Here is a 213,798-nt window from a genome sequence, read left to right as displayed (position 1 = left end):
TTCTGCTTCAGGCGTGGAACCTCGACGTGGATATCGATTCTGTCGAGCATTGGACCGGAGATTCGCTGAAGATACTTTTGGATCATATGCGGAGTGCATGTACAGTTTTTGAGGTGGTCGTTGTAGAAGCCACAAGGGCATGGGTTCATAGCAGCTACGAGCATGAAGCTTGCCGGGTATGTCAGGGATGCCTGCGCTCTCGCTATGGTAACATGACCATCTTCTAGGGGCTGGCGCATTACTTCCAGCACGTCGCGTTTGAACTCGGGGAACTCATCCAGAAACAGCACTCCCCGATGCGCCAGGCTAACTTCACCCGGACGCGGATATGTTCCACCGCCGGTAAGCCCTGCGTTCGATATTGTGTGATGAGGTGAACGAAACGCCCGCTTGGTTATCAGCGCTTCGTTTGAACTCAACAGACCGCATACACTGTAGAGTTTGGTTACTTCCAGAGCCTCTTCCATATTCAGCGGGGGCAGGATAGTCGGAATACGACGTGCAAGCATTGTCTTGCCGCTGCCGGGTGGCCCGACCATAAGAATATTGTGACCGCCCGCCGCAGCAATTTCGAGTGCGCGTTTTACCGTCTCTTGACCCTTTACATCGCAAAAATCGACCTCGTAACTTGGTTCGTCAAGCGCATCGAACTCTTTTGGATCGAACATTGCAGGAAGCATATGACCCGGCTCGTTGAGGATTTGGACAACTTCAGTGAGGTTTGTTACAGGATAGACGTCGATTTCCTGGACAATAGCGGCTTCCTTGACATTATGCGCCGGGACCAGCATTCGCTTGATCTTCATCTCACGAGCACGCAGCGCAATGGGCAGAACTCCGCTGACATGCCTGACATTTCCATCGAGACTCAACTCGCCGACAATTATGCAGTCTCTTATGGAGTCCATCTCTATCTGTCCGCTTGCCGCCAGTATGCCGACTGCTATCGGCAGGTCGAATGAGGGACCTTCCTTCCTGACATCGGCGGGTGCGAGGTTGATCGTGATCCTACGCGCGGGGAACTCAAGGCCGCAGTTTTTGATTGCCGCACGCACACGCTCTATAGACTCGCGCACGGCTGCATCAGGCAGACCCACGATTGTGAAACTGGGTAGGGCAGGGGTTATGTCGACCTCCACCTCCACTAAATAAGCATCGATTCCGTTTACCGCACTCGACATTACCTGCGCAAGCATAGATCGGCTCTCCATATATTCCTAACTTTATTATATCTGTGGGCGACATACTCGTCAAATAATTGCTGAGGATGCAAGTGTAAATAAACCTGTGTCATTCCCAGCTTGACTGGGAATCCAGAAACCGGCAATCCGGCCAAAGGTGAGTGTCTGGATTCCCGCTTTTGCGAGAATGACATATGAGCGACATTTTAGTTTTGGGATGCCATCAGACCATCAAACCAAACTCTGAGCGCTATGGTGTGTCAAGAGCCAGTAATATCATTGCCAGCTTGCTTATGCGACTTGCCGTGACCGCCCATTCTGCGTCGGGATGTTTGTAGCGATATGTGTCCAGTGCCGTTGGCACAAGGATCATCGCTCCGACCCAACGTTCATTCCAGCCCAGAGCATCGGCCATGCCCTTGGTGTCGCGCTCGCTTGGACCTGTCTTTGTCAGCGCCGATGCGGCATAACCGACACTTAACCAGAAATTGAAAGCGGTTATTCCCTTCAAATATGGCTCGTCTTCATCGCTCAAATTCGGGTGTTTGATCAGTATCCATTCGTCGATGATATTTTGTGCGTTGAAACCGGCTGAGGCGGTGATATAATGCTCGCGGCGAGTCAGAGGTCTGCCTGGCTCTATGGTGAAAAACGGTATCGGTCCATAATTGACAGACTTCAGATAGGGGTCTGTCCCGAGTGAGTAATTGGCGATCACATGGCCGAGTTCATGTCCTGCAAAACCAACGAATGCTCCCTTGAAAAATTTTGACGCGCTGCCTGCCCACATGCCTTTTGGTCGTGATATGTCAGGCGCTGCTGTTTGCGCGGGATTATCTGCCATAACAAACTCTAAATCGGGTTTGTATTTGTATGAGAGGGTAGGGTGCAGTGAGCAGGTCTGCGATAACTCTGGTTTGTCTTGTATCGGTGTGGTTTCTATGGCCGTACTTTCAGGCGCACAGCAGGCACTCAGTGATAAGCATATTGCTGTAATTATATAAGTTGCTAAACTCATTTTCTTGCAGTCCTGATTGCTCGATTCTATACACTATGCTACAATGGCCTGGACACTCGAACGGAGGCCTACAGTGCACGACCATATCGGCGGTGTAAACTGGTTTTATGCATTCAGAGTTTTTTCGGCGCTTTTGCTGACCGTCGTGATGGGTGCGCACTCGTATTATAGGTATGTGCAGGAATCGGCTAAGGTGGTGTCGGCAAGAAAGCTGATGTATTGGCTGTATTCGGCAGTCTTCCTTGTGGCGAGCATTACCAACTTCGTTCTGCTTGTTCTATTACTTGCAACGGGCAGCTATGGAGGCTCGCCTTCGCATATTGGAGTGTTTACGCTGCTTCTTGTGTTCTCTTATATAGCGCTGCTTGTCGGAGCGCATAAGAACCCCTACAAATAGGCTTATTTCACGCGTCTTGCACAGCGATATCTGCCGGAGTAATATCCAGAGTTAAGAGAATCGACTCTTACTCCTCTACCGTATGTGGCTGCATGCACGAACTGCCCATTGCCTATATATATGCCCACGTGTGATATTCCACGCCGATATGTTTGGAAGAATACCAGGTCGCCGGATTTTAGACTATCGCGCGAAACGCCTGTGCCTAACCTGGACTGTGCAGCGGAAGAGTGGGGTAAAGAAATTCCATATTTCGCGAATACGTATCGTGTAAAGCCTGAGCAGTCGAAACCACCGCGGCTTGTGCCGCCTCGCACATATCTGGAACCCCTGCATGCCAGGGCGGTCTGGATAAGATTACTGTTTGCGGGAGCTGAGTTCGCGGTCTCTGTGGTGGTGTTTGCCGCAGTGCCCTCTCCTTTGGCTATCAATGGCCTGTAAACATATCCGCATGTCCCATTCGACAGCGCTATCTTAGCCCATGACCCCTTAATGGCAAGCACCTTGCCGGTCGTTCCGATTGGTAGGACTGTTATCTTTGCACTGCTCGTGCCGGGTCCTTTCCTAAGACACACATCGTTGGCTTTGGTGTGAACACTGTATCCACTTGCAGCCTTTGCGGAGTATGATTTGGCCGTTGGTGCAGAATATTTGGTGGGGATTCTAATTGTCTTGCCGAGTGCCAGAGTGGCATTCTCGCTGACACCGTTTGCTGCGGCGATTTTGCCGGGAGTGGTGTGGTATTTTTTTGCGATTGCCCAAAGGGTGTCGCCCTTTTTGACTTTATATGAAACCGAGCCTGCAAAAGCTGCGGTCGATGATAATACAAATACTATTGCGAGTAAGACGCTGCTTAGCCTTTTTTCCGTCAATACATCACGTCCCTTCGATGTTGATTGCCGGTGCCCACTTTCGTCTTCTCCGACGGCACGCGGTCGGAGGCGCTCGCATCTATGAGAACGCCCATCACCCTTTGTCGGGGTAATTGTAGCGAAGATGCAGGAAGCCTGTCAAGTACTATAAACCAGAATTGATAACTTTTTTTGACATGGTATCGACCCGGCTTTGACTTGAATTGTGGGTCACCTCTTAGTATAATAATGGTGTATGGGCAAGGTATGATTAGGGCTAGCCCGGTCATCACCCGGAAAAACAAGTATTTTTGCCGGGGAATGCCGGGAACTCGTGCTCGCTGCCCAGCGTATTTCAGTATAGGAAGAAAGGTGGAGGCCGCTTTGGTGGAACTTGCTGATACCGTCTCCGACACGACTCGGAGCGATGACAGGAGAGAGTTTGACGCGCTTGTCGAACGATATCATAAGCAGGCGTACAACATAGCATATAGAATGGCCGGCAATCATGCGGACGCGGAGGACCTGGTCCAGGATGCGTTTATCAGAGCATTCAGGTTTTTTGGGCAGTATCGACGGGAACTCCCATTCGACAGTTGGCTATATAAGATAATGTCCAACGTGTTTATTGATAAGCTTCGCAGGAGACCTAAGGCGGCGATACGATCACTCGACCAGCCGGTCGTGACTGCCGAGGGTGAAGTGGCGATGGATATCGCGGATACGTCGGACGGACCTGAAGATGCCGTTTTGTCCAGGGAGATGGACAGCCGGATTCAGGAGGCTCTGGATACTCTGCCTGAAGTGTTTCGCCTGACGGTGATTTACGCAGATATCGAAGGCCTTTCCTATGAAGAGATCGCGGAAGCTACCGATACAAATATCGGTACTGTCAGATCGCGATTGCATAGGGGCAGGAGGCTCCTGAGAAACAAATTAAAGGTATATGCTGGTCAGTTTTTGTAAGGTAGGTGGCAGGCTATGAATTGCAGACGAGTGGTGAGTTTGATGTCCGCTTATGTGGATGGTGAGCTTACGGGGGCGGAGATGCTTGAAATCAGAAGGCATCTGGGAGATTGCACGGATTGCACCGAAGAGTATGAATCGATAAGGCTGGTAAAGCAGATGCTGTTCAGGCTCGATGCCGTCAAGCCCAGGCAGGACCTTGCTGCTTCGATATTGACAACGCTTGATGCTGTCGAAGTGCCGCGATATCAGAAAATCATCAACTCTGTGGTCAATCTTATGCACCAGAAGCTGAGTCCGGTCGCTGCCGCTCTGGCAGTTTCGGGTTTTGCGCTCGTGATCATGTCGGCTGGTGGCGTAAACGATGTGAGCATGAAGTCCGGTCAGGAGATGGCTATGTCGCAATATGGAGCATATACATCCGGCGTCAAATACTCTCCGAATATATCCGCTAACTCGTATATCTTGACCGACCAGCCTCAGCCGCTTATTGTCAAAGACAATGTCAGCGAGCTTACACATTCCGATCTTAAATTTGCAAGCATCAGATAGCAGAGAGCTATGAGCTGTGAGTAACCAGATTGTCCGGGGTATTCTTGCCCCGGACAATACTCATTTTTATGGAACCACTTCGGAAGCTCACACGTCAAATCGGTCGTAAGATAAATCACCACTCGAACAGGAGGATCGACAAAATATGCGTACGGCGTTGAGTAAGGCGCTGAAGCAGCCCAGTATTGTGGTTGTATGTCTATTGAGCATTGCGCTCGGTTTTTCGCTTGCTGCAAACTATTATCATCATTCTCCATCCACCGCGATTGCCGCCACTAAAGATGCGGCTTTATCGGACTGGCGCACCGCTTTTGAAGATGTCGCCGATAAAGTCGGACCAAGTGTCGTTTATATCACCAGGGAAAAGACAGTCGAAGTGCGCGACCCGTTCTCCGGCTTTGATGACTTCTTCAACTTCGGTCCATTCAGCATGCCGCGGCAGTCTCAGCAGACCCAAAAACAGACGCAGGTTGCCAGCGGATCGGGCATCATTGTCCGCTCGGACGGATACATTCTCACCAACAGCCATGTCGTTGCCGATGCGGATAGAGTCACCGTCAAACTCCTGGACGGCCGTGAGTTCAAGGGCACAGTATTGCTCGATCCTCGCACGGACCTGGCTCTGGTCAAGATAGACGCAAAGGACCTTCCGGCAGCTCAGTTTGCCGACTCGGATAAGGTGAAAGTCGGTCAGTGGGCTATTGCCATGGGCGCTCCATTCAGACTCAGAAACACGATGACGGTCGGTGTCGTGAGCGCGATTCGCAAGGAAGTCGAAGGGTCCAATTCTCAGGAAGACCTTCCATATCCTGAAATAATTCAGACCGATGCGTCGATCAACCCTGGTAATTCCGGCGGTCCGCTGGTGGACCTTAATGGTAAGGTGATGGGGATCAACGGGGCTATTTATTCCACATCCGGCGGTAATGTCGGCATCGGGTTTGCAATACCGGTCAATACCGCAAAATTCGTAATGGCTCAACTTATCGAAAAGGGCAAAGTGGTCAGAGGATATCTGGGAGTGAGTATGAAAGATCTTACTCTCACACTATCCAAAAAGCTTGGGGTAAAAGAAGGCGTACTTGTGGAGGATGTTCAGAGTGATTCTCCAGCAGACAATGGCGGCATCAAGGTCAAGGATGTTATTACGAGCGTGGATGGTAAGCAGACCAAGAATGCGGCGGCGCTCAGACATGCAGTCGAGACTATAGCTCCAAACACGCCTGTTAAGGTGACCGTGGTCCGCGAAAAGGCAGAGAAAACGCTGACTGTGAAAGTCGGCGAAGTGCCTGATAAATTGAACGGCATATCGACATCCGACGAGGATTCGGTCAAGACAGGGCTTACAGTACAGCCTCTGACTCCCGATGTGGCGGAATCTATCGGCGTGGACAAAGACATTAAGGGCGTCGTTGTTCGCAAAGTGGAGCCGGGCACTCCCGCCGAGAGGGCAGGGTTTGCCGTCAAGGACGTCATCACTGAGATAGATGATGCTCCGATCACCAGTGTTGCGTCATTCGCAAAAGCTGTGAGCAAGCTCAAGAGCGGCGATACATCCATTGTTGTGGTGCAGCGCGGCGACCGCAATGTCATAATCGAAATGACAATGGACTAAACTGACCCGGATTATGCGCTTACCACATAATCCGGGTCTCTGAGAGCATTATTCACGTAATAGCTGGCAGGTTACGGATCAAAGCCCCGCAGTCCATAGACCGCGGGGCTTGTGGTCAGGCAGGGCGAGCCCCTTCTCGGGTTAGCTCTCTTGTGCATAATCCTGACTATGTTGCACCGGCTCTGAATATATCCTCTTCTTCGTCGCTTTCCTCATGGACCGCCGACATATATGCGTCAACACATTCCTGACTACAAAACGGCATGGCTACTGATCCTTCCTCAGGAACAGCTAATATCTGCTCTCCCTCAAGGATGGGTTTTCCGCAGTATGTACACTTATGTTTATAGCCCTCGGGTGATGTATCCTTGTCGATCAACGCAACTCGCCTCACTCAAATATCTGCACATAATTTGTATACCCTGTTGTGTAATTATGAAACATTTGAGTCTTGATGTCGGCAATGGGATGAAAAAGTGCATAAGCGCTGTTGACAATCAGCTATGCTGATAACATAATACTAGTACATAGTCGCATCATCGTTTGCTCGATATTGGGGATAGGATATTGGTTTCGCTGAGAAAAAAAGGGTTCACGCTGATCGAACTGCTGGTCGTCATTGCCATCATCGCCATTCTGGCGGCAATACTGTTTCCGGTCCTTACAAACGTGAAGGAAAAGGGCAGGGCGACAACATGTACCAGCAACTTGAGGCAGCTCACAATGGCCATATTTCAATATTGCGACGACAATAGCGGCATAATGCCGCCTGTTCACCCTGGAGGTCATTTTTCCCGAGATTGGGCCGGCTGCGTTGGAATTAATGGGGTTGATGTAAGACAAGCCCCTATTTGGAAATGGATACGAAACGAGAAAGTGTTTGCTTGTCCGTCCGGCAAAAAGCCTTTATCGTACGCAATGAATATGTTTATGGGCACTTACGATGTCAAGGGCGATATAAGATATAACCTGAAACTTGAGACGGAATGTGCGGGCAGAGCGCGCAATGTCATGCTGCTTATACATGACGGCAACCATGATGACGGATATTTTGCCATCGACAACAGCACCAACATTCCAGACAATATCCATTTGGGCGGCACTTGTCTATCATATTGCGACGGGCATGTCAAATGTGCTCCGAAGGCCGCGCTCAAGGCCGAGTGCGACAAGGGAGACTGGTACAGCCAAGCCTGGTGGGATTATCTGCGTAAGGGCTAGGAAGTGCGGTTTGTAGGGCTGTGCGCCTGCTATGATATCATTTTTTGTGCTTCTTGCCGGTGGAATTTCTAACCTCTTGCGCCAGCTCATATACGAATGAGGTGAGGTCGCGCTCCTGTTCTTTGAGGTTACGCACCTCCAGCAGGAGTACGTCTTTCATCTGTTGAAGGACCTTGCCCTGAGTATTTCGCAGTTCTTCGACCTCGGCGGTCAGTTCCTGGACCGACTCAACCAGCGATGCATTGGCCATGGCTTTGGCGGCGCGGGTAAGAGCCTGAGGATCTATCGCGGAGTCCTGCTCGAAGCGCCTTACCGACGATTCACTGAGCATGCGCCTGGGTTTGCCATCCGATCCCTGCACCAGGATCGAGTCGATCTCTCCACTCGATATGAGACGGTCCATGGCCTCATGGGAGAGGGCAAGACGGTTCATTATAATATCGCACTCAAGCGTGTAGTCTCCGACCCCGGCTCCTCCATCCACTTCGGGAAAGACGATCGACTCTGAATCATCTTCAGTTGCATCGGCGGTTTTTTCAGTCAGGCCATGCGCACGCCACTCGTCCCTCAGGCGGGCAATGCCCACAGGGACAACTTCGGACTCTGTATTTGTTTGCTGCTCCATCTCGGGAGCGTTGTTTTCGATGTCATTCATTGCAGTATATATTACTTTACTAATATAGGTCGGCATTCCTTCCAAACTCAGGCATAAATGCAAAATGTCCTCAAAAACGGGTATTAATGAAAGGGAACTAACAAATAAACACCCGGCGACAGGCAGGTTTTTGCCTCGGTTACGCGCAAGTGGCGACCGACTGGGAATATACCGTATTTAGAAACACTTCACACGCTCAAGACAGAATTGCAAACCGTTAAATATGTAACAATTGGTACCTATTGGACAGCAGCAGATTCAATAGTGAAATATCACTCGACAATAAGAAGATTTGGTTGACATCACTGTATGCGTTGCATATAATTGAAATGTGGTCTTGTTTTGTTTTAGAGACCCATTGTGAAAAATATCACGAGGTTCTGCCTCATAGTAAATGTGGTGCGGGCAATAGATGGGCGACGGTAGTATCAATTTTTCGCTCTCGCAGATTTGCGAGATGCTTGACGGGTCTATTATTTGCGGCATGGACAGAGCGCATGAGACGGTTTCCAGCGCATGCGGGTGCGATCTGATGAGCGATGTTCTTGCGTTCACTCGCTCGGGATCGGTGCTGCTGACGGGGCTCACCAATGCCCAGGTGGTAAGGACTGCCGAAATGCTGGACCTTAAGGGCATTGTTTTTGTCAGGGACAAAAGGCCGGATGAACATGCAGTCCGCATGGCTCAGGCTCTGGGGCTTGTCCTCATTCTTTCGCCGCATCCTTTATATGAAAGCTGCGGAAGACTGTATAAGGCAGGGCTTGCAGGCTGCAAGGAACGTCAAGAGTCGGATAGTATAAAGGTTTGAGAGTCTGAGGGTCTGAAGGTTTGATAGTTTGATTGTGCATACACAGCACTTGATTATCAAACGATCTCACCATCAAACCAAAACGCCTATGGATCATAACGCTATTGACAGTACAACCTCATTGCACTTTGTATTTGAGGTGCAGGGAGGCGATTTTAATAAGGCGGGGGATGCTTCAAGCAAGGTAAAGAAAATCCTCCAACAGATAGGCTCGGATTCCACTGTCGTCCGTAGAGTTGCGGTCGCCTGCTATGAAGCCGAGATGAACGTTGTGATACATGCTCATCACGGGTTCGTGACTCTGGATGCGGACATAAATCAGGTAATTATCGTCGTGGAGGATGAAGGTCCGGGCATCGAAGACATAGAAATGGCCATGACTCCGGGTTACTCGACTGCACCGGACTATGTCAGAGAGATGGGTTTCGGTGCTGGTATGGGGCTGCCGAATATGAAGAATTGTGCCTCACAGATGGAGATCAAATCTCGCAGAGGCATAGGAACTACGGTCCGCATGGTATTTGAAAATGCTTAAGGTCAAAAATCAGCAGTATTTCCACTCCGTCCACCTGATGGAGGACAAGTGCAAAGGATGTGTGAACTGCATCAAGCGATGCCCGACCGAGGCTATCCGCGTGCGCGACGGCAAAGCTCACATCATTGAGGAGCGCTGCATAGACTGCGGTGAATGCGTGCGAATCTGTCCTAACCAGGCGAAAATTGTTGTGGCAGACACCCTGGAAAACCTCAAGGCATATAAATACAACGTTGCGCTGCCTGCTCCGGCAATATATGGGCAGTTTCGCGAAGGCATCGATCCGCGTCATGTAATGGCGGCTCTGCTTGCGATTGGGTTCGATGATGTTGTGGACGTGGCGTTTGCAGCAGACCTTGTGGGTAAGAAAATTCGCGAGGCAATCAGTGCACCCAGTGAAATCAGACCTTTCATATCTTCCGCGTGCCCGGCGGTCGTCAGGCTGATCCAGGTGAGATTTCCGAACCTGGTCGAGCATATACTGCCTGTGCTTTCACCCATGCGTGCAGCAGCCAATATTGCTCGAAATCATGTTACCGAGAAGATGGGACTTGATCCCAAGGATGTGGGTGTTTGGTTTATCAGCCCATGTCCCGGCAAGGTCAGTGCCGTCAACGAACCTGCAGGGACCGAGGATAACACCATATCCGGCGCGATCCCAATTGCTGAAGTATATCCGCTCATTCGAGAAAAACTCAACCATAACCAAGAAGAATTGGATCAGATTGTTGCTGATCTTAAGCCGGGAAGCGGGCTTGGACTTGGATGGGCGCGCTCGGGCGGCGAAAATCAGTCAATAGGCGGCTCACGGCAGATTGCGGTGGATGGAATACACAGTGTGATCCAAATTTTGGAAGATGTCGAACGAGGCAAACTTTCCGACATCGACTACATCGAGGCTCAGGCCTGTGTGGGCGGATGTGTCGGAGGCGTGCTAACTGTAGAGAACTCATTTATTACCCGGCGGCGGGTGCGGATACTTGCGACCGATAATGCGGGCAGGCTCGACGGTGTTCTTTGTGACGAAATGGCCTGTGAGGCTCTCGATAATGAAGACTGGTTCCGTCACGATAGACCCATAGAGCCGAGGCCGACATTGAAGCTCGATGATGACATGGCTGTGGCGATCCGCAAGATGGAGCAGATGGAGAGAATTGTCGAAGATTTGCCGGGGTTGGACTGCGGAAGCTGCGGCGCTCCGAACTGTCGTGCACTCGCCGAAGATGTGGTCAGGGGTCTGGCAAACGAAATGGACTGCGTGTTCAAGCTCAGAGAACGGGTGGCACAGCTTGCGGGAGAGATGATGGAACTGGCTGAAAAAGCCCCTCCGGCGATGGGGCATGTAGAGAAGAAGGCGGAGATAGAGAATGCTATTGGAGAACATAGCGCAAAAACTAAACCTGATACCGAGAAATGAAGCCAGTGCAAATGTGGAGGTGACCTCCGGTTACGCTTCCGACCTGCTCAGTGATGTCCTCGCAAAGGCGAAAAACGGCGCGATATGGGTCACAAATCAGAAGCATATCAATGTCATCGGTGTCGCAGTAATGCTGAACCTGGCGGGTGTGGTGATTGCCGGAGGAGTCGAGCCTGAACCCAGCACAATCACAAAAGCAAAAGTGGAAAACGTTTCTTTATATACTACCGATATGTCGCTCTACGAACTGGTAGGCAAGCTCAACGAGATGGGCATACGGAGCTGCTGATGTGCGCAGTGCACAACAAATAACTCATAACTCGAAACGCATAAAGGCATATCAGGCCGATCTGCATATACATACTCTGCTCTCGCCGTGCGGTGAGCTGGAGATGATACCGCCGCTTATCATTGAGGCGGCAAAGGCGGCCAGACTGGACATTATAGGCATCGCCGATCACAATTCGTGCGAAAACGCAGGGGCTGTAATCGAAGCGGCAAAAAGCAGCGGGATCAGAGTAATGCCGGGTCTGGAAGTGCAGTCGGTGGAGGGTGTGCACTTGCTGTGTCTGTTTGACCTGGTGGATCAGGCAGAGGCGATGCAGGCGGTTGTATACGAGAGCCTGGTCAATATGGCAGGCAATTATTTATTTTCCGAGCAGCAGTTTGTGGTCGACTCGGAGGGCGAGTTCATCAGGCATTGCAACAAGCATATCGCCCTGCCGACCACAATGGACATAGACGAGGTTTATCAGAGAGTGAGCAGTATAGGCGGGATAATGATCCCATCGCACATTGACAGAAAATCAACCGGCATGATCGACGTTCTGGCTATGATTCCCGACTCACCGGATTTCGATGCGCTCGAGATCAGCATCAACATGACGCCGGACCAGGCGCGGTGTGCTTTCCCCAGTGTGGGTGATAAACCCATTATTCAAAACTCGGATGCGCACTGGCTGGATGCGATAGGCCAGAGGCGGACTATATTGCATCTGGAACATCGAAATGTGGGCGAGATAAGAATGGCGTGCAGGGGTGAGCATGGCAGGAGGGTGGAGAATGCGTGAGCTTTCAATGCACATCCTTGACCTGGCTCAAAACTCCATTGCAGCGGGCGCCACCAGGCTTGATATTGAAGTTGCTGCAGATACAAAGGCTGATAAACTCACAATCTCGCTCAAGGATAACGGCCGCGGGATGGATGCAGATTTCCTGGCGAGGGTGCGTGACCCGTTCACTACTACTCGCACGACCCGAAGAGTGGGGCTTGGCATCCCCATGTTTGAGGAGGCGGCCAAGTCGTGTGACGGCAGTCTGTCGATAGATTCAGTTCCGGGTGTCGGTACAAAAATTGAAGCGGTTTTCAGACTCAGTCATATTGACCGCGCGCCTTTGGGGGATATGGCATCGACCGTTGTGAGCATAGTGGCGGTCAATCCTGATCTGCATTTGAGATATACGCAGAGTATGGATAATGAGGTTTTTTTGCTGGATACGGATGATGTGAAAGCCGAACTCGACGGTGTGCCTATAAATGAGGGCGCTGTGCTCAGATGGCTGAGCGAATATATACAGAAAAATTATCAATACCAAATCTAAAGTATAAAATCTCTACGGGCAGGAATGCCCGCGAAGAGAGGTCAAGGGCAAGAATCCCCCCGACCATCGACATCAGGGACGTTATGAGTCTATGGATGTGATCGTTAAGAAGAAAACATGGACTATCAAGCGGATATTAATGACTGTTGTGTTGGTAATAGTCACCGCTTTTGTTATGTATATCATTCTCGGACTAAGCACGTTTGCTTATTTGACACATTCATATAATGCGCTGTGTCCTGGTATGACACGCATTCAGGTGAAAAGTGTATTACGTGGGTTTAGCGAATCACAAAGCTCGACTGAAGAATTGAGCAAATGCGGCAGGGGTGTTGTAAAAGACTCAGATAGTCGGGTTTACAGATACGATTTGTTTGGATTCAAATGGCTTGACGGACCGATTTATGTAATCTTTGACAAGAGAGGCCGTATGGACTTTGCAATAGACGCATACGAATAAGTTTCAGCAAATAATCAATCCCAAATCTAAAATACTAAATCTTTGATCTTTGATCGGGCTGGATATCTGATCCAGCCCGGAAAAGAAGTTTACGATTTCAAATCGCATGATTCATTTCCGGTCGCGATCGGAAATCGCGCCCGAACATGAATAAGTTTCGGCGAATAATCAATATCAAATCTAAAATACTAAATCTATCAGGGGGTGAAACAATTTATGAAAACACTCGAAGATCTAAAGAAAGTGCGGGAGAAAGCTCTTGAGCAGATGAAACTGCGCGAGGGCAAGTTTTCTGCAAAGGTGGTCGTCGCAATGGGCACATGCGGAATAGCGGCGGGCGCTCGTGAAGTGATGACTGCCATACTGGATGAACTCGACAAACGCGGGATATCCGATGTGTCGGTCACACAGACCGGATGCAAAGGGCTGTGCGAGCAGGAGCCGACGGTCGATGTAATCAAGGACGGCAAGTCCGTGACATATGGTTATATCGATGCGGATAAAGCACGTCAGATCATCGCCCAGCATATCGTCAATGGCAGTATCATCGGCGACTGGGTCGTTTCAGCGAGCTAATTATCTGAATCTTGAAATCTGAATCATGGATTGCGGGCAGAGACGATTCATGATTCATAATTGCGCGAAGCGCTTAGGGGTGTATGAACGCTCTGAGGGGGCTTCAGAAACCCGTTAGGAATCGTGGCATGAACACTTTCGCGACTGCTCCGCGGTGTTGTTGTGTTCGCCACGAAGGGAACGAAAATGCTCCGCATTTTCGAAGGAGGTAAGAGGAAGTTGTCGACACACACTTGTGAATGTGAGGCCAAGGCAAAAGCCGCGCAAGAGGAAGAAGCCAGGCTTTACGAAGAACTGGATAAGATTATAGCCAAACATAAGGAAGTGAAGGGTCCACTGATCCAGACCCTGCATGCCGCTCAGGAGCTTTTTGGCTGGCTGCCTGAAAAGGTTCAGGCGCGCATCGCCAAGGGACTGGATGTGCCCTTGAGTGAGGTGCACGGCGTGCTCAGTTTTTATTCATTCTTTACCACGGTCCCACGGGGCAAGCATACGATCAGGGTATGCCTCGGGACTGCATGCTATGTCCGCGGTGGAAAGCAGGTCCTCGAAAAGTTCGAGCACGAACTCGGCATAAAGGTCAATAATACCACAGAGGACAGGGAGTTCTCCCTTGAAGTGAACCGATGCGTGGGCGCTTGCGGCCTCGCGCCGGTCGTTACGGTAGGCCCGGATATCTATCGCCGCGTCAAAGTGGACAAGATTCCGGAGATCATCAAGAAGTACAGGGGGAGCTAACAGATGGCTGATCAGTTTTATAGGACTCATGTGCTTGTCTGCGCGGGCGCGGGATGCGTCTCGTGCGGATGCAAGGATGTGGCCGAGGCTATGCGCAGCGAGATCGAAAGCCATGGCCTTGCCGATGAAGTAAAACTCGTAATGACCGGCTGCATGGGGTCATGCAACCTCGGTCCGGTCGCAGCAATTTTACCCGACGGCACTTTTTATGAAAAACTCACTCCTGAGGGCGCAAAGCGGATAGTCGAGGAGCATTTGCTCAAAGGCCGCCCTGTCGAGGACCTTATGCACAAAGAGGGCGAGGGCGAATCCGTCTTGCCCAGGATGCAGGATGTGCCTTTCTTCAAGAGGCAGCTCAAGATCGTCCTGCGCAACTGCGGCATTATCGACCCGGGCAATATTGAGGAGTATATAGCCCGCGATGGCTATTCAGCCCTAGCCAAAGCCCTTGGTGAGATGACACCCGAGCAGGTTATCGACCAGGTCAAGAAATCAGGATTGCGCGGACGCGGCGGCGGCGGCTTCCCGACTGGTCTCAAGTGGGAGTTTACCGCAAAGGCAACGGGCGATCAGAAATACGTATTGTGCAACGCCGACGAGGGTGACCCGGGCGCATTCATGGACCGCAGCGTCCTTGAGGGCGACCCGCATTCGGTTATAGAAGCTATGACGATTGCAGGCTATGCGGTCGGCGCGAATCAGGGTTATGTCTATGTCCGTGCCGAGTATCCTCTGGCTATCGAGAGACTCCAGACAGCTATCAACCAGGCCAGAGAGTGGGGGTTCCTCTCAAAGAACATTATGGGCACCGGTTTCGGGTTCGATTTGGACATCAGGATCGGCGCGGGAGCGTTCGTCTGCGGTGAAGAGACAGCCCTCATGGCGAGTATCGAGGGTAAGCGCGGCGAGCCAAGGCCGAGACCGCCGTTCCCGGCGATATCCGGCCTCTGGGAGTGCCCGACGCTGCTTAATAACGTCGAGAGCTACGCCAACATCACATGGATCATCCAAAATGGAGCAGATGCCTTCGCTGCAATCGGCACTGAGGGCAGCAAGGGAACTAAAGTATTCGCGCTGGCAGGCGCTATCAATAACTCAGGTCTTGTCGAAGTCCCGATGGGGACCACACTGGGCGATATCATATTCGATATCGGCGGCGGTGTGCGCAACGGCAAGAAATTCAAGGCCGCTCAAGCCGGTGGACCTTCGGGCGGGTGTATTCCCAAGGAGCATCTCAACGTCCCGATGGACTATGACTCGCTCAAGGAACTGGGCGCGATGATGGGGTCGGGCGGTCTCATCATTATGGACGAAAACACATGTATGGTGGACCTTGCCCGCTATTTCCTCGACTTTATTCAGGACGAGAGCTGCGGCAAATGCACCCCATGCCGGGTTGGGACCAAGCGTATGCTTGAAATTTTGACCCGGATCGCCCATGGGCTGGGTCAGGATGGCGATATAGAGCTGCTGATAGACCTGGGAACACAGATACGCGACTCAGCGCTCTGTGGTCTGGGCCAGACGGCTCCGAACCCGGTCCTGTCGACCATCCGCTATTTCCGCCATGAGTATGAAGCTCATATCAAAGACAAGCGCTGCCCTGCATGTGTATGCAACTCGCTCTTTGATGCGCCGTGTTCGCATACATGCCCTGCCGGGACGCATGTTCCGCAGTATGTCGCTTTGATCGGTGCTCGCAGGTTTACCGATGCCCTGCGTTTGATCCGCGACAAGAACCCGTTCACATCGGTCTGTGGGCGTGTATGCAATGCGCCTTGCGAGGACAAGTGCAGGCGCGCTCAGATTGACGAGCCTCTCTCGATCCGTGCTCTAAAGCGATTTGCAGCCGACTCCGCAGAAAACGGCAATCTGCCTCTTCCGTCGAAGAGACTCTCAAGGGTCGCAGGTAAGAAAGTCGCCGTCATCGGCGGCGGACCCGCGGGTCTCACGGCGGCGTATCACCTCGCAAGGATGGGTCATGTTCCCACTGTATTCGAGGCTGACCCTGTCGCAGGAGGCATGCTTGCAAGCTGCATCCCGCCGTACAGGCTTCCGCGTGAAGTCCTTGCCGGTGAGATCGATATGATCAAGCAGCTCGGCGTTGAGATCAAGCTAAATACGCGCATCGGCAAAGATATTCCATTCGAGAAGATCAAGAATGACTACGACGCCGTATTCATTGCTGTCGGCGCAGACAAAGGTTGGACACTCGGCATTCCGGGCGAGAGCCTGAACGGCATATATGATTCGATCACGTTCCTCAAGGATGTGAACCTGGGCAGGAATACGATCAAGGTCGGCGAGAAGGTTGCAGTGGTCGGCGGTGGCAATGCCGCAATCGATGCTGCGCGCACTGCCCATCGTCTCGGAGCGAAGAAAGTGACAATCGTCTACCGCAGACTGCGTGACGATATGCCCGCGGCCGAGGAAGAGATTCATGAAGCTGAGGTCGAAGGGATCGAGATCAAGTATCTCTCGCTCCCGGTCGAGGCTGTCGGTGAGGGCGGTAAGGTCAAGACTCTCAAGTGCCAAATGCTGGAGCTTGCAGACTTCGACAAGTCAGGACGCCGCGCTCCCAAGCCTATCGACGGGGCAATCTTCGATCTGCCGGTCGATACGGTCATCACTGCTATCAGCCAGGAGCCTGACGTCAAATTCGCAGGAGAAGACCTCAAGACCAAGCGTGGAGGCACTGTCCAGATCGAGGAGTCGACTATGAAGACAAACCTCGATGGTGTATTCGCGGGTGGCGATGTCGTGAAGGGTCCGTGGACTGTGATCGGCGCTATCGGTGACGGCATCAAAGCTGCAATCTCAATCGACCGATACCTGGGCGGCTATGGCGAGCTTGCCTCGGATGCTGAGGATATTGAGATTCCGAAAGCTCCAGAGGATGTGGACGATATAGTCGAGACTCCGCGCGTGTGCTGCAATATGCTCGCTGTGGAGAAGCGCGTGGGTATGACCGAGGTCGATTTGGGCTTTACCAGAGAACAGGCGCTCCGCGAGGCCGCCAGGTGTCTGAGGTGCGATGCAGGGACATAGCAAATGGGAGGGCGAGGCTCCTGCCGAGCCGCTGTCGAAGGCAGCGTAACTCCCTCTCCTGGGGGAGAGCAAAGAATCCTCTCCCTAGCGGGAAAGGATCGGGTGAGGGCGCAGTCCTTCGCACATAGCTTTTAGTTCCGAACGAAAGAGGAAACCTATGGAAAACATCAAAGTAACCGTTGATAACATAACAGTGGAAGTCCCCAAAGGCAGCACAGCTCTGGATGCTGCGCGCGCCGCGGGGATATATATTCCGACACTCTGCCATATGGACGGCCACAAGGCTCTTGGCGCATGCCGGGTGTGCTTGGTAGAGGTCGAGGGCGGACGAGGTCTGCAGGCAAGCTGCGCGTTTCCCGTGGCCGACGGTATGGTCGTGCATACCAACACCAGGCGCGTCCATGACGCGCGCAGGACTGTGGTCGAACTGATGCTCTCTGCGCACAGGCAGGAGTGTCTGACATGCGTTCGCAGTCTCAACTGCGAACTGCAAGCCCTGGCCAAGCGTATGGGCATTCAGGAGAACCGCTTCGAGGGCGAAATGCCGCCTGTGCTGGTTGACACCAGTTCCCCGAGCATTGTCCGCGACTCTAGCAAGTGCATTCTATGCCGCAGGTGCGTTACTGTCTGCAATGAGGTGCAGAGTGTGGGGCAGCTATTCCCTGTCGAGCGGGGGTTCGAGACTGTGATTGCTCCCGCCGCAAAGAAGAACCTGGGCGATGTGGCTTGCGTGGCATGCGGGCAGTGTATCAGCATATGTCCGGTGGGCGCTCTGCGTGAGAAGAGTCATATTGAGCGCGTATGGGATGCCATTAATGACCCGGAGAAGTATGTCATCGTGCAGACAGCTCCTGCCGTTCGAGCCGCGATTGGTGAAGAGTTCGGTATGCCTGCAGGGAGCCTGGTCACAAAGAAGATGGTGGCGGGTCTGCGCAGACTTGGGTTCGACAAAGTCTTTGATACGGACTTCACCGCCGACCTTACGATCCTTGAAGAAGGCAACGAACTTCTCCAGCGCCTTAAGACGGGCGGCGTGCTCCCGATGATTACGTCATGCTCGCCGGGCTGGATCAACTTCATCGAGCACTTCTACCCCGAACTGCTGCCGCATCTATCGAGCTGCAAGAGCCCGCAGCAGATGTTCGGCGCTCTGGCAAAGACATATTATGCCGACAAGATCGGTGTCAAGCCAGAGAACATATATTGCGTCTCGATCATGCCGTGCACAGCCAAGAAACTGGAAGCCGGGCGCGATGAGATGTGCAGTGTCGATGATATTCCTGATGTGGATGCGGTCCTGACGACCCGCGAAGCCGCTCAGATGATGCGCGAGATGGGTGTGGACTTCCCGAACCTGCCCGATGAGCCGTTCGATGAGCCTCTGGGTATCTCCACGGGCGCGGCGGTCATATTCGGTGCGACAGGCGGCGTTATGGAAGCTGCTCTGCGCACTGTATATGAGGTGGTTACAGGCGAAACTCTCAAAGATGTGAACCTGACAGCCGTTCGCGGCCTGGAAGGTGTCAAGGAAGCCACCATTCCGCTTGTATGTGCCGAGGGCAAGGGTCAACTGGACGTAAAGGTTGCCGTAGCCAGTGGGCTTTCCAATGCCCGCAAGCTGATGGACCTGATTATGGAGGGCAAGGCCGACTATCACTTCATAGAGATCATGTGCTGCCCCGGCGGGTGTATCGGCGGAGGCGGCCAGCCTATTCCGACAAACGACGAGATCAGGCAGAAGCGGATCGAGGCCATATATCGTGAAGACGAGGGTCTGCCCGTGCGAAAGAGTCACGAGAACCCTGCCGTGATGGCGCTCTATAAGGAGTTCCTTGGCGAGCCGCTGGGCCATAAGTCGCACCAACTGCTTCACACGAAGTATACTTCCAGGTCTATCTGGCCGACGGATGTGCCTGTGGACGATATCGAAAAGGTCGAGTCCAAGAAGTAGTTTTGGTTTGATGGTTTGATAGTCTAATTGTTTAATGGCTTGATGACAGGGACAGGGTGTGTCCCGAAACTAAGGTATGAAACTATGTCATTCCCAGCTTGACTGGGAATCCAGAAACAGGCGCTTCAATGAAAACTTAGCGTCTGGATTCCCGCTTTCGCGGGAATGACAAGGTATCTCATATCTGCCAGCCTGGGTGGCGATTTCCGAATCGCCACCCAACTCCCTCTCCTGGGGGAGAGGGTTGCGGTGAGGGTGAAGCCTTTCGGAACCACTGAAACGCTGAAAATTATGAGACGCTGAACACAGTGAGTGTTCAATGACTCAGCGGCTCTGGAGAAGCGTCCATTTGGGAACAAATTCTCGATACACCGAAAAATATGGTGACAATGGTAGGAGAAGTATTTGCACGTATTACGCGACAAAATAACCCGACAGAATATAGCTCCGGTTTTGGTTAGTAGCGTACTTTTGCTTGGTGTCTGGATCAGCCTTATTTTGCATTTTCCAGGTGCAGGGAGGAAAAATCCTCCATTCCACAAGTTCGGCGGGTTCAATTTTGATGAGTGGTGGATAGGGTGGATAATTTACGGCGGCCAATTCTTAATAACCCTAATTTTATTGCGGAGTCGCTTTAGTTATAAACCGATACTGATTGTTGTGATTGTTGTTTTGGCAACATGTCTTCTTGTTCATATGACAACATTCTTGATCGCGCTTGAAAGACCGTCAATATAATTTTGAGTGATTATGAACTCATGATTTGAAATTCAGAATTTAGAAATTCTCATCTGTTCACCCAACGTTGAGGACCGAAGGCGAGCAGCAAATAATCAATCAAAAATAAACAATACTAAATTCTTCGGAGGAAAACTGTGGGTTGTGATTCGTGTGGATGCAGTTCGCTGATCGTAGAGATCATCGAAAAATATGACAGTGACAAACGTAATCTGATCCCACTGCTTCATGAGCTTCAGGACGAGTTAGGTTTCCTCTCGCCCGAGGTGATGGAGACAGTGGCGGAAAGGCTGGATGTGACCGTGGGCGATGTCCATGGCGTCGCCACGTTCTACAGCCTGTTCTACACCAAGCCGCACGGCAGGCACATTGTGCGCTTATGCGACTCGCCGCCATGCCACATCGAGGACAGTAAGCAGATTCGAGATGCCGTCACCGCGGAACTCGGTATAAAGCCGGGCGAGACCACGGAGGACGGCATTTTTACTTTCGAGACTGTGAGCTGCATGGGTCTGTGTGGTGTTGCGCCCGCGATGATGGTCAATGACGATGTCTACGGCAATCTCACGCCAGAGATGGTGCCGGGGATTCTGGCGAAATATGTTTCGGGAACAAGTTCCCGAAACACCGGAAACACCGGGGTCGGCGCAAAGGAGGGCAGATAAATGTCGTTCTATAGAGCACATGTTTTGGTAGACACGGGCACACCCGCCGTCCTCAAAGGCGCGATGGCCATAAAGACAGCGCTGGTCAATGAGATCAAGAAAAAGGGTCTGGATAAAGAGATCAAAGTGGTCGAGACGGGCGATCTGGGGCTTACAGGAGCCGGTCCGGCGCTGGTAATATATCCCGAGGGCGTGACCTATGCAAATGTTACTGCCCAAGATATCCCGGAGATCGTAGAGGAGCATCTGCTCAAGGGCAGGCAGGTCAAGCGATTGGTATATACGGGTCCATCGGCTGCAGTGGTCGACGGCAAAGCCAAACCGCGCGCTGGTGAGGTGAGGGTGGTCCTCAAGAATGTCGGTGTGATCGACCCGACCAGCATTGACGAATATATCGCGCATGGCGGCTATGACGGTCTTGCCAAGGCTCTTACGGGGATGAAACCCGAAGATGTGATAGCCCAGGTCAAAGCGTCTCAGCTCAAGGGTCGCGGCGGAGCGGGTTTCCCGACGGGACTGAAGTGGGAGTTTACCGCTAAGGCGACCGACAAGCACAAGGCCGTGATCTGCAATGCGGACGAGGGCGAGCCGGGCAACTTCAAGGATCGGCTGATACTCGAAGGCGACCCACATCAGGTAATCGAGGGAATGATCATCGCGGGCTACGCGGTGGGCGCCGGCGAGGGCTACATATATATTCGCGGCGAGTATCATCAGTCGGTTTCTCATACGGAGAAGGCTATCGCGGATGCCCGGGCTATGGGTATCCTCGGCAAGAATATCTTCGGGTCAGGGTTCGACTTCGATATCAAGATTTTCAAGGGTGCTGGAGCCTATATCTGTGGTGAAGAGACCGCTCTGCTGGAGTCTTTGGAAGGAAAACGCGGCGAGTCTCGGATGAAGCCGCCCTTCCCACCGACCTACGGCCTGATGGGCAGCCCGACTGTCATAAACAATGTCGAGACCCTGGCTACCGTTCCGCATATAGTCGCATTCGGCGCGGACTGGTATTGCACGCTTGGAACAGAGAAGACCAAGGGCACAAAGATATTCTCGCCATGCGGCGATGTGCTCTATCCCGGTGTGTATGAAGTGCAATTCGGGGTCACGCTGCGGGAGGTAATATACAACCTTGCGGGCGGTATCAAGAGCGGCAGGCGCTTTAAGGCTTGTCTGATGGGCGGACCAAGTGGTGTTGTGGTCGGTGAGGATGCGCTGGACAGGCGTCTTTGTGCTGAGGACCTTACGCCGGGTGCGGGAGCGCTGATCGTGCTCGATGAGAGCAGGTGCATCGTAGACCTCATGCAAAATGTCGCCGAGTTCTTCTATCACGAGAGCTGTGGGCAGTGCGTGCCGTGCCGCGAGGGAACAAAACGAATTCTTGAAATCCTGAACTGGTGGACATCCGGCGCGGGCAGTGAGGAAGACCTGAAACTGCTCGAATCGCTGGGCGACACTATGGCGGCTTCGTCGAAGTGCGGACTGGGGCAGTTTGCGGCTGTGGCGTTTAGGAGCAGTCTGCCTCTTTTTAGGGATGAATATCTGGCTCACGTGAGAGATAAAGTCTGCCCGGCAGGCGTCTGTGCGATGGATAAAGTTCTTGAGGAGGCGCAGGCCTGATTTAGTATTTACGCGTAATGCGGATTAGATTGAGCGTGAACAATGCCTTTTTCAGTCGGCGAAGGCCGACTTCGTGCTGTTGTAGCTGCGGTTTCAACCGCACGGCGAATAAATTCGCGGCTACAAAGGCACAAAGTCCCCCTACGGGGACTAAAACAATAGTTTAATCCGCATAATGCGTTAGTGTTTAGTATATTGTATTGATTATTGTCTCGAAGTGCCGACCTTAACTCCCTCTCCTGGGGGAGAGGGCAACTGATTTGGTACTTAATATATTGTATTGAGTATTGTGTTTTGACGTAAGATATCGCATCAATATGCAGAAATATCGTTTCAAGCTCAGTCATTCCGAGGAGGAACGACGAGGAATCTGCTTTGAACCATACTGAAACAATTCTTGTAAAGGTGATAAACTATGGCAATTAACCTTACGATAAACGGACAGAGTCTGATAGCCGAACCGGGCGATACCATCCTGACTGCTGCTCGCAAGGCAGGAATCTACATACCGACGCTCTGTTACCACTCCGACCTCATGCCCGACGGTGTGTGCCGGGTATGTTCGGTGGAGGTAAAGGGACAGAGAACACTGTGTGCTGCGTGCTGCTATCCGGTTTCCGACGGAATGGAAGTTCTGACGCATACGCCAAGGGTGCGTGAGGCGCGCAAAATGATCGTTGAACTCATGCTGGCGAACCATCCACAGGAGTGTCTGACATGCGCCAAAAGTGGAAAGTGTGAACTTCAGGCGCTTGCTAAAGAGTTCGGCATTCAGGATATACGTTTCAAGGGTGAGCGCAAGATTTGGGATAAGGATCAGTCGAGCCTGTCTGTGATCCGCGATCCTGAAAAGTGCATACTCTGCAACAGATGCGTGCGCACATGCGATGACATCCAAAGCGTGGCTGCACTGCATGCTGCCAATCGTGGATGGAATGCTGTGATAGTGCCGGGAATGGGCGATGAACTTGCGGATGTGGTCTGTGTGAACTGCGGCCAATGCATCAATCGCTGCCCGACCGGTGCTCTCAAGGGCAATGATCCCGCCGCCAAGATTTGGGAGGCGATTTATGACCCGACCAAGCATGTCCTCGTGCAGACAGCTCCTGCCGTTCGCGCTGCAATAGGTGAAGAGTTCGGCATGCCCGCCGGGAGCCGTGTAACTGGAAAGATGGTTACAGCTCTTAAGATGATGGGGTTCGACCGCGTTATGGACACGGACTTCACTGCCGATCTCACGATCATGGAAGAGGGCAGCGAGCTTATCGAGAGAATAAAGACGGGTGGGGTACTCCCGCAGCTTACGTCATGCTCGCCTGGGTGGATCAAGTTTATCGAATATTATTATCCAGAGTTGCTCCCGCATGTGTCGAGCTGCAAGAGTCCGCAGCAGATGTTCGGTGCCCTCGCGAAGACGTACTATGCCCAGAAGATGGGTATCGATCCGGCGAATATCGTCTCGGTTTCGATCATGCCGTGTGTCGCAAAGAAGTTCGAGTGCGAAAGGCCTGAGATGGCCGATTCGGGCTATCAGGACGTGGACTATGTCCTGACGACCCGTGAGGCAGCCGGTATGATGAAAGAGGCCGGTATAGATTTGCCTAACTTGGCTGACAGTGAATATGACGATCCGCTTGGAATGTCGACTGGCGCTGCGGTCATCTTCGGCAACACGGGCGGAGTCATGGAAGCTGCTCTAAGAACAGCCTATGAGCTAATTACGGGTCAGCCGGTTCCAGATATCAATATCGAAGCAGTGCGCGGAATGGAGGGTGTGCGGTCGGCAACTGTCATGGTCGGTGATCTGTCGGTGAAAGCTGCTGTTGCTCATGGTCTAGCCAATGCTCGCCAGGTCCTCGAAGGTATCAAAAATGGTGAGTTCAAGGACTATCACTTTATCGAGATCATGTGCTGTCCCGGCGGTTGCATAGGCGGCGGCGGTCAGCCTCAACCGACCTCAGAGGAAATTCGCAAGGCTCGTGTTAAGGCTATCTATGATGAAGACGAGTCTATGGCTATCCGTAAGAGTCATGAAAACCCGGCTGTTGTTAAATTATACGAGGAATTCTTAGACAAACCTCTATCACACAAGAGCCATGAGCTTTTGCATACTCACTACACCCCGCGGTCTTGCCGCACGGTCAAACAAGAGGCGAAAAAGCCGATAAAGGTGAAAGTTAAGTAATCGGAAGATATATTGAGTGTTATATGCTGGGAGGGGTCGTAAGGCTCCTCCCATTTTTGTGCCTAGCTTATGCCGAGTTGCAATTATACATAATATATTACAGGATATATATCTAGTTGACACATTTTTAATTGTGAAGTATAATTCGCCGAGTGCCGGCGGGCTCTAGTAGAGAACACTGGTCGGAAAAAGCGAGATTGTAATAGCAGTTGATTGGTTAGCGTACGGCCGAATATTTTCGTTTGGATTCGGTACACCCAAACGAAAAGCATCAAAAGGAGGCGATGCGGGATTTGAAATTTGCTTTAGCCCGGATTATGCGGGAAGCGCATAACCGGGGCTCCGAGAGCATTGTTCACGCCTCGTGAATAATGTGGGGATCGAAGTCAATCGTAGTGTTGCAAGCATTTTCTAATCTAAAGGAGAGAAGTCGTCAGATGAACAAGTTTAGAGCAATAGTACTACTGCTGGCTTTAGTCTTAATGTTGTCGGCTGTGTCGGCATATGCGGACGTGATTTTAGGCGTGCCGTTTCTTTATCAGTTCTGGAACGGCGGCGCATGCGGCAGTACTTCATGCGGACCCGCATCGCTAACCATGTGCTGCCGCTACATTTTCGGTCAGTGCGGTGCCCTCGGGACACCCTCGCCCCAGGATATGATAAATATCTGGAGTTATTTGGGCGGCAGTCTTGACGGCAACGATGCCGGCGGTACAAGCCTCGGCCAGTTGACCAGCGCCGCTCATAGTGTTTTCAGCATCGGCAATGCCTACCAGACCACTTCTTCCCTTGCGTCGGTCAAGAGTGAAATCGCTGCCGGAAAACCTGTATTAGTTCATGTATATGCCGGTTATTTGAGCAATCGCGGCTATTCCTATACCGGAGGCCATTACATTGCGGCGGTTGGCTATAATGACAATTACCTCATCTGCAACGATCCGGGAACATATCTCGGTGAGCACAAATACTACAGCAACGCCGACATGATCAACGCAATGAATGCGGTGGGATGTGGTGTAATCAAAGGTTTCTACAACCCCGTGCAGCCTCCTCCAGCTACGCCTAACCCCGGTGTAGGTCCACACATTCAGTATGTAGGATACGTTCAGGACATCGGTTGGCAAAATTGGACAATGGACGGCGGACTTGCTGGTACGGCAAACCAGAGCAAGCGATTGGAAGGGATATGTATGACCTCTCCAAACACTTCAGTTTATTACAGTTCGTATGTCGGAAACTACGGCTGGCAGGACTGGAAATATGACGGAGAACTATCCGGCACTACAGGTCTTGGGCAGAAGATAGAGGCCATACGGCTGACAGTCGGCGAGGGGTATTCGGTATACTACCAGGCTTACGTTCAGGACTACGGATGGCTGGGAGTTGTTTCTAATGGGACTGTTGCAGGAACAACCGGGCAGAATAAGCGTATGGAAGCATTCCAGGCTTGGATAATTGATCTAAGTAATCTGCCGGACTCTGCGCCCGATCCCGGGGCAGGAACGCATATACAATATGTGGCGCATGTTCAGAACTATGGATGGCAGGACTGGGTTCAGGACGGTTCGACTGCCGGCACGGTGGGGTTGTCAAAGGCAATTGAAGCTGTGTGTATGTCCTCGCCGAATACCACTGTTAATTACAGTGTCTATGTGGGAGAAGGCTTTGGCTGGCAAGGCTGGGTATCGGATGGAGCATTATCAGGTACTACCGGCATTAATAAGCCGGTGCAAGCTATAGTGATAACAGTCGGCGAGGGGTATTCGGTCAGCTACCAGGCGCATGTTCAGGACTACGGCTGGATGTCCGTTTATTCTGATGGCGGTGTAGCCGGAATTGCCGGCAAACGACTTGAGGCGCTTCGAGTTTGGATTACCCCGACTTAGGTTCCACCATAGACAGTATTGATATGATTACGACCGAAGTCTGCAGAAAGGCAGACTTCGGCTTGTTCAATGTTGACGAGATGCATCAAAAGGAGGTGGTGCTCAGATTTGAAATTTGCTTCTTAACGCATTTGTAGTGTTGTAGATAGCATTTTCCAATTTGAAGGGAGAGAGTGACAGATGAACAAGCTAAGAGTAATCGTTGCGCTGTTGGTTGTAGTTTTTGCTGCGTCGGTTGTGCCGGCATATACGGACGTGATTTTAGACGTTCCGTTCCTTCAACAGTTTTGGAATGACGGTACTTGCGGACATGGGTCTTGCGGTCCGGCATCGCTGACAATGTGCTGCCGCTATGTTTATAGTCAATCCGGCACAAACGGGAATCCTACGCCGCAGGATATGATTAACATCTGGAGCTATCTGGGCGGTGACACCAGTGGCAACGACATGAATGGAACCAGCCTCAGCCAACTTACCAGTGCCGCGCATGGCGTTTTCAGCGTAAATTACGCTTATCAGACTACGTCTACTCTTGCATCGGTCAAGAGCGAGATTGCAGCAGGTAGGCCGGTGCTGGTTCATGTTTGGGCCGGATATTTGAGCAATCGCGGTTATTCCTACACCGGTGGCCACTATATTGCGGCGGTCGGGTATGGCGACAACTACCTCATATGTAATGATCCGGGCACCTACTTAGGTGAGCACAAATATTACAGTGACTACGATATGATCAACGCGATGAACGCCGTAGGCTGCGGTGTTATAAAAGGCTTCTACAATCCGCCGTGGCCTCCACCGTCCCGACCCAACCCGGGCGCGGGTAGACATATCCAATATGTGGCGCATGTTCAAGATTACGGCTGGCAGAGTTGGGTTATGGACGGAGCAGATTGCGGCACTACATACCAGGCCAAACGGATGGAAGGCTTGTGTATATATTCACCCGACACGGAAGTCTCTTACTGTGCCCATATAGGCTTCTACGGCTGGCAGGATTGGGTTTACGATGGAGACCTCTCCGGTGTGACAGGTCTTGGACAAAGAATCGAAGCCGTGAGAATAGGGGTCGGTGAAGGATATTCGGTCTACTATCAGGCTTATGTGGAGGGAATAGGCTGGCAGGCTCCTGTTTGTAATGAGGCAATAGCGGGCACGACAGGCCAGGACAGACGACTTGAAGCGCTCAAGATTTGGCTCATTGACCTTAACGATCTGCCTGGTAACAGGCCGGACCCCGGAGCGGGCACGCATATTCAGTATTCGGCGCACGTTCAGGATTATGGCTGGCAGAGTTGGGTAATGGACGGAGCAGAGTGCGGCATTCCATATCAAGCCAAACGGATGGAAGGCCTGTGTATATATTCGCCCAACACTACTGTTTCTTATCGTGCTCATGTAGAAAACTTTGGTTGGCAAAACTGGGTGTCGAACGGCGCATTGGCTGGTACCACCGGTCTTTCAAAGAGGATTGAGGCTGTTCAAATTACCGTCGACGCAGGATATTCCGTTAGCTATCAGGCTCATGTGGAGGGCATAGGCTGGATGTCGGTCGTATCCAACGGCGCTGTTGCAGGAACTACAGGTCAGGACAGACGTCTAGAAGCGCTGCGGATCTGGATCACCCCGATCTAGCGCGGATCATGCACTTCGCGCATAATCCGGGTCTCCGAGAGCATTATTCACGTTCCTCGTGAATAATGCGGGCTAGATTCCTCAACATTATTGAGTGCGAAGAAGACCATTTAGAAGCATGTCTTTTTTGTTCGGCTCTCGAGATGCATCAAAAGGAGGTGGTGCTCAGATTTGAAATTTGCTTCTTAGATAGCATTTTCCAATTTGAAGGGAGAGAGTAACAGATGAACAAGCTAAAAGTAATTGTGATGCTATTGGTTGCAATTTTTGTTATGTCGGTTGTGCCGGCATATACGGACGTAGTTTTAGAAGTTCCGTTCCTCCAGCAGTTTTGGAACGACGGCACTTGCGGACATGGCTCTTGCGGTCCCGCGTCGCTGAGCATGTGCTGCCGTTATGTGCATGGCATATCGAACTCCAACGGAACACCTACACCGCAGGACATGATAGATGTGTGGAGCTATCTGGGCGGTGATACCAGCGGCAACGACATGAATGGAACCAGCCTGAGCCAACTTACCAGCGCCGCGCATGGTGTCTTCCATGTTGATTATGCCTATCAGACCACGTCTACTCTTGCATCGGTCAAGAGCGAAATCGCTGCCGGAAGGCCGGTGTTGGTTCATGTATATGCCGGCTATCTGAGTAATCGTGGCTATTCCTACACCGGTGGCCACTATATTGCGGCGGTTGGGTATGGCGATAACTACCTCATATGTAATGATCCGGGCACCTACTTAGGTGAGCACAAATATTACAGTGACTACGATATGATTAACGCGATGAACGCCGTGGGCTGCGGGGTCATAAAAGGTTTCTACAATCCGCCGCAGCCTCCGCCTGCCCGGCCTAGTCCGGGAGTAGACACATTCATTCAGTACACTTCACATGTTCAAAATGTTGGCTGGCAGAGCTGGGTCGAAGGTGGCGCATTGACAGGGACTGTGGGGCAGCTGAAGAGAATGGAAGCCATTTGCATCTACTCGCCAAGAACAAATATCTATTACAGCACTCACGTTAGCGGTGTCGGCTGGCAAAACTGGGTAGGTGATGGAGAGGTTGCAGGAACTACTGGTCTTGCTCAGCAAATTGAAGCTATTCAGATTGCACCTGGTGATGGCTATAAGGTGTATTACCAGGCTCAAGTTCAAGACTATAGCTGGCTGCCTGTCGTTTGCGATGGCGCTACGGCCGGAACTACGGGTATGGGGAAGCGTCTTGAAGCGCTTAAGATATGGCTCGTCGATCTTAACAACCTGCCTGGCGATGCTCCCAATCCCGGAACGGGCACACACGTGCAGTATTCGGCACATGTCCCATACGTTGGGTGGCAGGATTGGGTCAAGGACGGAGAAACTGCTGGCACGACGGGTCAAAGTAAGGCGATACAGGCAATTTGCATATCATCACCGAACACTGATATACATTATAGTGTCCATATAGGCGATGGTTTTGATTGGCAGCCTTGGGTCTCGAATGGAACGATGGCCGGCACCACCGGCATTAACAAGCAGATGGAAGCAATCGCAATAACCTGCGGCGCAGGTTATTCGGTCAGCTATCAGGCTCATGTTCAGGACATCGGCTGGATGCCTGTTGTCTCGAACGGCACAGTTGCGGGAACTACAGGACAGGGCAAACGACTCGAAGCACTGCGAGTCTGGGTTACACCGAACTAGGTTTCCTACAAAGAAACTATTATCGAGCGGAGCCTGTTTACCCAAACAGGCTCCGCTATAATAAAACCATGTTGTGTGTAATAGCTATTTTTGCACGGATGCAGCTATATGCTGATACCAATCCCCACGTGCAGGCAAAGGGCATCTGTCTTCATCGGGTGTATCCAGGTCCATATCATATCCCTCGAACAATATTTCATATTCAAGGTTATTAAAGCCAATTCGCTTCATAGTGGATTCGAGTCGGTTTCTTGTTGCAAGCGAATAAAGCCCCAGTTTTTTACAAATTTCGATGCTTGCGGAGTTTTCACTATACTGATCGCCGGATACTCCAACCCATCCGCCACTTTCGAGGACTCTATGTGTTTCTTTGAAACCTGCTTCTGCATTTTCAATTTCGATCGTGCCTCCCCATACCGTTACCGAAGAGAATGTATTGTCCACAAACGGCATATTCCTTGCGTCAGCAGCCACAAGCAGCACATTATCCGATAGGCCGTACTCATCAAAATAGATCTTTCTCCGTGCAAGCATGCCGAAATTGACATCGAGTGCCACTACCAGTGTTTGGGGAGAAACATGGTTTGCCAGATAATGCAGGCAATATCCTGGTCCTGTGGGCCAGTCCAGAACCCTTTTTGCAGATGATGCTCTTGAGAGTTCAACCACTCTTTCTCTGCTTTTGGCTATAGCTTTTTTTGCTTCTTCAGGCATATCCAGATCGATGAACGGCCAGGTTGCCTCTTCTGCTTTTTTCCTTTCTGATTCGGATAAGCCGGGAGCAGTGGCCAGCCAACGCGATCTGTTGACTGTTTTTGCGGCATCCTTGCAAATACTCTCCAAATAGTCAGGTGTATCCTCATTTGAGGCAAAATTGCCATGATTTTCTTTCTTTAACTCGCTGCCCCAGGCTTCGCCAAGGAAATTCGTGAGGTCATCTCTTGTAAGGAACACAACGATATTGTCTATGACGGGAAATTTGGTGTGACAATCAGTGCATACCAGATAGTTTTGTTCCTGACATAAGTCTTTCTTGCAAACCGGACATCGAAGTATGGATAGTTTGCTCTCACTTATCATTACGGAGTTGGTTCCTCACAATCAGTAGATACTTGCTATTTCCCATGACTATTAGTGAACTCCTTCTGTATATAAATAGCAGGATGATTACTCGCGATCACGAATTATCTATTATCAACTCACAATGTGAGCATGCAAGGGGATATCTATGATGATGAAATGTCTGGGTGTTTACTTGGCGTTTGCGATGATATTGGCAGTGGGTGCTGGAGCATTTGCGGCAAATGAGATTAAGACAGAAGCAAAAGATAGTGCTGCTGAGGCTGCAGCCACGTCTGACGAGGTAAAAATCTCTATCGATGCAAAGGATATGGATGCCGCAGATGTGTTCAAGACACTTGCCGAGAAATCGAAGCAGAAGATAGTCGTTGAATCGAGTGTGAAGAACAATATGACTTTCTTGCTCAGTGAATTGCCTCTGCAGACGATTTTGGAGACGATATGCAAGACGGAAAAGTTGGATTGGCGCAAGGTTTATATCGATCCCAAGTCAAAGTTGCTCGAACAACCGGACAGGTTGGCTGCCACAATTCGTCTCGCTTCTGGTCTTAGCTTTCCTGATATTGTCATTGCAGGCTCATCAAGCAAAAAATGCATGCTCCACAGCGAAAACGATGCTGGTGTGCAAGCCGCATTGGATACGGTTGTCAATAAAGAGGGTCTGCAGCTTGTCTATGTCATAACCAATGATGCCGCTGTAGCAGCAAAAAAAGCTGAGGATAATAAGGCGGTTAATAAATTCAAAGATAGTGCGAAGGAACAGATGGACCTTTTTATGAGCATGAGTCCTGAGGAGAGGGAGCAGGCGATTATTGCCAATCTGGATATGATGAATAACATTGGACCGGAGTATATGAGCGCTGTGATGCAGACAATGTTGAACGCGAATCCGGATTCCATCAAGCTGATGGTCTCAAGGCAGACCGACATGCTCTTTAATATGCCTCAAGAACAGAGACGCGCCATGCTGAAATTAAATATGCAGACGATGTCGATGATAACTGCTGAGCAAAGGGAAATACTTCAAGAGGATGCAAAAGCTGTTGCGGAGGAAATGAAGGAAGAGTCACAAGACTAAGCAATAGTTGCATTGGAGACTGGTTTATGTGAACGGAGCCTGCAGGGCATGCAGGTTCCGTTTCGTTATGTATAGCTGACCGCTATCCTACATTATTCACGAGGAACGTGAATAATGCTCTCGGAGACCCGCATTATTCGAGAGGTACATAATCCGGGCTATGTGAACGCAACCTTATGCATATTGCCAGAGAATAGTGTTTTTATAGATTTGCTTGACAACACAGTGTCTGTATGCTATTACTATCCTCTGGAGGGTGACTATTGGGCTGGTTGCGCGCAATATGGCGTATAAAATTGATTGCTGTGCTGTCGTTGGTGACATCTGTTGTCATGGGGGACACGGTATGTGTAGTCTTGAACACAAACAGCAGAGATGATTGTTTGGCCGCGGTCAAAAGTGTTGAGCATATGGGCGCAGCGGTCAGGCATGTTTTCGCGCCACAAGTGTTGATATGCGATGTAGATTCACCTTTTCAACTCGATCTTCCACAAGTGCGAGCCGTCCTTACCCAGGCGACAAGTCCTGAAAATTTTGCCGATCTGGACCCCAATTCCATACGAGGTCTGGACGTTTTCAATTCACTGTGTGCTCCTCATATTTCACTTTTTTCTGCTGCTGGGGATGTGTCGCTGCCTGATAATGATGTCATTACGCTTTCATCCGAGGAATCCGGCTCCGAATATTCATCCCTGGCGCCGGGATATTATCAGACCAGTAGTTATATGATAGGCTCGGTTGCGGTCGGAATAATACTGCCCGAAAGCAATGGTGGTTCCGAGAATTGGTCGCAGGAGCGCATAGATTCAGTGCTCGCGAAGATTGTGCAGGGGATGGACTGGTGGATCGACAAATCGGAGGGAAAGGCTCGCCTGACAGTATATTATGATGTGCCGTTGGAAAATTTGGGCGCGACTTGTGAGTATGAGCCGATTGAGATCAGTTCGATATTTTCAGATGCATGGATAGTGAACACGCTGGGCACGCTGGGTTATTATGACATATACGCAAATGGGACGAGTTTGACTCTAGCTTATATAAACGACATGAGGACGAAGTATGATACCGACTGGGGTTTTTGTGTCTATGTGGCAGACAGCTATAACGACACCGATGGATGTTTCCCGGACGGAGCATACAGCTTTGCATACAGAAACGGCCCGATGGTGGTGATGACATATGACTGCGGCTCTTGGGGACACAGCCGCATGGACCAGGTCTTTAGGCATGAAGTAGGCCATATATTCGGTGCGGCGGACGAATACTGTGGAAGCTATTCATGCTGCGATTTCGGTTCATACGGTTATCTCGGCATCGCAAACGCAAACTGCTCGTATAATAATCCCGACAGCGTGTCGTGTGTTATGAGGGACTGCTCAGATAATCTGTGCAGCTACACTCGTGGGCAGATAGGCTGGCTGGATACTGACGAAGACAGTATATTAGACCCGATAGACACGTCTGTCGACTGCAGCGCCACATGTCAAGACGGCAGCTCGACAAAAAATAGCACTCTCCACTTTAGCGGAACGGCATATGACATACCCTGCAACTCACCATCTTTTACACTTGTCACGATCAATACAATCACTGGTGTGGAGTATAGCATCGACGGCGGCACATGGACGAGTGCCGCAGCCAGTGACGGCACGTTCGATTCGCCGCTTGAATATTTCAGCTTTGAAATAACTGGTGTCGCTCCCGGTGAGCATTCGATCGATGTGTACGCGCAAAACACTGTGGGCAATTTGTCGCCTGTGTGCACACTGAGTGTAGTCGTCCTTGCCGATGATACCGCGCCTGTTGTGGAATCCGTGCAGGATGACGGCCAATACACAAACAACACAGGCAGCCTGCATGCCTCATGGAGCGCTGTCGATTCCGAGACCCAGATAGCTCAATACAAATATGCAGTCGGCACGTCACCGGTCGACAGGGGCTCGGGTTATGTCAGAGACTGGACTTCCGCCGGAAAGCAGACAGATGCGAATATTTGTCTGTCCATGATCGACGGTTGCACTTACTATGTATACGTCGAGGCCGAAAATACAAGCGGTGTCTGGAGCGAGACCACCGCCTCCGACGGCATTACCGTGGATGCTTCGACACCTATCGGCAATGTAAAGAGTGTAAGCGATGGTCTGTCGGTGAGCATTACCAATAAAATTGTGACTGCAACTATGAGCGATTCATTCTACATTGAGGACGACAATAGAGCATGCGGTTTGAAAGTCGTGTCAGGCGCTGAAGTAACATCAGGCGACAGAGTCGACATAACCGGCATCTTGAGCACGAATACTGCCGGTGAGAAATATATTCAGTCGACCTCTGTTAAGACGGTTTGCCAGGGCGAATCGCTTCCAAGACCATTAGGTGTTAATATGGCGACGGCGATGTCAAACAAACTCTGTTATGGGCTGCTTGTTCAGTTGTGGGGTTATCCGGAGGCGGCTGATGATGGATTGTGGAAGCTCAGATCCTGCGCCGGGGTGAGTGGAAATAACCAGTATGTCTATGTAAGACCGACGACCGGCACTTCTTTGACTGCAGGTTCGCTGACCATCCTTGATGGAATTCTTGCGCCTGAGCAAACCGGGACTGTCTTGAATGTGATCGACTAACTTATTTCATTCCGGCTCTGGCTTTTCGCTCCTGCCTGGCTTGAGACATAAACCTCGGCACGCCCGATGCCGGTCCGCCGCTCAATATCCTTTCAATTTGCATTGGAGGAACCGGGTTCTCCGGGTCAACCGAATTTCGATATGCCCATACCCCCAGAGACGAATCGACATAGCCCGCAAGCTCATATGCATGGGCGAGGGTATGCCAGGTCGTCATAGGCGCATCGAATGTGGAGGCTGCGATCAGATAGTCTATTGCTTCATCGAACCTTTCGTGAAGATAATAATAATACCCGAGCTCGAAGTATAGATCATACACATCGCCGTTATTCGCAAGGCCTTCAAGCAGAAATACTTCGGCCTCATCGTCCCTGAGCTGGTTTTGCATCAGCCATGCGCCGTCGCTGTATGCCTGTGTGTCATGCGGGTCGATCCGCGTTATTAGACGCATCATGGCAATGCACCGCTCGAACTCGCCCTCGTGCCAGAACTCATCGTTTAATTCCCAGAGTTTGTCGCGAGTAATCGAAAATGTGCTGCTGAGTTTGTCGATAGACCCCTGCGGTACGCTGACTTGCGCACATGTGGGTAGAGATATTGCCAAAAAAAGTATCGCTATCACTGATATGCAGCGCATTCCGACCTCCGACTCCCAACTTCAATTTCCGCTTGACTGTATCCTGCTTCCTGGTAAAATCTAGTTTGTTAGCACAGCATTTCAAATTCAGTCATTCCGAGCGAAGTCGAGGAATCTGCTTTTTTGCTTTCCAGCTTTCAACTATTTGAGGAATTGACATATGACAATACAAGATATAATCGCCTCCAAAAGAGACCGACGTGAGCTTACTAATGAAGAAATATCCAGAATAGTGCTGGATTACGCATCCGGGGCTGTGCCTGATTATCAGATGTCTGCATTTCTGATGGCTGCGTTCATCAACGGCATGAGCTTTGCCGAGACCTCGGCTATGACCAAGGCAATGATCGCGAGCGGCGAAGTGTTAAACTTATCGGCAATAACTAATACAAAGGTGGACAAGCACAGCACAGGCGGAGTGGGGGACAAAACTACATTAGTCGTAATCCCGATCCTGGCGTCATGCGGACTGGCTGTGCCGAAAATGTCCGGCAGAGGACTTGGATTCACAGGCGGGACTCTCGATAAGCTCGAATCCATACCCGGCTTCAACACTGCCATTTCTCCAGAGAGGTTTGTGAGGCAGGTGAACGATATAGGTGCGGCGATTGCAGGCCAGACGCATGATATAGTGCCTGCCGATAAGAAAATTTATGCTCTGCGAGACGTCACCGGGACGGTCGAGAACATACCGCTCATCGCTGCAAGCATTATGAGCAAGAAGATTGCATGCTCGAGTGATATTATCCTGCTGGACGTCAAGGTCGGCTCGGGAGCGTTTATGCATGACCTGCCTCGGGCCAGAGAGCTTGCCCAAACTATGATCGCAATAGGCACAAACCTGGGTCGAAAAGTCGGCGCTGCCATCACTGATATGAATCAGCCGTTGGGTTATGCAGTAGGCAATTCTTTGGAGGTCGTCGAGGCGATTGACACTCTTAAAGGCGGCGGACCGGATGATTTTAGGAGTTTGTGTGTAGAAATATCTGCAATAATCTTATACATGGCTGAACAGTGCAAGTCCGAAGACGAAGCGCGTGCAATGGCTTCTGAATCGCTCGTCAGTGGCGGTGCGCTGAAGAAGTTTGCTCAGATTATATCTGCGCAGGACGGCAATCCTGCAGTGATTGATGACACTACTCTGCTTCCTCAGGCAAAAAACACAGCCGATGTTGTGAGCAAGGAATCGGGTTTTGTATCTATGATCGATTGCGCTCAGATAGGCAGAGCGGCATGTATGCTTGGCGCAGGACGTGAACGTAAAGAAGACTCGATTGACCCGGCGGTGGGCATTATGGTGATGAAAAAACTGGGCGACAGAGTTGAGAAAGGCGAGACAATGGCAAGGCTGCACTATAACGATGAGTCAAAGGCTGCTGGGGCTGCATTGGCTGTTTGTAATGCATATGTCATAGGAGATATGCCGCAAGTTCCACCGCTCATACATGAGGTGATATATGAGTCGGTACAAAAAAAGAGCCCCGATCTCTTTTGACCGGGGTCGAAGGAAAGGAGGAGAAAGGAGAAAAGATAACCAGTATCTTTAGTCACTATATTTTACGCATATCACATTTTGTACGTTCCCGGTATATGAAAATATTAAAATCGTACAGGCAAAAAATAAGCCCTGACCAAGTCGGTCAGGGCATGAGAAAGGAGGTAGAATTAAAAGAAGGTCGTTGTTGCTTCATTCATAACTACGATAGATGGAACAAGATGGTTCCCAAATGCGATTATTCTTTTGTAATAACAACTTTCTGTCCGCTGTGCACTTTTTTGAACTCATTCGGGTCGCCGTCAAGTTTGCCGAATACCTCCACTGCGCTTGCGGGTCTGATCTCACTGCCGCGGCTCATAGGCGTCGGTCCAAAAAATATGCAAAAACAGCTTCCGGCCAGCCAATAGGCCAGGTCGCCTAGTTCAACTGTCTCTTTTGGGTTTTCTCGGTCGCAGTCTACGGGGATTTCAAAATATATCTCATCACCCCATGTGCTGCCGTTGGCTTCTATGGGCAGCGCATTCCATATTTTCTTGGCACATTCGCTGTCGTTTAGGGTGGCGGTCTGTGTGACCGATCCGGCTGTGATTTTGATGGTGTTCGGCATAAATGACCTCCAGCATGTTATTAACCAGACTATTATTGCAGGGTTTACCGCCGGAGTAAAGAGGGATTACTACCGTGCTCGTCGTATAGTTAAGTTTGCCAATTTAGCAGGAGAGTATAATGAGCGATATTAAGAGCAACCTCAGCGCATCTGTTTATGTGTTTTTCCCTCATGATGATCCCAACAGCGATTGCATGCCGGTTGCTGACTGTGCAAAAGCAATTGTAGACGACGGGCTGGGTGTAGAGGTTTTTCTTTCCGAGTATAATTACAAGCCGTATACACAGCAAGCAATCGAGCAGATTCGTGAGATTGGTAAAAAGGCAAAATTTCTGACCTGCCACACAAACCAGTTCGAGTGGGACTATGACAAGCTCATGGCCGAGATACCGATGGTTGCAAGTTTCAGTGGCAGCGTGCTGGTGGTTCACTCGGCCACATTCGGACTGGAACACTGTGATAATCCGCCGTCACCACAAACCCTGCGCGATATATGCAAGTTCGCTGCAGACTCTGGAATTATGCTCGCATTTGAAAACTCTGGACGCACAGGTATCGCTATGATGAGGCACGCACTCGATGTTATCGGTTCGGTCCCGGGGTTGGGGATATGCATAGACACCGGTCATGCCAATCGCAGCAAGGCTCTTGATGGTGTGCCTGTCGAGGATTACCTGCGTGAGTTTTGTGATCTTATAATCGAACTCCACATTAACGACAACCTTGGCAAGGAGGACCTTCATCTGCCGCCGGGTGAGGGCAATATAGACTGGAACGCGGTGATGACGGAACTACGTGCTCTGCCGCAGGATACGTTTATGTGCATAGAGCTTGCAAACCATGGCGATGATGCGATTAGCCTGATCCATCAGTCGTGCGATTTTCTGACTAGGTCCTAAGTTATCTATAGTCGTCTCTTGCGGGATAGAATGCGTCTATCACATAGCAGGGCGTAAGCGCATTGACGCTGTGTTCGACATCTCCGGGGATGATGACTATCTCACCCGGCTCTATTGTCTTGCACTCGCCACCGACACTCATTTCGAGCTTGCCCTCTATCAGACTGGTCACCTGTTCATGTGGATGCTTGTGAGGCGGTATTACAGCTCCCCCGTCAAGGTTCCAATAGGAGACAGTCATATTGTCTGTATGAATGAATCGAGCATTGCATCCGGGGAGCATTTGACGCAGTTCCAAATCGCTTAATTTGCAAAAGTGCACATTTCCCTCCTAATTTGGCGAAGTATATTCGTCGTCGGCATCAAAGAATTTGACTTCGCCGCCCTGCAGACGCTTCTGTATAGCGCGCCTGACCCGTTCTTCTTCCTCGGCCATCTCGATTATTTCTTTGTCCTGATTTTCGACCTCTGTCGCTTCGACCATTGCCCTGGCCTGGGCGCATGCCTCGCAGTCCGGCCTCTCGCATAGAAGACCTTCCGGGTTCATCTTAAGTATCTCCAGTGCTGCCTCGACGACCGACCTCGCTGTCATAATCCGCGCACGGCACTCACCGATGGTCGTCTCACGTATGGCGTCATGCTCATCCAGCACTTCTTCAATCGCACCGAAACCCTGGCTGCAGCCGGGTCTGCGCACCCATTTTTGAACGGCTTTGCCCTGCACATTCTTGAACTCGATATGTCTTGACCGGTCAAGATACGGCAGATTAGCGATCTCCTCAGCCACATGGATCATCGAATTTGATGTGTGAGATACTCCCAGCAGGAGGACCTTAGCCCGAGACTGCAGTGCATTGAACAATGCAGACCCACGAGCAAATGAATGGACTTTTTCGTGACCCGTGGTAATCATATCTGCCAGTGCGCCTATGGCTGCGATAGAGTGGGTGGGGTGCAGGCTGCGAAGTGCATTTGGGTGCATGCGGACGGCCTCGGTGATTGCTCCGCACAATGATGTGGATGTCTGAGGGTCAAATATATCCAGACCGTATGTGTATGTCGGCACTACGAGTGTACCCTGCTCACCGATGACATCCAGCAAAGCATCGATTACAGTGTCGGCTCCACCATCTACATTACCAAAACTCGACAGCGAACTGTGAACTACGACAACATCGCCAGTGCTCAGCCTGATTTTTTGAAGTCCATCCTCAATATGTTTCTTGGTGACCATCTGTCCGAAACCCACAACACAAAACGTACAAAGAGAAAGAGAGGCAGCAGCGCTTACCTCTCAGTCTGGAAAATTCTATAATCGACGTCGGCTATGACTGTGCATTTGCCTTGAAAGCGGCACGCTTCATAAGCCTGGACTTGCGTCTTGCAGCCGCGTTCGGATGAATAATGCCGCGCTTTGCTGCCTTATCTACTATGCTCACAGTCTCATTGAGCAGCTCGGCGCCATTATCTGCTGATGCATCCTGTGCAGCTTTGGTCTTTTTTACAAAGGTCTTGATCTTGGACCTTGTATCCAAATTTCGCAGCCTGAGCTCGCGAGACTTCTTGACGTCTTTAACAACTGACTTGATATTCGGCAACTAGGTCTCACCCCCTGTCCCTGCCATAGGATCGATAACCTTGCTAGTATAACACTTCTGCGTAGAAAGTGCAATAGAAAATGAGACCAGGTTGATATTGCGCAAAATTGCATGACCGTGGTATAATTATTTACCTGCAAGTCAGCGGGTAACCAGCAGATATTAATCGGAAACGTATTCGCGTGCCGGAATTGATTAACGAGGTGGATTTTAGTGGCTGAAAAAGGCAAGCTTGGAAAAAACGCGCGTGTTTCGACACGGTTTGGAAAGACTGAAGTACAGGCCGTAATCGAGAACGACAGCTCTCGCGGCAAAGTATTTGTGGAAGTGAAGAAGCTCCTTACGGAGGCAGGGCTTGGTTTCCAGAACCTGAGCTCTTCGCATCCGATCATTGTCAACAAGGGCTGCTTCGATCAGGCGCTCAGTGTGGTGAAGGGCGCTCTGGTTGATGGTGATGGCAGTCGATACAAAGTCGAAAAAGAAGAAGCGGGTCAGGCGATATTGGTGGAGAACACCCCCAAGGAACCTGCCAGAATGATTATAAAGGAAAGCCCGTTTGCATGGTATGCTGCCAGCTAACAGGGGCAAGTTTAGCAATAACGGCTCATCTCGATATATCGGGGTGAGCCGTTTTTGTTTGTAATTAATCGGACATAGCCACTCGCACGCGGGCAGGGCGCAGCACCTTTCCGTTGAGCGTATAGCCCTTCTCAAGCTCGTCGACTATTGTGTTTTCGGGGTAATCGTCCGTGTCCACTCTCATCAGCGCCTCGTGCAGCTCGGGATTGAACTCCTGACCCACAGACTCAATAGGTTCTACGCCCTGTTTGGTGAGCATATCATGAAGCTGACGCAGAGTAAGCGACACGCCTTCCACCAAAGCATCGTAGCTGTGATTCTCTTCGGCGGCCTGCACAGACCGCTCGAAATTGTCGATTATAGGCAGCAGGGTGCTTATTACTTCTATTCGAGCAAAATCGCACGAGCGGGCGGTCTCCTCGCGCTGGCGTTTGCGGTAATTATCGAAATCCGCAAGTGCTCTGATATATTTATCATGCGCTTCCTGGACGTCATTTTGCAGTTTCTCTATCTCTTCTTGCAGAATCTGCATGTCCGAGACGACTTCTTCGTTCGATACGACTTCTTGTTCATCCGGGTCGATTGGGACCTTATGTGTTGTATTTTCTTTGTGCTGCTTCATATCAACTCCGATGACTTTGCGGGGGCGGCAGACTCCTCCCGCTTTCTGATGATTGTGTTTATCCTAAGGATGGCCTCTGCAACTTCGGCTGCCGTGCTCAGAGCATATAATTTCACACCTGCCGGATCGACTACGCCGCACTTGGTCATATTGCATACCTCACCTGTGTCGCAGTCTATTGCAAGCGAACAGTCGTCTGCTTTACTCTGCGCTGACAGAACCTCCTCGACCTTCTCCAGAGGGTTGAAACCGGCATTCGCAACGATCTGGCTCAGCGGCCGTTTCAACGCAGCCGAAACTGCGTCGATGCCGTATGACGCCATGCCATGAGCCTTTTCTTTGAGCGAGAGTATATGCTTTGCAGCGCCTATCTCGATCGCTCCACCGCCGGCCACCACGCCGGTCTTCACGGCCGACTGTACGGCTCCAGCGGCGTCTCTGGCTATCCTTTCGCGTTCGTCTTTGACCTCACGTGTCGATGCTCCGACAATCACAGTGGGCATGCCATGACCTTTGCCTCCGAGCACTCTGATATGGTCGAGCCGTTCATCCTCGTATACCCTATCGCAGGTGCCGAGGAAACCTTGCAGTTCGGCTGGGTCCTTTGCAAGACCTGAGCGCTTGAGTGTGCGTGCGCCGGTGAGTTCTACCAACCTGGCAATATCCCGTGATGACAGCCGTCTGACTGCCAGCACGCCGGTGTCTGTGAGAACTTCTTCCGCCACAGGATCGATTGCCTTTGATGCCGCGATGAATGTGACTCCCAACCCGACAATTTTTTCGACATCGCGCCTGAACTCGTCCTGGAGAGCCATATATCTCGCAAAGCCGGACTCTGTCGCAAGCGCATCGTCCTCAACCTGACCCGGCTCAAGCGCGTCGTCGATTATGAACACTTTGGCATTTTCAATGCTTCGAGGCATCTGCCTGCTCAGGCGCTGTTTATCCAAAATCACGCCCGTGAAGACTTCGTTTTGAGCATATTCCTTGGCGACTATCGCGTCTGCAAGGCAGTAACCTGGGTCTTTGAGCTTCTCATTACCCACGAGGCGCGCCGCCTCCACGATCAAGCCCGCAATGTCCTCATTGCCTCGCGCGGCAACCAGCGCCACCTGTGTCAGATGCTTATCGGCTGAATTCTGTGCCGCCTGATGCTTGATAAAGTCGAGAGCAGCCTTTACGCCAAAACGCATGCCCTCGATCACCTTGGTCACCGGAACGCCCTTCTGGACATTCGCCAGCCCTTCGGAGATCAATGCACACGCCAGGATTGCTGTCGTGGTCGTGCCATCGCCTATCTCATTTTCCTGTGCGCGTGCAGCCTTTATCAGCATCTGCGCGGCGGGATGGTTGGTATCTATCTTGTCGAGGATCGTGGCGCCGTCGTTCGTGACGGTCACATCCCCAAACTTATCTACGAGCATACAGTCCAGCCCTTTGGGTCCCAGTGTGCCTTCCACTGCCGATGCCAGCGCGCTCACGGCAGCAGCGTTTGTGACCAGAGCGGATACTCGCTCGTCTGCTTCATTTGGACTGTTTGTCTGTCTGATGTTGTTAGCCATATGTTTATTATTGCACGCATGACGAGTCAAAGTAAAGAGCGAAACAGTTCGGTTTGCGGGAGCAAATATGGCTCGGCGGGAGCCTCGCCTTCCCGGCAAGCCCATTATTGGGAGAACAAAACTCCTTCTGACCCGAAAATTTTCATATAACTGAACTCTCTATAAAGAGCAGGGTGGGTATACTATCCCGTATTATGAGGGAGGCGCATAATACGGGTCTCCGAGAGCATTGTTCACATTTCTTGTGAATAATGCGTGCTATAGCCGTTTCAGTGAGTTCATGGGGGTGAAATTTTGAGACTGACCGTTATCTCGACCATAGTTCTGATGGCTGCATTTTGCGCGTGTTATGGCGACGAGGACCGTGGATTCCTTCAATCACCGCCGGTGTTTATCGACAATCTGTATAACTTTCCACTTGCCGGTATGGGCACCACGATACCTGAACCGGGAGAAACAATCCCCGATTTTGACAGTCTCGTATATGAGGCTAAAAAAGCAAATCTGAACGGTGAAAATGTTCAGCCCAATCTCAACGCCAGGTTCACCGTTACACGAATCGGCGCGCTGCACGGCTTTTCAAAGGACTGGGGGGCGGTGCTGTCGATACCTGTCCAAAGGAGCGCCATAACCGGCGAGATTGGAGGCCAGCCCGCAACTGCCACCAACACTACAGTCGGAGGAATCACAATGTTGGGCAAAAGATTGCTCTGGAGGGGCAGGGGAAGTGAGAGGGCTGTGGTCACTTTCGGTATGGAACTGCCCACCGGTAAAGACAATGGTGTCTTTGATCAGAGTAACTCGGTCACGAACGGATATTACACCGGCTATCCTCAAAGATATCCGCTGAGTTGGCAGCCGTCGAGCGGCACATGGAATGGATATCTTGCCCTTGCATACAGCAAGACTCAGGAGAGACTGTCATACGAGGCTCTGGCGGCGGGCAAGTTTTATACCAAGGGTGATGAGGATGTCAAGATTGGCAATATATTTATCGGCGCGGCTACGGGGACATACGGCATAGCAAGATATGCGGCGATATCTGCCAGCGCCATTCTTCAGGTGCAGGGTGACGACAGCTATCCCAATGCGCCTCCGCCGGGTGTGGAACAGCCCGCACTGGCCGGGACCACACTTCACGGGACCACCTTATATGTAGCCCCAAGTTTTCGCGTGAAGGTCATGAATACGGTGACGGTCGGTTTTGGTTGGAGAATACCCGTCATCGAGCCGGACGACGGACTTGTGCCTGAAGTCAGGGGGTTTTTGATTATCTATCCGAGCACGACGAGATAGGTTTGATGGTAGGATGGTTTGAGAGTTTGATAGTGTGATGGTCATGCAGGTCTTTCGCATACTTACTGATACCCGACCATCAAACCATCAGTCCATCAAACTATTTTTGTTTGAGCAGGAATATGCCGTAGTCGGAAAGTATATTTGGAGCGAACCGGACAGGGTCGCATTTGTTTTCGCCGATCACGAGGTTCGTCTCATGGACGATGGCAAGATCATGTTCTCTGCAAAACCGTCTGAAGTCGGCGATTGTGGTTAGGTGGATGTTGGGCGAGTCATACCAGTCATACGGCAGTCGGCTGGTCCGGGGCATGGTCCCTTTCAACAACAGTTGGAAGCGCACCCTCCAATACCCGAAGTTCGGGATCGATATGATGCAGTGTCTGCCGACTCTGGCGGCTTCCTGTATCAGAAAGTCCGGCCTGTGCAACACCTGAATGGTGTTTGTGAGGATCACATAGTCCATGCTCTGGTCGTTGAAGTCGGCCAGACCCTCGTCAAGGTCGCCATGATAGACGAACAAGCCCTTTGTGATGCACTCCTGAATGGCGGTGTCCGATAGTTCGATTCCCTGCACACGCGCGCGTTTTTGAATCTGCAGGGCTTTGAGCAGATCGCCTTCACCACAGCCGAGGTCGAGCACGCGGCTTCCTGGCTTGACCATGTCCACTATATGTTTCAGCTCGGGCTGAAGATTATACTCGCGGCCGGTTGTCGATATTTCAGAACTCATCATCATGTCCATTCATGGGGTCGGCATATTCAAGGAAACTCTCGATCAGGCGGCTGAGCGCATCCACTTCCAACAGGAACGCATCGTGCCCATAATCCGACTGAATCTCTGCATAGCTGACATCCACGTTGTTTCGCCTCAAGGCTGCCACGATCTCCTTGGACATATACGACGGAAACAGCCAGTCGGATGAGAACGATACGACCAGAAAAGCCGATTTCACACCGGCAAGGCTCTTTCGCAGTTCACCGCTGGGCTGCGAGAGGTCGAAATAGTCCATTGCCTTGGTTATATACAAATACGAATTCGCGTCGAAGCGCTTGACGAATGAGTCGCCTTTATAGTTGAGATAACTCTCCACTTGAAACTCAGTCACGAAATCATATTCGGGGTTGTCTTTGTCCTGCAAATTTCGCCCGAATTTAGATGTCATGGACTTGTCGGATAGATAGGTTATATGCCCGATCATTCGCGCAATGCTCAAGCCGCCGCTTGGGGTGTCGCTATCGTAATAGTTGCCTTCGTTCCAGTTTGGGTCGACCATGATCGCCTGCCTGCCCACTGCATCGAACGCAATTGCCTGGGGCGAGAGCCTCGCGGTGGTCGCAATGGGTATCGCCATGCGAACCATGTCTGGGTAGGTTACAGCCCATTGGAGCACTTGCATGCCGCCCATACTTCCGCCGACCACACACATAAGCTGCTTGATCCCGAGGTGGTCTATGAGGGCTTTTTGCGCATGGACCATGTCTGGTATCGTCACCATCGGGAAGTTGAGCGCATATGGCTTACCTGTCTTTGGGTCGATAGACCTGGGACCGGTGCTGCCCTTGCATCCGCCGATTATATTTGAGCAGACGACAAAATACTTTGTCGTGTCGAACGCCTTGCCAGGTCCGATCATATTGTCCCACCAGCCGAGTGACTTTTCTTCACCGGCGTGCGTGCCGGCGGCATGAGAGTCGCCTGTTAGTGCGTGACAGATCAGTATGCAATTGCTCTTGTCGGCGTTCAGGTTGCCGTAGGTCTCATAGGCGAGCGTTATGGGTCCGAGTTTGCGACCGCACTCGAGGTCCAGCTCGTTCGGCGGCTCAGCGAATGTGAAATATTGCGTATCGACTATCCCGACCGACCCGGGTTCACTGGTAATCACCTCTGTGACGCCTCCAGAGCCTGATCGATGTCTGCAATGATATCGTTGATGTCCTCGATGCCGATTGATAGGCGAATAAAATCGTCAGTCACGCCTGCAGCCTCGCGCTCATCTGTGGATAGCTGCTGATGAGTCGTGCTGGCAGGATGAATCACCAGCGAACGGCTGTCACCTATATTGGCCAAATGCGAAAGTAGCTTTACTGAGTTTATGAACTTGACACCAGCCTCAAACCCGCCTTTTATCCCGAAGCCGATCAGGCTGCTGCAGCCCTTAGGCAGATATTTGCCGACCAGCTTATGGCCGGGATGACTCGCAAGCCCTGGATAATTGACCCATCCGACTGCTGCATGACCCTCAAGGAATTTCGCAACCGCTAGAGCATTCGAGCTGTGCCTGTCCATACGCAGCGAGAGAGTCTCGATTCCCTGCAATATCAGAAATGCGTTGAACGGACTCAACGTCGGACCAAGGTCTCTCATTGCGCTGACACGTGCACGGGCTATATATGCCGCATCGCCGAATGACTTTGTAAACGACAGCCCATGATAGCTCGGGTCTGGATCGACCAGATCCGGGAAGTTGCCGTTTGTCCAGTCGAATTCGCCCGAATCTACTATGATCCCGCCCAGTGACGAGCCATGTCCGCCCATCCATTTGGTCAGCGAATGGATCACGATATCGGCTCCCCACTCAATGGGTCTGCACAGATACGGCGTTGCGACTGTGTTATCGATAATGAGCGGAATGCCTGCCTCATGGGCTATATTTGCTATCGCCTGGATATCGACTACATCCAGCTTCGGATTGCCGAGCGTCTCCACATATAACAACTTCGTCTTGGGCGTGAGCGCCCTGCGGAAGTTTTCTGGGTCAGTGGCATCGACGAATATGGTGTTTATCCCAAGTCTGCGGAGAGTGGTGTTAAAAAGAGTATATGTGCCGCCGTATAGGGCAGCCGATGAGACTATGTCGTCTCCCGCTTTTGCGATATTGACAACGGCCAGTGTCTCCGCTGCCTGGCCGGACGCGGTCGACAGTGCGCCAACTCCGCCTTCAAGGGAGGCTACGCGCTTTTCGAGCACGTCCAGAGTCGGGTTCTGAAGCCTTGTATATATGAATCCCGGTTTGTCCAGCGCAAAGAGATCGGCGGCATGTTCAGTGTCTTTGAATACGTATGATGTTGTCTGGTAGATCGGTACAGCACGTGAGCCGGTCGGGTCGACCTCGTGGCCTGCGTGCAGTGCGTTTGTGTCGAATGAGTAGTTGTCTGACATGATTCGTGTGTAATCCTCCAGCCGATCTATTTGAGAGCATACCACTTTTGCGGGTGACTTGCAATCCCGAAGCAGTTCAGTTCGAGAGCAAATATGGCTCGGTGGGAACCTCGCCATCCCGGCAAGATCATTACTGGGATGGCAAAGCTCCTGCTGAGCCGAAAAATCCCGGATAGCTGAACTCACTCGCAATCCCGTGATGTCTCTCCATCTATATAGACAGGCTTACAAGTAATGGCAAATCAGGTATACAGAATTCATCAAAACTGAGGAAAAATACAAATGGATATCAGAGGATTTGATATCCATAAAGAAACCGCAGGAGGCATAAATGTTCGGCCGTTCTTCAAAAAGAATAGACCTGCCCAGTATGCCAGCCACTCTGGCACGTATCATACAAGTTACAAACACTCCGGACGCTACATCTGAACAGCTTTCTAGAGTTGTAATGTTTGATCAGTCTTTAGCCACGAAAGTGCTGCGCCTGGCCAACTCGGCATATTTCGGCAGACGTACGAAAGCTGAAACAGTCACCGAAGCTGTTGTGACACTGGGATTTGCGTCAGTAAGGAATCTTGCCGCTTCTGCATCCGTAGTTGAGGCGTTGTTTCCGAAGAGACTGTTTGTTGGGTTTAACTGGCAGGATATGTGGACCCATTCCGTGACGTGCGCTGTGGCGGCGGAGTGTATATATAACTGCGTCGGCAGGAGTTCCCAGGAAGGCAACGAATCAGCTTTTCTTGCCGGACTTCTGCATGACATAGGCAAGCTCATAATAGCCCGTGCTCTTCCAAATCGTTTTATGCAGATAGTCGAAGCCTGCAGAGAATATAACTTCGAGATGGTGCGTGCCGAGAACAACTATCTGAGCACAAACCACTCAAAGATAGGCTATGACCTCGCTCAGCAGTGGGATTTTCCTGAGAAGATAAGCGCAGGTATCGCATATCATCATATGCCTGAGGATGCTTGTGAGCATGAAGACCTTGCAAGGGTCGTCCAGGCTGCCAATATGCTTGCAAAGAGATTGGGCAGAAACTATCTTGTGGGAGTGCCGGTCGATATCAGTTTGGGCAGTATTGCAGAAGCAGCAGGGATGTCTGCAGGGGATGTTAACCTCGTTGTGGATCAGGTGCGCGACAGGCTCAAACAGTGCGGGGAGCTTCTCTCCTGGGCTGACAGGATGCCATGTCAGAAACAGGCAGCATAAGTCTGTTGCGTTGCAGATAAATACATAAAATCCCTCCAGAGAGCATGCCTGGAGGGATTTTTAATTGAAGACTACTTCAGATATTCTTCGGTCTTTGCCGCCACGGATTCCGGCGTGAAACCGAATTTCTCGGCGAGCACTTTATACGGCGCGGATGCTCCGAATCTGTCCATGCCGATGATTATACCTTCGTCGCCCGCATATTTGTCCCAGCCGAACGGTATTCCGGCTTCGACAACCACGCGCTTTTTGATCGACGGCGGAATCACGCTGTCCTGATAAGCCTTGTCCTGAGACTTGAATATCTCCATAGACGGCATCGACACCACTCGAGACTTGATACCTTTTGCGGCAAGTATATCGGCTGCGCCAATAGCTGTGCCGACCTCGGATCCGGTAGCAATCAGCATTACATCGACCTTGTCGGCATCGCGCACGACGTATGCGCCTTTTGCAAGCTGCTTGGCTTTCGCCGGGTCGTCATTTACCGGGCTGAGGTTTTGCCTGGTCAGAGCCAAAACTGTCGGACCATCTCTGTGCTCAAGCGCCCACGTCCATGCCATTGCGGTCTCGGCTGTGTCTGCCGGTCTGATCACTGTGACATTGGGGATCATCCTCATTGAGGCGATCTGCTCGATAGGCTCATGGGTCGGACCGTCCTCACCGACAAATATACTGTCGTGAGTGAACACGTAAATCACCTGCTGCTTCATTAGAGCGGCCAGGCGGATGGTCGGGCGCATATAGTCGCAAAAGACCAGGAAAGTGCCGCCATAGGGGATTACGCCTCCGTATACGGCCATTCCATTCATCGCTGATCCCATCGCGTGCTCGCGGACCCCGAAGTGGATATTTTTGCCGAGCGGGTTTTCTTTTGAGTAGTCTCCGCCGCCCTTGACATCCGTCTTGTTACTGGGGCACAGATCTGCTGAGCCGCCCCACAGCGACGGAACAAGTTTTACGAGTTCTTGTATGGTCGTGCCTGACGATGCTCTGGTGGCAGTCGGCTTTTCGCAGTCGAGTTTGGCAAGTAACTGGTCCGCAAGGTCTGCCGGAATATCTTTGCTCATCATCCTGTTCCAGAGAGCGGCGAGTTCAGGAAATTCCTGCTGGTATTTTTTGAACATGCTCTGCCATGCGTCATAATTGGGCAAAAGCTCCTTGGCGCGAGAGGCGAAGAGTCCCTTTACTTCATCGGGGATATAGAACGGCTTGTCGATAGGCCATCCGGCACATTCTTTGGCGGCCTTAGCTTCATCAGGACCCAGCGGTTCGCCATGAGCCGATGCTGTCCCGCACTTGTTGGGAGCGCCGTTGCCGATCTTGGTCCGTGCCACTATCAGGCTGGGCTTATCGGTTTCGGCCTTGGCATTCTTGAGAGCATCGAACGCTGCGGTTCTGTCGTGTCCGTCTATCATCTGCACGTGCCAGCCGTAGGACTCGAAACGCTTCTTTACATCATCTGAATATGTCAGGCATGTATCGCCCTCGATGCATATCTGGTTGTCATCATATATCGCGATGATGTTGCCCAGGCCAAGATGACCCGCCAGGCTGCACGCCTCATGGCTGATGCCTTCCATCATGTCGCCGTCACCGAGGATCACATAGATCAAATGGTCGATCACATCATAGCCGGGCTTGTTGAATATTGCCGACAACCTGCTTGCGGCCATTCCCATACCCACGGCGTTTGCTATGCCCTGACCCAGAGGTCCTGTAGTCGTCTCGATACCTCTGTCAAGGTCGAACTCGGGGTGACCAGGCGTGATGCTGCCCCACTGTCTGAAGTTCTGCAGCTCTTCATACGGGATGTCAAACCCTGCCAGATGAAGCAGAGAATACAGCAGCATCGATCCATGACCGCCGGAGAGGACGAACCTGTCTCTGTTCGGCCATCTGGGGTCCTTGGGGTTATAACGCAGAAATTTTGTCCACAGCACGTAAGCATAATCAGCCGCACCCATCGGCAGACCAGGGTGACCGCTCTTTGCCTTTTCAATGCCGTCTACTGCCAGGAACTTAATGGTGTTTACAGCGAGATCGTCAAGTCTCGCATCTGTAATTGCTTGCGACATGAATTCACTCCAGGGTATTTTGTTGTCTAAACCTCATAATATATTGTAGCGTTTATTGGCCGATGTGTCGATGGAGGCAATGAGTGAAAAGTGCTATAATATTTTTGGAAAAATGGAGCAGCATACACTCAAAGTACTTGAGTTCGAAAAAATAATAGCGAAACTGCAGAGTCAGGCGGCCTGCGCCCTGGGACGGGAGGTCGCCGGTCTTTCGTACCCGACCACCCATCTGGATATTGCCGTGCGCAAGCAGCAGGAGACCAGTGAAGCCCGCGCAATACTTCAATATGAGGGCAATATTCCGTTCGGTGGAATCGAGGACGTAAGGGGTTATGTAGAGCGAGCGGCGGTCGAAGCGCTGTTGCAGCCGACCGATCTGCTCGCTATCCTCAACACATTGCATGGCACAAAGCGTCTAGGCACATTTTTACGCAAGTTGAGCGATAAATACCCAATTTTGGGTGAACTCGGCAGCGAAATAGAGTTCTTCGCGCCAATAGAAAATGCCATCACAAGTTCGATTGCCCAGAGCGGAGATGTGCTGGATTCGGCAAGCGCCGCGTTAGGTCGTGTGCGATCAGAACTGCGCACGGTTCAATCACGCCTGACTGAGAAGATGAACTCATATCTGCAGGGCAGCTCATATAAGACGATCATTCAGGAGCCGGTCATCACTATCCGCAGTGACCGCTACTGCATCCCGATCAAGGCCGATCACAGAGGCCAATTCCCGGGTATAGTCCATGACGCCAGCGCATCCGGCGCGACACTTTTCATAGAGCCTGCGGCTGTGGTCGAACTTGGAAACAAGCGCAAACAGCTTGCCGTCAAAGAGCGTGAAGAGGTCGAAAAAGTGCTTGCGGGACTGACTGCGCTGGTCGGCGAAAAGAGCGGCCAAATTCTGGCGATGCTCAACGTGGTGGGCATAATCGACGGCATCGCTGCCAGAGCCAAGCTCAGTATCGAGCAGAGAGCGACCTCTCCGTTTTTGAACGATACCGGCATGATCGAGCTTATGTCTGCGCGCCATCCGCTGCTGGAGGGCGATGTCGTCCCGATAGATATGAGCCTGGGCAAGGATTTTAATGCGCTGCTGATTACCGGTCCAAACACCGGCGGCAAAACGGTTGCATTGAAGACTGTCGGCTTGCTGACCCTTATGGCCGCGAGCGGGATGCATGTACCGGCTGAACCCGGCACCGAGCTTGCGATATTTGAAAATGTTTATGCCGACATAGGCGATGAGCAGAGCATTGAGCAGTCTCTGTCGACATTCTCATCGCACATGAACAATATCGTGCGCATCACGAATGGCTCCAACAAAAACACCATGGTGTTGATGGACGAAGTTGGGGCGGGGACCGATCCTGCCGAGGGTGCTGCGCTCGCAAAGTCGATTGTAGATTATCTGATGCAGCAGGGTTCACGCATTGTTGCAACCACACACTACGGTGAGCTTAAGGAATACGCATATCTGCGTGATGGCGTGGAAAATGCATGCGTCGAGTTCGACCCTGAGAGCCTGCGGCCCACATACAGGTTGATGATAGGCATTCCGGGCAGCAGCAATGCTTTTGCCATAGCCGGACGACTCGGGTTGGACAAAACGATAATTGATGCCGCGAAAGAGAGCCTCGGCAATCACCAGCAGGCATCTGAAGAGCTTATTCGCCAGATCGAGGAGAGCCATAAGGCCGCCGCGGAGCAGAGGAAAGCCGCTGAGCGCCATGCGCGGGATGCTGAGATTTTGCGAAAGCGCTATGAGCAGCAACTCGGCGGGATCGAGAGCATAAAGAGCCGAGTCGAGACAAAGACAAAGCAGCGTGCCGAGAGCATTATCGAGGCCTATTCTCGGAAACTCGAAAATACACTCGAACAGCTTGCCGCACAGAAGGCCGACACCAAGCGCGCACAGGACCTCAAGAAAAAAGCAGAAAAGCTGATAGATCAACTGGATGAGCAGACGGTCAAGCGCGTCGAGGTTGCCGAGCATAAGGAAGAAAAGCTCGAGAAGGGAACGACACTTTCGCCCGGCATGCGCGTAGGAATTGCCGGCATAAACCAGGATGGCGAGATTGTGGAGCCGCCGGAGGCGGGCAAGGTCGTGGTTTTGATAGGCGCTATGCGTGTGAGTGTGTCGATATCATCACTTCGCAAGCCACGAGCGCATCAGGTTGAGGATGTGCGCCCGCAGAGGCTGCAGGAGAGCATAAGTCTGCAAAAGGCTCGTGATTTTCATGCTGAGATTCATCTGAGGGGCATGCGCGTCGAGCCTGCGCTGATCGAACTGGATAAATATATGGACGACGCTATGGCGGCTGGGGTTATATCCGTCCGCATAGTTCATGGCAAGGGGACCGGCCAGATGAGACAGGCCGTATGGCAGTATCTGAAATCGCATAAAGGTGTGAACTCGTTCCGACTCGGTGAGCAGGAAGAGGGCGGTTCGGGGGTCACTGTTGCGGAGATGAAAAGATAAACGAATTTAGTATTGAGTACTTTATATTGAGTATTTGCTTGGTTGTTATGTCAAATGCATAAAAATATACAGGGTTTACTAATAGCGGCAAGAGATGCTCGTAAGAGTGCATATGCGCCATACTCGGGATTCAAAGTGGGCGCTGCAGTATTGTGCGGCTCGGGCAAGGTTTATACGGGATGCAATGTAGAGAATGCATCGTATGGACTGAGTATGTGTGCTGAACGTGTAGCCGTCCAAAAAGCAGTATCCGAGGGCGAGAGGCATATTAAGGCAGTCGCGATTGTGACCGATGGAGATGGTTTTGCGCGGCCATGTGGGGCGTGCCTGCAGGTGATTGCGGAATTCAGTGATAAGGATAATCCGGCCGAGATCATTTCAGGGAATTTGAATCTGGAATACGATGTCTTTGGTCTGGGGGATTATTTGCCTAAGCCGTTCAATCTCAGGCAATAATCAATCAAAAATACTAAATATCAAATCAGGTGGTTGTTGTGAGAAAGGCAGTTCAGTTCGGAGCAGGTAATATCGGACGAGGTTTCGCGGGGCAATTATTCAGTGAGTCCGGGTTCGAGGTAGTGTTTGTTGATGTGGTGCAGGAACTGGTGGATTTGATTAACCAGTGTCGTTCATATCCGATCAGAATGGCATGCGAGAAGCCATGGACGGTTACTATTGAAAATGTCCGTGCAGTGAGCGGACTGGATATACCGGCAGTGGCCGAAGAAATCAAGACAGCAGATTTGATGTGCACAGCCGTTGGCGTAAATGTGCTGCCCAAGATCGCTCCGACTATAGCTGCCGGAGTCAAAGCGCGTGCCGAAGCCGGTGTCGAGAAACCGATCAATATAATCATATGCGAGAACCTTCAGAATATGGGTCCATTCCTCAAGGGTGAAGTGAAAAAGGCTCTTGCCCAGGAGTACCATGCATACCTGGAGGATAAGATAGGGTTTGTGGAGAGTGTGGTCGGGCGGATGGTGCCGGTTATGAGCGCCGAGCAGAAGCGTGAGGATCCTCTGTTGGTGATTGTCGAGCCATATAAGCATTTGCCGATATCAAAGGCCGCCATCAAGGGTGAGTGGTTCGATATAGCAAACATCGAACCAGCGGGCAACTTCCAGAGTTTTGTGGACCGCAAGCTCTACGCGCATAATGCGGGTCACGCGACTGCAGCCTATCTGGGTTATATGAAGGGGTATAAGTATGTCTGGCAGGCTATGGATGATGAGCAGATAGCCAAAGAGGTTCGTGCTGCTATGGAAGAGACCGGCAGGGCACTGGTAAAGAAACATAGTCTGGACCCGGTGGCTCATCAGGCGCATGTAGACGACTTGCTCAGCAGGTTCGCGAATGCTGCACTTGGCGACCAGGTCGCCAGGGTTGGGGGAGACCCTATGCGCAAGCTCGGTCCCAATGATCGGCTCGTGGGCGGAGCAAAGCTGGTTGAGGAGTGCGGATTCTTTCCCGAGCATATGAGCAGGGCGATAGCCGCAGCGCTTCTATTCGATTTGCCGACCGACCCCACAGCGCCGAAAGTGCAGCAGATATTGAAAGAGCGGGGAGTGGCAGGTGCGCTCAATGAGATAAGCAAACTGCCGGAAGACTCGCAAATTACAAAAGAGGTTATCAGACAATACAACGATTTCAAGTCAAAAAGTTGAGGAGTGACGAAGTCAAAAAGTGAATGCATGATTTTCGACTTTTTGGCTTTGCGACTTTCCAACTTTTCGACTCAAATAAATAGAGGGGTTCTGTTATGTCTTACATGCTCGAAGAAATCCATGCTCAGCCGGATGTGGTCAGCAAACTGGCCAACGAAGAGCGTGGCGCAGCAAGCAATCTGGCTGCGGAAATAAAGCAAAGGGGAATCGATCTTATCCTGATTGCCGCACGCGGCACGTCAGACCATGCCGCCATATACGGCAAATACCTCATCGAAATTAACAACGGGATACCCGTTGCGTTGGCTGACTGCTCCGCATTCACTCTATATCAGGCGAAAATGAAACTGGACAGGGCACTGGTCATCGGTATATCTCAATCTGGTGAAGCCACCGATGTCGCCGAATACCTTGAGGAGTCCCGCAAGATGGGCGCTCTCACATTGTCGATTACAAACGAGCCGGGCTCGAAGTTGACCCAGATCGCCGATCATACTCTGCTTTGCCATGCCGGTAAAGAACTGGGTGTGGCCGCAACCAAGACATACACATCCACACTTGCGGTGCTATACCTGCTGAGCGCTGCTCTATGTGGTGACAGCTCCTGTATGGATCGACTGCATGTCTGTGCGGACGCCATGCGACAGGTGCTGACGATTGAGGACTATATAAGCGATCATGCAGAGCGCTACAGATATATGCAAGACGGATATGTGATTGCGCGCGGGTTCAATTATTGCACGGCGCTGGAAGCGTCGCTGAAGCTGGCCGAGACATGTTATGTCGGAATGCTGGGCTATTCGGCGGCGGATTTCCTTCATGGACCGATCGCGGCTGTGCATGAGAATGAGGCATGTTTCCTCATCGCTCCTCCAGGCAAGACGTTTGACGGTATGAAGGATATAGCCGCACGTCTTAAAGACCGCAAGGCGGAGATGGTTGTTATCAGTAGTGAAGACGACATTCTGCAGATGGCGACACGGCAGTTCAAAATTCCTGTACAAATCGAGGAAGAACTCAGCCCGCTGCTATATATATTGCCCAGTCAGATGCTTGCATACTATCTGGCTAATGCGAAGGGATATGATCCGGACAGGCCGCGAGGGCTGAGCAAAGTGACACTCACTATGTAGAAAACACGTCAGAAGCGCCGGTCCAGCAGTTTCACAATCTGCCTGTTTTGGGAAAAACATCTACAATGCTTTAAGCAGGCGGGTAGGGAGGTTGTTGCAATGGCGACGATTGCTGTCGTGTTGTTGAGTGGGCTGGTGCTTCTGACAGGTATTTCCATATACAGCGCTTTGATGCTGTCCAAACGAACTGATGAGATGGTGGCAGACATAGATAGTGAAGATGAATCGCCGTCACCTCTGAAAGTACACTTTCCAGACTCGGTGATGCGGCAGAGCGATATCAGCTAGACTGTTTGCTGCGCTTCCTGCGAAACTCCGTGGTGACCATGACCAGGCTGATGAGAGCACAGAGATATGCCGGCCAGTCACCTGAGCGTGTGTATGGCGTGAGCATATCCAGCGGCTGGATCTTACCTGAAACCATCCCCTGTTTGAATATACCGAGGTCGGCTTGCATCCGTCCGTATGGATCAATGATGGCTGATATGCCTGTTGCAGCGCCCCGCACGATATAGCGCCTGTTCTCGACTGCTCTGAGTTGAGACATCATCAAATGTCCCTGAGCGGCTGACGTGTGCTCGAACCATGCATCATTAGTGATGACGAACAGTGCACGTGCACCGTTTTTCGTCTCATTTCGAGATATATCGGCAAACAGCGACTCGAAACAGATGCTTATCCCGATCTTACCGATATTGGTCTGTATCAGGTTATGTGACTCGCCGGGCAGGACGTCCTGGTCACGGATGCCATAGCTGCTCAAGAACGGCAGATAATCTCTCAACGGCACGAACTCACCGAACGGCACCAGCCTCACCTTGTGATATGTTCCCAGGTTTTCGCCGCCGGGTCCGTAGCACAAGGCGCTGTTATAGTAGAGTGGATTGTGTGGGTCGGACGAAGGGGCATATGCGCCTATGATATAGGTCGCATTGCTCTTCTTCGCTAGTCCTGAAAGGATGCCACCCCAGGTATAATCGGTTATCGGTGTAGGCAAAGTGGTCTCAGGCCATACTATAATCTGCGCGCCCTCATCGACGGCCTTGGCGCTCATGGTAGAGTATGTGACATATGTGTTGGCGAGATAGTCTATGTTCGGCACAACGTCTTGATCGACATTGCCCTGGATTATAGCGACTTTGGTGCTTGGGCGCATTCGGGGCTCCGTGCGTATTATGGCGCTGCCGACAGTCCAGACCGTCAGTATACAAATAAGTGCAATCGCGGCTGCGCCTGCTCGTCTCTTAGATTTAGAAACTATGAATTCAGCCAGAGACACATTGACCAGGCAGACCAGAAAGTCTATGAGCCAGGGTCCGGCCAACGAGGCGAGCTGGATGACTGTATGACTTGCTGCTTGAGTGTGCGCAAAGCTGCCCCAAGTGAATGCATATGCGCCCAGTGAGCGCAGCCACTGCACAGCAGTCCATGCTGCAGGCACAAGGATGTATCCCAACGGACCTTTTCTCGAAGGTGCAAACCTGGCAGCCATAGCTGAGAATACGGCGAAAAATACCGACTCTATTATGGTGACCAGAGCCCATGGCAGATAGCCGAATATGGATATCCAGTAAAGTATCGTGCCGAAGTATACCAGCCCGGCGGCAAAACCATAGATGGCGGCTTGACGGGTATTGGATTTATGGACTGCGATAAGTAGAGGCGCGAGTCCAGCCCATGCCAGAGGCCATATTCCCGGCCTGGGCATTGCCAGGGCAAGGAGAAAGCCGGATATTATTGCTAATAAGAGGTTACGTTTTTGCATTCTTTGCGCTATAATTGCTCCATAAGGTCATGAATATACGTCATATTGCATCATTCATAATCTGCATTACTATTATATATACGCTGAGCGGTTGTGCAAAGTACCCCACGGGAGCAGTGACAACCGGCAGGCAATTGGTAATCACGCTCAGGGTTCGCGGTGAAGTGAGCACCACAGAATCGGTGTATCCGGGTCTGGTGCACCACTATTTTGTTGCAATCGATAATGACAATGACTCCACGACAGGACCTCTGGGCGCATTTTATTCGCCATATGGCGGCACCGGTTGGGTCACCTCACAGGACGCCGAAAACAGCGTCGGTATGACATCGTTCATTGAATATGACGCCGATAATCCGGACGGTTACCTATATGGCGTGCTCTCCGGCAGTTATTTCCTGAACCGCACCTCTCCACAGCCTCTGATCAGTTCGGAGCTTCAGGATGGTGGATCCGCAATTGTATTTGTGATCGACTTCAGTCAGATCGAGACGACCGCCATTCCAGCCGATGAGATTACACAGCTGGATATAAACTTTATCACCGCAAATGCTCTTCCCACAAATGCCGGCCAGGTTGTCAATGGGCGCGAGATAGACGGTCTGGGTCCTGCCGGGCAGGATTACATCACTATTTCCACTATTACGGATCAGACATTCTCAGGCGATGACACGGACTCACCGAACCTCACCCCGACGGATTCCGGTCTGGATATCGAATCCTGGCAGATTGAAGTGCAAACAGTCTCATCGGGGTAGGATTGCATCCCAGGACTATGGTGAGGCTCCATGTGTCATTCCCAGCTTGACCGGGAATCCAGGAACCGTCACCACGATGAAAGCAGGGACTCTGGATTCCCGCTTTCGCTGGAATGACACAAGCTTGCTTACTCTTAATAGGATTCACCCTTTGGGTAATCTGGTTGAAGCAGTACAGTTTTGTGGGGGCAAATATGGCTCGGCGGGCTCATTATTGGGAGGACAAAGCTCCTACTGATCCGAAAATTCCCAGATAAATGAACTCTCCCATCTGGTTTGACTGACTATATGCGTTTTCGATATAATGCTACGGTTGAATGATACGGAGCATTGCGGCGATAATATGAGCGAAAACGATCTCAAAGAGGCTTACGTTGAAAGCCTCTTTTCGTCTATTGCTTCCAAGTATGATCTGCTCAACAGTGTCTTGAGCTTGACACGTCATAAGGCGTGGCGGCGGTTTGCTGTCTCGAAGTCCGGGATGGCGCAGGGTGGCAATGCGCTCGATGTCTGCTGCGGCACGGGAGATTTCGCGTTCGAGCTTGCCCGCAGGGCAGGGGAGTCAGGTCATATCGTTGGTGTGGATTTTTCGGCTCCGATGATCGAGATTGCGAAGAATAAGGCTAGACATGCTGGTTTTGGCAATATAGATTTTATTGTCGCGAATGCATGTGCGCTGCCGTTTGCTGACGATACATTCGATTGTGCAACGGTAGGCTTTGGACTCCGCAATGTGGCGGACCTGTCGAAAGCGCTTGGTGAGATGACGCGGGTGGTAAAGCCCGGGGGCAGGGTAATCAACCTTGAAATCAGCCATGTGCGCTCACCGCTGTTGAGGCCGTTTTGGAAACTGTATTTTTACCGTTTGACACCGTACACAGCATCGCTGTTCCATGCCAGGCGCAGCGCATATGAGTATCTGCCGAATTCCGTGAAGTCATTTTTGTCGCGTGAAGAATTGGCCGAACACATGGAGTCGAGCGGGTTGTGTGATGTGAGATATTATGACCTCATGTTCGGCGCTGTATGTGTGCATGTTGGTGTCAAAGCATGATTGTATGGTGTATATGAGTTTCGGTTTATCGTTGTAATGGGAGGGCGAAGCTCCTGCTGAGCCATTACATAGAATTTGTTTGGAGTCATTGATGAACGCTCGTGTTTTGAATTCGAGAAGCGAAAATTTGCATCCCGGGTGGACGAGTCCTATCGCGACTGAGTTGGACCAGGTCGAGCGGATCATAGAGTCCTCAATAAGGTCAGAGGTCTCAGTGGCGTTTGACCTCTCCATGCATCTCTATTCAGCGGGCGGAAAACGTATACGACCGGCACTTGTTCTGCTTAGTGCACTGGCATGCAATAAGGGTGTCGATATTGACCGGGTCGGAAGTCTGGCGGCGGCAACGGAACTGGTTCACATGGCTTCACTGGTGCATGATGATGTGGTCGACGAGACGCATGAGCGCAGGGGCACGAGCACTGCAAACAGCACCTGGGGCAACAAGCTGAGCGTCTTGGGCGGTGACTTTCTGCTCTCGAAGGCATTTTCTCTGCTGGGAGCGAATGGCGACGTCGAAATATTGCGGACACTCTCCTCAATGGCAGTGGGTATGGCGGAAAGCGAGATGCTCCAGGCGCAGAGTGAGGGCAGCGTACAGGCGTGGCAGCGCAACTATGACAAGATAATCCAGGGAAAGACCGCATCATTTATGCGCGCATGCTGCGAGTGTGGTGCGATACTGGGTGGAGCAGATAATGAACAGCGCAAAGCCCTTACAGAATACGGTATGATGCTCGGACATGCTTTTCAGATCACTGACGATATCCTGGATATAGTCGGTGACCCTGTCGAGACAGGCAAAGATGTGGGTTCGGACCTCGTCAATGGTAAGTTTACTCTGCCGGTGCTGATTGCATGGGATAAACCGGAGTTTGGAGAGGTTAAACCGCTGCTTATCGAAAGGCCTCTTACGCCGGAGAATGCGAAAGTAGTTGCTCGCCGGATTGTCGAGTGCGGTGCTGTGGACGAAGCACACGCCTCGGCGCAGAAATGTGTTTCCCGTGCATGCGCCGGACTTAGTGATATGCCGGAATCTGATTACATATGCGCTCTCAGATCACTGGCTGAGTTCGTTATCGGACGTAGAGTCTAAACCTCAATTTATAATCTGTGCTATAATGTATGTGCATTGTTACGTTGGTTTGGCACCTGGCCTGGTTGTTCGCGAAAAAAGTCGGTCCCACTGGTTCACTCGCTTCAAGCCTCGAATACAATAGTATAACAACCGACCAGGAGTATATTGATTGAAATATCAGGACAAACTCTGCGTCTGCCGCGATTGTGGACAGGAGTTCACGTTCAGCGTGCAGGAGCAGAAGGAATTCGCCAAACTCGGCTTTAACCCGCCGACAAGATGTACGGATTGTCACGAAATGCGGACCGCAAGGCGCAGACACAGCCGTGGAGGTGACTGCTCGACACATATCGCCAAATGCTCGATTTGCGGGAAAGACGCGGTTCTCCCCTTCAAGCCATCAGATGATAAGCCAATATATTGCGCCGACTGCTTCAAAGAGCATCTGGCCGCGAAAGAAACGCCAAGGCGAAGGAAATTTGTGCTGCGCAAGGCGAATAAACCGGCTCATGAGGCCGAAACCAAGTCGATTTTCAGCCGTTTCAATTTCGATACTCGCATTGAGCATGCCATTCTGGACGCAGGATATGAAACTCCCACGGCTGTGCAGGCGGCGGCTATTCCTATTGCTCTGGCCGGAGATGACCTCATCGGCACTGCCCAGACCGGCACAGGCAAGACTGCGGCGTTTGTGCTGCCCATTCTCCAGCATCTTCTCGATAACCCGGTGAACACCATGCGCACGAGGACCATAGTCTTGACTCCGACCCGAGAGCTTGCCGAACAGATAAACGAGTCGTTCAAGCAACTGGGCAAGTATGCCGGGATCAAAAGTGCAACTGTCTATGGCGGTGTCAGCATGGTTGCTCAGCAGCGTGCGCTGCGAGGTGGAGTTGATGTAATTGTGGCTTGCCCTGGCAGGCTGCTCGATCATATTGATCGCGGCAACACCGACTTCTCCTGTGTTGAAAAACTGGTGCTCGATGAAGCGGACAGAATGCTGGATATGGGTTTTCTTCCTTCGATCAAGCGCATTATTAAGCGTCTGCCGCGCAAGCGTCAGAATATGCTCTTCTCGGCGACATTTGCGCCTGAGCTTACAAAACTTGCCAAGGATACTCTTAATGATCCAAAGCGTGTGGATGTGGACATCTGTGCCCCCGCGAAAACCGTTGCGCATGCTCTCTATCCGTGCCCTCAGCACTTGAAGACTTCGCTGGTCTTAAAGATACTCGACAAGACCGATATGAACTCAGTGCTGATATTCACTCGCACAAAGCATCGCGCAAATCGTGTGGCTGAGCAGATCGTGAGGGCGGGTTACGGAGCATCAGCGCTGCACTCGAACAAGTCTCAAAACCAGAGACAGGCTGCTCTGGACGATTTTCGTCTGGGTCGATGCCAGATACTGGTTGCGACCGATATTGCGGCGCGCGGGCTGGATGTGGACAGCATATCGCATGTAATCAACTACGATATCCCGGATACGGCTGACACATATATCCATCGGATAGGGCGTACGGGCAGGGCGGAGCGTGAAGGCGATGCGATCACATTGATAACAAAAGAAGACGCAGGTGTTGTCTGGGACATAGAGAAAGCCATCGGCGGACCGATAGAGCGTCGCAAGCTCGATGACTTCGACTACTCTGTGCGCCCGACCACATTAACCGAATTCAAACGCGGTCCCGTTCAACAGGGCAAGCCGAAAGGTCGGAGACGTAATACAGCAGCATCGGTTCGCACTAGCCCGCATTATTCACGAGAAACGTGAATAATGCTCTCAGAGACCCGGATTATGCAGCAAGCGCATAATCCGGGCTAGGCATTAGTCGTCAAATGTGGTGCAGACGCTTTTTTAGTGCGTCCAGCGCTTCCCTTGCTTTGGTGTAGTTCGGATCGATCTCCAACGCCCGTTCGTATTCATACTCGGCTTCAGATGATATTCCGCTTGCCTCATATGCCTGAGCTATGTTGTAATGAATACTCGCAACACCAGGGGCAATCTGCTCTGCAGTCTTAAATGCTCCTATCGCGGCATTATACCGCTCCTGCGACGCATATGCCACGCCGAGATAGGTAAATGCCTTGTGATTTTCGTGGTCCAGATGAGTTGCGGCCTCCAGCTCTTCGATAGCTGTCTCGATGTTGCCTGCCTTGAATGCATCAACACCGAGCATGTAGTGTTCCATTGCTTCCGCCATTTTGGGTCACCAATGGTAAGTAGTAATGGCCATGCGCCATCCGGTTTCAAGTATAGCCGAGGCTGTATTCACTGTCAACGCTTGGAGTTGACGAAATGGCATCATTATGAGTATACTTGTGAGAGTGATCGGGAGGATTCAATTACAATGGATAAGTTGCAAATCGAAGCGAATTACCGCTCTGATATGAGTAAAGGTTACACCAAACAGCTCAGACGCAATGGTTTTGTGACCGCAAACGTCTTTGGTCACGGCGCGGAATCTGTGGCGGTTGAAGTCAAACTGCAGGATCTGCTGGACCAGATCAAACAATCAGATACAGGTGTCAAATCTCTCATTGATCTCAAGATCAAGGGCGCGCCGAAAAAAGTGGACGGCACGGTGATTATAAAGAACTATATCAAGGATCCGCTGACACGCAAGCTCCTTGATGTGCAGTTCCAGCGCATATCGATGAAGGAAAAGGTTCACGTTGGAGTGCCGATCGAGTTGATCGGAGAAGCACCCGGTGTCAAGAACGGCGGTATACTTGAGCAGATGCTCGATGAACTGCCCGTAAGCTGTCTGCCGGGCGATATTCCGGCAAAGATCGATGTGGACATCAGTGGGCTTGAAGTGGGTAACCACATCCGCGTTGACGAACTGGCTGTCGGTGAAAGTATCGATGTACTCGCCGACCCTGAGGCGCTGGTTGTCAATTGCAGGGCTCCTCATATTGTTGTGGAGGAAGAGGCCGGAGCGGCTGAAGAGGAAGCTCCGAGTGCTGAGGCTGCTTCGGAGACAGAAGCCTAAGCAATTTACGCTAAGTAAATTGCAAGAGTCCGTATATGCTATAGTACAATCTCTAATACACGTTTATGGGCGTAATTTACTTAGCATTAGATTATTGGCAAATGATTGCGAATGGGGAGCCGAGAGGCTTCCCATTTTCGTCATGCAGCGATGCCGAGTTCCGGTTCCTGGTTGTTTTTCTTCTCCATCGCGCTTGCGATAGCGGGGGCAGCCGCTCCGGCTATTATGCTGAGCAGTCGGAGGCGCTGCCTGGTAAGTAGTTTGCAATCCTCAAAATAGAGATTTACGACCCCAATGGAATTATTGCGGACCACCAGTGGCAGCGATACCGCGCATCCATCATCAGAGGCGACCATTCTCCACGGAATAAACTCCACATCCACGAAGACGTCATTGGCCACCTGAACCTCCTTTGTGAGGAATGCTTTGGCGGTGTGTCCGGTATGAAATCCCGGCCAGCGGTTTTCCGACATAACAGGATACTTCTTTCCTATTGCTCCAGGGCAATCCGCAGGACCGCGAAGTGCATACAGTTCCAAATTGTAACCCGTCTCATCGACAAGGTAAACAGCAGCGACTTTGACGCCGAGCTGTTCTTGATGCGTGCGAGCATATAGGTCCAACAGGTCATGCAAGGTGCCGGTGCCGACAACCGACCATGACACCTGGTGCAGAGCATCGAGTTCTTGGAGCCTGTCCTGTGCTTCCCGCTGCATTATGGCATTCTGAATACAAAAGCCGCACATGATGGCCAGCCATGATAGTGATTCAAGTATCAAGCTGATTATGGACCAATCGTCAAATCGTGTGGTCGATACCATACGAAAGGCCAGAGAGACTATCAACGGAATGAATGCAAAACATATCATTCCTGCCATGCGGTCGTTATTTGTATATGTGCGGCGGAAAAAACCGATAAGCGTGACAAGATAGAGCACGACTGCGGCAAGTCTTGTGAGCATTCCCGCTGCCAAAAACGGTACGGAACCCTGTTCCATGGTTGAGATATAAGTGTTTAAAGGACCGTCAATTACATAAGGCACTGCTATGAGCGGCCCTACTAATACGAGTAGACATACAAGCAGTGATTGGACCAGTGCGCTGCGCCGAGTACCTGTTTTGCATGTCGTGTTGACATATGCAGAACATGCGAATAATATGCCGGAAATAGTCCATGCCGCAGACGACACCCAACCGGCGGAAAGTGATCCGGGCATTCGTATATCCAGGATGATCTGCAGGGCATGGCCTTCAGCTATGGTAATAAATGCAGATGCAAGGATGAGGTGTCGAAGTTCGCAGTTGAGAACGAATCTGGCAAGCAGGTAAGTGGCGCCGGCAAATCCAACGCAAGCTCCCGCGGCAAGCATTAGTGTTGATGAGTTCCCTAAAGCATTCAAATAGCCGGCAGGCAGCACCATTTTTGCCGCAATTGATAATACTGTGGTCAGCAGTATCCCCGCAACAAGACGACGATATGTGGTCCTGCTCGATGTGATTTGTTCGAACAGAGATTCTGCGTTTGGATTAGTGCTCCTTATGCCTTCGGTTACTACCAACTTACTCACCTTCTGGTGAGACTTGAATATACCACTGCTGGGAAGAGTGGTACTTTTCATTACTGCCCCAACTTGTATTTTTGGCAGTTTTGCTATAGAGCTTAATGTTTGAAAGAAAAAAAACTGCTAATTTTCGTGACAAATCGTCCGCATACTGTCTTGCCGTAGCGCAATATGGATGTAATAAATATTTTGGTAGGCATTGGGCGCCAACTGCCGATAATCCATATGTGAAGTATGCTATATACGATTGGAGATGAAGTATGAGCGGCAAGCAAAACACAATATCAGTGTGTATGATCGTACGTGATGAAGAAAAGTATCTGCCCGAGTGCCTCGAAAGTGTGAAGGGATTTGCGGACGAGATAGTGGTCGTCGATACCGGCTCGACTGACAAAACCATCGAGATTGCCGAGTCGTATGGCGCGAAAGTCTATCACTATGAGTGGAACGATAACTTCTCCGATGCCCGCAACAAGTCGATAGACATGGCTACATGCGACTGGATATTCATACTCGATGCCGATGAACGTCTGGACGAGCAGTCAAAGTCCGTGATCCGGCAGGGCATAGATGAGGGCAAATACGATATCTTCAGCATATTTCAATCCAGTCGATGCCGCGATTATTCCGATGTGGAGACGAACTATTATAACAGTGAGACCATTCGCATATGGCGCAAGTGCCCGTCGATCCGATATGAAGGCAGAGTTCATGAGGCTATCTCCAACAATGGTGATGTGAATGTAGACGGCGCGACGATCAACGCTGTTATTTATCATGAGGGCTATCTGCCCGAGATCATAGAGCAGAGACATAAAGATGAGCGCAATATTAAACTGATGCAGATCGAGCTGGATAATAATCCAGACAGTCTGCATTATATCTTCCATATGGCAAAACAGCACCATACCAGTCGTAATTACGAGCAGGCTCTTGCCTACTTCAAGTCAGCCGAAAAGCTCCTGTCGCCCAAGCACAATAAACTCGCGACCAGCGTCTACAGCTATATTGCCAGCATAAATTGCACATTGGGCAGATGCAAGGAAGCGCTTGATGCTCTGGATCAGGCGGAAAAGCGCGGTATTAAGCATCCTGAGATATCATATAACAAAGGCAGGACGCTGCTGATAATGGGAAGATATGAGGAGGCTCTCGACTGCTTCAAAGAGGCTATCAATGTAAAGCAACGTGCGAAATGGGGTGACCTTTCGGTCTGCGACTACAAGGCCGACTGGGGTACGAGCGCCGCACTGCTGGGACTCAAGAAATTCGACAAAGCCATCGAGAAGGCAAGGCAAGTTCTTGAGAAGAACCCGGACTATCACCCGGCGCACATGGTCCTAATTCAGGCATATCTGGCCACCGGCCAATTGGATGCGCTTGGCAGTCTCCTGCTTTCAATGCGGAAATTTGACCAGAACACTCTGAACACGGCGCACAGAGTTATAGCGGCGTATGAGTCTCAAGGTCGAATCTCTGAGGTGAGAGACATATGTCGGCATATCGTCGAGTGTGGTCATGACAGCGCCGATATCCGGTTCAAGCTAGGTGTTTGCGCTGAATCTCAGGGAGAGTTACCTGATGCAGAGATTCATTATAAGTGTGCAATAGAACTCGACGACAAATGCGTTGAAGCATACAATAACCTGGCTCTGCTTTATGCGCAAAATGGTCTGGTCTCCGAAGGGTTGGATATGCTCTCGGATGCTATTGATAATCGTGCCGACTATGCAAACACGTATTTCAATGCCGGAGACATACTGTATGCAATCGAGCAATATTCTACCGCAGCCGATATGTACCAGGCCGGATTGCTCAGGTGTCCCGATCATGCTCCGGGCTATTTCACATTGGGCAATTGCTATTACCAGATGTCCGCATTTGATGCGGCTGTGCTTGCATATAAGCAGGCTCTGGTGCTGCGACCTGATTATCCTGAAGCAGCAAACAACCTTGCTCTTATCGTGAAAGCAGCCTGATATCTGTAGACAAGATCAAAAGCAACACGCCCGGTATATTGTGTCGGGCGTGTTGCTTTTGCACGTAAAGATTACAACTGACACAAAAATATGCCGTTGTGTGTCACTATTACTTGACAGTTACGTGTTATGGTGATACACTGCGGTTGCTGAAAGAGACAAGCTTTCAGATAATCGAGGCCACACTAATATCATAAGAGCTCCTCAGGAGCCAAGGGAGAGAGAAATGAGATATACACTGGTATTTATGTGTCTGGCAGTCATGGTTGCACTGGCGGCAGCGGTTCCGGTTTCGGCAGACGATTTTGCCTACGGTACTATCGCCGGGACAGTTTACCGAAGCGACACCAATGCCCCGTTAGCCGGTATTTATGTGAGTTGTTGGTATGGGAGTTCATTGCGGTGGACCACGGTGACGGATGAATATGGCGACTACTCATATACCACGCTTGCGGATACATACGGCTTTTCTGTCCAGGCAGAGGATGGTTTCTACAGTATCTATGTTGATAATATAGAGATATTGCCGGACGAGACAACCGAGCAGAACTTCACTCTGACCCCATATGCAGTTCCGGAGCCAAGCGCAATGCTTGTGATGTTATTCGGGGGCTGTGGTATATGCGGAATGCTGCTGAAGAGGCGTACACGATAGGCAAAGCATCATTTCTGGATTGTGGTATGTATCTCAGAATCCGGCTGTGATGACAGCGCATTGCTATCGCCAATACATACAAAAAGCGCACCCAACTTTTGGCTGGGTGCGCTTTTGTTTTGTTGTTGCCTGTGCCATCTTACGAAGACGCTGATTGACTCTCCACAGGCAGAGCCTTCAAATCGGCTTCCTTGGTGAAGAATATCTTGCCGTCCTCGAGTTCCGCACGGACCGTGTCTCCGGCGGTGAATCGCCCGAGCAGAATTTCTTCCGCCAATGGGTCTTCAATCAGTCTTTGAACGGCGCGTCGCAGCGGTCTTGCGCCGAACTGAGGATCAAAACCTTCTGCCCCAAGCAGTTCCCTGACCTCACGTGTGACCTCGAGTTCCATACCCTGACCGGATACCTGCTGACTAACACGGTTCACCATCAGATCGACGATCTTCAGAATTTCATCCCGCGTGAGCTGATGGAATACTATGACATCATCAACACGGTTCAGGAACTCAGGTCTGAATGTCCGCTTCATCTCTTCGGTGATGCGGTGCTTCATGGACTCATAGGCACGCTCAGACTCCGCAGGCGACTCTTCAGGCCTGAAACCGATTCCCGGTCCGCCCTGGATCGACTGAGCGCCGATGTTGCTGGTCATGATTATGATCGTGTTCTTGAAGTCCACGATCCGACCCTGCGAGTCCGTAAGCCTGCCGTCCTCCATTACCTGAAGCAGGATGTTGAAGACCTCTGGATGCGCCTTCTCGATCTCGTCCAAGAGCACCACTGAATACGGTCTTCGACGAACTGCCTCTGTGAGCTGACCGCCCTCATCATAACCGACATATCCAGGAGGCGCACCGACCAGTCTGGATACGGAGAAGCGCTCCATATACTCGGACATATCGATACGAATGATCGCGTCTTCAGTCTCGAACAGATACTGCGCCAGCGCTCTGGCAAGCTCGGTCTTTCCTACGCCTGTAGGTCCAAGGAACACGAAGCTGCCCATCGGCCTCTTCGGGTCCTTCATGCCCGAGCGCGCTCTCCTTATAGCCTTTGAAACCGCAACAACGGCATCGTGCTGACCGATCAGTCTGCCATGGAGGACATCCTCCATCTTGAGCAGCTTGCTCGACTCGCCTTCGACCAGCCTTGAGACCGGGATTCCCGTCCAACTGTAGACAATATGAGCGATTTCGTCTTCGTTTACTACAGATGGCTGGCTCGCCTTATCTTCTTTCCATTTGCGGTCGAGTTCATCGATCTTCTCACTGATGTCATGCTCTTTGGCTCTGAGTTCGGCGGCCTGGTCATAGTTAGACCCGGCTGGGATCGAATTAAGCTCAGACTGTATGCCTGTCAACTCCTGCTTCGCATGCCTTAGCTCAGCAGGTGGCATCGCTAACCGCAATCTGACCCTGGATGATGCTTCATCGATCAGATCAATAGCCTTGTCCGGCAGCGCTCTGTCCGTGATATATCTGTCGGAGAGCTGCGCTGCTGATATCAACGCGATATCCTCGATTGTTACGCTGTGATGTTTCTCATAGCGGTCACGCAGACCCTTAAGAATCTGAATCGTCTCGTCTATGCTCGGCTCACGAACCTGCACCGGCTGGAACCTGCGCTCAAGCGCTGCATCACGCTCGATATACTTGCGATATTCGTCCATTGTAGTCGCGCCGATACACTGCAGTTCGCCCCGCGCCAGGGCAGGCTTGAGTATATTGGATGCGTCTATAGCGCCCTCAGCAGCACCCGCGCCGACGAGTGTATGCAGCTCGTCGATAAAGAGGATCACCTCACCGGCGGCCTTGCGGACCTCCTCCATGACGCGCTTCATTCTCTCTTCAAACTCACCACGATACTTGGTTCCCGCGACCAGCCCCGCAAGGTCCAGCGCGACAATCCGCTTGTCTTTGAGGGTCTCAGGCGTATCTCCGCTGATGATCCTCTGAGCAAGCCCCTCGGCGATGGCAGTCTTGCCGACGCCAGGTTCGCCTATAAGACATGGGTTGTTCTTTGTTCTGCGCGAGAGTATCTGCACCACACGCTCGATCTCATTGTCGCGCCCGATGCATGGGTCCAGCTTCTCCTGTCTGGCAAGCTCGGTGTAGTCTCTGCCGAACTCATCCAAAGTAGGCGTCCTGGAACGTGTGCGGGTCGAGGTAATAGCTGTTGTCTCTCCGTCCTGCAAGTTCATCACCTCTCTGCGAGTTCGTTCGAGGTCCACTCCAAGTCTCTGCAGAACGCGGGCAGCCATTCCTTCTCCCTCGCGTATCAGACCAAGGAGCAGGTGTTCAGTGCCGATATAATTATTGTTCAGATTCCTTGCTTCGTCATATGCAAGGTCTATGACTCGTTTTGCCCTGGGAGTAAGCTGCATATCCTGCCCCAGACGCCCGTCACCTCGTGTGACCTGGCGCTCGATATCGGAGCGAATCCTGCCAAGACTTACGCCCATCCTATCCAGAATCCTGGCGGCTACGCTGTCGTTTTCGCGCACAAGACCCAGAAGCAGATGCTCTGTGGAGACATAATTCTCTCCCAACCTACCCGCTTCTTCCTGCGCGAAAAACACCACTCTGCGTGCTCGTTCGGTAAATCTTTGCCACATCTTATAGTTTCCCCCCTTTACATATGGGATCCTGATAATTGAGTATATTGGATTTTATATTGAGTATTTTATAAAATCCTCGTGAAACGATATATTTGAAGAGCCAATTGCGAAACGAGAGAACGTCTTAATTTTTGTCATTCCGAACTTATAATCCGAATTGCAGTATATTATTTGTCGAGATGTAGCCGCAATTCGGATTAGTGAGGAATCTGCTTTGAACCTTACGCTGTAACAGCAGATTTCTCGCTACGCTCGAAATGACAGAGTTGATGACTTTTGCAATTACCTCTGAAATCTTTACTTTTTTAGACGGTCGCATATGTTTACAAGTTCAATACGGCACAATCAGTATACCCGAGCTAGCCGGATATTATGTGCACATCAGCCAATTTCTTTCTGAGAAAAGCCGCGCGCTCTATGCTCACGCCGCCGTCATCACCCGCACCTGCCTGCATCCCCACAAGAAGCTCATTCATCAATGAGCCGGTGCAGTTGATTGTCAAACCCAGTGCGCTCGCAAGACGGATGGGGGACATATGAGTCACCGCATCCTGCGGCTTCACAGACATCGCACTCTTTAGCGTATCCAATGATCTGCGCGCGATATCCAACAAACGACTTCTCTGTTCGTTCAATAGTTCCTTCCGCGCAAGCCTTTCTTCGGCAAGTAAATATTGCGCGACGGACCGGACTCTCTCGATAATTTCTTTCTCACTGATCCCGAGAGTGACTTCATTGGAGACCTGGAACATGTCTCCAAGCCATCTGGTCCCTTCACCGAAGAGACCCCTGATCGACACTCCAAGGTCATATGCAGCTCTGAGCTGAGTATTGACCTTATGTTTCAGAGCAAGCCCGGCCAGGTGCATCATGGTCGATATTCTAAGCCCCGTCCCGACATTGCTCAGGCTCGCGGTTAGATATCCATACTTTCCCGAATGGCCGTAATTCAACCCCTCTGCAAGAATATCATCCGCCCAGTCGACCAGTTCCCATGCCTTTTCGCATGCCAGACCCGACGCAACAGACTGCAGCCGGATATGATCTTCCTCATTAATCATTATGGAAAGCGCGGCGCTCGGCTCTAGTATGATTGCGCGGCCATGACCGCCACTTATTTGTTCCACGCTTGCCATATGTGAATCAAGCAGGAAAAATTTCTCTTGCTTGCCGAGTTTGTCAATGTTTATCAGCTTGAGCTTGGGAAAACGTTCCCTAAGTCCCGAACTGGCACCGCGCACTTCGGATATCACCATGGATAAATCTTCCCCGCTGGCGCGAGATGGAAACGGGTAGTCCGCCAGGCTTCTGGCCAGTCTTGCTCTGGTGGAGATTACAACATCGGCGTCGGGACCGTCGCCCTTGATCCAGTCGGGGACTATTTCACTCATCTTTCGAGAGTTTTACCAATATGAAATGTGTTGCCCTGGGCAGATTTCAACGCATGCTCAATCTCACCGGCAAAGCGTGCATAACATAGACAGCATCCGGGTTTGCCGTCGACTACGATATCGGCCAGAGTCGTTCCACAGAGCCTGCAGCTATATGCAGCCGACTCGGGTGTTTCTGACTTTTGTACAGTCGAGACTATCCGGTCGATGTTCAGTCCTGAGATCGAGTAAAGCCTTGTCCGTTCGTTTGCACAGTCCTGACAAACGAACGTCCGGCAAATATCCTCGCCCTTACGCCTGACCATGACCAGCTTTGCAGGTCTGTCGGCGCAAATCTCGCATTTTACGGGGTCACTTATCAAAGAAACCTCCGTCGCGACGCAGTTTCGTCACAACGTATTACCACTCACATTAATATTTTCTGGGGGCGCGATCGGATATCGCGCCCAAACAAATATACGTATTAACTTTCCAACTTTTTGACTTTAAGCCTGACTTGATGCGTATTCGTGGAACACCTTCATCAGTTTCTTTGTGATCGGTCCGGGTGTTCCATCGCCTATTGCCCTGTTATCAAGCTTGACCATCGGGATGACTTCCGCGGCTGTCCCAGTAAGGAATGCTTCATCAGCCGAATAGAGGTCGAAGCGTGTATATATCCCTTCGACAACTTTGATCCCCATCTCTCCGAGTAAATACATAGCCGTCTGCCTGGTTATGCCCTCGAGGATGCCCAGATGTGCGGCAGGAGTGTTCACGACGCCGTCTTTTATAAAGAAGATATTGTCTCCCGTGCACTCAGCGACATGGCCGTCCTCAGTGAGCATAAGACCTTCACCGGCGCCCACATGGTTGGCTTCGAGTTTCGCCTGAATGTTGCAGACATACTTGCCAAGGGACTTGATCCTCGGCTCCAGGACCTGAGGATTTGCGACCCTTGTCGCCACTGTGACCACTTCCAGGCCGTTATCATACATCGACTGAGGATAGAGCGAGAGTTTGTCCGTCGAGACAACGACTGTCGCCTCACCCTTTATATTTTTGGGATCGAGGCCAAGAGCCAGACCGCGAGAAATACTGACGCGGATATAGCCGTCGGTGACCTCATTCATTTCCAGGAGCTTTTCGACACTACCTGCGAATTTGGCTTGATCCATCGGCATCTCGATTGCCAGCGCCTTCAGAGAATTGTAGAGCCGCGAAACATGCTCTTTTAGCTTGAAAGCACGCCCGTTGTATGCCCTGATGCCCTCGAATGCGCCGTCTCCATAGAGAAAGCCGTGATCGTAGATCGAGAGATGTGCGTCCTCTGAACGCACAAAATCGCCATTAAGAAAAACCCACTTATCCATTGAAATGCTCCTGATGATATTATTATAACACACTCACATTCTCGTCACAAACAACGAGACATGAGGGAAATCCGGTACATTAATATATCGCCCCACACAATCCAAATACTCAATACAAAATCCCAAATACTAAATTAGTTGCTCCACCACATTTCGCAGGGCTGCTGAGTGATGGTTGCTTCTTTGAGCAGGGAGACTGCCTTTTGGAAGCCTTCGTTGACGGACATCAAGCCGTCTTCATGTTCTATGGAGAGGACGAAATCATAGCCGACCGACCGCAGAGTGCTCACGATGTCTTTCCACACATGCAGGTCATGCCCATAGCCTATAGTGCGGAATACCCAGCTTCTGCCGAGCACATCGCCGTAGTTTTTTGTGTCGTTGCAGCCGTTGATGGATGTGTTGTGCTCATCAATACGGCAGTCCTTGGCGTGCGCATGGAATATCGCGTCGCCCAGCGTGCGGATCGCCATGCACGGGTCGACACCGTTCCAAAAGAGATGGCTCGGGTCAAAATTGCAGCCTATGAAGTCACCGCATGCGTCACGCAGCTTGAGCATGGTCTCCACGTTATATACACAAAAGCCCGGATGCATCTCCAGAGCGACCTTGACGCCGTTATCTTTAAGGAATTTAGCCTGCTCACGCCAGTATGGTATCAGGACTTCGTTCCACTGCCAGTTCAGTATATCGACATAGTCCGGCGGCCATGCGCATGTTACCCAGTTCGGCCTTGTCGCATTGGGTCCATCGCCCGGACAGCCGGAAAAGTTATTGACCACTCCGACCTCGAGTTCTTTCGCCAGTTTGACTGTCTTGTTGAACGTGTCGCGATCCTTGGCGGCGAAGTCTTTGTTCGGATGCACGGGATTGCCATGGCATGACAGTGCGCTGATCTGGAGTCCTCGTGAGTTTACGGCATCGAGCAGTGCTTTCTGAGCACTGGTGTTTCCGAGAAGCTCATCGACATTGCAGTGTGCATTTCCCGGATAGTTGCCGCAGCCCAGTTCTATCATTTCTACGCCTGAGGCTGCTATATAGTCCAGAGCCTTGTCGAACGGCTGTCCGGCAAATAGCACTTCAAATACGCCTATCTTCATATGATTTCTGCCTCCGCTTGATCGCCATTAACAGGAATTATAGTAACTTTATGAGCGTAAATCAAGTCATCGTTGCCGAATGAGTGTTTGGGGGTTATACTGTCTGGTAATACTGCCCGTCAGACGGAGGTTATGATATGAAGATTGCTTTCTTTGGATCGAGTCTGCTTTCTTCGCATTTCAATCCGCCCGCGGCATATTTGCGCGGCATTATCCGAGCGCTGCATGACCGCGGACATTCTATTACATTTTATGAACCCGACGCATTCGACCGCAGTCAGCATCGTGATCTGGATGAGCCGGACTGGGCAAGAGTTGTCGTTTATTCGGCTGAGGGCGAGGACGGAGTGCGCAGTGCTCTGGACGATGCACGTGATGCTGATGTTGTGGTGAAAGCCAGTGGAATAAGAATTTTCGACGAACTGCTGGAGGCAGCCATTCCATGTATGAAACGCCCTGACTGCGTCTGTGTATTTTGGGACATGGATGCGCCGATCACGCTCGACCGCATTGAAAAGAATCCGAACGATCCATTTCGCGCGAAGATATCCGGATATGACCTGATACTAACTCATAACGGCGGCGATGCCGTTCGGAATGCATATGCAGCATTGGGTGCAAGAAAAACTGCCGCCATACATAGTGCGATAGATCCGAAAACTCATCACCATGTCAGCCCTGAGGAACGCTTTAAGGCTGATCTGGGTTTTCACGGGGACAGGCTGCCTGGGCGTGAGTTACGGGTCGATGAGTTCTTCTTTGGCGCGGCGCGCGAGATGCCTTATTCCAAATTCATGCTTGCGGGAAGCGGGTGGGGGAGCAGGCAGATGCCCGACAATGTGAAACCGGTAGGCGAAATATATTCATGGGATGTAAACGCATTCAACAGCAGTCCGCTGATGATCCTGAATGTGGCATGGGAGGCCGTTGCGCATTATGGGTTTTCACCCACAGCCAGGGTGTTTCAGGCTGCCGCTGCCGGAGCATGTATCATAACTGAACGATGGGACGGCCTGGAAAGGTTCTTCGAGCCGGGAAAAGAGATATTGACTGCTCAAAGTGGAGCTGATGTTGCTCATCATATGCGTGAGATGAACCAGGCGCGTGCACTCGCGATTGGCAAGGCGGCGTATGAGAGGGTAATCACCGATCATACATATGCGCGCCGTGCGGCGGAGGTTGAGACGGCGCTGAATTTATAAAGTAAGCTCAGATCGACTTCTCAATGCTATTCCATTTTGCATCACTGTTTGTCTGGAGACTAGCCCTCCCAAATGGGAGGGCAAAACATTTATGGGTGCAAGCGGTCTGGATGGCCGAGGTTCTTCGCGACTGTCGCCTGAATATCCGACATAGCAAGCTTTATCTGTTTCTCTTCATCTGCCCTGTTTCTCGCAGCGGCTGCTCCGCCTGCTCCATAGACATTGCCCGCATAAAAGCTGAATGATAATAGCCCCAAAACAACTCCGGCGCTGTCGTCACCACGATGGAAGCGGTCAATGGCAAAGCCGGCAAACACTGCATTTACAAGAAACGCTGTCCAACCATCACCGGCACGCCCGGCATATCCTTGCCCTGTGCCTGGAATTATTGAGGACATGAGCGCTGCTTTTGCAGGTGATTTGCGCCGCACAGCCATAAAGAAATCGCATCTCTGAGTAAGTGATTTTGCCGCAGGTTTCAGAGGACTATCGACATATGATTTTTGAAACTGGACAAAGCATTCCTTTGCTCCCTTCCAGTCATGACGAGTGAGCTTGATAATGCCCTGGAGAAACGCGGCATCATCGGTATAATCACTGCCCGCCGGAGCGGACTCCACGTAATGGACACAGACGTTTTGCGCATCATCGTAATTGCCGCTTGCCAGCATACATTCGGCTAAACGATAAGCTGCCTCTGTGACAATCGGATCATTCGGGAATTCGGATATTAACTGGCTCCAAGCATCACAAGCACGTGCCCATTCCCGAGCCTGCTGATAACAAGCAGCAGCCGCATATCCAGATTTGCACTTTGCCTCTTGAGTGCCTGCTTCAAATGCATAGCGCTTGAATTCGGTGACTGCTCTGTAGAAATCTCTCTCGTTGAACAACGAGACACCAAACTGATAAGTGCTGTCTTCAGATGTATATGCAATATTCGACATGCACAATGCAATGATCAACCCGACACCACAGACAAGCAAACGCTTATAATTGCTACTCAACACAGGGGATACCCTCCAGATGAAAAGCAACCACTGACTTGGGACAGTGGTTGCCATATAACACAACTTGCATATTTGCGAAATCTAATGCCATGAACAATGATCGATTACCGGATCATAGAAGACCGACCTGTTATTATCTCGCTTCTTACCTCGAGAATAGCAGGTTGGATTGATGCAGCAACTGCATCTTTGCAAGCGATCCGTTGTCATCAATAGTCCCTTTGCAAAGCCATATTTCTGGATCGCTTCTTGTGAAAACCTCGAACAAGACGGAGTAAAGTTGCACACCGGTCCGCGAACCTTCGAGAGTGTGTTTCTATATCCGCTGAAAAGGTTTCCTAATGCCCGTGATACCCCACTATATGAGTCCTGATCTTGCTCATCAACTACCGGCATCATACAAAGTGGGGTCCATCCTGTCTGACTTTCGTCATAGCGATCAATTGTTTCAGCATATGATTGGATCGCCACCAAGCATATAAGCACCATTGCGACAATTGTCAATCGTGCTATTGGCATATTACTTGATCTCGCAATACTCTTGCATTGTCTCACCATTGTATGCCTGATACCCGTTATATAATGAAGCAACAGATCCTACGTAGGGAACCATTTCCAGCCAGGTGCGAACAGGAATTTCATATCCTGAGTTCATCATATGTCCGGCAGGCAAGCCTGTCCAGCAGCATGCCGACTTCAAACCAGCGCCCAATCCGCCTTTACCACTTGCTTGTGTTGCAGACAGGGATTCGACCCCCAAATATTCTTGTGCTGTTTCGCCTCTGTATGCAGCTATACCATCTGTTATCATAGGGATTATTAATATCCTTGCCCATGACCGCCCAGGTACCGATATGCCTGAATTCTCAAGTTGGCCTGACGGCACTCCTATTAAACAACAACTTGCCAGACCAGGAACACAGCCGCCGTTTTGCTTTTCAGCAGCAAATACGGGGCATGTCGCGGCCAGAGATACAGCCGCAAATACTGCCAAAATACATACTACCCTCTTCATAGCAACCTCCATATTTTTACTGCTGAGATTGTATTGTAAATATACGAAACAGTCAACAATATTTTTACTGCTGATTTATTGTATGATCAGATTGGAACAACTCCCAAGTCTAGTCTTGTCACTCTTGGTTATTATGCGCAAGTCTTTGATGCGCAATTGAACCAAGCGCCCGCGTCTAAAACACAAAAAAACCATGTGACAATTCGGTTTTTTAACCTAGTCACATGGTTCATTCTACCAGCTATTTTGAGCTCAATGGTGGGGACGGTGAGAGTCGAACTCACATGAGCGTTATGCTCACTTGGCCCTCAACCAAGCGCGTCTGCCATTCCGCCACGTCCCCATGGCACATATATTTTACTATTCGACGAACCGCACGTCAATACCCCGAGCGCTTATATGCTAATTTTTTGACTGATCTTGACCCCTTCTCCTTATGGAACTATCATGTCCAATGTCGACGTAATCGAGGCAGGGAGGCATTGATGAGATATACACGGTATTTCTTTGTCGTGATTGCATTAGTCCTGGGCTTTGGTGCACACCTTTATGCTGCTGATGAAGCTCAAAAGGTTGTTGTAAACACAAATATTGTTTCGGGCACACAAAGGATTTATGATGTGGTGCTGACTGTTAAGGGCGCGACAGAGACTGTGCTTACGATGAAAATCAGGCACAGATATATCGACCGCTCGGATGATGGCGTCATGCTCATGGAAGCCTCTCTTGAACACGGCACACTTCGCTCAGGCGGTCAGGAACTGTTTGTCAGCCCGAGTATATATCCTAAGCTGACGATAATGCTCGACCCGGGATATCACATCAAGGACATCTTTGGTTCGATCAGCACAGGTGAGCAGTCGAATGCCTCATGCATAAACTATTCGAATATGATAGTACTTTTCTATCTGCCGGATGGCGATAAATGGCATACTGTCGGCGAGAGCTGGGAGAGCAGCGTCTCACTTCCAACTGCCGGGGAAACGTTTAATATTGTAAACACGTTAAAAGGAGTAGAGACTGTCGGCGCCGAAAATATAGCCGTTGTAGATCAGAAGATATCGCGTGTGAGTGCTCATTCATCCGCAGTGAGTGTTGAGAGTCGCTTCAGGTGTGGTGATGGAAAACTGTTGGAGTCTCACGTTTTATGTGCAGTACCTGATGTGGTTGATTCAAAGTCCATATCACAAGTCACTATGGACATAACCCAATCCAAATAATCAATAATCAATATAAATTACAAAATGGTATTTATTGGCGTATTGCTTGCCTGCGCTTTTTTGATAATGATTGTACGTTGGTGGTCGGAGGGAATGATCGAGTTCTCGGACGCGGTTATTCTTGCGACTATTTTGTGCTGGACGTCGCTTGGAATGACCAGGGCACATACACTTTGGCAATGGCTGTTAGTGATATTGCCGTTTGCCGGCGTCGGCGGATATGTGGCATATTCGTTCAGAATAGGTGGGCTGCGGTCGTTCTATAGGGGTCAGATGGAGAAATATGTGGACGCAGTGCACATAGACCCTGCAAACGTAGCTGCAAGGCAATATCTGGCCGACACTTTATACAAGTTGGGTGAGCTTGATCAAGCGATAGACGAGATGAAGGCCGCTGTGGATATGGGAGCGGGTATCGAATGCGAATACACCCTGGCTGCATGGCAGCGTGAACGTCATGTCAGAGATACTCTATATCCATATTGCAGGATATGTCTTATCGATTATCCTCGCGGCACTCGTGCATGCAAGAAATGCGGATCGCACCTGTCTTATCAAAATTCGTTAAGCAGATGGCTCTCCGGCGGCAGCACCCACGGGATCCGCTATTATATACTGTTGCTTTTTGGTGTTGCATTGGTGGGTGTATCAGTGCTGCTCCTGCCGTTGAAGTATGCGCTCATTCCGTCGGCACTGCTTTTGGCGGCGATGATAGGTTGGTCTTTGATAAGCTCGGCTAGATGATAAAACAGACTCTGCATTTCGTTTGAACGATTCCGGCGGTCGGGTAAGCTAATAATGAGCCACAGTAGTGACCTCGCAGTCCTGATATTAGGAGGTACACGACAGTGAACAAATCGCCGGTTACTATCAGACGCAACGTTGAATCATACACCGATCCTTATATCGACGAAGAGTCTCTTGAAGAAAACAGTCTTTGCGTAAAGTGCGGAGCTGTTTATACGGCGGGACGATGGTATAGGCAGGCAGACCTTTCCAAGCAAAAAAAGGCCGAAGGTATTCAGCACAAGACCATTTGCCCGGCATGTCGAAAACAGCGGGACAATGTTCCAAGCGGTATTCTGAAGCTGAGCGGCAAATTTATCGAGCAACATAAGGATGAGATACTCAGCTTGATCCGCAATGAGAGCATGCAGGTGCTTAGCGACAATCCGCTCGAACGGATTATGAGCCTTGAGACGGTGAGGGACGGCATCGAAATAACTACGACGAACGAAAAACTGGCTCAGAGAATAGGCAAGGCAATACATAAAGCATATAGCGGCAGCATTGAATATAAATGGTCTGGCGATAATAAGCTGGCCAGGGTAAACTGGCACAGAGACATATAGAGTGGTAGTCTTACTTCTAATTTCTACATCTAACTTCTAGATCGGGGGTATGGCGCATTGAATATGATGGACTTATTGAAAAAGACGATGAACTTCGGACTGGGGGCGGCGGCTTTGAGTGCAGAGAAACTCAAGCAGTTTGCAGATGAGGCTGTCTCCAGGGGTGAGATGAGTTCGGATGAGGCGAAGCAGTTTGTCGAGGATGTCACCAAAAGGGCCGAGGAAGACAAGAAATCGGTGCAGGAGTGGATTCGTGAGCAGATGTCAAAGATGCTTCAGCAGGCCGGGGCTGCCGAGTCCGCCAAAGTGACCGAACTGGAACAGGAAATAGACATGCTGGAAAAACGCCTCAGCCATCTTGAGAAGAAAGTTGAAGAGATCGGCATAGTATGTCCTTCCAAGTGTGAATAGGCCTAAAGTGGGCAGAGTTTCTGTGTTCGGCAAAAAGTATGGGTTTCGCTGTGCATTGGTTGTTGTTCTTGTAGCGGCTTCAGGACTTGCCGTAATGTTGCTTGCCGACTTCGGTACGGTAAAAATGTCGGGTGCCGGTTATCCTGTCTGCCTTGGTGGTTGGCGAAATATTGCATTTGATGAGATGCAATGGCGCGGGGCAGATGGGAATGTAAAACAGCTTTACAGTCGCGGCCCCGGACGAGACAACAGACGCGCACGTATGGTTACCGATCTCATTTCACATCACTTGCACAAGGGCATGGCAAAAGTTCGAGTGGAAGATATGCTAGGACGCCCGATGGCAGGTGGGGACGGTGTTGAACTCTATGATCTCATGGCATTTCCCAGCTTGGACCAAAAGATCGTGGCATGGCTAAGATGGCGGTCATCGCGCCCAATCCTTGCTCTGACTTATCGGGGTAGGACGGGTGCGGAAAAGCTTGAAAGCGCTGAGGTATTATAATGCAGTGGGTTATGAAGACATAAGCTATGCGGGCAAGAATGCCCGGCAAGACGGGTCTGGGGCAGGAATACCCTCGACCATCATAGCGTCGTTTCTGCAGTATAGGTGGCTGCCGGAGAATGGTTTTGGACTCTCAACTCTCTACCCTCCACTCTCCACTAATAAAGGAGCGCATATTTGTTACTCGACAAAAGCCGCAGGCATCTTCAAAGATACCGGCAGATAGCAAGCATCCTGGCCAAGCACGGCTGGGGCTGGATGGTCGGCAGGCTCGGGCTGGCCGAGCACCTGGGTAAGGGCGCACATATCCAGGAAAAGATAGGCGCGCCTGCTCATATACGTGAAATACTCGAAGAACTGGGTCCCACTTTTGTCAAGATGGGTCAGATACTCTCCACTCGCCCAGATATCATCCCCGAACCGTATATCAGCGAGCTTGCAAAACTTCAGGATACTGCTCCTACTGTTGAATTTTCGCAGATACGCGAAGTCATCGAGTCCGAGTTCGGCATAGGTCTTGAGGAGTTGTATAAAGAGTTCAGTGTTGAACCGCTTGCAGCAGCGTCGCTTGCTCAAGTCCACTGCGCCAAGTTACTCGACGGCACCCAGGTGATCGTAAAAGTCCAGAGGCCGCATATACGAGACGTTGTTGATACTGATCTTGAGATCATGTATAAGCGCGCTCAGTTCCTTGAACAGCACTGGGAGAGAGCACGCACATACGGCATTCTGGATATTGTTGACGAGTTTGCGATCACGATTCGCGAGGAGCTTGACTATACCCGCGAGGCGCGAAATACGGATAGACTGCGTGAAACTATATCTGATGAGCGGCATGTACATGTGCCGCTTGTATATTGGCATCTTACTACCGGCAGGGTGCTTACACTGCAGGCTGTCGATGGAGTCAAGATAACGGAAGTCGCACAAAACCCGATTCCTGGTGTGGACAATAAGGAGCTTTCAAAACGTTTTGCTGCATCTTTCTTTGATCAGGTCTTTGTGGAAGGCTTTTTTCATGCCGATCCGCATCCGGGAAATGTCATGGTCACAAAGGAGGGTGAGATTGCTCTGCTCGACTGTGGTCAGGTGGGTCATCTCGATCCTGAAATCAGAGCCGGCGCGATCAGGATGCTGATGGCATTCGAGCAGCAGGATGCGCGTGTGCTGGCTGATGAGATACTCGATCTAGGTATATCCCAGGATGAGGTGGATGTCCGCCGGTTCACTCAAGACCTGGGCAAGGTGCTGCGTTCGTATTATAATGTTCCTGCACGCTCTGTTAATATGGGACAGCTTCTGAGCCGTGTGCTGAATGTCTCCGCAAGTTACAAGGTCCGTCTTCCGGCAAGTTTTGCAGTGTTGGGAAAAGTGTTCGCCAATGTGGAGGGAATTTGCCGTCAGCTCGACTCGGACTTTAATTTCACGGAGGTGGCAAGAGGTTATGCGGGGAAGGCTGTAAGGAGTGAGCTTCGTTCTGAGGACAACTTAACCGAACTCTTCCGCGCATTGGTGGCTGCAAGAGACTTCCTGTTTACCCTGCCTGAACATCTCGACAAGCTGGTCCGTAAGGCAGTCGAGGGGTCACTGCGCGTCGAGTTCAAGCACCAGGGGCTTGATGATGTCTCGCGCACTTTCCAGAGCGCTGCAAACCGCATAGCGATAGCGCTGATTGTCGCGGGTGCGATTGTTGGGTCATCGCTGGTGGTCACGGCAGGCAAGGGTCCGGTCTCGTTTTTCGGCCTGCCGACGCTGGGAGTGCTGGGATACACAGTTGCACTGGTGTTCGGTGTCTGGCTGATTGTGTCGATAATGCGGTCAGGCAAGCATAAATAAACAATATTATAGTGGATGGGTGAGTCTATGAAGCTGCGCAATCTCTCTGCAATTGTTCTCCTGGCTGTATGTATTTCGTCGCCCTTGGCTGCGGCTGGAAAATTGACTGTCGATCCGAATCAAACTCGATCCGCCGTCTCAGAACCGACTCCCACGAGTGAGGACGTCACTCAAAAAGTGACGTATGAAGCACGAAAAAAGACCGTTTCATCTATATTGGCCGATTTGAGTGAAATCACCGGCGTCAAGCTCTATGCAGGCTATAACAATATCGACTGGCAGGTGCGCGACCGCAGAATGAACATTTTTGCAAATGACATTCCGCTCGCAAACCTTATGAACTCGATTGCCAGGGTTATGAAGTTCAAGTGGAGCAAGAGCGAGAATAACGGTGTCGTAAGCTACAGGCTTTATATGGATCGAAAGACACTGCTGGGTGCGGATCGCCAGAGGTATATTGAGGAAGAACGTCTCAATAAAATAGAGGCCGAAGGGCGGGTAAAAGTCCTTGACGGTCTTACTGCGGCATCCACGATGAGTGATAGGGACTTGGAACAGCTCAAGAACACCGACCCGCAGCTTTATATGCAGTGCAAAATGGGATACCAGAACCTGCTGCCTGCTTTATTTGAGCAGAACCCTGCGGCCAAGCAGGCCTGGTTGTCAGGCGATATGCTGCGGTTGGGTTCATCAGACCTCTCTGATGAGATCCGACAGTCTATTCTGAATGTTCTTATGGCCCGAAATACCGTTGTCAAAGAGCTCACAGGTAAAGGGTCAGACAGACCGGTAAGCGATTCGGACAGTATTGATAATACTGGAATTTACATCAACTATGCAAAAGAGGTGACCGGCTACAGGGGAGATTCCTATATCGGTGACGTATATCTTCACTGCATTGGGAAGGATGGAGCCTATGGTATGTTCAAAAGCCCGGACAATGAATATGCAAATGCAAACGCTCGGAGACAAATTCGGATGTTGGACGGGATGGCTGTCGATCCAAATCAAGTAGAACCGAAGGATGTGTCGAAGACCGATTTTGGAGAACCGTTGATCGAGCATGAAGATGATCCTGCGCTAGATGCGATGGTGAAATTGGATATGGATGGCAGCACTTTTGTCGACCTGCTGGCGGCATTGGCAAAGGCATCGGGATACACGATAGTCTCCGATAGTTTTTGGTCATACTCCAAGTATCAATACGGCAAAGATGTTGATAAACGACTTAAAGATATTCTGTATGTGATCGAGCATAGCCGCCACAATTGGCAAAGGCAAGGCTCGATTATAGAGTTCAGGGACAGAGATTGGTTCAGAAAGCGCGCTTCGCAAATTCCTGAAGCATGGTTGGAAGCCTGGCGAAAAAGTTTGAAGGACACCGGTACATTGGACATAGATCAGCTTGGCCAGATTTCAGTGCTCAGCCATGATCAGTTTTCACAAAATATACTGATTGATGAGGTTCTTGGAAACACGCATCTACCATTATCCTGGATATTCTTCAAAAGCAGTGACTTTATAAAAGCCTATATCTGCCTGAGTGACGCTCAAAAAACGGTGCTCTATTCAGAAAATGGACTCGATTTGAGTGGTGTAATGCCGGCGCAATATGAGATAATATCCAGGATATTCCGCGGCAAGGCATCATCTGTTGAAGACTTCGGCTCGGACATAAGACTTCAATGTAAACGTGAGTCACAGGGAAAGATGTTCAAATATACATTTACAGCCACAGCAGGCAAAGATCAGCCTTCTGTTAAGCATGTGTTTTTGACACCGGAATACAAGCCACCTGTAAAGAAAGAACTCACAGACGAAAAGCCAAATGCAGGCCAGAGTCAGCAGTCGAAACAAGATAGTAATGAGTCTGGAGTAACACAAAAGTAATCATGAGCAGTTTGACATATGCCGAAGTCGATCTTTCGGCAATAAGAGATAACATAAAAGCGATTCGCGCCAGGGTGGGTGAGCGCGTAAAGATAATGCCTGCAGTGAAGGCAAATGGGTATGGCCATGGTGCAGTTCAGGTAGGCAGGGCATGCGTACAGGCCGGGGCGGATGCGCTGTGTGTCTCATGCGTGGAAGAAGCGGTTGAGCTGCGCGACGCCGGAATAAACGCAGCGGTAATGACGCTTGGCTGTTCGTCGAATGACGCTGCGGAGACTTTGGTCGAATATGGCATCGAATCCACTCTTTGTGACCTGGATTTCGCAAGAGCACTCTCAGATGCGGCGGTCAAGAATGGAAAAAAGGCGTCAGTCCATATAAAAGTGGATACGGGCATGGGCAGAATAGGAATACGCCCTGACGAGGCTGTTGATTTTGTCAAGGCAGTTGCCGCATTGCCGTCGATAAGCATTCGGGGGATGTTTACACATTTTCCATGCTCGGATGAAGATGATCGGTCATTTACTCTTTCGCAGATCGATATATTCAAACAGACCGCAATCTATCTCAAACAGGCTGGTATTGAGATTCCATTATTGCATACGTCCAACAGCGGTGGAATACTTGCATATCCTGAAGCTGATTTCGACGCTGTGCGCCCTGGGATTATGGTCTACGGCTATTATCCGTCAAATGAAGTGGCAAAGAGTATATCGATCCGCGAGGTTCTGACTCTCAAGAGCCGGATTGTTTTCATGAAAGAGGCTGAAAAAGGCACCGGCATCAGTTATGGTCGCACGCATGTACTAAAGCGCCGGTCGAAAGTCGCGACGGTGCCCATCGGCTATGGCGACGGCTATTTCCGGCTGCTTTCAAACAAAGCTGCTGCGGCGATTCGAGGGCAAAAAGTGCCCTTGATCGGTCGGGTGTGTATGGATCAGTGTATGTTCGACGTCACTGATGTGCCGGGAGCAAATGTTGGCGATGAGGTCGTATTATACGGTGGAGGATACGATTATCTGAGTGTGGCGAGAATTGCCGATTCGATAGGCACGATATCGTATGAGCTTTTGTGCGATATCAGCCCGCGCGTGCCACGGCTTTATTTGAACGAGTAATCCAAGCGAAATTTTCATGTTCGTCTGGGGGATTCTTACCCCAGACGCAGCTTATGCGATAATATGTGCGGACAGTAATGCCCGAGAAGAGTGGTCGGGGGCAGGAATACCCCGACTATTATGAAACTAAAAACTAATAACCAATGACTAAAAACTTATGAAAATAGCAGTAATCGGATCGGGAAGCTGGGGCACAGCCTTAGCTGTCCTGTTAGGTAAAAAAGGATATGATGTAAGACTTTGGAGCAGACGCAAGGAGCTTGCCGATGCCATCGCGCGTGACCGTCAGAATTTGCAGTATCTGCCTGAAGTAATGCTGCCGCAGACGATCATGAGCACATCGTGTTTTGATGAGGCGCTCAGTGGGGCGGAAGCCGTTGTCCTTGCTGTTCCCAGCACAGGTGTACGTGAAGTGGTGACGGCAATATGCGGCAAAATCGGCGTAGATATCCTGCTGATCCATGCTGGCAAGGGTCTTGAAAGTGAGACAGGTCTGAGCGGCTCTGGGGTTATCATGGAAGTTCTGGGCGATGAGATCGGCAGGGGATGCGTTGCCTTATCGGGTCCGAACCTGGCGGTGGAGCTTGCACACGATATACCCACTGCCACTGTCGTTGCGTCATGCGATATGAGCCGTGCCGCAAAGGCTCAGGATATCTTTTCATCTCAGAGCCTGAGGGTTTATCGCAACCCGGATATTGTCGGTGTCGAGCTTGGAGGCGCACTGAAAAATGTCTTCGCCATCGGCTCGGGAATATCTGACGGTCTGGGCTACGGGGACAACACCAAAGCTACACTTGTTACACGCGGTCTGGCTGAAATGACTCGGCTGGGGATAAATCTTGGTGCCGAATCCAAGACGTTTACCGGTCTGTCGGGCTTTGGTGACCTCATGGCCACATGTGCAAGCCGGCTTTCCCGTAATCTGCGTCTGGGGCTGATGCTGGGGCAGGGGATGGGGCTTGATGAGAGCCTGGGTGCGCTTGGCCAGGTGGCAGAAGGCATGCATACATGCGAGGCGGCATACCTACTGAGCAAAAAGCATGGCATATATATGCCGATTACAGAGCAAATCCATGCAGTATTGTTTGATGGAAAATCATCCAAACAGGCAGTATATGACCTCATGTGTCGTGATCAAAAGGATGAATTGAGCTAATTCTCCCCGTACATATACCGGAACTAATCAAAATTAGGCTTCGTCATATTAACATCCACCATCAATGGGGTATATAAGTTAAGGATGTGCTTGCAGCCGGGCGAGTCCGGCAGGTCACACCAATACGCTAAACTAGCGGGCGGTCGAAAGACCACCAAGGGGCAGTGGAAAGAGGTATAACTATGCGTTGCAGGTGTGGAAACGAAATAAACAATGTGCCAGAACACCTTCGCGGTCTGGCAAACTGGGTGTGCCAACAGTGCACCAATGTCGCTCCGAAAGCGGCATCGGCTCCAGCCGAGGAGAAGAAAAAGCAGACGTCTCAGGTTCAGAAGAAAAAAGCTGCCTGAGAGTGCCATTGCAAGTTTATTGATTTCTGACTTGGGGGTTCGTCCTTAGGGGCGGACCCTTTTGTGTTATTTTTCTGGGCACATGCCATCCGGCACCTGATACCTGGCACCTGACACCCGATACCCGATACCTGATACCCGCCGCCCCCGATAGTTGTCGAATGCCTGCCGGTCTGATATAATCGCGTTGATAATCAGGAGATACGCGAATATGAGAATTCTTGAGACCGATCGCGACCCGGCAGGCGAGATAAGCGCTGCGCTAAAACCAGTCGAGTCCGATGCCAACCTTGAGCTGGAGAAGACTGTCTGTGACATTATTGCCGATGTCAGGGCACGCGGTGATCAGGCACTGATTGATTACGGCAGAAAGTTTGACTCGCCACACCTCGACAGTCTTCAGGCAGATGCAGCCGAGTTTGAAGAAGCCTATACCAATATCAGTCAGGACCTGTTGGCTGCAATCAGGACTGCAAAAGCAAATATTGAGAAATTCCACCGCAATCAGGTCCAGAAATCATGGATCGAGAGCAGTGAGTCATATACATACGGTCAGATTGTCCGGCCTATTGAAAGGGTTGGAATATATGCTCCCGCACGGCTTGCTCCGCTTCCGAGCACCGTTCTGATGACCGCCGTTCCGGCTGTTGTCGCAGGCGTAAAAGAGATAATACTCTGCTCACCCCCTCGTGAAAACGGCAAAATAGACCCCACCATGCTGGTGGCGGCGCGCGAGTGTGGAGTAGAGAAAGTGTTTGCAGTCGGTGGAGCACCTGCAGCCGCTGCCATGGCCTATGGCACTCAGAGCGTGCCCAAAGTGGATAAGATCGTCGGCCCGGGCAATGCATTCTTCGTCGAAGCCAAGCGGCAGCTTTATGGCAGAGTTGGAATAGATCAACTGGCCGGTCCCAGTGAGATACTCGTGCTGGCCGATGACAGCGCCAACCCAGCCTATGTGGCGGCAGATATCCTCTCACAGGCCGAGCATGCAGAAGATTCGCGCTGTGCTTTGGTCACCAACTCTCGTCAGCTCGCGGATGCGGTCCTAAAAGAAGTCCGTAAGCAGACAGATTCGGCCTCGCGCAGTGAGTATATACAAAAATCACTTGAAGGTTTCGGTGTGATCGTAATTACACGTGATATGGACGAAGCAGTCGACCTGGCGAACGAGTTTGCGCCGGAGCACCTGGAGGTCGTGACACGAAGCCCATGGGAGACTCTCAAGCGCATCAAGAATGCCGGCACGATCCTGCTGGGCGGGTATACGCCTGTGCCTCTGTGCGACTATGCGGCCGGCCCAAATCACACTCTGCCTACGGGCGGCACGGCCAGGTTCAGTTCCGCGCTGAGTGTGGATGACTTCATAAAAAAGTCCGGCCTGCTTTCATATAGCGAAGATGCTTTGCGCGGAATCGCTCCGACTGTTGTCGAGATGGCAAAAGCAGAGGGACTTGACGCGCACGCTAATACGATCAAAGTCAGGACCCAGTGAATTTTAGATTTAGGATTTTATATTGAGTATTGGTGTTGGAGGCTTCTTTATGAGCGATAGAAAAGCTGACATAGAAAGAAAAACAAAAGAGACACAGATAAGCGTCTCGGTCAACTTGGACGGCACTGGTGAGAGCACGATCGATACCGGGATCGGCTTTTTCGATCATATGCTTACGCATCTGGCCAAGCACAGCCTCTGCGACATGATCATAAAATGCAAGGGTGACCTGGATGTGGATGCGCATCACACAGTCGAGGACGTCGGCATAGCGATAGGCAAGGCCATTGCGCGTGCAGTCGGCGATAAAGCGGGCATTGTACGCTATGGTTCGTCCGTCGTGCCGATGGATGATGCTCTTGTTATGACTGCTCTGGACCTGAGCGGGCGCTGCGGGCTTGTATATGGTCTTGCGATAAAGAAAGAGATGATTGGCGCATTCGACTCCGAGCTGACACCTGAGTTCTTCAAGGCTCTGGTCAATAACGCCGGTATCAACGCACACATTCGCCAGCTTGACGGCTCGAACGCACATCACATTGTCGAGGCCGCATTCAAGTCGTTCGCTCGTGCTCTGCGCGAGGCCATCTCGGCTGATGACCGCGTAACCGGTATACCATCGACCAAGGGAACGCTCTAGCCGATCATACTCTGATACCTCAAGCCTGAGTTGTGGGGTGGTGATGTAATTGGGGCTTGACTTTACGAAAAATCAGAAGATTACTCTGCTCGCAATTGCAGGCATTGCTGCCATAGGTCTGTCTGTATCCAACTTTCGCGGAGTTTCGAGCCGTTCTGACGACGTTGTGATTACGGAGTCCGGCAATAGTGGTTCAGCGAAAGTAGTTGCGGAGGATAGTGATTCGACCTACTCCAACTACAACTCAAATCGCAAGGTTATCTTTCAAGTGGCGGGATGTGTGAAAGCGCCTGGAGTCTATTCGCTTCCATACGGCAGCCGCGTATACGAGGCCATAAAAGCAGCAGGCGGCGCGAAAGATAATGCTGACACTCAATCGCTCAATCTTGCAGCCAGGATTGAGGATGCTTCAAAGATAGTAGTTCCGGCTGTCGGTCAATCTTCAGCTTCACCAATAGGCATGCAGAAGACCGCTAGCGCAGTCGTGGTCAAAAACTCAAGCTATACATCCGGCAGCGATAAGCTCTCAAGACCCGGCGAGGGAGTTGTGCACATCAACTCGGCAACAGGCGATGAGCTTCAGAGACTGCCCGGAGTCGGTCCAGCGACTGCTCAGAAGATTCTTGATTACAGGACACAGATAGGCAGCTTCAAGTCTCCAGAGCAGCTTCTGGATGTTAAGGGCATAGGTCCAAAGAAGTGGGAGAAAATGCGCTCGTTCGTCGCGCTTTAATTTTGCATTTCCAGAAGTGGATAATCGCGGAAATGAACAGTAACTGTATTGGGTGTGTGTCGTACACTAAGAAGCCCGCCTGTGCTTTCGCTACGGCGGGCAGAAAGCATAAAGGGCTATGGCTTACGCCGTCTCAGCCCGATAAGTCCTGTCAAACCACCAAGCAAGGAGATAATCGATGATGGCTCAGGAACTTGGGAGACTCGGAACCCGATGTAGGTGTCCCCGTAATTCGGGTTGTAGCGGTTGCGGTCCGACGACTGCAGGGAGTTGTCGTTGTAGACGAACGAACCACCACGCATGCCGCGGGAAGCGTAATTCCCACTGATGTAAGGAATCGCTTCGTTCCATTCCCAAACGTTGCCGCCCTGGTCGAATGTGCCGTAGGCGCTGTCGGAGTTCTCGTGAGCGCCAACCTCGGTTCGATAGTAAGGGCTGCCGATGGTGTAGCCGTTATTGTAGTATGTGGCGTTATTGCCCGGGTCGGTCGGGTTTACGAGCTGATTGGAGGGAGCGCTGTCGCTCTGGGTAGGATACAGCCAGTAACCGGCATTCGTCCCGCCACCCTTGTAGTAAGCAGCCTTATACCACTCATCCTCGCTTGTGACCGCCCATTGCCATCCCGCGTTTCTCTGGATCGTGCGGCCATCAATTCCAGTGTAGCCGTCAAGGGTATATGCGCCGCGCTCAGTGGTAGTCGCGTCCTGAGCACCGCTCTTCTGGCCGTTACCAAGCCAATTAGCGAAACGGCAGGAGTCCCAGAAACTCACATAGTTTACCGGGCGGTTGGCCCAGTCGGATGCCACGCTGTAGCTGTAGTTCCCGGCTGTTCCGGTGCGTTTGATGCCGCAGCCCCATGAGCTGAACGCTGTATCCATGTTCGTGTTGTAAAGCTCGTAGGTATCGGTCGTCGCAACGGCGTTTAGAAACGCGCAGTACTGTCCGGCGGTGACTTCATACTTGCCGATGTTGTATGTGTAGGCGACGGAGCCGTAACCTGTTGTGTCGGCGGTGTTCCCCGGATCGCCGACGGTGACTGTGTCAATGGTGATGGTGGCCTGAGTGGCCATGCTCAGACCCAGCAGCGCAAGCGCCGCTGTTACAGCAAACAGCTTTTTCATTCCTCTCCTCCAATGTGTCGTGTTGTGTCCCTTGCGGCGTCTAGTGCTCCGCTTTGGTGTGAGTCAAAAAATACCCATAGATATTATGTACGCTCGCCTAGTGAATTTGTCAACAGGTGTTTGCATGCATTTCACCTACAGGAGCGTTATGCGAATGAAAACCTGGTAATTCTACCAGACAAATCTGTGGAACGGCGCATGGCGATCCTGCATCCAGCAGCTTGTGTTTGATATCACCCCTCGCGCATGATGTGCGCCATGGGTGTCTGCAAAGGCATTGAGATTCGAGAACTGAGCACCGAATAGACTGAACAAAACAGTATCTATCCGCTCTTGTCAGTGCGACGGCGATTATGGTATAATCCACTTGTAAAATAGGATTTGAACGAGAAAGCATTATCCGAAAGGTGACACAATGAAAGCGGGAATCCATCCGAAATACCAAAAGACGCAGGTTACATGCGCTTGTGGAAATACGTTTGAGACCAGATCGACGGCGGACGAGATCAGGGTAGAAATTTGCTCCGCATGCCATCCATTCTTTACCGGCAAACAGAAGATCGTGGACACTGAAGGCCGCGTTGAGAAGTTCCTCGCAAAGTACGGCATGAACAAGAAGGCAGAAGAGCAGTAGCTTTATACAGACTGAATCAGTAATGGGAAGCGATCTTGACGGCTGTGATTCGGGCGTTGGGCGCTTCCTTTGCTTTTGTCCGGGAGGCAGGTGCGGCTTTGGCAGATAATGAGAAAAAGGATTTCCACTACGGCGGCCAGGCTGTTATTGAGGGCGTGATGATGCGTGGGCCGAAGGATTATGGCGTCGCTGTGCGAAAAGCCGACGGCGAGATAGTCACGCGCAAGGAAGTTGTTGAAGGCTTTATCGGGCGTCTCAAATGGCTCAACAAACCATTCCTTCGCGGCACGCTTGCGCTGATAGACTCCATGGTCCTGGGTATGAAAGCTCTGATGTTTTCAGCCGACATCGCTATGAAAGACGCCGCCGAGGCGGATGCAGCGGCAGGACATAAATCGGGCAAGCAGGAAAAAGCGTTGGAGCGCGCCGAGGCCGAACTGGAAGAAGTCGAGAAAAAAGGCGGCAGTATCAACGACATCGCACTCAGTGCTATGATGTTTCTGGGGCTTGCTGTTGGGCTCGCTATCTTTGTATACATACCGATTCTGCTTACAAGACAGTTGAACTCGCATATCCATGTCCGCTGGGAACTAACGGCCATTGAAGGCATGGTGAAGATCGTCATATTTATCGGATATGTCTTTGCAATCTCGTTTATGAAAGATATCCGGCGCGTGTTTCAATATCACGGAGCCGAGCATAAGACGATAAATGCATACGAGTCCGGCGTGGAGCTTACTGTAGATAACGTAAAGCAATACAGCAAGGTCCATGTGCGGTGCGGGACAAGCTTTATATTTGTTGTGCTGATCGTAAACATCATCGTATATGCGCTCATCGCGGACCAGCTTCCATATGGCAGCCTGACCGAGCACAGTGTATTCAGCACATTCATACGATGGGCATACCATATTGCGCTGCTGCCTTTTGTGGCTGGAATTGCGTATGAGGTCGGGGTCAAGTTTGCCGGCAATCACAAGGATTCATTCTTTACAAAAATACTCATATTCCCCGGCCTGATTATGCAGGGAATCACAACTCGTGAGCCGGAGCCGGATATGATTGAAGTGGCGATAAAGTCGCTGGAGAGCGTGTTCGAAAAAGAAGCTGCACGCAAAGAAGAGGAAGCTGAAGTTGTTCGAGAAACTAGCTGATGTAGAAGAAAGATATAATGCTCTTGAGGAGCGCCTGGCGGACCCCGAGATTGTTCGGGATTTGAAGGAATATCAACAGGTGGCGAAAGCTCATGCGGATCTGGCCGAAATAGTGGCCAAGTGGCGCGAGTATAAGCATATTCAAAATCAGCTTACCAACACCGAAGAAATGCTTCACGAAAAACTCGACCCCGAGCTTCATGAGCTTGCACAGATAGAGCTTGATGAGCTTAAGGAGAAAAACGAGTCAATCGAACAGGAACTTCGCCTCATGCTCCTGCCGAAGGACCCTAATGATGACAAGGACGTAATAGTCGAAATTCGTGCGGGGACAGGCGGTGAAGAGGCGGCCTTATTTGCCGGTGATCTGCTGAGAATGTATACACGCTATGCTGAGCGTCAGGGCTGGAAAGCAGAGCTGATGAGCGCTGAGGACACCGGCATCGGCGGATATCGTCAGGCAACGCTCGAAATAAAAGGCAAAGGCGCTTACAGCAGGCTCAAGTTCGAGGGGGGGGTGCACCGCGTGCAGAGAGTCCCAGCCACCGAATCCAGCGGGCGCATACATACATCTGCCGCAACCGTGAGTGTCCTTCCCGAGGCGGAAGATATCGATGTTCAGGTCAACGACGATGACCTTGAGATAGATACCTATCGCTCCGCTGGCGCAGGCGGCCAGAACGTTCAGAAAAACGAGACGGCTATCCGCATTACGCATAAGCCGACGGGCATAGTCGTGACGTGTCAGGACGAGCGCTCACAGCTTCAGAACAGGCTGCGCGCCATGTCGATATTGCGCGCCAAGCTGCTCGATATGGAACAGCAGGCTCAGCGTGAGGAAATAGATTCGGCGAGGCGGCTGATGGTGCGTTCCGGCGACAGGAGCGAGAAGAGCCGCACATATAACTATCCTCAAAACCGCATCACCGACCACCGGATCGATTATACGATCTATAACTTGCCTGCATTCATGGATGGCGAGATAGACGATATGATCGACCGCCTGATTGCAGTCGACCAGGCCGACAAGCTGCAGTCCGTTAGCTGAGTGGAGAGTTGAGAGTGAATAGTGGGGAGCACGAAGCGTAAAGTAGACAGCGGGGCCGCTCCCTCTCCCGGGGGAGAGGGTTGGGGTGAGGGCGCTCTTTCGTCAATCCGTAATATCCTAAATTACTCTGCCGAGCATCTGGCACAAGCAGGAATAGATACTCCTCTTCTTGATGCGCAGCTTCTTATGACAAAGGTTTTGGGCTGTGCCAAGCTGGATATAATTGCTCATCCCGAACGCAAACTCTCTGATTATGAGCAGCAAACTTTCTATCGACTACTTGAAAAGCGCGCCTCACGATATCCTCTTGCTTATATCCTCGGCAATAAAGAATTTTATGGTCTGGATATTGAAGTTTCTCCCGGAGTGCTGATCCCGAGGCCGGAAACTGAGCTGCTGGTCGAGGAGTGCATAAAGCGCCTCAAACCATCACAGACCATCAAACCATTAATCGCCGATGTGGGCACGGGCAGTGGAGCTATATCCGTCGCGATAGCTGCAAATATTCCAAATGCAATTATATACGCCACTGAGATTTCACCGGATGCTCTGAAGGTGGCTAGGCACAATATAGAGAATCATCAATTGACGGAGAGAGTCCATTTGGTCGAAGGCGATTTTCTGGAACCGCTGAAAAGTCTCGGCGTTGAGTTCGATGCGATTGTCTCCAACCCGCCGTATATACCCAGTGTCGATATTGAAACGCTGGAGCCGGAAATAGCCGTATATGAGCCGAGGAGTGCTCTCGACGGCGGTGTGGACGGCTTGGACGCGTATCGGTCCATATTTCCCGATGCAATTGGTCTTTTGAGAGAAAATGGCTTTATTGCTGTGGAAGTAGGTATGGGTGAGGCGTCGGCAGTTAAGGGGATTGCGATATCTGCGGGATATCGTAAGACTGCTATTTTCAAAGACCTTGCTGGTGTCGACAGGGTGGTAATTGCGAAGAAATGAAAGTCATACATGTTGATGCGAAAAATCCGGATATCGCGGTAATAAAAGAGGCTGCGGACGCAATAAGGCGCGGCGAACTGGTCATATTCCCGACAGAGACTGTCTACGGCCTTGCAGCCGATGCGCTCAACGAGGACGCTGTAAGAAAGGTTTTTCAGGCAAAGGGACGCTCTGAATCGCATCCGCTTCCAGTGCAGGTTGCGGGTGTCGAGCAGCTGAGTATGGTTGCCTCTGATGTCTCGCAGAAAGCTATTTGTCTTGCGAAAAAATATTGGCCGGGTCCGCTTACGATAGTGATAAAGAAAAATGAATCCGTATCCGACCTGGTGAGTGGGGGGCTGGATAGTGTCGGTGTGAGGGTTCCCGATCATCCTGTGGCTCTAGCACTGCTGAGGGAACTTGACTCGCCGATAGTCGCAACAAGCGCCAATCTGACCGGCAAGGAGCCTCCAAAGACTGCCGAACAGGCTGTTAATCAAATTGGCGACAAGGTCTCGATAGTGTTGGATGCGGGTGAATGCGAGATCGGCGTGGCGTCCACGGTCGTTGATATAAGTGTCGATCCACCTAAAATTCTACGTATCGGAACTATTGACCGTGAGCAGATAGAGCAGGTTATAATGGAAAAGAATATACACAGGGCTGCTGAGCGGAAGGTGGAATCGCGCTCAGAGTTGAAAAAGATAGTCGGGCAGGCGAAGAGTGAGGGCAAGAAGGTCGTCTTCACAAACGGCTGCTTCGATATATTGCACATCGGCCATGTCAGATATTTGCAGGATGCCAGGGCGCTCGGTGACATCCTTGTTGTCGGAGTAAACTCAGATCGGAGTGTGCGCAGACTCAAAGGTGAAGGCAGGCCGGTGGTGGCGCAGTCTGAAAGGGCAGAGGTGCTTGCTGCGCTCGAATGCGTGGATTACGTGACCATATTTGATGAGGACACTCCCATAGAGCTGATTATGGCCATCATGCCCGATATCCACGTCAAGGGCGGTGACTATAGACCAGAGGATCTGCCTGAGGCCGAGGTCATGCGCAAAATAGGAGGAGTGGTGCATGTTATCCCTTATTCGGACACAGATTCTCATGGACATTCGACAACAAATCTGATAGAAAAGGTAACTGGCAACAGATAACAGTCAACTGCCAACCGTCAACATTATGATAGTCTCATACGTTCTTATAATAGGTGTCATGCTTGTTTTAGTGATAGGTGGGATTGCGCTTATCGCGATGGGAAATGCCCATATCCTGCCGTCACTGGTCCCTCTTGCGCCGCTGCTGGTCGCAGTCGGGTCGGTCATGCTGATTCTCGCCGAGTGCCTGCTGTTTTTCGGGAAGAAAGAAGACAGACGAGGAGCCTTTCGTGATCTTGGGTTTCTCTTCCCTACACTGCTAATCAGCCTTTGTTTGTGGTGGCTCGCGCAGCATTTTCTGTGGTAAATTAATGCTTTGTATCATTCTTGGCTGCCTGCTATACTACTAGAGTAGGGAGATATGGTATGGGTGCAATAGATATCGTCAGAGAACGAAGAGATGACATACTCAAGATAGCATCTTCTCATGGTGCATTCAATGTGAGAGTATTTGGTTCTGCAGTCAGAGGAGATGATACTTCATCGAGTGATATCGATTTCCTTGTAAGCATGGAGAATGGACGTAATCTGCTGGATCAAGCTGGACTGCTTGTAGATCTACAGGAGTTACTTGGTCGCAAAGTGGACCTGGTGACCGATGACAGTATATATTGGCTGCTTCGAAGACGGATATTGAAGGAGGCAAAACCGGTATGAAAGATTATCGCGTTTACCTTGTTCATATCCTTGAATCGATCGAGAAAATAGAAAAATATACAGCTCAAGGCCGGGACAGCTTTTTCGGGCAGGAAATAGTGCAGGATGCTGTCATGAGGAATATGGAGATTATCGGCGAGGCTGTAAAGCATATTACGCAGGATATCAGAGACCAACACCCAGAAATTCCATGGCGGAAGATGGCTGGGTTGCGTGACATACTGATTCACGACTATGAGGGCATAAACCTTGCTCGTGTTTGGGATGTGGTAGAACACGATTTTGTATCCGTCAAGAAAGCTATTTCTCAATTGCTTCCACCGCTTGATAGGTTGGAAAACGAAATTGCAGGTGAGAACTAGCGCTTTGCCTTTACCACATTTATTGGCGTGCCTCTTAAGAAGCTCTCTATATTATCAATCGTGGTGTCGATGATCCTATGCTCTGCCTCGATTGAATAGAACGCCACGTGCGGCGTGATTATCACATTATCCCGATGCAGCAAGGCATAGCTGTGGACAATTGCGCGCAGCTTTTCGACGGGCAGCATTTCCGAGAGCAATTGTGCCTCTTCCTTTATCGATTCTTCTCCCTCGAGTACATCCAACCCGGCTCCGGCAAGTATTCCCTCATCCAGCGCTTTCACGAGAGCCTGTGTTTCGACCACGGCTCCACGCGACGTGTTTATAAGCATCGCGCCGCGCTTGATCTTGCTGATGTTATCCTTGTTTATGAGGTGATACGTGTCTTTTAACAGGGGAACGTGGAGTGTGATGATATCGCTCTCGGCAAGTAGATTGTCAAAAGATGTGTATTCAAAGCCGAGCACCTCGGCCAGAATCTGCTGAGGGAATGCGTCATATGCCAGCACTTTCATGCCGAACCCTCGCCCGATCCTGATACTGTGCAGGCCAATTGCCCCGGCTCCAATGACACCCAGAGTCTTGCCATACAAATCAAAACCCCGTAAACCCTCTATATGAAAGTCCAACTGATTTGCGCGCATAACAGCCGCCTTCATTTTGCGTGTGAGGCCGAGGATCAATGCAAAAGCGTGTTCGGCGACTGTATTCTCGCCATATCTGGGGACGTTGCAGACTGTGATACCTCGCCTGTCGCATTCGTCCAGGTCGATCTGATCATAGCCGGTGGATCTGGTCGCAATGAGTTTGAGATTGGGCAGCTTGTCCAAAATCGCCTTGTCGATCTTTGAGTAAATGAATATGGATATGGCATCGGCGTCCGCAGCCTCCTGCACGTTGGACTCATCGAGCGCCTTGTTTATCATCTTGCTTTGATGAGGCGCAAGAGAGCTGTCTGCAAGATATTCACGCACCCAGTCTTCAACTTCAAAGAACACAATCTTGATATCAGGCAATTGATCCACCTCCAGGGTTAAATTCAATTATATGCGATATTATCCCTTCCTCGCTATGGTAAGTCGGGCACAGAAACAGTTCAGTTTTACGGGAGCAAATATGGCTCGGCGGGAGCCTCGCCCTCCCGGCAAGCTCATTATTGGGAAAGCTAAGCTCATACTGAACCGAAAACTCCCAGATAACTGAACTCTCTCCGGGCACAAAAAAGGCCGGAGCATAATGCCCCGGCCCAATAGATAAGAGATATCGTTATACGTTATACCTTAACAGCCGCGCCGTCGATTGCGGGCATGATTATCTTTTCAACGAAGTCCTTGACGGTGTCCGGCGTCACATGCCCGTGCACCTTGCCGTTTACTTCCACATTCGGACCCTTGTCGCAGTTCTCGAAACAGAAGCTGGCCTTGAAGTCTATCTTATCGCTGATACCCTTCTTTTCAGCCAGGTCCATGAGCTTGCGCATGGTGTCGTATGAACCGTTCGTGTAGCAGCATGTGCCTATGCAGACACTCACGCTTACTTTGTCGGCCGCGCCGCCTTCCTGAACGTCTATGACCTCGCCGGTCAGCCGCTTGCGGTGCTTATACTGAGTGTGCAGCAGGTGATGCGCCGCGCTGCTGTTAGGTTCTTTCAGCCAGTTGCGGTATGCTTCCTGGACAAACGGGTTGTCTTTTGCGTTATGCAACGTCTGGACGCGGTCGCAGTCATATAGCGCGTTCTTGCGCCTCTCGCGAGCGTCCATATCGTTGGGCAGCGGCTGACCCGCTCCTCCGATACATCCGCCGCGGCAGCTCATCACTTCCACTATGTCGTATTTTGCCTCACCGCTCTTGATCCTTTCGAGCAGATCACGAGTGTTGGCCAGGCCGTTGACGACCGCCAGCCGCACCGTTTCACCATTTACGCTGACCTCGGCTTCTTTCACGCCGTCAAGCCCTCGCACCTGGTAGAACTCGTAACTCCGATTAGGCTGACCCTCCTGAGCGGTGGCAAGCCGCAGCACAGCTTCGGCCACGCCGCCGCTGGCGCCGAATATGATACCTGCGCCTGTCTTGAACCCGAACGGCATGTCCATAGACTCAGGCGGTATTTCGCTGAAGACAATGCCCGCCTGGCTTATCATTTTGACGATTTCCTGAGTGGTCAGAACGACGTCAACATCGGGTAAGCCATCGTGAGAGAACTCAGGCCGCGCCGCCTCGAACTTCTTAGCCGTGCACGGCATCACGGAGACGACTATAAGGTTCTCCGGCTTGACCTCAAGGTCCTGCGGCAAATATTTCTTTGCCAGCGAGCCGAACATCTGCTGAGGGCTCTTGCAGCTCGACAAGTTGTTTACAAATTCGGGGTAGAACTGTTCCACATACTTCACCCATGCCGGGCAGCAGCTCGTAAACTGCGGCAGTTTCTCGCCGGTTTCGAGTCTCTTCAGGAACTCGGTTCCCTCCTCGATTGTTGTGAGGTCCGCCGTAAATGACGTGTCATATATTCTTGCAAAGCCGACTTTGCGCAGAGCAGCGGCGGTCTTGCCCATGGCAAGCTCACCGTCCAAAACTCCGAACGCCTCGCCGACAGCAGTCCGTACTGCAGGAGCTATCTGCACAACCACGAGCTTATCGGGGTCATAGATGGCCTTCCAGACCTTGTCGACTTCACTCTTGACCGTAAGTGCGCCGGTCGGGCAGACTGTCGAGCACTGGCCGCAGTATACGCACTCGACCTCATTGAGTCCTTTACCGAATGCCGGGCTGACCTTTACTGACGAGCCGCGTCCGACAAAGTCAAGCACGCCGATGCCCTGGATTTCCTTGCACATACGCACGCAGTCGCCGCAGAGAATACACTTGTTCGGGTCTCTGACCAGCGACTTATTGGATAGGTCTACAGGTTCGGTATGCGACCCATTGGCAAAGCGTACGTCTTTGACGCCGAGCCTCTCGGCAAGAGACTGCAGGCGGCAATTCGTATTTTTTTCGCACGTCTGGCAGTTGCCATGGTGGTTCGCAAGCAATAGTTCAAGCGCCATTTTTCGGATGCGCATGGTCTTTTCGGTGTTCGTCCGAACAACCATGCCGGGCTCGGGTGGGGTGGAGCAGGTAGGCTGGAGACCTCTGCCCTCGATCTCACAAATACACATCCTGCACGCGCCGTATACCGACAATTCCGAGTGATAGCAGAATGTCGGCAGGTCGATGCCGGCCTTGCGGATCACTTCCAGCAGGTTCTTTTCACCGGCCAGCTCGACCCTGGTTCCGTCTACTGTTATATAATTTTTATCCATAGTCTATTCTCCAACTTTGGGTTTCAGGTTTCAGGTGCCTGATGCTGGAGTATGACTTTCCCCGACACCTGACACCCGCCACCCAACACCTAAAGAGTTACTGCCTCGAATTTACATACGTCAGCGCATACGCCGCACTTGATGCATTTGGATGGGTCGATCACAAACGGGCTCTTGATCTCGCCGGATATCGCACCCACCGGGCACTTCTTTGCACAAAGACCACAGCCCTTGCACCTTTCGGCAGCAATCGAGTATGTCTTGAACGCATGGCATTGACCCGCAGGGCAGACCTTGTCCACCACATGCGCGATATATTCATTACGGAAGTATTTCAAGGTCGAAAGGACCGGGTTCGGAGCTGTCTTGCCCAGGCCGCATAGTGAGCCGTCTCTGACCGTGAGCGCAAGCTCTTCGAGCAGGTCTATATCTTCCAGCGTGCCGTTGCCCGCCACGATCTTTTCGAGGATTTCGAGCATACGCTTCGTCCCCTCACGGCAGAGTACGCACTTGCCGCACGACTCGCTCTGGGTGAATGTCATAAAATATCGTGCGACCTCAACCATACACGTACCCTCGTCGAGGATAACAAGCCCGCCGCTGCCGACCATTGCGCCTGCTGCACGCAGACTGTCGTAATCCAGCGGCAGATCGAGATGCTCCTTCGTCAGACAGCCGCCCGATGGTCCGCCTATCTGCACGGCCTTGAACTCGTGACCCGCGGTCCTGATTCCTCCGCCGATATCATAGACAACCTGGCGGATAGTGGTTCCGAGCGGAACCTCGATCAGGCCGGTGTTGGTGACCTCGCCGGTGATGGAGAATGTCTTGGTACCCGGAGACTTTTCGACTCCGAAACTCCTGAACCATTCCGAGCCATGGAGGATTATCTTTGAGACATTGGCATATGTCTCGACATTGTTGATGACCGTCGGCTTGCCCCAAAGACCCGACTGCGCCGGGAACGGCGGCTTTGGCCTCGGCATACCTCTCTGACCCTCTATCGAGGCGATAAGAGCGGTCTCCTCGCCGCAGACAAAAGCTCCGGCTCCTTCTTTGATATGAATCTCGAATGAGAACGGACTGCCCATTACGTTCTTGCCTAGGATTCCGGCTTCAGTGGCCTGCTCTATGGCACGTCTCAGGCTCCTGATCGCCAGAGGATATTCAGCACGAACGTAGATATAACCCTCATCGGCGCCTATAGCATAACCGGCTATCAGCATTCCTTCGAGGATCGCATGCGGGTTGCCCTCCATCACGGCTCCGTCCATAAACGCGCCGGGATCGCCCTCGTCACCATTACAGACCACGTATTTCTTTTCCGACTGTACAGCGGCGGTAAGCGTCCACTTGCGTCCGGTGGGGAATCCGCCGCCTCCGCGTCCTCTCAGACCCGATTCGGTGATTTCGCGGCACACATCTTCGGGCGACATCGAGAAGATGACTTCGCTGGCGGCCTTATATCCGTCGCGAGCGATGTATTCGCGGATGTCGCGGGGGTCAATTGTGCCGCAGTCAGAGAGCAAAATGTTTGTCTGGTGTTTATAAAACGGGATATCTTCCCGAGTCTTATAGCTCTTGCCGGTTGCGTCGTCCTTGAGCAGCAGTCTGTCGATCGCTCGACCGTTGAGGACGGTTTCCTCGACAATTTCTGCCGCATCTTCCGGTTTGACTCTCATGTAGAGATAGTCATATGGTGCGATCTTGAGGATCGGACCGTGCTGACAGAGTCCCTTGCAGCCGCTGGCCGACAGATGAATGCCGTTTTCTTTTTCATCGAGCAGATCGACTTTCAACGGGACATTTCTGCGCTCGAGTTCGACGCTCAAGGCTTCAAAAACTTCTCGTGCCCCGCTGGCGACGCATCCGTTGCCGCAGCACAGGCTCAGCCTGATCTTTTCGGCGGCGATTGCGGCCTGCACATCGGCTTTGATCTTGGAAAGGTCTTGTGGTGAACTGATGGTTCCTATTGCACTCACTTACCTGCCTCCTTCTCCAGTTCGTCGATTGCCGCGACGACCTTCTCGGGGGTCATGTGGCCGTAAATCTTGTCGTTGATGACCACCGCAGGCGCCAACCCACATGCGCCCAGGCAGCTCACCTTTTCGAGCGTATAGCGCATGTCTTTGGTAGTTCTCTGGCCGTCCTTAAGCCCGATTTTGTTGCGTATGGCGTCTATGATGGTCTTGTTTCCACGGACATGACAGGCCGTTCCATCGCATACTCTGATCAGATATTTACCCTTCGGCTCCAGCGAGAACTGCGCATAAAAAGTTGCCACACCGAAGACCGTCGCCGGCGGCACATCCAGCGCTGTTGCGATAAAAGCCAGAATCTCTTCAGGCAGATATCTATATTCTTCCTGTACCTTTTGAAGGATCGGTATCAGCGAGGACTCTTTTGTGCCGCATTCCTCGATGATATCGAGCACGCGCTGAAAACTTCTGTCAGCGCTTTTCGGTTTCTCTTTTGTGACTGCTTGTGCCACTTTACTACCCCCGTTAAAAATAGCTGAAAGTGGAATGAAGATAGTGGAAACAGGTTTCCACTATCTATTTTTTCATCGTTCTCATACGAAATGATAGAGTCATAAGTCCTTGTTCAAGGCGCATATTCTCTACAATCACTTCCGATGGCACGTCTATCTCAATAGGTGAGAAGTTCCATATGCCCCTTACGCCTGCCGTCACCAGCAGATTTGCAGCGCCCTGTGCAGCCGAAGCCGGTACTGTAATGCATGCCGCTTCAATTTGTTCGCTCTTTATCACGCCGAACATCTCCGTGATATTGCGAACCTTTACACCGTGTGCTTCCGTTCCGATGACTTCGGGATTTACATCGAATATCGCTTTAAGCTCGAAACCGCCCTGTTTCCAGACCTCACTGCCTGCCAGCGCCCTGCCCAGGTTGCCAAAGCCGACAAGCGCGATTTTCTTAACGTTATCGACATCCAGAGCTGCGATAATGGTGCGCTCCAATATTTCGATATCATAGCCGGACCTCGGTCTGCCGACCACTCCAAGCGCTACAAGGTCTTGCCTGACTCTTGAACTGGATATTCCAAACAGTCTTGCCAGTTCTTCGCTCGTTGCCGTCTTTTTGCCTTCGCTCTTAAGTTGTCCCAGGTAAGTCAGATAGCTTTCGAATCTCAGAATGACTGCTTTTGGCACCGTTGCCTCCAATCTTTCACGTCGTCGGAATTGTTACTCTGCTAACGATTATATCCTACCATTCCTGACGCTGCTCGTCAATAGATATATCCGGCTGATTGCTCATTTAATGAAAATAACAATATTGCTTAAGCCGGTGTTCACATTTAATCGTTAGCGAAGTAACATTGTTGCGATTGATTGGATTAAGGTTATCTCGATGCTGTGTTCCGACCGTGCTCATATACATACAACACGTTTGTAAGTGACCTGCCGGGAGAGGATATGTTCTTGCCGCGATAGTGCATGGCTGATGATGATCCGCCGTCGAAGTTGAGCGCATCCGTGCAGCCGAGGTTGCTCATAATGGAGGCAAGTGTATAAAGCGAACAAGCAGAGGATGTACTCACGAATATGAGCCTGTTTTTGCCCGTGAGGCCGACCGCGGTCCTGCGTGCGCTTCCGAGCACATGCGAATCTCTGAAACCCTCGCCATAGGGGTCGAGAGTAATGGATCCGTCTGTGAGCAGACGCGGTCCGCATGCTATGACGGTCTCGTATTTGCTCCAATCCATATGGTGATTGCGTGTTGTGGAGACAAACGACACTCTGTTGTCTGATGTTATGCAAAGGCCGGTACCCATCCCGCCGAAATGCGCCATATTGCCGCCTATCACGATATCGCCGATGGGTTTGAGACTGCGGTTGCAGAAGAAAGTGCCGTTGATGGCGGCTGTGGGTTTTAGGCGCTTCATGAACGACCCGAACGACTCGCTTCTGCCTATGCCGTTTTTTGCTATCGCCGCGCCTATGCGCACAGACGGGTCGTCCATATTGATATAGATGACATTGACTGCATGCCCGCGCACATACGCTCTTGAATAGCTCACAGACTTGTGCGACGTCTCAATACCCCTTACAATTGTAGAGCCAGACACTCCATGAGCAGCCAGAATCTTTACGGCCTCCGCTTTCTGCCGATATCGAGCGATAGAGATCGGCGTGCGGCCATAGTTATCCTTTGCATTGACATCGGCGCTTCGGGTGAGCAGGATTTCGAGAATTTCATTGCGGCCCTCACCCGCTGCGATATGCGTTGGGGTGACGCCGTTTTTCTTCTTTGCGTTGATGTTTGCGCCCAGAGCGATAAGCAGGTCCACCATTGCGCGCTGATTGCGGTCGACCGCCCAGTGCAGCGGGGTTGCGCCGGATACGTCCTGTGAGTTGACAAGTGTGGGGTCGTCGTTTACCAGTTCCTGCACACGTGCAAGATCACCACTGGCGGCTGCCTTGTGTATTTCGCCTGCATATGCAAATATGCACAGTGACGTCAATATCAAAATTCCAATTGTCAGAGATATGGATCGAAGCATATGGACTTTCCAGACTAATCACGAAAATACGAAATGCTAATAATAGGCCAGTGTCTGCTGTCCCTTGAGAACGAAAAATACTCCAGGTGCAAACCCTGACGAATGCGCTGGGAGGGCGAGGCTCCCGCCGAGCCGCAATTTTCGATGTCCGATAGATAAGGATTTCCGAATACGGCTATTACGGCTGGGGCATATATAGGGATATTACCCATTGCCAGTAATATTATGTTATGGTGCGTCAGCTTAGTCAAACGAAAAATTGGTGAAATTTGAGCATGGTGGAAAATGTGTTCATGCAGCGCGAGGCATATCGTATGGGAGGTCTTTGCCCCATGAAAGTATCTCACCGCAGCGCTTGAGCCCTATACGCACTTCATCGATCACGAAGTTGACGGATTGCGCATCGAGACCAGCGACCTTGCCAATCTCGGTCAGGCTTATGTTGGGGTGCACACCGATCAAATAGCTGTCTTCAATACGTTTTGCCAGCATGTTTGCTGCGTGCACGGCTGCGGTCAGTTCGGGGTAGTCCGATGAGTCATCACGATGGTGATAGGCGATCCCGGCGATAAGTTTTTCGGGCAGACGCCATGATGCGGCCAACTGCTTTCCGATATACACATGATTGGTGCGAAGTGTCTCGGTCTCGGCTTCAAGCATCTCGATTCTACGCTCTCTACAGTTCTCGACAACCTCTCTGAACCTGAACGGCAGCGCACGTGCTATGACCAGTTTGCCGATGTCGTGCATAAGACCCGCGACAAACGCCGATTCTTCTGATTTTCTCTTGCATCCCGTGGCGAACGAATAAAATGACTCCGATGCAATTGCAGTCGTGACCGAGTGACGCCAGAAATTCTGCCAATTGAACCCTGGGAACACATGGCTGGGAAATAATATGTCGAGCACGGATGCCGATGCCGCCAGGTTGCGCACATACCCAAAACCGAGCGTCAGGATCGCATCGGTGATGGTCTCGGCTTTTTCCCTGCGGCAGAAGTATGCTGAGTTGGCCAGCCGCAGCACTCGGCATGCCAGCGACTGGTCGGTCATCACGACACGCGCCAGGCTGTCTGCATCCACATCATCGGTTCTTGTTATGTCTATTATTCGCTTGAGGGCGGCGGGAATGCTCGGTAAGTCTATTCGGTCGGATGATCTGTGGAACAAGTCTGCCTCCGTGTGTTGATTGCCAGCATATATTATTTTCCGCGAACCGGCCATATTCTTAAACCGGATTATTACGGGGTATTGCAGCCTTACGTTTTGTTGCGGACGGGTTTGGGTAATGACGGATGTGCTTGCGCATGACATTGTCCTCGGCTCCCAAATCGGCAAGGGGGTCGACACATTTGCAATCGAAACTCGTATATATCATTCTTCTGATCACAACCTGCGCCGTATCGGCAACTGCGGGCGGCATATATCTCAAGAGTGGAACAATCGACACCGATATGCCAAAAATTCTTGCTGCCGAGCCTGAGGAACAGATTGAGGGTATGGGTTATTTCATCGTGCTCTTTGATGGCCCGATTCAGGACACATACAGGCAGTCGCTCATCGATAACGACGCTCAAATATTGGAATATCTCCCCGATTTTGCGTATCTGATCCGCATCGACCGCACCAAACTCGGTTCGATCAAGAGCCTGGAGTCTGTGAAGTGGGTAGGAGCGTTCAAGCCCGAGTATAAGTCGAGCGAGGATCTGTCATATACGGACGGCAAGGGGCAGTTCGTAGTGATGCTGTTTCCGGGGGCAAAATGCGATTATGCCATTTCGAAGGCTGGGGTCAACAAAATTGATACTTCCGACCGGATGTGCCGTGTCCTGGCCACCGGTTCACAGCTATCCGAGCTTGCGGAAACCGGCGCAGTTTCATGGATCGAGCCATATGTGCAGCCGACACTGTGCAACAATATTGCCTGTGAGATATCGGGTGTACCCGAAGTGCGCTCGGACCTTGGCCTATACGGCTCCGGTGAGATTATAGGTGTGGCGGATACAGGACTCGACACCGGCAGCTTGAGCACCATCTCATCAGACTTTGCCGGACGCATCACCAAGACCTATGCGCTGCGCAGAACGGATGACTGGTCTGATCTTACCGGTCACGGCACGCATGTTGCGGGCAGCATCCTCGGCAGCGGTGCGCTCTCCGGAAGTGATCCGGCTTCGCACGATTATGACAGTTCCTTTGCCGGAATGGCTCCAGAGGCCGACATGGTGTTTCAATCCATAGGTGACGACGGCTCATATGTTTTTCCTCCGCTCGATCTTGCCGACCTGTTTCAGCCTGCATATGACGATGGTGCACGTGTGCACAATAACAGTTGGGGCAGCGCTGTTGACGGCCAGTACACGACATATTCCAATGAGGTGGACCAGTTCGTATGGGATCATAAGGACTTCACTGTCGTGTTCGCCGTGGGCAATGAGGGTGAGGACCTGGACAAAGACGGTGTGGTCGATCTAGACAGCCTGTACGCTCCGTCCACTGCAAAAAACTGCATCTCGGTCGGCGCGACCGAGAACTACCGGACGACCGGCGGTTACCAGATGGGATACGGCGTCGCATGGAGTTCCAGTTACCCGGTCTCACCAATCAAATATGATCTGATGAGCAATAATATAGACGGTATGGCCGCGTTCAGCGGGAGAGGTCCCACAGACGATGGCCGTATCAAACCGGATGTCTGCGCGCCCGGCACGAATATCATATCCTGCCGGTCTCATATTTCGAGCGCATCGACGGGGTGGGGCGCATACAATTCAAACTATACATATAACGGCGGAACGAGCATGTCTGCGCCTCATGTAACCGGCTTAGCGGCGCTGATACGGCAGTATTATCAGCAGGTGGCGGGCACGACACCCAGCGCTGCACTGGTAAAGGCGACTCTGATAAACGGAGCGGTCGATATCACACCCGGTCAATACGGCTCTACGCAGTATCAGGAAGTCAACGGCCTGCCGGATTATGTGCAGGGCTGGGGACGTGTGAATATCGAAAGATCGCTGAATGCAGATCTGCCCACTGTTACAGAATTTGCAGATGAGTCGTCCGGCCTTTCAACAAACGGCTATCGTGATTATCAATACAATGTGGTGGACAACTCAGTGCCGCTGAAGTTCACTCTCGTGTGGACGGACTATCCCGGTGCGGTGCATGCAGCCATCGAGCTGGTAAACGATCTTGATCTTATCATTACGTCACCAAACGACACCGTCTATCAGGATATCGACCGATTGAACAATGTTGAGCAAATTATATTGGATTCGCCGGAGACCGGGACATATACGGTCCGTGTGAAAGGCTATAACGTGCCCATGGGTCCGCAGGACTATGCCCTGGTCGTATCCGGCGGGATGCCGAGCACTTATATTTCCGGATCGGTTACATCCGCCACCGGTGCGGTTGTGCAGGGTTCGACTGTTTCTATCATGTCCAGCACAGGCACAAAGCGGGTTGTCACCAACCAGAACGGCAAATATCTGAGTCGTGTGGAGCCGGGGACATATTCTGTCCAGGTCGGTATGCAGGGTTGGACTTTCACGCCGAGGGGCAGGGTTGTGAACGTTACGGACCAGCCTGTCGAAAACGTGAATTTTGTGGGACAGGGCCAGCCGGGCGGCATATCGGGCACCGTGACGAGTGCCATCGGCGGCGTGATAAGCCATATCGTCGAGTCGCCACATCCATATCTCAACAACTATGACCGCACATACACGATCACCGCCAATGACGGCGTATCGAGTGTTCGGGTGCACTTCGCCGAGATAGACCTTCTCACTGACGGGGATGAGATATATGTGCTCGACGGTAATGACAACATATCCAATATCTATACCGGTAAGGCCGAAGACCTCTGGAGTTCGTGGGTCGATGGAAACGTCATCAAGATAAGAATTCTGACAAATGAGACCGGCAACACAGGCTATGGCTTTTATATAGATGGTTACGAGACAGACCTGGTGGAGCAGGGCGGCCTGGAGGGTGCGACTATCACACTCCGACCGGGGGGATACACGGCGACTACGCTTTCGGGCGGTTCATATACACTGAATGGAATCCCAGCCGGGACATATACGGTCACGCCGTCAAAGGACAAATGGACATTTGATCCGAGTTCAAAAATTTCAAACATTCCGGCAGACGGCACGGCAACAGGTGTAAACTTCACTGCACTGCCGCCTGGTTCGATCAGCGGTCGGGTCCAAATCGTGAGTCCTCAGTTTCAGTCGATCAATGTGGAATCTGCCCATCCATATGACCCGAATTATGAGAACACATGGCAGATAGATGCAGACGAGTCTGCGACTCGCATGCGGCTGCATTTTGCCCAACTGACCACTGAGCCTGCATGGGACTATGTCTATATCATGAACGGCAGCGATGAGATAATCGAGATATATACGGATGATTACACTGACCTCTGGACTCCATGGATCGACGGTCATGTGGCGAGGGTGATGCTCACGAGCGATTCCGGTAATGAATATTACGGCTTCAAGATAGACAAATATGAGGCTGAGATAGTGGGAAATGGGCTTAAGGATGCCGTGATCGGTCTGAATCCCGATGATTTGTTCGTCACTACATCCAATGACGGCGCGTTCGACTTTGGCCAGGTGAGTATCGGGACGCATACTCTGCTTCCTGAACTCGACCCATGGGCATTCGACCCGGAGTCGCAGATGGTGAGCGTCTCAGCCGGGGTTGCGCAGGATGTAACATTCTATGTCAGCCTGAATGACATAGAACGTGTTATTTATACCAAATCGCTGCCGCTTGGTATTCAGATCACGCTCAATGGGGCGGTCGTTTCAGGCGCATTTGACGGCTTCTTCTATGTTCAGGACACTCTATTGCCTGTTGGTATACGTGTCGACTCGGCAGCAGATGTCAGCATTGGTGATACCGTTACCGTTAATGGCACGCTTGCATTGATAGACGGCGAGCGCGTGATTCAGGCTGTGTCAGTTGAGTAGCCAAAAGTTCCTCTATTCGTGAGTGCTCATAGATATCCGACTCCGCATGAGCTTTGCCTTCTCAACGAGGATAGTGACCGGGAGGGCGAGGCTCCCGCCGAGCCATGTTTTTCTTACGTAACGCTGAACTGTTTCCTTTCTTGCAATTTGCTGTTGGTGAACATAAAATAGGTCTATGATTGACCAGAGCAAATGCAAGAAAATATTATCGAAGTCTGTTTGTGTCTACTGCGCATCCAGCAATTCCGTGTCCTCCGAGTTCTTCTCGGTCGCAGAGGAGCTTGGCACTACTATCGCGAAAGATGGTTATGACCTGATATTCGGAGGCGGTGAGATAGGACTGATGGGAGCCGTCGCCAGGTCTGTGCATTCGCATGGCGGGCATGTGGTCGGTGTGATTCCTGAGTTTCTGCGCCTGCCGGGCATATGCTACGAAAGCTGTGACGAGTTGGTGGTCACAAAAGACATGCGCGAGCGCAAGGCGGCTATGGAAGCACGCGCTGATGCATTCATTGCCCTGCCGGGTGGATTCGGCACGCTTGAAGAGATGCTGGAGGTTATTACGCTCAAGCAGCTCAGGATTCTCAACAAACCTGCTATATTCCTCAACACGAACGGCTTCTATGACGGCCTGAACGCTATGTTCGAGCACATCTTCGACCATCACTTCGCCAAGCCGCACTATCGCGAGCTATATCACTTTTCTCCCGATGTCACCGATGCTATGGCTCATATCGATAGCTATGAGCCGATGGCTTTGGGGACGAAGTGGTGATTTGTAATAGACCAGTGAATCCAACTGTGTCTAACATTATCTCAAAAACTTGCTCACAAATGGCGAACTCTCACCCCTGCGCATAAAGTGGCCGGACGGTCCTTCGCCCAGAAACTCCGAAAACCATGACTCGTGCTCGATCTCTTCGTTGAGTATCGCGAGGGACAGGTCATATGTGCGGTGGTCCTTGCCGGCTGTGAGATCGCAGATATGGCTGTAGCCTCTTACTGCACATCTCTCGGCCTCGACCAGAACGTGCAAGATTGCATTTGTGTCGGTCATGTCGTCAGGAAGATGAGCTGGCGGACAGGCTGATACATCATGGAATGCCTTCATGTCATCGGGCAAGCATCCGCCGAGTTCATATATGCGCGGAACGATGGCCTCGAAGTGATTGCGATCTTCAATGCGGGCGATCTCTGCGATTTCCTTCACCGTTTCACCCTGCAGCCCGATAAGATTGGCTCTCAGGATAGTGTAATAGTAATAAGTTGTCAGTTCTGCGGCGGCATTTTTAACCAATAAATCGAGTATCTGATCTATGTTCACCCCTGCTTTTTCAATCACTTCTCTTGCAACACGTGCCATAATTCACCTCACTGATTTTTCTGGAGATGATATACCCGATTGTCTGATTGTTGATTCCCGGTATATTACTTTATGCCGGGGAGAGGGGTCATTCGGACGCGGCGCGTGTCTATTACAGAGAAATGCCCAGACCAGTCATTCCTGCTTTCAAGTGCAGATATTGTCAATAGAGAGAGACGATCAGGCGAAGTCGGTGTTATGCGAATGAGGATGATCCCGCAGGTGGCAGGCAATTTTGTATGAAATGCTAACTCGCCAAAGTCTTTGTCCATTGTCAGTAGAAGTCGTTCTTCCAAAAACGCTCGGGCGAGAACTTCCTTATCACTAATACCGGGCGTATCAGTGCGTACCCATAGCACGTCATGCCCGCGTTTTCTCAGTGCTTCTATCAACAGGCTCGGTAGATTTTCATCCGCCAGAATTTCCATGTATTATGCTGAAAGTGGATAAATTTTTTCGGAGCGCAGGAGATCACTGACATATGCAAGGCAGGCAAGAATATCTTCTCTTGTAAGCCCAGGGTAGTTGTCAAGCAGTTCCTGCTCGCTCCAGCCCTGAGCCAGCAAATCTACGATAAACTCAACTGCAAGTCGTGTGCCTTTTATAACCGGTTTACCGACAAGCACGTTGGGGTCAACGATTATTCTATCTTCCCATTTCATAATGTCAGCCTCCATTTATTACTTACGGTATTCCGCCAATATATCCTTCAATTTCTCAGGCTGCACGCGGCCGTAAACCTTGTCATCTATCATCATAACTGGAGCGAGTCCGCATGCGCCTATGCACCGCGTCTGACCGAGTGTGAAGAGCATATCTTCAGTGGTCTCGCCCTGCTTGATGTCGAGCATGTTTTCAAGAGCTTCGAGGATCTTTGCGCCTCCGCGAATATAGCATGCCGTGCCCATGCACACCGATATGCGGTGCTTGCCCTGTGGGACGTGCTTGAAAAAACTATAGAATGTGGCGACGCCGTATATCTCAGCAGCCGGGACCTCGGTCATCTGCGCGATATGTTCCATCACTTCCTTACTCAGATAGCTGTACATGCCTTGGGCGTGATGGAGTATCGCGATCAGAGCCGACTGCGGGTGGTCCGGGTGATAGACAGACTTTATATATTCAGTCAGTTCATCAAATTTATCTTCGCAGCAGGTTCTTGGCATATCCGTTATGCAAAGGCTCGGCGGGAGCCTCGCCCTCCCTTCAGAAGATTCTTATAACTCACGCTTAATGCGAATTGGCCTGAGCTTAAATAACGCACTTTTTCAGTCGGCGAAGGCCGACATCGTGTTGATGTTGCCGTGACTTCAGTCGCCAGGCGGTTAAAACCGCGGCCACAACTGCACAAAGTCCCCCTACGGGGACTGGAATCTTAGTATAATCCGCATAACGCGTAAATACCTTTGATCGGGTGCGATATCTGATCGCGCCCGGAAGGAATGATGCGATTTCAAATCGCAAAGTTCTTTTTCGGTCTGGATCAGACATCCAGCCCGAACAGCGCCCCACAGTTTGCAGCCCACAACTCGTAGCCTATAACCCACAAGCTCGCAGCCCCTACGCCTAGTCCGTCCTGAGAACATCAGGGTTCCATACTCCATGCGGCAGGCGCGGCTGATAGTGAGTGTGCAGCAGCTTATATGCTTTTTCGCTCATCGGTTGGCCGAGATATTGTTCGTAAACGAGCTTCAGATCAGGGTTTTCATATGACCGCTTGAGTTTTTTGCCTGCATCTATAGCGCGTAGTGCCTCGGCTCGCTTTTTGAGATTCTCGACATCCAGGGGAATTCCTTCACCGGCTCTCGCATATGGCTGTCCGCCGCCGCCAATACACCCGCCGGGGCAGCCCATGATCTCGATGAAGTGGAAATCACCCTCACCGCGCTGAACCATTCGCAGCAGAGTATGAGCATTCGTGAGTCCATGAGCAACACCAAAGTTGAACTTGTGATCCCCGATTTTGGCGACCCATCGCTTAACTCCTTCGGCTACACTACGCACTTCTTCGACTACAACCTGTTCAACGTCTTTACCGGTGAGCATCCAATATGCGGTGCGATAGACTGCTTCTGCCAGGCCACCTGTCGCTCCGAAAAGTGCACCTGCGCCGGTAGAAATTCCAAGCACCGGGTCGAAGCCTTCATCCGGCAGATTGTAGAACTCGAGTCCGGCGTTTTTGATGAGCCAGACCAGTTCGCGTGTGGTGATTACACGGTCGACAGTCGGTACAAGCTGGCCATCGACCTCTATACGCTGTTCAGGGCGTGCTGCCTCAAACTTTTTGGCTGTGCAGCACATAGCGCCCACGTTGAATATCTTATCAGCCGGTATGCCCGTCTTTTCGGCGTAATAGGTCTTGATGAGGGTCCCCAGGATGCTCATAGGCGACTTTGCAGTGGATATATTATCCAGCAGATCGGGATAGAAATGCTCCGCGAATTTCATCCATGCTGACGAACAGCTCGTGATAAGCGGCAGCTTGCCTCCTTCGTTGACACGTTTGACGAACTCGGTCGCTTCCTCCATAATCGTCATGTCCGCGCCCATCTGCGTGTCGAATACCTCGTCGAAGCCCAGCCTGCGCAGTGCTGCCACTGCTTTTCCGGTCATGGGGGTCCCCGGAGGCAGATTGAACCCCTCGCCGATGGATGCGCGCACACTCGGCGCAAGCTGCACGATCACATGCAGATCGGGGTCCTCAATTGCTTTGACCACGTCCTTGGTGTAGTCCTTTTCAAGAAATGCAGCGACCGGGCATACGTTTATGCACTGCCCGCATGTGACGCACACGCTCTCGGTGAACGGATCGTTATAGGCAGGTGTGACCACTGTTTTGAAGCCCCGGTTGATATAGCCCAGAGCCGACACACCCTGCACCTCCGCGCAGACTCTTACGCACCTGCCGCAGAGGATGCACTTATCGGGATCGCGTATGACTGACGGCGATGAAAAGTCCGTCTCATAATGTTTCCTCTCGCCCTCATAGTGCCTTTCGCGCACTCCGGTTGAGTAGGCGAGGTATTGCAATTCGCAGTTACCATCGCGTTCACAGGTCTGACAGTCCATGGGATGGTTTGCAAGGAGCAGCTCGACTATGGTCTTTCGCGTATCGCGTATCTCCGGGCTGTTTGTATAGACGACCATCCCTTCGCTGACCGGATATGTGCACGATGCCTGTGGCCTGTTCATTCCCTCTATCTCGACCAGACATACCCTGCATGAGCCTTCCAGGTGCAGCCTTGGGTGATAGCACAGGTGCGGGATGCGTATTGCCAGCTTCTCAGCAGCCTGCATCACGGTCGTGCCGACGGGAACTGTGACCTGCTGGTTGTCTATGGTAAGGGTTACCGTCTTTGCTGCTGTTGTTGTCATATACGCTCCTCCGGTCGATCAGCAACCACATATTGATATCTTGTCCGCATTATTCACGAGGAACGTGAATAATGCTCTCAGAGGCCCGGATTATGCGCTTACCGCATAACCCGGCCTAGTCTATCTTAACCAAACCATCGACTCCGGTAACATAGTTATCTTTGACAGCTAATTCTTTTATCCACTTTCTGGTCTCCAGTGTCTTCCATGGACCCGAACCAATGCCTCCGCCATTATCAACATTCCAGAGCCAGATTGGAGTCGGCCAAAGGCAATATGACGGCTTGATTGCTTTATATACGTCCTCACCAGCGCCGTCCTGGCCATGATGAGCCATCTGAACGTAGTCGGCATGCAGGCATGACGCATACTCGCTTTTGAGCAGCTTCTTTCCTGCTTCAAAACCTGTGTCGCCCAGGAACAATACGGATTTAGTTGAGTCCCATACACGCAATACAATGCTCGAATTGTTCACAGTGCCGGTGAGTATCTCGGGGTTCTTTATGCCAAGCACCTGGATGTTTACGCCGTCTAAGATAAACTTCTGTCCGCATGACAATTCGACTGTGCTTCTGCCGGTTTCTCTCAGTGCTTTGTTGAGATTGACCAGGGTCCCGGCATTTTGAGCATCATATTTCTTCATCCATTCTTCAGTCGGCAGTGAGGCACATATACAGCCTATCTTTAGTCCGTCCGGTTTTTTAAGTATATCGATGAATGCATTAACATGGTCGAGGTGCGGATGTGTGAGGAACCATATGTCTACCTTGTCGCCCAAATTCTTCAGAAACTTCCTCAGATATGGTGCATCCCCGGTCATCCCTCCGTCAATGACAATGACCTTGCCATTTGGTGTCTTTATCACATAAGACATCATCTGCGAGCGGGTCTGCTCCGGCAGTTGCCAGAGTGTGAATCCAACAGGTCGATTGTCTACTTGTGGTGCTGCTTGCAGCATAGCGATGAGTACAATTGAAAATACCATTACTTACTGTCTCTTTTCTTCTCCAATTTTAATTATATTGCCAGGTGTAGTCGGAATTACATTTGCAGAGCAAAAAGCTATCCGGCGATTGAGCAGTCATAGGACATACCACCTGCCGCAGCCCTTCGATTTTGTCATCCGAAAAGGTATGAAGGTGGCCGCTGAATATACAGGCAATTTTGCCGCGATATGTATGCAGCAGCTCGAACTGAGGATCCGAAGTGCCGATAACGAGTGACTCATTGCCCGCCCATACTCGGCGTATGGTCTCCATTGTCGCAGACGTTTTCAGTGGAACATGGCTAAATATAAACGTCTTGCTGTCTCCACCTGACCTCAGCTCGCTCTCCAGCCATGGCAGTTGCTCAAGGATCGATTTATTGTCCGCGTTATTGATTATAATGAACCGAAAACCATTTCGGTCGAATGAATAGTTGAACTTATCACCGGGAAATATTCCGCTCCAGAATGTCGCTCTTGCATCGGGTTCGACCAAGTCCCACTGCGGCTCAATTTCTATTTCGGACGTCCGTCGTATGCTCAACGACGCATTATCATGATTGCCGATGACAGGAAATATCTCAGCCGACAATATTCGGCTCATCTGATTATACAACCTTATGTTCTGATCGGTGACATGGTCGATCATATCACCGGTGATAATCACGAAATCCGGTTTCAGATCATTTACTCTTTTAGCCGCTGCGATGAATCTTTCGTTCGTGTCCCAATACATTCGCGACGTTTGATATTGTTTATACACGTCAATATCTGTATTCTCGGGCGCTTTGTCGAAAATATGAGTGTCGCTGAACACGGCGAAAGTGAAATTATCGTTGGAGTCATCTCTTTCTATCGGCACTGAATTGGAACCTTTCCGATTGAATAATTGTCTCGTATGTTATCATGCGGCGTATATGTGCGCAATCCATGTTATGCTGCGAGCAGATATTGCGCCCTAATGCTTTTCTTTCAACACTATACGTGCTCAGGAACAAGTTATCCATTTAGGTTATTGATTATCTCATTTATTGAAATGGCAACCCCTGCGAAATCATTCTTACATCTTTCTTTTTCTGGAGTATAAAGAGTGCCAAACAGTAAGTCTATCACGTTACGAGTTGTTGCAATGTAGCTTACGATATGACCTGTAAAAAATGTAATTGTTATTTCTCTTTGCTCCTTTACAGGTAATAGGTCTACAGCATTCATAATGCGAATACCTGTCACTGTACCGTGAGACACTTGACAATCTGTCAGATATACCCTGTATTTGTTTTTTTTGCCGGATTTCTCGAATAGTGTTCTTGTATTACACCAGCTAGTGTTTGTTTTGCCTTCGAGATCACAGTCAAAATGTTCTTTCATATATTGAACTGGGTCTACAGGGAGTTCATCATCATCAAGTGTTCCTTCCGCTTTAAAAAACCTTATGCATGCATCTCGGTCATAATCGAGGTAGCATTTACCTAGCTCTGGATTTTTGGCTATCGCAAGTATACTTATTTGGCATTCAAGGCAGCATCTATCAATTATGTGGCACGCATAAGCATCTCCTACTGCACTTACGTTTTTTAAACTTTGTAATCCTCGATTATACTGAGACCACAGACACCAGACAGCAAGCCTCTGGTCATTATCTTTGCAAAAGTCTTGCATCGGCTTCCGCCACTTTTTTGCAAATGCTTCAATTTTCTCATAAGCTTTGAAGATATCATGGTTTCCTTGCTCTCCACTTTCCACTCTCCACCCTCCACTACTTCCTATAAATAGCCTTCACCGGACATCTCCTCAGGCATTCGCCGCACTTGATGCAGAGGCTTGTGTCTATATGGTGAGTCTTTTTAGGTTCACCGGATATGCATTTCACTGGGCAGACTTTGGCGCAGAGAGTGCAGCCTACGCAAATATCCGGGTCGACATAATAGTTCATCAGGGCCGAACAGACACCCGCCGGACAGCGCTTCTCAATGATGTGCGCTTCATATTCATCGCGAAAATTCTGCAAGGTTGACAGGATCGGGGTTGGAGCGTTCTGACCCAGACCGCATAATGACGATTTCTTCACCACTTTGCTCAGGTGTTCCAGCTTTTCCAGGTCTTCGGGAACGCCGTTGCCCTCGGTGATGCGCGTGAGGATTTCCAGCAGTCGTTTGGTCCCCTCGCGGCATGGTGTGCATTTGCCGCATGACTCATCCTCTGTGAATGTAAGGAAGAACTTCGCCACATCCACCATGCATGTGTCCTCATCCATCACGATCATTCCGCCCGAGCCCATGATCGAGCCGGCTTTTGCCAGGGACTCATAGTCTATCGGCGTATCCAGATATTGCTCGGGGATGCATCCGCCGGAGGGTCCACCTGTCTGGACTGCCTTGAACTTTTTATCGTCTTTGATCCCGCCGCCTATGTCATAGATGATCTCGCGAAGGGTCGTGCCCATGGGCACTTCCACCAGACCGGTGTTTTTGATCTTGCCTGCAAGCGCAAAGACCTTTGTGCCTTTGCTCTTTTCGGTTCCAAGGTTTGCAAACCAGTCTGCGCCGTTGAGGAATACGGCGGGCACATTTGCCCAGGTCTCTACATTGTTGATGAGTGTGGGATGTCCCCAAAGGCCGCACTCGGCAGGGTAGGGCGGCCTCGGCCTGGGCATGCCTCGGCGTCCTTCTATGGAAGCGATAAGAGCGGTCTCCTCACCACAGACGTATGCGCCTGCGCCCAGCCGGATCTCTATATCGAAACTGAAGTCGGTGCCGAAGATGTTTTTGCCCAGCAGACCGCGTTTTCTGGCTTCTTCGATGGCGTATGTGAGACGTTTGATCGCGAGAGGGTATTCAGCGCGCACATATATGAATCCCTGGTTCGACCTGATTGCATAACCGCCTATGGTCATGCCTTCGAGTATACAGAATGGGTCACCTTCAATTGCGCTGCGGTCCATGAATGCGCCGGGGTCGCCTTCGTCCGCGTTGCAGATCACAAAACGTCTGTCCGAGGCGAACTCAGTCGTCTGCTTCCATTTGAGGCCGGTCGGATAACCCGCTCCACCGCGTCCGCGCAGACCGGACCTCAACACCTCATCGATCACCTGATCCGGTGTCATATTCTCCAGTACATTCGCCAGAGCCTCATAACCGCGCATAGCCAGATAATCATCGAATGACTCAGGGTCAATGATCCCACAGTTTCGCAGGGTGATGCGAAGCTGCTTGCCGAAGAAGTCCGCGCTGCCGAGCATGCGAATGTGTGACGTGTCTACCCATTCATGAGTCTTGTACTCCTCAACAGGTTTGCCGCCTATGATATGTTCGTCTATGATCCTCTCGATCTTGGCAGAGTCGATCTTTTCATAGTAGACGCCGTCAGGCTCGACGACGATTATGGGGCAGTTTTTGCACAGCCCATATGATACTGCTTCCTCGACCTCGACCAGGTCCTGCGCATTTTTTTCTTTTATGATGCGCTTGAGTTCCGGCTCGATCCGTTTTCCACCGGGATCGACGCAGGCAGTGCCCGAACATACCACAATTGTGCGCTTCATATCCGCTCCTTCTAAACAGGCGTCGGGTGATGGGTGTTAGGTGATGGGGTAGGTTGGCTGAAAATAATTACCCAGTGTACTCAGTCACAATCTTTCCCCCAGCCAAATGCTCATCTACGATCCTTTTGACCTTTTCGGGATCGAGCCTTATATATAAAACAGGCGGTTCGTCACCGCGAGTGACCTCTGCCATAGGCTCCAGGTCGCACCTGCCGACGCATCCCGTGGGGATCACATCGACATTATCCAGACCGGCCTGCCGGACGGCATTTATGAACTCATCATGGACCGCGTCGGCGCCCGCAGAGATTCCGCATGTCGCCATACCCACCCGGACCCTGTATTGCCCCTTTTTCTTGAGCCGTTTCTTCTCTTTGAGTTCAGTGAGAATTGCAGTCGGTTTCATATTGATGCCTTTCACGTGCATACTTGTTGTATATTTTGCCGGCAGCCAGCCGAATTCCTACACTGCCGTGGGCTATTTGCACGATGCACGGCCATGCTTTTCGTGATAGTGCTGATGATAATCCTCTGCAGGGTAGAATTCGCCTATTGGTGCGACTTCGGTCACTATCGGGTGTTTGAACCGTCGAGACTTTTCCAGATGAGATTTTGAGTCCTCTGCCTCGCTCTTTTGCTCTGGGCTGACATAGAATATCGCCGATCTGTATTGCGAGCCAATATCGGGACCCTGCCTGTTGGGTGTGGTTGGATCATGAATACTCCAAAATATATCCAGCAGTTGCCTGTAGCTGATTATGGCCGGATCGAACGTTACCTCAACTGACTCTGCATGACCCGTAGCATGTGAGCAAACGTCCTCATATGTCGGGTTTTTAGTGTGGCCGCCGGTGTATCCTACCCTTGTCGAGACCACGCCTTTGCCCAGCATCTGCCTGAAAGCAGCCTCGACTCCCCAGAAACATCCCGCCGCAAAAACAGCCTTCATATACTCGGGTTCTTTAGTCGTTTCAGCCAGTTTGATAGCTACGGCGTTGATACAGTATCGTTTGCCCGTGGGTGGGGGACCGTCGTCGAAGACATGACCCAGATGAGCGCCGCATCTGGCGCACAAGACTTCCGTCCTGTGTCGACCGAGGCTGTCGTCAGGCTGCGTAGTGATATTGAGTTCGGATATCGGGTCCCAGAAACTCGGCCAGCCTGTGCCGGACTCGAATTTATGCACGCTCTTGAAGAGGTCCGTCCCGCAGCAGATGCACTGATAGGCACCGACCTGACCCTCCATGGGCATCGAGCAGGAGCCTGTAAAGGGCTGCTCTGTGCCCTTTAGTCGAGTTACCTCAAATTGCTTGGGTGTGAGCATTTCCCGCCACTGCTCATCCGTGCGGCAGATGCGGCTTACCTTTTCCACTTTGCCTGTCGCGAAGGCGAAAATATCGATGAGTTCGTTTTTATCACAAGGGTCCATTGCATCTCTCCTGCATGCAAATGAGATACCCAATATTTGCGGTCAGTCCTTATGAGTGTCTATGCTTTGAAACTTTGCCAGGTTTCTGAACTGGTCCTCGAATGCCATCAGCCCGGCTGAACCGCCCGTATGAATGAAAACTACCGTCCGATCAGGGTCTATACCCCCGGACTGAGCAAGTCCGATCAGGCCGGACATAGCCTTTCCGGTATATACCGGGTCGAGTATGATGCCTTCAGTCTGCGCCGCCATGAGGATGGCTTTGTTGCCCGCTTCTGACGGCACACCATAGCGTTCGCCATAATATTCATCGTTTATATTAAGCTCGTCAGGCTCGAAATGCTCGTTCACTTCTATCAGATCGGCAGAGCCGTTTGCCTCTTGGGCGGCATGTTGGCGCAGTGTTTCCGCCTTGCCTGTAACACTTATCCCCAGCACATCGGCCTCAGGTAGAAACAGACGTGCGCCGAGAATACAACCGGCCATAGTGCCTGCTGATCCTACTGCCATCACGATCAGCGGAGCTTTGTCCTCGCATGATAGCTGGTCGGCCAGTTCGCGGATTCCCTGTACGTATCCGAGCGCTCCCAGCGGAGTCGAGCCGCCCATAGGGATGACATATGGCTTTTTCCCGCGAAGCCGGAGGCTGCGGGCTTCGTTTGCCATAGCGTCTTCCATCTGCTTGACAGTGGCATCTTCCAGGAACCTGATCTGAGCGCCGAAGACAACATCCAGCAGGAGATTGCCGTAGAATCGGTCGAACCGTGGACCGCCTATAAATAGAATACACTCACCTATGCCGACTTTGCACGCGGCTCCTGCGGTCATACGCGCATGATTGGACTGCGGCCCGCCGTCTGTGAGCACGACATCGCACTCTTTCTGGAGCGCGTCAGCCATCAGGTATTCAAGTTTTCTGGCTTTGTTGCCGCCTCCGGCAAGTGTGGTGCAGTCGTCACGCTTGATCAGCAGCTTGCGCAAACCGAGTTTTTTGGCCAGGCGCGGTGCATTGTCGAGCGGGGTCGGCAGTGCCGTGAGAGATATTCTGGGTATTGTGTCGAGTTTCATAGCAATAGTATACCCCTTCAATTTAGTAATGAGTATTTTATATTGATTATTGTAAACCCACTGTCATTAAATCCAACGTTCGGACGCGATATCCGATCGCGACCGAAACAAAATTTCCGCAATTTCAGATTGCGATAACCATCCATAAACCCGGAAGACGTTTATATAACCAGTCATTCTGAGCGTATGCGAAGAATTTGCTTTGAACCATACTCAATAATGCAGGTGTTTTTGTATAAATGTTCTAATGCAATATCCTATTTTCAGCGCCTCGATTCATTCAGCGTCTCAGCGGTTCAAATATCTCATTTCCAGCTTTCCAACTTTTAGACTCTCTTGCAATTGTTGGGAACAAAGGAAATAGTATTTGTGCGTAGAATATATGAACCAGCAGGCGAACTATAACGTCAAAGGCGGTGGATGAATGAGTATGACGATTTCGTTTATGGTGGTGCTGGGGATAGCTGTCCTGGCGCTGTTGTGGGTAATTGTCAAATATAACCAACTGGTGGGGCTGCGCAATCGCATTCAGAACGCATGGTCTCAGATAGACGTCCAACTCAAGCGCAGATATGACCTCATCCCGAACCTGGTCGAGACGGTCAAAGGCTACGCAAAGCATGAGAGCGAGGTCTTTGAGAAAGTGACCGAGGCGCGCAATGCGGGCATCAATGCGTCATCACCCAAGCAGCAGGGTGAGGCTGAAAACCAGATCACCGGCGCTCTGAAGAGCCTGTTTGCGGTCGCAGAAGCGTATCCAGGGCTGAAGGCCAACCAGAACTTTATGATGCTGCAGGAGGAACTCTCGGGCACAGAGAGCAAGATCGCATATGCGCGGCAGTTTTACAATGACCAAGTGATGACATATAACACTCTTATACAGAGTTTTCCGTCCAATATGATCGCGTCGAACTTTGGGTTCAGCGAGCATGAGTATTTCCCGATGGACGATGCGGCAAGGGAAAATGTGAAGGTGGATTTTTCGTAAGTTATGTATGAACAGATAAGTGCCAATATCTGGCGCTCGCGTATTCTGATTATCGCGTTCATTCTATTGATCGGGGTGATAGGCTATGGGTTTTATCTTGCCTATGGCAGCCCGATGGCGCTCGTCATAGCCGTAGGGTTTGCGTTCGCCACCAGCATAGGCAGCTACTATTACTCGGACAAGATTGTGCTCGCCTCAACACGTGCAAGGGAGGCCACAAAGGAAGAGTTTCCTCACTATGTGAATGCTGTCGAGGGGCTTGCACTGGCGGCGGGAATCCCTGTTCCAAAGACCTATGTTATGGATGATCCGGCTCCAAATGCGTTCGCCACGGGCAGGGACCCCGAGCATGGCGTCATATGCGTCACCACAGGGTTGCTGAGCATTATGAACCGCGTCGAACTGGAAGGTGTGCTGGCACATGAAATGTCGCATATCAAGAACTTTGATATACGGTTTATGGCGTTGGTCTCTGTGCTGGTGGGAGCGGTTGCGATGCTGGCGCACTGGTTCTGGTGGACGGGCCGCCTGGGTTTTGGTGGCCGCAGAAGCCGTGATGACGAGGGCGGCCAGGCTCAGCTCATATTTTATGCTGTCGGCATTCTTCTGGCTATTCTGGCTCCGATAGCGGCTGCACTTGTGCAGGCGATGATTTCACGGCGCAGAGAGTATCTGGCGGACGCGAGCGGTGCTATGCTCACTCGCTATCCCGATGGTCTGGCAAGCGCCCTCGAAAAGATAGCAAGTGACCCACACGTGCTGGGGACTGCTAATAAAGCCACAGCTCATCTATTCATCGCTAATCCCCTGAAGGGAATCGGAAGTTTCCTCAGTTTCGACACCCATCCGCCGATTGAGGACAGGATTGCGCGCCTCAGGGAGATGTAAAGTGGGTGTCAGGTGATAGGTGTCGGGTGTTGGGAGAGGCCTGGTTCAGGACGGGAAGTTGTAGTTATGGAAGATGTGAAGAAATTATTAGGCGAAATCACTGCTGATGCTCAAGCACGACTCGGTGACGCGCTTATGTCGTTTTACGTGTATGGCAGCGCTGCCAGAGGCGGAATGAACGAGTGGAGCGGTATCGATATATGCCTGATTTGCAACTCGGATGAGAAACGCAAAATGTGCGCAAACTGGGTAAAGGGAACATTGCCCGCGTTATGGTGCGCTGAACACGATGCCGGCGGCGGCCGCTGCTCTTGCCAGTCTTATACCGCCATTAGCGCATCGCCTATACCGCAGTTTTGCTGAAAAGGGGTTTTCTGATCCCGCATCCATCGGCGCTGATTTCAATTTGTGGAACTAAACTGCTTCGGCTGCACTGGATGGTCCAGGGACTTCATAATAAGTGGGTTAGAAACCCACAATATACCCGTCGGGGGAAAGATTCCCCCGACGATCAAGATCAAACGATCAAATTTATTATTTTGCGCCGTGGCGGAGCAGGACTCGCTTAATGCCGTACCAGTCACGCTTAATCTTGTTATTCTGATCTTGAGGCGAAGTCATATAATCATGCTTGCCCTCTTTTAATATCTGAAGGAGAGACGTATTGCCTTCAGCATGCACATTCACATTAGCCCCATTCGCTATGAGCAGCTTTGCGATATCCAGAAATCCGTAGTATGTTGCCGTATAGAGTGGAGTCCTGCCTTTATTATCAGCAATATCGATCTTTGCCTTGTATTTTATCAATTCCTTTACTGCAGGGGTGTCTCCAAGGCTTGCGGCTACATGCAACGCGGTGCGGCCGAAGTTATTGATTTTGTTTACGTCTGCGCCATGCTTAATCATCACAAGTGCGCCATCAATCTTCTTCAAATCGATTGCGAAGCGCAGGGCTTCGTAGTCTTTGTATTTTACGTCCGCTCCCTTTGAAATCAAAAGCTCGATCATATCAGGCTGACCATGATAGGCAGCAGTATCTAGTGGGGGCCATCCATCCGAGCGCACGGCATTCACATCCGCCCCATGGTCGACCAACAGCCTTATCATATCCTTGTTTTCGTTTCTCAATGCCAGGTGCAGAGGATACCATCCCCAACCACAAAAACCGCCTTCACTTGAATGCTCTTTGACGTTAACTTCGGCGCCGTTTTCGAGAAGCGTTTTTGCAATGCCGTAATTGTTATTAAACACTGCAAAATGGAGTGCTGTTCGACCATCTTCATCCGTGGCGTTTACATCAGCGCCGTTTTTGATCAATTCCGGGACCTGCTCTGGGCAATCAATGACTGCCCACGGCAGATGGGTGGCTCGATATTTTGCGCGTTCAGGGTTGATTGAGGAAGTAGTGGGACAGCAAGTAGCCGAACATGTCGTGTCGCACAAAACAGGCACCGAGGTTAAAAGCAAGATGCCGATTACTGCTTTTAACGTAAGATGTGATACAAACGTACGCATAGTTTTGCCTCCAGTGAAGAAAATTGGTTGATGATATTAGTTTCGACTGATGCCAAGATTATCCTTTATTGTTACAGACATCATTCATTGACCATGACGCTCAAACGCTATAAAATATTACAACTGTGGTTAAAAAAAATTTAGAGACAGACCTCTACAATCCTCTATACGACTATCTGGTCAGCCATGGCTACACTGTGCGCAGCGAAGTCAATAACTGCGATGTCGTCGCGCTCAAGGGCGATGACCTGATCATCGTCGAGCTGAAAAAGTGTCTCAATGTTGTGCTGTTGTCTCAAGCGGTCAAACGGCAGCAGAGTTGTGATTCGGTCTATGTGGCAGTCCCGCGGCCACATGACAAGCGCAAATGGCTGTGTTCAAACAGGCCGCTACAGCTTCTGCTCAAACGCCTGGAGCTTGGGCTTATCTTCATATCCCCCGGGCACAAGAGAGCACCTGTTGAGGTCATTATGCATCCGATTCCATATGAAAGACACAAGAAGCACTCTTCCAGGCGAGCCATAATCAGGGAGGTGGAGAACCGATCAGGGGATTTCAATACCGGAGGAAGCTGCCGCACAAAGATTATGACGGCATACCGTGAAAACGTTATTCAGATCGCATGCTATCTTGCAAAACTTGGTCCCACACAGCCGAAAGTGCTCAGACAGCTCGGCACCGGCGAGAAGACTCTCTCAATACTCCACAGCAACTTTTATTTGTGGTTTGAACGTGTCGGTTATGGTCTTTATGACTTGTCTGCGAGGGGACGGTCAGAAATAAAGCAATATTCTGAACTCGCGAAAAGATATTATGATATGCTCGCAGAGAGTAGAACGGACTGACTCATGAATCCTGACAATTACCGACTTATTCCTCTGAGTGAAGAATATTTTTCCAGATTGTACACATGGACTGCGACTGAAAAACAACAGGACCACTATACTTGCCGCCCATGTCAAACTCATATATCGGAAAAAGAATATGTTGATAAGATGAGACGCATGATTTGCAGTCCCGATGGATCATGCTATGTGTTGGTGGCGGCAAATGATGATAAAGAGCCTTTAGGGAAGATAAGATCGTTCGATTACAATCCGAGAAACCATAGTGCAGAGTTTGGATATTACTTACCGGAGCAAAATCGAAATAAAGGGTTGGGCAGCATAATGCTGCAGCAGTTTGTTGGATTATCGTTTGGCGACAGGAAATACAATCTCAACAAGTTATATGCAACAACATCTTCCAGCAATATTCCTTCAGTAAGTCTCCTTGAGAAGTGTGGCTTTGCAATGGATGGCAGGCAAAGAGAGCATTATTGGATTGAAGGAAAACGGTATGACCAACTTATATATTCGATCTTACGGTCGGAATGGGATGCAGCAAATCCAGCTTAGTTTCAGTGTTTTGTAACTGATATTGACAGGCAGGCTGGTTATGGATAGAATGCGGGTGAGATTGTAGATTCCGGTGTGTATGGCGGTTTTAGGACAGGGTGCCCCAGAACAACAAGGCAACAACAAAAAACACCAAAAATTAGGGATTGGAGAATAGACAACAATGGCAGAGATGCACTATGCGGTTGCACAGGGGAATATAGATGAATTCGATCGCCTAATCAAGAGCGGTGCGGATGTGAATCCGAGAAATGATCAAGGCGTTACTCCTTTGCACCTGACTCCTGCAACGAACCAATTGGCAATGGCAAGAATGCTTCTTGAGCATGGCGCCGAAGTTGATCCTAGAGACGTGTTTGGCATGACTCCTTTGCATTGGGCAGCGGACGCGGGTCATCAGGAGATTGCCAAGGTACTTATTGAGCATGGCGCGGATGTTGATGTTCGAAGCAACCGTGGTTTCACCCCATTGCATAAGGCTATAGGAGTGGAGGAGCGTCCGGAGATGGTGAGATTGCTCATTGAACACGGCGCTAATGTCAACGCCAAGACTGATAACGGCTGTACACCGCTGCATCACGCTGCAACTGAGAACTATATTAAAGCAGCAACTGCGCTACTTGATGGTGGAGCGAATGTCAATGTAAATGATGCGAATGGGTGGACGCCTCTACGTGCTGCTGAGTCGGAGGGCAACAATGAGATTGCCAAATTGCTTCGTAAATACGGAGCGAGATAGCAGATAGTTTGAGTATGCTGCGGGAATGACGGTAATGGGATATCTCAGGACATTAACGAAGAATTAATTCCCACAGCCTGCACGGCGTTAGGTCAACGAATCCCAGCAAGCTGCAGTCAAACAGTGATTAGGGACTCAAGCCCCACATACCTGCGTCGGAGATTCAAATCCCCGACAATTTCCCTTAGGAGAATAAGCAGGCCGAAAAATCTCCACCCACGCCAATCCGCAACCCTAGCACCAATCACACAACAAAACACTTTGATTCTCCCCGCGCATTTGCTATAATGTATCGGTTATCAATGGCGGGCCGGTCTGCTCGTCAATTATTTGTGTGTACATATGCATTACGCAAAACCGCTTGCAAAACTGGTGGGCGAGTTTGAAAAGCTCCCTGGGATCGGACCAAAATCCGCGCAGAGGCTGGCGTTTCATGTCCTCAGAATATCCGAAGACGAGGCGCAGATGCTTGCCGACGCCGTGATGGACGTGAAAGCCCACATCAAACTCTGCCCCATATGCTATAACTACACGGATCAGGACCGCTGCGAGGTCTGTTCGGATGCGAAACGTGACAGATCACTGCTTTGTGTCGTGGCCGAGCCGCGCGATGTCGTCGCGATGGAAAAGACCAACGAGTTTCGAGGACTATACCATGTTCTGGGTGGCGTGATATCGCCCATGGACGGTGTGTCTGCTGATATGCTCAGGGTGCGGGAGCTTCTTGAGCGAATAAATAGTGGCGAGATCAAGGAAATTGTGCTCGCCACAAATCCTACGATTGAAGGCGACGCAACCGCCATGTATATAGCGCAACTTGTTAAACCGCTGGGCGTGAAAGTGACCAGGATTGCCCACGGAATGCCGGTTGGAGGAGATATGGACTATGCCGATCAGGCGACGTTGATCCAGGCCCTTCAATGGCGAAGAGAAATATAGTTTAGTATGATGGTTAGATGGTTTGGTGGTAACCAATTATCGGACTATCACACTGTCAAACTATCAAACCAGATCAAGGAGATAAAATGGCACGTAAGATGAAGGGCTACGACGGCAATTCGGCGGCTGCCCACGTAGCACACGCAACTAATGAAGTAATTGCAATATATCCGATCACGCCGAGTTCACCGATGGGCGAAGTCTCCGATGAAAAGACAGCCCGCGGCGAAAAGAATATTTGGGGGACCATCCCGTCAGTCACCGAAATGCAGAGTGAGGGTGGGGCATCGGGAGCCGTGCACGGCGCGCTGGCTACCGGCGCTCTGACGACCACATTCACTGCTTCGCAGGGTCTGCTCCTTATGATCCCTAACATGTATAAGATCGCCGGTGAGCTTACCTCAACGGTCTTCCATGTCACAGCCAGAAGCCTTGCATGTGCAGCTCTATCCATCTTCGGCGACCACAGCGACGTTATGGCCTGCCGCCAGACCGGTTTTGCGATGTTTTGCTCCAACAGCGTTCAGGAAGCCATGGACTTTGCCCTGATCGCTCAGCAGGCGACTCTTGCCAGCCGCATTCCTTTCCTGCACTTTTTCGACGGTTTCCGCACCAGCCATGAAGTTCAGAAGATCGAAGAGCTGACCTATGACGACATGCACGCAATGATCGACGATGATCTGGTGCTAGCGCACAGGATGCGCGGACTCTCTCCGGATCACCCGAGCATGGGCGGCACTGCTCAGAACCCGGATGTCTACTTCCAGGGCCGCGAGACCGTAAACAAGTTCTATCTTGCCACTCCGAAGATTGTCCAGGAGACGATGGACAAGTTCGCGAAGATAGTCGGCAGACAGTATAAACTGTTTGAATATGTTGGTGCTCCGGATGCCGAAAGAGTAATCGTGCTGATGGGCTCCGGCGCCGAGACCGCCCATGAGACAGTCGATTATATGACTGCCAAGGGCGAGAAAGTCGGCATCATCAAAGTTCGACTTTACAGACCGTTCAGCGTCGAGCATCTGATTGCAGCGCTTCCTGCATCCGTAAAGAAGATAGCTGTTCTCGACCGCACAAAGGAGCCTGGATCGCTTGGTGAGCCGCTCTATCTGGATGTGGTTACAGGTGTTGAAGAGGCAGTGTCCGAGGGTAAGGCTCCGTTCAAGAGTGCTCCCGTGATCGTGGGCGGCAGATACGGCCTGGGTTCCAAGGAGTTCACTCCTGCAATGGTCAAGGCAGTATTCGATAACCTCAAGGCCGACAAGCCGAAGAACCACTTCGTGGTCGGTATCAATGATGACGTCACCAAGTCAAGTCTGGATTACGATCCGAGCTTCCGCACTGCCGATGAAAACACTTACAGGGCTATGTTCTATGGACTCGGCTCTGACGGAACTGTCGGCGCCAACAAGAACTCGATCAAGATTATCGGCGACGAGACGGACAACTACGCTCAGGGATACTTTGTGTATGACTCGAAGAAAGCCGGTTCGGTCACTGTTTCTCACCTGCGATTCGGCAAAAACCCGATCCGCAGCCCGTATCTGATCGACAGTGCAAACTTCATTGCATGTCACAATCCGAGCTTCATCGAAAAATACGATATGCTCAAGAACCTGGAAGAGGGCGGTACATTCCTGCTGACCACACCACACGGTGCAGATGTTGTATGGGATACCCTTCCGCAGGAAGTCCAGCAGCAGATCATCGACAAAAAGGCCAAGTTCTATGTGATCGATGCGATCTCAATCGGCCATAAGATCGGCCTCGGTGCTCGGATAAATATGATAATGCAGGCCGCATTCTTCAAGCTCACCGGCATTCTGCCCGAAGAGCAGGCAGTCACTGCAATCAAGAATGCAATCAAGAAGAGTTACGGCAAATACGGCGATAAGGTCGTTGAGATGAACTACAAAGCTGTCGAAGCCGGTATGACCGAGTTTGCCGAAGTCAAGTATCCGAACAAGGTAACCAGCACATTCAAGATGCCGCCGGTTGTCAGCGAAAATGCTCCCGAGTTCGTGAAGACCGTGACAGCCGAGATTATGGCCGGACGCGGCGACGATCTTCCTGTGAGCAAGATGCCTGTGGACGGCAAGTTCATGACGGGCACTACCGCATTTGAGAAGCGCAACATCGCTGTGGATATTCCCGAGTGGGATCCCGATTTGTGCATACAGTGCGGGTTCTGCTCGCTCTATTGCCCGCATGCCGCAATTCGCATGAAGGCATATGATGAGAGTGAACTGGCCAAGGCTCCGGCGACATTCAAGAGCGCCGACGGCAAGGCTCAGCTCAAGGGCAAGAAAGTCACCGTCCAGATTGCTCCTGAGGACTGCACAGGCTGCGGGCTGTGCGTACAGAACTGCCCGGCTAAGTCCAAGGACAACCCTGATCACAAGGCGATTAATATGGTCCCGCAGGAGCCTCTGAGAGAGTCCGAGAGAGCCAATTGGGACTTCTTCCTCTCGCTTCCTGAGACCGACCCGACACTGGTCAAGAAAGAGACCGTTAAAGGCAGCCAGCTTCTGCCGGCTCTCTTCGAGTTCTCCGGCGCATGCGCGGGCTGCGGCGAGACTGCATATGTCAAGCTGGTATCTCAGCTTTTTGGCGACCGTGCGGTGATAGCTAATGCTACGGGCTGCTCATCTATCTATGGCGGGAACCTGCCCACCACTCCATACACCTCTCGCAAAGACGGCCGCGGCCCTGCGTGGTGCAACAGCCTCTTCGAGGATAATGCCGAGTTCGGTATGGGCTACAGGCTCACCATCGACAAGTTCAAGGAGTATGCGCTTGAATTGTTGGACTCAGAGGTTAAGGGCGGCTGTGTAAAGCCCGAGCTGGCTGAGGCGATCAAGAATGCCGATCAATCGACTCAGGAAGGCATAGAGGCACAGCGCGCAAGAGTCAAAGAACTCAAAGACTCTATCTCCGGTTGGCTCGACAAGTGCGCACCATGCAAGCAGCTTGACAGTGTGGCGGACTATCTTGTGGCTAAGTCGGTGTGGATAGTCGGCGGTGACGGCTGGGCGTATGATATCGGTTACGGCGGGCTGGACCATGTGCTCGCGAGCGGCAAGAACGTGAACGTCCTTGTCCTCGACACTGAGGTCTACTCCAACACCGGCGGCCAGATGTCCAAGTCTACACCCAGAGGCGCAGTCGCCAAGTTTGCTGCAGGCGGCAAGCCCATGGGCAAGAAAGACCTGGCCATGATGGCAATGACCTACGGCAATGTGTATGCGGCACGAGTCTCTTTGGCCGACCCGAACCATCTGGTGAAGACACTTGTCGAGGCTGAGGCTTATGATGGTCCGTCGATCATCATCTGCTATTCACACTGCATAGCGCACGGCATCAACAACACGTTCGGTGTCGATGAGCAGAAGAAGGCGATCGCCTGCGGACACTGGCCGTTGTTCAGATACAATCCTGAGAAGGCCGCCAAGGGTGAGAACCCGGTTTCTCTGGACAGCAAAGAGCCGAGTATGTCCTTTGAAGAATATGCATACGGCGAAAACCGCTATCGGGTATTGAAGAAGATCAACCCGGATGCGGCTGCCAAGCTGATGTGCGAGGCCGAAGTGGACGTAAAGAACCGCTGGCAGACATACAAAGAGCTTGCTGAGGCTACTTATACAAGCCCCGAGGCTGAGTGCAGCGGAAAGTAATAAATAGAGTAAAGCAACGATAATACAAGGTGGCCCGGTGTTATGCCGGGCCATTTTTTATTGCGGTTTACCAGTCATAGACCGGAGGTCTGTGCTCAAGCCAGTTCCACTCGCATTCCTTTAGAAACCTGCTGGTCATCGCACTCCAGTCTAGACCGTGATCACCATAGTAATTAGTGATGCTGCTCCGAATTGCTTCTGTGTTTTCCTGACTGGGATGAGTCAGTGCAGTATCCATCAAGCTGATAAGCTCCTCTGGTTTATCTGCGGCCTTGTGCAGTTGGGTCATCAGCCACTTATGATATGGATACAACAGCTTGTTATGCGCAAGCGCGAGTCTTGCAGCGAATAAGACTGTATCAGTCGCGGACTTTGTCGCAAGGTAGGGGTCTTTCCGATTCTTCGCTTCACGCGCAAACCATGGCATCACACACACCATCGTATAAAAAGTTTTGATCTTTTCTGCATGATCTGATTCCTGGTATACAGGGATTTGCTTGATCAGATCATCAAGACCTGGTATATGCGAGTATGCAGCGAAAGCACCCGTAAATGCCCACCTTGCAGGCTCACTGCCATGGTCGGCGGCATCTTTAATGAATTGCAAATTGATTACTTTGCCATCGATATAGCCGCCATCATAGCCGCATTCCATGTCGAGGTAAAATATATCGTCTTTTTCCTTCCTTTGCTCAAATTCTTCGTCGGTTGCCACAAGTAGAATGTCAACATCAGAATTGTCCTTAGCCATTCCTTTTGCCACCGACCCTCCGATAATCAGCGCACGGTACCTTTCATCCGGTGAGAACTTGTCGACCAGCCTTTCAATCTCTCTCTTGTGATGCTCTCGAATCAAAACTTGCCTCCGACATATAGCAGTGTTTATACGGTATATGACGTTCGCGCTTCACATTCCTTGCATGTATCAGAAAAAGGTGCAATTTTTTTGCATGTGTTTAGCATGGTTTTGCCGACAACCTATATTGGACATGGATATAAAGAACTGAGCAGATTCAGCTATACTCTCAAACTAAAGGAGGACCTTATGACCGCTGTGTTTATCAGAACCATATTGTTTATCCGCGAGGAAATCCTCTAACTTAGTGCCTCACTTTCTATACTAACTTCACTTGCCGCACCACATGTGGGTTTCTCTCGCGTGCGAACCATATAATTACGTCTGGTTTTGGAGGAACCCGAATTGAAACTCGAAGATATCGGATATGATTCCGACTTTGCATATCACTTCAACCAATTAAACGATGACAGTCTCTCGCCATGCCGTATCAGCCTTGAGCAGAGAGGGCTGTATTCGGTTATCAGCGAGTATGGTGAAATGCCGGCCATACCAACCGGCAAAATGCTCTATGAGACCGAAAAGCCTGTGGTCGGCGACTGGGTGGCTGCGCAAATTTTGCATGAGCAGCCACCTAAGGCAATTATTCACGACTTGCTTCCCCGCAAGAGTAAATTCTCGCGCAAGGAAGCAGGGTCGAGAGTAAGGGAACAGCCCGTGGCGGCAAATATAGACACTGTGTTTGTCGTGACAGGTCTCGATCATAATTTCAGAACTGCCCGAATTGAGCGGTATCTCACGCTTGCCTGGGAGAGTGGAGCAGTGCCAGTCGTTCTGCTCACAAAGTGCGATCTGTGTGATGACGTGGAATCCAAAATTTGTGAGGTCAGTGCATCCGCGCCGGGTGTGCCTGTGCATGCGACCAGCAGTGTGCTGGGTATCGGTATGGAAGGCCTGGCGGATTACATAACAGCAGGTCGGACTGTTGCGCTCCTCGGCTCATCAGGTGTCGGTAAGTCCACTGTAGTCAACTATCTGCTTGGAAACAACGTTCAGAGGGTGCAGGATGTGCGCGATGACGACAGCCGCGGACGTCATACCACGACACATAGGCAGATGTTTGTGCTGCCGACCGGCGGGATGGTGATAGACACACCAGGCATGCGTGAACTTCAGCTATGGAATGCTGATGATGGCCTGGCAGAGGCGTTCAGCGATATAGAGAAGCTGGGTGAGAATTGCAGATTCAGGGACTGCAAACATATCAATGAACCGGGATGTGCAGTTCTGGCAGCATTGAATGAAGGTACACTGGATGCGCGCAGGTTCGAGAACTATCGAAAGATGCTCGGCGAGCTTCGTTACCTTGAGAGAAAACAGGATGTCGGGGCCGCACAGACCGAACGGGAGCGCTGGAAGAAAATTCACAAACAGGTGAGGAAGCTGGGTAGATAAGCTACTAGCTCCACAGTTTCTTTTCGTGCGCACACGGGTAATATCCACACGATAATATTCTCGGAGGGTATTATATGGCTGATATAAGCACCACATACATGGGGATCGAATTGACCAGTCCGGTTATAGTTGGCGCATCGACCTGGTCACACAAGGTTGACAATATTAAGAGAGCGCAGGATGCAGGAGCGGGTGCACTGGTCATTCACTCGCTCTTTCAGGAGCAGATCGAGCTTGAACGTGAAGAGCTTGAGGAGGACCTTACGGCGCATGGCGAGGAGTTTGCCGAAGCTCTATCATATTTTCCTCATATGGAGCATGCCGGCCCGCGCGAACACATAATGTGGGTCGAAAAAGCGCGCAAGCTGGTCGATATGCCCCTGATCGGCAGCATTAATGCGATATCAGAAGGCGACTGGGTCCAATACGCAAAACTTCTTGAACAAGCCGGATGCAATGCTCTCGAACTCAATCTATATGCCATTGAGACAGACCCAAACAAGAATGCGGCGGATGTGGAGAACCAGGCTCTGGATATCGTGAATTCCGTAATAAGTGAAGTGTCGGTGCCGGTGGCGGTCAAGCTTAGCCCATTCTACACAGCTCTCGCAAACTTTGCTTATAAAGTAGTTGATGCCGGCGCAGATGCACTTGTGTTGTTCAATCGGTTCTATCAGCCGTTTATCGACCCCGAGCATGAGCGTATAGTTATCAGCCTCGACTTCAGCAGGTCGGAGGATACCCGTCTGCCTTTACGATGGATAGGAATACTCTCGGATGGTTTGAATACTGACCTTGCCGCAAGCACGGGCGTCAAAACAGCAATGGATATTGCTCGACATCTGCTGGCCGGCGCAAAAGCTGTGCAGTGCGTCTCCACTCTGTATGAAAACGGTCTGAGCCACATTGCCATAATGAACTCCGAATTGTCAAACTGGATGGATGCGCACGGCTACGGCGGCATAGAGGACTTCAGAGGAAAGCTCAGTCACAAGAATGTGAGTGACCCATATGCGTTTGAACGCGCTCAGTATATTCAACTGCTCCTTGGCGACAGATAGGTGGTCAGAATGGTACGCAAAATATCCCCCCAAACTATATGTCTGGAGGGATATTTTGCGTCTGGATTGAAATCGGTCTATCTGCGCATTTTAGAACCGATTAGTGCGATCAAACCGCTTGCCAGCGCGACAATGCTTCCGGGCTCCGGGACGGACGGAGGTGTGCCGATTGCTGAACCACTGAAATCAGTCCCGAGAACGTCATTACCGCAGTCAGGTCTCCAGGATGCAGTGAACGAATAATTGCTTGCGCTCTGGCCGAGCAATTCCCATGGAACGCTTACTGTATATGCAAAGACTTTAGCGCCATTGTATGTCACGCCGGTATATTCAAAGTCGACATCCGCACTGCCTATGGATGTCCCGCTTCCACTTACAAAGAATGCAGAATTTCTGATGTTGCCTGCGGACAGGCTCTGACTGCCGACTCTTCCCCATGTTGGGTTGAGTTCAACATCGCCGCAAGTTCCGGCATCTCTGGAGTGCATGTCCAACACTTTATTGTCCACGCCATATATCTGGTAATGTGCCTGTCTTGATGAAGGATTCTGTGCCCAAAGCAGATCATCCAATCTCAAACCGACACCTATTGTCATGCTGCCGATGTCGATCTTGAGGTCGCCGGGTCCGAACAACCGCTTGTCATAACCCAGTTCGGGTGCACCCTGGCCGTTCTGCGATGAAGTGGCTATAATTACAAAATCCGCCGTGCTGACTCCGGGCTTAAAGAATATAGCCTGAGCGTCCGACTTCCGGCTTGCCAGATATCCCTCGCCCGGCGAAGGAGCTTCTGATGCATTTGACCATGTACCATCAACACAAGTATATTTCCATCCGCCGACTACATACTGCGCGCCCGAAGTGGCTACGCCATCGAACGTGGTGCCTGTATAACCATTATGTGATCCTTTGCCGATGTTGATGCCCCAGAAATCATATGCAAATGCGCATGTGCCGAGGCTCATCAAAGCTATGAGAGTTAAAGTTATAGTTACTTTATTAAACATAGTTTGTCTGCTCCCTTCAAAATGCCCGTTGATTGCTCCAGTTATAATGCGGCAAGTATCGTGCCCCGAATGCTGTGATAATTGCGGGGTTGGGCCAAAACAGGTATGATTGCGAGCTTGCAATATGATATTTTTTTGTTTTAGCAAGGAACTTGCGTGCGAATTGCGAACCTTAATATATGTAGGTAAGGTGGTGAGAGACGGATGATCGTGTGGACTCCTATTGCGCTGGTATATCTTGGGTGTCTGGTCTTTGGGTTTACACTTGCTCTGGTGACCGCCATTCTTGGCGAGCTTATCGGTCATGGCGATGTCGGCGGTGCCGGGCATGATGTCGATATGGGTCATGAAGTGGATCTGGGTCATGATGTAGATATTGGTCATGACGTGGACCTGGGTCATGAAGTCGATCTGGGGCATGCAGGGGACATAGGCGACCATGGCGATATAGTGACTGCACATACGCACGCGGGCGATGCCACAGGCGCGAGTGTTTTCAATACGCTTACGATGATGACTTTCATCGCGTCGTTCGGTCTATCCGGTCTATTTGCGATATGGGTGCTCAGGATGGAGCCTGTGTTGAGCCTGGCATTTGCCACACCAATGGGCGTGCTGCTTGCGGCTGTTCAGTTTTTGCTATATGTAAACCTGTTTATAAAGGCGCAGGCCAGTAGTGAAGCCACGATGTCCGATATCCTGGGCTGTGAGGCAGAGGTCATAACCACGATACCAAATGGGCATGTCGGTGAGATTGCCTATAACATCAAGGGCACGCGATATAATGCGCCGGCCACTTCCAGTGACGGAGAAGAAATAGTTAAAGGAACCAGGGTCTGCATAGTGAATATTAAAGCGAACACATTTGTCGTAAGACCTGTGTGACTAAACTGTGTGAGCGCGAATCACTCTTAGTTTCGAGAGGAGTAGTGAAGGTATGGACATTCTGAATCCAAGTGGTGTTGTGACTACGGTAGTTGCGGTTGTAATATTCTTCGTGCTGATCTTCATGATCGCCGCAAGCCGCTATCGCAAGGCCGGACCAAACCAGGTGTTGGTCGTTTACGGTAAGAAAAGGCACTATCGCGATGCAATGTCCGGCGAACGCGGGACACGTGGTTTCCGCATCGTGAAGGGTGGGGGCGTCGTTGTGCTGCCGATTGTCGAGACATATTCCTATCTGTCTCTGGAACTGATGACAATCGATATTACAACGCCCGCCGTATACAGCGTCCAGGGCGTGCCTGTGCTGGTGGAAGGCGTTGCCCAGATCAAGGTCCGAGGTGACGACACATCCATCGCGACTGCCGCCGAGCAGTTTCTGGATAAGACCCAGGCGCAGATAGCCGAGATCGCGCATCAGACGCTGGAAGGGCATTTGCGCGCTATTATCGGCACGATGAACGTCGAGGAACTGGTCACCAATCGTGATTCATTTGCTCAGAGAGTGCAGGAAGTATCAGCGGGCGATCTGGCCAATATGGGTCTGCAAGTGGTTTCGTTCGTTATCAAAGATATTCGCGACACTCAAGGTTACCTCGAAGCATGGGGTCGACCAAGGATCGCACTGGTCAAGAGAGATGCATCGATTGCCGAAGCCGAGGCTCAAAGAGACTCAACTATAAAGTCTGCTCAGGCCAATCAACTCGCTCAGTCGGCCAAATTCGAGGCCGACACCAAAGTGGCGGAAGCCGACAGGGACTATAAGTCCAAGTTGGCCGAATACAATGCGTCCGTGAAGCAGAAAGAGGCGGCGTCCGACCTTGCATATGATCTGCAGAAGTTCAAGACCGAGCAACTTGTCAGGTCGGAAGAGGTGCAGGTGCAGGTGGTCGAAAAGCAGAAGCAGATCGAGGTCCAGGAGCAGGAAATTTTGCGCAGAGAGAAGGAACTCGCTGCCACAGTCGAGCGGCCTGCCATGGCTGAACGCTCCAAGATTCAGCAACTTGCCGAAGCCGAGCAATACAGACTGCAGGCGACCGCGTCAGGTCAGGCTGAAGCGACCAGGCAGGTAGGTATTGCCGAAGCCGATGCGGCCAAGGCTAAGGGTCTGGCTGATGCTGAAGTAGTTCAGGCGAAGGGCCAGGCTGAAGCTCTTGCGATGGCAAAGAAAGCCGAAGCATGGCAGCAATATAACGAGGCGGCTATCCTGCAGGTCGTGATTGAGAACCTGCCACAGCTTGCTAAGGCTGTATCCGAACCGCTCTCGAAGACTGAGAAGATCGTGGTCGTAGGCGGCGGAGGCGACGGCAGCGCAGGTGCGTCCAAAGTGACGCAGGATGTGGTGAATGTGGTTGCGCAGCTTCCTCCGATGATCCAGGCTCTGACCGGCATGAACCTTGAGGAATTGCTAAAGAGCATCCCGCAGGGTTTTGGCGGACGCAAGGCTAAACCGGCGCCTGCAGCTAAGACTGAACCCAAGCCGAGCACTGATGCCGCACCTGAGGCAAAGGCTGACGATAAACCAAAGGTCTGACTTGGCAGAGTTCAGTTATCCGGGGATTTTCGGCTCAGCAGGAGCTTCGCCCTCCCAATAATGAGCTTTCTGGGAGGGCGAGGTTCCCACCGAGCCATATTTGCTCTCGTAAAACTGAACTACTTCGTACCTGACTTGAATGTGCAGGCCGAAACGATGTATGATAGTGCCGTCTGCTTATTGCAGGCGGCATTTTTCATGGAGGAAATGATTATGATGGATGAATCGGCGGTGGAGCGAATCAGCGAGCAGACCGCGGAGAAATATAGAAAATACGTCAGCCCGGGACAAGCTAACATACTCAAGTTCAGCGGTTTCGATGTGCCTGAAGACAAGGCGGAGGGCTGTTATATATGGGATATATCAGGGCGAAAGTTTCTGGACTGTGTGGGCGGCTACGGCGCATTCAGCCTGGGTCACAGGCATCCGAAAGTGGTTGAGGCAGTCAGAAAACAGCTCGAAAAAGAAGCGCTGAAGAGCCATTTCTTCATGTCCACCGAACTGGCTGATGCATGCGAGGCTATGGCATCTGTTCTGCCCGGAGATATCAATTATTCATTTTTGTGCAACTCCGGCACGGAAGCAGTTGAGGGTGCGCTGAAGGCTGCACGTATTCACACGGGTCGCAGCGAGTATATAGGCGCTGTCAATGGATTTCATGGCAAAAGTTTCGGGAGCCTGTCGGTTTCCGGCAGAGATATCTATAAGGAGCCGTTCAAGCCTCTGCTTCCCATAGCGCAGCAGGTTCCATTTGGTGATGCGGATGCTCTTGAAAATGCAATCAGCGACAAAACAGCCGCTGTGATCCTGGAAATTGTGCAGGGTGAGGCAGGCGTTAATATCCCGCCGGATGATTACTTCCCGAAAGTTCGTGAGATTTGCGATGCAAACGGCGCTCTATTGATATGCGATGAGGTGCGCACAGGATATGGCCGCACGGGCAGGATGTTTGCGGCCGAACACTACGGCATTCAGCCCGACATAGTCACCATGGCCAAGGCTCTCGGCGGCGGCGTAATGCCTGTGGGTGCATTCTCGGCAGACGCGGACATATGGGACTCCATGTTCGGCAAAAACCCGTATCTTCACTCGACCACATTCGGCGGAAACCCGCTGGCTTGTGCAGCAGTGATTGCAGCGATAAAAACGACGATTGAAGAGGGCGTGGTCAGGCGCTCGGAAGTTCTCGGTCACAAGCTCCTTGACGGCCTGAAGACTGTTCAGAAGTTATATCCGAATGTTGTGAAGGATGTTCGGGGTAAGGGCCTGCTTGCAGGTGTCGAGTTCGATCATGAGGACTTTGCCGCTCTTGTGATTGCGGGTTGCGGACGCCGTGATGTGCTTGTTGCATACAGCCTCAATAACCCTAAGGTGATCCGCCTGGAGCCGCCGCTCATTATCGACGAAGACGAACTGCAGCGCGCGATTGATGCGGTCGGTGAAGCTGTGGCAGAGACTGCTGAGATACTGGAAGGCATAACGGAAGCATTGTAAAGAGCGGATTTCTCGTTGTGCTCGAAATGATATGTTGGGGAGATCAACATTACGATCATCGATCAGACTATCCAACTGTCAGACAAAATGAGAGATAATGATCATAAATTGAGCAATTACTGCCATAGAAAGCTGTTGATATAGCTCGAATGCCGGTGATATACTGATAGAAACTTACATTGAGGTTACAAGAATGTTTCTCACCGGATTCGCCGACGAAGCCGCTGTTGATGTAGATGGTCAGATAAGGGCCACAAAGGAACTCGGATGGTGCAATGTCGAGTCGCGGGCTATCAACAACACAAATATTCATGACTTGACTGACAGCGATTTTGATATTGTCTATGGCAAGCTGCAGGATGCCGGTGTAAAGATAAACTGTTTCGGCTCGGCAATCGGAAACTGGGCAAAAAAAATTGACGAGCCGGTTGACTCATCTATAGCCGAGGCTAAGCGAGCAATACCCAGGATGCAGAAGCTTGGATGCAAGCTGATTCGCATCATGAGTTTCGCTGTTTTGGCGGATCACGAGCCTGATGACCAGATGGAGCAGGAACGCTTCAAACGGCTTCGGCTGATTCAGGCTATGTTTGCAGATGCGGGCTTGCAGTGTGTGCATGAGAACTGCATGAACTATGGCGGCATGGGATGGACATACACTCTCAAAATTCTGGAGAATGTGCCCGGCCTCAAGCTCGTTTATGACACCGGTAACCCCGTCTGCAATCTCGACAAGACAAAGCCCAAGCCATACCCGATGCAGTCATCGTGGGAGTTTTATTCGCATGTGAAAGAGCAAGTGGCTTATGTCCACATAAAGGACGGCATCTGGGATGAGCAGGCCAAAAAAGCTACGTTCACGTATCCCGGTGAAGGCGAAGGCGACGTAGTGAAGATTGTAAATGATCTGATTGCGAGTGGTTACGATGGTGGGTTCTCGATTGAGCCTCATATGGCTGTGGTATACCACGATGCGTCAGTCAGGTCGGATGAACAGATCAAGTTCGATACGTATGTGGAATACGGCCGCCGCTTCGAGAAGATAATGAAAGACGCCTGCGCCGCCAACAGCAGAGTATATTAGTTACTTGCGCCCGCGTTTCGACTCATTGCGGCGTTTGATGTCATGCATGCGCTCCTCGCTGTCTTTCAAGAATTTAGAGAGCCTGTCTTCAAATGATGCTCCGACACCTGCTGCAACCGGTATTGTGGGTTTACTCTGTGGACTTACAACGTTCGGGTCGCATTGTTTGATGGACAACTCGAAACGCCCTTTGGGGCCGATACGCAATACCTTGACCTTGATATCGTCGCCTTCACTTATGTAGTCACGTATATCGCGCACGTAAGTATTGGCTATTTCTGATATGTGGACGAGTCCAGTGCTGCCTTCAGGCAATCGCACTATAGCGCCGTATTCGGCAACCTTGAGCACGAGGCCTTTTTGCGTGCTTCCAATTTCTATTGCCATATTGTAGGACAATCCTCCGGGCGTATTGATTACCAAAACGCAAACTACCCGTAAATATGCAATAAGTCACACAATATATATCGCCACAGTATATAGACGGTTTTTGCTGTTTGTCAAGTCCTAAATACCGGCGGCTATGGCATCGGCAAGATTTATTGTACCAGAATAAATTGCAGTAACTAAAACAACACCCTCGACACCTATTGGTTCGAGGGCTTTTAATTCTTGGATATCTATAAGGCTGCTGACTCCGCCGGATGCGATAATCGGCACATTGAGTTTCTCAGCCATGCGTTTGACTGCGATTATATTTACGCCGCCATGCATGCCTTTTCGGGATACATCTGTGAAGACAATGCGGCGCGCTCCAAGATCACACATGCGCTTTGCAAAATCATCCGCGCGTTCATCGGTCCTTGCCTGCCAGTCACGGACAGCCACGTAGCCGTTGAGGCTCGCCAGGCTCAATATTGTCCTGTCACCAAGCGTGCTGAAAAGCTCCTTTGCGAACTGATCCTCCAATGCAGCGCTTGTCCCTACTACGATCCTACCCACACCCAGGTCGAGGACCCGTTTTGCAGTATCTACACTTCGTATTCCACCGCCGAGGTCGACTGGGATCTTTGCGGTTTCGATTATCATTTTCACCGCTTTGAGGTTTTGAGGCTCGCCCATGCGGGCGCCTTCGAGATCGGCTAAATACAACCGACGTGCTCCCTGGTCTGCCCAGGTCTTGGCGACATGCCCGGGGTCGTGAGAATGCGGTGTGTTCTGTCCAAAAGACATGTGCACAGGACACACGCATTTGTCATCGAGCAGGTCTATACCCGGGATTACTTCCATCTTTCCTCCAGAGAATTATATTGCCAGAGCCTCGGCAAGCGAAAGATCACCTGTATAGAGCGCCTTGCCGAGAATTGCTCCCTCTATTCCAATATTTTCCAGCGATTTAAGCTGTTTGATATCTTCGATTGTGCTGATACCGCCCGATGCAATGACCGGAATATCGATAGATTGGGCCATATGCTTCATCGCAGCAATGTTTGTTCCTGCAAGCATGCCGTCCCGCGAAATATCGGTATATATCACACGCTTTGCGCCGAGAGACTGCATTCTGAGCGTGAAATCGACTGCCTTTTCGCGCGTGGTCTCTTCCCAGCCCTTGATCGCCACGTATCCATCGCGTGCATCCACACCCAACACCGCTCTCTCGCCGAGTTCTTTGAAGATAGTCTCGGCAAGATGGCTGTCCAGAGCGGCTGATGTGCCGATAATCACTCGACCAACACCTATATCCAGCATCTGCTTTGCCGTTTGCAGGCTTCGGATGCCGCCGCCGAGTTCGACAGGAATCTTTACGGCTGCAACGATCCGTTTGATAGACTCGGTCTCCTGCGGTGCGCCCATGCGTGAACCGTTGAGGTCGACAAGATGCAGACGCTGTGCGCCTTCATCTTCCCACCGGCGCGCAATCTGTGCCGGATCATCAGCGAAAATAGTCACATCATCGAACCGACCCTGCATCAGCCGGACACACTTTCCGTCCATCATATCTATTGCAGGAATCAGTTCCAATGTAATCGCCAGCCTCCGCATGTCACTCGACAGTAATATTTATGCAATAAATTAGTATATCAAACGTTGGGGTAATTGCGCTAGCCCGCATTATTCACGAGAAACGTGAATAATACTCTCGGAGACCCGGATTATGCACTTTACTTAGCGTAAATTGCTTAGTTATATCATCCTTAACAACATAAATCCCAGGACATCGGCCAGGTTGTTTGCGGCGCTGCCGGCGTTTTTACGCATTTGTCTGACGTTTTGCCATATATGAGGTCTGCTTGCTATATATAACAATTGTCTCCAGGTGCTCTCGATTGAGATAAGTGTGATTATGTGCTCGGGGATAGAGTCGGATGCGGTGTCGCTTATACTCCGTATGGCTGCAAATGGGACCCCTCGCCTGCAGCATGCGGCGGCCGCCGCGTATGACTCCATGTCTAGCGCCCCTGCTCCGGTTGACAAATAGATATTTTTCTTTTCTTCCGGGCTGCCTATGACGTTATCAACAGAGACCATATCACAAGTATACACGGAAAATTCTCTGTTTGTGTCCCGAGGAGGCAGGGCTGCCAGGAGTCCGGGGTCACTTTGATATGTGGCTTGGCCGGGCTGAGTCGTGATTATTCGATCCGCGATAACAACATCTCCGACTTTCGCGGCAGGGTCAAGCCCGGCAGCAAAACCAGAGGATATTATCCATCCGGCGCCGGAGTCGATTAGTGTATTAACCGCTTTCCGACATCCGGCTTGCCCAACCCCGCCTATGACTGCATACACTTCCAGTTGACCTATGAGGCACGCAATGTCACCATTTCGCATGCGGACGGCTGACCTGGACTCGGCCAGTACGCGCGCAAGCCCTGCTGCTTCCTCATGCAGTGCAAAGACTATTCCCAGCTTGCCTTTTGTCCCAAGGCCGGTCAAATGATTCCTCCGAGGGTATACATTCATCAAGGTTGATACCCATAGCATGCCATTTGAGGAACCCGAATGGACAAGAACAAGCGAATGGATCGCCTGAAAATTGATGCGCTGACACTGAAAAAAGAATTTTGTGACCTCTCGACAAACCTTGTGTGGGGGGAGGGGAGTCTTGATTCAGCTCTGATGATTGTGGGTGAAGCTCCAGGCATCGATGAGGACCGCATAGGCAGGCCATTTGTCGGCAAAGTAGGTTGTTTTCTTGATCGTGAACTCGATATGGCGGGTATCGAACGCCGCTGTGTATATATTACAAACACTGCCAAATGCTGGTCATTCAGAATGAAGGGAACCAGACGCATAAACCGTACACCTTCTGCAAGGGAAATCGAGGTATGGTCGGGTGTGCTTTTGCGCGAGGTGGAGATTGTGGGTCCGGCGTTGATATTGTGCTTGGGGAGTGTGTCGGCGGGAGTGCTGATCCACAGGCCATTCGCGATGACGGAGAATGAAGGCATCTGGTTCGGTGGACCTTTCGGATCACGTGTGATGGCCACATTTCATCCAGGTTACGTTGCACGGTTTGGTGGGATGAACGATGGGGAGGTAATAAAAAAATTCCGCCGCGACTTACTGATTGTCGCTGCGGAATTGATGAAACATAATATATGATATTTATCGGCTAAAGCGCTTTCGAAGCAGCGATGCCACCCCGATCATTGGTCCACCCAATGCAACCAGTAGTGATGCAGGTGCTTCGGGAACCGATGTGTTTTCGGTTTCCTTGAAAAATGCCGTCACGACTGTCTGCTGGCCGTTGTTCACATAACCTACATGCAGGCCGAGAATTACCGAAGTATCCATCGGTATCTGAAAATCAGTGTATGTGAATGACTTATCGTTGCCGGGCAATATGCGGTCTTCGGTGCCCTGAGCGCTCCAGCCTGCCACGATATAATCGTCCGGCGAGCTTGCATTTGGTGTCGTATCCCACTTCCAGAGGATATTTTTACTATTAGTCGGGTCCACAATGTTGCTGCCGCCTGCATAGAACGTGCTGATCCCATCGCTCGAAAGGGCATAAAATCCCTGTATCCATGAGATGTTATATGTTATGCCCGCGATTGTGATCATTGGAGATGAGGCGAGTGATACGGTATATGTCATGGTATCAGTGGCAAATGAAGGCGTAATGCTGACATTGGTGAATGATGCATCTTTGAATGAGCTCCAGGATTCGGCATATGCCGATGTGCTGATTGTGATCAGCGCAACAGCAAAGACCAACCAAGACCTGCGTAGTATATTCAGCATATGTCAATCACCTCTAGTATTGCTATCCGTGCCAATTTACAGGGTTTGATCCTATGGTACGAATATACCTCAAAATAACGGCACAGTCAAATATTATGGCACACTTATGGAAAAAACAGGCAATAATACCGGTGTGAATTCATGACAAAGGCTGGTGCTGCAAGACATAGTGTGTCAGAATACCGCCATTCCGACACACTATGTGCAATAAGTGAAGTACAAATACTCAATCCCAAATACTAAATACTAAATCAGAAGTTAGTGGTGTGAGAAGCACCTTTCGCCGGTAAAGACCATAGTAATGCCATGCTCATTGCATGCCTTGATGGACTCCCAATCGCGGACTGAGCCTCCTGGTTGGACAATCGCCGTGATTCCTGCCTCGGCTGCTGCATCTACGCTATCGCGGAAAGGGAAAAATGCGTCCGAACTCATCACAGCTCCTTCGAGTCCCTCACTGCCTTTGAATTTCTCTTTGGCTTTCTGGATTGCCTGGCGGACAGCAGTGACGCGGTCCTGCTGGCCTGTGCCGACCGCAATCGTTACGCCGTTTTTCGCGATCACGACGCCGTTGGAGCGGACGTTGAGGTTCACATACCAACTGAAGAGCAGGTCATCGAGCTGAGCGGCTGTCGGCTGCTTTTCAATAACGAATTTGCCATGTTTTGCGTGCTCCGTGGTAGCGGGTGCAAGGTCCGCGGCACTTTTGATGTTTGTCAGCAACGGTTCTGCCACAACGACAGTGCCATCTGCAAGAGTCTTTATGGTAGGAGCAGCATGGTCACCGACCCATTTCGGAAGACTTGAGATATTGGGCATCTTGATGACCCTGATCTCTTTGTTCATCTTATATGTATCATGATCGTTTAGGATCTGCAGGGCATCATCGTCGAAATCGGGCGCGGCAACAACCTCGACCACGGTGGTCATGATCTCTTTTGCAGTATCGGCGTCTACTTTTGTGTTGAAGACTACTGTGCTGCCGAATGCTGCTATGGCATCAGCATCGCGTGCGCGAAGATATACAGTGCGAGTGTCCTGGTCGCCGACCCGGACTGCGGCTCCGCTTGGGTTCAAGTGTTTCATCACGGCGCATGCAGGTCTGTCGAAGTATTTCACTATGTTCGAGCCATGGTTGAGGTCACCATAGTTGGTCTCGGATAGACCGGATTTGCCGCTCTTTAGCTGGATCATATCGCCAAAAGGCAGGCCTGATGAGCCTTTTGGTCTATAGAAACTTGCTCCCTGATGTGGGTTTGTGCCATATCTGAGGTCCTCGACCTTCACATATGTTGTCCCTAGAATCTCGACCTCATCGGGAAAGCCACTTTCTGTGCGGCTGAAATATTTTGCCCTGTAATTTTCGCTCATTGTGATTCTACCTCGAAAATAGCTGAGAGTGGAAAGTGGTGAGTCCAGACCCGCTTTCCAACAGTCAGCGCAATATTAAGACGTTTCGCAGTTTCTGTCACGAAACTCGACCATATCTTGCGGATGTGCTTTTTGTCCGACAGTGCTATACTTGTACTTCAAACCGAGGACTCCTTCAGGATTTAGGGTAATTGCCGCGTTTTGTATCGTCTATAATATACATATCAAAATATTGGGGGATGCAGTAGATGCTGCGCAACGCGATTATATTTATAATACTGATGATATGCATAGCGGCTTCATGCACAGCCGATGAGCAGGGCTGGCAGTGGCCGGAAAAGCTGACAATAGCCGGATTCAACATCACCGACATAAGCGGTACCACTCGACCTGACGGCTCCGGCAGCGCAAAGGGAACTGTGTCCCTTGGTTTGCTTGGTGACCAGAGCATATCTCTCAGCAGATCATCAAATGAAGAGGTAACGGGTTCCATATCTCTGAATACAGACTCGGCAGGTGCTGATATTCAAGCCAAACTCACTCTTGATGAAAACGGTCTTTCGGGCAGGGGCACGGTCAAATCATCACCAAAGCCGATTGCTGATGCCTCGATGAATGTGGCCAGAGGAGGCGCAATAAGCGGTTCGGGAAGGGTGTCTCTGGGAAGCCTAAGCGTTCCTGTAGACTTTGAGATAGGCGGCTCATTTGAAGTGAATGGGTCTATGGGAGCAAGCAAACGGGTGGATACACCGCTGGCTTTATATGAGTTCAATGGCAGCTTGGATATTCGCGGCGACTCAGGAAAAATTCTCGTCTATGCAAATGGGGATGTCAAACGCACCGGTAAAGTCGCAGATCAGACCAGCACTGAGAGTGTATCGAATGCGCAGGTAAACCCATCGGACGGCCAGGCGACGATCAATGTCGGCGGCGTCAATGTAACCTTCAAGTTTTTCTGACGAGGAACCCGAAGATAATAATCAGCGTCTAACCAGTGATTCTACATGCCATTTGACGCTCCCGCCGTGCGGCGGTATAATTGTGCCTGTAGGGCTACAATCCTGGAGGAATATCGATGTTTATCAGGCGTGCCGGTCTTCTGGCAGCTATTTTGTTGACAGCCTCTTCATCTGCTTTTTCTGCAGACTGCACTATGGGACACTACGATCCCAATCAAGATGGCTATACATCTGAAAAAATTGAGCTACCCCTTGCTTTGAATTGGGAATTCACTTCGCTGAAGTTTGATAATAACCCGTCATCGCCGCTTGTTGTAGATGGAGTGTGTTATTTTGCGAGTGGATCAAATATATATGCGCTCGATATGGCGACGGGTGTAAAAAAATGGCAGTACCCCTCAGACAGACCACTTGCCGGCTCTGTGAAGACCACTCCTGCATATTACGGCGGGAACATATACTTCACTTCTGTTGATGGAAATATGTATTGCGTTGATGCCGAGACAGGTGTCTTTCAATGGGCATATCAGACTCGTGGAGCTATAAGGAGTTCACCCGTAATCGATGACGGAGTGATCTATTTTGGGGCGGATGACAACTCAATATACGCCGTGGATGCCGAAACTGGTGAAGCGATATGGTCGTCTCCATTTACAACACGAGATGATTTTGCTCAGAGTGTGGCAGTCAACTCGGGGATTGTGGTGGCGGCATGTATGGATGGGCTTCTGTACGGCATAAACAAGAGCAGCGGGACATGTAAGTGGATATTTAGATTGCCGGGCGCCCCGGTCAGAACATCGCCGGTTATTGCCAATAACCTGGTAATTATGGCAATATCCAACACCGTATATGGGCTTCCGATCAGAAGCGGCCAGACTAAATGGATGATTACTTTGCCCTCAGATGCATCTGCAAGCCCTGCCGCTGTTGGACAGGAAATTTATGTTCCATGCCGCGACAAAAAAATATATGCCTATACGCTCAACGGCAGGCAGCCCAAGCTGAAATGGACAGCACCTATCGACATTGGAGCTTCTCCAATGTCGAGTCCGATTATTGCAAAAGACACACTGTTCGTCACTACAAGCAAGGGAGTCGTTGCTGCATATTCAGTAGAAGACGGCACTTTGAAGTGGCGCTATATTGCTTCTCCATCGCTTATCACCATGCCGGGCTCGAATTATGTTGATGCCGCAAGTTCGCCGACCGTGGCAGACCAATCACTGATTGTAATGACTGACGATGGAGTGCTCCATTGCTTCTCTCCGCAGGCTTCTGATAATGAATCACCCACGGAGTATAAGCTATCGCCTCCAAATGCCATAGCAATGTCTGGTGTTCCCCCTATTAAGATGTCGGCTATCATATATGATATCGGCAGTGGGGTTGACTTTAACAGTGTTGCAATGACACTGGACGGCAATGCAGTGGCATACAAGACCGACCTTGAAACCTCCACGGTTACCTATATCACCGAGTTGGCCGAAGACGGTAAGCCGGTTACCAAGTTGCCGGATGGAATTCACACGATAAAAATTACTGCAAAGGATTACTTCGGCAATACACTAAACAAAGAATGGTTCTTCTTTGCAGACAACACTCTGCCTGCGCCCAAGAGGGCTGTTTCAGAGCAGACTGGAAAGAAAACCAAAGAGACAACGAAGAAAAACCAAAAGACAACACCTAACACTACCAACAATCGCAGGACATGGGGAGGATCAAATCCCGGTGGCGATCAAAATTCGCCGCCTCCGCCTCCACCAATGCCTGGTGTTCCGAACACTCCCACAGATACAGATACGGGCGGTGGTGAAGCGCCCACACCGGACGAATAATGACTATGAGCGTGAAAAAGTCACGCATATGAAAATGAGCGAACAAGAACTCAGGGCTTGGCTCAGGCTGAGTCGGTTGGAGTTGACACCAAGGGCTGCCGCTGCTCTAATAGAGCGGTTCGGCAGCCCCGAGGCTGTATTTGAGGCATCGGAAGCCGAACTTCAGGAATTGGAACAGCTTACTGAAAAGGGCAGAGTAAAAATACTTGAAAATGCTCCTGCCGCGATTGAGCGTGATCTGCGAGTAATCGATGCCAGAAAAATAGCAATAATCCCCATCACATCGGAAAAGTATCCGCCTAACCTCAGAAAAATTTATGATCCACCTGTCATGCTATACGTCCGAGGAGAAATCATCGAGTCTGATAAGCTGGCTGTGGGTGTTGTCGGTTCAAGAAAAGCAAATGTTTATGGCAAGTCCATCGCCGAGAATATAGGCACGGTCCTCGCAAAACGCGGTCTGACCATTGTAAGCGGCGGCGCACGCGGCATCGATACTGCGGCTCACAAGGGCGCACTCGAAGCTAAAGGAAGGACAATAGCTCTTCTGGGCTGTGGAATAGATGTAGTCTATCCGGCTGAAAATGCCGGTTTGTTCGATTTGATTGCCGACAGTGGCGCAGTGGTCACAGAGTTCCCAATAGGTTCTGCACCCGAGTCATGGAGATTTCCATCGCGAAACCGTCTGATCAGCGGAATGAGTATGGGATTACTTGTGTGTCAATGTCCCATAAAGTCTGGAGCTCTGCTGACGGCGGACTTTGCTCTGCAGCAGGGAAAGGATATTTATGCAGTTCCCGGCAACGTGGATGATGAGCGCAATTCCGGCTGTCATCAGCTCATAAAAGATGGAGCAAAGCTGGTTGAAAGCGCGGAGGATATACTCGAAGAACTTGGCCTGGAAACAAATGATACGGATGTTCAGAACCAGTTAGCGCTTCCGATAGAATCGCTGAGTGACCAGGAACGCGATATTATTTCTCTGCTCTCGCTCGACCCTATGCAGGTGGACGAGATAATAGAGAAATCATCTCTGAGCGCGCCTATGGTCTCGGGCACGCTGACCGTCCTTGAAATGAAAAACCTCATAAGGCGCGTGCCGGGAAACGCATACATACGCGCGCTTTAGCCTCTTCCAATGAGCCATACCTTTGTGCTAAAATCCCACTATGAAAGCTACAGTAATTATCCCTGCGCGTATGGCCGCGACAAGGTTCCCCGGTAAACCACTGGTCGATATCTGCGGTAAGCCTATGATCGCCTGGGTATACCAGCGTGCATCTCAGGCTGAGTCTGTCGATAGAGTGATTGTGGCGACCTGTGACAAAGAGATCATTGACGCCGTGGAGGCGTTCGGCGGCGAGGTAGTAATGACCTCGGATAAGCATCGCTCGGGCACTGACAGGCTCGCCGAGGTGGCAGAGAACATCGATTCTCAGCTTATAGTCAATGTCCAAGGTGACGAGCCGCTGATTGATCCCAAGTCGATTGATTTGGCGATTGAGCCGTTTGACAAAGAGCCTGACCTGAATATGTCCAGCCTTATGGTCCCAATTGACTCTGAATCGGCGAAGGACCCGAACCTGGTGAAGGTCGTGGTCACTGCCGATAACTACGCGATGTATTTCTCGCGCAGTCCCATTCCATATGAGAGAAAACCGCTGGTCGGCAGGAGTGTATACGGTCATGTGGGGCTGTATGCATACACGAGGCAGTTTTTATTGAAGTTTGCCGCGATGGAGCCAACGCCGCTTGAGATGGCCGAATCGCTGGAACAACTCCGAGTTTTGGAGCACGGATATAAAATAAAGATGGTCGAGATTGCGGACAGACCGATGGGTGTGGATACTCAGGAGGATCTTGAACGTGTATGCGCCGCACTCATGTTCTGATACTCATATTGTCATTCCCAGCTTGACTGGGAATCCAGTGATCGAAGTATCGACGAAATATAGGTGTCTGGATTTCCGCTTTCGCGGAAATGACATGCGATTGGAACTAAGGAGATAATACTATGATAATTGCCAAGGCAGGCAGTGTTGAGTTTGGTGACGGAAAGGGGCTTGTGCTGATTGCTGGTCCATGCGTGATTGAGTCAGAGGACATCTGCCTTGAGGTAGGGCGCGAGGCCAAGCGTATCTGCGATGGCCTCGGAATACCATATATATTCAAGGCTTCATTCGATAAGGCGAACAGAACGTCCGTCGAGTCGTTCAGAGGACCCGGCATCGATAAGGGTCTGGAAATTCTGGCGTCGGTGAAGTCGAAGCTGGGTGTGCCGGTGTTGACCGACATCCATGAAAGCTATCAGGCAAAGCCGGCCGCCGAGGTCGTTGATATTCTACAGATTCCTGCATTCTTGTGCAGGCAGACTGACCTGATAGTCGCCGCTGCTGAGACCGGCAAGTGTGTGAACATCAAGAAGGGTCAGTTCCTAGCTCCGTGGGATATGAAAAACAGTGTCGGCAAGGCCAAAAGCACCGGTAATGAGAATATCAGTCTGACTGAGCGCGGCGTATCGTTCGGTTACAACACTCTGGTTGTGGATATGACAAGTCTGCCTGTGATGCGCTCTCTCGGCTGCCCGGTGGTTTTCGATGCCACTCATGCAGTGCAGAGGCCGGGTGGACTGGGCAATGCATCGGGTGGGGCAAGGGAGTTTGTCCCGCATCTGGTGAGGGGTGCGGTTGCAGTGGGTGTGGATGCGCTATTTATGGAGGTTCACCCTGATCCGCCGCATGGATTGTGCGATGCCGCAAGCATGCTTGCACTCGCCGATCTGCCTAAGGTTTTGTCTGATGCAAAAGCGATTGAAAATGCTCTTGTGGGATAAAGAATGTGTCGATGATGAACCAACAGCGTGCAATGTATACTGTGTTTTTTGTGTTAGGTGTTTTTATTGCTTACTTGTTTCAATATGGCGTTGTTGCCTATCGCATACATGTGATCCATGCACCATTGGGTGGATTTCATCAACAACCGGATTCAAGAGCAATAGCGCGATTGGGCAAGTCAGCTGTCCCTGCTATTTGCAGTGAGATAGATAGAGCTTGGGAGAAAAATCCACATAATCCTGATGGCTTGGTAATGGAATCGGCATCAGCTTTGGGTGTGATAGGTGATTCTCTTGCAGTGCCCACACTCATTGCCTTGACGGATCATGAAGACCCATATGTGCGCCGTGTTGCTGTTACGTCTCTTAGGCGTATAAAGGACACACGTTCACTGCCGGCGTTAAGACGCCATATGCAAGATAATAACAAAATTGTTAGACAAGAGGCTGAAAGTGCCGTTGACGAATTTCACAAGTGAGGATATATGTCAGTTAGAGTCGGATTTATTGGCGCGGGCGGAATAGCTAATGCGCATATGAATATGCTTCAGGCTATAGAAGATGTGCAGATAGTCGCGGTCACTGATGTCGACCGTGATCGCGCTGAATCGACTGCAGCAAAATATTTGGCGAAACCATATGCCGATTATCGCGAGATGATCTCATCAGAGCATATGGATGCGCTCTATATTTGCGTGCCGCCTTTCGCGCATGAATGCCAGGAATTGACGGCAATAGAAAAGGGTATTCATCTGTTCGTCGAGAAGCCTGTGGCGCGGAGTCTGGAAACAGCCGGCAGGATTAGAGACGCGATAGAAAAAAACAAGATAATCTCCGCAGTCGGCTACCATTGGCGCTATCTGACCACTACCGACCGCGCTATGCAGATTCTGTCGGGTAGGACAATCGGTATGGTCCAGGGCTACTGGATGGGCGGGATGCCGTGTGTGTCATGGTGGCGAAATATGAATGAGTCAGGCGGGCAGATGGTCGATCAGACTACTCATATATTCGACCTGGCGCGATACTTGTGCGGTGAGATCGACGAAGTATTTGCGCTCTATTCGCGCCGTGACCTGGATGATCGCTCCGACATATATGATGTGGGTACTGCATCGCTCAAGTTCAAGAGCGGTGCTGTTGGCTGCATATCCAACACATGTATGCTCAGTCTGCCATATACCGTTGGGCTGGATATTATAGCCAAGGACCTGGTGCTGGAAATCCACGGCGACCTTAAGGTGATCGAGCCGGGTCATACCGAAGTATTCACAAGCGGTGCGAATTCCATGCTTGCCGAAAACCGTGCATTCATTGATGCTATAAGGCTGGGCAACACTGACAATATACGCTCCACATATAGCGACGCGATGAAGACTCTGGCTGTCACTCTAGCCTGCAACGAGTCCGCCGAAACCGGCATGCCAGTTGGTGTAAAGAGCCTGTGATGGAATATGAGGGCAGCACAAAGCGGCTCAGGGCAGTGGTGCAGGGGCGAGTGCAGGGTGTGGGCTTTAGGTATTTCGTTATCGAACAGGCTCGCATGCTGCATCTGGTCGGTCTGGTGCGGAATTTACGCAATGGAGATGTCGAGGTTATCGCCGAAGGTGAAGAAGGACCGCTTGAAGCTATGTTGGTTGCCCTCAAGAACGGTCCGAGGATGAGCTATATAGAAAACGTCCACGCTGTGTGGTCACCTGCTACTGGCGAATACAAGACGTTCTTTGCCGCGTCCACAAGATGATGGTGGGCCCACTCGGATTCGAACCAAGGACCAAGCGGTTATGAGCCGCCCGCTCTACCGCTGAGCTATGGGCCCACGCCAATTGCAATATAATATACCACTTTTATGGCGGTACGTGCAAGCACTGCTCTTCATTTTTATTGGCTATCGCTCAGCTTGACCAGGTGCAGTTGAGGTGGGATAATTGATGTGCTAATGGTCAAACTGCAGATATCAAACCTGAGCCACGAGTATGACGATCGTGAAGTGCTGCACGATATCAACTTCACATTCGACGGCGCTCGTATGGCAATCACCGGTCCGAACGGTTCCGGCAAGTCAACACTCACCAGGATCATCGCCGGTCTGCTCACCCCGACTGTGGGTCAAGTCAGCCTGGAGATTGACGGTGTCCATGTGTCACGAGAGTGCGTGCGGGATATTGTTGGGCTGGTTGCGCCTGATATCCGGCTATATGGCGAGCTTACAGTTCGCGAAAACCTTAAATTTATTGCGTCTGCCAGAGGACTCGGGTCGACCAAAATAAATGCGGTTCTTGATGAGGTCAATATCACCGATCGTGCGGACGACATGGTAAAAAACCTCTCTTCGGGTTTACAGAGGCGCGCATGTTATGCTGCTGCGCTGATTCATGATCCGACAGTGCTGCTGTTGGACGAACCGTCAACCAATCTCGACAAAAAAGGCATCGAAATGGTGCGGGATATGGTTGACCGCCGGGCTAAACGGGGTATTGTTGTGCTGGCCACAAACGATGCCGATGAGGCCGCCATGTGCGAGTCTTATGTCGACCTGAGCGAGGTCGCACGATGAAATCTGTCGGCAGGCAGGCAGGTCTGGTTCACTATGTGCACTCTGCATGGGCTATATTGCGCAAAGATATGACCTGCGAACTGCGCGCTCGCCATGCAATAGGCGCTGTGCTACTGTTTGCGATTACCAGCACAATCGCCGTGTCGTTCACGTCGAATATCTGGGGCGGTGAGGCATCGGTCACATCGACGCTGTTATGGCTGATAATATACTTTTCGGCCATGTCGGGACTGAGCAGGTCGTTTGTGCATGAGGACGAATCATTTACATCAGGCACGCTCAAACTCGCAGCACGGCCGAATGCGGTCTATCTTGGCAAGCTGATCTTCAACTGGTCGATATTGATCGCGATGGAAATTGTATGCGTGCCGCTCTTTGCTGTCTTCATGAACTGCTGTGTCTCGGACTGGGGCATGCTGATCGCGCTGTTGATATTCGGCGGGCTTGCACTGAGCGCGGGAGCTACGATCTCTGCTGCCATGGTTGCGCGCGCATCTGTGAAAGGGGCACTGTTTGCCGTAATCAGTTTTCCGCTGCTTATTCCGGCACTGGCTCTGGCGATCCACGGATCCAGTCTGGCAATAGGCGGCCAAAGTGCAATAAGCGATCTGAGGCTGTTGATATATTACACAATCACACTCATCACAGCGAGTCTAATGTTGTTCAGGTTTATATGGGAAGACTAGGAAAAACATTTATTGCTTGGGCAGTGTGGACGCTGGCTGTTGTGGCGGGCGTGATAGTCTGTGTGCCGCCTGCAATTGGTTTCGCTAACCCTGGCGCGGCGCGGATTGTCATAATTCATGTGCCGTGCGCAATACTCGCAGTGGCTGCTTATGTGGTATCCACCATTTATGCCATAGCACACCTTGCAAAGGGCAGGGTGGACCTGGATATCAAGTCGTCAGTATCGGCAGGGCTTGGGTTCGCATTTACTGTGTTGGCGACATTGAGCGGAATGGTATTTGCAAAACTGGAGTGGGGAGCCGCATGGAACTGGGACCCTCGTGAGACCACCATACTCATGCTCTTGATTGTATACGCAGCATATTTCACTCTCAGAAGTGCGATCCCAGGCAGACAGGCACGTGCCAGGGTGGGGGCGGTATATAACATCCTTGCGTGTGTGGTAATGCCGTATCTGGTATTCGTGCTTCCAAGGCTGCTCGGCGGGCTGCATCCTACAGACACACTTACAAGCGGCGGTCTGTCACCTGAATATCGGATAGCGATATCGGCTGCAGCGCTGAGCGCGCTGTGGCTGTATGTATTGGTCTTCAGATCACAGGTCGCAAAGTTGATCACACGAGGCAAAAAGTGAGCAGGCTTCCATATATAATCGGCGCGGTCGTGATATTGGGGTTCGGATGTCTCGGAGTAAGGGAAATGACTGCTGCCCGCGCTCCTTATTTGACCCGTGTGTCCGAAGTGCGCAAATCAGACGGCGGACCTGTGCAGTTCATAGGCAAAATAGTGCCTGACACAGTCTACTATTTCGACTCCGCCAGCAAGCTGATCTTCGTACTTGCTGACGACAGGGGTGTTATGCTCAAAGTGAATTATAAAGGCGTGAAACCGGCTAATTTTGATACGTCGGAGAAGGCTCTTGTGCGAGGAAAATACACAGGTGGCGAGTTTATAGCTGACCAGATCCTGCTCAAGTGCCCGTCCAAATACAGATGATTTAGTATTTTAGATTTTATATTGAGTATTGCTCAAGTGAGAATATCTGCAGACAACTTTTCCATATATCTGGCATTTGCATGCGCGCTAATATCGTTTGCATGCTGGTTTGCTGCCGCCATTTCACAAAGTAAGCTTTGGCATCTTTGGGCAAAGAGATTATATGCCATTTCAGTAATTGGCATTGCATACGCTGCCTTATATCTTCTGCAGCAAATACTCTCCAGCGCAAGATATGACGTTGCCTATATCCACGACTACAGTAGTCCCACAGATTCACTGCTCTACAAAATATCGAGCCTGTGGGCCGGCCAGGAAGGCTCCCTGCTGCTTTGGGCGCTGCTGGCCGGAATAATGGGTTTGGTCATATCGCGCAAACAAAGCTCGACAGTTATGGCCTTTTGGGCATCGGTACAGTCGTTTTTTCTAGTCCTGCTGATAAAATCAGACCCGTTTCGCATGCTTGCAGATTACAGTCCTGGTGCACAGGGAATGGGGCTCAACCCTCTGCTCAAGAACCCATGGATGTCCGTGCATCCTCCGGTCATATTCCTCGGTTATGCCGCGCTGATAGTCCCGGCTGCACTGGCAGTGGCCGCATTGGTCAAGGGCGACCCGAAAAGCTGGGTCAGACAGTGCATACCATGGGCGCTGTTCGGATGGGTGTCATTGAGTGCTGGCATCATACTCGGGATGATCTGGTCATATGAGGTTCTCGGCTGGGGAGGATACTGGAGTTGGGACCCGGTCGAAAATGCATCACTCGTGCCATGGCTTACTTCGACTGCTCTAGTCCATGGCCTAATCTTGCAGAAATATAAGGGCAGAAACATTCGCGGCAATGTCATACTCGCGATCGTCACATTCCTACTGGTATTGTATGCTGCATTCCTCACGCGCAGCGGCGTGTTGTCTAAGATTTCAGTGCATTCTTTTGCAGACTTGGGCGCATATAGCTATCTGCTGGCTTTTGTTCTGGCCTATGCGCTCTTTTCGATTGTCCTTGTCATAAGCAGATGGAACTCTATATCGACCCACAAGCCGCATATTACACTCGCGTCAAAAGATTTTATGCTATCGCTGGGGATCATCGTAATGGTGGTCTTCGCAGTTGTTGTGGCAGTCGGAACGTCATATCCGCTGTTCACCAAATCCATATTGCAGCCGAGCTTTTATACCCGTATGTCCGTGCCGATTGCAGGCGTAATAATACTCCTCATAGTCCTGGCGCCAATACTTCCATGGAGCGGAAAAGGCATAAAGTCGAGATCGTCCCGTGCGGCATATATGGCTCATGCGGGCATGATTGTGATGATAGCCGGGATAGTCTTCTCGCTGTCGGGCAGGTCAGCCGATATGACGCTCGTCAAAAACGGCTCGGCCAAACGTGCATTGGGATATGAGTTTGCATATGTCGGCACAAAAAAAATCGACGATACGAAAGAAGTAATCAATATAAAAATGTCGGGCAAGGGCAAAGAATCCATTGCACCGCTTGGTGTCGAGTATTCGCAGCGAGGATCGGTCAGGTCACCATTCATTAGATCCTCATTGACCGGCGATATGTATATTTCGCCCGGCGATATCCTGGCAAATACGATCACTCCCGTCGCATCAATGACCGAAAGGGGCTGGGAGGCGTTGCCCTTCACGATACCAGGCACTAAGTCTACAGTCACGCTTGTCGGTATGCAGGTAGAGTCTCACATGGTGCGCCTTGAATATCGCCCGGAGCATGGCAAGCCGGTAGAGATTACTCTCAGCCCAGGCAAGCCTGCTAAGGTTGATGGGTACACGTTCGATTTCCAGCGATTTGTAAGCAGCGGCGGGCGTGATATGCGCACTATGACCGCTGGTGCGCAGCTTGCGATGAGCGGGAACGGCATGACCGAGAAGGTCGTGATCCAAGCGGCCGAGAAGCCGTTTATATGGCTGCTTTGGGCAGGCGCTGTGTTGATACTCGTCGGTGGGTCGCTGGCTGTTGTGCGTTCTATGAATCAATATACCAAGTACTAAGCAAGGATATAATCGTGAGGCCAGAGAAATATATCAACATGAGAAATACAACGTCACCAAATTCTTCATTTGCTCCTTTCTGGGATGCAGCATATGCCAAAGCTACTCAGCCCGATACATTCAGTGGCGGGGTTCCCAGTGCCCAGATTGTAGAAGTTGCTGCAAAGCTGCAGCCGGGCGCAACGATTCTGGATATTGGCTGCGGTGATGGACGCAACGCGCTCTACCTTGCGGAACAAGGTTTCGCCGTAACTGCAGTAGATATCTCTGAAGCTGCAACCGATGCCGTCCAGCGCTTCGCGCAAGCGCGCGATGTGATGTTAACTACAGAAGTGCTGGACATGCGCTCCTACATGCCAAATACGCTTTTCGACTTCATCATCGCTGAAGGCTGTTTACACTTGGTTGAACGAGAATATTGGTCACCGCTTGTAGATCGCCTAAAAGAGGCCACCGCCCCCGGCGGATACAACGATGCCACTGTATTTACCGATACACTGCCGCTGCCGAGCGACATGATCGCATGCACTCGGGGGTTATTTCACGAAGGTGAATTGTTCACACTCTACGATGGTTGGACGATCCACCTGCAGACTAGCTACCAGTTTGATGATGAACATCCTGGCAGCGTCAAGCATCGGCATGCTGTGAATAAATTAGTTGCTCAGAAGATATTATGAGCCAGTATAGGTGCCTAAAGCTAAAGAGCAGCTAATCAGCTTCTTGAGGAAAAGCATGGGATATTACCCGATAATACTTGATCTGGCGGGAAAGAAATGCCTTATAGTGGGCGGCGGACTGGTGGCGCTGCGCAAAGCTCAGTCTCTGTTGGAGGCGGGCGCGATGGCGACTGTCGTCTCGCCCGGGATATGCGCGGAACTCGAATGTCTGGATGGCGTAGTATTACATAGGCGAGCCTATGAGCCGGGAGATATCGATGGCTGCACTCTTGTATTTGCAGCCACAGACGATCCATCCGTCAACGCAGCAGTTTCGCATGATGCGGCAGAGCATGGAATATTGGCAAATGTGGTGGACGACCCTGAACTGTGCAGTTTCATAGTCCCGGCGACATGCCGCAGAGGAGACTTGTTGATATCCGTGACTACCTCCGGCAAAAGCCCCGCGTTGAGCAAACATATTCGCGAGCAGTTGGAACAGGCATACGGCCCTGAGTATGAGCCGTTCGTGAATCTGTTGGGTGAGGTGCGTGAAGTGATAAAAAGCCAATATAGCTGCCGGGCTGAACGTGAAGCTGCGTTTAACAGACTCATCTCAAGTGGTATACTTGAGTTGCTCAGGGACGGTAAAGACGAGCAGGCAAGGGAGATGGCTCAGCGTTGTATCTAGTCGCAATCGGCGTAAATCACAATTCAGCACCGGTGGAAATTCGCGAAAAACTCGCCATAGGGCAAGACGTTCTGCCCGATGCGCTGCGGTCTCTAAAGTCGATCAAGGGAGTATCGGAGGTCTGTGTTCTCTCTACCTGCAACCGCACTGAGATATACGCCGTCACATCTTCCCGCAGCGATCAGGATGCTCTAACCAGCTACATGGCCTCATACTCACGAATCGACCGAACTGAGCTTGACGGATATCTGTATCGTCACTCAGGCCATCACGCGGCAAAGCATCTCTTCGAGGTTGCATGCTCCTTGGATTCCATGTCTCTCGGTGAGACCCAGATACTTGGGCAGATCAGGGACGCCTATGGCGCTGCATGCGACGGAAATTATACCGGCGTGATCCTGAACAATCTGTTTCAACAGGCAATAGCCGTCGGCAAGCGCGCGCGCACCCAGACAGGCATCTCGCGCGGAGCATTTTCGATCGGCGCAGCGGCTGTCGAACTGGCGCGGTTCGTCTTCGGATCGCTCGAAGGACGCACAGCCCTGCTTATAGGCGCGGGCAAGATGAGCAAACTGGCGACCACCCATCTCAAGTCCAACGGCATCAGTAGGGTATTTGTATGCAGCCGGACCCTGCCCAGGGTCGAAAAACTGGTAGAGGAACTGGGAGGAGAGGTTGTCGAACTGGATCATCTGGAAGATGCGCTGAGCAAGTCGGATGTGGTGATAAGCTCGACATCCTCACGCGAGCCGGTAATTACAAAGGAACTTATCGAGCGCGTTATGGCCTCAAGATGCCATGCGCCACTCTTCTTGATAGACATAGCTGTGCCTCGTGATATAGACCCTGCAGTGTCGGATCATGACGGCGTGTTCTTATATGACATAGACGATCTTCAGTTTTTGATCGAGCGATCAGAGGATGAGCGCAGGTCTGAAATAGACAAGGTCAACGAAATTGTCGATGCGCAGACAGCGGAGTTCATGGAGTATTTGCGCACTCTGGAGGCCGTGCCGCTCATCAGGCAGGTGCAGGCAAAGTTCGAGTCAGTATATGAACTGCAGTGGGAGCGATGCTCTTCAAAACTGGCGCATTTGTCTGAAGAGGATCGGGAGTACGTGAGGCGCGCTCTCAAATCGACAGTCACGAAACTTACCCATGACCCCATTATCCGCATGAAAGACTACGCGGCAAACGGCGGCAGCCAGAAACTGGAGATTGCTCGCGAACTTTTTGACATACCGCCGGATAAGAGCTGATCGGCGATAATTATGTGAACCCGGCATATCCAGCAAAGCTTCCGGGGTTCGGAAACCCCAGTTTGGTTATGAGGCTGCGATTCGGAGATCGCCACCTATCGGAATTCTCCGTCAATCTCATCGTGGGAGGGCGAAGCTCCTGCTGAGCCAAAACTAGGCCAACTTTCCGCATGAGTAAACCATTCTATATTAAGTTGTAACTGCTCAGAAATCATGAGTACATACCGCACATGTCATTCCGAGCTTGTAATCCGAATTGCAGAATTTTATTTGTAAAGATGTAGCTGCAATTCAGATTTCTCGTCGTTCCTCCTCGGAATGACGGGTCACGATAGGTTGTACTCATAAAAAGTGAGCAGTTACATTAAGTTGCCTTGTCTGCCCGGTTGTATTAGAATGGGTTAACAAAGTGCCTTGATAATGCGCTGACTGTTGAACAGCAGGTCTGGACTCTCCACTCTCCGCTTTCCACTCTCAGCAATTCCGAAGGAAGGACAAATGGCCAACAACGATCGCCTAAAACAACTTTTTCTTGAACTACTTAAGATCAACACTCCGTCAAAGAACGAGCGTCCGATGGCGGATTTTATAAGGACCAGGCTCGAGTCTCTCGGTCTGGATGTGGAGGAGGATGACGCGGGCAGCAAGATCGGCGGCAGTGCGGGCAATATAATCGCCTGCCTCAAGGGTAATAAGCCCGGCGCCACGGCCATTTTTCTTGGCGGACACATAGACACAGTCGAGCCGACGGACAAACTCAACATCGTGATCGACGGTGATGAAATCCGCTCAGACGGGACCACAATCCTCGGTGCGGACGATAAGGCGGGAATAGCCGCTATAATCGAGGCGCTGGAGTCCGTGATTGAAAGCGGAACGGCTCATGGTGATGTCCAGGTGATATTCAACGTGGCGGAGGAGATCGGGCTGTGCGGTTCCAGGGCGATGGACCGGTCCAAGATCAAGGCGAAATATGGCTACATATTCGATATGGATCGTCCGGCTGCTGGGATTACGGTCAGCGCTCCGTCGCATGAGAATGTGTTTGTCGAGATACGCGGTGTGGCCTCCCATGCCGGTATGGCTCCTGAAAATGGGGTCAGCGCGATTATCGCCGCAAGCAACGCAATATCCAAGATGAAGCTCGGGCGCATAGACTTTGAGACCACGGCCAATGTGGGTGTCATCGAGGGCGGCAAGGCCAGAAATATCGTGCCTGACCTGGTCAATGTCAAGGCGGAGGCCAGAAGTCGCGATGAAACCAAACTGGCAGCCCAGGTAGAGCACATGAAGACTATCTTCGAGAACGAGGCCGAAGCCATTGGCGCGAAGGCAATAGTCACGCTAGATCATGAGTATAACGCATATCGCTGGTCGGAGGACGATGATATCATCAAGCTGGCTTCAAAGGCCTGTAGACGAATAGGGATACAGCCTGTAATGTCGGACGGCGGCGGCGGCAGTGACGCGAACATATATAACAGTTTAGGCATACCATGCGTTGTGCTCGGGACTGGATATGATGGCGCTCACAGCGCATCTGAAAAGATACTTATGAGCGACCTCGCTATAGCCGCGGATTATGCCAGAGCTCTGATCGAGACTGCGGCGGAGGGCTGATTATATGCTCACGCGGGCGCGCGGCAGGGTCATCGCAATCGAGAGTGTGCGGGGCGAGACCCTTGAAATCAGCGTCGACATAGACGGCAAAAAGTCCAGAGCGATTGCATATACCGACCTTGTCGGCGATATCAGAGTCGGCGATGAGGTCCTGCTCAACACGACAGCCGTGACCAAGAAGCTGGGCACCGGCGGCGTACACTTTGTCATGGCCAACCTCAGCCGGATCGATCCGGGCGATGCCGATAGTGTGGGTCATATTGTCAAGGCGCGTTATACACCCGTTCAGCATACAGTGCTTTCAGTCGAGGAAGAAGACTCACCATATCGGAAAGACATCGAGGGCTTTCAAACCCTGGGTTCTATGCCTGTCGTGATAGGCCAGCTCCACAGCCAGCTTGCCCCTGCTGTCGCGGCCATCAAGAGGTCGAGTCATAATCGAGCAAGAGTGGCGTATATAATGACAGATTCAGCCGCGCTGCCTCTTTCTTTCAGCCGCTCTGTGCACGAACTGCGCTCAAGGAGTCTGCTTGACGCCACTATTACCATCGGCCAGGCGTTCGGTGGTGACTACGAGGCAGTAAACATATACACCGGCCTGATTGCTGCGAAAGAGATTGTGAAAGCGGATGCTGTAATGGTCTGTCCGGGACCGGGAAATGTAGGGACGGGCACAACATTTGGCTATTCGTCCATCGAGCAGGGCGAGATCGTCAACGCAGTGAATATTCTCGGCGGTTCGGCAATAGCGGTTGCCAGGATAAGTTTTGCCGACCCAAGGCCGCGCCACCAGGGTCTCAGTCACCACACGATCACATCACTCAGCCAAGTTGCGCTCACCAAATGTACACTTGCCCTGCCCATGATAGACCAGATGAGGCTGCTTGCGATCCAGGAGCAGATTGCTCACTCGGCAATATCGTATCGCCATACCACTAGAATTCTTGACGGCAGGCCGGGTATAATAGAGCTTCAGGAAAAGGGAATCAAGATGTCGAGCATGGGGCGCAGCTTTGAGCAGGACGAGGAGTTCTTCCTGTCCGCATCTGCTGCAGGTGCGCTTGCGGCTGAAATGCTCAGGACTGCCGGATAGCGGATATCGCGTCCGTTCTATCACACATAGGCAAATAATCAATACAAAATACTAAATATCAAATCAGGAGATATTATGTCCGATAAGAAATACACCGCTCATGTAGTTTCACATACCCATTGGGACAGAGAATGGTATCGCACTTTTCAGCAGTTTAGAATGCGGCTGGTTGAAATGACCGATTACCTTATAGATTTGATGGAGTCAAACCCGGACTATAAATACTTTGTCTTTGACGGCCAGACGATAGTGCTGGAAGACTATCTGGAGATAAGGCCGGAAAATGAGAAGCGGCTGCGAGCACTGATAGAGCGGGGCAGAATTCTTATCGGACCATGGTATAACCAGCCGGACGAGTTCTTGGTGAGCGGCGAGTGCATGATACGAAACCTGCTACGGGGCAAGCAATTGTGCGATGAATACGGCAATTACATGGCAGTCGGGCATGTACCGGACGCCTTCGGGCATATATCACAGCTTCCGCAGATATTGAGAGGTTTCGGAATAGACAGCGCGGTGCTGCTGAGGGGAATAACCACAGACCAGGTGGATGCCGAGTTCAACTGGCAGGGTGCTGACGGCTCAGAGGTGCTTGCTGTCAAGCTGCCGGACAATAATTCATACAGCAATTTCCTATACCGGTTGATCGAGACTCTCAAGCATGATGACAAACCCATAGACGAGAAGCAGACCCTGGGCGAACTCAAGGCTCTGCTTCAGGACTGCATAGACGAGAGACCTACGACAGATCAACTCCTCTTTATGGACGGAGTAGACCACATCTTCCCGCAATATAAGACACCGGATATCATCAAGCTGGCGAATTATAAGATGGATGACCTCGAACTTGTTCACAGCACTCTGCCTGCGTTTGTCGAGGCAGTTAAGAGTCAGAAGCCCGAGCTGAAAACATATGCGGGCGAGCTCAGGTGGTCCAACCGGAAATGGAGGCTGCAGAGCGTACTGACGCACGTGATGTCCAGTCGTGTGCACTTGAAGCAAGCCAATCATGCATGCGAAGCGCTCTTGGAGAAGTATGTGGAGCCGTTGTGCTCATGGGCGTGGACCCTGGGTGCGGAGTATCCTAAGAGCTACATAGACCTTGCGTGGAAATATCTGCTTCAGAACAGTCCGCATGACTCTATCTGCGGCTGCAGTATAGACCAGGTTCACAAAGAAATGGTGCACCGCTATGAGCAGGCGACGCAGATCGGCGAGCCGCTGGTCAAGAAGTCAATGAGCTATATAACTGACAAGATCGGCTCGACTGCCGGTAACTCCGACCGCACGTTTGTGGCGGTTGTGTTCAACACACTCGGGCACAAACGCAGTGAAGTCGTGGAGGCGGATGTCTATATCCCGACAGAATGGTTTTTGGGCGGCCTGAAGATTACGGACTCGGACGGCAAAGAGACTCCGAGCGCGCTCCTGAAGACTTCGACGCCATGGTTGATCGAACAGACACGTCACGACATACCCGACGGACCTTCTCTACGCAAGTGTAAAGTGGCATTTGTCGTGAATGATGTGCCCTCGGTCGGCTATAAGGCTTATAAGATTGAGGTGACGGATACGCCCAACAGGCAGGCTGCGACCATGCTCCTGGGTCCCGATACGGCTGAAAATGAATATCTGTCAGTGACTGTATCGAGCGACGGCACGCTGTATATGCTCGACAAGCAGACGGATGCGGCATACACCACCTGCCTCATCTTTGAGGATGGTGCCGATGTAGGAGACGGATACAATTATGTAAAGCCCAAGAATGACAAGGTCATAACCAGCCTTGGCGCAAAGTGTAGAGTATCGATAGCCGAAAACAATGCAGTGCGGGTTGTCTTTGAGATAGAGACAGACCTGGAACTTCCCACATGTATCGATTCCACCCGTGAAGGCAGGTCTGACGAGGATGTCACATGCAAACTGCGGACGTTCGTAACGCTTGCTGCAGGCTCCAAGAGAGTCGACATGAAGACCATATTCGATAACAAGGCAAAAGACCATAGACTGCGTGTCCTCTTCCCAACGGGCATTCCTGCAACAGTATCACATGCGGAGCAGGCGTTCGATGTGGTCGAAAGAAACATCAGTGTACCGGTCTGCACGGATTGGAAAGAACCTCTGCCGACGACACACCCGCAGAAGTCGTTTGTGGACATAAGCGGCGCAGGAGTAGGGTTCACACTCATCAACAAAGGGCTGCCGGAGTATGAGGTCAAGGATGATGAGGCCAGGACCATGGCGCTCACACTGCTCAGAGCAGTCGGCAGTGGAGTAGGGGGAGCCGAACTGCAAACAGATGGCCAGATGGTCGGCGAGCATACATTTGAATATGCTATCTATCCGCATGCGGGCGACTGGCAAGAGGCAAAGAGCTGGATACAGGCACACGAGTTCAATACTCCGCTAATTATCGGCCAGACCGGCGTACATAATGGTGATCTGCCGATGGAGAAGAGTTTTGTCGACAACAGCGATGACAGGTTTGTGCTGAGCGCGATAAAGAAAGCTGAGTCGGACGATTCTCTGATAATCAGAGGTTACAACACATCGACAGAGAAAATGAGCGTGAATTTGGGTGTTGAATGTGCCCATAAAGCTGAGAAAACAGACTTACCCGAGAACTCCATAGGCGCAGCAGACCTAAATAGTGGGGTAATATCCTCCGAAGTTGGTCTGAAAAAGATAGCGGTTTTCAAGGTTGGAATGTAGATAAATATAGTGACGCATAACCAGTTTGTCTGTCTTTGGATTGGCGTCATTTACATATCCGTATAACTACCTGTTTTTGTGATTACAACTTGACATTTGGCAGAAATGGTGTGTATAACCAAGTGGTGGACATGTAATTTCTGGCGAAAATGTCTATGTACGCTCCTCATACTGGCAGGACCCTCGAAGGAGTATTACAAGACCTCATCTGATTGTTATGCGTAACACAGTGGGAAGGAGGCCGGAAAAGTGGTTCGACCGGTAGCCCGTACGCTAACAGTCGACATATTGTTAATCCTGTTGATTCTCCTTCTGACCGCCGTTGAGGCCGTCTCCGGCGGTGGGCGTTTAAACGTCATGGTTGTGCAGAATCAGCGCAGCACAATTTCGGCCAGCATAACCAATTATTATGTGAACGCACGCGATATCCCGCCTGAAAACGTCTGCAGAATCGCATGCTCGACTGACGAGCTTGTGAGCAAATCTGAGTTCGACACCAACATATTAGCGCCCATTCGTTCATTTCTTCAAAACACAAACTTTCAGGACAGTATAGACTATATTGTCCTGACAAAAGGTGTGCCGTTGAAGGTGGTCGGGACAGAATATGGCTACGGCAGCCCACTTTCAATAACCAGCATATTGACATGTGCAGGCGAAACAAGTGTGACTGGCGATCTCGACAATCCATATGGTCCGATGGTCATTGAGCCCGTCGAAACTGCTTTCTCACATACACTCGATCTCGACGGTTACCACCTGTACCTGGTTACAAGACTTGATGGTTACACATTTGATGACATCAAAAATATGATAGACCGCAGCAGCACACATGAGCATTCCGGCTCTATTGTGCTTGATCGCAAGTACGTAGTAAACCCATCCGGCTCGACCACTTTACTCAATGGCTGGCTTACGGAGGCGCAGACTATCCTGTCTGAGCGAGGTATACCCACTGTCTATGATGACACATCGCTGTTTGTTCACGACCAGACGGGACTGATGGGATATTTTAGTTGGGGAAGCAACGACGGCTCCTTTACTTATTCCGCATACATCAGCAACACTTTTGCGCCGGGCGGGATTGCTGATTCTTATGTGTCGAGCAGTGGCCGCACATTCCTGCCGGAAGATGGCTACCCGGACTCATGTCCGGCAAGTTCACAGTCCCTCATTGCCGACATGATTACAAATGGCGCATGCGGTGTGTCGGGATTTGTGGCTGAGCCTTATACTGCCTACGCAACGTATCCTCAGGTGTTGTTTGACAGATATACTAAAGGATACAATATGGCCGAAAGCTTTTATATGGCATGTCCAAAGTTGTTTTGGAGGTCTGTGATAGTAGGAGACCCACTTATGGCTCCATACTCGACTCCTCCGACTGTTGAAGTGCTTTCGCCGGAAGTGCCAATAACAGGAACATCCGCGACTATATCGGCAATGGCTGCAAGCCCCAGTGGGATATCCAGAGTGGATTTCTATATGGATGACAAACACCTGGGCACAGCTTCAACCCCTCCATATTCCATAACATTCGATTCAACCCAATATACTGTTGGCCCACACGAGATTGACGTGAGAGCAACAGACGCAAGTTCTGTTGCCGTGCAGGGCTGGACATCGACCACAATGACTATCGAAAACCCGATTTCAAACCTGAGTGTTATTTCCGATGCATTTCCCAGCCCGGATGGACAAGGTGTGCGAGCAACAGCAAAAGTAGTTAGCGCCGGAACTGCCGAAATGGGGGGTGCCGAATTTTATATACAAGAAGAAAACGGCACCTGTGGGATACGTATTGTCTCTTCGACTGATGTTATGGAGGGTGATGTGGTCACGGTTGTCGGCAATTTAGCGACTATATCAGGCGAAAGGAGCATTGAAGCGACCAGCGTAGAAATTTTGGAGAGCCAGACAAAAGAGGCAAAGCCATTCGGCATGCCGAATAAAAGTGTCGGCGGGTCTGATATTAATGAATACACTTTGGGTGTGACAGACGGCTGTGGGCTGCGCAATATCGGCATTCTTATCAGGACATGGGGCACTGTAACATATGTGGGTGATTATCAAGAAGACTTTTTCTATATTGATGATGGCAGCGGGCTTGAAGATGGCTCTGGTTATGACGGCATAAGAGTCGTCTCACGCAGCCTTTCAAAACCTGTATACGGGCAGAAAGTATGTGTTACTGGAGTAAGTAGCTGCAAACACTTAAACACAAAAATTATTCCAATAATCAAACTCCGCAAACAAGCGGATATATTTGTGAATGCCGAATAGCTCCATGGTCTGGTACAATTGCTGGGTTTTTAATATTTTTTGTTTTTGCACTTGACAATGCACCGATTAAAGGATACAATCACATCGATTGAAAAGGTCGCTCTCCAGGCGTAAGTGGGGTGCAGCTTGTACGCATGGGATTGACACTAATATATCAGTAAATAGTGGTGTCGCAAATGATACCAAAAGCACCAACTAGCCCACACATTAGGAGGAGAAAATGATGTTGAAGTCGTTGAAGAAAACGGCTGCTCTTGCCTTGGTCTTGCTGCTGGCGTTATGTGTTTGTGCATCAGCCGGCATCGTTGCCCAGAAAACGAGCACTCTAACTGGTTCGGGTAATGTAAAACAACTTACATGCGATGCTGTTGTCAGCCTTGACGCTGGAGTTTACACATACAGCTACACATTGACCTATGACCTCGGACCGGATGCTGTCCACATTTATAAGGTACAGAACCCCAACTATTCTGCATATTTCGATGCCGATAATACACCTTATGACGCAAGCAAGTTCGATAATCCAGCTGATGGTAACAGTGGTTGGGTTGCATGGCTTAATGGCGAATTGATAGAAGGTGAAAGTCGGGCGTTTAGTTATCAGTCATTCTATGCACCAATGGAGATCGATGTATATTGCTATGCAGTAGACGGCGGATCTGCAGCAATAGGAAAAACACTTGGAATGGGTGATATGATACCTGAGCCGAGTTCTTTGATGGCTCTTGTATTTGGAATTGTAGGGACAGGGTCACTGATTATCAGACGCCGCAAATAATCAATCGTTGCGCGAATGAAGTTTTCCACGTGCAGCAGGATGCAACCTCATAAAGGAGGGTTGAGCATGAGGAGAAGTATCAGATTCGCTTTAATAATATGTGCTCTCGTTATTGTTTCAGGCGCTGTCGGAATAGCTCAGCCTCAAAATCCGTATCAGAGTGTAGTGAGTCTGAGTTTGGGTGATTCGTTTATCGATTACTCAAACAATCTAACGGCACAGGTGACAACCAATATAGATGGTTCATACCATTATGAATACACGTTGGACTTTCAGCAGTCGACATATATGAGTGGTGAGGCGCTGACAGAGTTCAGTGTGGCCAATAGAGATAACCTGGCTTTTACAAACCAGGGAAGCGACCATGTTTTTAGCAATGCAGTGAGCAGTAACTCTGTGTTGTGGGTGAATGGTAATGTTGGTGTTGGAAACACCGTAAAATTCTGGTATGACTCATTCTATTCATACAAAGTAGTTGAAGTCACTCTTTCTGGTGGGCTTCCTTCAAGCGGCGATACTCTTGGGATGGTAATTCCCGAACCAAGCAGCATTATCGCACTGCTGACTGCTTTGGGCGGATTTGCGTTTTTGCGGAAAAGACGCTAAATGCAAGTCATTAAAGGAGAGAGGGAGAGAAGATGAGCCGGATGAATTGTCTCCGGCTCCTTGTTTGTACAGTCTATCTGTAGGCTATGGCAAGACATGCTCATCAATGTTACATTGTGGAGTTTCGCCAACTTTTCCAATTGTGTATTCGCCGCTTGCAGGGCATGATGGTTTTGATTTCAATAGAGCAGGGACAAGATCGTTCCACTCAACCGATTGACCATTGCTGAGTTTTTCTTCAGCAGCATATTCTTCCTTTGCATGGGAAATGTGCCACAAGTTTGTCAGGCATGTTTTTGTATGAGAACTCGTGCGTGCCTTCAGGAAGTTCGGAATGCCAATCGTAAGCAGTATGCCGATTATGGCTACAGCCAGCAACACTTCGATCAGCGTAAATCCCCGTCTGTAGTGCAATTGGTCTGATTGCATTGTCGACAATTCCTTCCTTTTTCAGTATTATATTGATTTTTATACGACCAATCCGAATTATGCGGAAAGCGCATAATTCGGATCTCAGAGAGCATTATTCACGTTCCTCGTAAATAATGCAGGCTAACCTGTTATTCCACAATTTTGTGTTCTCTGTTTTCAAAGTCTGTATACGTAGTTGTGTCCATGTCCCAAAACTCGAGAGGTACTGGGATTTTGCCGCTGCCGTTTGGCGCATCGATTACGTAAGTCGGACATGCCAGGCCGGATAATTCTTTTCTTAACCTCGTCATAATGTTCCGCTCCTTTGCCGGGTCCACCCGGAAGTGCATTGCTCCGGGAACCGGGTCACAGCGATAAATATAGTATGGACGGACACCCATCTCGAGAAGCTCATTGAACAGGTCATGGAGTGTCTGATAATCATCATTGATTCCCTTCAGAAACACGGTCTGCGAATACAGTATTACGCCGGAGGATATGAGTCTCTTGCAGCAGAGCAGAGTTTTGTGCGTGATCTCGGCCGGGTGCTCGAAATGTATGCCGACATATACAGGCTGTTCTACCCGCTTAATTACTTCAAGTTTGGCCTCACTTACACGTGCAGGGTCACTTACCGGCATACGTGTGCCAATCCTGATTACCTTGATTGTATCAAGCGACGATATCGTTTTGACTGTATAATCGAACAAGTCATCATCGACAATAAACGGGTCTCCGCCGGATAATATTGCCTCTCTTACTTCTTGGTGCGCCTTCAGGTAATCGATCCATGCATCGATGTGCGATTTATCGATCTTGCCCCGTTCTATATCCGACACCAGCCGTCTGCGAGTGCAAAATCGGCAGTATGCAGCGCACTCAGCCGTCATAAGGCAAAGCACACGATTGCCATATTTATTGATCATGCCCGGCACTACTTCATGCTCTTTTTCGCGCAGAGGGTCGGCATCCTCAGTCAGTTGATCGTTGACTTCGAGATTGCTGACCTCAAACTGCTTTCTTATGGCTTCTTCATAGAGCATCAAACGCTCGACATGTTCGGTTGTCTTGGAAATCATAGCTGCTGCCAATTACTTTTGACTTATTGACTTTCTGACCGACATGGCATCATCACCGCATCGACCATTCCATGAATCAATTTTTTGTCTTTAGGACAGGCCGTCGCCAGCACTCCGCCAAGACTTGCTTTCTCATCTGCCACAAAATAATATGGACAGAGCCTGACACGCGCCTGCATCTCGCGAATTTGGTCGTTTCCCAAGTACTTTACCCCAATGAGTGCGCCGTCATGAAACGGTTGGATCACATATGGGCTGTGGTTGAAACTGGAAAGTGCCATATCCACCGTCTCCGTCCATTCGGCAGCCGGCATGTCGTGGCCGATCCTGACTCCGCGCGAACCCCACGCCAACTCCGAGAAACCCGATGGTTTCAGGACCAGACGCCTGTCCTTCTGAGTTCCCTCCATTATCTCGCGCCAGTCTCTTATAGGTCTGCCGCGATAGATGAAGCCTGAGATATGCGCATGCGGCGGTACTGGACGATTGTCCATTATCCAGGTTGGCGATATCATATCGATAAGCAGCCTATAGTTGTCGTCACCAAGAGATTTGACCCAGTAATCGTTCAGTGACTCGTTATGCAAAAGCGCAAGCAGAATTTTTTCTTCCAGATAGTGCTTGTACGGAGGAGTAATTACCGCCATTTTCTTTCGCGCGGCGTAAGAGACCAGTTCAGACTTGGGGATATTAAGCAGGTCGAAGAGCTCAAAGAACCTGTAGACCAGATCGATTCGCATTTCTCCGGCAAATAGCCCGTTTTCAGTAAACTCGACCTCGTTCGGGCAAAGTGTATATGCGCGCAGCCCAATTTTCCGCAGTTCGTTTGCCAAATAGGTCATCTCAGGCAGATAGTCGACCGACTCATCCGAGACGATTATTGCGCACACCGGGTCATCGACATTTGCCGCCCCACGCAGAGCCTTAGCAAAGTTTTCTCGAATACCCCTTGCCGAGCCGACAATATCGAACCCTGCATCCGCATATGCTGCTGACAGGCAGTCCAGATGTCCAAACCCGCCCGGCACGCTGTCAAGCTCGGTTATCACAAACCCATTTTTAGTGATCAGTATATCGGGCCGAATGATTATTGGAACCGAATGCTTGTGATAGTGCATGCGTGCATGGCGGACCAGATCATCGGGTTTGCCTATATCGAGATATTCACTTACCCATTCCTGATCCGAACGCAGATAAAGCTCGTTTGCGCCATGATAAAACCTGACCAGCGCCTCGCCCAGTCTTTCCAGTTGGCTCACTTGATCGGAACTGAGTGTGAAAGGTTCAGGCGAAACCAGGTGTGAGCGCAGCCCATGTTTGGTGCTCCATATTCCGGCATTTGTTACGTGTGATTGCACTTTGCTGCAGGTGTTTTGCACTATGTCGCCCAAGATTAATACTCCTTATCAAGCTCTGCATTTATTTACCCGCGAAATTCTCCTGCCAAACATTGACAATAAATCCAGCGTTCTGCTACAATACCCTTGGACATGGCCCCCGAGGAAAGTTGTCCAAGCAAAAATCCCCATGAAAACTATGGCTCTGGGGCATTGCTGTATTACGGAGTCCCGATGGCTAGTGAAGAACTGATTCTCATCCTCGATTTTGGCGCACAGTATACGCAGCTTATTGCGCGCCGTGTACGTGAGTGCAGGGTATATTGTGAGATCATACCCTTCGACACCCCGGTTTCTCAAATAGTGGCACAAGCGCCCAGAGGAATAATATTTTCCGGTGGACCGGCAAGCGTATACGAAGATGGCGCACCAAGATGCGATAAAGCGATCTATGATATAGGTGTGCCCATACTCGGGATATGCTATGGCACTCAGCTTATGGCCTATCACCTGGGCGGGAAGGTCACGCCGGGTGTCCAGAAAGAGTTCGGGCGCACGGAACTCGAAGTGATTGATTCTTCAACACTCTTCTCGCGGCTTGATAAGAACCTGGTCTGCTGGATGAGTCATGGCGATCTCGTGGAAGAGGCTCCCGAGGGATTCAAGGTGGTTGCACAAACTGCGAGTACTCCCGTCGCGGCGATGGAAAACCCCGAGAGGGGACTATACGGCGTGCAGTTCCATCCAGAGGTCGTGCATACACCATGGGGGACTGAAGTTCTTCGCAATTTCCTGTACAAGGCATGCGGTGTGCAAGGCTCATGGACACCTGCCTCGTTTATCGAGACTGCCGTTAAGGATATCAGAGCGCGGATCGGCAGTGATAAGGTCGTCTGCGGAGTAAGCGGTGGCATCGACTCGGCGTGTGTAGCGGCTCTGCTGCACAAGGCCATAGGCGACCAGCTTACATGTATATTCGTCGATCACGGACTGATGCGCCTGAATGAAGGCGAGAGTGTGCGCCGAACATTTGAGGACCATTTCAAGATCAAGCTCGTGTATGTCGATGCGCAAGAGAGGTTCCTTAAACGCCTTGCGGGTGTGCTTGATCCTGAGCAGAAGCGCAAGATTATCGGTGAAGAGTTCGTGCGTGTCTTTGAGGAGCATGCCTCAAAAATTACTGACGCAAAATGGCTCGGTCAGGGCACGCTGTATCCCGACGTGATAGAAAGCGGCACCAAGAATGCCGCCGTCATCAAATCTCATCACAATGTGGGCGGACTGCCCGAGGACATGGTCCTCAAGATAATAGAGCCGCTGCGATATCTCTTTAAGGATGAAGCAAGGGAAGTCGCCGAGGAGTTGGGTCTGCCTGAAGAGATGGTCTGGAGACAGCCGTTTCCGGGTCCTGGTCTGGCGATACGCATTGTCGGAGAGGTCACTAAAGCGCGGCTGGATACGCTTCGACATGCGGACGACATAGTCGTAGATGAGATCAAGCATGCAGGTCTGTATCGACAGCTCTGGATGGGATTCGCGGTACTTGCGCCAATAAGAAGTGTGGGCGTGATGGGCGACCAGCGCACATACGACGATACGATAGTGGTGAGGGCGGTGACCAGCCAGGACGCCATGACCGCCGACTGGGCTAAACTTCCATATGAGGTGCTTGAGAAGATCAGCAACCGGATCATCAATGAAGTGCCGGGCGTGAATCGAACTGTGTATGATATTAGCTCGAAGCCGCCTGCGACTATTGAGTGGGAGTAAAGTATGACCGATCCCGGCGAAAGCACAGCCGAGGTGTTGATCCCACAAGATAAGCTGCATGCAAGAGTTGCCGAGCTTGGAAAGCAGATCAGCTATGATTATGCGGGCCGGAGTCTGCTTCTTATAGGTATTTTGAAGGGAGCGGCTATCTTTCTTGCCGATCTCATCCGGCAAATCGAACTTGATGCTGACTATGACTTCGTTGCAATTTCCAGCTATGGCGGCGATAGGCACACTTCGAGCGTCGTGCGGGTTCTCAAGGATATAAGCTGCAGTGTCGAGGGGCGCGATGTGCTGATAGTTGAGGATATAGTCGACACGGGCTGGACACTGCGCATGAGCTATCTGGTTGAGAATTTGATCGCGCGCGGAGCATCGAGCGTCAGATTATGCACCCTTCTGGATAAACCCGACCGCAGACAGGTCGACGTGAAAATCGATTACTGCGGGTTCGAGGTTGAGGATCGCTTTGTGGTCGGCTACGGCCTTGATTATAATGGACGGTATAGGAATCTGCCGTATATAGGGGTAATAAAAGTAGAATAATTCACGAGTTTGTGTTTAAGGACTGGACAAAACACGGTATTAAACCTATAATATAGATGTCTAATAACAGTCCTCATTGTTGTCTACTGGACTTTCCCGGGTGTAAACCCTCCATCATTCATTATGTTGATTCCAACACTATTGCGTACTTGCCCGGCATATATTTGTCATGGCAATAATTGCGTTAAACCTCATACATGAGGCTATCCCAAAGAGGTGATTACAAATTGGAGCCCTTGGAACTATCTGAACTAGAAAAAAAATCAGTTGAGGAATTAAAGGAGATAGCAGACACTCTTGGAGTGGAAAACGGCTTCTCGAAACGCCAGGATCTTGTGATGAGTATCCTCAAGGCGTTTGCTGAGAAGAGTGGACTCATCTTCGATCAGGGTGTGCTGGAAATTCTGCCTGACGGCTGGGGTTTCCTGCGGCACTCGAATTTCTCGCCCACCTCGACCGATGTCTATGTCTCCCAATCACAAATAAAGCGGTTTTCTCTTAAGACTGGAGACATTGTATCGGGGCAGGTGCGTCCGCCAAAAGACACTGAGAAATATTACAGTCTGCTGCGCGTACAGGCGGTGAGCAACCAGAACCCCGAAGCGGCCAGGGCTCGCAAAAACTTTGATGACCTCACACCGATATATCCTAATGAGCAGCTTGTTCTCGAAACTACACAGGACAATTATTCCGCACGCTTTATAGATCTTATCTCGCCTATCGGCAAGGGACAAAGAGGCTTGATCGTAGCTCCGCCAAAGGCCGGTAAGACAACTCTGCTGAAGACCATGGCAAACAGCATTACCACAAACTTCCCGGATGTTGTGCTCATTGTTCTTCTGATCGATGAGCGGCCTGAGGAAGTCACGGATATACGCCGCTCGGTCAACGGAATGGTGGTCAGTTCCACATTCGATGAGCTGCCCGAAAACCATATGCGCGTTGCCGATATGGTCCTTGAAATGAGCAAGAGGCTGGTCGAGTCGGGCAAGGACGTAGTGGTGCTGCTCGACAGCATTACCCGTCTTTCAAGAGCATCGAACCTTACTGTAAACCCAAGTGGAAGGACCCTATCCGGTGGTCTTGACCCAAGCGCCCTATATAGACCTAAGCGCTTCATCGGCGCTGCCAGAAATATCGAAGAAGGCGGGAGCCTTACAGTCATAGGGACAGCTCTTGTCGAGACAGGAAGCCGCATGGACGATGCGATCTTTGAAGAATTCAAGGCTACGGGTAACATGGAACTGGTACTGGATCGAAATCTTGCCGAGAGAAGAATATTCCCTGCAATCGACACGAAGAAGTCCGGTACTCGCCATGATGAACTGCTTTACAATGATGATACATTAAAACGAGTATGGCAGTTGCACAGGCTGCTGGCTGCTCTGGATACCGCTGAGGCGACCGAACTGCTGCGCGATCGACTAAAACATACGAAATCCAACAAGGAATTTCTACAGATCGTGGATAAAACTCTTAAGAGCAACGATATAGATTAGTACACATGCTGATGGGGTAATGATACCCAGTGTATTTTAGAAAGGGTAGCATCATTGGCTGAAAATTTTGGATTCGAGGAAGATGAAAACCCGGAAGAACTGTTTCCGCAGTCCTTGAGCGGTGAAGGGAACACAGGTGAAGACGAAAGCAGCCTTGAGCCCAGAGAAGTCAAGGTTATGGGTGTCTATGAGCACAAGGAACAGGAAGGTGTTCAGCCGACTAACTACTTTGTGCTGCTCAAAGATGCCAGAGGGCGTTCAGTCTTGATCTGGATCGGTAAATTCGAGGCTATGGCGATATCACTTGCGCTGGATGGTGCCTCGGCTGATCGTCCAATCACTCATGACCTGCTCAACAATGTGATCAATCGCATGGGGGGCAGCGTCGAGAGGGTTTTGATAGATGATTTGTGGAACAAGACCTACTATGCGAAAGTCACAATTGCCCACGAGAGCAAGGTCGTTGATGTAGACAGCCGCCCTAGTGATGCGATTGCCCTTGCTCTAAGAGCCAAAGCTCCTATCTTTATGCTCGAGGGAGTTATTGAAAAGGCGGCAGTTCACGAAGAATAATAAAAATTAAATATCGCAAACCTAAGCCCGTTGGCAATTTGCCTTCGGGCTTTTTTGCGTTTGCACAGAGTCGCTTATAGACTTAGCGCATAAACAACTGATAAAAGACAATACCGTTCTATGGCAAGAAACAGTAGAGCTATGCTGCTCTGCGCTGATGTTTCTGGCAGAGTTCACCAGATGACATAAGCACATTGCCAAGAGCCTTAACGATCTCAGGTGCGTAAAACGTTCCGATGTTGCGAGTTAGCTCATCGAATGCTTCCTGAGACGATATTTTTGCTCTGTATGAACGTTCTGACGTCATCGCTTCATAGGCATCTGCGACTGCTATTATCCGAGAAGGGTAGGGAATTGCCTCGCCTCGCAGGCCGTCTGGGTATCCTGTTCCATTTAGCCGCTCATGATGATGTCTTATGATGGTGCTTACATAAGCTAGTTCATCAATAGCTCCGACAATCTTACAACCCATTACAGGATGCTGCCGCATGGCTGCCCACTCCTGTTCGTTGAGCTGTGTTTGCTTGTTGAGAGCGCTGTCAGGAAGCACAAGTTTTCCGATATCGTGCAGGCGAGATGCGAATTCCAATGCGCTGCGCTCCTGCGCGGGGATGTTGAGTTCATCGGCTATTGCGAGCGCCAAGCCGGTTACCCGTTGACTGTGTCCGGCTGTATAGTGATCTTTTGCATCGATTGCAGATACAAGCGCATCTATGGATTGCAGCATTAGGCCGATGCCTTTTTGCGCCATTCTTTCGCGCTCAAGACGGCATCTCTCCACATTTCGCTCGACCAGTATAGGCAGTTCAGCCGGATTGAACGGCCTGAGAAGCACGTCTGATGCGCCGCGCTGAAGTGCTTCTCGACTCTCTTCCAAGAGGTGACTTTGAGTTACCAAGACTACCGGCATCTGTGGATGAATAGATGTTATATCGCTTAATGCTCTAAGACTTCCGTTCGGCAGAGCCTCTATGCTCACAAATGATATGTCGAAAACTTGAGTGCGCAGAACCTCAATTGCCTCTGATGCAGAAGCGGCTGCTCTTACATCGCATGATTGTGTGACGAGTGTCTTGTAGATATCATCGGCATGCCGTTCGTTTGGATTTTCAACGACCAGGATCTTCTTACGTGCACGGCTTGTCGAATTTGTTCCACATACATTATCATCATCTACTGTGCTTGCGCTTCCCCATACTACTATACGGTTGCGTCCAGTGATTTTTGCATGATATAGCGCTCTGTCAGCCTTTTCGATCAATTCACTGACATCGCTGGAGTCTGTGGGATATTCTGCTATTCCCATGCTTATAGTAATGGTGCCGCGATCATATGATTGTGTTGCGACAGAACTCCTGATCCTGTCTGCAATTGTTTGTGCTTCTTCCTTATCTGCTCCCTTAAGAAGAAGAGTGAACTCTTCACCGCCATAGCGTGCTGCCAGGTCTCCCTGCCTTACTTTCGCATTCATCACTCTGGCGACTGTCTTCAAAACGCCATCACCAGCCTGATGACCATGAGTGTCGTTGTAAATTTTAAAATTATCGACATCCGCCATGACCAGACAGAACTTTCGGTTGCCCCGTGTTGATGATGTATGACGACACATCTCATGCAGAGTCTGTTGAAATGTTCGATGGTTTGCAAGTCCTGTAAGCCCATCGATCGTGGCTTGTACTGAAAGCTCTTGATTTGCGCCGGCAAGGTCATCAAGTAAGCTGGAAGACTGCTCGATAGCCAGGGCATATGAAATCATCGCAGAAGCCTGTGCCGCCACAGCTTCTATAAGATGGATGAGGTTTTTGACATTATGATCAGATGGATAAAAAGCTGCAATCGCGCCGCTTGCTCCAACCTCAGACCTGATTGGACAAGCCAAGACTATTCCGACACCACTATCTATAAGGTCATGCATGGCCTCATTGTCCGGGCCAGCCGATTTGCTATCGATAACGAGGGTGTCGCTGGTATTTCTATCTGTCACCAAATTCCCGGCCAGGCTGAGAAATGCAGCTTGCAGTGTTCCGCTGACTTCATCAGTGCATACGCACTCGATGCCTCCAAGGCATGGGTCTATTGTAAAAAGCGCTACAAGATCTGTGTCAAGCGCATCTTTTGCAGCAGAAAGGATGCCGGTCTTTACGTCACACATGCGGGCATGCGGACCAGAATTGGACATGACGGCGAACACTTGACGCAGCTTACTCAGAGCATTCGAAGCAGCCTCGTCATTGCATTCATTCGCCTCCTTATCGTTATTATTACGAAGTCCCCGCACTGTGAGGAATATGCACCAAGCACATACCATACCAATGAATGTGGTTTCAAGCAAGCTGTGGTAGGCGGCAGCGTACAAGGTTAATCCAAGCATAAGTATGGTAACAAGGATAAGTGCGACATTCTGAGTAACAATAAATTGTATTGTTTTGGCTAATCGACGTATTTCCACGATATTATTATCGGCATAAAAATGCAAGTCTTTAGTGCAAATATATGGCGGTTGTGTGACCGTTAGCTTAAGAAGGTGATGCGTTGAAAACGCAAATTGAAATTCTGCGATCAGCCGGCGCTCTGAAAGAAGCACTTTTAGCTGAAAATTTGGACTACGGACAAATAAGGTGCAATATATGTCAGCGCAGATGCCAAATATCGGACGGCGGGGTGGGATACTGTCGTACGAAAGTCAACTATGATGGCAAACTTTATGACACAATATATGGAGTCATATCCTCCTCCGCTGCAGATCCTATAGAGAAGAAGCCGGTGTTTCATTATAAGCCGGGCAGTCTTTGTTATTCAGTAGGAACACTGGGCTGCAATTTCCGATGTGTTTTCTGCCAGAATTGGGAGATAGCATATGCAGATGCTGTTGAGTCTGCAGGTTATTGCAAGACCGGCGTGAGTCCTGAAATGTTGGTGCGATTGGCAAAAGAAAATCAATGCGAAGGCATAGCATGGACGTATAATGAGCCGTCAATCTGGTTGAATTACACCCTTGATTGCGCAAAGCTCTGTAAGGAAAATGATCTATACACGGTATATGTGACCAACGGTTACGCAACGCCAGAAGCCCTTGATCTCATCGGACCGTACCTTGATGTGTATCGAGTGGATATTAAGTCGATGGACAATAACTTCTACAAGCAGTTGATAAAAGTGCCGTCGGTGCAAGGCATTCTTGATGTGACTGTCCGTGCAAGAACAGAGTGGGGGATGCATGTCGAATGTGTGACGAATATAATCCCAGGCTGGAATGACAGCGCGGACAATTTGACTAAAACTGCCCGCTGGATTGCCGATTATCTGGGCACAAATACGCCATGGCATGTCACCAGATTCTTCCCATATGGTGAGCTTTCTGACGTTCCACCGACTCCACCGGAGACTTTGGAAGCTGCAGTCAGAATAGGCAAACAAGCAGGGCTGAAATTTATCTATCTCGGCAATATGCGCACCGAGACCGGTGAGAACACATATTGCCCGAAGTGTGGTAGTCTGGCTGTGCGAAGATCGGGTTATTCCACACAGATTGTGGGAGTAACAAAAGACGGTAGATGCACTACCGACAACGATGATCTTAACATACGAATGTAGTTTGTGATATCACACCCATTTGCCTATTATTAGACAAACGCTTCGAGGGATAGGTGTAATAAGAGATGCTGGTTAACATAACATATATTATGGTGCGTCGCGCTCATCACAACCAAGGTGTAAATCGGTATAAATGAATAAGAGGCGGAGGATTAATACCCTCTGCCTCTTATTTCATAATTATTGCTCTATATAATCTGTCAGGCTGCTGATTTACGCAGGTTCTCAACGGCTTCATCAAGTTTGCGCACTGTCTGCTTAGCTTTTTCAAATACATCGTTGATGTTGCGCATCTCAGGCTCATTGTGGTTGGAGACATAGACACCAACAGCCGTGGCCACTGCAGCCACACCGACAATTGTGCCTAAAACTATAGCAATTGTTTTTTTGTCACTCACAGCGCGTTCTCCTCGAAAATGCAGGGCATTTTCGTTCCCTTCGTGGCGAAACATAACGGCGCTGCGGAGCAGTCGCGAGAGTGTGTTCAAGCCACGATTCCTAAGTCTGAAGTCAATTACTAGAGCTTGATCTCGTATCGGACATCACCATTTGGTCCGCCATCCATCGAGTCGAAAATTCTCTTTACAAAGGAGAGCAGTTCCATTGGGTTGAACGGCTTGGTCAGGTAACAGTCGACACCAGACTGCCAACCCTTAAATACGTCCGCATCCTGTGCCTTCGCGGTTAACATAATAACCGGGATATCTCGTGTGGCAGGGTTTCTGCGCAGATTTTGCAGCACTTCAAACCCGTCCATATAGGGCATCATGACATCGAGGACCATCAGATCGGGTCTCTCTGACTCGACCTTTTCGAGCGCCTCTTTACCGTCATTAGCGGTAACAACTTCATACCCAGCCCGCTCAAGGTTCACCTGAACTAAGCGAACAATGTGCTTCTCATCATCAACGGCTAGAATCTTTCTCGCCACGCTGGGACCTCCTTATTATTCCATCGACTTCAAGTATATCACGAGCATAATCCCGGGGTCAATTAATCCTGAGTCCCAGAAGTAGTATTCGGCAAAAAATTGTCGAAACTGCAGTATTGATCCCCCACCCTAATCACTTTTTGTCTGTACATCAGACGATTTCTGCTTGCCTTTTACAGCCATAATCCTGTGAATGCAAAGCCCGGCGCCCGTCAGAACAACTGCCCATGTGCATAACATGAATATCCAGCCCGCAGTAGTCAGCTTTATTGCAGAATCATTCATATTTTGCCACCTGCCTCATCTTGCTTCAAGTGCCTGGATCGACGTATCAAAAATGCCAATGTAGCTATCACTAACACCATCAGCAGCCTGGCAGCCCAGCGCCATGGCACTTCTGGAGCGGGAACCGAACGCATTAATGCGGCTGATTTACCGTCTTGTGCGATCCACGCGACAACCAATACAGCCAAATAGACCGGAGTAATGTATTTCAAGACGTAATAGACGATCTTCGGAAGCCGTATATCCGCGCCTTGGTTGATCTCGGCCCAGGCCTTGTCGGCTCCGAAGACCCATACAAAAAGTATCACTTCGATCAACGCAAAAATTACTATACCCACTGTCCCTGCCCAAAAGTCGACTTCACCCATCACTCCAGGTCCGAATATTATCAGGTTCCCGCAGGCAAATATCACAAACCACACCGCCGCAACAGCCTTCTCTCTTGCCCAGCCAATCTCATCTTCCATGAACGCAACTGCCGCTTGAGCAAGCGCAACAGAAGATGTGATTCCCGCAAAAAAGAGCAGCATGAACCATATGGTCGAGAGGACCTGGCCGAAAGGCATGCTCTTGAAGATCATAGGCATAGTCACAAACGCGAGCGAAAAAGGCCCTTCTTTAGCAATTGCTGTAACAGCCCCGGCGCCTAAGAATGCAAATGCCAGAGGAATGGCGAGTGAGCCGCCAAGGACCACCTCGGCTGTCTCATTCAATGTCACTGTCGATAGACCCGAAAGCGCTATGTCGTCGTTCTTGCGCAGGTAGGATGCATAGCAGGATATAACTCCAAAGCCGACCGACAATGTGAAAAACACCTGCCCTGCAGCAGCCAGCCATATTTTGCTCTCAGAGAGCCTGTCGAGCTGCGGGTTCCATAGGAAAGCAAGTCCGTTGAGTACGTTTCGTTCGGGGTGTTCAGGCACTGGTGAGCCAAGTGTCAGGGTGCGAATGACAAGCGTTGCCGCAAATATGAACAACATCGGCATTGCGACACGAGCCATTTTTTCGATACCGCCTGATATGCCTCGCCACATAACTGCAAAGTTTGCAATTACGGTCAAGACAAAAAATATGTAAGCTGCAGTATATCCATTGCCGCCAAGCAGGCCATTGAAGAAGTCGCGGAAACCAGTGCCGTTCAAATTTGAAAGTGTTCCGTCTGCGGAGAAGCAGCAGTAGGCCAGAGTCCACGATTCCACGCATGTGTAATACATCACAACGCAAAGCGGCAGTGCGATCCCAAGCAGACCGAAATACTTGGCGGCGCGGCTTTTCCAAAGCATCTCGAACATGCCCGGCGCGGTTCCATGCCCTTTCGTCCCGCCGAGACGCCCCATAGCCCATTCCACCCACATCAATGGGATACCGAGCAGCAGCAGCGCCACGAAGTATGGGATCATGAATGCACCGCCGCCATATGCGGCAGCCTGAACAGGAAAGCGCAGGAAATTACCCAGCCCGATCGCATTTCCAGCCATAGCCAGGATCAAGCCGAACCGAGAAGCCCAGCGTTCTCTGCCTTTGATTGCATCCATCTGCAGTTACACACCCCTGATTTATAAGTTGATCTTATCCAGGTATGGCTGCATTGCCAACTGCGCCAACAGGCAGCAGATTGTGGATTCCGAACCCTGGTTGAGGTTGGAACCATCAGGGCCGAGTGCGTCATAGCATCCGCCCGTTACCGGATCGTAAAGCGGAGCCCCGACTGAGTTGTGACCAAAGAACCAGTCGAAGCTGACTTTTGCCAGTTCCAGATATTTCATATCACCCGTTGCATCGTATGCAGCCAGGTATGAAAGTGTGTGATCCAATGGGTCCACCGGCTGCTGATCGTAATAGGCTCTTTCATAGCCATTCACGTACCAGCCGTTGCACCCGATAGGATACAACATTCCATCCAACACACAAACGGAAGTCAGAAAATCGAGAGCCTTGACGGCAACATCCAGATACTCTTTTTTTCCGGAGGTCTGATATGCCATGAATAGTGCCCTCGGCAGCATCCCGTTAGCATACGTAAGCACGTTCTCAAACCACGTCCAGTCCGGTTTCGCATTCCAATTAAAAGCAGCACACAGCGAATCCGCGAGAGCTTCTAGTGCCTGACGCGCATCTTCACTGTCTGGGACGTTCTTGAGGTAATAATGGCAGCCCATTATCATATATGCCCGTGAGCGCAGGCTCTGATTGGGAGTTATCCATCGTTTTCCTGCATCAAAAAGCTGTCTGGCCACTTTTTTGACATTTGAGTGCAATTCAGCAGACAGCGCGTAGCCACACGCCCACATTACACGGCCAAAACAATCATCACTTGCCTGATCGTCCAGCCATACCTGATCGTATGCCATGAAATTGTGAAAATGCCCCGACGGTGTCTGCGCATAATGCAGGAAACTCAGATACTTGCTCACAAGTTGCAATATTTGACGCGAACCCGTCCGCTCGAACTCCATGATCGCCGCGATCAGCGCCCTGGTATTGTCGTCCGTCGTATATCCGGTCCTGCGGTTCGGAATCGAAAATATGGCATGCTGGATGACACCTGTCGAGTCTGTCAGCGTCTCTAAATGCTCAAATACAATTGGAGGATATGTCATTCGGCAGTACCCATCTTTGCCCTCTCGCGAGTCAATATCCTATGGAATAGATCGAGATAGTCGACCGCTACATTAAACCATGCCGCACGCCTGCCATATGCATATGCGGCGTTTTCCATGGATTCTTTTAGCTCTTTATTGTCGAGAATGTTATTGACCGTATCAGCGATACTCTCCGGCGACTCAAAGTCTACAAGCATACCACGCCCGTCCGCCAACACTTCCTCTGCATACAGATATGGCGTGCTCGCTATGGCCTTTCCGCAGCCGAGGGCATAGGCCAGTGTTCCGCTCGTGATCTGATCCTTGCTCAGATACGGCGTCACGTATACATCGGTGGCACACAGATATCGCACCAGTTCGTTGAGTGAGAGAAAACGGTTATTGAACCTCACATTCTCTTCTATTCCAAGCTCATTTGCCGTTTCGATGAGCATGTTTCGATATGATTCACCCTCATTTTTCCTCACGCCCGGATGTGTTTCTCCGAGCACCAGATAGATGACATTCGGGTGCTTTTCCAAAATTTTCGGCATAGCGCGAATGACATATTCGATCCCTTTTCCACGGCTGATAAGCCCGAACGTGGACAGTATCGACTTATCGGTAATACCCAGCGCTCTTTTTACACTGGATGCAGATACTCTATGGACATTCGGCACACCGTGAGGTATCACTGTGGCTTTCTTGGGGTCCACATCATATACATCCAACAGGATATTTCTACCTGTGCGGACCATGACGACCATGACCTCGCACATCCTGCCAATTTCCTGCATAATTCGCTTCTGATTGGGGCTGGGTCTCTGGAGAACAGTATGCAGCGTTGCCACAGCGGGTTTCTCCAGCGCCTCAAGAAAATCGAGTATGTATTCACCGTCTGCTCCGCCATATATTCCGAATTCATGCTGGACGCTGACGATATCGATAGTAGAATCATTTATAAATTTTGCTGCATCCAAATATGATTGTTTGTTTTCTTTGAGCACTTGAAATCTCACCACTCGCTCATACGGCTCGATCTCATGCTCACGCTTGACAGCAATGATATTTGGTTTCGAGAATGGAGTATATTTTGCAACTGAGGATGAGAGGTCTTTGGTAAAAGTTGCGATTCCGCACTCGCTGGGCGGATAGGTCGCTATGTATGCGGGTTCGATCTTGTTCATCGTCTCCCGAAGATATCTGAACAGGCTCAAGTCCTCACTTTTAAGCCATCTTACTTCGTCTCTGAGTGCAAATTCTTCGGGGACGGAAATGTCCACGTGCTGGACTGTCTTTTCATCTGCTTTCGTCATGAACAACAAGACCTCGATCATAAATCGAGGTCGGCCTCCTTCTGTTCTTCTAGGTTACGAGTTTGTGCTACCAGTTAATGCCGAAATTGCCGCGTGCTCCGCGTCATATATAGGAAACACTTTTTCCAGCCCCGTAATCTCGAAGACCTTCCTGATCTGAGGTCCATCGCTGACAATCATAATCTTGCCGTCACGCTCGCTTACCCTCTTTAATCCGCCGACAAGAGCGCCAAGCCCTGAGCTGTCAATATACTCGACCTTGCACATGTTTACGATAAGGTCGATGCCACCGTCGTCTATCATCTCAAGCATTATCTCTCTGAAACGCGCGGACGTATATGCGTCCACTTCTCCGTTCAGTTCGATTATTCTGGTGGTGCCGTTTTTACGGACGTTTATTTGCAGATCCATTTCCATTGCCGATGAACTCCTTTCTCGACTACGACGGCCCAAACTACAGCCCAGAAGTCCAAACCCACCCAACTCATCCCAAGGTTCGGTCTCCCCCAGTACATACTTGCACTTGTCCGGGGTCGTGCTAAATGAATAATTGAATAGTTGCCGGCATGTCCAGCGGATAATTTTATCCTTAAACGCTGTGCTCGCTTTTCCCTTCCTTGGGAAGCAAACACCTCAAATAAACATACCGAAAGCTATTATACTACATTTCCGTTTCGAGTCCATAGCCCAAACATTGACCGAAACAGCTCAGCATTATAGGAGCAAATATGGCTCGGTGGGAACCTCGCCCTCCCGGCACGCTCATTATTGGGGGGGCGAAGCTTTTGCTGAGCCAAAAATTCCCGAATAACTGAACTCTCTCTATTCACTCTGATTATATGAGAGAAGGATAATCACTCATCACAATTGAATTTGCATTTGGAGGTATGAGAGTGGACATTGCAGTAATCGGCGGGACAGGTATTGACGAGATAATGGAAGTCAATTCAATGTCTACACTTACTACTCGCTTCGGGCAGGCGCAGATTATATACGGGCGGCTGAATGGCATAGACTTATTGTTTGTGCCACGCCACGGCAGCGACCATAGCGTTCCACCCAGTATGATAGACTATCGTGCGCAAATTGCTGCAATTAGAAAGCTCGGCGTCACACGTGTGATCGGGATATGTGCCGTCGGCTCGCTCAAGAAAAATTTACCGCCTGGATCATTTGCCATCCTTGGGGACTTTATAGACCTGACCAGAAAGCGCGTAGATACTTTCTTTGATGATCCAGAGGGTCCAGTGGTGCATACAGACTTCACGCTTCCTTACTGCCCGGAAATGTCCGAAGCACTCAGTATGGCGTGCGGCCAGGCAGGAGTCGAGTTTGTTTCGGGTGCCGTCTATGCCGGAGTCGAGGGTCCCAGATATGAAAGTCCTGCGGAAATACGTTTGTATGCGTCATGGGGCGCACATGTGATAGGCATGACCAATATTCCTGAGGTGATCCTGGCTAAAGAAGCCGGACTATGTTACGGCGCCATGGGCGTTGTCACCAACATGGCAAGCGGTATCTCCCCCACTCCACTTTCGCACGATGAAGTCCGCGAAGCCATGACCTCTGCATCGAAAAAACTGGCAGATGTTCTACGTATCGCCCTTGAGAACATACCGGTCGAGCGAGCCTGCACATGCGCATCGAACAAAGCGCTCGTCTTTTAGGACAGACAAATAATCAATACAAAATACTCAATACCAAATTAGCTGCATTGCCAAATATCCAAATCCACTCTAAAATAGATTAGCTGTTTTGTACAAAGTAAGAGAATAAGCCTATGGCCTGCTGATCACAATTTCAGGCCACTTTCCGGGGAGGAATAGAGAATGTTTGCTATATTGTTGTGCGGTGTTGCTCTGTTTCTTATTGCAAGGATAGGTATTCACATTGTCAGGAAGACAAATCCGGCAGAGGGCATGCAGCAATCCTATTTTCGTAAATGGAAAAACACGGCGCTCACGGCATTCGGTTGTGCTGAGTGGTCTGCCTATGTCATCTTACTATGGGGCTTTGTAGTGCGCCGAGTCAGCAGTGCGATTATGTCCGCGGAACCCGGACATGTTGTTGATGCACGTGAAGCAGCACAGTGGGCTGCAGGAAATACTGTTGCCATGGTGATAATTGGATTATTGATCACTGCAGCACTGGTATATGGGATTATGGCAGCAGTATTGAGAAAAAAACTATATGCGGTTCCAGCCGATGCCGATGCAGCCGGCGACTGATTACAACGCGGTTTGGCCATTTACGGTCCGCGAGGGTTAGAATCCGGCCGAACTGAATTTCAAGACAATTATTATTGATAAAAAGGCAATAAAGACCGTACAACGCATCTAGGCACTGGCAGTGCAGGGTCTTCAGGATGCGAATTTTCACGGTCTGTTTTTTGGAGGATTCTAATGAAGATGCTGGAAGGCACCTGGACTGCCGCTGTTACCCCTATGACCAATGATTGCCAAGTGGACTGGGATGGGCTTAAGAAAAACATCGAGTTCCAGATATCTCAGGGGATTACCGGCGTGGTGCCATCAGGCACGACAGGTGAGTCTCCCACTCTCAACTGGGACGAGCACGATAAGGTGGTCGAGAGTGTTATATCGCACTGTAACGGTAGATGCGGCATCCTTGCCGGCTCAGGCAGCAACTGCACATCCGAAGCGATTGCAAGCACCAGGCACGCCGTGAAATCGGGCGCGGAGGCTGTATTGCTTGTGGACTGTTATTATAATGGTCCATCTTCGAGTGAACTTCGAGATGAATATTATGGCGCAATCGCATCGGAGTTTCCAAACACAACCATAGTCCCCTACATCATACCCGGCAGGTCCGGGACCGCACTTGCCGCTGAAGACCTGGCTATTCTAAACGGCAAGTTTCCGAATGTAAACACAGTCAAAGAAGCTACCGGTGACCTCCACAGAATGGCGCATACGAGGAGTCTGCTCGGTGATGGTTTCTCGATCATGAGCGGTGATGATGACCTCACTTTTGACATGATGACTATCGCTGACGTTAGGGCAAACGGCGTGATATCGGTCGTCTCCAATGTCGCTCCAGCCGCACTCTCTAAAATGGTGGCGCTTATCATTTCCGGCGACCAGGAAGCTGCTCGTGAGGTATATGAAGGGCTTGCGCCGTTGTTTGGCATCGTTACTGTCAGGGTAGACAATGAGCGTATTTTGCCCATGGGCAAAAAGGTGACCGTCACAGACAGGTATCGCAACCCATCCGCGATCAAGGTCCTAATGAACGGCCTTGGAATGCCCGCGGGGCCAAATAGAAAGCCGCTCGGCAAAATGTCACGCGCAGGCGTGGAAATTGTAAGGCAAGCAGCCAAGAGCGTTTGGGAGAAGGCACCTGAATTCCTGCAGCCTGTTGGTGAGTTTTACGATGTCGATGTAGAAGCGAGGCTTGCGAACGATTCAATATGGGATAGCCTTGCCCTCTAGGGGAAACTATCGATGCGTGTTTTACGCGGAGTCGTATTTATTCTGGGACTCATTCTGATTATTGTTGGAATCAGCCAACCACTGCTGCCGAAATTCTGGATTCGAGTGTCGAGAGGAATTGTCGAGTCGGAATCACAGATCAGAGTATTTGGGGCTGTGGCTGTGTTTTTTGGAGCGATACTGCTAATCTCTGCGATAAAAAGAGCAGTTGCTTTCATACCATATGTTGCAGCGTTGGGTTTAGTCGCATTTGCATTCGGAATCGTGATGCTGATAAATCCGGGTGCGATGACTGAACTTATGGGCACGATATTCTCGAACCGTTCGGAGGCCATGCAGTATCAAATACTATGGATTGCCGGTATAATACGGGTTGTCTTTGGCGCATTGCTGCTGCTGGCAGTTACAAGAGCAAGGTCACTGCCGGAACAATAGCATCCCTGAAATCGTATGATAACCGTGGCATAAACTCATATTCATTAGGACGGGTCCGCATATGAATCTTCACCGCACGTTCTCGTTTGCTGTCCTCATTGTGATGGTCTGTGCTTTGGCGGCGGCTGCCGGTGTCGATGTTCTCTCCCAAAGCACTGACGTCAGGTTGGATCAAAAAGTCGACTTCGACGCAGATGGTCTGCATGTCTCGGAAGCGCTGGGCAGCCTCGCGCAAAATACAGGCGTGCCAATGGCTGCAGGCGTAAATGACAACGATTGGATGGTGCGTGACCGCCGGATAATTGTCCATGTCAAAGCTATGCCGCTTCGCAACCTGATGCGAGAGATCAGCTCGATACTCCACTTCGACTGGATAACCATAGGCAGTGGAACTGAGCTGAAATATGCGATATTGCAGACCGAGGACCAGGCGAAGGAAGAACAGTCACTGCGCGATTCGGCTGTGGATGCGCAGGCAAAGCAGCTCCGCACCAAGCGTGAAAATGTTCTGGCTGAGATGTCAAATCTCGGGTCGCTGGGCAGACAGGATGCCGCAACTCTCGCCAATACCGATCCGTGGAAATATGTGCTGGCAAGTGAGCCGCTTGGGCGAAGTCTTGCCGAGTTCCTCAATTCATCTGCCGAGGCTCGAAACGCATTCTTGCAGGGCACATCGGCGAGTTTTCCCGTATCTCAGCTTTCGACCGAACTGCAGGCGACTGTGCAGAGCATGACCGAATCATACGATTCTCTGCAGCAGAGAATCGGTGCCTCTGATGATCATTCGGATTTGCTCAGAAAGTTCGACAAGCTCCAGGTGACGATAAACAGGAACGCCATGACAAGCGCATCGGCGGTAATGGCAAAGGGGCTTCTCGGCAGCATTGAAGTCGGCACGGCGGACGAGTCCATTTTTGTGCCTGTGTTCGATCCGTCAAGCAGTGTTGCCAAATCGCTTGGGCGCGCGATAGTCAGGCTCCAGAGCGGACTGTCAAAAGAAGAAGTCGGCAAGCTGCTGCAGTCTGAATTGCAGTCAAATACGGCAGAATCGGGACAGCCCGAGCGTGACATTACCTCGGATCCGTCACTCAAGAGAGCAGTTGCCCTGTATGACAAAAAAACAACTGCTTCGCTTGCAGACGTGCTCAAATCTCTTGCACTCAGAAGCGGACTGAACATAATATCGGACTGTTTGCCCTGCAAAGCTGCTGTAATTGCAAGCGGCAGCAGGCCACTGGGCGAGCAGTTGGAGATAATAAGAAAAGACTACGGTTCCAACTGGGAGAAGTCCGGCAATACGCTGAGGCTTCGTGACAGTGAGTGGTTCATCAAGCGATCATGGGAAGTGCCGCGGGTGTGGATTGAGTATTGGGCTGATAGGGGCAAAGCCAATAATGGACTGCTGCTGGAAGACATGGTGCAGATCGCCAAGCTCAGAGATTCCCAGATCGATCATACAATTATTAATTCTACAGAACTCGCTGGGATGAGAACGATCGAGGTGGCGCGAAACAGAGACATACTGCGTTTTTATGCTTCGCTGAACTACGATCAACAGAAGGATATGGCCATGAAATCTCTGGCGGTCAGCTCATTATCGGACAATCAATGGGCGCTCCTTCAAAAGGCTCTGATCGCCAAAGACGCGGAATATGCTTTTTCAGACAAGGGTACGCAAGCCGTTCAGCTTATTCAGACCGGCACCGACCTCATAGACTATAAATTCGAATTTATTCCGGGACCCGATATGCCTATAGTGGAATTCAAACTCTCATCAGGCATATATGGCATCACGGACAATACCATAAAATAATCCCACCTCCATTTTGTGATCGACATTCAGGCAGCGACTAATAATCGCTGCTTTTTTGCTCTAAGTAAATCACGGTTGGTCGCTTGCATATCACTATAGTTTTTCACACCAGTAAAACCACATACAAACGTGCAATTTACTGACCGTAATTGCTTAGTATGCGTTCACCGAGATATGTTTTGCACTTCTTTCACCAGGGGTAACCCTAATTATCAATGACTATGGGTCAGAGTCCGAGGTGAATCGACCATGAAAAGGGCAAGACTATCTCATGTGCTCATGCTGTGCCTCGCTGCCTCGCTCACGGCAGTTATTTCCCCATCATATCCCGATTCATATCAAGACGAGGAAAAGATGGGACGCGAATATGCCGAACGGATGGAAAAGACAATGAACATTGTCGATGACCAGACCGTTGTCGAGAGAGTGGAACGTATAGGCGACAAACTGGCCAAAATTGCCGGTGAATATGAAGTCCACGCTTCATATGGCGATTCAAAAATTGCCCCGTTCAAGTACCGTTTTAAGGTGGTCGATGATCCTGATGTCAATGCATTTGCGCTCCCCGGCGGCTACATATATGTCAATAAAGGTCTGCTGGAAATGGTCGAGTCGGACGATGAACTTGCGGGTGTTCTGGCACATGAAATCGCTCATATTGCGCATCATCATACCACAAAGATCATTAAGGAACAGTCCAAACTGGACAAATATATGGCCCTGATTGCTCTTGTGGGGATTTTCGGCAAGGTCAGAGGCAGCGATTTCAATAACCTGCTTTTGGGCGCACAGATGCTAAAAGTAGGGAGCGCAAGTAGCCATACAATGGAAGCTGAGCGTGACGCCGACAGGACTGCGGTCGCATACATGGTGAAGTCATCATATAAACCGGACGGACTGCTGGCATTCATGCAAAAACTTGATAGAAAACAAGCGGAAAACCCAACCCTGCCCCTGGGCATATATAAGGACCATCCATCACCCTATAGAAGAGTCGGAGCTGTGATGAACGCCATGGTTGCCGAAGGGCTTGCGCCGAATGTGAGAAAAATACGCGGTGTGGCATATGCTCAAGCGGTCCCGATCAGCGAAGGCAGCAGCCAATTTAAGGTGATAATATGTGATCGCGAGGTGTGTACACCCGCGCCGCTGGCGGACGGCACCACATCGAAGGATCGAGCTGAAGTTATTGCGAAAAAAATCAATAATATGCTCGACTCAGGCATTTCTGCAAGAACGATTACGGAAAATACTGCCCAGAGTGCACTTGTTGCAGGCAATATAGAGATACTAAAGGTGGAACCTGAGGATCGACAGGCACAAAAAAACAGCAATGAAGAACTTCTTGCTCAGGCAAAATCCGCGCTCAACCGCGCTGCATGGGCAGACTGGCTGAGTAATGAATGTGTTGCAGTGCAAGAACTTGCCGGCGCCTCAGATTAATTGCCTTATCTTGCGGATCCTTATTCTTGACACGATGTGCGTCACGCCGTATGTGCCGGATACTATCCTTTCGGCGGCGAGCTTTTGCTCTTCGCGGTCACACCAGCCAACCAGGATCACGTCACCATTTTCGAGTGTTACATAAATTGTCTCACCGCCGGTGAGCCTGTTCTGGTTCAAACGTGACTGCACGAGCTGTATGAGTGCTTCATCTCTAATACTTCTCATAATGCGCCTCCTTTCTACGACAGAGGCGCCGGCAAATGATTCAAAACAAATATTTGTGATTGCACAAGCTGATGATGCCAAAAGCACAGCACATCCATATTTATTATCCCCGTTCATGACCAAAAACAAACCTGCATGTCACCGCAAGATACATAATTGTGCAATGGAGTTTCGTAAAAATTATTCAGCACCTTGTAACCATAAATCAATGCATACGTCTGTTCTTTCAGAAATCGCATTACTGCAAAGGAGTAACTAAAATGAAAAGGAAAATCGCAGTCATAACAGTGCTGGCAGTCTTTATTCTATCGTGCGCATCTTTTGCTCAGAGGACAAACGGAATGCGTCGTGGCGGAATTGCGGGCAAAAGGGCCAATATTGGCAGGCTTTCAAAGCAGCTCAACCTAACACAGGATCAGATCAAGAGTATCGACAGCATTATCAAGAAATTCCATGCCGACATCAGAGAAATAGAAGAATCCAGTGCCGTCAAAGAGGAAAAGCAATCAAAGATCAAAGCATTGAGACAGAGCGCGAGTGAAGAAATCATGAACGTGCTTAATGCCGAACAGCGGGCAAAAGCTGAAAAGATGAAACTCATAGGCAGACTACTTACCCGCGGGCCTGCGTCTCCACTGTTCGGTATCCTTTCAAAACTGAATCTTACTGATAAGCAAAAAACATCCATTGACTCGATCATGAAAGAAAGCACCGAAAAGATCAAAGCCATAAAGCAGGACACTACTCTGACTACCGAAACCAGGCAGGCAAGATGCAAAGAGATTCGCGAGAGCAGTATTAGTCGGGTTAAGGAGCAGCTCACGCTGGATCAGTTGAAGAAGTTCAATGAGCTGTTTCAAAACCCAAGGATGCGCACAAAAAATAGCGCAATATAATAAACAGCGCGGAGGAGCCCCTACTCTTTCGCGCTTTGATTTTATGCAGTCAGCCATAAATTCAAAACTAGACCCATAAATGCTTTACAGGAACACTCAAGAGTGGTATACTATTTAAGTCGACGCGGGGTAGAGCAGTCTGGTAGCTCGTCGGGCTCATAACCCGGAGGTCAGAGGTTCAAATCCTCTCCCCGCTCCCATGAATATAAAAGCCGATCGAATGGGTCGGCTTTTTTTATGTACGCATACTATTGACTTGTGCCAAATCAACAGGTTATATTTATGTATCTCGAACAAGCGTGATTCACATGAATAAAAAAAGTGCAGCTCTACTCAGCAAAGCTGAAGCATACACAAAAGAATTGTCTGATCATATAGTACTGCGCTCTTATTGGGACAAACTCTCACTTGTCCTGAAAGGAAGCACGGCTCGCGGAAACGCCGACAGGTATTCCGACATTGATTTTGTCTTTTTCACAGACTCCGATACTATCGGGAAAATAATATCAGGATATCGTCACCATGGGATGATTCAAAGGTCCGACGGCATATTTGTGCCGCTTAGAGATTGGGAAGGACACTATAATTTTGAAAGCTTCGATAAATTGGCCGGATATTTCAGCAAGCCTGATTATCCTGAAATATGGGAATATCAAAATGTTCATATAATGCATGACCCTGCCGGCATGTATGCATCACTGATATCTTCCTTGTCGAAAGATTTGCTTGCACAGCCTCTGGATGCTATCAAAGCCAAATATCTGAGCATTAATCTCAATCTCGATTGGCTGCGCCATCCGCTTATGAGAGGCGATAACGTCGGTGTCATACTTCACACAGTCAAGGTCATACAGGAACTTTGCCAGATATGCTATCTTATGGATGGAAAGTGCTATCCGCACGACAAGTGGTTGTTCCCATATATCGGCACCACACGATTCGGTAGATCGAACAAATCGCAAATAGAAGACTATGCGGCATGTATCGCTGATCGAAACGAAAAGCACCTGGAACTGGAAAGCTACAAGCAGTTCTCAGACGGATATGCACTGCTGATCAAAATAGCAGCTTTCATCAATAGACACTACGGGCCTCAACCCTGGCTTGACGAGTGGTATCTTTTCGTCTAGCAATCGGTTTTTGTCATAATCTCGCTCAACGCAAAAACCGCCCCGGCTTTATCGAGAGGCTCATTATTATTGCCGCATTTAGGCGATTGAATGCACGATGGGCAGCCGTCGTCGCATTGGCAATCACGAATGGTGGTAAGCGTGGCTGAAAGCAGTTCCTCGATGCGCTCAAAGGCAGTCCGAGCAAGTCCTACCCCACCCGCGTAGCCATCATATATAAAAATCGCAGGCATGCCGTCAGTGTCTGGATGGTTTGGATGTGAGACGCCGCCAATGTCCTGCCTGTCACAGAGCGCAAACAGTGGCAGCAGGCCAATTGCCGCATGCTCAATTGCATGGATCGTTCCGGCAAGGTCAAACCCTCTGCCGATTATCTTATTCTTGACTTCGTCAGGCAAGGCGAACCACACAGCCTGGGTGTGAAGCTCGGTCTCAGGCAGGTCCAGCGGACGCTTCTCTATTATCTCGTCGCTGAAGAGACGCTTGCGCCAGTAATGAGTCACCTGATTGGATACGACCACGTCTCCGAAGAAGACGTCGGCACTCGGCGGTCGGGTGTCGGCTGTATCATTCACAGATCGATATAGAATGCGCGATTCCTGCTCATGCTCGACCAGTATCTTTGTCTGGTCGGCAGGCGTGGTGTAGTAGTTGACCTCGCTCTTTTCGACATAAGCAACCTTTTCATCTAGATCAAGGTTTGTCACAACATAGCTCTCGCCCGCATGCAGATAAACTGCGCCAGGGTGGATTGTGTCGAATGCGCTCGAAGCGTCAACTGTGCCAAGCAGCGTGCCGCCGTTTTCGACGGACACAATATCATAGCTGCCCCCTCCGGTCGAACGTATATTTACATCCGCGGCTGGATAATTCGAGCCTGCCCAATACCACCTGTGCCTATATTCAATCTGTCCAAGGTCCGAGAGCATTCCCAGCAGCTCATATGCACGTACACCGAAAAGCGATGTCACTTCTTCATTGGTAAGAGGCATCTCATATGCTGCGCAGAGCAGATGATCGGCCAAGATATATGGATTTTGCGAATCGACTATCGCGCGCTCGTTCGCCGAAGTGAAAAAATAGCCTGGATTGCGCATCATATACTGGTCTATGGGGTTATCCAGTGCAATCAGGACAGCCATTGACTCGGCAAGTCCCCTGCCCGATCGTCCCGCCTGCTGCCATGTGCTGGCCACCGTGCCCGGATAGCCCGTCATCACCACGCAGTCCAACCCACCTATGTCCACTCCGACTTCAAGCGCAGTGGTGGATGTCACGCCCATCAGATCACCCGTAAAAAGCCTTCGCTCGATCTCGCGCCTCTCAGTCGGCTTATAGCCGGCGCGATAGGCCATGATCCTGTCTGCAATGGCCGACTTTTCGTCCTTAAGCTCCGTCCGCGCATATCTGTATATCAACTCGGCTGTTTTTCGAGCTTTAGTGAAGACAATCGTGCGTATCCCGGACTCGACCATCTTCACGAATAGCTTCACTGCCTCCGAATTTGCGCTTCTTCGTTCATCTTTACCGGAGATAAACGGCGGGTTCCAGAATACGAATGACTTCGGACCCGATGGTGATCCGTCATCATCTATCACGCGGGCATCTACGCCGGTGAGATCATGCACCAGCCTGCCGGGTTCGCCAACGGTGGCCGATGAACAAATAAACTGCGGCTCGGACCCGTAATACTTTGCGATTCGTCTCAGACGCCTGATAACATTGGCTACATGTGCGCCGAACACGCCTCGATATGTGTGTACCTCATCAATCACGACGAACTTGAGGTTGCGAAAAAGCTCCGACCATGTGGAATGATACGGCAGCACACCGATATGGAGCATATCTGGATTGGTGAGGATTATATTGGCCGTGGTTTTGATGAATGGCCGTTCCTGACGAGGTGTATCGCCGTCATATGTGGCAGGTTTGATAAAGTCCAGGCCGAACTGCCTGATCTTGCCGAGTTGGTCTTGAGCAAGCGCTTTTGTTGGATATATATAGAGCGCGCGTGACTTGGGATTTGCTTCAAGCGCCTCCATAACAGGCACATTGTAGCAAAGTGTCTTGCCGCTTGCCGTGGCAGTCACAACGACTATGCTTTGCCCGGCGCGCACTGCCTCTATCGCATCAGCTTGATGAATATAGAGCCGCGTGATACCCAAACGATCAAGCGCATCTGATGTCTGCCCGGCAACAGGCGGTTCAACCGGCCGCCATGCAGCCGCTCTTGGTGGAATGTGCTCGACATGAGCTATCTGACCGCGATACTCCTTGGAACTTCTTATGGAATCCAGAAAAGCATTCGCGTTCACAATTCCGCTAGCTCGCCAAAACTATACTGGATGTAATCTGCACTTTGCCCTTTTTGTAACCGGCTGTGCTGTTTGATATATTGCCATTCATCGAAGGTGGGCCGGGTTGATCAAACCCCTGATTACTTACGGGAGAAGCAGAATGGTAGAAACCACCTGTTGAAGATGCCTGAGGAACTCCCCCGCTCAAGCTCACATCTCCTGCGCCCGGCTCGACAATCACACGAAACTCAAGGGTTACGTCCCGTCTGATCGTTTTGCCGTTTTTATAGTCAAAATAGGTCACAACATCGGCATTTACGACATCATCCGAACTGCGTATCTTGCCGTCAATCAGGGCGATTGTCGATTTGCCGGACATCTTCGAGATCAGTTTCACACACTCGCGTCCACTCTGCCATTCAAACGAGTCCAGCGAGCATGTTCCCTTAAGATAAATTGCGTCAGTAAGACCATCGAGCTTAATGCTCATGCTATCCGGCCAGGAGTCTCCCTCCTTTACGGCATGTTTAGGCAGGACAGGCAGTATGTCCGTGATTTTGAACTGAGCCTGTTTGCTGAACATGTTGCGGTCAATCACATTGCCGTATTTGTCCATCACTCTGTATAGCTGGGGTTTGATTTGATCGAATTCGTAGAGTTTCATCCTCTGGCCGAACTGTGTCACATAAGGAGTGCCATCAATGCGGTATCTGAGCAGATAATCACCCGTATTGCGGACATCTTCGACACTCTGAACAACTTTGAACTCGCCCGACATTCCTAATCCGCCAACAATCGGTAGAGCTATTCCTGAAACCACCTCGAATACCTGCACATCCGACCTGATTTTATATGTGTTCATCTGGCCAAAGCTCAGCCTGTTTACAAGATTTATGCCCGGAGCCGGATTTGGTCGTGCTATCTTGTTCTTCAATACAATCGGCACGCTTGCAGTATCCATTATACTTGAAGAGGTCTTGCTCTGCTTGTGAACCTCGATCTTTATATTGTATTTGCCGTCCTTGAAGTAGTGGTCGTCTTTGGGGTTTGACACGGTGCGATACGGGGACTTGCTGTTCCACAAAATGTTAATTGTGCCATTTTTGGCGCGTACACTCTCCGAATCGACTGCAAGGACAAAATTTTCCTTGCCAACCTCACCTACCAGTACGGAAATAAAGGAATCTTTGGGGACTGATGAGCCGGGAACTGATATCTTTACATTCTCTCGAACGATCTGGTCAGGTTTTGGCCAGTATACCGACATTGATTGGCACGGAACAACCATCGCCATCAGCATAAATATCGAGAGAACGCACAGAAACAACCTTGTATAGCTACGAGACATCTTCACACTCCAAGTGATGCTTAACGCCAAAATGGTACTACAACCAAGGCAGGCAAGTCAATAAAAACAGGAATTAGGAAATAGACGATAGCGATTGTTCACTATGCGTGATATTCCTTATTATGGGACTGAATGTGCACGCTTGAAGTTCCCTATACCGGCATAAACCTGGGAATGGCCAGCCGCTTATGCTCAGAATCGCCAATAAGCTTGCGCACTCTTTCAACCGAATCAGGATCGAAGCCTGAAAGCTCACCGGAATTGAGAGCAGCAAGTATTGAGTCAAGTTCCTCATATGTCATGCCGATCTCGTTTTCATCAGTCTGACCCTCCCAGAGGTCAGCCGTGGGAGCCTTCTCCATAATCTCCTTGGGCATGTCCAGCTCACGAGCAATTTGATATATCTGATGCTTATAAAAATTGCCCAAAGGCAACATATCGCTGCCGCCGTCGCCCCACTTTGTGTAATAACCTATCTCGATCTCAGTCCTGTTGCTTGTGCCTGCCACAAGATAGCCCAATGCCTGCGCAGCGCAATAGAGAGCGGTCATTCTCAGGCGGGGCCTAACGTTGGTAAGCTCGAAACCCTCGACATGTGGAATCCTTGGCACAAGCACATCATACGTGGCAGTAAGATCGGCAAAATGGGTCTTGATGCCGAATTTACGCGCAACCAGCCGAGCATCCTCTGCAGATGCAGGATTGGAATGGCAGGGCATTATCATCCCCAGCACATTATCACCGCATGCCATTTTGGAGAGCACCGCAACCACGGATGAATCAATGCCGCCGCTCATGCCGAACACAAGCCCTTTGGCTCCTGCTTCACGAACCTTATTGCCCATCCAAACACTAATCTGCCCTGCCATCGGACGAGCTAGATCCACTGCCATTAAAGCCCCCTACTGATTTAGTATCTAGTATTTTGTATTGATTATTTGCTGGTTATATTCTACCAGATTCGAGCGCAGGAGTTAAGGCTTAGTTGAAAATTGTGCAGAAGAGGTGGACTTTCAGCGCATCCTTGCCGCTAAGCTGATTAAATTTGCAGATACGGCCTCTATCAGCTCGGCTGCATGAGACATCGAGTAATCCAGGCAAACAGGTCCCGATACTATACTGAATGTAATGAGACCAGATTTCAGCAGCGCACGTATATCTGCTGACACAGAACCTGCAATCGCAACAACAGGCACACTTTTGGCTGACGCCCGCTTTAATACGCCGCCTATGGTCTTGCCATAGGCAGTCTGCTCGTCGAGCCTGCCTTCGCCCGTAATTACAAGATCAGCACCGTCCAGAGCTTCGTCAAATCCGGCTGCATCCAGCACCATATCTATACCAGAACGCAGTTCTGCATCCAAAAATGCAGCCAAACCTGCTCCCATGCCGCCGGCAGCTCCTGCTCCAGGCATTTGCGCCACATCTTTGTTCAAGTCTTTGCATAAAACTTGTGCATAATTACACAGAGCATCATCAAGCTGAGCAACCATTTCAGGTGTCGCTCCCTTTTGAGGACCATATACTGCCGAAGCGCCGGTTGGTCCACACAAGGGATTGGTGACGTCGCATGCCACCTCCACTTTGACCGAGCCTGTTGGGAACTTAAAACCAGTCAGGTCTATGTGGGCGAGGTTAACCAGTGCAGCGCCGCCATGAGGCAGTTCATTTCCGTCCTTATCCAGGAACTTCGCGCCCAATGCTCTCATAGCGCCAGTGCCTCCGTCATTGGTTGCGCTTCCGCCGATTCCTATGACAATCTTCTCCACTCCCGCATTAAGAGCGGCCGATATCAACTCACCTGTGCCATAAGTGCTCGTAATCAGTGGATTTCGCTCGTCATCTGCAAGCAGAACAAGACCGGAAGCCGCAGCCATCTCAATTGCAGCAGTCTTGCCGCCGCCCATTATGCCATAGAATGAATCGATCTCGCGCATCAAAGGACCATGTACTCTGACATGGCAAATCTCGCCGCCGGTTGCGCTGACAAGTGCATCGACTGTACCCTCGCCGCCATCTGCGATAGGAATGCACACAGTCTGAGTGCCTGGAGCGCCAAGCTCGATACCGCGCGCTATTGCCTTGGCGGCCTCGATTGATGACAGGCTCCCTTTGAATGAATCGGGGCAAATTACGACTTTCATAGAACCTCTTGACACAAAATACCGGCTGTCGACGGTCGGTTGTTGGCTGACTGCCGACAGCCGATTTGTGATGGGTAGGGATCTCCGAATCCCTACCCCAAAGCCAGTGCCGGATCTCCGAATCCGGATACTTCATGGGTTCGGAGACCCCGTTATGGCTGTAAGGTGACGATTCGGGGATCGTCACCTATCTATTTATATTTACCTAACTTATGATTTTCCTAGCTGACAGCCGTCTTATGCCTATCTAGGTTTCACTTCCGAATTTACAAGGTTAGGTAATGGTTTTCCTGTAATACCTGCAATAAGGTTATCGGCGGCCATCATTGCCATCTTGGTGCGTGTGGCGACTGAAGCAGACGCAATATGCGGCACAACAGTGATATTGTCCAGCGTCAGCAGCGGATCATCCTTTGCGATTGGCTCAGGATCGAAGACATCAATACCTGCATGTGCAATCTCACCGTTCTTGAGAGCATTGTAGAGTGCCTTTTGATCGACGACCGGCCCCCTGGATGAATTGATGAGAATGGCGGTCGGTTTCATCATCTTGAACTCACGCTCGCCCATAAGATGATGTGTAGATTTCATCAGCGGAACATGCAGCGATACGAAATCGCTTTCTTTGAGCAGTGTGTCCAGATCGACATACTTTATGCCCAGTTCCTTCTCGCGCTGCTCATTGCGATACTCGTCAAAGTAGATCACGTCCATATCGAAGCCCTTGCCGCGCTTGGCCATCTCATACCCGATCCTGCCGAGTCCGACGATTCCCAGCGTCGCATGATGGATATCACGGCCCAGAAACAGCATGGGTCCCCATGTCTTCCATTTGCCTGCGCGGGTATATTTGTCGGCTTCGACTATCCTGCGTGCGGATGACATAAGCAGCGTAAACGCAAGGTCGGCTGTGGTCTCAGTCAACACCCCAGGGGTATTGCCTACGGGAATGCCGCGCACTGTGGCAGCGGGAATATCAATGTTATCATATCCGACCGCATAATTTGAGATCACCTTGACCTTGGACGCAGCATCCATCAGTTCGGGATCGATCTTATCTGTGAGCAGACACAGCAGACCGTCCAAGTCCTTGACTTTCTCCATAAGGACTTCTCGCGGCGGAGGCAGCTCGTCCTGCCAGACCTCCATATCGGCTGCTTCTGCGATTTTATCGAGTGCTGACTGCGGCAGCACCCTGGTCACAAATACTTTGGGTTTAGACATGCTTGCACCTCACATAGCTTTTCAACCAAATTATATATGTAAACGGTTACATTGTCCAGTGCTTATGTCTCCGGCTGTAATTAGCCTGCCTGCCTGCCATTTGTTGCGTATATCGAACAAATATGTGACTTTAGCGGCTAATGCAATGCAGCATATAACCCGATAATCATGCAGAAGTACTAGGCATACCGGACACTAGAACATGGCATAGATGGATTAAGCAGTAATAGCATCAATATTTCACACACATTTCATGCATGGGATTTGACGTGATAATAAGCAATAGACAACTCAACAAAAAACGTATGCAGTCAAGGGGTTTCACTCTGATAGAAGTTGCTGCATCGCTGCTGGCATTTTCCGTCGTTGTGGTTATCTTCGCAAGCTCAATTTTAATGGCTGAAAGAAGTGCCCATATGAACGGACAATATGCTCAGGCGCTCAGCCTGTGTCAGCATAAAATTGATCAGGCAAGGTCTGTTGGTTTCGGCCAACTCGATGCTGATTCGCTGCTCGGTGCTGAAATAGTGGATTCCGTCATCAGCAGCGACGTATACTCATTTGCAAGTGCAGGAAATGACAATGTCGCAAGCTATCTTTCTGACCCTACCGCAATAATGTCAATCGAGAAACCTTACGATGGTGACACCAGCAAAGCCCTTGTGACGGCCACTGTGACCTGGCACCCGACAGCTTACAGGAACAAAACAAACACTGTTACCCTGGCGGCTATTATTACTAATTTTGATTGAGGTCCAACAAAGTGAAGAGAAGAAATCGCGGCTTTACTCTATTGGAAGTAATAATGGTGAGCGGAATCATGGCGTTCATGCTTGCATCCATCGGAGCTATGTCAATATGCACGATGCGCTGCTATGACCGTGCAACCGCTCGAACATTTATGGACACAGATGCAGCCACTGCTATGCAAAAAATTGTCTCGGACGTTCGCGAAGCAAGTGATTATAAAATCATAGGTGGAGGGACACGGCTGAGGATTATCCCTCCTAAAAAGTATAATGACGTGCAACAATTCTATAATCGTTATGAACCCGATACAGCAAATCAATTCGACTACTATCTATCTGATTCTTCGGGCACACCCGGTCATGACGGGACATGGCTTTGGAGAGGCAAAGACAATGATCGACGTGCAATTATGAAAGATGTGGAAGCCTTGGATTTCGAGGAAGATACCAATCAGTCGATAGCGATAAGTGTGCGTGTTAAGCCGCAATGTGCGAGTTCAATGGACTCCACAACGCTGACTGAACGCGTTGTATATCTAAGGAATTATTCCGGGAAGACAACAGATGATGATTAGAACGAAATCTAGTTCAGACCAAAGTCAGCATGTCGGGCTGAGGAATAAAGGCAGTCTTCTTCTGATCACAACAGTCGCGCTTTTTCTGGTGACTACCCTTGCAATAGCAGTCATCAGCATCACCAGCACGGCGCTTTATATGAACGATAAGCAGCAGTCTCGTACAATTGCACTCAACATCGCCGAATCTGGTGCTGAGGATGGCGCTTTATACCTCTACAAGTTAAACAGTGCACCAACTGACACTGAGCCTTTCGATCCATTCGACGGACCGGTAACACTAAACGGCGGGCAGTATTCGGTCACAATTACTCCAGATGATACTACATCCAGCGATACTTTGAGAGTTTTTGTTATCACATCCATCGGCACATATCGGGGTGTCTCAAAAACAGTGGAAATAGTAATCAAGCAGGCATCATTTGGCCGATATGCATATTTTACTGACTGTGAAACCTCCAGCGGAGGTGGAGAAATTTGGTGGAGAACAGGCGAAACAGTGGATGGACCCGTCCACAGCAACAATAGATATAATTCCAGGTTCAACATAAATTACACAAACTCCACCAGTCCGATATTCCTGGATATGGTTACATCGGCTGCAAGCAGCATCGACTATGTGCCAGGCGCGCCGGCAAATGAAACGACCTATAAGAAGATATTCAAAAATGGAGCCAAAGGGCTACGACTGGGAGTCGACCCGATCGACCTGCCTAACACAGATATTGAAAGGATCCAAAGTGGGGCATGGGGTGGATTATCCGGTTATCCAAGTTCAAGCAGCACCGGGGTATATCTGAGTGGCGCAAGCAACAGTGGAATATATATCGTCGGCGATGTGGAAACGATGGCATTGTCATTGGATGGCTCGGGCAATCAACAGATTGTTATTACACAAAAAATCAACAAAAAGATCAAAACAACCACTATTGTGTTGGACAGATACAACAACGAAACCACCGCAACCGGAACACTTGGATCTGGCAGTGTATCGAGCATGAATTCACTGATTAATGGTGTAATCTATTGCACAGGCAATATTAAATCCCTTCAGGGAGAGATGGCGGACAATCTTTGTAGCGACGATGAAATTACCACAAGATCCGCGCTGACTATAGCAACCGATGTCAACAACAACAAGGACATAACGATAACCGGCGATCTTGTCTATCATACACATCCGGATAAAACACTTGATTCCAATGCGCCAGCAAATCTGGCCGCCGGCACAATGGGGCTTGTTGCCCGCAATATAACTGTCAGTTCTTCATCATCGTACCCGTCAGACTTTGAAATAGACGGTGTTTGCCTGGCCGGCGGCAAAAACACTTCAAGCGGCAGTTTCAGCGTTTTAAACTCCGGTACCATAACGCCTCCACCAGGTAAAGAACCTAAGCTAAAAATCCTCGGTGGAATTATTCAAAAATACAGAGGGCCTGTCGGCACTTTCAACTCAAGTACCGGTAAGCTGGTTACGGGTTACGCAAAAAACTATGTTTATGATCCCCGAATGGCTCAGAGCCCACCGCCATATTATCCCACAACAGGGAAATATGACAGAATTTCATGGCGAGTCGTTCCCGATTCAGAGTAATTACCGCAGCTTTCTCCGAAGCCTGCGAGCGTGATATCGGACAATTCGCAGAGCCGGATGCCTTATTTCGGTGTCCGGCTCGCTTGTCATGTCATGAGTATCAGGCTCTATGTGCGTCACAACGGTCACATAAGACAATTCAGTCTTTATCCTGTTCTCGATCTCCTGAGCTATATTGTGAGCTTCGAGGACCGGCATATTCGCAGGCACTATTAAATGATAGTCGACTTGACGAGTTGCACCCGATTTGCGCGTCCTAAGCTTGTGAAAACCGACGACCCTTGGTGTGCCCATAACTATCCGCTCAATTGTACTTATCTCTTCTATAGGCAGACGCCTGTCCAGCAGCAGTCCGGCTGATTCCCTGGTCAGTGAAAATGCAACCCACAAAATCGTAGCCGCAACGCACAGCGCAACAATCGGGTCGAATATCAATAGTCCTGTTGTTTCAATCAATATCAGCCCGGCAAATACTCCTATCGACGTCCAGACATCAGTGGTAAGGTGATATGCATCCGCCCGAATGGCAGCCGAGTCTGTCTCACGCGCGACCTTTAGCAGATATCGTGATACAAATATATCCAGCACAGCCGTCACACCTATTACAATAAGCCCCAAAGGCAGCGATTGCAGGGGTCTGGGGCGCATTATCTTGTCTATGGCCTCAAATATGATGTAGATCGCCGCGCCGAATATCAGCAGAGCCTGTGCCGCAGCCGATATGTTCTCTATCTTGCCATGGCCGAACGGATGCTCCTCATCGGCTGGCACTGCTGAAGCCCGCACACTAAAAAATGCTATGATAGATGCGGTGAGATCGTTGAGTGAATCTGCCGCCGCCGATACGATACTGATCGAGCCTGTTATCAGACCCACGACCAGCTTCAGCGCCAGCAGAAAAGTATTTGATGCCACCGATATGGATGCTGCTTTGACTTTTCGATCCATTGCGATAACCTCTCACCTGTTCCCAAATTACCCATATCAACCGAAGGAAAAGTCTCATATGCCGCATAACCAGGATTTGATATGATCTATAAAGCCGCACACCTGATAACGATATCCGGCGACCCCATAAAGCAGGGCGAAATCCTGATAAAAGATGGCATTATCTGTGATCTTGGAGTCGGTCTGTCTAAAAAATACCCCGATGAACCAATAAGTGACTACAACAACTGCGCGATCCTGCCCGGGTTCGTAAATGCGCACTCCCACGTAGACTATACTTGGAGCCGCAATCAGTATGATGCGCTCAATCTTTGGGACTGGATAGGACGTGTCGGCTATAAATCGGGTAGACAGCCTGATTATAATGCTGCGCTCGACTCAGCAATTTACGGTTCTGCAGAGTGTGCTTGCTCAGGAATCACATGCCTGGGAGATTCGACATTTACAGGCGCAGCAGCAGAAGCAATGAGCCTTATCGGGCTGCGCGGCACAGCATATTGCGAGCTTTTCGGGCAGAGCATGGGTGATAACTATGTTCAAGATTATGCCATAATGCTAGACAATATATATGCTTTGAAGACCAAATCGTCCGCCATTGTGGGAGTCGGCTTGTCGCCGCATACAGTCTATACATCGAACATGGAAGTGCTTGAATTATGCGCCGGGTCATGCGCTGATAAAGGCATCCCAATCGCTCTACATCTGGCTGAAACACATGCAGAAGCTGATTACACGATGTATGGCACGGGTCCTATAGCAGAATGGCGAAAGCGCTTGGACAGGCCGCCAATGATAACCGGTCTCTCCCCTACCCTTACACTGCAAAAATCTGGTCTGCTGAGAAAAGGCGTAAGTCTGGCACACTGTGTTCATGTCTCTGATGAAGAGATTGAGTTGATTGCTCACTCCGGCGCATCGGTAGTGCACTGTCCAAGGTCAAATGCGTATCTCGGCTGTGGGATCGCGCCGGCAACGAAATTCATGGCGGCGGGTGCAGCAGTCGGCCTTGGCACGGACAGTGAAGGAAGCTGCATGCGCTTCGATTTTTTTGAGGAGATGAGGTTTGCTCTGGCAATTGCCCGTGCAAACAGGCAGGATGCGGCTGCGTTGACGGCGAATGATATTCTGAGACTGGCAACAATAGGCGGAGCGGAAACGCTTGGGCTTGACAAACTCGTAGGAACGATTGAGGTTGGTAAGCGCGCAGATATCATAGCCATAGATCTCAGCGATACACTGCCGGATGAGGATTTGTTTCTCGCAGTTATATCTCGAAGTCCATCGGATGTAACAATGGTCATGGTCGATGGAGTGGAGATAGTGAAAGGCGGCAGGCCGGTCAAGATCGATATGGACGAATATAAATCTAAACTCAGCGCTCGGAGCAGTTGACTTGGGCAAAGGAAAAAACAGATTTGTCACGATAGTGGTAGCTGTAGTGGGAGCAGTAGTAGTAGCGGCTCTTCTGCGGTTTAATTTCGCCGCCACCAGCTACAATCAATATCTGGTCGGCAACCTGATCGGGATATTTTGGATCCCGATGCTGACGATGCTGTTTTTCTTTGGTGAGGAGCCGGACAAATTCGGGTTTTCACTAGGTTCGTGGCGGCGGATATGGATAGTCCTTGTGATTGCATTCACCGGGCTGTTTTTCATGATGCTCTATGCAAGCCGGATGCAGGGCTTCCAGGACTACTATCCGATATTCAGGCGATATCCCGACTTTGCGAGCGCATTTGCCGGTTACCCTCAGACAAACCCGTTTCTGGTGGCGCCGATGATGATGCTATATGCAGAACTCAGCTACGGCATGTACCTCTTCTGCTGGGAGTTTTTCTTCAGGGGATATCTGCTCTTTGGACTGCAGAGATCGATCGGCTGGTCCGCAATTCTTGTGCAGGCGGCTGCCTTTGGAATTTTGCATGCCGGCAAGCCCGGCATTGAAGTTATTGCATCGTTTGGTGCCGGATTGATTCTAGGTATCATAGCTTTGAACGCAAAGTCATTCGTGCCGGGGTTCGTATTGCACTGGTTCGCATCGATAACATTCGATTTGATGATAGTTGCCGGACGGCCGCACAGTGGCTGACGTAATTGCTCACATATAGTGAGCAGTTACGTGGTTGACATCGCCTTATAGGGGATGTATACTTTTGAAACTTCAGACAGGAGGAGCGAAATTGGAGGGTATCCGTCTAGAGACAAATATTCATGATATTGACGGGATGAATGTATTGGACGTGACAGGGGAAATCGATGTCTACACTGCTCCCCAGTTCAAGGAGGCAATCAACTCCGTACTTTCCGGTGGTCAGAAGCATCTTATCATAGACTTTGCGCAAGTAACTTACATGGACAGCAGCGGGTTCGGCGCACTGCTCTCAGCAACGAAGCGATTGAAGCCTATCGGCGGGACCGTTAATCTAATCAAATGCAATGGCTCAATAGACAGGATATTGAAAATCACAAGGCTCAACACCGTGTTTGGAATATACGGCAGCATCGAAGAAGCGCTGGAAGCTGTGAAAGCGGTTTAGCATAACACGATGAACAAAGTCCTTTTCGTGTTTTCGTGATAAAAGATATTTTTCTATTTAGCCGATCATCTTGACCCAGCACTGTCTGTTTCTGGGGCCATCGAATTCAGCGAAATAGATCGCCTGCCATGTGCCCAGCTTCAGACGCCCGTCTTCGATAATCGCAATCAGCGACGGAGCAATTAGGCTCGACTTTACATGAGAGTCCGAATTTCCCTCCACATGACGGTATCCCGCACGCTCGGGGATCACTTTTGCCAGCGTTTCCAACAGATCGGTTACTACATCGGGATCGGCATTTTCGTTCATGGTGACCCCGGCTGTGGTGTGCGGCACGAATATGCATACGAGGCCGTCCTTGAACCCGGCTTCATTCACACATTTTTGTACCTGAGCAGTTACATCCACAAACTGGTGTCTTTGAGTTGTCCTGACCGGAAATATCTCCATGACTATTGCTCCATAAAATCTAGTCTTCGGTTGTCGGTCGTGATTATGAATCGACAATACGACCGCACCTAGCCCGCATTATTCACACTTTTCGTGAATAATGCTCTCAGAGACCCGGATTATGCAGTAAGCGCAGCATAATCCGGGCTAGCCTTATATTGAGGACTTCGACACTCGTTGTGTTCTTCCTGCCCAAATTTCCATGCACACGAAGGTCAAAAGAGCAGTTCGGCATAAGTTAGTGCATGGTTTTCAAATCGCCAAAGCACGGAATATTGGAAACACCTATCCCGGATTATGCAGCAAATGCATAATGCGGACTATATAGTTTTGAGAGGTATAAAGTGAGTAAGGTTCATTTCGCTTCGGCTAAACTTCGGCAATTGCGCGCGGATGCCAGTCTGCCTGCAAAATTCAATAGAATGCTCGAGAGCTACCCGCTCAAGGACATGTTCGGCGGCAAAACCGTCGCTATTAAGATGCACCTGGGCAGTCACTACGGCTACACAACAATCCCACCGTTATTTGTGAGGATGCTGGTGCAGGAGATCAGAAATGCCGGAGGAAACCCGTTTGTAACGGACGGCACGCCCGCTATACCCAGCGCCATCGCGCGGGGATATACGCAGGAAGTATTGGAAGCGCCGATAGTGCCCGCAGCCGGGCTGAACGAACACTATTATGTGGATGTGCCGATAGACTATCTCAGCCTGAAGAGCGCACAGATGTGTGGTGAGATATATCATGCCGACGCCATGATTGTCTACAGCCACGGCAAAGGCCACGGCCACTGCGGATGGGGCGGCGCTATTAAAAATATCGCTATGGGAAACTATACCTGCAAGACCCGCGGCGATATCCATGCGCTAATAGACACCGAATTTGAGTGGAATGAGGCTGCATGCACACACTGCTATCTGTGCCGTGATAACTGCCCGACCGGCGCTCTTACATTCGATGCGCAAAATAAGATGAACATATTCATGCACCACTGCCGTTTTTGCATGCACTGCGTCACCGCCTGTCCCCAAAAGGCAATTAAGATCAACTTTGAGGGCGTCAGGCAGTTTCAGACGGGTATGGCAAAAGTTACCAAGGCATGTCTGGACACATTTGAGACGGGCAGTGTGATGTTCATCAACCATGTGACCAACGTCACGCCGTTTTGCGACTGTTGGGGATTTTCCTCTCCCGCAATTGTACCGGATGTGGGGATATTTGCAGGAACAGATATAGTATCAGTCGAACAGGCGTCAATCGATTCCGTGAAGACAGAAAATTTTATCGAAGGCTCCCTGCCCCATCCGCTCATTGTCCGCGATGACATAAACGGTCATCTCTTCCACAAGATCCACAGCAAGGACCCATATCTGCAGTGCGAGGAATCAGCCAAGATAGGGCTGGGCAGCCAGGAGTATGAGATTGTCGAGGTGGAATGATGTGTTTGAGGGTTTGATAGTCTGATGGTTTGATGGTTTGATGGTTTGATAACTTCCGATGGTTTGATAAATTTTGATGGGTGGCGATCTCCGAATCGCCACCCTCTGCCAGCTGGGGTTTACAAACCCCAAAAATTTCTATTTTTATTGTTCCGGAGTGTCTGCTTTTTTCTCAGAGGCTGCCTTGTATTTGTTCAGTCTGTCTTCCGCCCATTTCCTGGTCTTTTCTGACAAATTGGGATTTGTTTGCAAGATATCAATGGCCTTTGTCTGATACTCAATGGCCTTGTCAATCTCGCCCTTGCCGAATTTGGCCTCGGCCAGGGCTGAGAGCGCATATGGGTTCGATCCATGTGGTCCCAAAACGTCAATGGATTTCTGAGCAAGCGCCTCGACCTTGTCATAGTCGGGATTTTTACATCCGAGCAGAGATTCCGCCATTCCCGCCAGGTAACCAGTGTCCTCTTTGTACATACCTTCGGAAAGCTTGAGAGCATAATCGGCTGCTGCGGATTCATCAGACTTGAGCAGAAAGCGGAACCTGTATTGCACAACTCTGCTTTCATATTCAGGATTCGTGGAAAGCACACGGTCAATCTCAGCGACTGCTTCTTTGTTCTGTTCCTTCTTTGCAAGCTCAAATGCCTTCGCAAAAAGGTTATTGAACTTTTCTTCTTCTGCAATCCGCGCCTTATGCTTCTCGGCTTCGGTTTTCATATCAAACTGTCCGGATAGAATATCTTCCAGATATTTGTCGAGTGACATCGGGTGAGTAATCATGGCAATCCTGCCGTCTTTGCCGATCACGAAAGACGTCGGTATACCATTTGAGCCGGAGGCTTTCATCCATGTGTCAGCCATTGTTCCCTTGAGATCGTCAAGAGCCACTTTATAGGCCATTTTGTCTGCTTTTTCTTTGACAAAATCCGCTATCCTCTTTTCATAGTTAGCCTGAGTTTTGTCATTACGTGTATCCCATATGTTCACGCCAATAAACGTGACTTTATCTTTGTATTCTTTCGCAAGTTCGGTCAAGTGAGGAATGCTTTGAATACATGGACCACACCATGTCGCCCAAAACTCTACCACATACACCTTGTCATTCTCGAATTCACTGACAGGTCTGCCTTTGACCCACTTCGAGACCTTTAGCGCCGGCGGCTTGTCGCCAATATTGAGCGTGGCTGCCTGTGCAACACATACGGCGTAAAGGATAGCTAACACGACTAATACGGCTGTACACTTTTTCATCTTACCCCCCCGAACTGCATGACGCTGCAACCAGACTCTTTATTACAAATCTCTGGAAACTATCTTTTCTCGTGCATATTCTCTCGATACTCGTCTTCGAGAACGCTCATCATCACGAAATCATGATATTTGTGGTTATAGTAATAGCCCTCTCTCTGAATGCCCTCGCGTCTGAATCCGTTCTTTTCATAGAACCTGACAGCATCCTCATTGAAACCTGCTACCCCAACAGCTACTCGATGAAACCCCAGATAGCCGAATGCATAGTTCAACAGGAGTTGCATTGCTTCAGAGCCATAGCCTTTGCCCTGCGCGTCGCGTTCTCCTATTATCATGGTCAGGTCTGTAGTCTTCCAGGCATGGAACATGCGCAGCAGTCCGCACTCACCGATCACCGCATTATCTTCTTTGAGTGCAATCGCAAACCATATTCGCTGCTCATCTTTGCAAATATCTTCGAACCACTGCTCGGCCTTTGCCATATTATATGGCTCAGTCACACAAATTTTACCGCGAAGCTCAGGGTCGTTATACCACTTGCGTATATGATCCAGGTCATCTCTTTCAAACGGTCTGAGGTATATTCTTTTACCAATCAGGAATGCGCTGGGGTCCATCATCAAATCTCCTGTCAATATCTTATGGTGACTGAATTATACATGCAACGCCGTTTATCCTGTTTTCGCTACATGTCCGCAAGATAAGCTTTTGCCGTCTCTTCGCTGATGATGCCCTCACAGGCCATACGATTGATCTCATCGGCCATGCGCATGCAGTTTTCAGGCAGGGGCATTCTCCTAGAAAAGATATCTGCGCCTTCGGCAATCGCATTCCTCATCTCTTCGTCAGGAACCAACACACTGAACGCTGCGATGCGTCCACCACCGATTTTGGGTACCAGGCGCTGGCATGACACACACCTGATCATATCAGCGAGCGCCTTTCGATAAAACGGACGTGTGTGTTCCGGGAATACATCTCCTATCCGCCGGATTGCTTCCTCAGGTGAGTCTGCATGCATTATAACAATGACCAGGTGGCCGGTTTCTGCAGTAGTTATGACAGCCTGCAGATCCTCCAGGGTTTTTACCTCGCTCATGAAAATGACATCCGGGTCCATGTGAATCAATTGCCTGAGTCCCGTGACAGTATCAGGGATATCCAAGCCAACCTCTCTCTGCTGTACGAGTGATTTCTTTGGTGTGAGCCGATACAAAATCGGGTCTTCCAAAGTGTGGATGTTGGCGTTGCTGGTCGCATTGATGTGATCGAGAAGACCATAAGCTGAAGTAGACTTGCCTGAACCTATACGTCCAGAGCAAACGATAAGTCCCCTGGGTGATTTCGCCGCCTCGATTAGTCCCTTCGGCAGCCTCAACATTTCGACAGACGGAACTATGGTAGGAATCAAGCGGACGGATATACTTATCCCGCCCGAAACTCGGGCTGCGCATATCCGTGCAGAAACATCGCCAAAAGTCATCGACCTTTCAACCGCTCCACCGTCGCGCTCTATCGCGTCTATCTTTTCGGCTGATACGACCGCGGAGGCTATTGCTTTGGTCTCACTTGCCGTAAGAGGAGC

201 protein-coding genes, 3 tRNA genes and 1 pseudogene (1 of these 205 running past the window's edge) are annotated in these 213,798 nt (G+C 50.5%); 124 read left to right on the top strand and 81 right to left on the bottom strand.

The window, feature by feature from the left end:
* Together LLG46_11870 and LLG46_11865 are read right to left on the bottom strand one after the other, a co-directional pair.
* Nucleotides 1-1,196 (bottom strand): YifB family Mg chelatase-like AAA ATPase (locus LLG46_11870; GenBank protein ID MCE5323997.1); only part of this gene is annotated, 1,196 nt, incomplete at its 3' end.
* 235 nt (nucleotides 1,197-1,431) lie between these two features.
* Nucleotides 1,432-2,025: a hypothetical protein gene (locus tag LLG46_11865; protein MCE5323996.1), complete on the bottom strand. Its 594-nt coding sequence runs from the start codon at nucleotides 2,023-2,025 to the stop codon at nucleotides 1,432-1,434.
* 247 nt (nucleotides 2,026-2,272) lie between these two features.
* Here LLG46_11865 and LLG46_11860 point away from each other — a divergent pair, with 247 nt between their 5' ends.
* The gene (locus LLG46_11860; protein MCE5323995.1) at nucleotides 2,273-2,596 is read left to right on the top strand and encodes a hypothetical protein; all 324 of its coding nucleotides are present in this window, start codon (nucleotides 2,273-2,275) and stop codon (nucleotides 2,594-2,596) included.
* 2 nt (nucleotides 2,597-2,598) lie between these two features.
* Here LLG46_11860 and LLG46_11855 read toward each other — a convergent pair whose 3' ends face one another.
* The gene (locus tag LLG46_11855) at nucleotides 2,599-3,468 is read right to left on the bottom strand and encodes an NlpC/P60 family protein (GenBank protein ID MCE5323994.1); all 870 of its coding nucleotides are present in this window, start codon (nucleotides 3,466-3,468) and stop codon (nucleotides 2,599-2,601) included.
* A gap of 366 nt (nucleotides 3,469-3,834) precedes the next feature.
* On the opposite strand from LLG46_11855, the gene LLG46_11850 reads away from it, so the two are divergent.
* The 3 genes from LLG46_11850 to LLG46_11840 all read left to right on the top strand — a co-directional run bounded on the left by LLG46_11850 (nucleotide 3,835) and on the right by LLG46_11840 (nucleotide 6,580).
* Nucleotides 3,835-4,413, top strand: a complete 579-nt coding sequence (locus LLG46_11850) for a sigma-70 family RNA polymerase sigma factor (protein ID MCE5323993.1) — start codon at nucleotides 3,835-3,837, stop codon at nucleotides 4,411-4,413.
* A 15-nt stretch (nucleotides 4,414-4,428) separates the two neighbouring features.
* Nucleotides 4,429-4,965 carry a zf-HC2 domain-containing protein gene (locus LLG46_11845; GenBank protein ID MCE5323992.1) on the top strand — a complete coding sequence of 179 codons (537 nt, stop codon included), beginning with the start codon at nucleotides 4,429-4,431 and terminating at the stop codon, nucleotides 4,963-4,965.
* Between the two features lie 145 nt (nucleotides 4,966-5,110).
* Nucleotides 5,111-6,580: a Do family serine endopeptidase gene (locus tag LLG46_11840; protein MCE5323991.1), complete on the top strand. Its 1,470-nt coding sequence runs from the start codon at nucleotides 5,111-5,113 to the stop codon at nucleotides 6,578-6,580.
* 166 nt (nucleotides 6,581-6,746) lie between these two features.
* Here the strand turns inward: LLG46_11840 and LLG46_11835 are convergent, their stop codons facing one another.
* Nucleotides 6,747-6,974: a hypothetical protein gene (locus LLG46_11835; GenBank protein MCE5323990.1), complete on the bottom strand. Its 228-nt coding sequence runs from the start codon at nucleotides 6,972-6,974 to the stop codon at nucleotides 6,747-6,749.
* Between the two features lie 173 nt (nucleotides 6,975-7,147).
* Between LLG46_11835 and LLG46_11830 the strand changes: the two genes are divergently transcribed.
* Complete coding sequence (locus LLG46_11830) at nucleotides 7,148-7,801, top strand: prepilin-type N-terminal cleavage/methylation domain-containing protein (GenBank protein MCE5323989.1); 654 nt, start codon at nucleotides 7,148-7,150, stop codon at nucleotides 7,799-7,801.
* A 37-nt stretch (nucleotides 7,802-7,838) separates the two neighbouring features.
* Here LLG46_11830 and LLG46_11825 read toward each other — a convergent pair whose 3' ends face one another.
* Nucleotides 7,839-8,492 carry a hypothetical protein gene (locus tag LLG46_11825; GenBank protein MCE5323988.1) on the bottom strand — a complete coding sequence of 218 codons (654 nt, stop codon included), beginning with the start codon at nucleotides 8,490-8,492 and terminating at the stop codon, nucleotides 7,839-7,841.
* Nucleotides 8,493-8,868: 376 nt separating this feature from the next.
* Between LLG46_11825 and LLG46_11820 the strand changes: the two genes are divergently transcribed.
* The 17 genes from LLG46_11820 to LLG46_11740 all read left to right on the top strand — a co-directional run bounded on the left by LLG46_11820 (nucleotide 8,869) and on the right by LLG46_11740 (nucleotide 29,996).
* A complete protein-coding gene (locus LLG46_11820; GenBank protein MCE5323987.1) occupies nucleotides 8,869-9,264 on the top strand; it encodes a hypothetical protein in 396 nt (131 codons plus the stop codon).
* Nucleotides 9,265-9,385: 121 nt separating this feature from the next.
* Nucleotides 9,386-9,799 (top strand): ATP-binding protein, encoded by a 414-nt coding sequence (locus LLG46_11815; GenBank protein MCE5323986.1) that lies wholly within the window; start codon nucleotides 9,386-9,388, stop codon nucleotides 9,797-9,799.
* Nucleotides 9,792-11,216: a 4Fe-4S dicluster domain-containing protein gene (locus LLG46_11810; protein MCE5323985.1), complete on the top strand. Its 1,425-nt coding sequence runs from the start codon at nucleotides 9,792-9,794 to the stop codon at nucleotides 11,214-11,216. The genes LLG46_11815 and LLG46_11810 overlap by 8 nt, the downstream gene beginning before the upstream one ends.
* Entirely contained in the window at nucleotides 11,173-11,505 is a 333-nt protein-coding gene (locus LLG46_11805) for a serine kinase (protein MCE5323984.1), read from the top strand. Before LLG46_11810 ends, LLG46_11805 begins: the two co-directional genes overlap by 44 nt.
* A 1-nt stretch (nucleotide 11,506) precedes the next feature.
* Nucleotides 11,507-12,286, top strand: a complete 780-nt coding sequence (locus tag LLG46_11800) for a PHP domain-containing protein (GenBank protein MCE5323983.1) — start codon at nucleotides 11,507-11,509, stop codon at nucleotides 12,284-12,286.
* The gene (locus LLG46_11795; GenBank protein ID MCE5323982.1) at nucleotides 12,279-12,818 is read left to right on the top strand and encodes an ATP-binding protein; all 540 of its coding nucleotides are present in this window, start codon (nucleotides 12,279-12,281) and stop codon (nucleotides 12,816-12,818) included. Before LLG46_11800 ends, LLG46_11795 begins: the two co-directional genes overlap by 8 nt.
* A gap of 91 nt (nucleotides 12,819-12,909) precedes the next feature.
* Complete coding sequence (locus tag LLG46_11790; protein ID MCE5323981.1) at nucleotides 12,910-13,278, top strand: hypothetical protein; 369 nt, start codon at nucleotides 12,910-12,912, stop codon at nucleotides 13,276-13,278.
* A gap of 216 nt (nucleotides 13,279-13,494) precedes the next feature.
* Nucleotides 13,495-13,854, top strand: coding sequence for a (2Fe-2S) ferredoxin domain-containing protein (locus LLG46_11785; GenBank protein MCE5323980.1), 360 nt, complete (start codon nucleotides 13,495-13,497; stop codon nucleotides 13,852-13,854).
* A 219-nt stretch (nucleotides 13,855-14,073) separates the two neighbouring features.
* Nucleotides 14,074-14,592, top strand: a complete 519-nt coding sequence (locus tag LLG46_11780; protein MCE5323979.1) for an NAD(P)H-dependent oxidoreductase subunit E — start codon at nucleotides 14,074-14,076, stop codon at nucleotides 14,590-14,592.
* Nucleotides 14,593-14,595: 3 nt separating this feature from the next.
* Nucleotides 14,596-17,640 (top strand): NADH-quinone oxidoreductase subunit NuoF, encoded by a 3,045-nt coding sequence (nuoF, locus tag LLG46_11775; protein MCE5323978.1) that lies wholly within the window; start codon nucleotides 14,596-14,598, stop codon nucleotides 17,638-17,640.
* A gap of 157 nt (nucleotides 17,641-17,797) precedes the next feature.
* Complete coding sequence (locus tag LLG46_11770; GenBank protein ID MCE5323977.1) at nucleotides 17,798-19,591, top strand: [FeFe] hydrogenase, group A; 1,794 nt, start codon at nucleotides 17,798-17,800, stop codon at nucleotides 19,589-19,591.
* Nucleotides 19,592-20,466: 875 nt separating this feature from the next.
* On the top strand, nucleotides 20,467-20,994 hold the full coding sequence (gene nuoE / locus LLG46_11765) for an NADH-quinone oxidoreductase subunit NuoE (protein MCE5323976.1): 528 nt from the start codon (nucleotides 20,467-20,469) through the stop codon (nucleotides 20,992-20,994).
* Complete coding sequence (locus LLG46_11760) at nucleotides 20,995-22,614, top strand: SLBB domain-containing protein (GenBank protein ID MCE5323975.1); 1,620 nt, start codon at nucleotides 20,995-20,997, stop codon at nucleotides 22,612-22,614.
* Nucleotides 22,615-23,029: 415 nt separating this feature from the next.
* Nucleotides 23,030-24,799 carry a [FeFe] hydrogenase, group A gene (locus LLG46_11755; protein ID MCE5323974.1) on the top strand — a complete coding sequence of 590 codons (1,770 nt, stop codon included), beginning with the start codon at nucleotides 23,030-23,032 and terminating at the stop codon, nucleotides 24,797-24,799.
* A gap of 437 nt (nucleotides 24,800-25,236) precedes the next feature.
* Entirely contained in the window at nucleotides 25,237-26,685 is a 1,449-nt protein-coding gene (locus LLG46_11750; GenBank protein MCE5323973.1) for a C39 family peptidase, read from the top strand.
* A gap of 180 nt (nucleotides 26,686-26,865) precedes the next feature.
* Entirely contained in the window at nucleotides 26,866-28,317 is a 1,452-nt protein-coding gene (locus LLG46_11745) for a C39 family peptidase (protein MCE5323972.1), read from the top strand.
* A 224-nt stretch (nucleotides 28,318-28,541) separates the two neighbouring features.
* Nucleotides 28,542-29,996, top strand: a complete 1,455-nt coding sequence (locus LLG46_11740) for a C39 family peptidase (GenBank protein ID MCE5323971.1) — start codon at nucleotides 28,542-28,544, stop codon at nucleotides 29,994-29,996.
* Nucleotides 29,997-30,080: 84 nt separating this feature from the next.
* On the opposite strand, the gene LLG46_11735 is transcribed toward LLG46_11740, so the two are convergent.
* Nucleotides 30,081-31,076: a methyltransferase domain-containing protein gene (locus LLG46_11735; GenBank protein MCE5323970.1), complete on the bottom strand. Its 996-nt coding sequence runs from the start codon at nucleotides 31,074-31,076 to the stop codon at nucleotides 30,081-30,083.
* Nucleotides 31,077-31,224: 148 nt separating this feature from the next.
* On the opposite strand from LLG46_11735, the gene LLG46_11730 reads away from it, so the two are divergent.
* Nucleotides 31,225-32,154, top strand: coding sequence for a DUF4974 domain-containing protein (locus LLG46_11730; protein ID MCE5323969.1), 930 nt, complete (start codon nucleotides 31,225-31,227; stop codon nucleotides 32,152-32,154).
* A 263-nt stretch (nucleotides 32,155-32,417) separates the two neighbouring features.
* The gene (locus LLG46_11725) at nucleotides 32,418-34,775 is read left to right on the top strand and encodes a hypothetical protein (GenBank protein MCE5323968.1); all 2,358 of its coding nucleotides are present in this window, start codon (nucleotides 32,418-32,420) and stop codon (nucleotides 34,773-34,775) included.
* Nucleotide 34,776: 1 nt separating this feature from the next.
* Here LLG46_11725 and LLG46_11720 read toward each other — a convergent pair whose 3' ends face one another.
* Nucleotides 34,777-35,412 carry a hypothetical protein gene (locus LLG46_11720; protein ID MCE5323967.1) on the bottom strand — a complete coding sequence of 212 codons (636 nt, stop codon included), beginning with the start codon at nucleotides 35,410-35,412 and terminating at the stop codon, nucleotides 34,777-34,779.
* Between the two features lie 160 nt (nucleotides 35,413-35,572).
* Between LLG46_11720 and LLG46_11715 the strand changes: the two genes are divergently transcribed.
* Complete coding sequence (locus tag LLG46_11715; protein ID MCE5323966.1) at nucleotides 35,573-36,907, top strand: thymidine phosphorylase; 1,335 nt, start codon at nucleotides 35,573-35,575, stop codon at nucleotides 36,905-36,907.
* 238 nt (nucleotides 36,908-37,145) lie between these two features.
* On the opposite strand, the gene LLG46_11710 is transcribed toward LLG46_11715, so the two are convergent.
* Complete coding sequence (locus tag LLG46_11710; protein MCE5323965.1) at nucleotides 37,146-37,517, bottom strand: hypothetical protein; 372 nt, start codon at nucleotides 37,515-37,517, stop codon at nucleotides 37,146-37,148.
* Between the two features lie 119 nt (nucleotides 37,518-37,636).
* Here LLG46_11710 and LLG46_11705 point away from each other — a divergent pair, with 119 nt between their 5' ends.
* A complete protein-coding gene (locus LLG46_11705; protein MCE5323964.1) occupies nucleotides 37,637-38,416 on the top strand; it encodes a sugar phosphate isomerase/epimerase in 780 nt (259 codons plus the stop codon).
* A 1-nt stretch (nucleotide 38,417) separates the two neighbouring features.
* Here LLG46_11705 and LLG46_11700 read toward each other — a convergent pair whose 3' ends face one another.
* The 3 genes from LLG46_11700 to rpsT form a co-directional block, all read right to left on the bottom strand.
* On the bottom strand, nucleotides 38,418-38,738 hold the full coding sequence (locus tag LLG46_11700; protein ID MCE5323963.1) for a cupin domain-containing protein: 321 nt from the start codon (nucleotides 38,736-38,738) through the stop codon (nucleotides 38,418-38,420).
* A gap of 9 nt (nucleotides 38,739-38,747) precedes the next feature.
* Nucleotides 38,748-39,650, bottom strand: a complete 903-nt coding sequence (locus tag LLG46_11695) for an AAC(3) family N-acetyltransferase (protein ID MCE5323962.1) — start codon at nucleotides 39,648-39,650, stop codon at nucleotides 38,748-38,750.
* A 91-nt stretch (nucleotides 39,651-39,741) separates the two neighbouring features.
* Nucleotides 39,742-40,014: a 30S ribosomal protein S20 gene (rpsT, locus tag LLG46_11690; protein ID MCE5323961.1), complete on the bottom strand. Its 273-nt coding sequence runs from the start codon at nucleotides 40,012-40,014 to the stop codon at nucleotides 39,742-39,744.
* A 213-nt stretch (nucleotides 40,015-40,227) separates the two neighbouring features.
* Between rpsT and LLG46_11685 the strand changes: the two genes are divergently transcribed.
* Complete coding sequence (locus LLG46_11685) at nucleotides 40,228-40,593, top strand: hypothetical protein (protein MCE5323960.1); 366 nt, start codon at nucleotides 40,228-40,230, stop codon at nucleotides 40,591-40,593.
* Nucleotides 40,594-40,657: 64 nt separating this feature from the next.
* Here the strand turns inward: LLG46_11685 and grpE are convergent, their stop codons facing one another.
* Both grpE and LLG46_11675 read right to left on the bottom strand, forming a co-directional pair.
* Nucleotides 40,658-41,215, bottom strand: coding sequence for a nucleotide exchange factor GrpE (grpE, locus tag LLG46_11680; protein ID MCE5323959.1), 558 nt, complete (start codon nucleotides 41,213-41,215; stop codon nucleotides 40,658-40,660).
* A complete protein-coding gene (locus tag LLG46_11675) occupies nucleotides 41,212-42,777 on the bottom strand; it encodes a TCP-1/cpn60 chaperonin family protein (protein MCE5323958.1) in 1,566 nt (521 codons plus the stop codon). Before LLG46_11675 ends, grpE begins: the two co-directional genes overlap by 4 nt.
* Before the next feature lie 294 nt (nucleotides 42,778-43,071).
* Here LLG46_11675 and LLG46_11670 point away from each other — a divergent pair, with 294 nt between their 5' ends.
* Nucleotides 43,072-44,073, top strand: a complete 1,002-nt coding sequence (locus tag LLG46_11670; protein ID MCE5323957.1) for a hypothetical protein — start codon at nucleotides 43,072-43,074, stop codon at nucleotides 44,071-44,073.
* A gap of 100 nt (nucleotides 44,074-44,173) precedes the next feature.
* On the opposite strand, the gene metW is transcribed toward LLG46_11670, so the two are convergent.
* The 3 genes and pseudogenes from metW to LLG46_11655 all read right to left on the bottom strand — a co-directional run bounded on the left by metW (nucleotide 44,174) and on the right by LLG46_11655 (nucleotide 47,236).
* Entirely contained in the window at nucleotides 44,174-44,806 is a 633-nt protein-coding gene (metW, locus tag LLG46_11665; protein ID MCE5323956.1) for a methionine biosynthesis protein MetW, read from the bottom strand.
* Between the two features lie 31 nt (nucleotides 44,807-44,837).
* A pseudogene (locus LLG46_11660) lies at nucleotides 44,838-45,929 on the bottom strand (homoserine O-acetyltransferase).
* A gap of 26 nt (nucleotides 45,930-45,955) precedes the next feature.
* Nucleotides 45,956-47,236 (bottom strand): O-acetylhomoserine aminocarboxypropyltransferase/cysteine synthase, encoded by a 1,281-nt coding sequence (locus tag LLG46_11655; GenBank protein MCE5323955.1) that lies wholly within the window; start codon nucleotides 47,234-47,236, stop codon nucleotides 45,956-45,958.
* A 331-nt stretch (nucleotides 47,237-47,567) separates the two neighbouring features.
* On the opposite strand from LLG46_11655, the gene LLG46_11650 reads away from it, so the two are divergent.
* Nucleotides 47,568-48,446, top strand: a complete 879-nt coding sequence (locus LLG46_11650; GenBank protein ID MCE5323954.1) for an HDOD domain-containing protein — start codon at nucleotides 47,568-47,570, stop codon at nucleotides 48,444-48,446.
* 71 nt (nucleotides 48,447-48,517) lie between these two features.
* Here the strand turns inward: LLG46_11650 and tkt are convergent, their stop codons facing one another.
* Nucleotides 48,518-50,524: a transketolase gene (gene tkt, locus LLG46_11645; GenBank protein ID MCE5323953.1), complete on the bottom strand. Its 2,007-nt coding sequence runs from the start codon at nucleotides 50,522-50,524 to the stop codon at nucleotides 48,518-48,520.
* A 79-nt stretch (nucleotides 50,525-50,603) separates the two neighbouring features.
* Here tkt and LLG46_11640 point away from each other — a divergent pair, with 79 nt between their 5' ends.
* From LLG46_11640 to LLG46_11620, 5 genes are all read left to right on the top strand, one after another.
* Nucleotides 50,604-53,003: an endonuclease MutS2 gene (locus LLG46_11640; GenBank protein ID MCE5323952.1), complete on the top strand. Its 2,400-nt coding sequence runs from the start codon at nucleotides 50,604-50,606 to the stop codon at nucleotides 53,001-53,003.
* A 54-nt stretch (nucleotides 53,004-53,057) separates the two neighbouring features.
* Nucleotides 53,058-53,459, top strand: coding sequence for a cytidine deaminase (cdd, locus tag LLG46_11635; protein MCE5323951.1), 402 nt, complete (start codon nucleotides 53,058-53,060; stop codon nucleotides 53,457-53,459).
* Nucleotides 53,460-53,497: 38 nt separating this feature from the next.
* A complete protein-coding gene (locus LLG46_11630) occupies nucleotides 53,498-54,667 on the top strand; it encodes a mannitol-1-phosphate 5-dehydrogenase (protein MCE5323950.1) in 1,170 nt (389 codons plus the stop codon).
* Nucleotides 54,668-54,762: 95 nt separating this feature from the next.
* Nucleotides 54,763-55,800: an SIS domain-containing protein gene (locus LLG46_11625; GenBank protein MCE5323949.1), complete on the top strand. Its 1,038-nt coding sequence runs from the start codon at nucleotides 54,763-54,765 to the stop codon at nucleotides 55,798-55,800.
* A gap of 99 nt (nucleotides 55,801-55,899) precedes the next feature.
* Complete coding sequence (locus LLG46_11620; protein MCE5323948.1) at nucleotides 55,900-56,088, top strand: hypothetical protein; 189 nt, start codon at nucleotides 55,900-55,902, stop codon at nucleotides 56,086-56,088.
* On the opposite strand, the gene lnt is transcribed toward LLG46_11620, so the two are convergent.
* A complete protein-coding gene (lnt, locus tag LLG46_11615) occupies nucleotides 56,081-57,565 on the bottom strand; it encodes an apolipoprotein N-acyltransferase (GenBank protein ID MCE5323947.1) in 1,485 nt (494 codons plus the stop codon). The two genes, LLG46_11620 and lnt, sit on opposite strands and share 8 nt — an antisense overlap.
* Nucleotides 57,566-57,594: 29 nt before the next feature.
* Between lnt and LLG46_11610 the strand changes: the two genes are divergently transcribed.
* From LLG46_11610 to LLG46_11595, 4 genes are all read left to right on the top strand, one after another.
* A complete protein-coding gene (locus tag LLG46_11610; protein ID MCE5323946.1) occupies nucleotides 57,595-58,323 on the top strand; it encodes a hypothetical protein in 729 nt (242 codons plus the stop codon).
* Nucleotides 58,324-58,666: 343 nt separating this feature from the next.
* Nucleotides 58,667-59,377 (top strand): bifunctional demethylmenaquinone methyltransferase/2-methoxy-6-polyprenyl-1,4-benzoquinol methylase UbiE, encoded by a 711-nt coding sequence (gene ubiE, locus LLG46_11605; GenBank protein MCE5323945.1) that lies wholly within the window; start codon nucleotides 58,667-58,669, stop codon nucleotides 59,375-59,377.
* Between the two features lie 91 nt (nucleotides 59,378-59,468).
* Nucleotides 59,469-60,473 (top strand): polyprenyl synthetase family protein, encoded by a 1,005-nt coding sequence (locus tag LLG46_11600; GenBank protein ID MCE5323944.1) that lies wholly within the window; start codon nucleotides 59,469-59,471, stop codon nucleotides 60,471-60,473.
* Nucleotides 60,474-60,624: 151 nt separating this feature from the next.
* Nucleotides 60,625-62,229 carry a DEAD/DEAH box helicase gene (locus LLG46_11595; GenBank protein MCE5323943.1) on the top strand — a complete coding sequence of 535 codons (1,605 nt, stop codon included), beginning with the start codon at nucleotides 60,625-60,627 and terminating at the stop codon, nucleotides 62,227-62,229.
* A gap of 61 nt (nucleotides 62,230-62,290) precedes the next feature.
* On the opposite strand, the gene LLG46_11590 is transcribed toward LLG46_11595, so the two are convergent.
* Nucleotides 62,291-62,659, bottom strand: a complete 369-nt coding sequence (locus tag LLG46_11590) for a tetratricopeptide repeat protein (protein ID MCE5323942.1) — start codon at nucleotides 62,657-62,659, stop codon at nucleotides 62,291-62,293.
* A gap of 147 nt (nucleotides 62,660-62,806) precedes the next feature.
* Here LLG46_11590 and LLG46_11585 point away from each other — a divergent pair, with 147 nt between their 5' ends.
* A complete protein-coding gene (locus LLG46_11585; GenBank protein MCE5323941.1) occupies nucleotides 62,807-63,451 on the top strand; it encodes a 50S ribosomal protein L25 in 645 nt (214 codons plus the stop codon).
* A 140-nt stretch (nucleotides 63,452-63,591) separates the two neighbouring features.
* Here LLG46_11585 and LLG46_11580 read toward each other — a convergent pair whose 3' ends face one another.
* Nucleotides 63,592-65,070 carry a GAF domain-containing protein gene (locus LLG46_11580; GenBank protein ID MCE5323940.1) on the bottom strand — a complete coding sequence of 493 codons (1,479 nt, stop codon included), beginning with the start codon at nucleotides 65,068-65,070 and terminating at the stop codon, nucleotides 63,592-63,594.
* Between the two features lie 203 nt (nucleotides 65,071-65,273).
* Between LLG46_11580 and LLG46_11575 the strand changes: the two genes are divergently transcribed.
* Both LLG46_11575 and LLG46_11570 read left to right on the top strand, forming a co-directional pair.
* Nucleotides 65,274-66,992 (top strand): tetratricopeptide repeat protein, encoded by a 1,719-nt coding sequence (locus tag LLG46_11575; GenBank protein ID MCE5323939.1) that lies wholly within the window; start codon nucleotides 65,274-65,276, stop codon nucleotides 66,990-66,992.
* Nucleotides 66,993-67,218: 226 nt separating this feature from the next.
* Complete coding sequence (locus LLG46_11570; protein MCE5323938.1) at nucleotides 67,219-67,647, top strand: carboxypeptidase regulatory-like domain-containing protein; 429 nt, start codon at nucleotides 67,219-67,221, stop codon at nucleotides 67,645-67,647.
* Nucleotides 67,648-67,786: 139 nt separating this feature from the next.
* On the opposite strand, the gene LLG46_11565 is transcribed toward LLG46_11570, so the two are convergent.
* The 5 genes from LLG46_11565 to LLG46_11545 form a co-directional block, all read right to left on the bottom strand.
* Nucleotides 67,787-70,261: an ATP-dependent Clp protease ATP-binding subunit gene (locus LLG46_11565; protein ID MCE5323937.1), complete on the bottom strand. Its 2,475-nt coding sequence runs from the start codon at nucleotides 70,259-70,261 to the stop codon at nucleotides 67,787-67,789.
* A 362-nt stretch (nucleotides 70,262-70,623) separates the two neighbouring features.
* Nucleotides 70,624-71,655 carry an ATP--guanido phosphotransferase gene (locus LLG46_11560; protein MCE5323936.1) on the bottom strand — a complete coding sequence of 344 codons (1,032 nt, stop codon included), beginning with the start codon at nucleotides 71,653-71,655 and terminating at the stop codon, nucleotides 70,624-70,626.
* Nucleotides 71,652-72,017 carry a hypothetical protein gene (locus LLG46_11555; GenBank protein MCE5323935.1) on the bottom strand — a complete coding sequence of 122 codons (366 nt, stop codon included), beginning with the start codon at nucleotides 72,015-72,017 and terminating at the stop codon, nucleotides 71,652-71,654. Before LLG46_11555 ends, LLG46_11560 begins: the two co-directional genes overlap by 4 nt.
* A 123-nt stretch (nucleotides 72,018-72,140) precedes the next feature.
* Nucleotides 72,141-73,007, bottom strand: coding sequence for a branched-chain-amino-acid transaminase (gene ilvE / locus LLG46_11550; GenBank protein ID MCE5323934.1), 867 nt, complete (start codon nucleotides 73,005-73,007; stop codon nucleotides 72,141-72,143).
* A gap of 134 nt (nucleotides 73,008-73,141) precedes the next feature.
* A complete protein-coding gene (locus LLG46_11545; GenBank protein ID MCE5323933.1) occupies nucleotides 73,142-74,107 on the bottom strand; it encodes a sugar phosphate isomerase/epimerase in 966 nt (321 codons plus the stop codon).
* A gap of 137 nt (nucleotides 74,108-74,244) precedes the next feature.
* Here LLG46_11545 and LLG46_11540 point away from each other — a divergent pair, with 137 nt between their 5' ends.
* Nucleotides 74,245-75,309, top strand: coding sequence for a glycosyltransferase (locus LLG46_11540; protein MCE5323932.1), 1,065 nt, complete (start codon nucleotides 74,245-74,247; stop codon nucleotides 75,307-75,309).
* 89 nt (nucleotides 75,310-75,398) lie between these two features.
* On the opposite strand, the gene LLG46_11535 is transcribed toward LLG46_11540, so the two are convergent.
* The 4 genes from LLG46_11535 to LLG46_11520 all read right to left on the bottom strand — a co-directional run bounded on the left by LLG46_11535 (nucleotide 75,399) and on the right by LLG46_11520 (nucleotide 77,677).
* Nucleotides 75,399-76,319, bottom strand: a complete 921-nt coding sequence (locus LLG46_11535) for a tetratricopeptide repeat protein (GenBank protein ID MCE5323931.1) — start codon at nucleotides 76,317-76,319, stop codon at nucleotides 75,399-75,401.
* Between the two features lie 81 nt (nucleotides 76,320-76,400).
* The gene (yidD, locus tag LLG46_11530; protein MCE5323930.1) at nucleotides 76,401-76,838 is read right to left on the bottom strand and encodes a membrane protein insertion efficiency factor YidD; all 438 of its coding nucleotides are present in this window, start codon (nucleotides 76,836-76,838) and stop codon (nucleotides 76,401-76,403) included.
* Nucleotide 76,839: 1 nt separating this feature from the next.
* On the bottom strand, nucleotides 76,840-77,334 hold the full coding sequence (locus LLG46_11525) for a hypothetical protein (protein MCE5323929.1): 495 nt from the start codon (nucleotides 77,332-77,334) through the stop codon (nucleotides 76,840-76,842).
* A gap of 256 nt (nucleotides 77,335-77,590) precedes the next feature.
* Nucleotides 77,591-77,677: transfer RNA gene (locus LLG46_11520), tRNA-Leu, on the bottom strand.
* 142 nt (nucleotides 77,678-77,819) lie between these two features.
* Here LLG46_11520 and LLG46_11515 point away from each other — a divergent pair.
* The 14 genes from LLG46_11515 to LLG46_11450 all read left to right on the top strand — a co-directional run bounded on the left by LLG46_11515 (nucleotide 77,820) and on the right by LLG46_11450 (nucleotide 90,040).
* Complete coding sequence (locus LLG46_11515) at nucleotides 77,820-78,554, top strand: hypothetical protein (GenBank protein ID MCE5323928.1); 735 nt, start codon at nucleotides 77,820-77,822, stop codon at nucleotides 78,552-78,554.
* Nucleotides 78,555-78,647: 93 nt separating this feature from the next.
* Nucleotides 78,648-79,298, top strand: a complete 651-nt coding sequence (locus LLG46_11510) for a tetratricopeptide repeat protein (GenBank protein ID MCE5323927.1) — start codon at nucleotides 78,648-78,650, stop codon at nucleotides 79,296-79,298.
* Nucleotides 79,299-79,402: 104 nt separating this feature from the next.
* Complete coding sequence (locus tag LLG46_11505) at nucleotides 79,403-79,906, top strand: 60S ribosomal export protein NMD3 (GenBank protein MCE5323926.1); 504 nt, start codon at nucleotides 79,403-79,405, stop codon at nucleotides 79,904-79,906.
* 63 nt (nucleotides 79,907-79,969) lie between these two features.
* Nucleotides 79,970-80,317 carry a phasin family protein gene (locus LLG46_11500; protein ID MCE5323925.1) on the top strand — a complete coding sequence of 116 codons (348 nt, stop codon included), beginning with the start codon at nucleotides 79,970-79,972 and terminating at the stop codon, nucleotides 80,315-80,317.
* 7 nt (nucleotides 80,318-80,324) lie between these two features.
* Nucleotides 80,325-80,822, top strand: a complete 498-nt coding sequence (locus LLG46_11495; GenBank protein MCE5323924.1) for a hypothetical protein — start codon at nucleotides 80,325-80,327, stop codon at nucleotides 80,820-80,822.
* Nucleotides 80,800-81,048 (top strand): hypothetical protein, encoded by a 249-nt coding sequence (locus LLG46_11490; protein MCE5323923.1) that lies wholly within the window; start codon nucleotides 80,800-80,802, stop codon nucleotides 81,046-81,048. Before LLG46_11495 ends, LLG46_11490 begins: the two co-directional genes overlap by 23 nt.
* Nucleotides 81,000-82,658: an AarF/ABC1/UbiB kinase family protein gene (locus LLG46_11485; protein MCE5323922.1), complete on the top strand. Its 1,659-nt coding sequence runs from the start codon at nucleotides 81,000-81,002 to the stop codon at nucleotides 82,656-82,658. The genes LLG46_11490 and LLG46_11485 overlap by 49 nt, the downstream gene beginning before the upstream one ends.
* Nucleotides 82,659-82,685: 27 nt before the next feature.
* The gene (locus LLG46_11480; protein MCE5323921.1) at nucleotides 82,686-84,548 is read left to right on the top strand and encodes a hypothetical protein; all 1,863 of its coding nucleotides are present in this window, start codon (nucleotides 82,686-82,688) and stop codon (nucleotides 84,546-84,548) included.
* A gap of 2 nt (nucleotides 84,549-84,550) precedes the next feature.
* On the top strand, nucleotides 84,551-85,666 hold the full coding sequence (gene alr, locus LLG46_11475; GenBank protein MCE5323920.1) for an alanine racemase: 1,116 nt from the start codon (nucleotides 84,551-84,553) through the stop codon (nucleotides 85,664-85,666).
* Between the two features lie 157 nt (nucleotides 85,667-85,823).
* Nucleotides 85,824-86,825, top strand: coding sequence for an NAD(P)-dependent glycerol-3-phosphate dehydrogenase (locus tag LLG46_11470; protein ID MCE5323919.1), 1,002 nt, complete (start codon nucleotides 85,824-85,826; stop codon nucleotides 86,823-86,825).
* Nucleotides 86,826-87,007: 182 nt separating this feature from the next.
* The gene (locus tag LLG46_11465) at nucleotides 87,008-87,175 is read left to right on the top strand and encodes a hypothetical protein (GenBank protein MCE5323918.1); all 168 of its coding nucleotides are present in this window, start codon (nucleotides 87,008-87,010) and stop codon (nucleotides 87,173-87,175) included.
* A 211-nt stretch (nucleotides 87,176-87,386) separates the two neighbouring features.
* The gene (hisD, locus tag LLG46_11460) at nucleotides 87,387-88,667 is read left to right on the top strand and encodes a histidinol dehydrogenase (protein MCE5323917.1); all 1,281 of its coding nucleotides are present in this window, start codon (nucleotides 87,387-87,389) and stop codon (nucleotides 88,665-88,667) included.
* A gap of 49 nt (nucleotides 88,668-88,716) precedes the next feature.
* Nucleotides 88,717-89,307, top strand: coding sequence for an imidazoleglycerol-phosphate dehydratase HisB (gene hisB / locus LLG46_11455; GenBank protein MCE5323916.1), 591 nt, complete (start codon nucleotides 88,717-88,719; stop codon nucleotides 89,305-89,307).
* A 49-nt stretch (nucleotides 89,308-89,356) separates the two neighbouring features.
* Nucleotides 89,357-90,040 carry a helix-hairpin-helix domain-containing protein gene (locus LLG46_11450; GenBank protein ID MCE5323915.1) on the top strand — a complete coding sequence of 228 codons (684 nt, stop codon included), beginning with the start codon at nucleotides 89,357-89,359 and terminating at the stop codon, nucleotides 90,038-90,040.
* A 116-nt stretch (nucleotides 90,041-90,156) separates the two neighbouring features.
* Here the strand turns inward: LLG46_11450 and LLG46_11445 are convergent, their stop codons facing one another.
* Nucleotides 90,157-91,161: a formylglycine-generating enzyme family protein gene (locus LLG46_11445; protein MCE5323914.1), complete on the bottom strand. Its 1,005-nt coding sequence runs from the start codon at nucleotides 91,159-91,161 to the stop codon at nucleotides 90,157-90,159.
* 415 nt (nucleotides 91,162-91,576) lie between these two features.
* Between LLG46_11445 and rpmE the strand changes: the two genes are divergently transcribed.
* From rpmE to LLG46_11405, 8 genes are all read left to right on the top strand, one after another.
* Nucleotides 91,577-91,795, top strand: a complete 219-nt coding sequence (rpmE, locus tag LLG46_11440) for a 50S ribosomal protein L31 (GenBank protein MCE5323913.1) — start codon at nucleotides 91,577-91,579, stop codon at nucleotides 91,793-91,795.
* Between the two features lie 98 nt (nucleotides 91,796-91,893).
* Nucleotides 91,894-92,949: a DUF1385 domain-containing protein gene (locus tag LLG46_11435; GenBank protein MCE5323912.1), complete on the top strand. Its 1,056-nt coding sequence runs from the start codon at nucleotides 91,894-91,896 to the stop codon at nucleotides 92,947-92,949.
* On the top strand, nucleotides 92,930-93,997 hold the full coding sequence (gene prfA, locus LLG46_11430; protein ID MCE5323911.1) for a peptide chain release factor 1: 1,068 nt from the start codon (nucleotides 92,930-92,932) through the stop codon (nucleotides 93,995-93,997). The genes LLG46_11435 and prfA overlap by 20 nt, the downstream gene beginning before the upstream one ends.
* A gap of 21 nt (nucleotides 93,998-94,018) precedes the next feature.
* Nucleotides 94,019-94,951 carry a peptide chain release factor N(5)-glutamine methyltransferase gene (prmC, locus tag LLG46_11425; GenBank protein ID MCE5323910.1) on the top strand — a complete coding sequence of 311 codons (933 nt, stop codon included), beginning with the start codon at nucleotides 94,019-94,021 and terminating at the stop codon, nucleotides 94,949-94,951.
* On the top strand, nucleotides 94,948-96,084 hold the full coding sequence (locus tag LLG46_11420; protein ID MCE5323909.1) for a threonylcarbamoyl-AMP synthase: 1,137 nt from the start codon (nucleotides 94,948-94,950) through the stop codon (nucleotides 96,082-96,084). The genes prmC and LLG46_11420 overlap by 4 nt, the downstream gene beginning before the upstream one ends.
* A 58-nt stretch (nucleotides 96,085-96,142) precedes the next feature.
* Nucleotides 96,143-96,391 (top strand): hypothetical protein, encoded by a 249-nt coding sequence (locus LLG46_11415; protein ID MCE5323908.1) that lies wholly within the window; start codon nucleotides 96,143-96,145, stop codon nucleotides 96,389-96,391.
* 59 nt (nucleotides 96,392-96,450) lie between these two features.
* Nucleotides 96,451-96,741, top strand: a complete 291-nt coding sequence (locus tag LLG46_11410) for a nucleotidyltransferase family protein (GenBank protein MCE5323907.1) — start codon at nucleotides 96,451-96,453, stop codon at nucleotides 96,739-96,741.
* On the top strand, nucleotides 96,738-97,103 hold the full coding sequence (locus LLG46_11405; protein MCE5323906.1) for a DUF86 domain-containing protein: 366 nt from the start codon (nucleotides 96,738-96,740) through the stop codon (nucleotides 97,101-97,103). Before LLG46_11410 ends, LLG46_11405 begins: the two co-directional genes overlap by 4 nt.
* Here LLG46_11405 and LLG46_11400 read toward each other — a convergent pair.
* The 7 genes from LLG46_11400 to LLG46_11370 form a co-directional block, all read right to left on the bottom strand.
* Nucleotides 97,100-98,119 (bottom strand): hydroxyacid dehydrogenase, encoded by a 1,020-nt coding sequence (locus LLG46_11400; protein ID MCE5323905.1) that lies wholly within the window; start codon nucleotides 98,117-98,119, stop codon nucleotides 97,100-97,102. The two genes, LLG46_11405 and LLG46_11400, sit on opposite strands and share 4 nt — an antisense overlap.
* 257 nt (nucleotides 98,120-98,376) lie before the next feature.
* Entirely contained in the window at nucleotides 98,377-100,401 is a 2,025-nt protein-coding gene (locus tag LLG46_11395) for a [FeFe] hydrogenase, group A (protein ID MCE5323904.1), read from the bottom strand.
* Nucleotides 100,402-100,490: 89 nt separating this feature from the next.
* Nucleotides 100,491-102,338 carry an NADH-quinone oxidoreductase subunit NuoF gene (locus tag LLG46_11390; GenBank protein ID MCE5323903.1) on the bottom strand — a complete coding sequence of 616 codons (1,848 nt, stop codon included), beginning with the start codon at nucleotides 102,336-102,338 and terminating at the stop codon, nucleotides 100,491-100,493.
* A 41-nt stretch (nucleotides 102,339-102,379) separates the two neighbouring features.
* Nucleotides 102,380-102,892, bottom strand: a complete 513-nt coding sequence (nuoE, locus tag LLG46_11385; GenBank protein ID MCE5323902.1) for an NADH-quinone oxidoreductase subunit NuoE — start codon at nucleotides 102,890-102,892, stop codon at nucleotides 102,380-102,382.
* A 64-nt stretch (nucleotides 102,893-102,956) separates the two neighbouring features.
* Nucleotides 102,957-103,574, bottom strand: coding sequence for a redox-sensing transcriptional repressor Rex (locus LLG46_11380; GenBank protein MCE5323901.1), 618 nt, complete (start codon nucleotides 103,572-103,574; stop codon nucleotides 102,957-102,959).
* Nucleotides 103,575-103,765: 191 nt separating this feature from the next.
* Complete coding sequence (locus LLG46_11375) at nucleotides 103,766-104,926, bottom strand: phosphodiester glycosidase family protein (GenBank protein ID MCE5323900.1); 1,161 nt, start codon at nucleotides 104,924-104,926, stop codon at nucleotides 103,766-103,768.
* A gap of 291 nt (nucleotides 104,927-105,217) precedes the next feature.
* On the bottom strand, nucleotides 105,218-106,096 hold the full coding sequence (locus LLG46_11370; GenBank protein ID MCE5323899.1) for an HDOD domain-containing protein: 879 nt from the start codon (nucleotides 106,094-106,096) through the stop codon (nucleotides 105,218-105,220).
* 182 nt (nucleotides 106,097-106,278) lie between these two features.
* Here LLG46_11370 and LLG46_11365 point away from each other — a divergent pair, with 182 nt between their 5' ends.
* Together LLG46_11365 and LLG46_11360 are read left to right on the top strand one after the other, a co-directional pair.
* Nucleotides 106,279-109,917 (top strand): S8 family serine peptidase, encoded by a 3,639-nt coding sequence (locus LLG46_11365; GenBank protein ID MCE5323898.1) that lies wholly within the window; start codon nucleotides 106,279-106,281, stop codon nucleotides 109,915-109,917.
* Between the two features lie 175 nt (nucleotides 109,918-110,092).
* Complete coding sequence (locus LLG46_11360) at nucleotides 110,093-110,692, top strand: TIGR00730 family Rossman fold protein (protein ID MCE5323897.1); 600 nt, start codon at nucleotides 110,093-110,095, stop codon at nucleotides 110,690-110,692.
* 36 nt (nucleotides 110,693-110,728) lie between these two features.
* Here LLG46_11360 and LLG46_11355 read toward each other — a convergent pair whose 3' ends face one another.
* From LLG46_11355 to LLG46_11300, 12 genes are all read right to left on the bottom strand, one after another.
* The gene (locus LLG46_11355; GenBank protein ID MCE5323896.1) at nucleotides 110,729-111,280 is read right to left on the bottom strand and encodes a DNA protection protein DPS; all 552 of its coding nucleotides are present in this window, start codon (nucleotides 111,278-111,280) and stop codon (nucleotides 110,729-110,731) included.
* A 65-nt stretch (nucleotides 111,281-111,345) separates the two neighbouring features.
* Complete coding sequence (locus tag LLG46_11350) at nucleotides 111,346-111,708, bottom strand: DUF5615 family PIN-like protein (protein ID MCE5323895.1); 363 nt, start codon at nucleotides 111,706-111,708, stop codon at nucleotides 111,346-111,348.
* A gap of 3 nt (nucleotides 111,709-111,711) precedes the next feature.
* Nucleotides 111,712-111,942, bottom strand: coding sequence for a DUF433 domain-containing protein (locus LLG46_11345; protein MCE5323894.1), 231 nt, complete (start codon nucleotides 111,940-111,942; stop codon nucleotides 111,712-111,714).
* A gap of 18 nt (nucleotides 111,943-111,960) precedes the next feature.
* On the bottom strand, nucleotides 111,961-112,446 hold the full coding sequence (gene nuoE / locus LLG46_11340) for an NADH-quinone oxidoreductase subunit NuoE (protein ID MCE5323893.1): 486 nt from the start codon (nucleotides 112,444-112,446) through the stop codon (nucleotides 111,961-111,963).
* 400 nt (nucleotides 112,447-112,846) lie between these two features.
* On the bottom strand, nucleotides 112,847-114,655 hold the full coding sequence (locus LLG46_11335; GenBank protein ID MCE5323892.1) for a [FeFe] hydrogenase, group A: 1,809 nt from the start codon (nucleotides 114,653-114,655) through the stop codon (nucleotides 112,847-112,849).
* A gap of 115 nt (nucleotides 114,656-114,770) precedes the next feature.
* On the bottom strand, nucleotides 114,771-115,640 hold the full coding sequence (locus tag LLG46_11330; protein MCE5323891.1) for an MBL fold metallo-hydrolase: 870 nt from the start codon (nucleotides 115,638-115,640) through the stop codon (nucleotides 114,771-114,773).
* Nucleotides 115,641-115,668: 28 nt separating this feature from the next.
* Nucleotides 115,669-116,502 (bottom strand): metallophosphoesterase, encoded by an 834-nt coding sequence (locus LLG46_11325; protein ID MCE5323890.1) that lies wholly within the window; start codon nucleotides 116,500-116,502, stop codon nucleotides 115,669-115,671.
* A gap of 137 nt (nucleotides 116,503-116,639) precedes the next feature.
* A complete protein-coding gene (locus LLG46_11320; protein ID MCE5323889.1) occupies nucleotides 116,640-117,383 on the bottom strand; it encodes a DUF5677 domain-containing protein in 744 nt (247 codons plus the stop codon).
* A gap of 13 nt (nucleotides 117,384-117,396) precedes the next feature.
* The gene (locus LLG46_11315; protein ID MCE5323888.1) at nucleotides 117,397-119,181 is read right to left on the bottom strand and encodes an NADH-quinone oxidoreductase subunit NuoF; all 1,785 of its coding nucleotides are present in this window, start codon (nucleotides 119,179-119,181) and stop codon (nucleotides 117,397-117,399) included.
* Between the two features lie 67 nt (nucleotides 119,182-119,248).
* Nucleotides 119,249-119,587 carry a (2Fe-2S) ferredoxin domain-containing protein gene (locus LLG46_11310; GenBank protein ID MCE5323887.1) on the bottom strand — a complete coding sequence of 113 codons (339 nt, stop codon included), beginning with the start codon at nucleotides 119,585-119,587 and terminating at the stop codon, nucleotides 119,249-119,251.
* 72 nt (nucleotides 119,588-119,659) lie between these two features.
* On the bottom strand, nucleotides 119,660-120,610 hold the full coding sequence (locus LLG46_11305; GenBank protein ID MCE5323886.1) for a bifunctional methionine sulfoxide reductase B/A protein: 951 nt from the start codon (nucleotides 120,608-120,610) through the stop codon (nucleotides 119,660-119,662).
* Nucleotides 120,611-120,652: 42 nt separating this feature from the next.
* On the bottom strand, nucleotides 120,653-121,678 hold the full coding sequence (locus LLG46_11300; protein ID MCE5323885.1) for a D-cysteine desulfhydrase family protein: 1,026 nt from the start codon (nucleotides 121,676-121,678) through the stop codon (nucleotides 120,653-120,655).
* A gap of 430 nt (nucleotides 121,679-122,108) precedes the next feature.
* Between LLG46_11300 and LLG46_11295 the strand changes: the two genes are divergently transcribed.
* From LLG46_11295 to LLG46_11285, 3 genes are all read left to right on the top strand, one after another.
* Nucleotides 122,109-122,666 (top strand): LemA family protein, encoded by a 558-nt coding sequence (locus LLG46_11295; protein MCE5323884.1) that lies wholly within the window; start codon nucleotides 122,109-122,111, stop codon nucleotides 122,664-122,666.
* A gap of 3 nt (nucleotides 122,667-122,669) precedes the next feature.
* Nucleotides 122,670-123,554: a M48 family metallopeptidase gene (locus LLG46_11290; protein ID MCE5323883.1), complete on the top strand. Its 885-nt coding sequence runs from the start codon at nucleotides 122,670-122,672 to the stop codon at nucleotides 123,552-123,554.
* A gap of 66 nt (nucleotides 123,555-123,620) precedes the next feature.
* On the top strand, nucleotides 123,621-123,917 hold the full coding sequence (locus LLG46_11285; protein MCE5323882.1) for a nucleotidyltransferase domain-containing protein: 297 nt from the start codon (nucleotides 123,621-123,623) through the stop codon (nucleotides 123,915-123,917).
* 171 nt (nucleotides 123,918-124,088) lie between these two features.
* Here LLG46_11285 and LLG46_11280 read toward each other — a convergent pair whose 3' ends face one another.
* On the bottom strand, nucleotides 124,089-125,069 hold the full coding sequence (locus LLG46_11280) for an ankyrin repeat domain-containing protein (protein MCE5323881.1): 981 nt from the start codon (nucleotides 125,067-125,069) through the stop codon (nucleotides 124,089-124,091).
* Nucleotides 125,070-125,194: 125 nt separating this feature from the next.
* Here LLG46_11280 and LLG46_11275 point away from each other — a divergent pair, with 125 nt between their 5' ends.
* The 5 genes from LLG46_11275 to nifJ all read left to right on the top strand — a co-directional run bounded on the left by LLG46_11275 (nucleotide 125,195) and on the right by nifJ (nucleotide 131,818).
* The gene (locus tag LLG46_11275; GenBank protein ID MCE5323880.1) at nucleotides 125,195-125,914 is read left to right on the top strand and encodes a DUF2161 family putative PD-(D/E)XK-type phosphodiesterase; all 720 of its coding nucleotides are present in this window, start codon (nucleotides 125,195-125,197) and stop codon (nucleotides 125,912-125,914) included.
* Between the two features lie 3 nt (nucleotides 125,915-125,917).
* Entirely contained in the window at nucleotides 125,918-126,466 is a 549-nt protein-coding gene (locus LLG46_11270; GenBank protein ID MCE5323879.1) for a GNAT family N-acetyltransferase, read from the top strand.
* Nucleotides 126,467-126,629: 163 nt separating this feature from the next.
* Nucleotides 126,630-127,205 (top strand): ankyrin repeat domain-containing protein, encoded by a 576-nt coding sequence (locus LLG46_11265; GenBank protein MCE5323878.1) that lies wholly within the window; start codon nucleotides 126,630-126,632, stop codon nucleotides 127,203-127,205.
* 342 nt (nucleotides 127,206-127,547) lie between these two features.
* On the top strand, nucleotides 127,548-128,144 hold the full coding sequence (gene recR, locus LLG46_11260) for a recombination mediator RecR (protein ID MCE5323877.1): 597 nt from the start codon (nucleotides 127,548-127,550) through the stop codon (nucleotides 128,142-128,144).
* An 86-nt stretch (nucleotides 128,145-128,230) separates the two neighbouring features.
* The gene (gene nifJ / locus LLG46_11255) at nucleotides 128,231-131,818 is read left to right on the top strand and encodes a pyruvate:ferredoxin (flavodoxin) oxidoreductase (protein MCE5323876.1); all 3,588 of its coding nucleotides are present in this window, start codon (nucleotides 128,231-128,233) and stop codon (nucleotides 131,816-131,818) included.
* Between the two features lie 67 nt (nucleotides 131,819-131,885).
* Here the strand turns inward: nifJ and LLG46_11250 are convergent, their stop codons facing one another.
* Nucleotides 131,886-132,674, bottom strand: coding sequence for a nucleotidyltransferase domain-containing protein (locus tag LLG46_11250; GenBank protein ID MCE5323875.1), 789 nt, complete (start codon nucleotides 132,672-132,674; stop codon nucleotides 131,886-131,888).
* Nucleotides 132,675-133,019: 345 nt separating this feature from the next.
* Here LLG46_11250 and rsgA point away from each other — a divergent pair, with 345 nt between their 5' ends.
* Together rsgA and LLG46_11240 are read left to right on the top strand one after the other, a co-directional pair.
* Nucleotides 133,020-134,069: a ribosome small subunit-dependent GTPase A gene (gene rsgA / locus LLG46_11245; protein MCE5323874.1), complete on the top strand. Its 1,050-nt coding sequence runs from the start codon at nucleotides 133,020-133,022 to the stop codon at nucleotides 134,067-134,069.
* Between the two features lie 74 nt (nucleotides 134,070-134,143).
* Entirely contained in the window at nucleotides 134,144-135,130 is a 987-nt protein-coding gene (locus LLG46_11240) for a dihydroorotate dehydrogenase-like protein (GenBank protein ID MCE5323873.1), read from the top strand.
* A 77-nt stretch (nucleotides 135,131-135,207) separates the two neighbouring features.
* Here the strand turns inward: LLG46_11240 and LLG46_11235 are convergent, their stop codons facing one another.
* Nucleotides 135,208-136,137: a hypothetical protein gene (locus tag LLG46_11235; protein ID MCE5323872.1), complete on the bottom strand. Its 930-nt coding sequence runs from the start codon at nucleotides 136,135-136,137 to the stop codon at nucleotides 135,208-135,210.
* Between the two features lie 204 nt (nucleotides 136,138-136,341).
* On the opposite strand from LLG46_11235, the gene LLG46_11230 reads away from it, so the two are divergent.
* The 4 genes from LLG46_11230 (at nucleotide 136,342) to LLG46_11215 (ending at nucleotide 141,191) form a co-directional block, all read left to right on the top strand.
* Complete coding sequence (locus LLG46_11230; protein ID MCE5323871.1) at nucleotides 136,342-137,022, top strand: NfeD family protein; 681 nt, start codon at nucleotides 136,342-136,344, stop codon at nucleotides 137,020-137,022.
* Nucleotides 137,023-137,074: 52 nt separating this feature from the next.
* Nucleotides 137,075-138,613 (top strand): flotillin family protein, encoded by a 1,539-nt coding sequence (locus LLG46_11225; GenBank protein ID MCE5323870.1) that lies wholly within the window; start codon nucleotides 137,075-137,077, stop codon nucleotides 138,611-138,613.
* Between the two features lie 216 nt (nucleotides 138,614-138,829).
* Nucleotides 138,830-140,107, top strand: a complete 1,278-nt coding sequence (locus tag LLG46_11220) for an aminotransferase class III-fold pyridoxal phosphate-dependent enzyme (GenBank protein MCE5323869.1) — start codon at nucleotides 138,830-138,832, stop codon at nucleotides 140,105-140,107.
* Between the two features lie 193 nt (nucleotides 140,108-140,300).
* A complete protein-coding gene (locus tag LLG46_11215; GenBank protein ID MCE5323868.1) occupies nucleotides 140,301-141,191 on the top strand; it encodes a sugar phosphate isomerase/epimerase in 891 nt (296 codons plus the stop codon).
* Here the strand turns inward: LLG46_11215 and LLG46_11210 are convergent, their stop codons facing one another.
* The 4 genes from LLG46_11210 to LLG46_11195 all read right to left on the bottom strand — a co-directional run bounded on the left by LLG46_11210 (nucleotide 141,192) and on the right by LLG46_11195 (nucleotide 144,068).
* Nucleotides 141,192-141,578, bottom strand: a complete 387-nt coding sequence (locus tag LLG46_11210) for a S1 RNA-binding domain-containing protein (GenBank protein ID MCE5323867.1) — start codon at nucleotides 141,576-141,578, stop codon at nucleotides 141,192-141,194.
* Between the two features lie 120 nt (nucleotides 141,579-141,698).
* Nucleotides 141,699-142,421, bottom strand: coding sequence for a 1-(5-phosphoribosyl)-5-((5-phosphoribosylamino)methylideneamino)imidazole-4-carboxamide isomerase (locus LLG46_11205; GenBank protein MCE5323866.1), 723 nt, complete (start codon nucleotides 142,419-142,421; stop codon nucleotides 141,699-141,701).
* 15 nt (nucleotides 142,422-142,436) lie between these two features.
* Nucleotides 142,437-143,153: a 1-(5-phosphoribosyl)-5-[(5-phosphoribosylamino)methylideneamino]imidazole-4-carboxamide isomerase gene (gene hisA / locus LLG46_11200; protein MCE5323865.1), complete on the bottom strand. Its 717-nt coding sequence runs from the start codon at nucleotides 143,151-143,153 to the stop codon at nucleotides 142,437-142,439.
* A 162-nt stretch (nucleotides 143,154-143,315) separates the two neighbouring features.
* Nucleotides 143,316-144,068: a hypothetical protein gene (locus LLG46_11195; protein MCE5323864.1), complete on the bottom strand. Its 753-nt coding sequence runs from the start codon at nucleotides 144,066-144,068 to the stop codon at nucleotides 143,316-143,318.
* A gap of 66 nt (nucleotides 144,069-144,134) precedes the next feature.
* Between LLG46_11195 and LLG46_11190 the strand changes: the two genes are divergently transcribed.
* Nucleotides 144,135-144,737, top strand: coding sequence for a uracil-DNA glycosylase (locus LLG46_11190; protein ID MCE5323863.1), 603 nt, complete (start codon nucleotides 144,135-144,137; stop codon nucleotides 144,735-144,737).
* A gap of 3 nt (nucleotides 144,738-144,740) precedes the next feature.
* Here LLG46_11190 and LLG46_11185 read toward each other — a convergent pair whose 3' ends face one another.
* Together LLG46_11185 and LLG46_11180 are read right to left on the bottom strand one after the other, a co-directional pair.
* Nucleotides 144,741-145,379 carry a hypothetical protein gene (locus LLG46_11185; protein ID MCE5323862.1) on the bottom strand — a complete coding sequence of 213 codons (639 nt, stop codon included), beginning with the start codon at nucleotides 145,377-145,379 and terminating at the stop codon, nucleotides 144,741-144,743.
* Nucleotides 145,380-145,637: 258 nt separating this feature from the next.
* Entirely contained in the window at nucleotides 145,638-146,750 is a 1,113-nt protein-coding gene (locus tag LLG46_11180) for an IMP cyclohydrolase (protein MCE5323861.1), read from the bottom strand.
* 248 nt (nucleotides 146,751-146,998) lie between these two features.
* Between LLG46_11180 and LLG46_11175 the strand changes: the two genes are divergently transcribed.
* The 8 genes from LLG46_11175 to LLG46_11140 all read left to right on the top strand — a co-directional run bounded on the left by LLG46_11175 (nucleotide 146,999) and on the right by LLG46_11140 (nucleotide 154,124).
* Nucleotides 146,999-147,709: a hypothetical protein gene (locus LLG46_11175; GenBank protein MCE5323860.1), complete on the top strand. Its 711-nt coding sequence runs from the start codon at nucleotides 146,999-147,001 to the stop codon at nucleotides 147,707-147,709.
* Nucleotides 147,710-147,825: 116 nt separating this feature from the next.
* On the top strand, nucleotides 147,826-149,547 hold the full coding sequence (locus LLG46_11170; protein ID MCE5323859.1) for a PQQ-binding-like beta-propeller repeat protein: 1,722 nt from the start codon (nucleotides 147,826-147,828) through the stop codon (nucleotides 149,545-149,547).
* A 34-nt stretch (nucleotides 149,548-149,581) separates the two neighbouring features.
* Nucleotides 149,582-150,676: a DNA-processing protein DprA gene (dprA, locus tag LLG46_11165; GenBank protein MCE5323858.1), complete on the top strand. Its 1,095-nt coding sequence runs from the start codon at nucleotides 149,582-149,584 to the stop codon at nucleotides 150,674-150,676.
* A gap of 40 nt (nucleotides 150,677-150,716) precedes the next feature.
* Nucleotides 150,717-151,439 (top strand): 3-deoxy-manno-octulosonate cytidylyltransferase, encoded by a 723-nt coding sequence (gene kdsB / locus LLG46_11160; GenBank protein ID MCE5323857.1) that lies wholly within the window; start codon nucleotides 150,717-150,719, stop codon nucleotides 151,437-151,439.
* Nucleotides 151,440-151,561: 122 nt separating this feature from the next.
* Nucleotides 151,562-152,380 carry a 3-deoxy-8-phosphooctulonate synthase gene (gene kdsA / locus LLG46_11155; protein ID MCE5323856.1) on the top strand — a complete coding sequence of 273 codons (819 nt, stop codon included), beginning with the start codon at nucleotides 151,562-151,564 and terminating at the stop codon, nucleotides 152,378-152,380.
* A gap of 11 nt (nucleotides 152,381-152,391) precedes the next feature.
* On the top strand, nucleotides 152,392-152,859 hold the full coding sequence (locus LLG46_11150; protein ID MCE5323855.1) for a HEAT repeat domain-containing protein: 468 nt from the start codon (nucleotides 152,392-152,394) through the stop codon (nucleotides 152,857-152,859).
* 6 nt (nucleotides 152,860-152,865) lie between these two features.
* Nucleotides 152,866-153,828 (top strand): Gfo/Idh/MocA family oxidoreductase, encoded by a 963-nt coding sequence (locus tag LLG46_11145; protein ID MCE5323854.1) that lies wholly within the window; start codon nucleotides 152,866-152,868, stop codon nucleotides 153,826-153,828.
* A complete protein-coding gene (locus LLG46_11140) occupies nucleotides 153,828-154,124 on the top strand; it encodes an acylphosphatase (protein ID MCE5323853.1) in 297 nt (98 codons plus the stop codon). The genes LLG46_11145 and LLG46_11140 overlap by 1 nt, the downstream gene beginning before the upstream one ends.
* Here the strand turns inward: LLG46_11140 and LLG46_11135 are convergent.
* Nucleotides 154,125-154,199 (bottom strand) — tRNA-Ile (locus LLG46_11135).
* Nucleotides 154,200-154,319: 120 nt separating this feature from the next.
* On the opposite strand from LLG46_11135, the gene LLG46_11130 reads away from it, so the two are divergent.
* From LLG46_11130 to LLG46_11065, 14 genes are all read left to right on the top strand, one after another.
* Nucleotides 154,320-154,937, top strand: coding sequence for an ABC transporter ATP-binding protein (locus tag LLG46_11130; GenBank protein ID MCE5323852.1), 618 nt, complete (start codon nucleotides 154,320-154,322; stop codon nucleotides 154,935-154,937).
* On the top strand, nucleotides 154,934-155,623 hold the full coding sequence (locus tag LLG46_11125) for a heme exporter protein CcmB (GenBank protein MCE5323851.1): 690 nt from the start codon (nucleotides 154,934-154,936) through the stop codon (nucleotides 155,621-155,623). Before LLG46_11130 ends, LLG46_11125 begins: the two co-directional genes overlap by 4 nt.
* Nucleotides 155,611-156,258 carry a cytochrome c biogenesis protein gene (locus LLG46_11120; protein ID MCE5323850.1) on the top strand — a complete coding sequence of 216 codons (648 nt, stop codon included), beginning with the start codon at nucleotides 155,611-155,613 and terminating at the stop codon, nucleotides 156,256-156,258. The genes LLG46_11125 and LLG46_11120 overlap by 13 nt, the downstream gene beginning before the upstream one ends.
* On the top strand, nucleotides 156,255-156,620 hold the full coding sequence (locus LLG46_11115; GenBank protein ID MCE5323849.1) for a cytochrome c maturation protein CcmE: 366 nt from the start codon (nucleotides 156,255-156,257) through the stop codon (nucleotides 156,618-156,620). Before LLG46_11120 ends, LLG46_11115 begins: the two co-directional genes overlap by 4 nt.
* 36 nt (nucleotides 156,621-156,656) lie before the next feature.
* Nucleotides 156,657-158,636: a cytochrome c biogenesis protein CcsA gene (gene ccsA, locus LLG46_11110; GenBank protein ID MCE5323848.1), complete on the top strand. Its 1,980-nt coding sequence runs from the start codon at nucleotides 156,657-156,659 to the stop codon at nucleotides 158,634-158,636.
* Between the two features lie 14 nt (nucleotides 158,637-158,650).
* Complete coding sequence (locus LLG46_11105) at nucleotides 158,651-159,316, top strand: methyltransferase domain-containing protein (GenBank protein ID MCE5323847.1); 666 nt, start codon at nucleotides 158,651-158,653, stop codon at nucleotides 159,314-159,316.
* A gap of 10 nt (nucleotides 159,317-159,326) precedes the next feature.
* Nucleotides 159,327-159,986 (top strand): bifunctional precorrin-2 dehydrogenase/sirohydrochlorin ferrochelatase, encoded by a 660-nt coding sequence (locus LLG46_11100; protein ID MCE5323846.1) that lies wholly within the window; start codon nucleotides 159,327-159,329, stop codon nucleotides 159,984-159,986.
* Nucleotides 159,977-161,245 carry a glutamyl-tRNA reductase gene (gene hemA, locus LLG46_11095; GenBank protein ID MCE5323845.1) on the top strand — a complete coding sequence of 423 codons (1,269 nt, stop codon included), beginning with the start codon at nucleotides 159,977-159,979 and terminating at the stop codon, nucleotides 161,243-161,245. Before LLG46_11100 ends, hemA begins: the two co-directional genes overlap by 10 nt.
* A gap of 498 nt (nucleotides 161,246-161,743) precedes the next feature.
* Nucleotides 161,744-162,865 carry a M20/M25/M40 family metallo-hydrolase gene (locus LLG46_11090; protein ID MCE5323844.1) on the top strand — a complete coding sequence of 374 codons (1,122 nt, stop codon included), beginning with the start codon at nucleotides 161,744-161,746 and terminating at the stop codon, nucleotides 162,863-162,865.
* A 4-nt stretch (nucleotides 162,866-162,869) separates the two neighbouring features.
* Entirely contained in the window at nucleotides 162,870-163,958 is a 1,089-nt protein-coding gene (locus tag LLG46_11085) for a DUF3866 family protein (GenBank protein ID MCE5323843.1), read from the top strand.
* Nucleotides 163,959-164,033: 75 nt separating this feature from the next.
* A complete protein-coding gene (locus tag LLG46_11080) occupies nucleotides 164,034-166,670 on the top strand; it encodes a glycosyl hydrolase-related protein (protein MCE5323842.1) in 2,637 nt (878 codons plus the stop codon).
* 249 nt (nucleotides 166,671-166,919) lie between these two features.
* Entirely contained in the window at nucleotides 166,920-168,953 is a 2,034-nt protein-coding gene (locus tag LLG46_11075) for a TIGR03790 family protein (GenBank protein MCE5323841.1), read from the top strand.
* 220 nt (nucleotides 168,954-169,173) lie between these two features.
* On the top strand, nucleotides 169,174-169,731 hold the full coding sequence (locus tag LLG46_11070; protein MCE5323840.1) for a PEP-CTERM sorting domain-containing protein: 558 nt from the start codon (nucleotides 169,174-169,176) through the stop codon (nucleotides 169,729-169,731).
* A gap of 66 nt (nucleotides 169,732-169,797) precedes the next feature.
* Nucleotides 169,798-170,337, top strand: a complete 540-nt coding sequence (locus LLG46_11065) for a PEP-CTERM sorting domain-containing protein (protein ID MCE5323839.1) — start codon at nucleotides 169,798-169,800, stop codon at nucleotides 170,335-170,337.
* An 84-nt stretch (nucleotides 170,338-170,421) separates the two neighbouring features.
* Here LLG46_11065 and LLG46_11060 read toward each other — a convergent pair whose 3' ends face one another.
* From LLG46_11060 to LLG46_11050, 3 genes are all read right to left on the bottom strand, one after another.
* On the bottom strand, nucleotides 170,422-170,766 hold the full coding sequence (locus LLG46_11060) for a prepilin-type N-terminal cleavage/methylation domain-containing protein (protein MCE5323838.1): 345 nt from the start codon (nucleotides 170,764-170,766) through the stop codon (nucleotides 170,422-170,424).
* A 131-nt stretch (nucleotides 170,767-170,897) separates the two neighbouring features.
* Nucleotides 170,898-171,827 carry a KamA family radical SAM protein gene (locus LLG46_11055; GenBank protein ID MCE5323837.1) on the bottom strand — a complete coding sequence of 310 codons (930 nt, stop codon included), beginning with the start codon at nucleotides 171,825-171,827 and terminating at the stop codon, nucleotides 170,898-170,900.
* Between the two features lie 23 nt (nucleotides 171,828-171,850).
* Nucleotides 171,851-173,218, bottom strand: coding sequence for a hypothetical protein (locus LLG46_11050; protein MCE5323836.1), 1,368 nt, complete (start codon nucleotides 173,216-173,218; stop codon nucleotides 171,851-171,853).
* A 180-nt stretch (nucleotides 173,219-173,398) separates the two neighbouring features.
* On the opposite strand from LLG46_11050, the gene guaA reads away from it, so the two are divergent.
* The 4 genes from guaA (at nucleotide 173,399) to LLG46_11030 (ending at nucleotide 177,552) form a co-directional block, all read left to right on the top strand.
* On the top strand, nucleotides 173,399-174,934 hold the full coding sequence (guaA, locus tag LLG46_11045) for a glutamine-hydrolyzing GMP synthase (GenBank protein MCE5323835.1): 1,536 nt from the start codon (nucleotides 173,399-173,401) through the stop codon (nucleotides 174,932-174,934).
* Between the two features lie 3 nt (nucleotides 174,935-174,937).
* Nucleotides 174,938-175,480: a hypoxanthine phosphoribosyltransferase gene (gene hpt / locus LLG46_11040; protein ID MCE5323834.1), complete on the top strand. Its 543-nt coding sequence runs from the start codon at nucleotides 174,938-174,940 to the stop codon at nucleotides 175,478-175,480.
* A 236-nt stretch (nucleotides 175,481-175,716) separates the two neighbouring features.
* On the top strand, nucleotides 175,717-176,979 hold the full coding sequence (rho, locus tag LLG46_11035) for a transcription termination factor Rho (protein MCE5323833.1): 1,263 nt from the start codon (nucleotides 175,717-175,719) through the stop codon (nucleotides 176,977-176,979).
* Between the two features lie 54 nt (nucleotides 176,980-177,033).
* Nucleotides 177,034-177,552: a bifunctional nuclease family protein gene (locus LLG46_11030; protein MCE5323832.1), complete on the top strand. Its 519-nt coding sequence runs from the start codon at nucleotides 177,034-177,036 to the stop codon at nucleotides 177,550-177,552.
* A 139-nt stretch (nucleotides 177,553-177,691) separates the two neighbouring features.
* Here the strand turns inward: LLG46_11030 and LLG46_11025 are convergent, their stop codons facing one another.
* Nucleotides 177,692-179,923: a diguanylate cyclase gene (locus LLG46_11025; GenBank protein MCE5323831.1), complete on the bottom strand. Its 2,232-nt coding sequence runs from the start codon at nucleotides 179,921-179,923 to the stop codon at nucleotides 177,692-177,694.
* Nucleotides 179,924-180,084: 161 nt separating this feature from the next.
* Between LLG46_11025 and amrS the strand changes: the two genes are divergently transcribed.
* Entirely contained in the window at nucleotides 180,085-181,146 is a 1,062-nt protein-coding gene (gene amrS, locus LLG46_11020) for an AmmeMemoRadiSam system radical SAM enzyme (GenBank protein ID MCE5323830.1), read from the top strand.
* Between the two features lie 200 nt (nucleotides 181,147-181,346).
* On the opposite strand, the gene LLG46_11015 is transcribed toward amrS, so the two are convergent.
* From LLG46_11015 to LLG46_10985, 7 genes are all read right to left on the bottom strand, one after another.
* Nucleotides 181,347-181,544 (bottom strand): hypothetical protein, encoded by a 198-nt coding sequence (locus LLG46_11015; protein MCE5323829.1) that lies wholly within the window; start codon nucleotides 181,542-181,544, stop codon nucleotides 181,347-181,349.
* A 119-nt stretch (nucleotides 181,545-181,663) separates the two neighbouring features.
* On the bottom strand, nucleotides 181,664-182,077 hold the full coding sequence (locus tag LLG46_11010) for a response regulator (protein MCE5323828.1): 414 nt from the start codon (nucleotides 182,075-182,077) through the stop codon (nucleotides 181,664-181,666).
* Between the two features lie 129 nt (nucleotides 182,078-182,206).
* Nucleotides 182,207-182,362 (bottom strand): hypothetical protein, encoded by a 156-nt coding sequence (locus LLG46_11005; GenBank protein ID MCE5323827.1) that lies wholly within the window; start codon nucleotides 182,360-182,362, stop codon nucleotides 182,207-182,209.
* Nucleotides 182,359-183,897, bottom strand: a complete 1,539-nt coding sequence (locus LLG46_11000; protein MCE5323826.1) for a sodium-dependent transporter — start codon at nucleotides 183,895-183,897, stop codon at nucleotides 182,359-182,361. The genes LLG46_11005 and LLG46_11000 overlap by 4 nt, the downstream gene beginning before the upstream one ends.
* A gap of 21 nt (nucleotides 183,898-183,918) precedes the next feature.
* On the bottom strand, nucleotides 183,919-184,962 hold the full coding sequence (locus tag LLG46_10995) for a glycosyltransferase (GenBank protein MCE5323825.1): 1,044 nt from the start codon (nucleotides 184,960-184,962) through the stop codon (nucleotides 183,919-183,921).
* Entirely contained in the window at nucleotides 184,959-186,281 is a 1,323-nt protein-coding gene (locus LLG46_10990; protein MCE5323824.1) for a glycosyltransferase family 4 protein, read from the bottom strand. The genes LLG46_10995 and LLG46_10990 overlap by 4 nt, the downstream gene beginning before the upstream one ends.
* A gap of 33 nt (nucleotides 186,282-186,314) precedes the next feature.
* The gene (locus LLG46_10985) at nucleotides 186,315-186,677 is read right to left on the bottom strand and encodes an STAS domain-containing protein (protein ID MCE5323823.1); all 363 of its coding nucleotides are present in this window, start codon (nucleotides 186,675-186,677) and stop codon (nucleotides 186,315-186,317) included.
* A 476-nt stretch (nucleotides 186,678-187,153) separates the two neighbouring features.
* Here LLG46_10985 and LLG46_10980 point away from each other — a divergent pair, with 476 nt between their 5' ends.
* The 6 genes from LLG46_10980 to LLG46_10955 all read left to right on the top strand — a co-directional run bounded on the left by LLG46_10980 (nucleotide 187,154) and on the right by LLG46_10955 (nucleotide 193,403).
* Nucleotides 187,154-187,927 (top strand): MTAP family purine nucleoside phosphorylase, encoded by a 774-nt coding sequence (locus LLG46_10980; GenBank protein ID MCE5323822.1) that lies wholly within the window; start codon nucleotides 187,154-187,156, stop codon nucleotides 187,925-187,927.
* A 162-nt stretch (nucleotides 187,928-188,089) separates the two neighbouring features.
* The gene (locus LLG46_10975; protein MCE5323821.1) at nucleotides 188,090-188,488 is read left to right on the top strand and encodes a hypothetical protein; all 399 of its coding nucleotides are present in this window, start codon (nucleotides 188,090-188,092) and stop codon (nucleotides 188,486-188,488) included.
* Between the two features lie 174 nt (nucleotides 188,489-188,662).
* Complete coding sequence (dapA, locus tag LLG46_10970) at nucleotides 188,663-189,712, top strand: 4-hydroxy-tetrahydrodipicolinate synthase (protein ID MCE5323820.1); 1,050 nt, start codon at nucleotides 188,663-188,665, stop codon at nucleotides 189,710-189,712.
* A 12-nt stretch (nucleotides 189,713-189,724) separates the two neighbouring features.
* Nucleotides 189,725-190,147 carry a TMEM43 family protein gene (locus tag LLG46_10965; GenBank protein MCE5323819.1) on the top strand — a complete coding sequence of 141 codons (423 nt, stop codon included), beginning with the start codon at nucleotides 189,725-189,727 and terminating at the stop codon, nucleotides 190,145-190,147.
* Nucleotides 190,148-190,208: 61 nt separating this feature from the next.
* Nucleotides 190,209-191,960 carry a hypothetical protein gene (locus LLG46_10960; protein ID MCE5323818.1) on the top strand — a complete coding sequence of 584 codons (1,752 nt, stop codon included), beginning with the start codon at nucleotides 190,209-190,211 and terminating at the stop codon, nucleotides 191,958-191,960.
* A 249-nt stretch (nucleotides 191,961-192,209) separates the two neighbouring features.
* Complete coding sequence (locus tag LLG46_10955; protein ID MCE5323817.1) at nucleotides 192,210-193,403, top strand: M48 family metalloprotease; 1,194 nt, start codon at nucleotides 192,210-192,212, stop codon at nucleotides 193,401-193,403.
* Here LLG46_10955 and LLG46_10950 read toward each other — a convergent pair.
* On the bottom strand, nucleotides 193,395-193,631 hold the full coding sequence (locus tag LLG46_10950; protein ID MCE5323816.1) for a BON domain-containing protein: 237 nt from the start codon (nucleotides 193,629-193,631) through the stop codon (nucleotides 193,395-193,397). The genes LLG46_10955 and LLG46_10950 overlap by 9 nt on opposite strands.
* A 260-nt stretch (nucleotides 193,632-193,891) precedes the next feature.
* On the opposite strand from LLG46_10950, the gene LLG46_10945 reads away from it, so the two are divergent.
* The 3 genes from LLG46_10945 (at nucleotide 193,892) to LLG46_10935 (ending at nucleotide 195,657) form a co-directional block, all read left to right on the top strand.
* Nucleotides 193,892-194,527, top strand: a complete 636-nt coding sequence (locus LLG46_10945) for a hypothetical protein (GenBank protein MCE5323815.1) — start codon at nucleotides 193,892-193,894, stop codon at nucleotides 194,525-194,527.
* Between the two features lie 123 nt (nucleotides 194,528-194,650).
* A tRNA-Met gene (locus tag LLG46_10940) sits at nucleotides 194,651-194,727 on the top strand.
* A gap of 108 nt (nucleotides 194,728-194,835) precedes the next feature.
* Nucleotides 194,836-195,657 (top strand): nucleotidyltransferase domain-containing protein, encoded by an 822-nt coding sequence (locus tag LLG46_10935; GenBank protein ID MCE5323814.1) that lies wholly within the window; start codon nucleotides 194,836-194,838, stop codon nucleotides 195,655-195,657.
* On the opposite strand, the gene LLG46_10930 is transcribed toward LLG46_10935, so the two are convergent.
* From LLG46_10930 to LLG46_10910, 5 genes are all read right to left on the bottom strand, one after another.
* Nucleotides 195,654-197,972 carry a DEAD/DEAH box helicase gene (locus tag LLG46_10930; protein ID MCE5323813.1) on the bottom strand — a complete coding sequence of 773 codons (2,319 nt, stop codon included), beginning with the start codon at nucleotides 197,970-197,972 and terminating at the stop codon, nucleotides 195,654-195,656. The genes LLG46_10935 and LLG46_10930 overlap by 4 nt on opposite strands.
* 7 nt (nucleotides 197,973-197,979) lie before the next feature.
* On the bottom strand, nucleotides 197,980-199,302 hold the full coding sequence (locus tag LLG46_10925; protein ID MCE5323812.1) for a hypothetical protein: 1,323 nt from the start codon (nucleotides 199,300-199,302) through the stop codon (nucleotides 197,980-197,982).
* Nucleotides 199,303-199,454: 152 nt separating this feature from the next.
* On the bottom strand, nucleotides 199,455-200,195 hold the full coding sequence (gene nadE / locus LLG46_10920) for an NAD(+) synthase (protein ID MCE5323811.1): 741 nt from the start codon (nucleotides 200,193-200,195) through the stop codon (nucleotides 199,455-199,457).
* Nucleotides 200,196-200,315: 120 nt separating this feature from the next.
* Entirely contained in the window at nucleotides 200,316-201,446 is a 1,131-nt protein-coding gene (locus LLG46_10915) for a glycerate kinase (GenBank protein MCE5323810.1), read from the bottom strand.
* A gap of 243 nt (nucleotides 201,447-201,689) precedes the next feature.
* Complete coding sequence (locus LLG46_10910; protein MCE5323809.1) at nucleotides 201,690-202,670, bottom strand: D-glycerate dehydrogenase; 981 nt, start codon at nucleotides 202,668-202,670, stop codon at nucleotides 201,690-201,692.
* Nucleotides 202,671-202,939: 269 nt separating this feature from the next.
* Between LLG46_10910 and LLG46_10905 the strand changes: the two genes are divergently transcribed.
* The 3 genes from LLG46_10905 to LLG46_10895 are packed head-to-tail and all read left to right on the top strand — an operon-like array spanning nucleotide 202,940 to nucleotide 205,588.
* A complete protein-coding gene (locus LLG46_10905; GenBank protein MCE5323808.1) occupies nucleotides 202,940-203,422 on the top strand; it encodes a type II secretion system GspH family protein in 483 nt (160 codons plus the stop codon).
* Nucleotides 203,423-203,433: 11 nt separating this feature from the next.
* Nucleotides 203,434-203,994: a prepilin-type N-terminal cleavage/methylation domain-containing protein gene (locus LLG46_10900; protein MCE5323807.1), complete on the top strand. Its 561-nt coding sequence runs from the start codon at nucleotides 203,434-203,436 to the stop codon at nucleotides 203,992-203,994.
* The gene (locus LLG46_10895; protein ID MCE5323806.1) at nucleotides 203,984-205,588 is read left to right on the top strand and encodes a DUF4900 domain-containing protein; all 1,605 of its coding nucleotides are present in this window, start codon (nucleotides 203,984-203,986) and stop codon (nucleotides 205,586-205,588) included. Before LLG46_10900 ends, LLG46_10895 begins: the two co-directional genes overlap by 11 nt.
* Here the strand turns inward: LLG46_10895 and LLG46_10890 are convergent, their stop codons facing one another.
* Nucleotides 205,589-206,536, bottom strand: a complete 948-nt coding sequence (locus tag LLG46_10890; GenBank protein ID MCE5323805.1) for a cation diffusion facilitator family transporter — start codon at nucleotides 206,534-206,536, stop codon at nucleotides 205,589-205,591.
* A gap of 81 nt (nucleotides 206,537-206,617) precedes the next feature.
* Here LLG46_10890 and LLG46_10885 point away from each other — a divergent pair, with 81 nt between their 5' ends.
* From LLG46_10885 to LLG46_10875, 3 genes are all read left to right on the top strand, one after another.
* Nucleotides 206,618-207,928, top strand: a complete 1,311-nt coding sequence (locus tag LLG46_10885) for an amidohydrolase family protein (GenBank protein MCE5323804.1) — start codon at nucleotides 206,618-206,620, stop codon at nucleotides 207,926-207,928.
* Between the two features lies 1 nt (nucleotide 207,929).
* Nucleotides 207,930-208,625 carry a CPBP family intramembrane metalloprotease gene (locus LLG46_10880; GenBank protein ID MCE5323803.1) on the top strand — a complete coding sequence of 232 codons (696 nt, stop codon included), beginning with the start codon at nucleotides 207,930-207,932 and terminating at the stop codon, nucleotides 208,623-208,625.
* A 64-nt stretch (nucleotides 208,626-208,689) separates the two neighbouring features.
* A complete protein-coding gene (locus LLG46_10875; GenBank protein ID MCE5323802.1) occupies nucleotides 208,690-209,073 on the top strand; it encodes an STAS domain-containing protein in 384 nt (127 codons plus the stop codon).
* A gap of 57 nt (nucleotides 209,074-209,130) precedes the next feature.
* Here the strand turns inward: LLG46_10875 and LLG46_10870 are convergent, their stop codons facing one another.
* Nucleotides 209,131-209,523 carry a secondary thiamine-phosphate synthase enzyme YjbQ gene (locus tag LLG46_10870; GenBank protein ID MCE5323801.1) on the bottom strand — a complete coding sequence of 131 codons (393 nt, stop codon included), beginning with the start codon at nucleotides 209,521-209,523 and terminating at the stop codon, nucleotides 209,131-209,133.
* 344 nt (nucleotides 209,524-209,867) lie between these two features.
* On the opposite strand from LLG46_10870, the gene LLG46_10865 reads away from it, so the two are divergent.
* Entirely contained in the window at nucleotides 209,868-210,962 is a 1,095-nt protein-coding gene (locus LLG46_10865; protein ID MCE5323800.1) for a DUF362 domain-containing protein, read from the top strand.
* A gap of 144 nt (nucleotides 210,963-211,106) precedes the next feature.
* Here the strand turns inward: LLG46_10865 and LLG46_10860 are convergent, their stop codons facing one another.
* From LLG46_10860 to tadA, 3 genes are all read right to left on the bottom strand, one after another.
* On the bottom strand, nucleotides 211,107-212,213 hold the full coding sequence (locus LLG46_10860) for a redoxin family protein (protein ID MCE5323799.1): 1,107 nt from the start codon (nucleotides 212,211-212,213) through the stop codon (nucleotides 211,107-211,109).
* Between the two features lie 59 nt (nucleotides 212,214-212,272).
* Nucleotides 212,273-212,833 (bottom strand): GNAT family N-acetyltransferase, encoded by a 561-nt coding sequence (locus tag LLG46_10855; GenBank protein MCE5323798.1) that lies wholly within the window; start codon nucleotides 212,831-212,833, stop codon nucleotides 212,273-212,275.
* Nucleotides 212,834-212,898: 65 nt separating this feature from the next.
* Nucleotides 212,899-213,798 carry the 3' portion of a Flp pilus assembly complex ATPase component TadA gene (tadA, locus tag LLG46_10850; GenBank protein ID MCE5323797.1) on the bottom strand. Its footprint extends 135 nt past the window's final position, so the window shows 900 of its 1,035 coding nt (coding positions 136-1,035); the start codon falls outside the window, past its right edge; the stop codon is at nucleotides 212,899-212,901.

The organism is bacterium (assembly GCA_021371935.1).
In the GTDB taxonomy this organism is placed as follows: Bacteria; Armatimonadota; UBA5829; order UBA5829; family UBA5829; genus UBA5829.
The sequence above is the reverse complement of the archived record's forward strand: the minus strand, read 5'-3'. Positions and strand labels throughout refer to the sequence as shown.

Coding starts and splice junctions, on each gene's coding strand:
- LLG46_11865 (MCE5323996.1), bottom strand. CDS start 2,025: ATGGCAGATAATCCCGCGCAAACAGCAGCGCCTGACATATCACGACCA.
- LLG46_11845 (MCE5323992.1), top strand. CDS start 4,429: ATGAATTGCAGACGAGTGGTGAGTTTGATGTCCGCTTATGTGGATGGT.
- LLG46_11840 (MCE5323991.1), top strand. CDS start 5,111: ATGCGTACGGCGTTGAGTAAGGCGCTGAAGCAGCCCAGTATTGTGGTT.
- LLG46_11825 (MCE5323988.1), bottom strand. CDS start 8,492: ATGCCGACCTATATTAGTAAAGTAATATATACTGCAATGAATGACATC.
- LLG46_11820 (MCE5323987.1), top strand. CDS start 8,869: ATGGGCGACGGTAGTATCAATTTTTCGCTCTCGCAGATTTGCGAGATG.
- LLG46_11810 (MCE5323985.1), top strand. CDS start 9,792: ATGCTTAAGGTCAAAAATCAGCAGTATTTCCACTCCGTCCACCTGATG.
- LLG46_11795 (MCE5323982.1), top strand. CDS start 12,279: ATGCGTGAGCTTTCAATGCACATCCTTGACCTGGCTCAAAACTCCATT.
- LLG46_11790 (MCE5323981.1), top strand. CDS start 12,910: ATGGATGTGATCGTTAAGAAGAAAACATGGACTATCAAGCGGATATTA.
- LLG46_11785 (MCE5323980.1), top strand. CDS start 13,495: ATGAAAACACTCGAAGATCTAAAGAAAGTGCGGGAGAAAGCTCTTGAG.
- nuoF (MCE5323978.1), top strand. CDS start 14,596: ATGGCTGATCAGTTTTATAGGACTCATGTGCTTGTCTGCGCGGGCGCG.
- LLG46_11770 (MCE5323977.1), top strand. CDS start 17,798: ATGGAAAACATCAAAGTAACCGTTGATAACATAACAGTGGAAGTCCCC.
- LLG46_11760 (MCE5323975.1), top strand. CDS start 20,995: ATGTCGTTCTATAGAGCACATGTTTTGGTAGACACGGGCACACCCGCC.
- LLG46_11755 (MCE5323974.1), top strand. CDS start 23,030: ATGGCAATTAACCTTACGATAAACGGACAGAGTCTGATAGCCGAACCG.
- LLG46_11750 (MCE5323973.1), top strand. CDS start 25,237: ATGAACAAGTTTAGAGCAATAGTACTACTGCTGGCTTTAGTCTTAATG.
- LLG46_11745 (MCE5323972.1), top strand. CDS start 26,866: ATGAACAAGCTAAGAGTAATCGTTGCGCTGTTGGTTGTAGTTTTTGCT.
- LLG46_11740 (MCE5323971.1), top strand. CDS start 28,542: ATGAACAAGCTAAAAGTAATTGTGATGCTATTGGTTGCAATTTTTGTT.
- LLG46_11735 (MCE5323970.1), bottom strand. CDS start 31,076: ATGATAAGTGAGAGCAAACTATCCATACTTCGATGTCCGGTTTGCAAG.
- LLG46_11730 (MCE5323969.1), top strand. CDS start 31,225: ATGATGATGAAATGTCTGGGTGTTTACTTGGCGTTTGCGATGATATTG.
- LLG46_11720 (MCE5323967.1), bottom strand. CDS start 35,412: ATGCGCTGCATATCAGTGATAGCGATACTTTTTTTGGCAATATCTCTA.
- LLG46_11715 (MCE5323966.1), top strand. CDS start 35,573: ATGACAATACAAGATATAATCGCCTCCAAAAGAGACCGACGTGAGCTT.
- LLG46_11710 (MCE5323965.1), bottom strand. CDS start 37,517: ATGCCGAACACCATCAAAATCACAGCCGGATCGGTCACACAGACCGCC.
- LLG46_11705 (MCE5323964.1), top strand. CDS start 37,637: ATGAGCGATATTAAGAGCAACCTCAGCGCATCTGTTTATGTGTTTTTC.
- LLG46_11695 (MCE5323962.1), bottom strand. CDS start 39,650: ATGGTCACCAAGAAACATATTGAGGATGGACTTCAAAAAATCAGGCTG.
- grpE (MCE5323959.1), bottom strand. CDS start 41,215: ATGAAGCAGCACAAAGAAAATACAACACATAAGGTCCCAATCGACCCG.
- LLG46_11675 (MCE5323958.1), bottom strand. CDS start 42,777: ATGGCTAACAACATCAGACAGACAAACAGTCCAAATGAAGCAGACGAG.
- metW (MCE5323956.1), bottom strand. CDS start 44,806: ATGAGTTCTGAAATATCGACAACCGGCCGCGAGTATAATCTTCAGCCC.
- LLG46_11655 (MCE5323955.1), bottom strand. CDS start 47,236: ATGTCAGACAACTACTCATTCGACACAAACGCACTGCACGCAGGCCAC.
- LLG46_11650 (MCE5323954.1), top strand. CDS start 47,568: ATGTTCGGCCGTTCTTCAAAAAGAATAGACCTGCCCAGTATGCCAGCC.
- tkt (MCE5323953.1), bottom strand. CDS start 50,524: ATGTCGCAAGCAATTACAGATGCGAGACTTGACGATCTCGCTGTAAAC.
- LLG46_11640 (MCE5323952.1), top strand. CDS start 50,604: ATGAGTGAAAAGTGCTATAATATTTTTGGAAAAATGGAGCAGCATACA.
- cdd (MCE5323951.1), top strand. CDS start 53,058: ATGCATAAAAATATACAGGGTTTACTAATAGCGGCAAGAGATGCTCGT.
- LLG46_11625 (MCE5323949.1), top strand. CDS start 54,763: ATGTCTTACATGCTCGAAGAAATCCATGCTCAGCCGGATGTGGTCAGC.
- LLG46_11620 (MCE5323948.1), top strand. CDS start 55,900: ATGGCGACGATTGCTGTCGTGTTGTTGAGTGGGCTGGTGCTTCTGACA.
- lnt (MCE5323947.1), bottom strand. CDS start 57,565: ATGCAAAAACGTAACCTCTTATTAGCAATAATATCCGGCTTTCTCCTT.
- LLG46_11610 (MCE5323946.1), top strand. CDS start 57,595: ATGAATATACGTCATATTGCATCATTCATAATCTGCATTACTATTATA.
- ubiE (MCE5323945.1), top strand. CDS start 58,667: ATGAGCGAAAACGATCTCAAAGAGGCTTACGTTGAAAGCCTCTTTTCG.
- LLG46_11600 (MCE5323944.1), top strand. CDS start 59,469: ATGAACGCTCGTGTTTTGAATTCGAGAAGCGAAAATTTGCATCCCGGG.
- LLG46_11590 (MCE5323942.1), bottom strand. CDS start 62,659: ATGGCGGAAGCAATGGAACACTACATGCTCGGTGTTGATGCATTCAAG.
- LLG46_11585 (MCE5323941.1), top strand. CDS start 62,807: ATGGATAAGTTGCAAATCGAAGCGAATTACCGCTCTGATATGAGTAAA.
- LLG46_11580 (MCE5323940.1), bottom strand. CDS start 65,070: ATGAAAAGTACCACTCTTCCCAGCAGTGGTATATTCAAGTCTCACCAG.
- LLG46_11575 (MCE5323939.1), top strand. CDS start 65,274: ATGAGCGGCAAGCAAAACACAATATCAGTGTGTATGATCGTACGTGAT.
- LLG46_11570 (MCE5323938.1), top strand. CDS start 67,219: ATGAGATATACACTGGTATTTATGTGTCTGGCAGTCATGGTTGCACTG.
- LLG46_11565 (MCE5323937.1), bottom strand. CDS start 70,261: ATGTGGCAAAGATTTACCGAACGAGCACGCAGAGTGGTGTTTTTCGCG.
- LLG46_11560 (MCE5323936.1), bottom strand. CDS start 71,655: ATGAGTGAAATAGTCCCCGACTGGATCAAGGGCGACGGTCCCGACGCC.
- ilvE (MCE5323934.1), bottom strand. CDS start 73,007: ATGGATAAGTGGGTTTTTCTTAATGGCGATTTTGTGCGTTCAGAGGAC.
- LLG46_11545 (MCE5323933.1), bottom strand. CDS start 74,107: ATGAAGATAGGCGTATTTGAAGTGCTATTTGCCGGACAGCCGTTCGAC.
- LLG46_11540 (MCE5323932.1), top strand. CDS start 74,245: ATGAAGATTGCTTTCTTTGGATCGAGTCTGCTTTCTTCGCATTTCAAT.
- yidD (MCE5323930.1), bottom strand. CDS start 76,838: ATGCCAATAGCACGATTGACAATTGTCGCAATGGTGCTTATATGCTTG.
- LLG46_11525 (MCE5323929.1), bottom strand. CDS start 77,334: ATGAAGAGGGTAGTATGTATTTTGGCAGTATTTGCGGCTGTATCTCTG.
- LLG46_11515 (MCE5323928.1), top strand. CDS start 77,820: ATGAGATATACACGGTATTTCTTTGTCGTGATTGCATTAGTCCTGGGC.
- LLG46_11510 (MCE5323927.1), top strand. CDS start 78,648: ATGATCGAGTTCTCGGACGCGGTTATTCTTGCGACTATTTTGTGCTGG.
- LLG46_11500 (MCE5323925.1), top strand. CDS start 79,970: ATGATGGACTTATTGAAAAAGACGATGAACTTCGGACTGGGGGCGGCG.
- LLG46_11480 (MCE5323921.1), top strand. CDS start 82,686: ATGAAGCTGCGCAATCTCTCTGCAATTGTTCTCCTGGCTGTATGTATT.
- alr (MCE5323920.1), top strand. CDS start 84,551: ATGAGCAGTTTGACATATGCCGAAGTCGATCTTTCGGCAATAAGAGAT.
- LLG46_11470 (MCE5323919.1), top strand. CDS start 85,824: ATGAAAATAGCAGTAATCGGATCGGGAAGCTGGGGCACAGCCTTAGCT.
- LLG46_11465 (MCE5323918.1), top strand. CDS start 87,008: ATGCGTTGCAGGTGTGGAAACGAAATAAACAATGTGCCAGAACACCTT.
- hisD (MCE5323917.1), top strand. CDS start 87,387: ATGAGAATTCTTGAGACCGATCGCGACCCGGCAGGCGAGATAAGCGCT.
- hisB (MCE5323916.1), top strand. CDS start 88,717: ATGAGCGATAGAAAAGCTGACATAGAAAGAAAAACAAAAGAGACACAG.
- LLG46_11445 (MCE5323914.1), bottom strand. CDS start 91,161: ATGAAAAAGCTGTTTGCTGTAACAGCGGCGCTTGCGCTGCTGGGTCTG.
- rpmE (MCE5323913.1), top strand. CDS start 91,577: ATGAAAGCGGGAATCCATCCGAAATACCAAAAGACGCAGGTTACATGC.
- LLG46_11420 (MCE5323909.1), top strand. CDS start 94,948: ATGAAAGTCATACATGTTGATGCGAAAAATCCGGATATCGCGGTAATA.
- LLG46_11415 (MCE5323908.1), top strand. CDS start 96,143: ATGCTTGTTTTAGTGATAGGTGGGATTGCGCTTATCGCGATGGGAAAT.
- LLG46_11410 (MCE5323907.1), top strand. CDS start 96,451: ATGGGTGCAATAGATATCGTCAGAGAACGAAGAGATGACATACTCAAG.
- LLG46_11405 (MCE5323906.1), top strand. CDS start 96,738: ATGAAAGATTATCGCGTTTACCTTGTTCATATCCTTGAATCGATCGAG.
- LLG46_11395 (MCE5323904.1), bottom strand. CDS start 100,401: ATGGATAAAAATTATATAACAGTAGACGGAACCAGGGTCGAGCTGGCC.
- LLG46_11375 (MCE5323900.1), bottom strand. CDS start 104,926: ATGCTTCGATCCATATCTCTGACAATTGGAATTTTGATATTGACGTCA.
- LLG46_11360 (MCE5323897.1), top strand. CDS start 110,093: ATGATTGACCAGAGCAAATGCAAGAAAATATTATCGAAGTCTGTTTGT.
- LLG46_11355 (MCE5323896.1), bottom strand. CDS start 111,280: ATGGCACGTGTTGCAAGAGAAGTGATTGAAAAAGCAGGGGTGAACATA.
- LLG46_11350 (MCE5323895.1), bottom strand. CDS start 111,708: ATGGAAATTCTGGCGGATGAAAATCTACCGAGCCTGTTGATAGAAGCA.
- LLG46_11345 (MCE5323894.1), bottom strand. CDS start 111,942: ATGAAATGGGAAGATAGAATAATCGTTGACCCCAACGTGCTTGTCGGT.
- nuoE (MCE5323893.1), bottom strand. CDS start 112,446: ATGCCAAGAACCTGCTGCGAAGATAAATTTGATGAACTGACTGAATAT.
- LLG46_11335 (MCE5323892.1), bottom strand. CDS start 114,655: ATGACAACAACAGCAGCAAAGACGGTAACCCTTACCATAGACAACCAG.
- LLG46_11330 (MCE5323891.1), bottom strand. CDS start 115,640: ATGGTATTTTCAATTGTACTCATCGCTATGCTGCAAGCAGCACCACAA.
- LLG46_11315 (MCE5323888.1), bottom strand. CDS start 119,181: ATGAAGCGCACAATTGTGGTATGTTCGGGCACTGCCTGCGTCGATCCC.
- LLG46_11310 (MCE5323887.1), bottom strand. CDS start 119,587: ATGAAACCGACTGCAATTCTCACTGAACTCAAAGAGAAGAAACGGCTC.
- LLG46_11305 (MCE5323886.1), bottom strand. CDS start 120,610: ATGGACCCTTGTGATAAAAACGAACTCATCGATATTTTCGCCTTCGCG.
- LLG46_11300 (MCE5323885.1), bottom strand. CDS start 121,678: ATGAAACTCGACACAATACCCAGAATATCTCTCACGGCACTGCCGACC.
- LLG46_11295 (MCE5323884.1), top strand. CDS start 122,109: ATGACGATTTCGTTTATGGTGGTGCTGGGGATAGCTGTCCTGGCGCTG.
- LLG46_11290 (MCE5323883.1), top strand. CDS start 122,670: ATGTATGAACAGATAAGTGCCAATATCTGGCGCTCGCGTATTCTGATT.
- LLG46_11285 (MCE5323882.1), top strand. CDS start 123,621: ATGGAAGATGTGAAGAAATTATTAGGCGAAATCACTGCTGATGCTCAA.
- LLG46_11280 (MCE5323881.1), bottom strand. CDS start 125,069: ATGCGTACGTTTGTATCACATCTTACGTTAAAAGCAGTAATCGGCATC.
- LLG46_11270 (MCE5323879.1), top strand. CDS start 125,918: ATGAATCCTGACAATTACCGACTTATTCCTCTGAGTGAAGAATATTTT.
- LLG46_11265 (MCE5323878.1), top strand. CDS start 126,630: ATGGCAGAGATGCACTATGCGGTTGCACAGGGGAATATAGATGAATTC.
- recR (MCE5323877.1), top strand. CDS start 127,548: ATGCATTACGCAAAACCGCTTGCAAAACTGGTGGGCGAGTTTGAAAAG.
- nifJ (MCE5323876.1), top strand. CDS start 128,231: ATGGCACGTAAGATGAAGGGCTACGACGGCAATTCGGCGGCTGCCCAC.
- LLG46_11240 (MCE5323873.1), top strand. CDS start 134,144: ATGGCTGATATAAGCACCACATACATGGGGATCGAATTGACCAGTCCG.
- LLG46_11235 (MCE5323872.1), bottom strand. CDS start 136,137: ATGTTTAATAAAGTAACTATAACTTTAACTCTCATAGCTTTGATGAGC.
- LLG46_11230 (MCE5323871.1), top strand. CDS start 136,342: ATGATCGTGTGGACTCCTATTGCGCTGGTATATCTTGGGTGTCTGGTC.
- LLG46_11225 (MCE5323870.1), top strand. CDS start 137,075: ATGGACATTCTGAATCCAAGTGGTGTTGTGACTACGGTAGTTGCGGTT.
- LLG46_11220 (MCE5323869.1), top strand. CDS start 138,830: ATGGATGAATCGGCGGTGGAGCGAATCAGCGAGCAGACCGCGGAGAAA.
- LLG46_11215 (MCE5323868.1), top strand. CDS start 140,301: ATGTTTCTCACCGGATTCGCCGACGAAGCCGCTGTTGATGTAGATGGT.
- LLG46_11210 (MCE5323867.1), bottom strand. CDS start 141,578: ATGGCAATAGAAATTGGAAGCACGCAAAAAGGCCTCGTGCTCAAGGTT.
- LLG46_11205 (MCE5323866.1), bottom strand. CDS start 142,421: ATGGAAGTAATCCCGGGTATAGACCTGCTCGATGACAAATGCGTGTGT.
- LLG46_11190 (MCE5323863.1), top strand. CDS start 144,135: ATGGACAAGAACAAGCGAATGGATCGCCTGAAAATTGATGCGCTGACA.
- LLG46_11185 (MCE5323862.1), bottom strand. CDS start 145,379: ATGCTGAATATACTACGCAGGTCTTGGTTGGTCTTTGCTGTTGCGCTG.
- LLG46_11180 (MCE5323861.1), bottom strand. CDS start 146,750: ATGAGCGAAAATTACAGGGCAAAATATTTCAGCCGCACAGAAAGTGGC.
- LLG46_11175 (MCE5323860.1), top strand. CDS start 146,999: ATGCTGCGCAACGCGATTATATTTATAATACTGATGATATGCATAGCG.
- LLG46_11170 (MCE5323859.1), top strand. CDS start 147,826: ATGTTTATCAGGCGTGCCGGTCTTCTGGCAGCTATTTTGTTGACAGCC.
- dprA (MCE5323858.1), top strand. CDS start 149,582: ATGAGCGAACAAGAACTCAGGGCTTGGCTCAGGCTGAGTCGGTTGGAG.
- kdsB (MCE5323857.1), top strand. CDS start 150,717: ATGAAAGCTACAGTAATTATCCCTGCGCGTATGGCCGCGACAAGGTTC.
- kdsA (MCE5323856.1), top strand. CDS start 151,562: ATGATAATTGCCAAGGCAGGCAGTGTTGAGTTTGGTGACGGAAAGGGG.
- LLG46_11150 (MCE5323855.1), top strand. CDS start 152,392: ATGATGAACCAACAGCGTGCAATGTATACTGTGTTTTTTGTGTTAGGT.
- LLG46_11145 (MCE5323854.1), top strand. CDS start 152,866: ATGTCAGTTAGAGTCGGATTTATTGGCGCGGGCGGAATAGCTAATGCG.
- LLG46_11140 (MCE5323853.1), top strand. CDS start 153,828: ATGGAATATGAGGGCAGCACAAAGCGGCTCAGGGCAGTGGTGCAGGGG.
- LLG46_11130 (MCE5323852.1), top strand. CDS start 154,320: ATGGTCAAACTGCAGATATCAAACCTGAGCCACGAGTATGACGATCGT.
- LLG46_11125 (MCE5323851.1), top strand. CDS start 154,934: ATGAAATCTGTCGGCAGGCAGGCAGGTCTGGTTCACTATGTGCACTCT.
- LLG46_11120 (MCE5323850.1), top strand. CDS start 155,611: ATGGGAAGACTAGGAAAAACATTTATTGCTTGGGCAGTGTGGACGCTG.
- LLG46_11090 (MCE5323844.1), top strand. CDS start 161,744: ATGGCCAACAACGATCGCCTAAAACAACTTTTTCTTGAACTACTTAAG.
- LLG46_11085 (MCE5323843.1), top strand. CDS start 162,870: ATGCTCACGCGGGCGCGCGGCAGGGTCATCGCAATCGAGAGTGTGCGG.
- LLG46_11080 (MCE5323842.1), top strand. CDS start 164,034: ATGTCCGATAAGAAATACACCGCTCATGTAGTTTCACATACCCATTGG.
- LLG46_11070 (MCE5323840.1), top strand. CDS start 169,174: ATGATGTTGAAGTCGTTGAAGAAAACGGCTGCTCTTGCCTTGGTCTTG.
- LLG46_11065 (MCE5323839.1), top strand. CDS start 169,798: ATGAGGAGAAGTATCAGATTCGCTTTAATAATATGTGCTCTCGTTATT.
- LLG46_11060 (MCE5323838.1), bottom strand. CDS start 170,766: ATGCAATCAGACCAATTGCACTACAGACGGGGATTTACGCTGATCGAA.
- LLG46_11055 (MCE5323837.1), bottom strand. CDS start 171,827: ATGATTTCCAAGACAACCGAACATGTCGAGCGTTTGATGCTCTATGAA.
- guaA (MCE5323835.1), top strand. CDS start 173,399: ATGGCTAGTGAAGAACTGATTCTCATCCTCGATTTTGGCGCACAGTAT.
- hpt (MCE5323834.1), top strand. CDS start 174,938: ATGACCGATCCCGGCGAAAGCACAGCCGAGGTGTTGATCCCACAAGAT.
- LLG46_11025 (MCE5323831.1), bottom strand. CDS start 179,923: ATGCTTGGATTAACCTTGTACGCTGCCGCCTACCACAGCTTGCTTGAA.
- LLG46_11005 (MCE5323827.1), bottom strand. CDS start 182,362: ATGAATGATTCTGCAATAAAGCTGACTACTGCGGGCTGGATATTCATG.
- LLG46_11000 (MCE5323826.1), bottom strand. CDS start 183,897: ATGGATGCAATCAAAGGCAGAGAACGCTGGGCTTCTCGGTTCGGCTTG.
- LLG46_10995 (MCE5323825.1), bottom strand. CDS start 184,962: ATGACATATCCTCCAATTGTATTTGAGCATTTAGAGACGCTGACAGAC.
- LLG46_10990 (MCE5323824.1), bottom strand. CDS start 186,281: ATGATCGAGGTCTTGTTGTTCATGACGAAAGCAGATGAAAAGACAGTC.
- LLG46_10985 (MCE5323823.1), bottom strand. CDS start 186,677: ATGGAAATGGATCTGCAAATAAACGTCCGTAAAAACGGCACCACCAGA.
- LLG46_10975 (MCE5323821.1), top strand. CDS start 188,090: ATGTTTGCTATATTGTTGTGCGGTGTTGCTCTGTTTCTTATTGCAAGG.
- dapA (MCE5323820.1), top strand. CDS start 188,663: ATGAAGATGCTGGAAGGCACCTGGACTGCCGCTGTTACCCCTATGACC.
- LLG46_10965 (MCE5323819.1), top strand. CDS start 189,725: ATGCGTGTTTTACGCGGAGTCGTATTTATTCTGGGACTCATTCTGATT.
- LLG46_10960 (MCE5323818.1), top strand. CDS start 190,209: ATGAATCTTCACCGCACGTTCTCGTTTGCTGTCCTCATTGTGATGGTC.
- LLG46_10955 (MCE5323817.1), top strand. CDS start 192,210: ATGAAAAGGGCAAGACTATCTCATGTGCTCATGCTGTGCCTCGCTGCC.
- LLG46_10950 (MCE5323816.1), bottom strand. CDS start 193,631: ATGAGAAGTATTAGAGATGAAGCACTCATACAGCTCGTGCAGTCACGT.
- LLG46_10945 (MCE5323815.1), top strand. CDS start 193,892: ATGAAAAGGAAAATCGCAGTCATAACAGTGCTGGCAGTCTTTATTCTA.
- LLG46_10935 (MCE5323814.1), top strand. CDS start 194,836: ATGAATAAAAAAAGTGCAGCTCTACTCAGCAAAGCTGAAGCATACACA.
- LLG46_10925 (MCE5323812.1), bottom strand. CDS start 199,302: ATGTCTCGTAGCTATACAAGGTTGTTTCTGTGCGTTCTCTCGATATTT.
- nadE (MCE5323811.1), bottom strand. CDS start 200,195: ATGGCAGTGGATCTAGCTCGTCCGATGGCAGGGCAGATTAGTGTTTGG.
- LLG46_10915 (MCE5323810.1), bottom strand. CDS start 201,446: ATGAAAGTCGTAATTTGCCCCGATTCATTCAAAGGGAGCCTGTCATCA.
- LLG46_10910 (MCE5323809.1), bottom strand. CDS start 202,670: ATGTCTAAACCCAAAGTATTTGTGACCAGGGTGCTGCCGCAGTCAGCA.
- LLG46_10895 (MCE5323806.1), top strand. CDS start 203,984: ATGATGATTAGAACGAAATCTAGTTCAGACCAAAGTCAGCATGTCGGG.
- LLG46_10890 (MCE5323805.1), bottom strand. CDS start 206,536: ATGGATCGAAAAGTCAAAGCAGCATCCATATCGGTGGCATCAAATACT.
- LLG46_10885 (MCE5323804.1), top strand. CDS start 206,618: ATGATCTATAAAGCCGCACACCTGATAACGATATCCGGCGACCCCATA.
- LLG46_10870 (MCE5323801.1), bottom strand. CDS start 209,523: ATGGAGATATTTCCGGTCAGGACAACTCAAAGACACCAGTTTGTGGAT.
- LLG46_10860 (MCE5323799.1), bottom strand. CDS start 212,213: ATGAAAAAGTGTACAGCCGTATTAGTCGTGTTAGCTATCCTTTACGCC.
- LLG46_10855 (MCE5323798.1), bottom strand. CDS start 212,833: ATGATGGACCCCAGCGCATTCCTGATTGGTAAAAGAATATACCTCAGA.